This window comes from Streptacidiphilus sp. MAP12-20, assembly GCF_041262525.1.
Lineage (GTDB): Bacteria > Actinomycetota > Actinomycetes > Streptomycetales > Streptomycetaceae > Streptacidiphilus.
Genome location: NZ_JBGCCK010000007.1, coordinates 1 through 224,012 on the forward strand (window position 1 = coordinate 1; position 224,012 = coordinate 224,012).

The following is a 224,012-nucleotide window of genomic DNA, read 5'->3' on the forward strand; positions in this document are numbered from 1 at the left end:
CCCTGTGCGGATGGCCCTGCGCGTTGAGGACCATCCGCATGCCGGTGGCTTGTCGCGCAGTTCCCCGCGCCCCTGGGAGGTTGCAACTGGCCCTCGTCGTGACGTGTCGCGCCCACGCGCCGGAGGCGCAAATCGGCAGAGCCTCGCGCCCCTGAGGGTGCAACTACCTGCGGCAGCGCAAGTTACATCTCCGCGTCGATGCCCAGCGCAGCCAGGTAGAGACCCAGGGCCAGTCGGGCGATCGCGGGGTACGCCCCGAGCGGCTCAGCGACCGGGCACTCGATCGCGTCCGCGACGGCCTTCAGGACGTCGACGCTCACCTCGGGGCCGAGCAGGTACGGGGCCAGGGCCGGCTGCACACAGCCGGTGTCGCGGAGGTGGGTGACCGCCGCGGCGATGGACTCCGCGGAGTCGAGGGAGGCCGCGACCACCGGGACGGCCAGGCGCGCGGCCAGCAGGACGCCGGTGACCTCGGCGAGCTCCAGGGCCTCCGCGCCGCCCGTGCTGGCAAGCACGATGCCGTCGGCGGAGGTGTTGATCGCGAAGAGCCGCGCGCGGTCCGCGCGGGCCAGGCCGGCCTCGCTCAGACGGACGTGCACCGCCTCCGCGAGCAGCGGATGCGGGCCGAGCGCGTCCGTGCGTCGGACGACCGCCGGGTCGAAGCCGCTCAGCGCCGCGTCCAGGTCGGTGGAGGGGCCGGGGGAGAGGGGAACCACGATCGGGGCCGCTTCGGCCTCCAGCGCGGCGCCCAGCGCGTCGGTGAGGGCGACGCAGTCGTCCGCGTCCTCACTCGCTGTCAGGTACGCCGCGGACACCTCGATGCCCGGCTGGTCCAGCCGGATCAGCGTGGCGACCTCCTCGGCCAGCCTCCGCGCGTCGGGTGAGGCCTGGGCCGGGACGGCGAGCAGCAGCGCGGGGGCGCCCGCGGGCAGCTCGGGGCGCTCGGGGCGGCGGTGGCGTCCGCGCGCGCGGGCGCTCGGGGTACGGACGGGCAGCGGCGTGCTGGGGGTCGCGGCAGTGCTCATGGGGGACGATCGTAGGTCATCCGTTCGTGCGTCGGCAGTCGGGATCCCCTATACCGCCGAATTGAACCGTGTGCGCGTGAGCAGCGTCACATAGGTGGTGGGGGCACATGATTACTGACTGTGTGTCACGGGGGAGTTCCATGCTGTCGATCATGACGTCCACTGCTGGCGCACCGAGGAGCGCCGGTAGCCGAGAGCGACAACCATGCGCCCGGATTTGCCCGTTTCGGGCGACCAACTCCCTGGTTTGTAAAGAAATCTGTCACCTCATGTAAACGCATGTGCACACGCATAAGCACCTGCACGTGCACGTGCACTGGCGATATCATCACCGGCAGTGAGACCGCTGCATGGTGCACCGCTCGCACGTCCCGGGGAGATACCTATGCGTCGCATCTACAACGGCATCGCCGCCACGGAACTTGAGGGAGTGGTCTGGCAGAAGGCCCGCATGAGCAACTCGCAGGGCAACTGCGTCGAGATGGCCCGTCTGGACGACGGGGGGGTCGCGGTGCGCAACTCCCGCTTCCCCGACGGGCCGGCCCTCATCTACACCAAGGCGGAGATCGTGGCGTTGCTGCACGGCGTCAAGGCGGGGGAGTTCGACCACCTGGCAGAGTGAGCTTCGTAGCGGATTCGGAGTGGATTCGAGCGGATCGGCGCGGCGAGAGGCGGCCCGGGAGGAACTCCCGGGCCGCCTCTCTGTCAAGACGGATGTTCAGACATGCGACTGCAGTTCGAAGACCGCCCAGACGACCTTGCCCACGGCGATCGGGTGCCAGCCCCACGACTGGCTGAACGACTCGACCAGGTGCAGCCCGCGGCCCGACTCCGCTATCCAGTCGGCTTCGCGCGGTACCGGCCCCTCCTCGCACGGGTCGGTGACGGCGCAGACCACCTGCGGGCCGGTGCCGCCGGGTTCGCTGCGGACCAGGCTGAGCCGGATCAGCGGGGCCGTCGATTCCGCGATCGGGCTCGCGTCCATCCGGTCGTGGATCGGGCTGGTGCCCGCGCTGCTGATACCGGGCCCGGCGGTCCCGCGTCTGCCCCAGCTGCTGCGCTGCTCGGGGACCACCGTGGGCAGTCCGTAGCGCAGGGCATTGGTGACCAGCTCGCTCGCGACCAGCGCGATGTCGTCGAAGAGCTCCCCCAGCTCCCAGCGGTTCAGCGTCAGGCGGGTGAACTCGCGGGCCGTGCGGACCGACTCGTGACGCGGCGCCAAAGCGCAGCTCACCACCGCTCCAGGGTCCGCGGCCACCGCCGGGCTCTGGCCCATGAAGAGCTCCTCCCATGCGGGCGCGGCCCCGGCCGGTCTAGGCGTCCGGGGCGGATTCTCGGCGGATTGCCAGGGGGCGTGCAGGTGCACGCATACATGCTCCTCTTCGCATACGTCAGATGCAAGAGTGGATTCACGTGCATTCGCAGCCCCTGCAGATGCACGTGCAGATTCCAGTGCAGCGAGTAGTCTGACGATCGCACTGCGCAGTGATCGGGGCGATCGGCGCGCCCATCTTGACCAGCGCGTGTGCAAACGGGCACGATGCGCGCCCGGACAGTGCCGCACAGTGGCAGACTGTGCCCTGTTGCCAGCGGGTGGAGGTTCGACAGAATGACCACGGTTCAGCCGGGGGGCGGCTCGATGGTGCGCCGCATCCTCCTCGGCTCCCAACTGCGCCGCCTCCGTGAAGCCAAGGGCATCTCCCGCGAGGACGCGGGCTATACGATCCGGGCCTCCGAATCGAAGATCAGTCGCATGGAGTTGGGGCGCGTCAGCTTCAAGGAGCGCGACGTGGTGGATCTGCTCAGTCTGTACGGCGTGGACGAGTCCGAGCGCGGCCAACTGCTCACGCTGGTCCGCGAGGCGAACCAGAACGGCTGGTGGCACAGCTTCAGCGACGCCATGCCGAACTGGTTCCAGACCTACGTCGGTCTCGAGGAGTCCGCCGCGCTGATCCGCACCTACGAGGTGCAGTTCATCCCCGGCCTGCTGCAGACCGCCGACTACGCGCGCTCCATCATGGGCCTGAACCGGCCGCACATGCAGTCCGAGGAGATCGAGCACCGCGTGGATCTGCGCATGCGCCGCAAGCGCATGGTCACCGACGGCGTCGGCCCGCGCCTGTGGGCCGTCATCGACGAGGCCGCGCTGCGTCGGCCCATCGGGGGGCCCGCGGTGATGCGGGCTCAGGTGCAGCATCTGATCGAGATGGCGGAGCTGCCGGGTGTGGTGCTCCAGGTGATGCCGTTCCGCTTCGGCGGGCACGCGGCGGAGACGGGCGCGTTCACCATCCTGCGCTTCCCCGAGCAGGACCTGCCGGACGTCGTCTATCTCGAGCAGCTCACGAGTGCGCTGTATTTGGACAAGCGTGACGACGTGGACGCCTACATCCAGGTGATGGAGCGGCTCAGCGTCGACAGCCTGACGCCGGAGCAGACGGTGGACCTGCTGTCCGGGCTGCTCAAGGAGTCCTGAGCGCTCACGCGGTCCTGAGTACTCACGGAGCCCGCGGCCCGAGTCGTGGGTCCAGGCCGTAGCGGGCGAAGAGGTCGCCGCGGATCAGCGGGACCGGGGACTCCGCACCCGGCAGCAGGATGCCGATACAGGCGCCCATCAGCGCGCTGCGCAGCACGGCGTGGTCGACGCCCGGATCGGGGGAACCGCGTCGCCGCAGCACCTCCTGGAGCAGCGCGCCCAACTGCCGCTGCTCGTCGTCCTGCACGAAGCGCCCGTCGACGGGCGCGAGGATGAGCGCCAGATGGGTGCGCATCAGGGTCGGCTGGTCGATGGCCAGGCCGGTGATCGTGTCGATCGCGGTGGCCAGCCAGACGTCGGGGTCTGTGGTGTAGGCCGGGTCGGCGGGATCGTCCAGCGGGCGCAGGGCGGCGGCCAGGGTCAGGTGCATATGGCGGTGCATCGCCGTCTGGAGCAGGAACCGCTTGCCGGGAAAGTAGTAGGAGACCAGGCCGCGGGCCACCTGGGCCCGCTCGGCGATGTCCGCCAGAGTGACCGGGGTGAACCCGCGCTGGTCGATGAGTTCCACGGTGGCCTGCATGATGCGCTCGCGGGACCGGGCCCGCATAACTTCGTTGACTGCCGCCCGCCGTGGTGACATGGTGCTCCTGCGTTCATTGGCCTGGCGCCAATATACGCGCGGCAGCGGCCGGGTTCGCCGACGCGGGGGATCGGCGAACCCGCTGCCTGCTCAGCCGCGAAGCTCCGACAGCGCGTCCTCCGACAGCTCCTGGCCCGCCGCCCGCAGCGCCTCCTCCAGACAGGCGTCGGGCAGGGCGGGGTGGCGGCCGATCACGATCACGCCGACGACGATGCAGGCGAGCCCGACGGCTTCGCCCGCGAGCGCGCCCGCGGTGAGCTGGAGCCGGTCGCCAAGGAACCCGACCCCGCAGGCGATGCCGGCGAGCGGCTGAGCTGCGGTGAGCGCCGGCAGCGACATCTTCAGCGGCGCCGACTCGAACGCGCTCTGCACCAGGATCAGCCCGACAACGCCGATCGCGACCACAGCGTACGGCTGCCAGCTGCGCAGCAGCAGGGCGACGCCGCCGTGGTCGAGGCGGAGCCCAGCAGTCCGGGTGAGCGCGTCCTGCACTCCGTAGAGCAGGCCTGCGGCGAGTGCGAGCAGGGTCGCCTCGCGGACGAGCGGCAGGCGCTTGGCGGTCGAGACCAGGAGCAGGGCGAGGCCCGCGACGATGCCGAAAACCAGCCAGTGCCGCAGCGCGCCCTTCTCGGTCCCGCCGCCGGTGGGCTGACCGCTGAGAATGAAGACGGTCACCCCGATCGCCAGCAGCAGCACCCCGCCCCAGCCGGACGCGCCGAGCGTCTGACGGGTGATCCGGCGGGCGAGCGCCATGGCGAACAGCAGGTTGGTCGCGAGCAGCGGCTCCACCAGCGAGATCCGCCCGGCGCTGAGCGCCATCGCACTGAGCACCTGTCCGCAGACCATGAGCGCGATCCCGCAGAGCCATTCGCGCGACCGCATGAGGCTGAGCAGCAGGCGGTACGACAGCAGCTGGGAGCGCGGCGCGCGTTGGGCGGCGTGCTGCTGCAGCACGAAACCGAGGCCGAGCAGGCAGGCTGCGCCGAGGCCGAGAAGAAACACCGTCACGGGGATGCCCCCACAGTCACGAGCTGTCACCAGCTCCTCGCGGGAAGCGTAGCGCGCGAGTCTGAAAATGGCCTGAGGGACGGCCGCAGATTCCCGCTGGGGGAGGTTGCACTCTCCAGGGGCGCGAGGAACTGCGCGACAATCCCCCAGCCTTCGGCCGGGAGGTGCCCCCTCCCACGCAAGTGGCAGGCCGAACGCGCACGGCCATCCGCACAGGGTGGTTGTTCGCGCAGTTCCTCGCGCCCCTGGAGGGTGCAACTTGTCCTCTGTCCACCTGACTACCGAAGTGCGGTCAGGCCCGGGGCGAAGGAAAGAACCAGAGGGGCCAGTGGGAGCGTCAGCGCGGCGACGGTGAGAGCGAGCCGGTGGGGGGCTCGGAGGCGTGGGACGCCTCCGAGGAGGCGGTCGACGCGGGCCGGGATCTGGGCCAGCGGGTGCGGGCACGCGCTGTCGGGGTTGAGCTCGACCAGGGCGATCGCCGTCGCCAGACGGCCGTGGCGGCGGGCCGCCGAGTCGTCCGCGGCCAGCTCGACCAGGCGGCCGACCTGGTCGCGGAAGTGCGCGAAGAGCTTCACGCCGGGGAAGCCCGAGAGTAGCGCCTCCGCCGCCGACAGCAACCAGTGGTGCCGAGCCCGGACGTGGCCGCGTTCGTGGGCCAGCAGCGCGTCCAGCTCGCGGCTGCTCAGCCGCTGGAGCGCGCCGGTGGTGACGACCAGACGAGGGACCGGCCCGGGAAGAGACCAGGCCTGCGGCTCCGCGCGCTCAACGACGACCAGCTGCTCCGAACGATCCGAACGCTCCGAGGACGCGCGCAGCTCCGGGTGGAGGTCCGGCGCCTGCCGGGAGAGCTGATGCCGCTTGCGGCGGCGAACCGCATGCGCGCCCGCGACCTCGTAGGCGACGGCCATCGCCGTCCGCAGGCCGCCGACCAGAAACACGAACGCCGCCGCCACCGCCCATGGGCGGGCCAGCGGAAAGCCGTACGCGGCCTCGACGCCCGCCGGAGCGCCGGTGAAGACCAGGCCCCTGACGGCGGGCCAGGCCGCCGCGCCCGTCAGCACCAGCGCGCAGGCGCAGCACAGCAGGACGCCGACAACCACGCACTGCCAGGCCCACAGGGCGACCACCGGCTCCCGCGTGGCCCAGCGCGCACGCGCCAGCAGGCGCGGGCCGAGGACGGCCAGCAGCGCGCCGAGGGCGACGAGTCCGGGCAAGGCTCCCACCGCTGCGCGGCACCTCCGAAATGGGCCCGAAGTGGGCAGGACGGAGCGCACGCGTCTCTGCGTGCCCGCTCAATCTATGACGTCCGCGATCGAAGCGGTATCGCTTTCCCCTCGCAGTGACGCAGGACACGGCGACGTCTCACGCGAGCCTCACGAGCGGCTCACATCAGGGCCAGCATCGTCGCCATGGACAGGCCCATGACGACCCGGCAGGCGTCCGGCAGCGCGGGCGCGTGCAGCAGCGTGCCGCCCCGCTGCCCGCCCACCGGGGCGACCAGCCGCAGGCCGAAACGGACGGCGAGGACCAGGAAGGTGACCAGCAGCGCGCCGGTCAGTACCGGCACCCCGTGCGACGCCCCCGTGCCGACCATCCCGGCCATGCCGTCGGAACTTCCGCCGCCCGCTGGTGCGAGGCCCATGACGAGCGCCATGTAGACCATCGCCGCGTGTCCGACCACGTGGTAGACGTGGTGCGCCCGATGGCCCCTGGCGAGCGTGGAGACGGCGAGTGAGAAGAACGCGGCCGACCCGAAGACGCCCACCCACAGTCCCGTAGGGGCCCGCAGTCCGACCGCCATCGCGGCCATACCGAGGGCCATCACCGCCTCCGTCGCGTCCGCCGCGCGGTCGGCGGGCGGGGCCGTGCGCCGCAGGCAGAAGCGCGCCGCGCAGTAACTGCCCGTGCCCGCGCAGAGCAGGACCAGCATCCAGGTCAGCACGCCACCGTCCTGCCGCATGAGCGCCCCCGACCCCTTCGTCGGCCGTCGAACCGTTCACCGCCACTGTGACGCAGGGTGACCGTGCGGGGGCAGGGCGCTCTGGGGGCGCAAAGAAGCAGAAGCCACCGGGCCTCCTCCCTGGGGCCGACCCTGAGGCCCGACGTACTCCAAACGGAGTACGTCTGGCCCCCGGGTACCCGGCAGGACTACGGATCGGGGGGAGGCCAATCATCCTGCGGGCGCTCTTGCGGCGGCGGTTTGCTCAATAGCTTGGAACGGTCCGCTTGTATCACCCATGCCTGACCGATCCGACGAGGACAACCGACACCATGGGCCGACTGATCCGCCTCCCGCTGCAGCGCCGCACCATCCCCGGCCAGACGACCCCGCCCCGCGCGGTGATCGTCTCGGCGAGCGTCGGTGCGGGCCACGACGCGGTCGCCAAGGAGCTGGAGTGCCGGCTCGCCGAGGCGGGTCTGATCGTCGACCGGTACGACTTCCTCGACCTGCTGCCGGGGCCGGCCGGACGGATCTTCGTCGGCACGTACCACACCATGCTCGAGCGGGCCCCGTGGACCTGGAAGGCCCTCTACGGCGGCATGGACAACCAGCGCATGATGAACGGCCAGGCCATGCTCTTCAGCTGGCTGGCCGGGCGGGCCATGCGCCGCGCGCTGCCCGACGACACGCGGATCGTCGTCTCCACCTACCCGCTGGCCAGCCAGGTGCTCGGCCGGATGCGCAAGCGCGGGAAGATCACGCAGCGGGTGCACACCTACCTGACCGACTTCTCCGTCCACCGCCTCTGGGCCTCCCCGGACGTGGACTCGCACCTCGCCGTGCACACCGTCCCCGCCGAGCAGGCCGAGCACGTCGCCTGCCAGGACGTGCACGTGGTGACCCCGCTGGTGGACCGCCGCTTCACGCCGGTCACCAAGGCGTCCCGCGCGGCCGCGCGGCAGCGCTGGGGCCTGCCGCACGACGGCAAGATCGCGCTGCTGGTCGGCGGCTCCTGGGGCGCCGGTGAGCTGGAGCACACCGTCGCCGACGTCGAGGCGGCCGACCCCCGGCTGACCTGCGTGGTCGTCTGCGGCCGCAACGAGGTGCTGCGCCAGCGGCTGCTCGCGGCCGGCGTCACCGCGCTCGGCTGGGTGGACGACATGCCCAGCCTGATGCACGCGGCCGACGTGCTGGTGCAGAACGCCGGCGGCATCACCGTGCTGGAGGCCGTCGCCTCGGGCCTGCCGGTCGTCACCTACCGTTCCATCCCCGGCCACGGTCTCACCAACGCCGCCGCGCTGGACCAGTCAGGCATCGCCCCCTGGGCCCGCACGCACGCCGAGTTGGCCCCGCTGCTGGACCGGGCGATACGCTCCGATTCCGCCGTCCCCGCGCCGTGGGGCGTCGACGCGGTGGAGCTGCTGCTGGAGACGGCAGGGCTCGCCCACCTCACCGCCGAGCTCCCCGGCGTCGTCGTTCCACTCGCCTCGATGGAGAACGCACGATGAACCGTGCCGTCAAGACCGCTGCCGGCCTGGCCGGCGGTCTGGCGCTGGCCCATGCCGCGCCGGCGCTGACCTCGATCCAGCCGCTCGAACCGCTGCGCAGCAAGCTCTTCCCCGGCTACGGAGGCCAGGGCGACCCGGGCCACGTCGCGCTCAGCTTCGACGACGGCCCTGATCCGATCTCCACGCCGCGCTTCCTGCGGCTGCTGGAGAAGCGCGACGTCAAGGCGACGTTCTTCCTGCTCGGCTTCATGCTGGAGCGCGATCCCGCGCTCGGCAAGGAGATCGTCGCGGCCGGCCACGAGGTCGCCGTCCACGGCTACCTGCACCGCCCCATGGTCGTCCGCACGCCGCGCGCGACGCGCGACGACCTCACCCGCGCACGCGACCTCGTCGCCGAGGCGACCGGTGTGGCCCCGCGCTGGTACCGCCCGCCGTACGGCATCGCGACGACGGCCGCGCTGACGACCGCCCGCGGCCTCGGCATGACGCCGGTGCTGTGGACCTCCTGGGGCGCGGACTGGCGCGCCGGTGCGACAGGGACGTCGGTCTACCAGACCGTCACCCGCAATCTGCGCGGCGGCGGAACGATCCTGCTGCACGACTCCGACTGCACGTCAGCTCCCGCGTCATGGACCGCCACCCTCGCGGCGCTGCCGCGCCTGCTGGACCACTGCGAGGAGCAGGGCTGGCAGGTCGGCCCGGTCGGCGAGCACGGGCTCTGACTTCTTCAGCGGTGGAAGAGTTGCAGTCACCCAGGGGCGCGAGGCTCTGCTTGATCAACTGCCGTGCGAGTAGCCACCCTGTGCGGATGGCCCTGCGCGTTTGAGGACCATCTGCATGTCAGTGGCTTGTCGCGCGCGCAGTTGATCAAGCAGAGCCTCGCGCCCCTGAGGTGTTGCAACATCCCTCCGTCGTGACCTGTCGGGTCCGCGCGGCGGAGCCGCAAATAAGCAGAGCCCCGCGCCCGTGGTGGTGCAACCGGTCCTTGGCTACAGCCGTCCCGCTTCGCTCAGGCGGTGCAGGAAACGCTGGGTGCGCTCGTGCTGCGGGTCGCCGAAGAGCTCCGCGGAGCTGCCGCGTTCGAGGATGACGCCGTCGGCGAGGAAGCAGACCTGGTCGGCGACGTCGCGGGCGAAGGCCATCTCGTGGGTGGCCAGCACCATCGTCATGCCCTGGCCCTTGAGGTCGCGGACGACCTCCAGCACCTCGGTCACCAGCTCGGGGTCCAGCGCCGCCGTGATCTCGTCGAGCAGCAGCAACCGCGGCTCCGACGCGATCGCGCGCGCCAGCGCGACGCGCTGCTGCTGGCCGCCGGAGAGGCGGTCCGGGTACTCCTTCGCCTTCGCGGCGAGCCCGAGCCGGTCCAGGAGCTCCAGCGCCCGTGCCTCGGCCGCCCGCCTCGGCGTCCCATGGACGCGCACCGGGCCCAGGGTGATGTTGTCGAGGACGTTCAGGTGCGGGAACAGGTTGTAGGCCTGGAAGACCACGCCGATCCTGCGGCGCACCGCGTCCGCGTTCGCGCGCGGGTCGGTGATCTCCTCGCCGTCCAGCCAGATCGCGCCGTCGTCGATCTCCTCCAGCAGGTTGGCGCAACGCAGCAGCGTCGACTTGCCGGAGCCGGAGGCGCCGATCAGGACGGTGACCGAGTGCTCGGGCACCTCCAGGCTCACGTCGTCGAGAATGACGTGTTCCCCGAAGGCCTTGCGGACCGACTCGACGCGCAGAACAGGCTTCTGGGTGGTGGTCATACGACGCCTCCCTGGGCGCGCTGCGCGTCCGTCCGTCGGGTGAGCCAGTCGGCGTAGCGCGTCATCGGAACGGTGAGAATCACGAAGCCCAGGCCGGCCACGACCAGCGGTGTGTAGTTGAAGCTGCTCGCGACCATGATGTGGGCCGCCGCCACGGCGTCGATCGCGCCGCCCAGGTAGACCAGGCCGGTGTCCTTCTGCAGCGAGGCCATGTCGTTGACCAGCGCAGGCACGACCCGTCTGATCGCCTGCGGCAGTACGACGAAGCGCATCGTCTTCGCGTACGAGAGCCCCAGCGACCGCGCCGCCGCCCGCTGGCTCGGGTGCACGGACTCGATGCCGGCCCGGAACACCTCCGCCACGTACGCGGAGTAGTTGATCACCAGCGCCGTTCCGCCGAGGACGATCGGGTCGTTGGTGACCCCCTGCAACTGAAGGGCCGGGATCCCGAAGACGACCAGCAGGATCAGGATGATCAGCGGGAAGCCGCGGAAGAAGTCGACATAGGCCGTCGCCAGCACCCGCACCGGCAGGAAGACCGGTCCGCGCAGGGTCCGGGCCGCCGCGATCAGCAGCCCGAAGACGATCACCAGCGGCCCGCAGACGGCCAGGATCTCAAGGTTCAGCACGAAGCCGTGCAACACCGGGGAGAGCGCCTCGCGCGCGTAGTGGCCGCTGAAGAAGGTCGTCCGGGTCACCTGCCAGCCGGGCGAACCGGTGATCACGACGTAGAGGACCGCCGCGACGGCGAGCGTGCTCGCCGTCGCGACCAGCAGTGAGCGCCGCGCGCGGGCGCGGTGGTAGGCCTCGCGGGCCAGCCGCCGCTCGGACGGCGCGTACGGCGCCCGCGCCGCGTCCGTCATCGTCGCGTCCGTCATCGCCGTGTCCGTCATAGCGGGGTCGGACATCGCGGGGTCGGAACTCACTTCAGGACCGCAGCGGTGTCAGCCGCCGGCAGCCACTGCTTGGCGAGCTGGTCCAGGGTGCCGTTGGCCTTGAGCGCGTCCACGGCCTGGGAGACGCAGGTCGTCAGCGCGGAGCCCTTGGAGAGCACCAGGCCGAACTGCTCCGGCTTGCCGTCCGCCGTCGCCGCGCCGGAGGGGAACTGGCCGACCACCTTCGCGCTCGGCACCTGGACCGAGGTGATGTAGAAGGCGGTGGGCAGGTCCACCACGATGGCGTCGATCTGGTGGTTCTTCAGGGCCGCGCTGGCCAGGTCGGTGCTGTCGAAGACGGAGGGCTGCTGGCTCGGGCTGATCACCTTCTGCACGACCGTCAGGCCGGTGGTGCCGACCTGCGCGCCGATCTTCGCGCCCTTGAGTTCCGCCACGCTCGTCGCGCCGGCGTACTTGGAGTCCTTGAGCGTGATGACCGCCTGCCGGACGTCGTAGTAGCCGGAGGAGAAGTCCACGGCGTTGCGGCGCTCGGCGGTGATGGAGACCTGGTTGATGTCGAAGTCGAACTTCTTCTGACCCGGGGCCACCACGCTGTTGAACGGCGCGACCTTCCAGGCCACCTTGCCGTTCTCGTAGCCGAGCTGCTTGGCCACCGCGTAGGCGACCGCGGACTCGAAGCCCTTGCCGTTGTCGGGCTTGTTGTCGCTGAACCACGGGTCGTAGGCCGGGTCGTCCGTGCCGATGGTGAGCGTCCCCGCGGTCAGGGTCGCGAGCGCGCCCTTGGTGCAGGACGCGGCAGCCGCGCCCGACGCGGAACCCGAGGCGGTGGCGTTGGGGCTGCTGGACTGCGGCGCGCAGCCGGCCAGCACCAGAACGGCCGCGCCGGCGACGGCGCTGAGCAGACGGGAGGTCTTGAGCAGGGCGTTCACGGTGACTCCTGGATGTCCGGCAAGTGGCGGCAGCTTACCGATCACTTGTCACAGCACGGTGAAGCACCTCCTCCGGATCCGGTCCGTCTCGGATGGCGGACAGTGACCGGTGCCACGCGTCCGGTTGCGACGCGGCCTTGTACGACAGAACCTTTTGTCTATACGGTGGGATCACCACAGTTTCTTTCGTTCAGGCAGGGTTGTCATGGAAAATCTCTCGTCAACGCTCCCCTTGGCAGATAAATCCACTGCGGATCTCGTAGGACACCCGGCCTGGCTGCGCCTCAAGGCCGCGGTCGAGGCGCTCCGGCCGCTCCAGTCCAAGGACGGCTCGATCGACCTCAACGCGCGCGGCGCCGCGACCAAGGACGAGGCCGACGCTCAGCTCGCCGCCGTCACCGCGGCCATTGGCGAGCTGGCCCCGCTGTTCCCCCACGACAAGGCGTACCTCGACGCCGTCGTGCTGGACCTGATGCGCTGGGCCGCCTCCGGCTACGCCGTGCCCGACTTCCTGGACTCGCTGCTGGCCTTCCAGCCCGCCGCCCAGCGCGAGGACGGTCTGGCCCACCTGGTCGTCTTCCCGATGTACACGCAGAACGGCAACCCGGACCGGAACCTCGAGGCCGTGCTGCTGCACGTCGTCTGGCCGGAGTGGCTGGCCGAGCTGGAGCGCACCCGCTACGACAACCCGATGTTCGTGCCGATCACCTTCGTGGACTTCACGGCCGGCTACGACACCAACTCCGCCGTGCTCTTCCCGGAGACCGTCTCGGTCCGCGAGGTGCCGGAACGTTTCACCTGGGGCGGCATCTTCTGCGACCGAGAGGCGGCCCGCTTCCGCGCCGTCAGCACCGCCGCGGTGAACACGCTCGGCCTGCAGATCCCCGAGGACGCCGCCGCGCTGCTCGCCGACCAGCAGCTGGCGCAGGAGACCTTCGTGCTCTGGGACCTGGTCCACGACCGCACCCACAGCCACGGCGACCTGCCGTTCGACCCGTTCATGATCAAGCAGCGCAGCCCCTTCTGGATGTACGGGCTGGAGGAGCTCCGCTGCGACCTGACCGCGTTCAAGGCGGCCGTCGAGCTCGAGGCCGAGGGCTACGAGCAGGGCCGCAACGTCCAGTACGCGATCCTCTTCGACCGGATGTTCCGCTTCCCGGTCAGCGGCGGCCGGGTGCGCAACTATGACGGCCTCGGCGGCCAGCTGCTCTTCGCCTACCTGCACAAGCACGACGCGCTGCGCTGGACCGACAACCAGCTGCGCATCGACTGGCAGCGCGCGGCTGAGGTCACCACCGACCTGTGCGGCGAGATCGAGACGCTCTACCGCGACGGCATCGACCGCCCCAAGACCGCACACTGGCTGGCGGCGTACGAGCTGGTGTCGCGCTACCTGACCCCGCACCCGGCTTCCACCTGGGCCAAGGGCGCCGACGCGCTGCCCTTCGCCGAGCACAGGGAGGCCAAGGCGATCAACAAGGCGCTCTGCGACGCCGTGCTGCCCGACGAGTTCCCCCTCAGTATGTTCTTCGAGGCGCTGTCCAAGAAGCTGTCCGGCGTCATCGCGTCCACCACCGGTATCACCGGCACCACCGTTCTGGAGAACGCAGCGTGAGCGACCTCAGTGTTGACATGAAGGGCCGCGTCGTCGCGGTCGCCGGCGCGACCGGGATGGCCGGACGGGCCACCGTGCTGCGGCTGGCCAAGGCCGGTGCGACGGTCTCCTGCGGCGACATCGACGCCCGTCGCCTCGACGAGCTGATGGACTCCGTCCGCCGCGCCGTGCCCGGCGCGATCGTCGTCGGCCAGGTCGTCGACCTGCTCGACCCGCAGGCCGCCCACGACTGGGCCGACCACATCGAGGCCGAGTTCGGCCGCGTCGACGGCCTGGTCCACCTGGTCGGCGGCTGGCGCGGCAGCAAGACCTTCACGGACGTGGACCTGTCCGACTGGGACTTCCTCCACGACCAGCTGGTCCGCACCGTCCAGCACACCAGCCTCGGCTTCCACGACGCGCTGCTGCGCAGCGACGCGGGCCGCTTCGCGATCATCTCGGCCTCCGCCGCGCACAAGCCGACCGGCGGCAACGCCGCGTACGCGACCGCCAAGGCCGCCGCCGAGACCTGGACGCTGGCGCTGGCCGACGCGTTGAAGGAAACCACCGCCGCGGCTGCCATCCTGGTGGTGAAGGCCCTGGTCTCCCCTGAGATGCGCGCCGAGAAGCCGAACGCCAAGTTCGCCGGGTTCACCGAGACGGCCGACCTCGCCGAGCAGGTCGTCTCGCTCTGGGCCCGCCCCGCCGACGAAGTGAATGGAACGCACCTGTGGCTGACGCCCCAGTGACCGACGCAAGCCGTAGCAGCGACGCCCAGCGCCGTCATGACCCCGCTGTGCGCGGTTTCGCCAGCGACAACTACGCCGGCATCCACCCGGAGATCCTGGCCGCGCTGGCGCTCGCCAACGAGGGCCACCAGGTCGCGTACGGCGAGGACGACTACACCGCGCACCTGCAGGACGTCTTCAAGACCCACTTCGGCGAGCGGGCCCAGGCCTTCCCCGTCTTCAACGGCACCGGCGCCAACGTGGTCTCGCTGCAGGCGATCCTGCCGCGCTGGGGCGCGGTCGTCGCGACCGAGACCGCGCACTTCAACGTGGACGAGGGCGGCGCGCCGGAGAAGATGGCGGGGATCAAGATCCTCACCGTGCCGACTCCGGACGGCAAGCTCACGCCCGAGCTGATCGACCTCCAAGCCTGGGGCTGGGGCGACGAACACCGCTCGCAGCCGCTCGCGGTCTCGATCACCCAGAGCACCGAGCTCGGCACCCTCTACACCCCGGACGAGATCCGGGCCATCTGCGAGCACGCGCACGAGCGCGGCATGCTGGTCCACGTCGACGGCTCGCGCCTGTCCAACGCCGCGGCCGCGCTGGGCCTGCCGTTCCGCGCCTTCACCACCGACGTGGGCGTGGACGTGGTCTCGTTCGGCGGCACCAAGAACGGGCTGATGCTCGGCGAGGTCGTCCTGGTGCTCAACCCGGACGCGGTGCGCAACCTGTCGTACCTGCGCAAGACCTCGATGCAGCTCGCCTCCAAGATGCGCTTCCTCTCGGTCCAGTTCGAGGCGCTGCTCGCGGGCGACCTGTGGCTGCGCAACGCCTCGCACGCGAACGCCATGGCCAAGCGGCTGGAGGCGGCGGTCGCCGCGATCGAGGGCGTGACGGTCGTCCGCCCGGTCCGGGTCAACTCGGTCTTCGCGCTGCTGCCGCGCGAGGTGAGTGAGCGCCTGCAGAAGCGGTACCGCTTCTACTTCTGGAACGAGCACACGGGCGAGGTCCGTTGGATGTGCTGCTTCGACACCACGGAGGCGGACATCGACGCCTTCGCGGCGGCGATCGCCGAGGAGATGGGCCGGAAGTAACGGCAGTCCCGACCGGTCCCCTCCCCGAGCCTCGCATAAGCCGGGCTTGGGGAGGGGACCAGGCAGAACGCCGTAGTGCCGAGCGGTCGCCCCGAGGCACGATGGCGGCATGCAACCGGACTTGAATGACCTCAGCGCCGTCGTCGCCCGCGAGTTCGCACCCGAGAGCGTCTACCTCAACTCTGCCTCCATGGGCCTCCCGCCGGCCCGGACCGTGGCCGCGCTGCGAGGCGCCGTCACGGAGTGGGCCATGGGGTGGTCCGACCCGCCGGCCTACGACGTGCCGGTCGGCGCGGCCCGGCGTGCGTTCGCGCGGCTGGCCGGGGTGGGGGAGCGGCAGGTCGCGATCGGGTCGACGGCCTCCGAGCACGCCGCCGTCGTCGCGGCCTCGCTGCCGGCGGGCAGTCAGGTGCTGATCGCGGAGGGCGAGTTCACCTCGGTCATGCCCGCCCTTCAGCACCGCGCGGACCTGCGGGTGCGCGCGGTGCCGCTGGAGCGGCTGGCGGAATCCGTGGACGTGGACACCGCGCTCGTCGCGGTCAGCATCGCGCAGTCCGCCGACGGCCGGGTGGCCGACGTGGCCGAGCTGCGCGCGGCGACCCGCCGCCACGGCGCGCGCCTGCTGCTGGACGCGAGCCAGTCAGCGGGCTGGCTGCCGCTTCCGGGAGGCGACGACCAGCCGGACTATCTGGTGTGCGCCGCCTACAAGTGGCTGCTCGCGCCGCGCGGTGTCAGCTTCCTCGCCGTGACGGAGGAGGCCATGCCGACGCTGCGGCCGCAGGCGCCCAGCTGGTACGCGGGGGAGGACCCCTGGGCCAGCTGCTACGACGAGGTGGTCCTGGCCGCGTCAGCGCGCCGCTTCGACCACGCCCCGGCCTGGCTGCCCTTCGTCGGCGCGGCCGAGTCCCTCGCGCTGATCGAGGAGCTGACGCCGGCCAGGATCGGCGCCCACGACCGCGCGCTCGCGGCCCGCTGCCGCAGCGGGCTGCGCGAACTCGGGTACACACCGGTCGAGGCCGACTCGGCCATCGTCTCGCTGCCCGGGCTCGGCGAGCTCGCGAAGGAGTTGGCCGAGGCGGGCGTCAGGGTCAGCGCACGGGCGGGCGGTCTGCGGATCGCGTTCCACCTCTACAACACCGATGCGGACCTGGCGAGCCTGCTCGCCCACGTCCCGCCGGTCACATCCCGCCCGTGACGCGGAGCACCGCGCCGGTCGCGTAGCTCGCGTCGGGGGAGAGGAACCAGGCGACCGCGCCCGCGATCTCCTCCGGCTGCCCGGCCCGGCCGAGCGGGATCGTCGCCGCGCGCTTGGCCGGGCGCTCGGGGTCGGGGTGGAAGTCCGTCCACACCGTCCCGGGCGCGACGCAGTTGACGCGGATGCCGACCGGCCCGAGCTCCTTGGCCAGCCCGACGGTCATCGCGTCGACGGCGGCCTTCGCAGCGGCGTAGTGCACGTACTCGCCGGGGCTGCCGAGGGTCGCGGCACCGGAGGAGATGTTCACGATCGCGCCTTTGGTGCCTTGGGCGGTCATCGCGCGAATCGCGGCGCGGGCGCAGAGCAGGTAGCCGGTGACGTTGACGTCGACCGCGCGGCGCAGGCCCTCCGGGTCCGCCTCGGCGAGCGGGCCGTAGGGGCCGGGCACGCCCGCGTTGTTGACCAGGCCGGTCACCGGGCCGAGCCCGGCCTCGGGCCCGGCGGCGAAGAGCCGGTCCACGTCGTCGACGTCGGTCGTGTCCGCCTGCACGGTGACGCAGGCGCGGCCCGTGGCACGGACCTTGGCGGCGACGCCCTCAGCCGCCTCCGCGTCGGCGCGGTAGCCAAGAACGAGGTCGTGTCCTTCGGCGGCGAGGCGCAGCGCGATCGCCGCCCCGATACCACGGCCGGCACCCGTGACGACGGTAACAGTCAAGACTCCCCCTTGTTCGCTTGACGCTCTCCTCTGTACAGCAGCGCTGCTGTACCGTAGCAACCATGTCGAAGCACATCACCATCCGGGTGGACGAGGAGTTCCACGCCCGGCTGGCTGCTCGGGCGGCGGCTGAGGGCACGACGATCACCGCACTGGTCACCGAGGCGGCCAAGCGCGAGCTCGACCCGGACCGTCAGCGCTTCCTCGAGGCGGCTGCCGAGTTCAACACGTCCGAGAACTGGGCGTACTTTCAGGAGCGGTTCGGCGGGAAGAAGTCCGCGTGAAGTCGGATGCCGTGAAGGCCGACGAGGCCTGGGCCTGGAACGTGCTGGCGCACCACCTCCCCTCCGACCCGACGGTCTGGGACCCCTCCGGCATCAGCGCGGCGATCGCCCGGCACGCGAGCGACGTCATCCTGGTCGCCGACGAGCCCCCGCGTGACGTCCACTGGCGCGCAGCCGCCCTGCTGCACACGCTCTCGGTCTGCCCGCCGCTCGACTCCCCGATGAACGAGTTCTACGCGGCCACCCTCACCCGCTCCTACCTCGCCATGGCGGGCGTCAAGCCCCTGCCGAACAGCTTCGCGCTGGCCGACCTGGTCGACCACGCGAAGGAGCGCCGCAACGACGTCTTCGCAACGGCCGAGGCCCTGCGGAAACTGACGGACTGACAGGTCGCTGTTCCCAAGGTCCGCAGGGCTGGCCTACGATCCGTGCGTGTTCAAATCGGGGGTAGGTTTCTACGCGCTGTTCGGGTACGGCTGGTGGCTCATGGGCAGCAGCTCGTGGCACCTCATGTCGGTGACGGTCCCCCTCGGCGGACTGATCGCACTGGCGTTGATGCTGGCGGCCCGGCGGGTCCTCCCCGCCTCCGCGGGCGGCCCACCGCCGCTGGAACAGCGGCGGGCCTTCGGCCGGATCAACGCGATCCAGTGGATCCTGATCGCCGCGATCGCCACCATCTGCGGCGCGTTCGGCGTCCCGACCCTGATCGCCCCCTTGGTCGCGGTGGTCGTCGGCGCGCACTTCCTGCCGCTGGCGACAGCCTTCGCCGAGCCCCGCCTCCGCGTCCCCGGCGCGCTGCTGATCGCGGTCGGCCTGGCGGGCGTCCTCCTCTGGGCCCTCGGCGCCTCGCACGGCACCGTCTTCACGACGGCGGGCGTGGGCAGCGCGGCGGTCCTCTGGTCCACCGCGCTCTGGCGCCTCACGGCCGCGGCCTGACCCACTCGGCGCGACGGACGCCTCCGTGATCGCCGTCGCCGAACGCTACCGGGTGGACCGAGTCGCCACCATCGACCATCGCCACTCCCGGGCGATCAAGCCCAAGCACGTTCACGCGCTGACGCTGCTGCCGTAGAAGGCAAGGGCGGAATCGGCGCCGACCGAGACAGCCGCGAGGGCCGGCGCTCAGCGCGGGTCGGGCCGGTCCAGGTTCCAGTGGCGGACGGTTTGGCAGAGCCAGCCGTCGTCGGACTTCTTCGGGATCAGCGAGAGGCGGGTCACCGTGCGCTGGCCGCCCTCGTGGTCGCCGTAGAGGAGGTCGATGTTGAACCGCTGGCGGTTCTTCACCGAGTCCGCCAGCTCGGCGAACTGCGGGTCGGCCGGGTCGCGGAGCGCCGCGTGCCAGGTGCCGTGGTCGCCGGAGGCGACGTACATGTCGAGGCCCTGGCGTCGGAACGCCTCCGCCGCGGCCGGGGTGTCGCCGGTCGGGACCGACCAGCCGTGGACGACGCCGAGGCCCGGGCCGAGGTTGCGCAGCGACGTGCCGAGGTACACCGCGTCCTCGCCGACCAGCGCATAGCCCTGGCTGCCTGCCAGGTGCGCGGAGTGGCCGTCGACCCAGATCAGCTTCTGCTGAGGGTCGCCCGGCCGGGAGGCCACCAGGACCGGTCGCAGTGAGACCTGGAGCGCCCGTTCCGCCGAGCGTGCGGCGCGGTCGGCCGAGCGGATGGAGGCGAAGCTGGCCGCCGCCAGGACAAGCGTTCCCGCAGCCGTCAGCACGGCCGAAGCCGTGACCCAGTCGATCGACACCCGAACGCCCCCCACCTGACTGCCGGACACCCGCCGATTCCGGCCGGGTGACGGATGGACCCCGCCGGTCAGCGGTGATCTCATCGGACCGGGCGGCAGCCTAGCCGCCCGGCCGCAGCGGCACACGTTCGAGTGAGTTTCTTGTCGAGGATCCCGGGGAAACCCCGGTCGGCAACGCACTGACGAGTGAATCGCGGGTGGGTCACTCCTCCCTGGATGCCTCCGGTTGAGCGATGCTGTGAGGGTTGCTTATATCCGGATCGATCGGTGCGAACCGATCAATCCACGACGAGCGTCCCGATATTCGTACAACCGAACGCCAGAAGACCGAGAAGTCGAGATGTCGACACTCGGCCGACCGGAAGGCAGGGAGAACCGTATGGGAGCGATCTCGCGCAGGAACGTGCTCGCTGGGGGAGCCGCTGTCACGGCGGCGGCGTTGGGCGTGTCCGGGTGCGGTGGCTCCAGCAGCGGCGCCCGCGCCGGCGGTGGTGACGCCCACCCCGGCCACACGTCCTCCGGCAGCCCGACGCCGACCGTGCCCGCGAAGCCGGCCAACCTGATCGGTGACGGCTCGACCGCCGACACCGGTCCGCAGCCGAACCAGCCGGTGCCTACGAGGCTGCAGCCCGGTCAGCGACCGCCGCAGTTCGTCGTCTTCTCCTGGGACGGCGCCGGCGAGGACAGCAAGCAGCTCTTCTCGCACTTCCGCTCCGTCGCCAAGGAGGTCAAGGCGACAATGAGCTTCTTCCTCTCCGGCATCTACGTGCTGCCCGAGGGCAAGAAGGACCTCTATCTCCCGCCCGGCCACCGCCCCGGCGCCTCGGACATCGGCTACCTCGCCGACGATCACGTCAAGGCGACGCTGCAGCAGGTCGGCGGCGCGTGGCTGGAGGGCCACGAGATCGGCACGCACTTCAACGGTCACTTCTGCAGCCCCGGCAGCGGCGTCGGCACCTGGTCGCCGGAGCAGTGGCGCAGCGAGATCGACCAGGCCGTCGGCTTCGTCACCAAGTGGCGCACCAACACCGGCTACACCGACCTGGAGCCGCTGCCCTTCGACTACACCAAGGAACTGATCGGCGGACGCACCCCCTGCCTGCTCGGCCAGGACCGGCTGCTGCCCACCGCGGCCGCGCTCGGCTGGAAGTACGACGCGAGCTCGCCCGGCGGCAACCAGATGTGGCCGGTCAAGCGGCTGGGGATGTGGGACTTCCCGCTCCAGTCCATCCCCTTCCCCGGGCACAGCTTCCAGGTGCTGTCGATGGACTACAACATGCTGGCCAACCAGACCGGCGGCACCCCGAACGGCGACCCGTCCCGGCGGCCCTACTGGCAACAGCAGGCGTACGGTGCGTACATGGCCGGCTTCAACCGCGCCTACAGCACCAACCGCGCGCCATTCTTCATCGGCAACCACTTCGAGAGCTGGAACGGCGGCATCTACATGAAGGCCGTCGAGCAGGCGCTCCGCGAGATCGCGGCCAAGCCCGACGTCCGGCTGGTCTCCTTCCGGCAGCTGGTCCACTGGCTGGACGCGCAAGATCCCCTGGTGCTCGCCAAACTGCGTACACTCAACGTCGGCCAGACGCCTACGGACTGGAGGCAGTACACCTCCGCCACACCCGTCTGACCTGCCGTTCGGTGCCACCACCCCCGCCGATCGGCGGGATGCGGACGGCACCTCGGAGTGACGAAGCCGACGGCCCGCCGCGAGAAGCTGATGCTGATACCGGTCTTGTCTCTCCCCACCCGGAGCCTTCTTTGATCACCCGAGCCGCCGCACCGCGCGTTCAGCGTCTGAGCGCGCGCACCGCCGTCTGGTACCTGCGGATCGTGGCCTGCCTGAACCTGCTCTGCGCCGTCTCGCTGAGCTTCCGTGAGCAGGTCCGGCACCACAACCATGGTGAGCTCTACACGCCTTACCTGCTGACCGCCGGGTTCAGCTCGGCCGCGTTCGCGGTGTTCATGGCCGTCATGATGAACCGTCACAAGCGGGCGGCGTGGATCGCCAACATGGTTCTCAGCGGGCTGCTGCTGTTCGGCATGGTGGTGGCGCTGGGCGACCAGCCGGGCGTCAGCTCGCACCCGTTCAACTGGATCACGCTGGGCATCCTCGTCCTCTTCATCGCGGCGCTGCTGCTGGGCCGTAGCCAGTTCCAGGCCAAGGGCGACCCGGCCAACCCGCGGCTGGCCGCGGGCGCGCTGGTCGGCGGCGGGCTGCTGACGCTGCTGATCGGCGCCGGTCTGCTGAGCACGACGGTCGCGGGCCGCGGCGGAACGCTGGGCGACCGGGCCGAGTACGTGCTTCTGCGCGCGATGACGCTGGGCTCGGACGGCTCGCAGATCTTCGAGATCGCGCCGCCGCGCTGGATCGACATCACCATCAACGTGCTGAGCGTGGGCGTGCTGATGCTGGTCACCTACGCGCTGTTCCGCGCGCCCAAGGGCAAGGAGTACCTGAGCCCCGAGGACGAGACGGCGCTGCGCGGCCTGCTGGCCAAGCACGGCGCGCGCGACTCGCTCGGCTACTTCGCGCTGCGGCGCGACAAGTCGGTGATCTTCTCGCCGAGCGGCAAGGCGGCAGTGACCTACCGCGTCGTCGGCGGCGTCTCGCTGGCCTCAGGGGACCCGATCGGCGACGTCGAGGCGTGGCCGGGCGCGATCGAGAAGTGGCTGGAGCAGGCCCGCGAGCACGCCTGGGTCCCGGCGGTCACCGGCGCGAGCGAGGAGGGCGGCGTCGTCTACGCCCGCCACGGCCTGGACGCGCTGGAGCTGGGCGACGAGGCGATCGTCGAGGTCGGCGAGTTCTCCCTGGAGGGCCGCTCGATGCGCGGCGTCCGCCAGGCGCACAAGCGGGTGGGCCGGGCCGGCTACACGGTCGCGGTGCGGCGCCACGGCTCCATCGGCGAGGAGGAGATGGAGGCGATGCTGGTCCACGCCGACCAGTGGCGCGACGGCGCGACGGAACGCGGCTGGTCCATGGCGCTGGGCCGGCTCGGGGACCCGGACGACGGCCAGTGCGTGATGCTGGAGTGCCGCGACGGCGAGGGCCGGCTGCGGGCGCTGCTGAGCTTCGTCCCCTGGGGCGAGCACGGGCTCTCGCTGGACCTGATGCGGCGTGACAGGGACTCGGACAACGGCCTGATGGAGTTCATGGTCATCGAGCTGATCCAGCAGGCGCGGAGCATCGGCGTGGAGCGGATCTCGCTGAACTTCGCGGTCTTCCGCGCGGTGTTCGAGCGGGGCGGCAAGCTGGGCGCGGGGCCGTTCCTGCGGGCGTGGCGGTCGGTGCTGGTCTTCTTCTCGCGCTGGTGGCAGATCGAGTCGCTCTACCGCGCGAACGCGAAGTATCGCCCGCAGTGGGAGCCGCGTTACGTGCTCTTTGAGCGGAGCAGGGATCTCCCGCGTATCGCGCTGGCCAACGCCTGCGTCGAGGGCTTCATCGCCGCGCCGCGGCTGCCAGCGCTGCTGCGCGGGAAGCGGCGCGGAGTGGCAGGCCAGCAGGAGCGCACGCGCGAGCTCGAGAGCGTTGCCTAAGTGGTCGGCTCCGGAAATGCGCGTGCATCCGCAGTCGGTACTCGGCTTTGTGGCCGTAGGCCATCCTCTTCAACCGCTCACGCTCGGCGGCGGGTTGGGCATATCGGGCAGGCCGGGGCAAGGCTGCGGAGAAGGGCGCTTCCGCGCCGCTGCTGAGGAAGCTGTCCGGGCATTCGTCGCTTCGCAGCCTCGCGACGTACGCGCGGGTGTCCGATGAAGGACTCCTGAACGCTCACGCCGACACCGATCCCGCCGCGTGTCGCCATCGCCGGCGGGCGGGCGAACTATCTGTGGCCGGAGCGGAACATGATGAGTATTCAGCCACCGATCCCGTTGCGCGAAGCGGCATTTCATGGCCTGTCCCGGAGGTGGGTACGGTCGAACGCATGGATTCGAACTTTCAGACGGCAGAAGAACTCGCAGCTGCCCTGCGGACCGGCGAAGTGACCTCGGTGGAGCTGACCGACGAGGCGATCGCCCGTATCGAGCGGGACGACAAGGCGATCAACGCGATCTGCGTGCCGGACTTCGACCGTGCACGGGCCGCCGCGCGAGCTGCCGACGAGGCGCGTGCCCGGGGTGAGGACCGGCCGCTGCTCGGCATCCCGGTGACGGTCAAAGAGTCCTACAACATCGCCGGGCTGCCCACGAACTGGGGCATGCCACTACACCGGAACCACCTGCCGGCCGAGGACGCGGTCCAGGTGTCACGGCTCAAGGCCGCGGGCGCGGTGATACTCGGGAAGACCAACATCCCCGTGGGGCTGCAAGATATCCAGAGCTTCAACGAGATCTATGGCACCACCAACAACCCGTGGGATCACGGTCGCACGCCGGGTGGATCCTCCGGCGGATCAGCGGCGGCCCTCGCGTCCGGATTCGGCGCGCTGTCCATCGGCTCCGACATCGGCGGTTCGTTGCGCACCCCCGCACATTTCTGCGGTGTCTACGCACACAAGCCGACACTCGGGCTGGCGGCGAACCGCGGTATGGCCCCGCCGCCCGCGCCGGCATTGCCGGTCGACCTTGACCTCGCCGTCGTCGGTCCGATGGCACGCACTGCCCGCGACCTCACGCTCCTGCTCGACGTCATGGCCGGACCGGACCCGCTGACGCACGGCCTGGCGTACGACCTGCGACTGCCCCCGGCGCGTCATGAGGAGCTCCGCGACTTCCGAGTCCTGGTCATCGAGGACCACCCGCTCATCGCGACCGGATCCGCTGTGCGGGCGGGCGTGAACCGCGTGGCCGACGCGCTGACCGACGCCGGTGCCCGCGTCGAACGGCACAGTGCGCTGCTCCCCGATCTGAGCGAAGCCGCGACGCTCTACATGCAGTTGCTCGTCTCGAGCTCCGTCGCGCGCTTTCCTGTCGAGGCGCGCGAGCAGGTGCAGACCCGTGTGGCCGGGCTGAGCGTGGACGACCAAAGCCTCGACGCGGCGCGGCTGCGCGGCATGGTGCTCAGCCACAGTGACTGGGTCGAGGCGAACGGCCGCCGCGAGCTCCACCGGCACGGCTGGCGGCAGCTGTTCGCCGAGTTCGACGTCGTGGTGTGCCCCGTCACGCCCACTCCGGCGTTCCCGCACGACCACCGTCCCAGCCCGCTGGAACGCCGGATCGACGTCGACGGGGTCGAGTACCCGTACTTCGACCAACTCGTCTGGGCCGGTCTGGCCACCATGCCCGGCCTGCCCGCCACCGCGGTACCAGCGGGCCGGTCCCCCGAGGGCCTGCCGGTGGGAGTGCAGCTCATCGGTCCGATGTTCGAGGACCGCACCCCGCTGCGGCTGGCCGAACTGCTCGAGCAGAGGATCGGCGGCTTCCAGGCACCGAAGTAGGGCAAGCGAGGGAGTCGCACCTAGGGGGCGGGAACTGCGCGAACAACCGCCCTGTGCGGATGGCCTTGCGCGTTGAGGACCATCCGCATGTCGGTGGCTTGTCGGGCACGCAGTTCATCGAGCAGAGTCCCGCGCCCCTAGGTGCAACTCCAGGCGGAAGCGACAGCAAGCGTCAGCGGCTCGCGGGGAAGGTCGCGTGGACCGTGAAGCCGCCTTCCGGGGTCGGCGTGGCCGCGAGCGTGCCGCCGAGCTGTTGGGCGCGTTCGCGGAGGCCGATGAGGCCGTGGCCGCCGCTGGGGAGGAGGAGGGGCTGGGCGTCGGGGTCGGCCGGGCCGTTGGTGACGGTGACCTGGAGCGGGCCGTCCGAGAGGCCCACGTGGACGGTGACCGTGGAGCCGGGGGCGTGCTTGCGCACGTTGGTGAGCGCCTCCTGGACCGTGCGGTAGGCGGCGCGCTCGACCGGTTCGGGGAGGCCCGCGGCCGAGGGCACGCCGTCGTTGAAGGACGCCGTCAGGCCCGAGCCTGCGACCAGGCGCGGCAGGTCGGCCAGGGTCGGCTGCGGGGTGAGCTGGCCGGCGTCGCCGCCTGCGGCGCGCAACACGCCGACCATCTGGCGCAGTTCCTCCAGTGTCTTCACCGAGAGCTGCCGGATCGTGCGTCCCGTCTCCCGCGCCGCCTCCGGATCGCTCGCGCGGACCTGGAGCGCGCCGGCCTGGATCGAGATCAGGCTGACCTGGTGCGACACCACGTCGTGCATCTCCCGTGCCAGCCGGGCCCGCTCCGTCGAGAGCACGCTCTCCGCCAGCAGCTGCCGCTCCCGTTCCTGGCCCCGCGTCAGCTCGTCCAGCCGGACGGCCAGCTCGCGTCGTGTCGTGACGAGCAGGCCCAGGGCGACCGGCGCTCCGCCGGTCAACAGCGCGTACATCGCCGCCAGCGCCGTGGTCCGGTCCCAGCCCAGGGTGTAGTCCGCCGAGGGCCACGGCACGAACTGCGTCAGGGTCACCAGCAGCGCGCCGCTGCCGACCACCCACCGGTTGCGGTGGCGTACCGCCACCGTGTAGACGGCGATCATGGGCGCCAGCCAGATGAAGCTGAGCTGCATACCGGGCAGGGTCGCCAGCAGGACCAGCACCGGCCAGCGGTTGCGCAGCAGCAGCGCCGCGGCGGCCAGCATCGACGTGGCCATCTGCGTCGTAGAGCCGAGGTCGTTCGCGAGCATCGCGTCCAGGCCGGCGAGCAGCGCAGGGACGGGGACGGTCACCCAGGAGCTGAGGTACCAGGGCTTGGCTGAGGGCCTGGCCGGGGCGCTCACCGGTTATCCCGGCCGGGGGAGGGTGAGGAGTGGTCGCCGGCCAGCAGCCCGGCCTGATGGGCGAAGACCGCCGCCTGGACCCGATTGGAGGTACCGAGCTTCGCGAGGATCGCGCTGATGTGGTCCTTGACCGTGCCGGTGCTCAGGAAGAGGCGGGCCGCGATGTCCGCGTTGGAGAGGCCCTCGCCCAGCAGCGCGAGCACGTCGAGCTCGCGGGTCGTCATCGTGGCCAGGCGGGCCGCCGTCTGTCGGTCGGGGCCGGAGTCGAGGTACCCGGCGATCACGGTGTCGGTGACGGCCGGGGAGAGGATGCGTCCGCCCGCGGCCAGTACCCGCACGGCGTGCACCAGCTGCTCCGGGTCGGTGTCCTTGAGCAGGAAGCCGCCGGCCCCCGCGCGCAGCGCGGTGCCGATGTACTCGTCGGTGTCGAAGGTCGTCAGCATCGCCACGGCGGGCGGCTCCGGCAGCTCCATCAACGAGCTCAGCACCGTCAGGCCGTCGACGTCCGGCATCCGCACGTCGAGCAGGACGACCCGGGGACGCAGCCTGGCCACCGTCTCCAGCGCGTCGCCGCCGCCGCAGGTCGCGACGACCTCGATGTCCGGGGCGGAGCTGACGATCAGGCTCAGGCCGGAGCGTACGAGCGTCTCGTCGTCGACGATGACCACGTGGATCACTGTGCGGCCCTTCTCCTTCTGCTGTGTGAATGCTGCTGCGTGAGTGCTGCTGTTTGAATGCCATGCGACTGCGGTGCGACTGCGATGCGACGTCGGTGGGGATTCTGGAGACTCCCCGGACGAGAAGCCTACGAGGCTTCCCGGCCGCGCGGGCACAAGCGGCGGCCCACACGGCCCGCCCGGCACCCGGACGGGGTCTTGCCGAAGCGGCGTCGAAGGGGAGAGGCTGCCCACGGCCACTGCGGTTCCATCGAAGGCACCGGACGAGGAGTGATCCATGGCACAGCCGCTGCGCGTCGACGGCATCGCCTACGGCGGGGACTACAACCCCGAGCAGTGGCCGGAGGAGGTCTGGCCCGAGGACGTCGCGCTGATGCGGGAGGCCGGGGTCAACCTGGTCAGCCTCGGGATCTTCTCCTGGGCCCGGTTGGAGCCGCGACCGGGCGAGTTCGACTTCGGCTGGCTGGACCGCATCATCTCGCTTCTCCACGCCGGCGGCATCGCTGTGGACCTGGCCACGCCCACCGCCTCCCCGCCCGCCTGGTTCCAGCGCGCCAACCCGCACGTGCGGCCGGTGACCGAGGACGGCCGCACCCTCGGCTACGGCGCGCGGCAGACCTACTGCCCCAGCTCGCCCGAGTACGCCGCGGCCGCGGCCCGGATCACCCGCGAGCTCGTGGCCCGCTACGCCGGGCACCCGGCGGTCGTGCTCTGGCACATCCACAACGAGTACGGCTGCCATGTCGCCCGCTGCTACTGCGAGCGCTCTGCCGCCGCGTTCCGGGAGTGGCTGGCCGACCGCTACAAGACCGTCGAGGTGCTGAACGAGGCCTGGGGCACCTCGTTCTGGGGCCAGCGCTACGACTCCTTCGCGGAGATCGACGCCCCGCGCGCCGCGCCGACCGGCGTGAACCCGGCCCAGCAGCTGGACTTCCGCCGCTTCTCCTCCGACGCGCTGCTGACGCTCTACTGCGCCGAGCGCGACATCGTCCGTGCCGCCGACCCCGACGTGCCGATCACCACCAACTTCATGGCCGGGCTCTCCGACAATCTCGACCTCTGGGCCTGGGCCCGCGAGGTGGACCTGGTCGCCACCGATCACTACACGGCCGCCGAGCGCCCCGACAACCAGATCGGCCTCGCGCTCAGCGCGGACCTGACCCGCTCGCTCGCGGGCGGCGCGCCGTGGCTGCTGATGGAGCACTCCACCTCGGCAGTGAACTGGCAGCCCCGCAACATCGCCAAGCGACCCGGCGAGCTGGCCCGCAACAGCCTCGCGCACGTAGCGCGCGGCGCGGACGGCGTCCTCTTCTTCCAGTGGCGCGCCTCCCGGTCCGGAGCGGAGAAGTACCACTCGGCGATGCTGCCGCATGCCGGCACGGACACCCGGCTCTGGCGCGAGGTCGTCGAGCTCGGCGCGCGGCTGCGCGAGCTGGCCCCGCTGCGCGGCAGCCGGGTCGAGGCGCAGGTCGCGATCGTCTGGGACTGGGAGTCCCGCTGGGCCCTGGACCTGGAGTACCGGCCCTCGGTCGAGCTGGACTTCCGGGAGCGGATCGACGCCTACTACGAGCGGCTGTGGCGGGCCGGGGTCACCGTCGACTTCGTCCACCCCGGCGCGGACCTGAGCCGCTACCGGCTCGTCGTCGCGCCCTCGATGTACGTGACGCGGACCGCCTGGGCAGAGAACCTGCGCGCCTGGGTCCGCTCCGGCGGAACCCTGCTGACCAGCTATTTCACCGGGATCGTCGACGAGCACGACGCCGTCCACCTCGGCGGCTACCCCGGCGCGCTGCGCGACGTGCTCGGCGTGCGGACGGAGGAGTTCCTGCCGCTGCGCAAGGACGAGACGACCCGCCTGGTCGCCCCGCCCCGGATGGACGGCGCCGACGCCGCGCCCGGCACGGCCGGCCGCTGGGCCGAGGACCTCGCCCTCGACGGCGCCTCCGCCGTCCTCCAGCACGCCGACGGCCCCGCCGCCGGCCGCCCCGCCGTCACCCGGCACCGCTTCGGCGACGGCACCGCCTGGTATGTCGCCACCGCGCCCGACCCGGGCACCCTCGACGCCGTCCTCCGCGCCGCACTCGCCGACGCGGGCGTGCGCACCCCTTCCGGCCTGCCGGACGGCGTGGAACGCGTCCGCCGCGCCGACGGGTCCGGGAGTAGTTGGGACGTCGTGATCAACCACACCGCTGCTGACGCGACGGTTCCCACTCCGTCCGGTCCACTTTCCGTCCCCGCCGGAACGGTCCGGGTGCTGGCCCCGGAGCCGCCCGAGTCGGTAGGTTCGCAGGCGGACGACTGAGTGGTCGTACGGGCCAGGGGAGGCTGATGTGACGGTGGAACGCAGCATGGTGTTCGGCACCACGGCGGCGCAGTACGACGCGTACCGCCCCGGCTACCCGGATGCGCTCGTCACCACCGTCCTCGAGTTCGCGGGAATCCACGGCGCGCTGTCGGACGTGCACGCCCTGGAGGTGGGCGCGGGCACCGGAAAGGCCACCGTCGCCTTCGCCGGTCGCGGCGTACAGGTGCTGGCGGTCGAGCCGGACCCGCGGATGGCCGAGCTGCTGCGGGGGAACACGGCCGCGACGGGGCGCGTCGAGGTCGAGGTCGCGCGGTTCGAGGAGTGGTCGCCTGGCGACCGCCGCTTCGGCCTCGCCTACGCCGCCCAGGCCTGGCACTGGCTGGACCCCGACGTCCGCCGCGACCGGGTGTACGGCGCGCTGGCGCCCGATGGCACGGTCGCGCTCTTCTGGAACCTGGTCGGGATCGTCGACCGGGAGCTGTTCGAGGAGCTTGCCGCCATAGACGCCCGCTGGGACGTCGGTCTGCTCCACAACTCGGGCTGGGCCGGCGACTACGCGGGCGAGATCGAGGCGAGCGCGGAGAACGGCTGGGTCGGCTGGGAGTTCCGTGACGACGACCGCTTCACCGACCAGCGGTCGGTCCGCCTGCGCAACGGCGAGTCGTGGCAGACGACTCGCCAGTGGACGGACCGGCTCGCCACCCACTCCGGTGTCCAGGTCCTCGACCCCGCCGACCGGGCCGAACTTCTCGCCACGACCGCGGCCGTCCTCGACGCGCGCGGCGGCGGTCTGGACGCGGGCTGGTTCACCGACCTCTTCCTCGCTCGTGCCGGGGAGCCGGGCCACGGTGGCTGAAGATCTGCCCTCGGGCGGACAGCGTCGCGGCGTATGGTGGTCTGGTTTGCATTCTGACGGGGTGGGACACGGCGCGTGAGTACAACCGAGATGACAGTCGTCGCGCAGCGGCGTGCGCGGCCGCTGGCGGGGGAGCTCGGCGGAAAGAGCGGGCGGATACCGGCCTGGGCCTACAGCTGGGGTGTGGCGGGGCTCTTCGGCGTGCTCTACACGCTGCTGTCGGTGCGCCGGCACGACCAGCAGCTGACGGCCGGCTTCGACCTCGGCATCTTCGAGCAGGCCGTGCGCGCCTACGCCCACCTCCAGGCACCGGTCACCCCACTCAAGGGCGCAGGCTTCAACGTGCTGGGCGACCACTTCAGCCCTGCGATCGCCCTGCTCGCGCCCTTCTACCGGCTCTTCCCGAGCCCGGTGACGCTGCTGGTGGCGCAGAGCGTGCTGCTCTCGCTGGCGATCGTGCCGCTCGCGGACTGGGCCCGCCGGGTGCGGGGGCCGCGTGCGGCACTGGTGGTCGGCTTCGGGCTGGGCGCGTCCTGGGGAATCGTTCAGGCGGCCGACTTCGACTTCCACGAGATCGCCTTCGCCGTGCCGCTGATCGCCTTCGCGGTGCGGGCACTGGGGGAGGAGCGGTGGCGTGCCGCCGCGCTCTGGGCGTTGCCGCTCCTGTTGGTGAAGGAGGATCAGGGGCTGACCGTGGCCGCCGTCGGCGTCTACATCGCGCTGCGCGGTCCGCGCCGCCTCGGTCTCTGGCTCACTGCGGCGGGCGCGCTCGGGACCTGCTTCGAGGTGCTCGTCGTGCTGCCCGCGCTCAACGCGCACGGCGGCTTCGACTACTGGCAGCAGGTCACCGGCGGCGGCTCCGCGACGACCGGCGGGGTGACCCAGGCGGGCGGCGACGGCTCGCTGGTCAGCCTGCTGCTGCACGTGCCGTGGCCGGGCGTAAAGTGGGTGACGCTGCTGATGCTGCTCGCGCCGACCGCGTTCGTCGCGCTGCGCTCGCCGCTCACCCTGCTGTGCGCCCCGACGCTGCTGTGGCGCTTCGCCTCCGGCAACTCGCACTACTGGGGCGTCGCCTACCACTACAGCGCGGTGCTGATGCCGATCGTCTTCGCCGGCTTCGTCCACGGGCTCACCCGCTTGCGGCTGCGGCCACGCGTGCGACGCGGCGTCCTGGCCGCGAGCGCGGCCGTGACGCTGGCGACGATCCCCTTCTTCCCGCTGCGCGAGCTGGCGCTCCCCTCGGAATGGACCACCAGCCCCCACGTCCGCGCGGCGAACACGGTGCTGGCCGAGATCCCCGACGGCGTGACCGTCGCCGCGAGCAACCGCCTCGCCGCGCAGCTGGTCCACCGCGCGACGGTGACCCTGGTCTGCGCGCCTCAGCCGACGACGACGGGCCCGGACTGGGTCGTCGTCGACGCGACGGACTCCAGGGCGGTGGCCCCCTGCTCCTCGGACGCGGCGGAGGCCGCGCTGGCGGGCTACGAGGCGCAGGGGTACCAGCTGGTCGACAGCGAGGACGGCGTGACCCTCCTACGCCGCTGAGCCAGTTGCACCTCCCTCGGGGGCGCGAGGCTCTGCTCGATTAACCGCGTGCGCGACAAGCCACCCTGTGCGGATGGCCCCGCGCGTTGAGGACCGTCCGCACGCGGGTGGTTTCTCGCGCACGCGGTTAATCGAGCAGAGCCCCGCGCCGCTGGGTCAGCCCAGGCGGCTGACCTCCGTCACGCGCAGCACCGCGCGGCCCTCCTCGTCGGAGGAGGTGAGGTCGACCTCCGCGCTGATGCCCCAGTCGTGGTCGCCGGCCGGGTCGTCGAAGATCTGGCGGATCAGCCACGCGCCCTGGACCGTCTCCTCGTCGATGAGGAGCATCTTCGGGCCGCGCGCGTCGGGGCCGGTGAAGAGGTCGTCGTGCTCGTCCCAGTAGGCGTCCATCGCGTCAGCCCAACGGTCCGCGTCCCAGCCGCCGTCCTCGGCGTCGAGCTCGCTCAGCGCGTGGTAGTTCTCCAGCGAGGCCAGCTCGACCCGCCGGAACATGGCGTTGCGGACCAGGACGCGGAAGGCGCGCTTGTTCGCGGTGACCGGGGCGGTCTTCTCTTCGAGCGACTGCTCCAGCTCTTCCTCGTCCTCCGGGTTGGCCAGCTGCTCCCACTCGTCGAGCAGGCTGCTGTCCACCTGCCGGACCAGCTCGCCGAGCCAGGAGCTGAGGTCGCGCAGGTCCTCGGACTTGAGGTCGTCCGGGACGGTGTGCTCCAGCGCCTTGTACGCGCCCGCGAGGTAGCGCAGCACCAGGCCCTCGGTGCGCGGGAGTTCGTAGAAGCCGACGTAGTCGACGAAGGTCATCGCGCGCTCGTAGAGGTCGCGGGCCACGGTCTTCGGGCGCAGCGGGTGGTCGCTGATCCACGGGTGGGCGCCGCGGTAGACCTCGTAGGCGTGCTCCAGCTCCTCCTCCAGCGGCTTGGGGTAGCTGATGTTCTGCAGCCGCTCCATCCGCTCCTCGTACTCGATCCCGTCGCGCTTCATCTCCGCGACGGCCTCGCCGCGCGCCTTGTTCTCCTGCGCGTGCAGGATCTGGCGCGGGTCGTCGAGCGTCGACTCGACGACGCTGAGCACGTCCAGCGCGTACGAGGGCGAGGCCGGGTCGAGGAGCTCGAAGGCGGCCAGCGCGAAGGTGGAGAGCGGCTGGGTGAGCGAGAAGTCATCCTGCAGGTCGACCGTCAGCCGGACGATCCGGCCGGTCTCGTCCGGGTGCGGCAGCCGCTCGACGACGCCGCCCGCCTCCAGCGAGCGGTAGATGGCGATCGCCTCGCGGATGTGGCGGCGGCGGGCCTTCGGGTCGTCGTCGTTGTCCATCAGCAGGTGCCGCATCGCCTCGAAGGCGTTGCCGGGGCGGTTGATGACGGAGAGCAGCATCAGGTGGCTGACCTTGAAGCGGGAGACCAGCGGCTCCGGCGCGGCGTCGATCAGCTTGGTGAACGTCTCCTCACCCCAGGAGACGAAGCCCTCGGGCGCCTTCTTCCTGACGACCTTGCGCTTCTTCTTCGGGTCGTCACCAGCCTTCGCTACGGCCCGGTCGTTCTCGATCACGTGCTCGGGAGCCTGTGCGACGACCGTCCCGACCGTGTCGAAGCCCGCGCGGCCGGCGCGCCCCGCGATCTGGTGGAACTCACGGGCGCGCAGCATCCGCACCCGCTGGCCGTCGTACTTGCTCAGCGCGGTGAACAGCACGGTGCGGATCGGCACGTTGACGCCGACGCCGAGCGTGTCGGTCCCGCAGATCACCTTGAGCAGACCGGCCTGCGCCAGCCGCTCCACCAGGCGGCGGTACTTGGGCAGCATGCCGGCGTGGTGGATGCCGATCCCGTGGCGGACGAAGCGCGACAGGTTGCGGCCGAACTTGGTGGTGAACCGGAAGTTGCCGATCAGCGAGGCGATCGCCTCCTTCTCGGCCTTGGTGCACATGTTGATGCTCATCAGCGCCTGCGCCCGCTCCACCGCCGCGGCCTGGGTGAAGTGCACGACGTAGACCGGGGCGTTGCCGGACTTGAGCAGGTCCTCCAGCGTGTCGTGGATGGGGGTGCGCTGGTACTCGTAGAAGAGCGGGACGGGACGGGTGGCGGACGAGACCGTCGTCGTCGGGCGGCCCGTGCGGCGCTTGAGGTCCGCCTCGAAGCGGCGCACGTCGCCGAGCGTGGCCGACATCAGCAGGAACTGCGCCTGCGGCAGCTCGATCAGCGGCACCTGCCAGGCCCAGCCACGGTCCGGTTCGGCGTAGAAGTGGAACTCGTCCATGACCACCTGGCCGACGTCCGCGTCCGCGCCGTCGCGCAGCGCGATGCTGGCCAGTACCTCGGCCGTGCAGCAGATGATCGGCGCGGTCGGGTTGACGGACGCGTCGCCCGTCATCATGCCGACCTTCTCGGTGCCGAACATCTTGACCAGGTCGAAGAACTTCTCCGAGACCAGGGCCTTGATCGGCGCGGTGTAGAAGGTGCGCTGCCCGTTCGCCAGCGCGGCGAAGTGCGCGCCCGCGGCGACCAGACTCTTGCCGGAGCCGGTCGGCGTGTTGAGGATGACGTTCGCGCCGGAGACGATCTCGATCAGCGCCTCTTCCTGAGCGGGGTAGAGGGTGATCCCGCGCTCCTCGACCCAGCCGGCGAAAGCTGTGAACAGGTCGTCGGGCTGGGGGTCTGCGGGGATGAGATCAGTCAGGGTCACCGGACCATTCTGCCTGTTCCGGAGCCTGCCCCGCCGCCTTCTCGGCCCGACCCTCCCCGGCGGAGCCGCGCACGCCCGCGCGGACCCGGCGGCCGCCGTCCACGAGCAGGCCCGCGCTGGTCACCCAGGTCGCTTCATCAGCGCTCTTCGCCGCTGTCCCGGTGGCCGGTGGACGACGACCGCTACGACTCGCCAGCGACCCCACCGCGCAGAACCCCGCCCTCAAGATGGTCGTCGCCCTTGTGTACGGTAAGCGCCCTCAAGGATTGTCGACCTAGTGCAGGGCCTGGCACTGCTGCCGGTGACGAACGTCCGACCACGCCGACGCCGACATCTTGGCCGGTGGGCGCTGACGGGCTGGCCAGGGCGGGTACTCGTCGCACAGGAGACCAGCGCGCAGTGCATTCCAGCGATCGACCCACGGTTGGGCCAGGTCCGAGCAACACCACACCCGGTCCCAGGGCGGATTCAACCGATCGTCGCAACACCTCGTTTTCGGAGGTGTTGATGGGTCGGCCAGCGGGATGGATGCAGGCGTTGACGGGGCGGTCGCCGATGAAGTCGCCGGGGGCGCCGGCGCATCGGCGGGAGATCGAGCGGGAGTTTTGGCGTGAGATCGCGAAGGGGCTGCTCGCCGAGGAGGCAGCAGCTGCGGTCGGCGTATCGCAGGCTGTGGGCGGGCGTTGGTTCCGGCACGGTGGCGGGATGCCACCGATGGATCTCGCCCCGCAGTCCGGCCGGTACCTGTCCTTTCACGAGCGTGAAGAGATCGCCCTCCTCAAAGCCCAGGGCATCGGAGTTCGTGAGACCGCGCGACGCGTAGGCCGCGATCCGGCGACGATATCCCGGGAGCTGCGGCGCAACGCTGCGACCCGCGGCGGCCGACTGGATTACCGGGCCTCGGTCGCGCAGTGGAAGGCCGACCTGGTGGCCCAGCGTCCGAGACCGGCGAAGCTGACCACGAACGACCGACTGCGGGACTACGTGCAGGAACGGCTATCGGGCCGGGTCAGCCACCCGGGCGGAGCGGCGCTGGGTCCGGAGGGAGTGCCGTGGAAGGGGCGGAACAAGCCGCACCGCGGCGACCGCCGATGGGCCACGGCCTGGAGTCCGGAGCAGATCGCGAACCGGCTGAAGATCGATTTCCCTGACGACGAGTCCATGCGGATCAGCCACGAGGCCATCTATCAGGCCCTGTTCGTCGAAGGCCGGGGCGCGCTTGAGCGCGAGCTCGTCACCTGCCTGCGCACCGGCAGGGCCCTGCGAGTGCCCCGGGCCCGTTCCAAGCGGAAGGCGTGGGCTCACGTCACGCCCGAAGTGCTGATCAGCGAACGGCCGACCGAAGCCGACGACCGAGCCGTGCCGGGCCACTGGGAAGGCGACCTCCTCATCGGGCTCGAGCGATCGGCGATCGGCACGTTGGTCGAGCGCACGACCCGGTTCACGGTGCTGGTCCACCTGCCCCGCCAGGACGGCTACGGCGTCGTGCCCCGCACCAAGAACGGACCGCCGCTGGCCGGCTACGGCGCCGTGACCATGAAGGACGCGCTGGCGGCGACGATCGGCTCCCTGCCGGCACAGCTCTGGCGGTCGCTGACGTGGGACCGCGGCAAGGAACTGTCGGCACACGCCCAGTTCACGGCCGAGACCGGCGTCCCGATCTACTTCGCCGACCCCCACAGCCCCTGGCAGCGTGGCACCAACGAGAACACCAACGGCCTGCTGCGCCAGTACTTCCCGAAGGGTACCGACCTGTCCCGGTGGACGGCCGAAGAGATCGAAGCGGTCGCTGCCACGCTCAACAACCGGCCCCGCAAGAGCCTCGGCTGGAAGACACCCGCCGAAGCCATCCACGATCACCTACGATCGCTCCAAGAGGCTGGTGTTGCGTCCACTGGTTGAACCTGGTCAGTTCCAGTACGGGCTGTTCTCCCGTGCCAGCACGACCGTGGGGTTGTAGACGGCCTTGGTCCGAAACCGTTCCAGGTGACGGCGGAAGACGATGAAGTTGATCAGCCGGCTGTGGCTGCCCCGGTGGAAGCCGATCACCTCCACCTGCTCGTCCTCGTCCCGGTAGCGCGGAGGAAGCACCCACACCCGGGCGCCCGCCCGGAAGTGCCGTAGCCCGGCCTGCCTCTCGGCTCCGTCTGGACCGTGAAAGGTCTCCTCGGCCACGTTCGCCACGACCCCCCACTCGAGGAGTGGGCCCGGCCCGCCTGGTCTGTCCATAGGGGGAGTCTGCAGGTCAGACGGTTCATTGGTCACGCGGTTTCTGGAGCAGGGCAGCCCACAAGCCCTGGCCTGCCGAGCCGCTTCCCTTCGAAGCTCCGTACTGGGCTGGGGAGCGCCCGGCGGAGGTCGTGCCGTGGCCCGATGCGGACGAGGACGACGAGCCGTAACCCCTGCCCTTCCAGCCGTTGGAGCTGGGCGAGGACGCGCTGCGCGGGTTCATCGTCGAGGGCCGCCCGGAACCAGACGACGTGGACTCGGACGCGCTCCGGCTTCACGGCTTCGCCGCGCGGGATCCAGGCGCACCGGATCCCGCCGCGAAGGAGGCCGAACTGACGGCGGCCGTGGCAGCCATGGGGCCGCCCCGCACCTACATACTCGGTCCCGAAGGCACGTTGATCAGGCGGGCCGCTCTGCAGCCCGCAGGCCGACGCCCGTCAGGGCGCGATACGCCTTGGCGAGCTCCAACGGGCTGCGGCCGACGTCGAGGAGTACCACGTCGTGCGGGACGTCGTCGCAGACCAGCATGAAGTACCGGGTCACTGGTCCTCATCCTGGATGCCTTCGTACCAGACGCCGCCGATAGGGCCACGCTTGGTGACAGCCGGTACGCCCGGTGGCAGGGCGGCAGCAGCGCTCAGATCCCCGCGGATGTGCTGGTACAGCGTCGGCGTCGGCAGTCCCTTGGTCTGGATCCAGCCCTTGCCGTGGACGTGTCCGGCCGCGATCAGCGCCTCCTCCTGTCCCGGAGGAGCGAGTTGTCGGTTGTAGACCTGGCTGATCGTCTGGTTCGTGTCCGCGAACGCGAACCGCGCTGCGTAGGCCCACTGGTCGTCGTTCAACCAGACGTACAGGACTATCGGCTTGCGAAGCACGGACCGGAACCAGTCCGCGGACTGCTGGGCCAGTTCCTCGACCGTCCCGGTCGCCTGCAGCGCCCAGCTCGACGGACGGTCGGTCAGCGTGTAGAGCTGGTTGTGCAGCCGGTCACCGCGCACCCGGTCGCCGTAGAAGTGCACCCCGATGTCGATCAGATGCTGGGGCGAGCCGGGATCGCAGAAGTCCAGGTAGGCCACCAACGAGTCCCAGTTGTCCGAACGACCGACCAGACCCTCCGCGTCAGCGGTGGCCCATGGTGCGGTCCGTTCGCGCAGGGCGTGTACGAACGCGAGCTCTGTGGCGGTGAATTCGTAGAAGTCGTCTTCGTCCGCTTCGTCGATCGCGAACCATGGGTGCTCCGGCATGAGCCTGGAGCGTAGGCCTGACGCCTGCCGCAGACCAGCGGATTTCGCGCGGCCCCGACGGCATGGTCGGCGCCTCGGGTCGGACTCCGCGCAGTGCAACAGCCGATGGGTTGAATTGATGACCTCGGCGATGGCGGGAACGGCCTCGTGTGCCGCTTTGGTGGGGTCGTGGCCGCACTCCGGCTGTGGTCCGAAGGTGTCCTGGCCGACCGTCACGGGAAGGCGCTCAAGCGCCAGCCCATGACCTCGCTACACCTGTGCTGACCTGGTGTTTTCTTGAAATTCTCCTAAGCTGCTGCCTTCCGCCGGACTTCATCGGAGGGGCGCCATGAGTCAGGATGCCGTGCGGTACGACGCGAGCCACATTCAGGTGTTGGAGGGGCTGGAAGCCGTTCGGAGGCGGCCCGGGATATACGTCGGGTCGGTCGGTGAACGTGGATTGCACCAGCTGGTGTTCGACGTCAGCAACCAGGCGGTGAACGAGGTCCTCGCGGGCCGGGCCACTCGTGTGGCGATCACCCTGACCCCTGACGGTGGTGTGCGTGTCGCCGTCGACGGGCCGGGCGTCCCCTTCGAGGACAACGCGGACCTGGACGGTCCCGGCCTCCGAGCGCAGCTCACGCAGACCTACGTGGGACCCAGGACGCTCGGCCGTGACGCCGCGCTGGTCGGCTGGCTCCATGTGGGCCTCTTCGTCGCGACCGCCCTGTCGAGCCGCCTGACGGCTGAGGTGCGTCACGGAGGGGTCCGCAAGGTCCAGGAGTACGTGCGGAGCGTCGCGGTCGCCCCACCCGCCGAGGTCGGACCGGCGGATGACAGCGGAACCGTCATCACCTTCTGGCCCGACGCGGACATCTTCGAAACGACGCAGGTCTCGTCCGACACGCTGGTGGAGCGGTTCAGGGAACTGGCCTTCCTCAACCGGGGCCTCGACATCTCACTCAGCGACGAGCGCCGCCCCGCTCAGTCTCGATCGGTGCAGTGTCGATTCCTGGGCGGAGCAAGGGACTTCGTCGCCTTCCTCGATCAGCATGCGGGGACTCCCGTGGATCCGGAGACAATCAGCTTCGAGCGGCAGGACGAGCGGATGGCCGGGACGATGGAGGTGGCCTTCCGGTGGCGCAACACCCAGGAGGAGCGGTTCCGGACCTTCGCCAACAGCCACCCCACACTCGCTGTCAGCACGCACGATCTGGGATTTCGCGACGGACTGGCCGCCGCGGTCAGCGCGTACGCCCGGGAGCAGCGGCGGCTGACAGCATCGGACCCGGATCTCCAAGCGGGCCAGATCGTCAAGGGCCTTACCGCGGTCGTCTCGGTGAAGCTGGACCACCCCGAGTTCGAGGGCGCCACACGCGGAGCGCTGGCCAACACCGCAGTCCAGGCCTGCGTCGAGGAAGCCACCCGGGAGCATCTCGGCCACTGGCTGAGGGAGCATCCGAAGCGGGCGGAAGCCGTCCTCGGCCGGATACTCCATGATGTCCGCCGAGACTGACCTCGCACCGTGTCGTAGGCAAGACTGCATCAGACACCAAGGACCGGAGGCACCATGCGGCTGATGAGGGGAGCGACTGGCTTCCGGGCCTCGACGGAGCCTCCACTCCCGCTGGTCGATGTCGGGCTCTTGCGGGGCCTCTGCTTCGACGCGGCCCGGGTCGAGCACGCCCGGGTGGGCCCCTGGCGCGAGGCCGGGACGTGCACCTTCCATTCGGTGTCGATCGCCTCCCAGTTGGCGTCGTGCGTCGCCCTCTTCCATGCCCACCTGCCGCTGGTCGCGTTCGCCGTCACGCCGCCCTCGCCGGGTCAGCCCATCGTCGGCTTCGCGGACCCACCTTCATGGGCCGGGACCTTCGAGGCCGGCGGCCTTCGCCTGCTCGGACCTCTCACGCTCGACCGGTCGATCGCTGACGTAGACCTCGGCGGTCTGTCGTGTGCCGAGCTGGATCAGGTCTCCTACTGGCGGCCGCGATCGCTCGGTGATCTTCTCTTCAACTGGTGGGACTGAGGACCGCCACGGCCTGTCTGGTCCGTTCTGCGGCAGTCTCGGTCGTGGGCCTGGATGTCCGTGGGTTGGAGATCGCGACGCTGCCATGATGTGAGCGCGATGCCCACTCCACACCCGAGCAGGTCACGGACGTCCTTGGTGGGGACTTTGGTGAGTTCCGGCCGTGGCCCCTGCGGATGGACTCAGCGCTTGAAGTGGACCTCGCCTGGGCGGCGCATCCAGGGGAAGAACAGGCACGAGGCTGCCAGCAGCAGCACGGCCCCGTAGGACAGCGGGACCACGAGGAGCGCGGCGCCGGGGGAAAGACTCCCGCGCGCGGAGGCGAGGACGATGAAGACCGCGAAGAGGGGAACCGCTCCGGCGAGCAACGCGCGAACTGGAAGGATCAGGGCGGGCGGGGCCGGGATCGCGGCGCAACGTTCGCCGCGGCGGAGGTACCAGAAGGAGAGGTAACCGAGCCAGGTCGCAGCGCCCAGCATGAGCACGCCGAGAGTCAGGACCAGCTGTGTCTTGCCCGTCGGGCTGCCGTCCGTGGCTGTGCTGCCGAGACCGTCGTCCAGCCGGACGAACCGCTGCCGCCAGACGGTGACGCCGATCGACTCGCCGGTCGTCAGCCTGGTGTAGAAGTCGCGTGAGGGGAAGCCGATCTCCGCAGGCGACGCGCCCCCCAAGTCGACGCTGACGTATTCGTGGGCGTTCTTGCCGGTGATCTCGCGCTTGGAGACGATCACCGCGGTGGTTCGGGACAGGCAGTCCGTGAAGCCCACCGGCGCGTCCACCGCGCACGGCGCCGCCCGGTCGAACGCTGTCTCCTCGACGTATGCCGAGTGCACCACCAGCGGCACGCCGAGCGAGACGATGCCGGCCAGGATGGCGAAGGCCAGGCACCAGCGCCCGCGCGTGCGCACCCGCGTGCGCCGACGGGCCAGTTCCTGCAGCCGGTACTTCTCGTTTCTGGCCTCGCGGGCTCCCCGGCGCGGGCCGGAGGATCCGGTCTTCGTCCTGCTCATGGCTACTTCCTCTGACCCACCGTTGACACGGGGGTGCAGCCTACGATGTTTGGTGAGGCTGAGCCATGACACCCGTCGAGCTGGCCATCGGGCGGCAGGATCGCTGATTCAGTCCTCGACGAGACGCGGCCCCTGTGGCGCTCCTGGCGTTGACGCCGGAGCCTGTCCCGCCGCCTTCTCGGCCGGAGCTTCCGCTTGGAGCGCGCGCATGCCCGCGCGGACGCGGCGGCCGCCGTCCACGAGCAGGTCCGCGCCGGTGACCCAGGCCGCCTCGGCGGAGAGCAGCCAGACGACCGCGCGGGCGATGTCCTCCGGCTCGCCGAGCCGGGCCAGCGGCGTGTGAGCGGCCAGGCCCGGCTCGTCCCGCTCCCAGTAGAAGCGCGCCAGCTCCGTGCGGACCAGCCCCGGCGACACCGCGTTCACCCGTACCTGCGGGGCGAGCTCGGCCGCAAGATGCCGAGTGAGCTGCAGCAGCGCCGCCTTGCTCGTCTCGTATGCGGCCAGCCCCGGCCCGACGCCGTGCACGCCCTCCGTCACGACGGTGACGACCGCGCCGCCGTGTTCGCGCATCCACCCCTCCCAGGCGGCGCGGACCAGTGCCAGCGGGCCGTGGACGTTGACGGCGAAGGTCTCCTCCCAGGCCAGGGGGTCGCCCTCGACGGCCGGGCCGAGCGGCTGGTTGGCGCCCGCGTTGCAGACGACGTAGTCCAGCCGCCCGAAGCTCTCCAGCGCGAGCCCGGCCCAGCGGCGCACGTCCACCGGGTCCCCGGCCGAGCCGGCCGCCGCGACCAGCCGCCCCGGCGCAGGGCCGAGATCGGCCAGCGCCGCGTCCAGGCCCGCCCTGCCGCGCGCGCCGATCAGCACCGACGCCCCGGCGGCGAGCAGTTTGCGCGCCACGGCGCGTCCGATCCCGCGCGAGCCACCGGTCACCACCGCTGCCCTGCCGTCCATCCGCATCCGGTCATGGTGCGCCGCGCCTTCGGCCAAGTCCATGGCTGCAGCGGGAGTTGACTGTTCGGTAGGTTGTTCCGGCCGGGGAATCGCTCTCGACGGCTCGGCCCCGGTGAGGGTCGGGGAGGGGACACCATGACGATCACCGACGAGGCCGACGCGCCGCTCGTCAACGACACCACGTTCAAGGCCGCCGCCCACGCCCGCTACGCCGCGCTGCGCGAGCGGGGTCCGGTGCAGCGGGTGAGCCAGCCGAACGGGCTGCACCTCTACCTCGTGCTCGACTACGAGCTGGGCCGCGCCGCGCTGACCCACCCGGACCTGATGAAGGACCCCGACATCGCCCGCGCCGCGCTCGACGCCGCCGGCGTCACCTCCTACCAGGGACGCGGCCAGGGCCTCGGCGCCAACATGCTGATGGCGGACCCGCCCGACCACGCGCGGCTCCGCGGCCCGGTCGCCCGCTCCTTCACGCCGCGCCGGGTCGAGGCGCTGCGGCCCCGGATCCAGGAGATCGCCGACGAGCTGATCGACGCGATCGAGGCCAAGGCGGCGGCGGGCGAGCCCATCGACCTGGTCGAGGACTTCACCGCGCCGCTGCCGGTCATGGTGATCTGCGAGCTGTTGGGCGTCCCGCTGGACGCCCAGGCGGACTTCCGCCGCTGGACGCTCGCCGCGGTGGCCGGGTCGTCCTCGGCGCCTTCCGCGGTCCAGCGGGAGGGCGCGCTCGCGCTGAACGCGTACTTCGCGGAGCTGCTGGCAGCCAAGAGCAAGGAGCCCGGCGAGGACCTGCTCTCCGCGCTGGTCCGGCTCAACGAGCAGGACGAGGACGCCCTCAACGACGAGGAGTTGCTCGGCACGGCCGTGATCCTGCTGATCGCGGGCCACGAGACGACGGTCAACCTGCTCGGCAACGCGATGGCGGCGCTGCTGGACCACCCCGACCAGGCGGCGCTGCTGCGCGAGCGGCCGGAGCTGCTGCCGGGCGCGGTCGAGGAGTTCCTGCGCTTCGACGCGCCCGTCGACCAGACGCCGCTGCGCTTCGCCGCGCGGGACGTGGAGCTGGGCGGGGTGCTGATCCCGAAGGGCAGCGTGGTGACGGTCTCGCTCGGCGCGGTCGGCCGCGACCCCGCGACGGGCGCGGGGGAAGGCGGACTGGACGTGACCCGCACGGACGGTCGCCACCTCTCGTTCGGCCACGGCATCCACTACTGTGTGGGCGCGCCGCTGGCACGCCTGGAGGGTGTGGTCGCGCTGGGCACGCTGTTGCGGCGGCTGCCGGATCTGGCCCTGACCGGCGACTACGCGGACCTGGCCTGGACCCCGAGCGGCATCATGCACGGGCCGCTGGCGCTCCCGGTTCGGATCGCACCTTGAGTTGCCCTACCCAGGGGCGCGGGGAACTGCGCGAACAACCACCCTGTGCGGATGGCCCTGCTCGTTCGGATCAGCACCCGCGTGGGTGGCTTGTCGCGCAGTTCCTCGCGCCCGTGAGGTGTTGCAACGTCCCCCTGCGAAGGTCGCCCCTTACCGAAGTGTGACGGGTGCCCGTTCGGCCTGGTCAGGCGGAGGCGCAGGTGGTGGGATGGAGGCATGCAGCGGGGTCGGGAAGACATGAGCGCGCCCGTCGGGCGGCGGGTGGTGTTGGGCGTGCTCGCACTCGGCGCTGCCGGGGTGGCCTTCGGAGCGCGGATCCAGAGCGGCCTCGACAACGTGCTCGCCACGGTCAGCAGCAAGGACCCGACGGGCCTGACCGGGCTGCTGCCGGGTGGGGGCGGCTTCCGCTTCTACTCGGTGGCCTCCTCCATCCCGCACCGCAGCGACACCGACTACCGGCTCACCGTGGATGGGCTGGTCGACCGACCCGCCACCTACACGCTGGCCGATCTCAAGGCGATGCAACAGACCCGGCTGGTCAAGGACGTCCAGTGCGTCACCGGATGGCGGGTGCCCAACACCGAGTTCTCCGGGGTGCTGGTCCGGCAGTTGCTGGATCTGGCCGGGGTGCAGGCCAAGGGCAAGGCGATCAAGCTGACCTGCTTCGACGGCGTCTACACCGAGAGCCTGACGCTCGACGAGGCGCGCCGCGGCGACGTGCTCGTGGCTTATCAGATGAACGGCTCGCCCGTGACGACCGCGCACGGCGGACCCGTCCGGCTCTACGTCGCGCCGATGTACTTCTACAAGTCGGCCAAGTGGCTGTCCGGGATCACCGTGACGGATCAGGTCGAACCCGGTTACTGGGAGAACTACGGCTATGACGTCGAAGCCTGGGTCGGCCGCTCCAACGGACGCAACGATGCCCCCACCTCCGGTTGAGCCCAGGCTGCTACGCCGCTTCACTGCCGCCGAGCGCTGGGTGCACCGGACCACCGCCGTGCTGATGATGGTCGCGATCGTCACCGCGGCCTTCCTCTACGTGCCGCAGCTTGCCGAACTCGTCGGCCGCAGAAGGCTGCTGGTGGTCGTGCACGAGTGGACCGGGGTGCTGCTGCCGTTCCCGCTCGCGGTCGGACTCTTCTTCCGCGGGGTCCGCAGGGACCTGAGCAGGCTCAACCGGTTCGGGCCCGAGGACCGGGGCTGGACCTGGCGGGCGATGCGGCGCGGTACCCGCGCGGCGGGGCCGGCGGGCAAGTTCAACGCGGGCCAGAAGATGTACGCCGCACTGATCGCGGGCGGGACGCTGGTGATGATCGGCACTGGGCTGATCCTCTGGTTCCCGCACCTGGCCGCGCTGGACGTGCGCACCGGCGCGACCTTCGTCCACGACTGGCTGGCGCTGGTGATCGGCGTGCTGGTGCTGGGCCACGTGCGGATGGCGTGGAAGGACCCGGAGGCCCGGCGCGGCATGCGCACGGGCTGGGTGCCCCGCACCTGGGCGCGGCGCGAGCACCGGCTCTGGGAGCAGGAGGAGGCGGCGCGGCAGATGCCGGAGGGGGAGGCGCCCCCCGACGCCTCCCCCTCCGAGCCCAGGCGTTGAGCCTCCGTCAGTCGCGCGTCGCGCTTCCGTTCGCCTTGATCAGCTGCTGGTACCAGAAGAAGCTGTCCTTGCGGTACCGCTTCAGCTCCTTGAGGTCGAACTCGTCCCGGTCGACGTAGATGAAGCCGTAGCGCTTGCGCACGCCCTGGTGGGTCGAGATCAGGTCGATCGCGGACCACGGGCAGTAGCCGAGCATCTCGACGCCGTCGGTGACCGCGATCCGCATCTGCTCGATGTGCGCGTCCAGGTAGTCGATCCGGTACCGGTCGTGGACCGTGCCGTCCGCCTCCAGGGTGTCGAAGGCGCCCAGGCCGTTCTCGGTCACCATCAGCGGCAGCCGGTAGCGGTCGTAGACCTCGCGCAGCGTCGAGCGGAAGCCGACCGGGTCGATCTCCCAGCCGAACTCGTTCACCGGCAGGTGTTCGTTGCGCACCGAGCGGTAGACGCCCTCCTCGCCCACGGCGAGCTGCTGGTCGCCGCCCATCGCGCCGACGTCGGAGCCGGTGCCCAGCGGCGCGGCGACCGTCGCGGTCGAGTAGTAGTTCAGCGCCAGGAAGTCCGGCCTGCCCGAGGCGAGGATCTCCAGGTCGCCGTCGGCGATTTCGGGGGCGATGCCCTTCTCGGTCATCCAGGCCCAGGCGGTCGGGTTGTAGCTGCCTCGGCAGGCCATGTCGAGGTAGAGCCAGTTGCGGATCGCGTTGTAGTCCGCGGCCGCGAGCACGTCCTCGGGCTTGGCGGAGGCCGGGTAGACGACCGAGATGTTGGGGGCCGGGCCGATCTTGCCGTTCGGGACCAGCTCGTGGCAGAGCTGCATGGCCTCGGCCTGGGCCAGCATCATGTGGTGGTTCTGTTGGTAGAGCTCGCGCTGGGGGTCGCCCGAGTCCCCGGCGGTGCCGATCGCCGCGCCGTGGAGGATCATCATGTTCTGCTCGTTGATGGTGAGCCAGTAGCGCACCTTGCCCGCGTACTCGGTGAACAGCACCTTCGCGAAGCGGGCGAAGGCGTCGACGGTGGCCCGGTTGCTCCAGCCGCCCTTCTCCTGCAGCGCCTGCGGCAGGTCGAAGTGATACATCGTCAGAACCGGCTCGATGCCCCGCGCGAGCAGCGCGTCCAGCAGTCGGTGGTAGAAGGCGACGCCCTCGGGGTTCACCTCGCCGTCGCCGTCCGGAATGATCCGGGTCCACGCCACCGAGAAGCGATAGGCCCTAAGGCCGAGCTCGGCGAAGAGCTCCACGTCCTCCTCGAAGCGGTGGTAGTGGTCCGCCGCGACCTTGTAGTCGGTGGTGCCCTCGGGGAAGTTGATGCGGGCGTCCTGCACGGAGCGACCCTTGCCGTCCGCGTCCCAGGCGCCTTCGACCTGGTAGGCGGAGGTGGAGGCACCCCAGAGGAAGTCGGGGGAGAAGGGGGCGAGCTGCTTGTAGTCCATGGTGTGCTTCCTTCCGGATGCGGCGATGAGACGACGGGGCGAAGGGGCGAGGGGGCGTCAGGCGAAGAGTGGTCAGGCGAGGGTCAGCAGCGCTTCGCCGCTGCGCAGTTCGGTGTGCTCGGTGGCGGTGACCGGGCCCAGCTGCTCGGGGGCCGCGGTGACGACGACCATGGTCACCGGGTCGTAGCCCTCGGCGAGGATCGCGTCGATGTCGAATTCGCCGAGCAGTTGGCCCAGTTCGACCTCGGTTCCCTGCACGGCCACCGGGTTGAAATGCCTGCCTTCCAACTGCACGGTGTCGATGCCGACGTGGACCAGCACCTCGACGCCCTCCGGGGTGCGGATGCCGTAGGCGTGCGGCATGGCGCTGACCAGCGTGCCCTCGACCGGCGCGTGGACCTGGCCGACGCTTGGGGTGATCGCGGCGCCGTCGCCGAGCAGTCCGGCCGAGAACATCGGGTCCGGCACTTCGGCCAGCGGCAGCACGGCGCCCGCCACGGGAGCGGCGACCTGCACCGGGCCGGTGGTTCCGGCGGCCGGCGCGTTGCTCTCCTCCGTCTCTTCGGGGATGTCCTTGAATCCGAGGGCCATGGTCAGGCCGAAGGCGAGCGCCATGGCGACCGCCGAGCCGATCACCTGGAGCGTGAAGTTGCCGACGCTGAGGTAGGCGGGCAGGGTGAGCGCGCTGGCCAGCACGAAGGTGTTGGCGGCCGAGCCGCCCGCCGAGGCGATGCCGCCGCCGACCGCGGCCGCGACGCAGGCGTAGATGAAGGGCTTCTTCAGCCGCAGGGTGACGCCGTAGACCAGCGGCTCGGTGACGCCGGCGAGAAAGCCGGAGGCCGATGCCGGACCGGCGAGGCTCTTGAGCGAGCGGTTGCGGGTGCGCAGGAAGACGGCCAGGCCCGCGCCGACCTGGGCCAGTACCGAGGAGATGAGCGGTCCGGAGAGGACCGAGTGACCCTGGGTCGACAGGTCGTTGATCATGACCGGCACGACACCCCAGTGCACGCCGGAGATCACCAGCACCTGCCAGAAGCCGCCGAGCAGCGCCCCGCCGATGATCGGGCTCAGGCCGAAGACCCAGGTGACGCCGCTGGAGACACCCTTGCCCGCGTAGTCGGCCAGGGGGCCGATGGTGAGCAGCGTCAACGGGACCACGAGGGCCAGCGTCAGCATCGGGGTGAGGAAGTTGCGGACGCTGGAGTGCAGCACCTTGTCGAGCAGCCGCTCGACGTGGCTCTGCGCCCAGACCGCGATCAGGATCGGCAGCACCGAGGAGGCGTAGGAGATCAGCACCATCGGCACGCCGAAGAAGTGGACCGCCTTGCCGGCGTCGTGCAGCTGGATGATCGCCGGATAGAGCAGCGCGCCGGCGATCGCCATCGCGACGTACATGTTCGCCTGGAAGCGCTTGGCCGCGGTGGCGGCGAGCAGCACCGGCAGGAAGTAGAACAGCGCGTCGCCCGCCGCGTTCATCACCAGGTACTCGTTCGAGGCGGTGGAGATCCAGCCGAACTTGGCGACCAGGGCCAGCATCGCCTTGAGCATCCCGGCCCCGGCCATCGGCCAGAGCAGCGGGAGGAAGATGCTGGAGATCATGTCGATCGCGCGGGCCGCGAGGCTGCCGCCGGGTGCGGGCGCGCCCTGCTCGCCGCTGGTGAGCTTGGACTGCTCGCCGATCGCGGCGTGGACGTTGGGCACCTCGTTGCCGATCACGACCTGGAGCTGGCCGCCCGCCTCGACGACGGCGACGACGCCCGGCGTCGCCTCCAGTTTCGCCTTGTCGACGGAGCCGCCGTCCTTGATCTTGAAGCGCAGCCTGGTGGCGCAGTGGGTCAGCGAGTTGACATTCGATTCGCCGCCCACAGCGGCCAGCACCTGCCCGGCCGTTTCGCGGTAGTCCATGGTGAGGTCTCCTTTGACCCGCCGTGAAGGGGCCCGATTCTTGGGCTCGTCTTTACCCTTCCTCAGCGCCCACCCGCAGTTCGGAGGCCTTTGGTCCCGAGCGCGCCGCCGTTTGTCACCTTGTCGACGTTCGGCGTCGATGTTTGGCGCCGACCGATGGATTCGGGTACGTATGAGAGGGAGGAACCACCAGAAGGAGCGCCGTGCCCGTGCCGCCGTACGACCTGATCGCCACCGACCTCGACGGCACGCTGCTGCGCACGGACCACACCGTCTCGGCCCGCAGCCGCGCCGCGCTGGAGACCGCCGCGCAGGCGGGCATGCGGCACGTCGTGGTGACCGGGCGGCCCGCCAACTGGGCGAAGGGTGTGCTGGATTCGATCGGTTACACCGGCCTCGCCGTCTGCGGTCAGGGCGGTCAGCTCTACGACTCGGGCGCGGACGCGCTGCTGACCTCGGTGACGCTGGACCGCCAGGACGCGGGGCTGGCGCTGGCGAAGGTCGAGGCCCAGGTGGGCCCGCTGGCGCTGGCGATGGTCCAGGACGGCCTGGACGGCGAGGTGCTGTTCGGCCCGGGCTTCGGCACCCCCGGCGCCGGTGCGGACGCGACCGGACGGGTGGATGACCTGGCGGAGCTTTGGGCCCGCCCGATCGGCCGCGTCATGGTCCGGCACCCGACCCTGGGCGACGACGAACTCGCTGCAGCGGTCAGGGAGTTCGCGGGGGATCTGGTCGACGCGGTGGTGGCGGGGCCGACCTGCATCGAGGTGCTGCCGCGCGGGCTGTCCAAGGCCGTGGGCCTCGAGCTCGCGGTCGAGCACCTCGGCGTCGCGGCCGAACGCACCATCGCCTTCGGGGACATGCCGAACGACATCCCCATGTTCGCCTGGGCGGGCCACTCGGTGGCGATGGCCAACGCCCACGACGACCTCAAGGCCGTCGCGGACGAGGTGACGCTCGGTCACATGGACGACGGCGTGGCCGTCGTGCTGGAACGCCTGGTCGCCTGAGAGCGACAGCTCGCCGTTCGGTTCACCGCGCCGGATCCGGCGCTTCCCGGCCGAAGGCCGCGAGCCGCGGGAGAGCCCCCGCCTGGCCCGGCCCGGCCCTGCCGGGGCGCGGCGTGAGCGTCGGGGTCCGGGCTCAGCCCGCCTGCTGCTTCGCGCGGTCGATGCGAACGGCGAGGCCGTCGAGGAAGGTCTCGAGTGTCATCCTGAAGACCTCGGTGTCGTCGCGGTAGAGCTCGGTCAGCCGCTGCGCGCTCTGGTGCAGAAGCGGGAACTCCTCTTCCGGCAGCATGCCGTACTTGACCGCCCAGGCCGCCTCGTCCTTGGCGTGGATGTCCGGTCCCAGGCAGGTGAACGCGGCGGAGTACTGCGTCAGCGCGAGCGTCAGATCCAGGAGTTGGCGGTAGTACTCGGCTGCCTCCAGCACCGGCAGGCCGGCCCGGTGCAGCACCGCGATGACCTCTTCGACGCCGCTCGTCTCGGCAGGGCTCGCGGTCGTGCGGGCGGCGGCGAGGACAGCCAGCGCCGGGCGCGCGAGGTAAGCGGTGCGCACGCTCTCCGCCGTGACGGTGAGCCAGGTGCGCCAGTCGTCCGACGATCCCTCAGGGAGCTGGGCGCGGGCCAGTTTGGCGTTCTCGCGGATCACCAGATCCGTCAGGGCGAGCACGAGTTCGTCCTTGTCACGGAAGTGCCGGTAGACCGCGGTCGGGTCCGCGCCAAGCTCCTTGCCGAGCCGGCTGAAGGTGAGCTGGCCGCCGCCCTCCGGCGAGCAGAGGCGCAGCGCGGCCTCAAGGATCGACTCCCGGGTGAGCGCGACACGCCGCTTCGACGTCTGCTCCGCCACTTGGGCCTCCACGCGAGCCCCTCCTCATCGTTCGCCTCGTGCTGCCGGCCGGCCCCCCGAGCCTACGGCGCTGCGGAGGGATGCTTCATCCGATCGTAACGAGGCGCCCCTGTCAATGGCATTGACAGTGGCTTTGTCACCGGCTTTGCTTCTCCAAACATCCGGCAGCGCTGCCCCCGGTTTCCGTCCCACCTTGCTCAGGAGCGCCCGTGCACCGCGATCACCATCCCGCCGACCTGGTCTTTCTCGGCGGTCCCGTCTACACCGTTGATCCCGCTCGCTCCTGGGCAGGGGCGGTCGCCGTCCGCGACGGGCGCATCGTCGCCGTCGGCCAGGACCACGACGTCCGCCCTCTGATCGGAACCGGGACCGAGGTCGTCGACCTGGCCGGCAAGCTGCTGCTGCCCGGCTTCCAGGACGCCCACGTCCACCCCGTGCTGGCCGGCACCACCCTGCTCAGCTGCGATCTGCACGAGCTGCACACCGCCGACGCGTACGTCGCCGCCATCGCCGCCTACGCCGACGCCCGGCCGGACGCCGCCTGGATCACCGGCGGCGGCTGGAGCATGGAAGCCTTCCCCGGCGGCACCCCGCACCGCTCGCTGCTGGACGGCATCGGCACCGTCGGCAACCGCCCGGTGGCGCTGCCCAACCGCGACGGTCACGGCCTCTGGGTCAACAGCCGTGCGCTGGAGATCGCCGGCATCGACGCGAACACCCCCGACCCGGCCGACGGCCGGATCGAGCGCGACGCCGACGGGACGCCCACCGGCATGCTCCAGGAGGGCGCGGCCGAGCTGGTCACCCGGTTCATACCGCCCGCCTCCGACGAGGACTTCTACCAGGGTCTGCTGGCCGGCCAGGCGTACCTGCACTCCTTCGGCATCACCGGCTGGCAGGACGCGGGCGTCGGCGCCAGCTTCGGCCCCGGCGACGTCTACGGCGCCTACCTGCGCGCCGACCGCGAGGGCACGCTCACCGCACGGGTCCGCGCCGCGCAGTGGTGGGACCGCGAGGGCGGCCTGGAGCAGCTCGCGGGCTTCCAGGAGCGCCGGACCGAGGCCGAGCAGGGCGGCGAGCGCTTCCGCGCGGGCACCGTCAAGATCATGCTCGACGGCGTCGCCGAGAACCACACCGCCGCCATGCTGGAGCCCTACCTCGACGGCTGCGGCTGCTCCTCCGGCAACGCCGGCATGGACTTCGTCGACCCCGAGAAGCTGGGCGGCTACGTCGCCGAACTCGACGCGGCCGGCTTCCAGGTGCACTTCCACGCGCTCGGCGACCGCGCCGTCCGCCACGCCCTCGACGCCGTCGAGGAGGCGCTGCGCCGCAACGGCGACCGCGGCAACCGCCACCACCTGGCCCACCTCCAGGTGGTGCATCCCGACGACATCGCGCGCTTCCGCGCCCTCGGCGCCACCGCCAACATGCAGCCGCTCTGGGCCTGCCACGAGCCGCAGATGGACGAGCTCACCATCCCTTTCCTGGGCGAGCGCCGGGCCGGCTGGCAGTACCCGTTCGGCTCGCTGCTGCGCGCCGGGGCGATGCTCGCGGCCGGCAGCGACTGGTCGGTCAGCACCCCGGACGTGATGGCGGGCGTCCACGTCGCGGTCAACCGCACCGGCGAGGAGGACCCGAACCGGATCCTCGGCCCGGAGCAGCGGATCGACCTCGGCTCCGCGCTCGCCGCCTACACGGCCGGCACCGCCCGGGTGAACCACCTCGACGACGTGACCGGCTCGATCCAGACCGGCAAGCTCGCCGATCTGGTCGTGCTCGACCGCGACCCCTTCGCCGGCCCGTCCCAGGCCATCGCCGAGGCACAGGTACTGCGCACCTACGTCCAGGGCGAGCTGGTCCACGTCGTAGAGTCCGCCACCCGCTGACCGCCCACCGCTCACTGCTGAGGAGACGAACTGTGCAGAACAGAATGCTGCGCGCTGCCATCGCCGTTGCGTCGGTGGCCCTGCTCGCCACGGCCTGTAGCTCGGGCGGCGCGGCCAAGACCCCGGACGCCAAGAGCAACTTCTCCACCGCCCAGGTGACCACCGCCCCCGGCACCAAGGCCCTGTCCAACCTGACCTGGTCCGGCGACTACCGCGCGCCCTACTCCGAGGACCCGCTCAAGACCGCCGACTACCCCGAGGAGACCATCCTCGGCAACGTCTGCGAGCCGCTGATCCGCGTCGCCCCCGACTACTCGATGCACGCCGGCATCGCCAAGTCCTGGTCCCAGCCCGACCCGAAGCACGTCGTCGTCGAGCTCGACCCGCGTGCCACCTTCAGCGACGGCAAGCCGGTCACTACCGAGGACGTGGTCTACAGCCTGGTCCGCAACCTCGACCCGGCGGTCGCCAGCAACTACACCGACTCCTACAACGACGTCGACACCGTCAAGGCCACCGGCCCGCACCAGATCACGGTCAGCCTGACGAAGCCGGACTACATCTTCGTGCGCAACCTCGGCATCCTCGGTGCGGCCGTCGTGGAGAAAGCTTTCGCGGTCAAGGCCGGTGCCAACTTCGGCAACGCAGGAGTCGGCGTCGTCTGCAGCGGTCCCTACACCGTGCAGTCCTTCGACGGCACCAACCAGATGGTGCTGAAGAAGAACGCGAAGTACTGGGACCCGAGCCGGGTGGCCAAGGCCGACACGGTCACCTTCAAGTTCCTCGCCGACCCCTCCGCGCTCGCCAACGCCCTGTCCTCCGGGGCCCTTCAGGGCGCGTTCGACCTGCAGACCTCGACCATCCCGCAGTTGAGCAAGACCGCCGCGGGCAAGCTCTACGTCGGCGAGCCGGGATCGACCACGCAGAACGTCGACCTGATCGTGTCCAGCTTCGCGGGCGGCCTCGCCGACGCCCGTACCCGGCAGGCGCTCAGCATGGCCATCGACCGGGTCGGCATCGCCAAGGCGATCTACGGTGGCGCTGCCGATCCGCTCTACACGGTGGCCGGTCCCGGCTTCTGGCTGACCAGCCCGGCCAAGGCCACCTACCAGGCCGCCTACGACAAGCTGGCGAAGGCCCCCGACATCGCCGCCGCCACCAAGCTGGTGCAGGCGGCGGGCGCCACCGGCAAGGAGGTCAGCATCGCCTACGCGGCGGGCACCCCCTCGCAGACCCAGCTGGCCCAGGTGCTGCAGCAGACCGGTCAGGCGATCGGCCTCAAGGTCAAGCTCGTCGGCCTGCCTGACCAGCAGTACGGCAGCCTCTTCACCGATCCGAAGGCCCGTGCCTCCTACGACGGCTTTCTGACGATCAACTACCTCGAGTACCCCGAGGCCGCGACGATGTACGCGAGCTACGCCACCAAGACCGGTGTGCAGAACTTCAACGGCTACACCAGCCCCGGCGTGCAGGCCGCGCTCGACGCCGCCCAGGCGACGCAGGACCCGCAGGTCCGCGCCGAGGCCACCCTGAGGGCCCAGGCGATCCTGAACAACGACCTGCCCTGGATCCCGATCGTCCAGCCGCGCGCGCTGCTCTTCCAGGGCAAGGACGTCACCGGTGCGCCGCTGACCTTCTCCTACATGGACAACGCGTGGGTCACCGCTGTGGGGGCGCCCTGATGGGTCGGCTCCTCCTGCACCGCCTGGGCGGACTGCTGACCACGCTGTTCCTGTCGAGCATCGTGATCTTCGGCAGTCTGTACCTGGCACCGGGCAGCCCGGAGAACGTGCTGTTCGGCAACCGCCAGCCCACCCCGGAGGCCCGCCTGATGGTGCGGCACCGGCTGCACCTGGACCAGCCGCTGCCGGTCCGCTACTGGGACTGGCTGACCGGCGTCCTCCACGGTGACCTCGGCACCTCGATGGTCACCGGCCAGCCGGTCGCCGACCGGATCGGCGCCGGGCTCGGCAACACGCTGATCCTGGTACTGATGACGATGATCATCGTCGTCCTGGTCGGCATGGGCGCCGGCCTGGCCGCCGCCCTGCTGCCGGGGCGGGTCGACGGCGCGGTCTCCATGCTGACTTCGGTGTCAGTCACCGTCCCGCCCTTCGTCGCCTCCACCCTGCTGATCTCGGTCTTCGCGGTGCGGCTCGGCTGGTTCCCGGCCTCCGGGCTGGGCGACGGAGTGGCCGGCAAGATCCAGGGCCTGATCCTTCCGGCCTGCGCGATGGCGCTGATCTCCTGCGGCTTCCTGGCCAGGGTCACCCGCAACGCCGTACGCGAGCAGGTGGAACGCGAGCACGTGCAGACCGCGCTGGTCCGCGGCCTGCCCCGCTCGGCGGTGCTCCGCAGCCACGTGCTGCGCAACGCGCTGCCGCCGATCATCACTGCGGTGGGCCTGCTCACCGCGGGGACCTTCGCCTCGACGCTGGTCGTCGAGTCGGCCTTCGCGGTGCCCGGCATTGGGCAGTTGACCATCCAGTCGGTCGCGCAGAAGGACTTCCCGGTCGTCCAGGCCGTGGCCCTGCTGCTGGTGGGCGCGTTCGTCCTGTGCAACGCGGCCAGCGACCTGATCCAGGCCGTCGTCGACCCGCGGCTGCGCGAGGCAGGGAGCACGTCATGAAACACCTCTGGACCCGGGCGTCGGCCTCGCTCGGCCGCTCGGGAATGCTGTCCGCGGCCTTCCTGGTCGTGGTGCTGGTCGCCGCGGTCGCGGCGTCACTGGTCGCCCCGGCCGACCCGAACCAGCAGAGCCTGCTGGACGCGTACTCCGGCCCCTCGGGAGCGCACCTGCTCGGCACGGACGGCATCGGGCGGGACATCCTGTCCCGGCTCGTCTTCGGCGCGCGGACCAGCCTGCTCGGCCCGGCGCTCGTCGTCGGCGTCTCGCTGCTGATCGGCATCCCGCTCGCCCTCGCGGCGAGCTGGTACGGCGGCTGGGTGGACGGCGTCGTGGCCAGGGTCTTCGACCTGGTCTACGCGTTGCCCGGGCTGCTGCTCGCCGTGCTGACCGTGGCGCTCTTCGGTCCGGGCCTGACGCCCGCCGTCGCGGCGCTGTCGGTGGCCTATGTGCCGTTCCTCGCCCGGATCGTGCGGGCGGCGGCGCGGCAGCAGCGGGTCAGCCCTTACGTCGACGCGCTGTCGGTGCAGGGCTTCGGCGTGCTGCGAATCAGCGGGCGGCACATCCTGCGCAACATCGCGCCGGTGGTCGTCGGTCAGGCCGCGATCGCCTTCGGCTACGCCCTGCTCGACCTCGCCTCGCTCTCCTACCTGGGCCTCGCGGTCCAGGCGCCCACGTCCGACTGGGGCGTCATGGTCAGCGACAGCGACGCGCTGATCAAGGGCTACTGGCTGCCGGTCATCGCGCCCGGCGTGCTCATCGTGCTCACCGTGCTGGCACTGACCGTCCTCGGCGCCCGGATCAGCGGCGAGAAGCCGCCCGGCTACCTGCGCCGGTCCCGGCGGGCAGCCGCCGCCGTCAAGGAGAAGTCGACCGTGGGAGCCGCCGCATGAGTGCCGACGCACCAGCTGTTCCGCTGCTGGAACTGACCGGCCTGACGGTCGACTTCACGACCGAGGACGGGGTCTCGCGCACCCTGCTCGACGGCGTCGACCTGAGCCTCGCGCCCGGGGAGGCCCTCGGCCTGGTCGGCGAGTCCGGATCGGGCAAGTCGATGACGGTGCGGGCCATCACCCGGCTGCTGCCGCGTGCGGCGACCGCCTCCGGCACGATCCGCTTCGAGGGCGCCGACGTCGGCGCGATGGACGCGGGCGCGCTGCGCGGCTACCGCGACGGCGGCGTCGGCCTGGTCTTCCAGGACCCGCGCGCCCACATCAACCCGACCCGCAAGATCGGCGCCTTCCTCACCGAGGCGCTGGTCCGCAACCGGCACCTGGGCAAGAAGGAGGCGCTGGCGCGCGCGGAGGCGGTGCTGGCGGAGGTCGGCATCGACGACCCGGCGCGGCGGCTGCGTCAGTACCCGCACGAGGTCTCCGGCGGCATGCTCCAGCGCGTGATGATCGCGTCGGTGCTGCTGGCCGAGCCCCGGCTGATCCTGGCCGACGAGCCGACCACCGCGCTGGACGTCACCATTCAGCGCGAGGTCGTCGGCATCCTGGACCGGCTGCGCAGGGACCGGGGGATGGGCATGGTCTTCATCACCCACGACCTCGACCTCGCCCTCGCCGTCTGCGGCCGGGTCGCGGTGATGTACGCGGGCCGGATCGTCGAGCTGCGCTCGGCGGAGACCCTGCACGAGCGGGCCGCGCACCCGTACACCCTCGGCCTGCTGGGATCGCGTCCGGCGATCGACGAACGGTCGGAGCGCCTGTCGGCGATCCTCGGCCGACCGGTCTCGGCCTTCGAGGCCGGCCCCGGCTGCGCCTTCGCGCCGCGCTGCTCGTTCGCGACGGAGACGTGTGAGACGACCCCGCCGCCGCTGACGGAGTTCGACGGCGGCCTGGTCCGCTGCGGCCGGGTCGAGGAGATCCACGCGCACCGCAAGAGCGAGGAGGCCAACGCATGACTGGGATGAACGCGGTTGAGGTCCACGGCCTGAACAAGTACTTCAAGGCCCACCATGCCGTCGCCGACGTCAGCTTCACCGTCCCGGCGGGTGGCTCGCTCGGCATCGTGGGGGAGTCCGGTTCCGGCAAGACCACGATCGCCCGGATGCTGATCGGCCTGGAACGCCCCAGCAGCGGCACGATCGCGGTCATGGGGCGCGACCGCAGCCGCCCGGCCCGAAGCGGCAGCGAGCGCAACGCGAGGGCACGGGAGCTGCAGATCGTCTTCCAGGACCCTTACACCTCCCTCGACCCGAGCCAGAGCGCCCGCGCCGCGGTCGACGAGGTCCTCCGCCACCACGGCGGCCTCTCGTCGGCCGAGCGGGCGTCCCGCCTCGACGAACTCGTCGACCAGGTCGGCCTCACCGACCGCCAGGCCCACGCCCGCCCCCGCGACCTCTCCGGCGGCCAGCGGCAACGCGTGGCCATAGCCCGGGCGCTGGCGGCGCGGCCGAAGGTCCTCGTCCTGGACGAGGCGGTCTCCGCCCTGGACGTCTCGATCCAGGCCCAGATCCTCAACCTGCTGGCCGACATCCGCGCCGAGACCGGCCTGGCGTACCTGCTCATCTCCCACGACCTCGCGGTGGTACGGCAGTTGTGTGACACGGTGCTGGTGCTCCGGCGCGGCCGCGTGGTCGAACAGGGCGACTGTGGTCACGTCCTGGACGACCCGCAGGAGGAGTACACCCGCGCTCTGCGCGAGGCCGTCCCGGTCCCCGGCTGGACGGTGGGCGCTTAGCGCTGGGAGCAACCAAAGGTTCCATGTTCTCGCGGGGACAACCCCTGGGTGCGCACCCAGGGGCTGCAGGCTCAGGCGGGGGAGATGGTGACCGTCGCCACCGTGCCGGGCTTCGCGTCGGGCAGGGAGATGTCCGCGAGGCCGTACCAGGTCTTGCTCGGCTGACGGAGGTCGATGTCCGCCCGGGGCGCGCCGGTCACGGCGATCGAGGCGCCGAACGGGTAGACCGACGGCGGGAGCGCGACGCGGGTCGGGGCGTCGACGCCGTTCACGCGGTAGCGCAGCGTCCAGACCTTGGTCGCAGGGTCGTAGGACTCGCTCACCGGGCTGCCCGCCGAGAGCATCGGCGCGGAGGCGGTGGCAGCCGCGGGTGCGGCGAGGCCGGCGGCCCTGCGCAGCACTCTGCCCCGGCATACTGACTGCTATGACCTCCCTGCTCGACCCCGCCCGTCTCCGCGCCTGGTGGGCGCACCGTCAAGGGCTCGACGGCTCGCTCCTCGGAGTCGACGCCGCGACCGTCTTGGCCCGCGCCGGTTGGGCCCGGTCGGTCGGCGGCGCGGCGCCCTACCTCGGGCTCTTCGCCCGCGCCGGGCTCTCGCGTCAGCAGGTCGACGACGCCGTCGCCGCGCTGGAGATCCACGAGCTGCCCTCCGCGCGCGGCTGCACCTACGTGCTCCCCGCCGAGGACTTCGCGCTCGGCCTCACCGTTGGAGCGGACGCGCCCGCCGGCGAACTGTCGGCGGCACAGAAGCACCTGCGCGTGCGGGAGGCCGAGATCGACGCCTTGTGCGCGGCGGTCCTCGGGGCGCTGGACGCGGCCGACGTTCCGCTCGACCCGGCGAAGATCAAGGACGCGGTCGGCGGCGCCGTGCGCAACCTGGGGGAGGCGGGCAAGAAGCGCGGCGTCATCACCACGCTGCCGCTCGCCCTGGGCTTGCTCCAGGCGAGCGGTGAGATCCGCCGCGTGCCCGTGAACGGCCGCCTCGACCAGCAGCGTTACGGCTACGTCCGCTGGCACGAGACTCAGGTGACCCACGGCGATCCTGAGGTCGAGCTCGCCCGCCGCTACTTCGCGTGGGCGGCGCCGGCCACGCTCGCGCACTTCCGCTGGTTCTCCGGCTTCACCGCCGCCCAGGCGAAGGCGGCCGTCGCGCCGCTCGGTCTGGTCGCGGTCGACGGCACGAACCTGTTGCTGCCGCCCGATCTGGCGGACGAGTTCGCCGCCTACCGTCGCCCGGAGGAGCCGCAGTACGCGTTGCTCGCGGGGATCGACGGCCTGCACCTGCTCCACCGCGCGCTACCGCGGCTGATCGACCCGGCCGACGCCCAGCGGCCCGTTCCCGGCGCCAAGGAGGGCCGGGTCTTCGGCGGCGACCTGGATCCGCAGTGTCACATCGTCGTGGACCGCGGACGGATCGTCGGATTCTGGGAGTTCGACCCGAGCGTCGGCGAAGTCGTGCACCAGCTCTTCGTGCCCATGGACGCCGCACTCAAGGACGTGCTCGCCCGCACCGAGACCTTCGTTCGCGACGAGCTCGGCGACGCACGCGGCTTCAGCCTCGATTCGCCGAAGAGCCGAGCGCCGAAAATCAGGGCCATGCGGGAGGGCTGACAGCGGCTTGACGCCCCCCTATGCTGACGCCACGTCTAACAAGGGGGGCCCATGCCGACCGCGCCGACGAGTCGACCGCTCAGCCCGGTGGTCCGCTTCGCCATGGTGGTGCCGCTGACGCTCGGCGCGGCGTACGCCGCCCTGCTGCTGACGCTCGCGTCCTCACACACCGAGCTGCTCTTCGCCTGGACCATGTCCCCCGTCAGCGCCACCCTGATCGGCGCCGGCTACGCCGGCAGCTGCGCGATGCTCTGGCTCTGCGCGGCGCGGGCACGGGAGTGGACCCACGCGCGGGTCACCGTGCTCAGCTCCTCGCTCTTCATGCTGCTGATGCTCGCCGCGATCCTGCTCGACCGCGGCACGCTGCACCTCAAGGGCGGCGAGATCGTCGCCGTTCTGGCCGCCTTCGGCTGGTTCGGCGTGCACCTGGTCGCCCCGCTGGTCGGCGCAGTCGGGCTCGGGGTCCAGTGGTTCCTGACCAAGGGTGCGGAGCCGGACCGGCCCGAGCCGATGCCCTGGTGGGTCGCGCTGCCGACCTTCTGCTCCGGGGCCTTCCTCGGCGTGCTGGGCGTGCTGCTCTTCGCGGCGCCGGGCTGGGCGGCCCGGCACTGGCCCTGGACGGTGAGCCGGCTGGACGTCCGGGTGCTCGCCGGCTTCGTTCTGGCCTTCGGCGTGGCGATGCTGATGACGGTGCGCGAGCGCGAGCTGCGCCGGGTCCGGCACGGCATGGCGGCGCTGATCGTGACGGGCGTGCTGGGGCTGGTCGGCCTGGTCCGCTACGGCAGCGAGGTGCACTGGAGCTCGCTCGGCGCGTGGGGGGTCGTCGCGGTGCTGCTGCTCTTCGTTGGGATGGGGCTCGCGGGACTGGGTCTGGCCGTGGTGCTGCCGCAGTCGATCCCCTCGGCTTCCCCACCTGCCACCGCCGTCGCACAGGTCACTCCCGCACCGTCTTCCGGTGCGGGCAACCCCGCCTGAGTAGGTGTCAGTGGTGCGGGGTACGCTCAGCAACTGGACGGACAGTTGCACACCGACCTCACGGGGCGGATAGGCTTCGCATCACGGCCCTGGTGCCTTCCAAGGGGTGGGACATGGAACAGACGCAACACCTGCGCAGTCGGCCGCGCATTCCGGCGGTCCAGTGCGGCACGGGTGCGGCGAGCCGTCGGCTCGACCGGCACCTCTCGGTGCTCGGCGCGCCCGCGCTCCCGCAGATCGAGGTCGCCGAGGCGGTCGGCCTGATAAGGGAGCTGACGCCGCGCGGTCTCGGCACGCCGTCCGCGCCCGCACGCCCGAACCGCTTCTCCCGCACGGTGCTCCTCGCGCCGCTGCGGCGGCTGACCCGCTCGCTCTTCGGCAGCCGGGCCAAGTAGCCCGGCCGCCCGAGCAGGTCACGACGGACAGAGATTCGACTACTCCGCCGTGGCCTGCTTCAACACGACCTGATACGCCTTCTCCTCGCCGCGCTCCGCGAGTCGCCACCCCGCCTCGGTGCGCACCAGCTTGTCGAGATACCAGAGCCCGCACTGCAGCAGTCCGCCGTCGTCCGGCAGGGGCATCGGGTTGTGACACATGGTCCGGGCGGTCGCCCGGTCCCCGTCGATGTCCACCAGCATGTTCGCCACCAGGTGCTGGGTGGCCGGGAACAGGGGCAGGACGGATTCGAGGAAGGCGCAGATCTCCGGCACGGTCCCGCGCGGGCCGCCGAGGGCGGTGTAGTCGACGACGGCGTCCTCGGTGAACACCTCCTTGAGCGCGGCCCAGTCGCGGCTGTCGATGGCGTGCGCGTAACGGGCGAACAGTTCCTGGATCTCCAGGCGGTCGGACATCTCCTGCAGCGTCAGCATGCGCGCCAGTGTGGGCGCGGCCGTCGGAGAAGAGAAGACCTGCGCGATCCGTTCGATCACTGGTTCGGGCTAGTGCAGGGCGCGGGGTCGGGCTGCGGCTCTTACGTTCGGAGTGGTAGAGCCCGCGTTGATCGCGGGCCGCTCGCGACGAGAGGCACGACGTCATGCTTACATCCCGGCGCCCGACCATGGTCCTGCTCTGCGGTCTGACGGCAGCGACGCTCGCCACGACGGCGGCCTGTTCCAGCAGCACGAAGAACGCGGTGTCCAACGTCGCCAGCGGAAAGGCGTCGGCGGCGGTGTCCGCCGCGAAGAGTGCCGCGTCGAGCGCCGCGTCGAGCGCGAAGGCGGGTGCGTCGAGCGCGGCCGCCAGCGTGAAGGCGAGCGTCTCTGCGAAGGCGAATCCGACCTCGACCGCCGTCCAGAAGCAGGTCACCCAGGGCGCGTACTGCGCGCCGGACGGCGCGCAGGGCGTGACCAAGGTGGGCGTGGCCATGACCTGCGCGAAGGACTCCGCGGGCAAGGACCGGTGGGCCTCCGCGGTCAGCAGTTCCGCTTCCGCGACGGCGGGTCAGTTCTGCGCGACCACTGGCGCGACGGCGACCGGCGCGAACAACACCAAGCTCACCTGCAAGGCCGGCTCCGACGGCCGCGACCGCTGGACGAAGTAGCTTCGGACGAGGGACGTTGCACCTCCAGGGGCGCGGGGAACCGCGCGACAAGCCACTGGCATGCGGATGGTCCTCAACGCGCAGGGCCATCCGCACAGGGTGGTTTCTCGCGCAGTTCCCCGCGCCCCTGGAGGTCACGGCCAGAGGAGCTCGCGTGTCCAGGGGCCGTCTGCGCGCGGAGCGCTGTAGCGGACGCGGATGTGGCCGCGGCCGGGGACGCCCTGCCAGAACTCCACGGAGACCGGGCGCACGGTGAACAGCGCGTGGTCCGGGGCGACCGTCGTCGGGTCTGCCTCGATTCGGGCGAGCGCCGCCGCGAAGGCGTGGGGGAGGGCGGCGGGGTCGGTCAGCGCCTCGCTCTGGTGGCCGACCAGGCTCGCCGCGCGGGAGCCCGGCAGGCGGTCGAGGAAGTCGGCGGCGGCCGTCGCCGCGTCGGCGCGGACGACCGGGCCGCGGGCCCGGATCTGGCGGCCCTGCTCGCGCCAGTGGAAGCCGATCGCCGCCTGCGGCTGTCCGGCCAGCTGCCGCGCCTTCGGGCTCCCGGCGTCCGTGGCGAAGGTCCACCCCTCGGCGGTGGCGTCCCGTAGCGCGACGACCCGCAGATCGGGGCAGCCCTCGGCGTCGATCGTGGCCAGCGACATCGCATGCGGCTCGCGCACCCCACGCGCCACGGCCTCGGCGAACCACTCCAGAAACAGCGGAAACGGCTCCTCGGGCGCGGCCCCGGGATCGAACCCGGGTAGCTCGCCCGCCAGCATCGGCAGCCCGAACAGCAGTTCCCGCACGCTGCGAGCCGGCCCGGCCGCCGCGCCGTCCGCGCCGTCCGTGGCGCTCACGCCGCGCTCAGAGCCGCGGAGATGGCGCGGGGGAGGCGGTCGAGGTAGTCGCGGGTGATGGGGCCGCGGGTGACCAGGAGGTGCCAGTAGAGGGGGCCGGCGATCAGGTCGAGCGCCAGGTCGGGGTCGGTGCCGGGACGCAGCTCGCCGCGGGTGACCGCGCGGGCGACCAGCGCCGCGCTGGACTCGCGCTGGGCCTCCCGCAGGGCCAGCGCGAGGGTGTCGGCGATCTCCGGATTGCGCGCCGCCTCCGCCAGCAGGTCGGGCACGATCTGCGCGGCGAGCGGATGCCGCAGTACCCGGTGCACGACCTGGACCAGCAGCCGGAGGTCTTCCAGCAGCGAGCCGGTGTCCGGCAGGACGATGCCGGTGCTGACGACCTCGGAGACGACCTCGATCACCATCGGCAGCTTTGAGCGCCAGCGGCGGTAGACCGCCGTCTTCCCGACGCCCGCGCGCCGCGCGACCGCCTCGATCGACAGCCGGGCGTATCCCGTCGTCGCGAGCTCCTCGAAGACCGCCTCACGAATGGCTTCGGTCACATCGTCGCGCAGCAAGGCTGCCCCTGTGGGTGGACGCTTGGCCTCCGCAGCCGCAGCCGGTTCAAGCACCGGTTCGGCTACTGCTGCAGGCATCGACTGCGTTCCCATATGCTCCCCTGTCAGCACTGGCGACTGTCGCGACTCCGGTTTCCGAGGCCCTACGATACGCCAGCGTAGCGACGTAACGGTTGCGTTCCGTCGGTCGGCCCCGTTAGCGTCCTACCCAGGACGAGACGATACCGTTTCGTCCTGTCCAGTGGGACGAAGGCTTGGGAGTAGCGTGTCCACGGTGTATGAGCAGCGGGCGGCGAGCTTGGCCGACCCGGACGCGGGGTTGACCCCCGCGCAGCTTGCCGCGAAATACGGGCTGACCGTCAGCGGCAGGCGGCCAACGCTGATCGGGTACACCCGGCAGCTGTGGGCGCGTCGGCACTTCATCGCCGCCTACGCGACGGCGAAGCTGACCGTCCAGTACACGTCCTCCAAGCTGGGCCAGATCTGGCAGATCCTGACGCCGCTGCTGAACGCCGCCGTCTACTTCCTGATCTTCGGCGTCATCCTGGGCACCAGCCGGGGCATCCCGAACTTCATCCCGTACCTGTGCACGGGCATCTTCATCTTCAACTTCACCCAGCAGGCCGTCCTGTCCGGCACCCGGTCCGTGGCGGACAACCTCGGCCTGATCCGCGCGCTGCACTTCCCCCGTGCCGCCCTGCCGCTCACGGTCACCCTCAACCAGCTGCAGCAGCTGCTGGTCTCCATGGGCGTGCTCGGTGTGATCGTCCTGGTCAGCGGCGTGCCGCTGACGGCGCACTGGCTGCTGATGGTGCCCGTGCTGCTGCTCCAGGCCGTCTTCAACGCCGGTCTGGCGATGTTCATGGGCCGGATCGGGGCCAAGACCACCGACATGGCTCAGCTGATGCCGTTCCTGATCCGCACCTGGATGTACATGTCCGGTGTCTTCTGGAGCGTCGCCACGGTGTCGGAGAAGCTGCCGCACTGGGCGTCCACCGTGCTCGAGGCCAACCCCGCACTGATCTACATCGAGCTGATGCGCTACGCGCTGATCGACACCGTCCCGGCGAGCAGTCTGCCGCACCATGTGTGGCCGATGGCCGTAGCCTGGGCACTGATCGCCGGTCTCGGCGGATATGTCTTCTTCTGGAAGGCGGAGCAGGAGTACGGCCGTGGATGATCAGCAGACGATGGACCAGGTGCTGGACCCGCAGGGACCGCCGCCCGCGCCCACCGAGAAGATCCCCACGGTGATCGTCGACGACGTCCACATCGTGTACAAGGTCTACGGCGCCGGCGCCGGCAAGGGCTCGGCCACCTCGGCGCTGTCCCGGATCGTCAAGCGCAAGGCGTCCCCGGCGCTGACCGAGGTGCACGCGGTCCGAGGCATCAGCTTCACCGCGTACAAGGGCGAAGCGATCGGCCTGATCGGCTCCAACGGCAGCGGCAAGTCCACCACCCTCGCGGCCATCGCCGGCCTGCTCCCGACGGCCGAGGGCTCCATTTACACCGACGGCCAGCCCTCCCTGCTGGGCGTCAACGCGGCCCTGATGAACGACCTCACCGGCGAGCGCAACGTCGTCCTGGGATGCCTGGCCATGGGCATGAGCTACGCCGAGGTGCGCGAGAAGTACCAGGACATCGTCGACTTCTCGGGCATCAACGAGAAGGGCGACTTCATCTCGCTGCCGATGCGCACGTACTCCTCCGGCATGGGCGCCCGGCTCCGCTTCGCGATCTCGGCGGCGCGCAGCCACGACGTGCTGCTGATCGACGAGGCGCTGTCCACCGGCGACGCGGCCTTCCGCAAGCGCAGCGAGGATCGCATCCGCGAGCTGCGCAAGGAGGCCGGGACGGTCTTCCTGGTCTCGCACAGCAACTCCGCCATCCGGGAGGTCTGCAACCGGACCATCTGGCTGGAGCACGGCGTGATCCGCGCCGACGGTCCCACCGAGGACGTCGTCAAGGAGTACGAGGCCTGGACGAGCAAGCGCTGATCCGCTTCCGGTACGGACCGTCCGCAGACCATCCATAACGATCCGACAGCCGCCGCGACCACCCTCCGCGGCGGCTGACGGTATGGGGACGTAGGCTGCGGGTCATAGGCTACGAGCAAGATCCATGGGGTCGCTGCGCTGGGGCGACGCGGCGGCGGCAGGGCACGAAGGCGTGTCCCCTGTGGGCAGCTTGTCAAGATCGGTGTAGAACGGGGGGGTGGCGGTCATGACGGTGCGTCGGCAGCAGTCCGGTGAACAGACGTCCGAGGGGCAGGCAGTCGGGGAGTCCCCGGCGGGCTCCTCCGGCGCAGTGCTCGACAAGGCGGCGAGGGAGAACTTCCCCGTCGCCCCGTTCTTCCTGCCCCCGGCCATGCGCCAGGGGCTGATGGCCGTCTATGGCTTCGCCCGCCTGGTCGACGACGCGGGCGACGGCGATCTGCCCGACCCGCGCGGCACCGCCGAGCTGCTCGGCGTGGCGTATCCGGAGCCCGGGGCCGAGGCCGAGCCCGGCAGCGAGGCGGACACCGCCTTCCGGCTGGCTCTGCTCGACGCCCTGGACGCGGACGTCGACGCCGCGTTCGAGGCGGTCCTCGGCACGCCCGGGGCCGTCGGGCCGCGCCACCCGCTGATCGCCGCGCTGGTGCCCGTCATCGACCGGCACGGGCTCACCGTCGAGCCTTTCCGCGCGTTGATCGAGGCCAACCGAGTCGACCAGCACGTCGCGCGCTACGAGACCTTCGACGACCTGATGGCCTACTGCGAGCTCTCGGCCAACCCGGTCGGCCGCCTGGTGCTGCAGCTGGCCGGTCTGGCGACGCCCGAGCGGCTGCGCTGGTCCGACGCGGTCTGCAGCGGCCTCCAGGTCGTCGAACACCTGCAGGACGTCGCCGAGGACCGTGCCCGCGGCCGCGTGTACCTCCCGGCGCGGGACATGAAGCGCTTCGGCGTCACCGAGCAGGACCTCGACGCGGCCCGCGCCGGCACGGCGCTGCGCGGCCTGATCATGTACGAGGCGGAGCGCACCCGCGCCCTGCTGGACGAGGGCACGCCGCTGCTCGCCTCGGTGAGCGGCCGGCTCCGGCTGCTGCTCGCGGGCTTCTCGGCGGGCGGCTACGCCGCGCTCGGCGCGGTCGAGGCGGCCGGCTACGACGTGCTGGCCGGTTCGCCCAAGGCCGGCAAGGGCCGATTGCTCCGCGAGGTGGCCGGGGCGCTGCTCCCGGCCACGCTGCTCCCGGCGAAGCAGCCCGGGCGGCGCAAGGATGGACAGCGCAAGGATGGACAGCGCAGCGCTGGAAAGACGGATGCTGGTCAAAGCAATGATGTGAAAGGCACGAGGTGAGTCCGCAGATCAACGGGGCACGCACGGCGCTGGAGCCGCTGTCACCACAGGTGGCAGCGGCCTACCAGTACTGCGAGGCGGTGACCGGGAGCCAGGCCAAGAACTTCTCCTACGGGATCCGGCTGCTGCCCCAGGCCAAGCGCCAGGCCATGTCCGCGATCTACGCCCTGGCCCGTCGGATCGACGACATCGGCGACGGCGGCTGGTCCGAGGCGCGCAAGTTCGAGGAGCTCGGCCGCACCCGCGCGCTGCTGGACGAGATCCGCGAGGGCTCCGTCGAGTCGGAGGACACCGACCCGGTGAAGGTCGCGCTGGCCCACAGCTGCGGCCTCTTCCCGATCCCGCTGGACGCCTTCGACGAGCTGATCGACGGCATGGAGATGGACGTCCGGGGCACCGAGTACGCCACCTTCGACCAGCTGCGCCTGTACTGCCGCTGCGTGGCCGGCACCGTCGGCCGCCTCTCGCTCGCCGTCTTCGGCTGCACCGACCCGAAGCGCGGCGCCGAGTACGCCGACACCCTCGGTCTCGCGCTCCAGCTCACCAACATCCTGCGCGACGTCCGCGAGGACGCCTCCATCGGCCGGATCTACCTGCCGTCCGAGGACCTGGCCCGGTTCGGCTGCGAGGAGGGCTTCGGCCTCGCCACGCCGCCCGCGACGGCCGACTTCCGCGGCCTGGTGCTGTTCGAGGCGCGCCGCGCCCAGGAGTACTTCGACGAGGGCCTGCGCCTGCTGCCGATGCTCGACCGGCGCAGCCGCGCCTGCGTCGGCGCCATGGCCGGCATCTACCACCGGGTGCTCGGCCGGATCGCCGCCGAACCCGAGGCGGTGCTGCGCGGCCGGGTCTCGCTCCCCGGCTGGGAGAAGGCCTATGTAGCACTGTCCGGCCTGGTGGGAGGGCGTACCTCTTGAAGGACCGTCCGTTCGTGTCGTTCCTGTTTGCCCGCCCGATCCGGTGGGGAACCACTGGTCGCTGCGGTGCGTCGCGGCTGGTACGGGACCAGGAAGGGGGGTGGCTCCGGTGAGCGGGCGTTCTGACACAGGCAAGGCGAGCACACGCAGGGCGCTGGTGATCGGCGGCGGGCTGGCCGGCATCACCGCCGCGCTGCGTCTCGCCGACGCGGGCCTGGCGGTCACCCTCGCCGAGGCCCGGCCCCGGCTCGGCGGCCTCGCCTTCTCCTTCCAGCGCGGCGCGCTCACGGTCGACAACGGCCAGCACGTCTTCCTGCGCTGCTGCACCGCCTACCGCGGCCTGCTGCAGCGCCTCGGTGTGCGCGACGAGGTCTGGCTCCAGCCGCGCCTCGACGTGCCGGTCCGCGACGTCAACACCGGCCGGGCCGGCAGCATCCGCCGCGACCCGCTGCCCGTGCCTCTGCACCTGGGCCGCGGCCTGGTGAGCTACCCGCACCTGAGCTTCGCCGAGCGCGCCGCCACCGGTAAGGCCGCGCTCGCGCTCAAGCGGCTCGACCTCGCCGACCCGGCGCTCGACCAGCGCTCCTTCGGCGACTGGCTGCGCGAGCACGGCCAGTCCCCGCGCGCCATAGAGGCACTGTGGGACCTGGTCGGCGTCGCCACGCTCAACGCCACGGCCGACGAGTCCTCACTCGCGCTGGCCGCGATGGTGTTCAAGACCGGCCTGCTCTCCGAGCCGGGGGCCTCCGACATCGGCTTCGCCCGCGTCCCGCTGGGCCGGATCCACGACGACATGGCGCGCGCGGCGCTCGACCGCGCCGGCGTGCGGGTGCTGCTGCGCGCCCGGGCCGTCGAGGTCAAGCCCTCCGGCGACGGCGCCGGACGCCACACGGTGCAGCTGGAGGGCGAACGCCTCGAAGGCGGCGCGGAGACCTTCGCCGACCTGGACGCGCTGGTGCTCGCCGTCCCCCAGGACGCCGCGCACGCGCTGCTCCCGCCCGGCAGCCTCGACGAGCCGGACGCGCTCCTTGAGCTCGGCTACGCGCCGATCCTCAACGTGCACGTCGTCTACGACCGCCCGGTGCTCGACCGGCCCTTCCTGGCCGCGCTCGGCTCGCCGGTCCAGTGGGTCTTCGACCGCACCCCGCACTCGGGCCTGCAAGGGCCAGGCCAGTACGTCGCGCTCTCCCAGTCCGCCGCGCAGGCCGAGATCGACCTGCCGGTCTCCGTGCTGCGGCAGCGCTACGTCCCGGCCCTGGAGCGGCTGCTGCCCAAGGCGCGGCAGGCCGAGGTCACCGAGTTCTTCGTGACCAGAGAGCGCACCGCCACCTTCGCGCCCGCCCCGGGCACCGCCCGGCTGCGCCCAAGCGCGCGGACGCGGACGCCGGGCGTGCACCTGGCCGGCTCGTGGACCGCCACCGGCTGGCCCGCGACCATGGAAAGCGCCGTGCGCAGCGGAACCGCAGCGGCCCGAAGCGTGCTGGGAGAGCTGCGATGACCGACGCCGCGATGACTCAACGACGGACCGATACACGGCTCGGCCGGACTTCCGCCGGACAGACCCGACACAGCAGAGCGAACGGAGAGGGAACCAGCGTGGTAGCGCGCCCCGATCAGGCACCGACGGTGGAGGCAGTCGACGTGCTGTCCCTGCTCGATCATGGCAGGACCCTGTGCACCCCCGTGCTCAGGGAGGCGGTCTCCCGGCTCGCCCCGCCCATGGACGCCGTCTCCGCCTACCACTTCGGCTGGACGGACGCCGAGGGACTGCCGACCAACGCCGACAGCGGCAAGGCCGTCCGGCCGGCGCTCGCGCTGCTCTCCGCCCGCGCCGCCGGCGCCCCGGCCGCCGTCGGCGTCCCCGGCGGCGTCGCGGTGGAGCTGGTGCACAACTTCTCGCTGCTCCACGACGACCTGATGGACGGCGACGAGACCCGCCGCCACCGCGCCACGGTCTGGACGGTCTTCGGCCCGGCCCAGGCGATCCTGGTCGGCGACGCGATGATGGCCCTGGCCAACGAGATCCTGCTGGAGGCCCCCGGCCACGGCACCGCCTCGGCGGTCGACGCCGGCCGTGCCGTGCAGCGGCTCACCATCGCCACCCGCAAGCTGATCGACGGCCAGGCGCAGGACCTCTCCTTCGAGCACCGCGACCGGGTCTCGGTCGCCGAGTGCCTGGAGATGGAGGGCAACAAGACCGGCGCGCTGCTGGCCGTCTCGGCCTCCATCGGCGCCGTGCTGGCCGGTATCGACGACGCCTCCGCCGACGCGCTGGAGTGCTACGGCTACCACCTCGGCCTCGCCTTCCAGGCCGTGGACGACCTGCTCGGCATCTGGGGCGAGACGGAGGTCACCGGCAAGCCCAACTTCGGCGACCTGCGCCAGCGCAAGAAGTCCCTGCCGGTCTCGGCCGCCCTCGCCGAAGGCAACAAGGCCTCGCTCCGTCTCGCGGAGCTGCTGGCCGACCCGGAGGGCCGCGGCCACGAGGACGAGGAACAACTCGCGGTGCGCGCGGCGCTGATCGAGGAGGCGGGCGGCCGCGCCTGGACGGCGGAGGAGGCCCGCCGCCAGCACAGCACGGCCTTGGCGGCGCTGGACGAGGTCGCCATGTCGACGGAGGTGCGGGCGCAGTTCGCCGCGCTCGCGGAGTTCGTTGTGGTCAGGGAGAGGTGACGAGATGACAGCATCCGCGGACGGCCGGCTCGACCCACAGTACGAAGCAGAGCCGGCCGCGGAGAGCACCACCACGGGGGAGAACGACACGGAGCACGTCACGGATGACGAAGCCGGGCAGACGGACACCAAGGCCGTCGCCCGCAGGACGCTGGAGGCGGCCACCGCCCACCTGCTGGGCCTCCAGGACGAGGCCGGCTGGTGGAAGGGCAACCTGGAGACCAACGTCACCATGGACGCCGAGGACCTGCTGCTCCGTCAGTTCCTCGGCATCCGCACCGAGGAACAGACGCGCGCGACCGCAGACTGGATCCGTTCGCAGCAGGGGGCGGACGGCACCTGGGCCACCTTCTACGGCGGTCCTTCGGAGCTGTCCACCACGGTCGAGGCCTATGTCGCGCTCAAGCTCGCCGGGGACGACCCGGAGGCGCCGCACATGAAGCGCGCCTCACGCTGGATCCGCGAGCAGGGCGGCATCGCGTCCACCCGCGTCTTCACCAGGATCTGGCTCGCGCTCTTCGGCTGGTGGCCCTGGGAGCGGCTGCCGGAGCTGCCGCCGGAGGTCATCTTCCTGCCGCGCGGCTTCCCCCTGAACATCTACTCCTTCGGCTGCTGGGCCCGCCAGACCATCGTGCCGCTCACCGTCGTCTCGGCCCACCGGCCGGTCCGCAAGGGGCCGTTCGAGCTCGAGGAGCTGCACACCGACCCGGCGAACCCCTACCGCGCCCGCCCGGTCGCGCCCGCCTACACCTGGGACGGCTTCTTCGTCCGGCTCGACAAGGCGCTGCACTACTACCACAAGATGCCGGTCAAGTCGCTGCGCCGACTGGCGCTGCAGCAGGCCGGCCGGTGGATCGTGGAGCGCCAGGAGGCGGACGGCTGCTGGGGCGGAATCCAGCCTCCGGCGGTGTATTCGCTGATCGCACTGCACCTGCTCGGCTACGACCTGGACCACCCGGTGATGAAGGCGGGTCTGGCCGCCTTCGACCGTTTCACCGTGCACACCAACGAGGGCCACCGCTGGATCGAGGCCTGCCAGTCGCCGGTCTGGGACACCTGCTTGGCGCTCACCGCCCTGGCCGATGCCGGACTCCCGGCGGACCACGAGGCGCTGGTGCGCTCCGCGGACTGGCTGCTGGGCGAGGAGGTGCTGCGCCGCGGCGACTGGGCCGTCCAGCGGCCCGGCCTGCCGGCCGGCGGCTGGGCCTTCGAGTTCGACAACGACAACTACCCGGACATCGACGACACGGCCGAGGTCGTGCTCGCGCTGCGCCGGGTTGCCCACACCGAGCCAGGCCGGATGGCGGCCGCGACGCGACGCGGCATCGACTGGGTGCTCGGCATGCAGTCCAAGAACGGCGCCTGGGCCGCCTTCGACGTCGACAACACCAGCACTCTGCCGAACAAGCTGCCGTTCTGCGACTTCGGCGAGGTCGTCGACCCGCCCTCGGCGGACGTCACCGCGCACGTGGTGGAGATGCTGGCCGCCGACGGCAAGGCCAACGACCCCCGCACCCGGCGCGGGATCGAGTGGCTGTTCAAGGAGCAGGAGGAGGACGGCTCCTGGTTCGGCCGCTGGGGGACCAACTACGTCTACGGCGTCGGTTCGGTGCTCCCCGCGCTCGTCGCGGCGGGGGTGCCGACAGAGCACCAGTCGATCCGCCGCGCGGTGGCCTGGCTGGAGGAGAAGCAGAACTCCGACGGCGGCTGGGGCGAGGACATGCGCTCCTACCAGGACAAGTCCTGGGCCGGCCGGGGCACCTCGACCGCCTCGCAGACCGCCTGGGCGCTGATGGCGTTGCTCGCGGCGGGGGAGAGCGGCAGTCACGTCGACCGCGGCGTGCGCTGGCTCGCGGAGACGCAGCTGCCCGAGGGGACGTGGGACGAGCCGGAGTTCACCGGGACGGGCTTCCCGTGGGACTTCTCGATCAACTACAACCTCTACCGGCTGGTCTTCCCGGTCACCGCGCTCGGCCGCTACCTGTACGGCACCCCGCACCTGACGCCGAGCGAGGCGGACGCGGGCGCGCGACCCGGCCTCCCCGCCCCGACCGGCGGCCCGCAGGAGGCCCCGACCCCGCGCCGACTGCTGCCGTCCCTCGCCGGGCGGCGGTTGCGGTGAGACCACGGTGAGATCAGAGCCCGGCGCGCCGCTCGTGGCGTGCGCCCTCGGCATCGAGGCGCGCGCGCTGCGGGAGGCGCGGCCGGTGCGCACCGGCATGGGCCCGGAACGGGCGGAGCGCGCGATGCGCCGCGCGCTCGCCGAACGGGCGCACGCGCCGTCCGGAATCGTCTTCGCGGGCCTCGGCGCATCCGTGGTTCCCGGAATACGGCCCGGTGACGTCGTGATCGCCACGGAGGTGCGCGACGATCGTGGAGTGGCGGCGTCAGGCACGGACCGCGACTGGGCCGTGGACGCGCTGCGCGCCGCCGGCCTGGCCGTGCACGAAGGCGTGCTGTACTCCAGCGACCACGTCGTGCGTGGCCCGGAGCGCGGGCGTCTCGCCGACGCGGGCGTGACCTGCGTCGACATGGAGACCGCCGCGGCGTTCCGCGTGGCGCGGGAACTGACACCGAGCGGCGTGCCGCTGGTGGCGGTCCGCGTCGTCGTCGACACGCCCGAGTACGAACTGGCCCGCCCGGCCACGCTGGTGAACGGCCCCCGCGCGCTGCGCGCGCTCAAGCAGGTCGGCCTGGTGCTCGCGACCTGGCATCCGCAATTCTGCTGAGGAGTTCCGCCATGACCGCCGTCTCTCTCGGAATACCGTCTCTGCCGCCGGAGCCGCTCGCGCCCCGGCGGATCAGCCGTCAGATCATGGTGGGAAACGTGCCGGTCGGCGGCGGTGCGCCGATCTCGGTGCAGTCGATGACGACGACCCTCACCTCGGATGTGAACGCGACGCTGCAGCAGATCGCGGAGCTGACCGCGTCGGGCTGTCAGATCGTGCGGGTGGCCTGCCCGTCGCAGGACGACGCGGACGCGTTGCCGATCATCGCGAAGAAGTCGCAGATCCCGGTGATCGCGGACATCCACTTCCAGCCGAAGTACGTCTTCGCGGCGATCGAGGCGGGCTGCGCGGCGGTCCGGGTGAACCCGGGCAACATCCGGCAGTTCGACGACCAGGTCAAGGAGATCGCGAAGCGCGCCGGTGACGCCGGGGTCCCGATCCGGATCGGCGTGAACGCGGGCTCGCTGGACCGGCGGCTGCTGGAGAAGTACGGCCGGGCGACGCCGGAGGCGCTGGTGGAGTCGGCGTTGTGGGAGTGCTCGCTGTTCGAGGAGCACGGCTTCCGCGACATCAAGATCTCGGTCAAGCACAACGACCCGGTCGTGATGGTGGCCGCGTACCGCAAGCTCGCGGCGGCGTGTGACTACCCGCTGCATTTGGGTGTGACCGAGGCCGGTCCGGCGTTCCAGGGCACGATCAAGTCGGCGGTGGCGTTCGGCGCGCTGCTGGCCGAGGGCATCGGCGACACGATCCGCGTCTCGCTGTCGGCGCCCCCGGCGGAGGAGATCAAGGTCGGCAACCAGATCCTGGAGTCGCTGGGCCTGCGCAAGCGCGGCTTGGAGATCGTCTCCTGCCCGTCCTGCGGGCGCGCCCAGGTGGATGTCTACAAGCTCGCCGAGGAGGTCACCGCCGGGCTCGAGGGCATGGAGGTGCCGCTTCGCGTCGCGGTGATGGGCTGTGTGGTGAACGGTCCGGGCGAGGCGCGCGAGGCGGACCTGGGCGTGGCGTCGGGCAACGGCAAGGGCCAGATCTTCGTGCGGGGCGAGGTCATCAAGACCGTGCCGGAGTCGAAGATCGTCGAGACCCTGATCGAGGAGGCGCTGAAGCTCGCCGAGCAGATGACGGAAACCGGGACACCGACAGTTGTGGCAACCAGCTGAGGGGCGCGAGGCCCTGCTTGATCAACTGCGGGCGCGACAAGCCACCCTCCCAGGTAGAGCGAAGTTGCAACGAAAGGTAGGAGCGAATGTCACTGTTGGAGTCCATCCGCAGCCCGCGTGACCTGCGTCTGCTGCCGCCCAGCGAACTTCCGCGTCTCGCCGAGGAGATCCGTGAGTTCCTCATCGACGCCGTCACCCGTTCGGGCGGTCACCTCGGGCCGAATCTCGGTGTCGTCGAGCTCACGCTCGCCCTGCACCGGGTGTTCGAGTCGCCCGCCGACCGGATCCTCTTCGACACCGGACACCAGTCCTACGTGCACAAGCTGCTCACCGGCCGTCAGGACTTCGACCGGTTCAAATCCAAGGGCGGTCTCTCCGGCTACCCCTCCCGCGCCGAGTCCGAACACGACGTCATCGAGAACTCCCACGCCTCCACCGTCCTCGGCTACGCCGACGGCCTGGCCAAGGCGAACCAACTCCAGGGCCGCGGTGACCGCTACGTCGTCGCCGTCATCGGCGACGGCGCGCTCACCGGCGGCATGGCCTGGGAGGCGCTGAACAACATCGCCGAGGCGCACGACCGGCCCGTCATCATCGTCGTCAACGACAACGAGCGCTCCTACGCGCCCACCATCGGCGGCCTCGCCAACCACCTCGCCACCCTGCGCACCACCCAGGGTTACGAGCGCTTCCTCTCCTGGGGCAAGGGCACCCTGCAGCGCACGCCCGTTGTCGGCGGTCCGATCTACGACGCCCTGCACGGCGCGAAGAAGGGCTTCAAGGACGCCACCGCCCCGCAGGGCATGTTCGAGGACCTCGGCCTCAAGTACATCGGCCCCATCGACGGCCACGACACCACCGCACTCGAATCGGCTCTGCGCCGAGCGCGCGGCTTCCGTGGGCCGGTCATCGTGCACTGCCTGACCGAGAAGGGCCGCGGCTACCGGCCCGCCGAGCTGGACGAGGCGGACCACTTCCACCAGGTCGGCGCGATCGATCCGATCACCTGTGAGCCGCTGCGGCCCTCCTCCGGGGTCTCCTGGACCTCCGTCTTCGGCAAGGAGATGGTCGCGGTCGGGCGCGAGCGCGAGGACGTCGTGGCGATCACCGCCGCCATGCTCGCGCCGGTCGGGCTGCAGGCCTTCTCCCGCGAGTTCCCCGACCGGATCTACGACGTCGGCATCGCCGAACAGCACGCCGCCGTCTCCGCCGCCGGGCTCGCGACGGGTGGCCTGCACCCCGTCGTCGCCGTCTACGCGACCTTCCTCAACCGGGCCTTCGACCAGGTCCTGATGGACTGCGCGCTGCACCGCTGCGGCGTCACCTTCGTGCTCGACCGGGCCGGTGTCACCGGCACCGACGGTGCGTCCCACAACGGCATGTGGGACCTCTCCATCCTCCAGGTCGTCCCCGGCCTGCGCATCGCCGCGCCTCGCGACGCGGACCAGCTCCGCGCCGAACTGCGCGAAGCCCTCGACGTGGCCGACGCCCCGACCGTGGTCCGCTTCCCGAAGGCCGAGGTCGGCCCGCCGATCCCGGCGGTCGAGCGGGTCGGCGGCGTCGACGTGCTGCTGCGCACCGGCCCGGTCGGGCGCGCGCCCGAGGTGCTGCTGGTCGCCGTCGGGACGATGGCCTCCGCCTGCCTCGACGCGGCGGCGCTGCTCACCGCCGAAGGGTTGGGGGCGACGGCCGTGGACCCGCGCTGGGTCAAGCCCGTCGACCCTGCGCTGACCGAGCTGGCCGCCCGGCACCGCCTCGTGGTCACGGTGGAGGACAGCGGCCGCGTCGGCGGCGTGGGCGCCGCTGTCGCCCAGGCGCTGCGCGACGCCGACCTGGACGTGCCGACGCGCGAACTCGGCATTCCGCAGCGCTTCCTGGACCACGCCGCGCGGGGTGAGATCCTGGACGAGATCGGTCTGACCGGTCCTGGCATCGCCGCCCAGACCGCCGCCTTCGCCAAGGCCATCGGCCTGGTGACGGGCACCACCTACATCACGACAGACAGTCTGACGTCCGACTTCGTTGGAGGGGACCAGCACCGTGGCAGCTGAGACAGAGACCGGCACGACGTCGTCGGCCTTCGACCTGGAGGCGCTGCTGATCGAGCGCGGCGCCGAACGCTACCGCCTGCATGCCGAGTACCTGAACCACCAGCTGCCGAGGATGCTGCACACCATCGGCTTCGACAAGGTCTACGAGCACGCCAAGGGCGCCTACTTCTACGACGCCGAGGGCAACGACTACCTCGACATGCTGGCCGGCTTCGGCATCTTCGCGCTCGGACGACACCACCCCGTCGTGCGCCAGGCGGTGCGTCAGGTGATGGACCTGGAGCTGGCCGACCTGACCCGCTTCGACTGCCAGCCCCTGCCGGGCCTGCTGGCCGAGAAGCTGCTCTCCTATGCGCCGCACCTTGACCGGGTCTTCTTCGGCAACAGCGGCACCGAGGCGGTCGAGACGGCGCTCAAGTTCGCCCGCTACGCCACCGGCAAGCCGCGCGTCCTCTTCTGCGACCACGCCTTCCACGGGCTGACCACAGGATCGCTCTCGGTCAACGGCGAGGACGGCTTCCGCAAGGGCTTCGCCCCCCTGCTGCCCGACACCGCGATCCCGCTGGGCGACCTCGGCGCGCTGGAACGCGAGCTGAAGAAGGGCGACGTCGCCGCGCTCATCGTCGAGCCGATCCAGGGCAAGGGCGTGCTCGCCGCCCCGGACGGCTACCTGCGCGCCGCGCAGGAGTTGTTGCACAAGCACAAGGCGCTGCTGATCGCCGACGAGGTGCAGACCGGCCTCGGCCGCACCGGCGACTTCTTCGCCTACCAGCACGAGGCGGGCGTCGAGCCCGACCTGGTCTGCGTGGCCAAGGCGCTCTCCGGCGGCTACGTCCCCGTCGGCGCGACGCTGGGCAAGGAGTGGATCTTCGAGAAGGTCTACTCCTCGATGGACCGGGTCCTGGTCCACTCCGCCAGCTTCGGCTCGAACGCGCAGGCCATGGCCGCCGGGCTGGCCACCCTGCACGTCTTCGAGGAGGAGCAGGTCGTCGCCAACGCCCGCCGCGTGGGCGACCTCTTCCGGGAGCGGCTGACGGCGCTGAAGCCCCAGTACGAGATGCTGGCCGACGTGCGCGGCCGGGGCCTGATGATCGGCATCGAGTTCGGCCGCCCGCAGTCACTGAAGCTGCGGACCGGCTGGACGGCGCTGCAGGCCGCCCGTAAGGGTCTCTTCGCGCAGATGGTGGTCGCGCCGCTGATGCACAGGCACAGGATTCTGACCCAGGTCTCCGGCGACCACCTGGAAGTCATCAAGCTGATTCCGCCGCTGACGATCGGTGAGGCCGAGGTGGACCGCTTCGTCGACGCCTTCGTCGACATCATGGACGAGGCCCACAGCGGCACCGGATTGATGCGCGATTTCGGTAAGACGCTCATCAAGCAGGCCGTCGCGGCACGTTAGGCGCGTTAGAAGACGATCGGGATCGTGCGCTTCGTCTGGTGACGGAGATCACGCGGCGCGGGGACGGTCGCCGCCCTCTTCGACTGCGGGGAGGCGGCGGCCCGCGCCAGCGCCTCCTGCTCCTCGCGGCGCGAGAGCCAGGCCGGCTCGGGGCGGGAGACGGAGCGACGGGAGGCGGGGCGGTAGAGCGACCGGCGCTCGGTCCAGGCCCGGCGCAGCCGGTCGTCGGCGCTGGTGATGATCGGCTCGAAGAGCGGGAGGGCCAGCAGTACCAGGGCCCCGGCGGCCCAGCCGGCCAGCACGTCGGTCACCCAGTGGGTGCCGAGGTAGACGGTGGTCGCGCCGACGGAGAAGCCCATCCAGCCGGCCAGGACGGCGCCGGTGCGACGCCAGCGCATGGCCAGATAGGCCACGACCCCCCAGGTCACCACGGCGTTCGCGGTGTGTCCCGACGGGAATATGCCGCCGCCGAGGAAGATCTCGTTGGAACCGTAGACGTGTGCGTAGTGCGGGCCGAGACGGCCCGTGGCTATCTTGACGGCCCCGACGGACATGTTCAGCAGGACCAGGGCCACGCCGAGCACCAGCAGCGGCCGCATCGACTTCGTGCGCCAGCAGCGCCAGCCCAGCCAGATCGAGACGACGATGGCGGAGGGGCCGCGCTGCCCGGATATGACGTAGTAGTTGAGGAAGCTCTCCAGCGCGGGCCAGTGCTCGTAGGGCTTGAAGGCCATCACCGACCAGTCGAGCACGACCAGCCGGGAGGTGGTGAAGACCGCGACGATCACCGTGACGTAGGCGACGGCGGTGGAGGCGAAGAGGATCTTGTGGGTGCGGCTGAGCGGCCGCCAGCGCTCTCTGCTGGGCGGCTCCTCGGCGGCTCGCTGCTTCGGCCGCTCCGCTCGTTCGAGCAGGGCGACGTCGCTCCTCTGGTTACGCACCCCTTCGACGTTACAGTGTTTCCTCTTCAACTCCGCCGGAGAGGTCGCCTTCGTGACAACGATGTGACCTGGTGGATTGTCGGATCCGAATAAATATCCGCGGTTTATCGCGAGGCGGTGTGATCTGCCTCATCTCTGTTCCCACACCGGTTTGACCGGGTCGGATTGCGGGAATCCGGGGCCGCTCCCCGCCTGCTCCACAGCATTCAGGAATGCTGCCCGGTGCAACAGATGTGAATTCAGCCGCACCGGGCGGTAATGCGTGGTATTCAGGCCAGACCGGCGCCGAGGGAGAGTCCGCCGTCGAGCACCAGGGTCTGCCCGGTGATCCACGCGGCCTGCTCGGAGAGCAGGAACGCGACCGCGCCGCCGATGTCCGAGGGCTCGCCGAGACGGCCCAGCGGGTAGCTCTTGACGACCTGCTCCTCGTGTCCCGCGAAGAGCGCCTCGGCGAACTTGGTCCGCACGACGGCCGGCGCGACGGCGTTGACCCGGACGTTCGGTGCGAGCTCGTAGGCGAGTTGCTGCGTCAGCTGGACCATGGCCGCCTTGCTCGCCCCGTACATCCCGATGCCGGGCGCGGGACCCAGCGCGCTGATCGAGGAGACGTTGACGATCGCCCCACCGTGCTCGCGCAGCCAGGCGGCGTGGACGAGCTGCACCCAACCGAGGGTGGCGACCAGGTTGATGTCCAGGATCTTCCGAGCGACGTTCAGGTCCAGCTCGACCATCGAGCCGAAGGCCGGGTTGGTGCCGACGTTGTTGACCAGGTGGTCGATCCGCCCGAAGGCGGCGACGGCCCGCTCGACGGTCTCGGCCCGGTGGGCGGCGTCGTGGCTCTTCCCGGCGACGCCGAGCGCGACGTCGGGGCCGCCGAGCTCCGCCACCGCCGCGTCGAGCGAGGCGGCGTCCCGGCCGGTGATCACGACGCGCTCGCCGCGCGCGACGAGCGCCTGCGCCACGGCGAAGCCGATGCCCCGGCTGGCGCCGGTGACGAGGGCGACCTTGCCGGATTCGGTGGAGGGATCTGTCATGGGGGTGCTCCTTGAAGGGGACGGGGCGTCAGGCGGGCAGGTCGACGAGGGTCGCGAGCCGCGCCCGGTGGCGGTCCGGGGTGCCGAGCGCCAGCGACGCGCTCTTGGCGCGCTTGAGATAGAGGTGAGCCGGGTGCTCCCAGGTGAAGCCGATGCCGCCGTGCAACTGCACGGCCTCCTCGGTCGCCGTCACGGCTGCGCCGGACGCGAACGCCTGCGCCAGCGCGGCGGTCAGCGGCAGGTCGGCGGAGCCGCGCGCCGCCGCGTCGGCCCCGCTGCGGGCGACGGCCCGGAGCTGGGCGACGAGCACCCACAGGTCGGCGAGCCGGTGCTTGACGGCCTGGAAGGAGCCGATGGGACGGCCGAACTGGTGCCGCTCCTTGGCGTAGGCGACGGTCGTCGTCAGCGCCCACTCCGCGACGCCGAGCTGCTCGGAGGCGAGCAGCGCTGCGCCCGTGGTCAGCGCGGCGTCGAGCGCGTGCCGCGCCTCCTCGCCGGAGGCGAGCAACCGTCCCGGCGCGACGTCGAGGGTCACCACGGCGAGCTGCCGCGCCATGTCGAGCGAGACCATCGGTTCGACGTCGGCCTGCTGCACCGCATAGAGGCGCGGTTCGCCGTCCTCGCCGACGGCCGGCACGAGCAGCACATCGGCGGCGAGCGCGTCGGCCACGTGGCGGACGGAGCCGGTCAGCAGGCCGTCGTCGCTCGCGTGCACGGTGCCGGGGAACGGAGCGCCGGGCGCGGTCGCGAAGGACACCGCGAGCGAGCCGATCGCCGTGCCGGAGGCGAGCCGCGGCAGCTGCTCGCGCTCGCCGAGCGCGAGCAGCGCGGCGGTCGCCAGCACACAGCTGCCGAAGTAGGGCACCGGCGCGACGGCCCGGCCCAACTCCTCCAGCACGACGGCGGTCTCGCGCCAGGACGCGCCCGCGCCGCCGAGCTCCTCGGGCACGGCGAGCCCGGTCACGCCCAGCTCGTCGGCGAGCGCGCGCCACAGCTCGGTGTCGGTGGTCTGCGCGAGCTCGGTCCGGGCCAGCACGGCGTTGATCGGTGCGCGGGCGGCGAGCAGGGCACGGACGTTGGCCCGCAGCTCCTCCTCGACCTCGGTGTAGCCGAGGTCGGCCGACTCAGCAGCACCCGAATGGAAAGCAGTCGTCGTCGTCATCGGGGCAGGTCCTTCCATGCGACGTCCTTGTCGACCCGGATCTCCTGGGGCAGCCCCAGCACGCGCTCGGCGATGATGCCGCGGAGGATCTCGGAGGTGCCGCCCTCGATCGAGTTGCCCTTGGCACGCAGGTAGCGATAGCCGGGGGTGCCGTCGATCATCGAAGGGTGGGCGGGGCGGCGGAACGACCAGTCCTCGTACTCCAGCCCCTCCGCGCCGAGCAGTTCCAGCTCCAGGCCGGAGATCCGCTGGTTCAGCTGCGCGAACGCGAGCTTCGCCGCGCTGCCCTCCGGGCCCGGCTGGCCCGCGGCGAGCTGCTGCCGCAGTCGCTCGCCGGTGAGCCGCGCGGCCTCGGCGTCGACCCAGAGCCGCAGCAGGGCGTCGTGCAGGGCGGGGGTGCGCAGCTCGGGGCGCTCGCGCCAGGTGTTCGCGACGACGCCGATCAGCCCGCCTTCGCGGGGCTCGGCGTGGCCGCCGATGGCGACCCGTTCGTTCATCAGCGTCGTCTGCGCGACCCGCCAGCCCTCGCCGACGGCGCCGAGCCGGTGCGCGTCGGGAATCCGCACGCCGGTGAGGAAGACCTCGTTGAACTCCGCCTCGCCGGTGGCCTGTCGCAGCGGCCGGACCTCGACGCCGGGGGCGGTCATGTCACAGACGAAGTAGGTCATGCCCTGGTGCTTGGGCACGTCGGGGTCGGTGCGGGCGACGAGGATGGCCCACTGGGCCTCGTGGGCGAGGGAGGTCCACACCTTCTGGCCGTCGACGATCCAGTCGCCGGTCCCCTCCTCCTGCACGGCGCGCGTCCCGAGCGCGGCGAGGTCCGAACCTGCGCCGGGCTCCGAGAAGAGCTGGCACCAGACCTCCTCCCCGGTCCACAGGGGCCGCAGGAAGCGGCGGCGCACGGCGTCACTCCCGTGCGCGAGGATGGTCGGCGCGGCCATCCCCAGCCCGATGCCGTGCCGCCCGGCGTCGAGCGTCGGCGCGCCGGCGGCGGCGAAGGCCTCGTTCACCTCCTGCTGCATCGCTCTGGGGGCCGACCGGCCCCCGAGCCCCTCGGGAAAGTGCACCCACGCCAACCCGGCGTCGTAGCGCGCCCCGAGGAAGTCCGCGACGGGTGTCGTCGCCGGATCGTACTTCTCCAACAGAGCGCTGATCGCCCCACGCAGTCCATCGTCCATGGACGGAACACCTCTCGCATTAGAGGGAGTTGCAGTACCTCTAGGGGCGCGGGGAACTGCGCGAGCAACCACCGGCGTGCGGATGGCCCTGCGCGTTCGGCGAACCACCTGGCTGGGTGGCTTGTCGCGCAGTTCCTCGCGCCCCTGGAGGTGCAACCACAGGCGGCAGCAGAAGCACAGCCTGTCCGTTCCCCGCGCCCCTCAAAAACCGCTAGTCGAGCGGGCCGCCGGCCACGTAGACGACCTGGCCGGAGACGAAGCCCGCGCCCTCGCTCACCAGGAACGAGACCGTGTGCGCGATGTCCTCGGGGACGCCCACCCGGTTCACCGGAATCATGCTCGCCGCCGCCGCCTTGAACTCCTCGAAGCCCATGCCGACTCGCTCCGCCGTCGCCGCCGTCATGTCCGTCGCGATGAAGCCCGGCGCCACCGCGTTCGCCGTCACGCCGAACTTGCCCAGCTCCTTGGCCAGCGTCTTCGTGAAGCCCTGCAAACCCGCCTTCGCGGCGGAATAGTTCGCCTGGCCCCGGTTGCCCAGCGCGCTCGACGACGACAGGTTGACGATGCGTCCGTAGCCGGCGTCGACCATGTGCTTCTGGCAGGCCTTGGACATCAGGAACGCGCCCTTGAGGTGCACGTTCATCACGGTGTCCCAGTCCGTCTCGGACATCTTGAACAGCAGGTTGTCCCGCAGCACGCCGGCGTTGTTGACCAGGACGGTCGGCGCGCCCAGCTCCGCCGCTACTCGCTCGACCGCCGCGGCGACCTGCTCGCCGTTGCTGACGTCCGCGCCGACGGCGATCGCGCGGCCGCCCGCCGCGGTGATCTTCTCGACGGTGTCCTTGCCGGCCGCCTCCTCGAGGTCGATCACCGCGACGGCGAAGCCGTCCGCGGCCAGGCGGATCGCGGTGGCGGCGCCGATGCCGCGCGCGGCTCCGGTGACGATGGCGACGCGGTTCTGCTCGGTCATGAGGTGCGTTCTCCTGAGGGTGAGTTGGTGAGGGGAGTCAGGCGAGGTAGGGCTTGAGTTCGCGGCGCGCAAGCGACCGCTTGTGGACCTCGTCGGGGCCGTCGGCGAAGCGCAGCGTCCGCGCCCCCGCCCAGAGCTGGGCCAGCGGGTAGTCCTGGGAGATGCCGGCCGCGCCGTGGGCCTGGATCGCCTTGTCGAGGATCCACTCCACCGTCGCCGGGGTGGCGATCTTGATGGCCTGGATCTCGGCGTGGGCGCCCTTGTTGCCGACGGTGTCCATCAGCCACGCAGTCTTCAGCACCAGCAGCCGCAGCTGCTCGATCTTCACCCGCGAGTCGGCGATCCACTCCTGGACCACGCCCTGCTCGGCCAGCGGCTTGCCGAAGGCGTTGCGCGAGACGGCCCGACGGCACATCAGCTCGACTGCCCGCTCGGCCATGCCGATCAGCCGCATGCAGTGGTGGATCCGGCCCGGGCCGAGTCGCGCCTGCGCGATCGCGAAACCGAGGCCCTCGCCCGCGATCAGGTTCTCGGCCGGGACGCGGACGTCGGTGAAGACGATCTCGGCGTGGCCGCCGTGCGCGCCGTCGGTGTAGCCGAAGACCTCCATGCCGCGCTTCACCTCGACGCCGGGGGTGTCGCGCGGGACCAGGATCATGCTCTGCTGCTGGTGCTTGGGCGCGTCCGGGTTGGTCCGGCCCATCACGATGAAGATCTCGCACTCGGGGCTCATCGCACCGGAGGACCACCACTTACGGCCGTTGACGACGTAGCTGTCGCCGTCGCGCTCGATCCGAGTCGCGATGTTCGCCGCGTCGGAGGAGGCGACCTCCGGCTCGGTCATGCAGAACGCGGAGCGGATCTCGCCCTCCAGCAGCGGGGTCAGCCAGCGCTTCTGCTGCTCGGGGGTGCCGAACTCGGCCAGTACCTCCATGTTGCCGGTGTCCGGGGCCGCGCAGTTCAGCGCCTCCGGCGCCAGGTGCGGGCTGCGGCCGGTGATCTCGGCGAGCGGCGCGTACTGCAGGTTGGTCAGGCCCGCGCCGTGCTCGGCGTTGGGGAGGAACAGATTCCACAGCCCCCGGCTGCGGGCCTCCGCCTTGAGCTCGGCCATCACCGCCGGACGCTCCCAGATGTTCGCGGCCTCGCGCAACTGCCGCGCCGCGACCGGCTCGGCGGGGTAGACGCACTCGTCCATGAAGGCCAGCAGGCGCTGCTGCAGCTCCACGGTGCGCTCGTCGTAGCGGAAGTCCATCAGTCGGCCACCTTTCCCGTCAGGGTGTCCAGGGCCAGGGCGACCAGCGGCGGCACCATCGCGCCCAGATGCGCGAAGCCCTCACCGACCGTCTTGCCCTGGATGTAGCGGTAGTGGATGCCCTCCGCGATGACCGCCAGCTTGTACTGGGCGAAGGCGGTGTACCAGGGGAGGGGGGTCACGTCGAGGCCGGTCGTGGCCGCGTAGCGGTCGACGAGCTCGGCCATGGGGGGAAAGCCGAGCTCGGGGCTGACCGCTCCGGCGACCGGGTTGCCGGGCAGGTGTCCGGCGATGTCCCAGTACACCTTCATCAGGCCCAGGTCCGCGAGCGGGTCGCCCAGCGTCGCCATCTCCCAGTCGAGGACGGCGGCGATGGTGTCGTCGTCCGCGGCGATGGTGTTGTCGAGGCGGTAGTCGCCGTGCACGATCGTGGCCCGCTGGCTCGCGGGGACACCCTCGCTCAGGCGCTGCTGGAGTTCTTCGAGGCCCGGGATCTCGCGGCTTCGGGAGCCCTCGAACTGCCGGTGCCAGCGCGAGACCTGCCGCTCCAGGTAGCCCTCGGGCCGCCCGAAGTCGGCCAGGCCGACGGCCGCGGGGTCGACGGCGTGCAGCTCGGCGAGCACGTCGATCAGGCGGAAGGAGAGCGCGTGGGCGCGCTCCGTGCCCAGCCCGGCAGCGTCCTCGGCGGTGCGGTAGACCGTGCCGGCGACCTCGTCCATGAGGTAGAAGGGCGCGCCGACGACCTCCTCGTCCGCGCAGAGCAGGTGCACCCCGGGGACCGGCACCGCCGTGCCCGCCAGCGCCGAGATCACGCGGTGCTCGCGGGCCATGTCGTGCGCCGTGGCGAGCACGTGTCCGAGCGGCGGCCGACGCAGCACCCAGCGCTGCTTGCCGTCGGTGAGCCGGTAGGTCAGATTGGACTTGCCGCCGGAGATCAGCTCGGCCGTCAGCGGGCCCGTCCCGAGGCGGTCGCGCAGCCGGTCCAGATCCAGCCCTGGGGGCGTCGGAGTGGTCATGTCGGCCACCATACCGACTAGTAGGTATGTGGGCTAGAGTGGCTCGCGACACCTTGACACCAGCACACGAGAAGGGGAGGACGCCGATGGCCCGGGTCGACATGGCTGTCCCCGTCCAGGAGCGGCTGCTCGCCGCCGCCAGCCGCCTCTTCGCGGAGCGCGGCTTCGCGCCCACTTCGGTGCAGGACATCGTCGAGCTGGCAGGTGTCACCAAGGGGGCGATGTACCACTACTACGCCTCCAAGGACGACCTGCTCCAGCAGATCTACATCCGGCTGCTCGCGGTCCAGTCCGAGCGGCTGGTGGAGATCGCCGAGGGGCCGGGCCCCGTCGCCGAGCGGCTGCGCGCGGCCGCGGCGGACGTCGTGGTGTCCACTCTGGAGCACCTGGACGACGCGATGGTCTCCTGGCGGTCGATGCACATGCTTCCGGCCGACCGCCTGGCCCAGGTCCGCGCGGACCGCCGCCGCTACCACGAGCGGTTCCGCGCCCTGATCGAGCAGGGACAGGCCCAGGGCGTCCTCCGCGGCGACGTCGCCGCTGACCTGGTGACTCATCAGTTCTTCGGCGGGGTTCACCATCTGGGGAGTTGGTACCACGCGGACGGCGAGCTGACCCAGGAGGCCATCGGCGCAGCCTTTGCCGAGCTTTTGCTACGGGGCCTGCAACCGATCTGAGTCGACCACACACGACCGGGTCGGATCACGATTGGATCGCAGGTCTCTGGGGCATGTCGCTCGGGTCTGTCTGGTTTGTATAGTGTCCGCCAGCAGCCGCAGGCTGTCCGGCCGAATTATTCCGTACACAGGACCCCCACACGGTACCTGCCCACGGTCGCGCCGACTCACATCCGAACGCGCCCACCCACAGGGCTGCTGCGTCGGTGGAACACATCAGGACGGTCCTATGGTGCTGGGGGATATCGACATGACGGGTACGCCGATCCGCTTGTCCCAGTCGCCAGGGCAGCTGATCCGCATAGCCCAGCAAGTCCACACCCGGTTGTGGACCGAGCATGTCGGAGCCGAGCTGACCGCGCCGCAGTACGCGGCGCTGATCGCCCTGGCCCTGGAGCCGGGCGCGGACCAGCGCACGGTGGGCGAGCGCGCTTCACTGGACAAGGCGACCATGGCCGAGATGGTCGGCCGCCTGGTCCGACGCGGCCTGGTGCTGCGCCGCCGGGACCCGGCCGACGGCCGCCGCAAGCTGCTGACCCTCTCGCCGCACGGCGAGCAGGTCATGAACGCGGCCTCGGCAGGCGTCGCGGTGGTCCAGCGCGAGCTGCTGGTCCCACTGACCGAGGCGGAGCGCTCCGAGCTGATGATGGCTCTGGCCCGGATGGCCCGGATGGAGGACCTGGCGCTGGAGACCATGGTGGACGCCCGTCCGCTGCTGGACGCCCCACGCGTGATCGGGTACCTGATCCGGGTCTCCCAGCAGGTCCACACCCGGCTCTGGACCGAGATGGTCCCCGGCGAGCTCACCGCACCGCAGCACGCGGTGCTGGACGCGCTCGCCGAGGAGCCCGACATCGACCAGCGCACGGTCGGCGAGCGGACCTCCCTGGACAAGGCCACCATGGCGGAGCTGATCAGCCGCCTGGTCCGACGCGGCCTGGTGCTGCGCCGCCGCGACCCTTCGGACGGCCGTCGCAACCTGCTGGCACTGGCCCCCGCCGGCGCGCGGCTGCTGGAGGAGGTGGCCCCCGGCGTGACGGAGGTCCAGTCCCGCCTCCTGGAGCCGCTGGACGAGCTGGAGCGGGCGCGGGTCCGGCTGCTGCTCGGCGTGGTCGCCAGGCTGACGGAGCGCTGATCGCCCGAAGGGGGGCGCGAGGACCTGGTCCTCGCGCCCCCATTCGGCGTTTTCGGCCGCTCCGGCGCGCGCGGCGACGGCGTCGGCCGGAGACTTGTCCCATGGCGAAGACCTCGGGCAGCACCACGGCAGAGCGGAAGATCGCCGGCGTCACCGTGAACGCGCGCTCGGTGATCAGCGCCGTGCTCGCGATTCTGGCCGTCTGGTTCATCCTGATGAACACCGCCAGCGCGAAGATCCACCTGTGGGGTCTGTCCACGGTCACCATGCCCATGTGGGTCATGCTCGCGGTCATGCTCCTGGTCGGGATCGTGCTCGGCTGGTTCGGCAAGCGGTACCGCGACAACCGCAAATGAGCGGTCGCGGAGTGAGCCGCGACACACTGAGCTTCTGTTCCACTATCGCCGATAGTTGATCGTTTGTGCCCCTTTGGCGATCGCCCCGTCCGCATGGATGGGGCGATCGGTCATTTTGGGGAGAAGTGCACCCACTGCCTTCACGTAGGCCTTACGCGATCTGCACGCCCTTCCGGTGGGGTCGAGCCGGGTGACTTCGGTGTGACTTCGGGGTGATGGCGGCTCGGTCCGGCGCGGGCGCGAACGTCGTTCCACTACGGACTCCGGTAGTAGAAGCCTCGTTGATCTGGCCTGGCGGGCTTGTTATCAATGGCGTTGTCGTCACGTCGGCCCCGCAATCGCAGGGCCGCTCGCAGTCCGGCACCAGCCCGAAACCGGCGTGCCACTGGCGCCGTCCGACTCCGCAGCGCACCTGTCCCGCGCTGCGGGCGTAGGTCGGCCGGCTGCCCAGCCAACCGATTGAGAGCTTCTTCCATGCCTTCCTTGCCCTCCTTCAACCTGCGCAAGATCAGTCTGCGCAAGCGCGGCATCGCCATCGCCTCCTCCGTCGCTGCCGTCGGCCTGGCCGCCACCGCGGCCGTGGCCCTCCCGAGCAACAGCGCGAGCAGCTCGGTCGCCGAGCCCAACGCCAAGGCCGCCGTCGCCAGCGCGAGCGCGCAGGCCCAGCAGGAGGCCGCGAAGCAGGCCGCCGACGCGAAGGCCGCCGCTGACAAGGCCGCCGCCGCCAAGAAGGCCGCCGAGCAGAAGGCCGCTGCGGAGAAGAAGGCCGCTGCCGACAAGGCCGCCGAGCAGAAGGCTGCTGCCGACAAGGCCGCTGCCGACAAGGCTGCGGCTGACAAGGCGGCTGCGGAGAAGGCTGCCGCCGACAAGGCCGCCGCTGACAAGGCTGCCGCCGACCGCGCCGCCGCGGACGCCGCTGCGGCCGCCAACCGCTCGCAGCAGCGCACCACGATCAGCGGCAGCCCGCAGGACATCGCCGCGCAGATCGTCCCGGCCGACCAGTTGGCCTCGTTCGACCAGATCATCTCCCACGAGAGCGGCTGGAACGTCAGCGCGACCAACCCGTCCTCCGGTGCCTACGGCCTGGCCCAGGCCCTGCCGGGCTCCAAGATGGCCTCGGCCGGCGCCGACTGGCAGACCAACCCGGCGACCCAGATCCGCTGGGCCCTGGACTACATGAACAGCACGTACGGCAGCCCGAACGCCGCCTGGGCCTTCTGGCAGCAGAACAGCTGGTACTAGACGGACCGCAGCGGTCCACTGATGCGAATGGGGCCCTCCCCGGCGACGCCGGGGAGGGCCTCCTCGCGTTCCACCCGGTCTTCCGCCTACCCGGACCCTTGTCAGCAGGCCGCTGGGCTGCCACGATCTTGCCCTCTGTGAGATAGCGCGTCAGCAGCATCCGTGCTCCGCAGTCGGAGGAGGCGTCCGTGGCCGGCACCGGTCAGCCCTGGCACCGGTACTACGCGACCGGAGTGCCGCACAAGGTGAGCATTCCCAACATTCCCGTCAGCGGGCTGCTCGACGAGGCCGCCCAGCGCCACGGGCGACGGACGGCGCTGGTCTTCCTGGGCCGAAAGACCAGCTACCGCGCGCTGCAGCGCGCCGTCGAGCGCTTCGCCGGCGGCCTCGCCGGACTGGGCGTCGGCCGGGGCGACCGGGTCGCCTTGGTGCTGCCGAACTGTCCGCAGTACGTGATCGCCTTCTACGCGATCCTGCGGCTCGGGGCCATCGCCGTACCGACCAACCCGCTCTACACCGAGTCCGAGCTCGCCCACCAGCTCAAGGACTCCGGCGCCGTCGTCGCCGTCGTCTACGACGGCGCCTTCGAGCACATCGACGCGGTCCGCAGCCGGACCGCGCTGCGGCATGTCGTGGTTGCCTCGCTCGCCGAGGCGCTGCCGCTGCGTTCGCGGCTGGCCCTGCGGCTGCCGCTCGCCCGGGCCCGCGCACTGCGAGCCAAGCTCACCACCCCGCTGCCGCCGGGCGCGGACCAGGTGCCCTTCGCGTCGGTCGCCCGTGGCCCGCGAGCGAGCAGCGCCGCGCTCGGGCCGGTCAGCCCGCGCACCGCCGTCGCCGTGCTGCAGTACACCGGCGGCACCACCGGCACGCCCAAGGGCGCCATGCTGACCCACCGCAACCTGGTCGCCAACGCGCACCAGGTGCGGGCCTGGTATCCGCAGCTGCGGCCCGGCCGCGAGACGCTGCTGGCCTGCCTGCCGATGTTCCACGTCTACGGCATGACCATGTGCCTCGGCGTCGCCGCCACCGCCGGCGCGCGCACCGTGCTGCTGCCGAACTTCGACCCGGAGCTGGTCGTCAAGACGCTGCGCAGATGGCGGCCCACGCTCTTCCCCGGGGTGCCGCCGATGTACCAGGCGCTGATGAAGGAGGCCGAGAAGCACGGCCCCGAACTCACCCGCGCACTGCGCTCGGTGCGCTACTGCATCTCCGGCGCGATGCGCCTGGAGCCCGAGACGGTGGACCGCTTCCGCGCTCTGACGGGGGGTCATCTCGTCGAGGGCTACGGCCTGTCCGAGGCCTCACCGGTCGTGCTGGCCAACCCGCTCAACGCCAACGCCCGGCCGGGCACGGTCGGCATACCGCTGCCGGGGACCGAGGTGCGGATCGTCGCGGAGGACGACGCTTCTCGGGAGCAACCGTACGGCCTGGCGGGGGAGTTGGTGGTGCGTGGGCCGCAGGTCTTCGGCGGCTACTGGCACGAGCGCGAGGACAGTGCGGCGATGCTGCACGACCACTGGCTCTTCACCGGCGACATCGCGGTGATGAGCCCGGACGGGTTCGTCACCGTCATCGACCGCAAGCGCGACGTCATCATCGCCTCCGGCTTCAGCATCTTCCCGACCGAGATCGAGGAGGTGCTACTGGCGCACCCGGCGGTCGCGGACGCCGCGGTCGTGGGCGTGCCCGACGCCTACCGGGGCGAGACCGTGAAGGCCTGCGTGATCGTCAGGCCGGGCAGCCGGCTGACCGAGCGGTCGCTGATCGAATACTGCGCCGCCCGGCTCACCGGCTACAAGGTGCCGAAGATCGTGGAGTTCAGGGTGGACCCGCTGCCCCGCAACATGCTCGGCAAGGTGCTGCGCCGAGTGCTGCGGGACGAGCATCAGGCCTGGGACGCGTCCGGATCCGCCTCGTTCGAGACTTCGAGGGAGACGCCGTCGGCTGCCGGGAAGTCTGCTGCCGGGGAGTCGGCGGCGGACTGGCCCGCCGCGCCCTCGGGCTGAGCGTCCCTGAGTGCCTCGGTGAGCGTCGGGCTCTCCTCCCAGATGGCCTTGAAGGCCAGGGCGAGCGCGGCGGCCAGCGAGGGGTGCCGGATGCACAGCGTGGTGGTCGCGCCGTCCCTGGCCACCGGGTCGGGCATGTCGCAGAGCACGGTCGAGCCGTCGGAGATGATCATCTTCAGCGGCAGGTCGTCCGCGATCCGCACCTCCTCGCCGGCCTCGACGAACAGGTGCATCACCTCGACCAGCTTCGGATCCTCCAGCACCTCACGGGTGTAGAGCGAGCGGACGGTCCGCCCGGCCGCGTGCAGGCGGGCGCTGGCCTCCAGGCCGGCGATGTTCTCCGGCGGGGTGATCCACGGCGGCTTGCAGAAGCTGAGCAGCTCGCCCTCCGAGGTCGACTGCATCCGCGCGAAGCGCTCGGCGATGTCCGCCGGGTCGCGCAGCACCTCGACGTAGTCGAGCGGGTCGGTGTGGGTGCGGCCGCTGTCGTAGGTGGGCTTGAGCTCGCGGGCGAGCTCGGAGGAGAGCCGCTCGAGGCGGCCGAGCGAGCGTCGCTGCTGCTCGATCAGCCGCTCGACGGCCGTCTCGGGGGCGACTGCCGAGTATCCGGCCACGCGGCCGGGGTGGAGCATGGCGAGCTGCCGGCGGATCAGCCCTTCCAACACGTCGTAGACGCGCTGCCGGGGCACGCCCGCCTCCCTGGCGACTTCCGCCGCGGTGAAGACGTCGCGGCGGATCAGGGCGAGGTACACCCGGGCCTCGTAGTTCGTGAGGCCGAGTTCCTCCAGGTCGGCTGCGCGTCGATCGTCCGTCTGCATGCAGGCACGTTAGCGGCGAACGTGCGGGTGCTGGCAAGCGCCATCCGCGAGTTGGTGGGTTCGAGGCGCCAGTTGGTGGGATTTTTCCGGACAGACCGGGGTGGTACCGCCGTCTTGTGGCGGAACTTCTGAGTTCGCTATGTTACTCGCGCTGTACACCACAACCCGGGGTGTCTGCGTGATCATATGTCATGCCCACGTAACATTCCGGCGGTTCAGAAGTACGGCAGACCTGCACGACACCCCACGTCCCCCATGGGAGGGCTGTACGTTGCACAACTCCGAGAGCGCCGCCACGAGCGGCAGGACCCGCAGGACCGCCGCGGTCGCGATATCCGTGACCGCCGTGGTCGCTGCCACCCTCGGCGCCATCGCGCCGACCAGTTCGGCAGCCACCACGTCAGGCGGGTCCGCCGCCCGCCCGGCGGTCCACACCAAGCACCTCTGCGCCGCACCCAAGCACGTGCACCAGATGTCCTGCCTGGCGCTCGCGCGGACCGACGTGGTCCAGCCGCACGCCTTCGCGGTCCACGCGGTCACCCCACTGGCGACCCCGTCCGGCTTCGGTCCCGGCGACCTGCAGAGCGCCTACGCACTGCCGGCCAACGGCGGCGCGGGCGCGACCGTCGCGATCGTCGACGCGCTGGACGACCCGAACGCCGAGGCGGACCTGGCGACGTATCGCAGCCAGTACGGTCTGCCAGCCTGCACCACGGCCAACGGCTGCTTCTCGAAGGTGGACCAGAACGGCGGCACCAGCTACCCGACCGCCGACTCGGGCTGGGCCGGGGAGATCTCCCTCGACCTGGACATGGTCTCCGCGATCGCTCCGAACGCGCACATCATCCTGGTCGAGGCGAGCAGCGCGAGCATGACCGACCTCGGCACCTCGGTCAACGAGGCGGTGGCGCTCGGCGCGAAGTACGTCTCCAACAGCTACGGCGGCTCCGAGTCCTCCTCGGACACCAGCTACGACTCGTCGTACTTCAACCACCCGGGCGTCGCCATCACGGTCTCCGCCGGTGACTCCGCCTACGGCGCGCAGTACCCCGCAGGTTCGCAGTACGTCACCTCGGTGGGCGGCACCGCGCTCTCGCGCGCCTCGAACTCGCGCGGCTGGACCGAGTCGGTCTGGTCGACCAGCAGCACCGAGGGCACCGGCTCCGGCTGCTCGGCGTACGACCCCAAGCCGAGCTGGCAGACCGACTCCGGCTGCTCGAACCGGACCATCTCCGACGTCTCGGCGGTCGCGGACCCGGCGACCGGCGTCGCGGTCTACGACAGCTACCAGGCCACCGGGTGGAACGTGTACGGCGGCACCAGCGCCTCGTCCCCGATCATCGCCTCGGTCTACGCCGACGCGGGCACCCCGGGTGCGAGCGACTACCCGGCCCAGTACCCGTACCAGCACACGAGCGCACTGAACGACGTGACCACCGGCTCCAACGGCACCTGCTCGCCCAGCTACCTCTGCACGGCGGGTGTCGGCTACGACGGCCCGACCGGCCTCGGCACGCCGAACGGCCTGACCGCCTTCGCGGCGGGCTCGGCGAGCACCGAAATGGTGTCGGTGACCAACCCGGGAACGCTGAGTTCGACCGTCGGCACTGCGGTCTCCAAGCAGATCAGCGCCACCGACTCGGCCGGTAAGTCGCTGACCTACAGCGCCACCGGTCTCCCGGCGGGGCTGAGCATCTCCTCCAGCGGTCTGGTCAGCGGCACGCCGACGACCAGCGGCAGCTCCTCGGTGACGGTGACGGCCACCTCCGGCACCGCCTCCGGCAGCACGAGCTTCACCTGGACCGTCGGCACCGCCGTGACCGGCGGCGTCACCAATGGCGGCTTCGAGACCGGCAGCTTCTCGGGCTGGACCACGACCGGCAACGCCGCGGTCATCGCGGGTGCGGCCCGCTCCGGCAGCTACGGCGCGATGCTGGGTTCGACCAGCCCGTCGAACACCTCCACCGCGGCGCAGGCCTTCACCGCGCCGTCCGGCAGCAGCACGCTGTCCTTCTACTACAGCAACACCTGCCCCGACACGGTCACCTACGACTGGGCCACGGCGACGCTGAAGGACAACACCACGGGCACGACCACCACGGTCCTGGCCCAGACCTGCGCCAGCTCCTCGGCCTGGACCCAGGTCACCTCGGCCGTGACGGCGGGCCACAGCTACACGCTGACGCTCACCAACAAGGACGACAACTACGCCGGCGACCCGACCTACACCTACTACGACGACGTAACGGTCTCCTGACCTTCCCTGTCACCGCTCTGAGCAGAGGAAACACAGCCCCGCCGCCGCTTACTTGCCGTAAGGCAAGCCCCGGTGGCGGGGCTGTCACAGCCATGCAGTACGGTGCCTCGCATGTCAGAGATCTCGACCGACACCCCGGTCACCCCGCCCGGCCCGGAAGCCCCGCAGGCCGACGGCCCCAACTACCTCAGCCACAAGCAGATCATGGTCGTCATGGGCGGCCTGATGGCCGGCATGCTGCTCGCTGCTCTCGACCAGAGCATCGTCGGCACGGCCCTGCCCACGATCGTCAGCCAGCTCGGCGGCATCGACAAGCTCTCCTGGGTGGTCACCGCCTACCTGCTCACCTCGACGGCGGCCACGCCGCTCTGGGGCAAGATCTCCGACCTGTACGGCCGCCGGATCATCTTCCAGGCCGCGATCGTGATCTTCCTGATCGGCTCGGTGCTGGCCGGTCTCAGCCAGAACATGGGCGAGCTGATCGCCTTCCGCGCCATCCAGGGCATCGGTGGCGGCGGTCTCATGTCGCTCGCCTTCGCCATCATCGGCGACGTCATACCCCCGCGTGAGCGTGGCCGCTACCAGGGTCTGATGGGCGCGGTCTTCGGCCTCGCCAGCGTGGCCGGCCCGCTGCTCGGCGGGTGGTTCACCGACTCGATCGGCTGGCGCTGGATCTTCTACATCAACCTGCCCGTCGGCATCGGCGCGCTGGTGGTCTGCTCCTTCGCGCTCAAGCTGCCGGTCAACCGGCGCGAGCACAAGATCGATTACCTGGGTTCGATGCTGATCGTCGCCGGCGTCACCAGCCTGCTGCTCTACCTGAACTGGGCCGGCACCAGCTACGGCTGGGTCTCCTGGCAGGGTCTGGCGCTGCTGGGCGGCTCCATCCTGCTGACGGTCGCCTTCGTCGTGGTCGAGCAGCGTGCGACGGAGCCGATCCTGCCGATGCGGCTCTTCCGCAACCCGGTCTTCCGGATCGGCAACGGCTTCGGCTTCTTCGCCGGCTTCGCGATGTTCGGCGGCATCATCTACCTGCCGGTCTACCTGCAGGCGGTGCAGGGCATGTCGGCCACAAAGTCGGGCCTGGGCATGCTGCCCGCGGTCGCGGGCATCATGGCCACGGCGATCACCTCGGGCCGGATCATGGCCAAGACGGGCAAGTACAAGATCTACCCGATCGTCGGCGCCCTGGTGATCATCGGCTCGCTGCTGCTGCTCAGCACGCTGACCAACACCACGCCGTACTGGCAGGTCGCGATCTTCGCCTTCTGCTTCGGCTCGGGCCTGGGACTGACCATGCAGACGCTGGTGACGGCCATTCAGAACTCGGTCGACTTCCGCGATATGGGCGTGGCCACCGCGTCGGCGACGTTCTTCCGCCAGATCGGCGCGTCCATCGGCACGGCGATCTTCGGCACGGTGCTGACCAGCCGCCTCAGCCACTACATGGCGCAGGAGTTCGCGCACTCCCCGAAGGGCAGCGGCGCGCTCAAGGGCATGGACACCAACAACGTGCAGGCCATCCAGCACCTGCCCGCTCCGGTGAAGGGGCACGTGACGGCCGCCTTCGCGCACGCGATCGGTGACTTGTTCCTGATCGGCGTGCCGTTCATCGTGATCGCGCTGGGCTTCGCGCTGGTCCTCAAGGAGGTCAAGCTCAAGTCGATGGAGGCCGGCGCGGTGGACGCGCCGCCCGCGCACTGAGCCCGGTCCGCTCAGTAGTTGAAGCCCACGTGGACGTGGTCGTGGTGAGTGTCGTCGCTGAAGAAGCCCGCGCCGCTCAACTGCCACGGCCCGCCCACGTTGTAGGACCCGGCCGCCGCTGCCGCGCGCATGAAGCCCTCGGTGAGTGAGCGCGGGGCGGCCGGGTCCACCACGGCGTGGCCGTCGATCCGCCAGACGTCGAAGGCCCGGCCCTTCGGGTGATCACTCGGGCGGGTGGTCCCGAAGACGTCGATCGGGTGCCCGGAGCGCACGACGCTCAGCTCCACGCGATGGCTGCGCGCGAGCGTGAGCAGGGCGGTCAGGGCGCTGTCGTGGATGTTCCCGCTGAGCACGTCCGCGCGGCCGGCGGGCGGCAGTGTGATCGCGTCGGACGCGAGGACGGCGCGTGCCGCGCTGCCGAGCGTCGTGGCGGCGGGCCCGGGTTGCGCCGGATGCAGCGCGGTCACCCGCCACAGCGGCTGCGCGCTGCTGAGCCGCACGTCGACTGTCGTCCCGCCGGTGCCGTTCCCCGCGTTCCCCGGCGTGTACTGGCGGCAGACGACGAGGACGCTGGCCGAGTCGCTGAGAATCCCGCCATACTGCGCCTCCAGCACCTGCAGCGCGGCCTCCGGCGCCCCGGACAGCAGGTTCCCCGCCTGATCGGCGAGCCCGGGATCGTACCCGGCCCCGCCCGCCCGCCCACGCGCGGCGGCCACGCCGGAACCGCCGACCGCCCAGCTCCCCAGCGCCTCGACCAGCCGCACCGCCCGCAGCTTCACCTGCGGCTGCACGTCATTGCTGCTCGGTTGCCACGCGGTGGTAGGCGGCAGGGTCGGTGTCGGCGAGGGGGTCGGTGTCGGCGGCGCGCTACTCGCGGCCGACGGGACCGGGCTGCGACTGGCCCCGCCGGTCTGGCTGTTCTGACTGCTCTCGGCGGTTCCGGACACGGTGCTCGTGCATCCCGCCAGGCCGAGCGCGGCTCCCGCTCCGGCCGCGAGGACTCTCCGCCTGCTGACGACGCTCACCGTCCCAGTCTGCGCCCGATCCGCCCCGCTGGGACGGATCCACACGGGACTCACAGCCCGCCCCGCCCCCCGCGCCGCTCAGGCGGAGCTGCGGGCCATCTGGTCCAGTGCCCGGAGCAGGACAGGGAGTTCCGGGCCGCGGCCCAGGGGGAGGAGTTCGTGCGGCTTCTCGTCGAGGAGCAGCAGGGCGATGTCCTCCGTGTGGGCGGCGAGGCTCCAGCCGGGGCCGTCGGCGCGGACGATGCGGGCGCCGTCGGGGGCCGGGGCGGAGCGGACGCGGCCGGCCGGGGGAGGGTCGCTGGTGTAGCCGAGGGCCTCGTCGAGGACGCGTTGGATGTGGGCGGCGGGCTTCGCGCCGGTGCCGTCGAAGCTGGCGTGGACGGTGACCTGGTCGCGCCACTTGAGCCACTGCTTGGCCACGTCATCGGCCGCCATCCGCCGCTGCGCGGGACCCCAGCCCTTCGGGTCCGGGGCGGTGAGCCGGATCGGCTGCTCGCCCGGAGGATCGTGCGGTGCGGGCAGCGCAGGCGTGGCGATGGTGATGGCGAGCGGCCAGCCGGCGACCGTCTGCACGACCGTGCGCTCCGGCGCGGACAGTTCGTAGGGCATCCCGCAGTCCCAGGCGGCTATCGCGCAGCCGATCAGCGCCGCGTCGTCGGAGACGACGGTCCAGCGAGCGCCGGAGCCGTCCTGGCCGAAGAGCAGGCCGTAGCCGTCGGTCCAGGGCTCGACGTCGAGGGCCGCGCAGGCCTCCGGGTAGTCGTCGCCGAGCACGCTCGGGAACTGGGCAGGGGTCAGCAGCAGGGCTGTGAGCACGTGAAACGTGTCCAGATCGTCCTTCGCGGCCATGGAATTGCCCCCAGATCGCCCGAAAATCTCCGACTGGCTCGGAGGGGGCTCATGCTAGTGACGCGTCGGCGGCGATTGCTAGGGACGAAAGGGACGGGCCGCTGCGACGGGTGAACGTCACAGCGGCCCGACAGCAGGCGGGAGCGGTCAGCCGGCGGTGACCGCCCGCAGGCTCTCGCGCAGCGAGGACATGGTGGCCAGCACGGCCGTCGGCTCGTAGCCGCAGTGGGCCATGCAGTTGTCGCAGCGGGCGTCCTTGCCGCGGCCGTAGTTGTCCCACTCGGTGGTGTCCAGCAGCTCCTGATAGGTCTCGGTGTAACCGTCGGCCATCAGGTAGCAGGGCTTCTGCCAGCCCTTGAGGGAGTAGGACGGAATGGCCCACGGAGTGCACTCGAAGTCCTGCTTCCCCTCCAGGAAGTCCAGATAGAGCGCGGAGTGGTTGAGCCGCCACTTCTTGCGGCGGCCGTCGCCGAAGGCTTTCTTGAACAGCTGGCGGGTCTGCTCGACGCCGAGGAAGCGGTCCTGGTCGGGCGCCTTCTCGTAGGCGTAACCGGGCGAGATCTGCATCCGGTCGACCTTGAGCTCGTCATTGAGGTAGTCGAGCACCTCGATGATGTCCTGCGGGCTGTCGTTGTTGAAGAACGTCGAGTTCGTGTAGACCTGGAATCCGGCGGCCTTGGCCTGCCTGATGGCCTCGATCGCCTGGTCGAAGACGCCGTCCTTGCTCACCGACTCGTCGTGCCGCTCGCGGAGCCCGTCGATGTGGACCATCCAGGCGAAATTCCGGTTCGGCTTGAACTTGTGCAGGTGCTTGGGGAGCAGCACGGCGTTGGTGCAGAGCACCACGAACTTGCCGCGCTTCAGCAGCTGCCGGGTGATCTCGTCGATCTGCGGGTGCATCAACGGTTCGCCGCCGGCCAGGGAGACCATGGGCGCGCCGGCCTCCTCGACGGCTGCCACAGCCTGCTCGACGGGCATCCGCTGCTTCAGCACGCTCGCAGGGTGCTGGATCTTGCCGCAACCCGCACAGGCGAGGTTGCAGGCGAAGAGGGGTTCGACCTCCACGATGAGTGGGAACTTCTCGCGACGGAGAAGCTTCTGCTTGAGGAGGTAGCCGCCCATCTTGACGGTCAGATTGAGTGGGAGTCCCATGATCCATGTCTCCGTTCCCCCGGGCCCCGGGTCCGTGGCCCTCCTCTAACATACAGTCTGTATGGAACAGGATGTAGGTATGACAGCTCCTCGATCGGTGCGGAGTCGGCGCGCGGCGCACACCGCCGACACCCGGCGCGCGCTGCTGCGCGCCGCCCGCACGCTGTTCGCCGAGCGCGGTTACACCGCCACCGGAACCGAGGACATCGTCGGCGCGGCGCAGGTCACCAGGGGTGCGCTGTACCACCACTTCAAGGACAAGGCCGACCTGTTCCGGGCCGTCATGGGCGAGTGCGCCCAGGAGATGGCCGAGCGGCTGGTCGAGCAGGAGACCGCCCGCGCCGAGGCGCAGGAGGGCGATGCCTGGACGTTGCTCCGATTGGGTTTCCAGTCCTTCCTCGACGCCTGCAACGACCCCGACTTCCAGCGGATCGTGCTGGTCGAGGGCCCGGCCGTACTCGGGCACAGCGCCTGGGACGCGCTGGTCGAGCAGCACGGCTACGTGCTGCTCGCGGAGGAGCTGACCCGGGCCATCGCCGAGGGCGGCATCGCGCCGATGCCGGTCGCGCCGCTCACCCGGATGCTCGCCGCGCTGATCTCCGAGGCGAGCCTCTACATCGCCCGCGCGGACGACCACGAGCGGGCGCGTCGCGAGGCCGGCGAAGTGCTCGACCGGCTGCTGGACGGGCTCTCGAGCGCGTCGTCGTCCGGCGCGCCGAACCGTACTCGCGCGTAACTTCCCGCTTCCGGAGTCTTCCCGCAGCTCGGTGCGTCCCCTACTCTCCTGATTGCGCCACCGATCACTGGCACAGTCGTGAGGAGCATCGAGATGGGCAGCAGTGCCGCAGTCCAGCACGTGAAAGTGGCCGTCATCGGCTCCGGCTTCGGCGGTCTCGGTGCCGCCGTGCGGCTGCGCGAGGAAGGCGTCACCGACTTCGTGGTGCTGGAGCGCGCCGAGTCCGTCGGCGGCACGTGGCGCGACAACAGCTACCCCGGGTGCGCCTGCGACGTGCCCTCGCACCTGTACTCGTTCTCCTTCGCGCCGAACCCCGACTGGCCGCGCACCTTCTCCGGCCAGCCGGAGATCCGCGCCTACCTGGAGCGGATCGTCGACCGGTTCCAGCTCCGCGCCTACCTGCGCTTCAATCACACCGTCTCTGGCGCTCGCTGGGACAACGAGACGGCCCGCTGGGAGATCGACACCAATCAGGGCCGCTACAGCGCCCAGGTCCTGGTCTCGGCGACCGGGCCGCTGTCCGACCCGTCGGTCCCCGACGTCCCCGGCATCGCCGACTTCCCCGGCGAGATCTTCCACTCGGCGCAGTGGAACCATGACTACGACCTCACCGGCAAGCGCGTCGCCGTGATCGGCACCGGCGCGTCGGCGATCCAGATCGTGCCCGTCATCCAGCCGAAGGTCGGCAAGCTGGTGCTCTTCCAGCGCACGCCCCCGTGGGTGATGAACCGGATGGACCGCGACATCACCTCGGTCGAGCGCTTCGTCTACCGGCACGTCCCCGCCATCCAGCGCGCGCTGCGCGGCGCGCTCTGGCTGCTGCGCGAGTACCAGGTCGGCGCTTTCGTTAAGCGGCCCGCGCTGCTCAAGGCCCCAGAGGCGCTGGCGCTGCAGAATCTCAAGCGCGCCGTCAAGGACCCGGCGCTGCGGGCCAAGCTGACCCCCGGCTACCGGTTCGGCTGCAAGCGCGTGCTGCTCTCCAACACCTACTACCCGGCGCTGGCCCAGCCCAACGCCGAGGTGGTCGCCGCCGGCCTCAAGGAGGTCGAGGGCAGCACCCTGGTCGCCGCCGACGGCAGCGAGCACGAGGTCGACGTGATCGTCTTCTCGACCGGCTTCCACGTCACCGACATGCCGGTCGCCGACCACATCACCGGCTCGGCCGGCACCACGCTGGCACAGGAGTGGGTGGCGGGCATGGAGGCGCTGCGCGGCACGACCGTGCGCGGCTTCCCGAACCTGCTCTTCGTCATCGGTCCCAACACCGGCCTCGGCAACAGCTCGATGGTGCTGATGATCGAGTCCCAGCTCAACTACCTGGCCGACTACCTGCGCAAGCTCGACGCGAGCGGCGCGGCCGCGCTGGACGTCACCGCCTCCGCGCAGCGCCGCTGGAACGACGAGGTGCAGCGCCGGATGGCGCGTACCGTCTGGAAGACGGGCGGCTGCCGCAGCTGGTACCTGGACGCGGACGGCAACAACACCGTGCTCTGGCCCGGGACCACCGCCCACTTCCGCCGCGAGACGCGCCACGTCGACCTGCACGAGTACGACCTGATCCACGCCCCCGTCGCCGCCCCCGTGCACGTCTGAGAGGTTCGAGATGTCGAGCAAGAACATGGCCGGTCAGGTCGTCGTGATCACCGGGGCCGCCCGCGGCGTCGGCGCGCAGCTGGCCCGGACGCTCGCCGGCCGCGGCGCGAAGGTGGCGCTGGTCGGCCTGGAGCGGGAGCAGTTGGAGCTCGTCGCGGGCGAGTGCGGCCCGGACGCGGGCTGGTGGGAGGCCAATGTCACCGACCGTGACGCGCTGCGCGGGACGGCCGAGGCGATCGTCGAGCGCTACGGCCGGATCGACGTCGTCGTCGCCAACGCGGGCATCGCGACCGGCGCGCCCTTCATGGACTCCGACCCGGACGTCTGGACCCGCGTCATCGAGGTCAATCTCGTCGGCAGTGCCAACACGGCCTGGGCCTTCCTCCCGGCGCTGACGGCCTCGCGCGGCTACCTGCTGCAGATCGCCTCCTTGGCCGCGCTCACCCCGGCGCCGCTGATGACGGCGTACTGCGCGAGCAAGAGCGGAGTCGAGGCCTTCGCCCACGCGCTGCGGCCCGAGTTGGCGCTCAAGGGCGTCAAGGTGGGCGTCGGCTACCTGAGCTGGACCGACACCGACATGGTCCGCGGCGCGGACGAGGACCCGGTGATGCGGGACATGCGCGCGGCGCTGCCGTGGCCGCTGAACCGCACCTATCCGCTGGCGCCCGCGGTCGAGCGGCTCGCGGACGGCATCGCCCGCCGCTCGGTCCACGTCTACGCCCAGGCGTGGCTGCGCGCGATGCAGCCGCAGCGGCATCTGACCCCGCTGATCGTCGGTGCGGTCGGCCCGCTCAAGCTTCGCGCGATGGGCTCGCGGCTGGCGGAGTTCGCCGAGAAGCCCCGCGGACTGGTCGGCCGCGGCGGAGCGGCGGACGAGGCGTCCCGCCAGGCGCCCACGGGCGGTCCGGCTTAGGCCGACCGGCAATGCCGGTCCGCAATGCCGGTCACCCGCGGGCGAAGCGGACCAGGAGCTCGTGGAAGAGTTCGCGTTCCGATGGGGTGAAGCAGGTGGTCAGCCGCTCCTCTCCGCGGTCCGCCGCCCGGTGGACCTCCGCCAGCATGACCTGCCCGGCCTCGGTCAGCACGATCCACTGGGCGCGGCGATCGGTCGGGTGCGGCTCACGCCGCACCAGGCCGCGTTGTTCCAGCGTGTCGACATAGCGGACCATCGCGGACTTGTCGCTGTTGAGCATGTCGATCAGCTGCCGCTGGGTCTGCGGACCCAGGTGGCCCAGGTGAATGAGAATGCCGGCCACGACGTTCTCCAGCCCCAGGCTCCGCAGCTCCTCGGTGAAGACGCGCGCAGCGCGGATGTGGGCGTGGCGCAGGGCCAGGCCCAGGGGCGGCTTCGGGGCGTTCTCGTTCACGGCTCTCATTATAGGGGTGCGAGCAACAATCTCATATGAGACGATCTCACCAGAGACGAAATTTCGCTCCCTGGGGGATCGTCATGTCACAAAGTCCTGCCCTGCCTCGCTGGCCGCTGCTGACGCTGCGGGTGACCGCCGCGTTGGTCGCGCTGCTCGCTCTGGCGCAGCCCGTCCTGGCCGGAGGCTTTCTGCAGGGGTACTACCCCCTGCTCAACGCCCACCTGATGGCCGCGATGATCCTGTCCACCGCCGTCCTGCTCTCCCTCGTCGCCTCGGTGCTGGTCTGGCGCCTCGGCGGCGGGCCGACCGCCTTCATGCTGTACTACGGCATCCTGCTGGTGCTCTGCGTCGCCCAGATCACGCTCGGCTTCGACCGGGTGCTGCTGCTCCACATACCGCTGGGCATCGCCATCTTCGTGATGTCGGAGAAGTTCGTCACCGACATCTTCCGGTTCAAGCCGAGCGCCGCTGAGACCACGTCAGTCTCCGCTGCCGCCAAGGAAACCGCCGAGGTCGAGGCATGAGCGGCCTGAGTCGGCGTCGGTTCCTCGGGGTCGGCGCGGCCGGCGTCCTCGGCGCCGGTGCGGTCGCGGTCGGCGTGCCGATGCTCGGACGGATGATCCCCGGCGGCCAGCCGGGGCTGCTGCTGAGCAGCAAGGTGCCCCCGCCGAAGAAGTACACCGTGCCGCTGCCACTCCCGTCCGTACTTCAGCCGGTGCGGACCGACGGCACCAGCGATTACTACGAGATCACCGCCCGCCCCGGGCTCGCCCGGCTGGTGCCGGGGCACGACACCGAAGTCTGGGGCTACCAGGGCGTCTTTCCCGGTCCCACCATCGAGTCCCGCTCCGGGCGCCGCACGGTCGTGACCCACCGCAACGAGCTGCCGCACCCGACCGTCGTCCACCTCCACGGCGGCCACACCCCGCACGACAGCGACGGCTACCCGCTCGACCTCATCGCGCCCATGGGCGGCGGGAGTTCAGCGGGGTCGGCAGGGATGGCGGGCATGCCCGGCATGAGCGGGGCGACCTCGCAGCCCGAGCGCCAGTACGTCTACCCGATGCAGCAGCGCGCGGCCACGCTCTGGTACCACGACCACACCATGGGCTTCACCGGCCCGCACGTCTACCGCGGCCTGGCCGGCTTCCACCTGGTCCGCGACGACGAGGAGGCCGCGCTCGGCCTGCCGCACGGCCCGCGCGAGCTGCCGCTGATGCTCGCGGACCGTGCCTTCGGCGCGGACGGCGGCTTCGCCTACCCGGCGCTGGACCCGGCCGAGGGCAAGCCCGGCGTGACGGACTCCTACATGAACGGCGTGCTGGGCGACGTGATCCTGGTCAACGGCGCTCCGTGGCCGTTCGCCGCGGTCGACCGGGCCCGCTACCGGCTGCGCCTGCTCAACGCCTCCAACGCGCGCCGCTACCGGCTGGAGCTGGACCCGCAACCGGCGGGCGGCGGGGGACTGCTGCAGATCGGCTCCGACGGCGGCCTGTTGGACCGGGCCCTCGCCCACGACTCGATCGACATCGCCCCGGCCGAGCGCTTCGACGTCGTGGTCGACTTCTCCCGCTACCCGGCCGGCAGCAGCGTGCGGCTGGTCAACCGACTCGGCAGCGACGGCACGGACGAGGTCATGCGGTTCGACATCGGCAGCGCCGGGGTGGCCGACGACTCCCGGGTGCCGGGCCGCCTGGCGCAGACCGAGACGCTGGACCCGGCCAAGGCCGTCGCAACGCGGACCTTCCTGTTCCAGAAGTCGCACAACAGCTGGACCGTGAATGGCCACGACTACCAGCCCGGATGCTCGCTGGCGGCCCCGAAGCTGGGGCAGACCGAGATCTGGCGCTTCGTCACCGACCTGCACCACCCGGTCCACCTGCACCTCGACCCGTTCCAGGTATTGGGGAGGAACGGCGCGAAGCCCGGTGCCTACGACGCGGGGTGGAAGGACACCGTCGACGTCCTGCCCGCCCAGGGCGTCGAGGTGGCCGTGCGGTTCACCGACTACGCGGGCCGCTTCCTGCTGCACTGCCACAACCTCGAGCACGAGGACATGGCGATGATGGCCGAGTTCACCACGGATTGACGCAGCGTCAGAGCCGTACGAGCCGGCGTCACGCTAGTTTCGCGAGCGCGGCGCCGGCCTCGCGCACCTCGTCCAGCAGGATCCGCAGGTCCTCCTCGGTCGTCGTGGCGTTCAGCAGGCAGGCCCGCATGGCCTCCTGGCCGCTCAGCACGGTGCCCGTGACGAACGCCTTGCCACGCTCCTGCACCGCGACCGGCAGCAGGGCGTTGACGCGGTGCAGCGCCTCCTCGTCCAGTCCGGCCGGACGGTAGCGGAAGGCCACGATCGAGGTCTCGACGGGTGCGAGCAGCTCCAGATCGTCCGCGGCGGCGACGAGTTCGCCCAGCGTCCGGGCCAGGGCGCAGCAGCGGCTGACGTCGCGGACGATGCCGGTGCGGCCGGCGGCAGCGATCGTCGCCCAGACCTTCAGCGAGCGGAACGGCCGGGTCTGCTCGATGCCGTACTCGGAGAACCAGCCGAGCCCCCCGGCCGCGTCGTCGCGCAGGTAGGGCGGCACCAGGCTGAACGTCCCGCGCAGCTGCTCGGCGTCGCGGACCAGCACGCAGCCGCAGTCCACCGGAACGCCGAGCCACTTGTGCGGGTCGAGCGCGAGCGAGTCGGCGCGCTCCAGCCCCGCGAAGCGGTGCGCGGAGACGGGGTCCAGCCGACCGAACGCGCCGTAGGCGCCGTCGATGTGCAGCCACAGGCCGAACTCGGCGCAGACGTCCGCGAGCGCGTCCAGGTCGTCGACCGCCCCGGTGTTGACCGTCCCCGCCGAGGCAGCGACCAGGAACGGCGTGCGCCCCTCCGCCAGGTCGGCGGCGATCTGCTTCCGCAGCGCGGCCGGGTCGAGATGCCCGGACGCGTCGGTGGCCACGGTCTTGAGCTGCCGACTGCCCAGCCCGAGCAGCTCGGCGGCCTTGCGCACGCAGGAATGCGTCTCCGAGCTCACGTACCCGACCAGCGGCGGCAGTGCGGCCAGCCCCTCCTCGCGCACATCCACGCCGAGCCGGGCGGCGGCGCGGTTCCTGGCGGCGGCCAGCGCGACGATCGTCGCCATCGACGCGCCGGACGTCAGCAGCCCGCCCCCGGCCGGGTGCGGAAATCCGACCAGGTCCGCGAGCCAGCGCACGACGCTCCGCTCCAGGTGCACGTCCGCGTGGTCGCCCCCGGCGGCGCTCGGGTTCATCGCGGCCGCGGCGAACGCCCCGAGTACGCCCGCGGGCGCGGGGGCGGCGTTCACCCAGCCGAAGAACCGGGGATGCCCGTTGCCCATCGGATGCGGCAGCACCTGCGCGGCCACCCGGCCGAGCAGCTCGGCCAGCTCCACGCCCTGCTCCGGCAGCGGCAGTCCGAGCAGCCCCTCGCGCGCGTCCGCCGGCATCGGCGTCCAGACCGCCCGCGCGGGCAGGCCGTCGAGGTAGTCGGCGAGCAGGTCGGCCGCCTCGTGCGCGGCGGAGCGGAAGTCGCTGGTGTGGGCCATGCGGCCACCCTATCCGGGGCCGGCGCGGCACCCGGGCGGCCTACCTGATCCGCGCGTTCGCCTCCCTGGACGAGCACTGTGCGCGGGAGGACGCCGGCTGCGGCAGCGATGTGTGACTCAAGGCGGCCCGGGAGGCCGCCGCCCAGGCCCTCCGGCGCGGCTGACGGCCTCGAACGGGGCCGCTCAGCCGCGGGGCTCGCCGAGGGCGATCGCGTCGCTGGGCAGTGTCGGCTTCGGACGGCGGGGCTCGCGGTCGCCCGCGCTCGGCGGGCCGGACTCGCCACCGTCACCGCGGCGGAACCGGCCCACGCGGCCGGCCCGGTCGGCCAGGAAGCGCATCGGCGCGCTCAGCGCGATCGCGATCGGATGGCGGGTCACCTGGAACGCGAACCGGCTGCCGTTGCCGGTCCGGCCCCAGGTGCGCTCCAGGGGGTAGCCGACGAAGAGCCAGAGCGGCGCGAAGGCGACCATCGCCAGGCTGATCGCGAAGGTCTGCCCGGGCCTGCGTCCGCCTCGGCCGATGCCCGAACGGATGTCGTGGAGTTGCCGTTTGCCTGATGCCATGTCAGCCTCCCGTCGGCTCCAGGGTGCCTCGCGTCGGCTCCGCTCGCAAACAACGTGCTCATCCGCTGATCGCAAGGGAGAATTGGCTCGGTACGGACCTTTCCCCAGCCTTCGGCCGGGGGTGCCCCCGTGGAAGGGATCAGCGTGAGCGTCGTCGCCGGGAGGAGATCGATGGGCGAGCAGGGTGACCGGCCCGCCCCGGCGCGCCGCTCGCTCGCGCGCCGCGCCGCCGGGCCGCTGCTCGCGGCGGTCTGCGGCGCGCTGCCCGTGCTGATCTTCCCCGCGCCCGGGTGGTGGTGGTTCGCCTACATCTGCCTGGTACCGCTGATGCTCGTGCTCCGCGCCGCGCCGACCCCGCGCCGGGCGCTGCTGCTGGGCTGGTGCGGCGGTATCGGTTTTCTGATCGGCGTGATGAGCTGGCTGATCCCTTCGCTCAGCGTCGCGATCATCGTCCTGGCCGCCTTCCTCGGCGCGCTCTGGGCGCCCTGGGGCTGGCTGGTCCATCGGTTGCTGCACGGCACTCCCGACGGCGGGCGCGCGCTGGCCGCGCTCGCGCTGGTGCCGACGGGGTGGCTGCTGACCGAGACCGTCCGCTCCTGGCAGTACCTCGGTGGCCCCTGGGGGCTGCTCGGCGCCAGCCAGTACCAGCAGCACTTCGCGCTGCGGCTGGCCTCCGTCGGCGGGGTCTGGCTGGACAGCCTGCTGATCGTCGCCGTCAACACCGCCCTGGTCGTGCTCGTCGCCGCCTGGGGGCGCTCGGCCGTCGCCTGGCTGACGCTGATCGGCCTCTCCCTGGGCACCCTCGCGGTCACCGCCTGGGCGCCGCAGCCGCAGCTGACCGGGCGGACGGCGGTGATCGGCGTGATCCAGCCCGGCCTCGCCGACGACACCGTCACCGACCGCACCGCGCGCGGCGAGCAACTGACCGCGACGCTCGCGGCGAACCGTCCCGACCTGGTGCTCTGGGGCGAGAGCAGCGTCTCCTACGACCTGGACGCCCGCCCCGACCTCACCGCGCGCCTCGCCCGCAGCGCCGCGGGCGTCGGCGCGGACCTGCTGGTCAACGTGGACGCGGTGCGACCGGGCAGCGGCGGGATCTACAAGAGCTCCGTCCTGGTCGGACCGCAGGGGGTGACCGGCCAGCGCTACGACAAGATCCGCCTGGTGCCCTTCGGTGAGTACATACCGCTCCGGCCCGCGCTCGGCTGGATCAAGAACTTCTCCAAGGCCGCCGCCGTCGACCGCCGTCGCGGCACCGGACCGGTGGTGATGACCGTGCCCACGCGGGACGGCGGCACCCTGACCGTCGGTCCGCTGATCTGCTTCGAGTCCGCGTTCCCCGACATGAGCCGGGCGCTGACGCGGCGCGGCGCGCAGGTCATCCTGGTGCAGTCCGCCACGCCCACCTTCCAGCACACCTGGGCCCCGGAGCAGCACGCCTCCCTCGCCGCGCTGCGTGCCGCCGAGACCGGCCGTCCGGTGGTGCAGGCGACGCTGACCGGCGTGAGCGTCGCCTACGACGCCTCCGGCGCGCGGGTCGGGCCGCAGCTGGCCAAGGACGCCTCGGGCGCCGTCGCCTACACGGTGCCACTGGCGACGGGCAGCACGCTCTACGACCGCTGGGGCAACTGGGTGCCGGTCGGCTCGGCGCTGACGCTGTTGCTGTGCGGCGGCTTCTGGCTGCTCTCCGCACGCCGCGACCGGCGGCGAAGCCGCCGCTGAGCAGTCGCCCCTGAACGGCCACCGGAGCCGTTTGGGCGGAGTCCTGCCCGATTCCGGGCAGGATTCTTGGTGAACCGTGCGCGGATGCGTAGGGTCATTCCTCGTGTCCCAGGCCAGCCACCCTCACGACGACCTGCTGCAGCACCTGCTCCGGACCACGGCGCTCCGCCCGGGCGAAGCCGCCCGCGTCATCGCGGACGTGCTCGCCTACTTCGGCGAGAGCACCGAGGAGTACGTGCGCCGCCGCCACGGCGAGCTGCAGGCGCGCGGGCTGACCAACGACCAGATCTTCGCCCGGCTCGGCCCCGAGCTGGCACAGCGCCGCGTGGCAGCCCCCGAGCTGTCCGCGCGCCAGCTGCGCCGACTCGTCTACGGCTGACCGGACGGCACGAGCTGCGAGCGGCAAGGAACCAGAGGAGAGAGCGTATGTGCGGAATCGTCGCCTACATCGGCAGCAAGGACGCGGCCCCCATCCTGCTCGAGGGCCTGGCCCGGCTGGAGTACCGGGGCTACGACTCGGCCGGTGTCGCGGTCGCCGCCAAGGGCGGGCTCAAGATGGTCAAGAAGAAGGGCCGCGTGGCTGATCTCGCGGCCGTCGTGCCGGCCCGCTTCAAGGGAACGGCGGGCATCGGCCACACCCGCTGGGCCACCCACGGCGAGCCGAGCGACGCCAACTCGCACCCGCACCTCGACGGCGCACAGCGCTTCGCCGTCGTGCACAACGGCATCATCGAGAACGCCGACCAGCTGCGCGCCAAGCTGGAGGCCGACGGCGTCGTCTTCGCCTCCGAGACCGACACCGAGGTGCTCGTCCACCTGATCGCCGCCGAGGCGAAGACCGAGACCGAGCTCGAGGACGCCGTCCGCGCCGCGCTCAGCCGGATCGTCGGCACCTACGGCATCGCCGTCCTCGACGCCGAGCAGCCGGACCGGATCGTCGTCGCCCGCAATGGCAGCCCGATCGTGCTGGGCATCGGCGAGAAGGAGATGTTCGCCGCCTCCGACGTCGCCGCCCTGGTCCGCTACACCCGCCAGGTCGTCCACCTGGACGACGGCGAGCTGGCGACCGTACGCGCCGACGGCTTCCAGACCTTCACCCAGGACGCCCGCGCCACCGCCAAGAAGCCCTCCACCGTGGACTGGGAGGAGGCGTCCTACGACACCGCCGGGCACGCGCACTTCCTGATCAAGGAGATCCACGAGCAGCCGGCCGCCGTCGAGCGCACCCTCTCCGGCCGCGTCGACGAGCGCTTCGCCACCGCCCACCTGGGCGGCCTCAACCTGGACGCCCGCGAGGCGCGCGCCTTCCGCCGCGTCAAGATCCTCGGGTGCGGCTCCGCGTACTACTCGGGCGAGCTCGGCGCGCAGCTGATCGAGGAGCTGGCCCGGATCCCCGCCCACGCCGAGCCCGCCTCGGAGTTCCGCTACCGCAACCCGGTGATCGAGGCGGACACCCTGTACATCGCGGTCAGCCAGTCCGGCGAGACCTACGACACCCTGGCCGCCGTCCAGGAGATCAAGCGCAAGGGCGGCCGGGTCCTCGGTGTCGTCAACACGGTCGGCAGCGCCATCGCCCGCGAGTGCGACGGCGGCGTCTACCTGCACGCGGGACCGGAGATCTCGGTCGCCTCGACCAAGGCATTCACCTCGACGGCCGTTGCCTTCGCGCTGATCGCGCTGCACTTCGGCCGCGTCCACGACCTGTCGCCCGCCGACGGCCACCGCATCTGCGCGGGCCTGAAGGCGCTGCCCGGCCAGATCCGGGAGATCCTGGCCCAGGAGAAGGAGATCGCCGAGCTCGCCGCCGCGTACGCGCACAACGCCGGGATGATGTTCGTCGGCCGGGTGCGCGGCTGGCCGGTGGCCCGCGAGGGGGCGCAGAAGCTCAAGGAGGTCTCCTACGTCCACGCCGAGGCCTACCCGGCCAGCGAGCTCAAGCACGGCCCGCTCGCGCTGATCGGCCCGGAGCTGCCGACGGTCGCCCTGGTGCCGGACGACGAGCTGGTGGAGAAGAACCTCACCACCATGGGCGAGATCCGGGCCCGCCACGGGCGGGTGCTGATGGTCGGCCACACCGCGCCGGACCCGAAGTTCGCCGAGGACACGATCCTGATCCCGAAGAACGAGCCCGAGCTGGACCCGATCCTGCTCGGCATCCCGCTCCAGCTGCTCGCCTACTACGCGGCGGTGGCGCTGGAGCGGGACGTGGACAAGCCGCGCAACCTGGCGAAGTCCGTCACCGTCGAGTAGCGGCGGCCTCGGCGTCGGCCTTCGCGGCGGCGTTCACGAGGGTGGGGGAGAGGTGCGCGGTGATCACCAGCGTGCCCTCCTCCACCTGGTAGTCCAGCGGCACCCCGAGCGTGCGCAGCGTCGCGATCATGCCGGTGTTGGCGGCGGTCGTCACCGCGTAGACCGAGCCGACGCCGGCCTGCCGCGCCAGCTCCGTGAGCCGCCGTACCAGCGCGCCGCCGATACCGCGTCGCTGCCAGGCGTCCTCGACCAGGACCGCGATCTCGGCGGTCTCGTCGTCCCAGAGCAGGTGGGCGAGGGCGACGATCCGGCCGTCCTCCGTCTCGACGGCCAGCGTCTGGCCGTGTCGGGGGTCGAGCAGGTGGCCGAGGTAGCGGTCGGCGTCCCCGACCGGACCGTGGTACCGCTGCCGCAGCGTCTGCGCGCCGCAGCGCTCGTGCATCGCCAGCGCGGCGGCCCGGTCCCTGGGCTCGGCGCGGCGCACGGCGATCTCCGTGACCGCCTGGTTCTGGCGACCCGGGAGCGTGAGCATGGCGCGGCTCTCCGGCACGCGCGGCCCGAGCTGCGCGTCCAGCTCGACCAGCGCGCGGGCGCGGGCGAACTCGGTCGGGGTGAACGGCGGCTGTTCGCGCGTCAGCTCCAGCACCCCGCCGGCCGGGTCGCGCAGCCGCATGACCGCTCCGTCGAGCTCGTCCTCGTCGATCCGCTCGCCGGGCAGCGAGCGGATCCGGCAGCGGCCGAAGAGCTGCCGCAGTGCGAGCGGCAGCTCGGCCGCGTCCTGCGCGGTCCGGGTGGCCATGGTGAGCACGCGCGTCGGCACGTCCACGAGGTCGTGGGCGTCGGCGCGCTCCAGCCACACCTCGGTGCCGCCGGCGGCGACGACGGCCCGGCTCAGCTCCTGCGGCGCGAGCTCGGGCGCGGCGCGGACGACGAACTCGTCGACGGTCTCCTCGGCGAGCGGGTGCGCCTGCATCGACACGATGTTGACGGGGATGTCCGCCAGCGCCCTGCACAGGGCGGCGAGGCTGCCGGGCGCGTCGGTCACGGTGGCTCTGACCCGCCACAACGCCACCGCCTCCGGCGGCGCGGACGCGGGCGGCGCGGTGACCCCGCCACCCTCCTGGCCTGCGGCGGAGCTGATCGCCCCTGGCGGGGCGTGGGTATGGCGATGGGTCCACCAGCTGTGCCAGATCGCCGTGGCCCCGAGTGCGAGCGCGGACGCCAGCAGCAGCACCGGCCCGTCATGGCCGTGCACGACGACGTTCGCGACGAGATCCGCGACGGCGACGGCGACGAAAACGGCGGAGAGCTCGGCGCTGTCTCTGCGCCAACGGTGCTTGGGGGACTGCGTGGTGGCGGAGGGCTGCGTGGAGTGAGAGCGCTTCATGCCCTCATGGTGCCGAAGCAGTGTTTCTGGACCACGAACCGATCATGACCACGAAGTAAAGCTTGCATTTGAAGTGGAATGTCCCATTTCGGTGTTGCATTGCGGCGATCATGGGCACCACGACGTTTCCACCTGGCGTGCGCGGCAGCCTCATATCTCCCTCAATTTGCTGGCCTCGGCCGCTCGTGAATGGGACATTGATCGCGCCCGAACGGGTCGACTCTTCGGAGGTTGGGATGTTCGCTCTTGTGCTGCTGGCCGGAGTCGGCTCGATCGTGGCTGTCTTCGGGATCCTGTTCGGCCTGCTGATGCTCGCGGCCGGCCTCCGGCCGAACGTTCGCGGCCTTTTCCGCCGGCGGGCGAAGTGGGAGACCAACGTCGGGCGCGACGACGCCATGCAGCTGGCCTTCTTCGAGCACCCGCACGACCACGGCCTGCACGACCACGGCGTACACGGCCACCACACGTTCGACCATGGCGGTTTTCACCAGCACGGCGTCTGACGGGGCGGCAGCGCGCACGTGACCCTCGCCGGTTCGGTGCGAGGATCACGGCATGAAGTACCTCGTGCTGATGTACGCAGACCCTGCCGCGACCGAGGCGATGTCCGCGGAGCAGCGAGCCGGAGTGTTCCGCAGGCACGAAGCACTCCACTGCTGGCCGAGGCGGTCCTGACCCTCGGCCGGTTCAGCTCGGGTAGCGCTCCAGCGACGGGCGTTTGGCGGGGCGGCCGTCGCCGCTGGACTTGCCGGTGAGGCGGCGGAGGAGCCAGGGCCAGACATGGAGGCGGAGCCAGCGGAGGTCGGCGCGGAGTTTGGTGGCGCGGGGGACCGGGGCGGCCGGCGGGAGGGGTTCGCGCCAGTCGAAGGAGGCCGGGTAGCCGAGCGCCTGGAGGACGGCTTCGGCGACGCGGCGGTGGCCCTCGGCGGAGAAGTGGAGGCGGTCCTCGGCCCACATGCGGGGGTCGTCGAAGGCGGGGACGTGGAAGAGGTCGACGAGCGCGATGTTGTCGTGGCGCTTGGCCAGGTCCCCGACGAAGCGTTGGAGCCGCAGGATCTGCGGCATGATGCGGGCGCTGCCGCGCATCCGGCGGCTGGGGTCGACGCTGTAGAACATCACCACCTGGCGGGCCTCGGCGGCCAGCCGTTGCGCGAGAGCGCCGAGGGTGCGCTCGACGTGCTCGATGTCGCAGCCGGGGCGCATCACGTCGTTGAGGCCGCCGGCCAGGGTGACCAGCTCGCCGCGAAGCGCCACGGCGGTGTCGACCTGCTCGTCCGAGATCTGGCCGATCAGCTTGCCGCGCACCGCGAGGTTCGCGTAGCGGAAGCCGTCGGAGCCGTCGGTGTCCGCCGCCAGGCGGTCGGCGACGCGGTCGGCCCAGCCGCGGTAGTGGCCGTCCGGCAGGAGCTCGTCGCACATGCCCTCGGTGAACGAGTCGCCGAGCGCCACCATGCTGCGGAAGCGAGGGGTCTGGTTCATAGTGCAACGATTCTAGAGGGCCCTCGCTCCGCTACCGGACGGCGGCCTACCAGTGCCGGTGGACGATCGGTTCCACCGAAAGGGCGGCCGCGCCCTCCACCTCCAGGGCGGGCGGACAGGGGGAGCGGGAGCCGAAAGAGCCGCTGTCAGCGGGCCCTTGGCGATGTCTTCGACACTACGCGAGGGCGCTGACAGCGGCTCCGGGATGCGAGCGCACCTCCCGCGCTACTCCGTCCGTAGCGCCGCGGCCGTCCGGGTCCGGGCAGCCCAGGTCGCGGGCGCGAGAGCGCCCAGGGTGGCCAGCGCCAGACCGCCGAGGACGAGCGGCACCAGCACCGGCAGGTGATAGACGGCCAGATCGGCCGGAGGGACCCCGGTGCCGACCGCCTGCGCCATGGCCGGCATCACCGCGTGGTGCAGCGCGACGCCGATCGGCACGCCGATCACGCCGGCCGCAAGCCCGCTCACGGAGACGCTGGTCAGGACCATGGCGACGGTCTGACGCGGCGCCATGCCGAGGGACTTGAGCACGCCGAGGTCGTGGACGCGCTCGCGGGTGTCCAGCAGGACGGTGTTGAGTACGCCCAGGCCCGCGACGATCACCAGCATCAGCGTCAGCATGACCGCCAGCGTGTCCATCGAGAGCATCACGATGCTCGGCGGTGGCGAGTTCTCCATCGCGGTCAGGCCGTAGGGCTTCAGCGCGTGATTGAGCGCGTCGACGTAGGACGGCAGGTCCGTGCCCGGCTTGAGGTCGACGTCGAACTGCGTCGTGTCTGGGACGGTGGCGAGACCGAGCGCTGCGAGCGAGGCGCGGTCGGTCATGATCGCCTGGTGCACCGCGAGCACCTCGCCGACGATGCGGACGGACGTGCTGCGTCCCGCCGTCGAGCTGAGGGTGATCGTGTCGCCGACGTGGACGCCGTCGGCGGCCAACAGGCCGGCCGGGGCGACGGCTTCGCCCGGCGCGTGGAACCAGGAGCCGGAGACCAGCTGATAGGCGCCGAAGGACGAGTCGCCCTCGTAGGCGATCACCTCCGACCTGCCGGTCCCACCTGCCACGTTCACCTGCGTTCCGGTGGTGCTGAACCACGCCCTGGTACCGGTCTGGCCGCCGATCACCCCGCCCGCCGCGGCGAGGTCGGCAGGGGTGACCACCTTCGGCTTGCCGCCGCCCGGCGGCGGGAACGGCAGCACCAGCACGGAACCCGCGTTGTCCTGCTGCAGACCCTGTTGGAAGGCATTGAGCGAGAGCATCAGACCGGCGCCGAAGGTGACCCCGATCGTGCCCAGTGCGACCGCCGCCATCGTGGTCGCCGAGCGTCCGGGACGGGTGAACGGCGAGGCCAGGCCCAGGCTGATGCCGCGCGGCAGCGGCAGCCGGGCCAGTACGCGCTGGGCCGCGCGTCCGGTCCGACCGCCGGTCGCGGTGCGGCCGACGGCCAGTGCCTCCACCGTGCGCAGCCGCCCCGCGCGCAGGGCGGGCACCAGCGCGGTCGCGGCGACGGCGGCGAGCGCGCCGAGCGGCACGACGATGTCGATCCAGAGCGGAATGCCCGGGGAGATGCTGCGCAGTGCCTTGTTGGTGACGCCCATCAGCGGGATCGAGAGCGCGTTGCCGAGCAGCAGCCCGAGGAGCGTCCCGACGCCGGCCGGGATCAGGGCCTGTCCCACGTAGGCGCGGGTGACCTGGGCGGGTGTGAAGCCCAGGGCCTTCAGAATGCCGATCCGCCGTTTCGCCGAACTGACCGCGCCGCTCACTACCACGCCGATGACCAGCACGGACATGCAGAGCCCCAGGATGCCGAAGGCGACCAGGAAGGGCACGAAGGTCGCCGAGGTCCGGTCGGCGGCTTGCTTGGCGTCGAGGTAGGAGGAGAACTCGAGCATGGCGCCCGCCGGAAACCCGGCCGCGACGGCGGCTCGTCCCGCGTCGACCTGGGCGCGGGCGTCCGCGTGGTCGAAGCGGTAGAGCATCTGCAGGTCGGGCGCAGCGCCCGGGGCGGTCAGCGCGGGGATCTCGGCGGGCGAGACCCAGCCGTCCGCGCTGCCCGTCATCGAGGCGGCCAGACCGACCACGGTCAACGTCGGGCGGCCGGGCAGATCGGGGAAGGTCATGGTGTCGCCGACCGCCAACGGGGCGTGCCCGTCGGGGAGGACGACCTGGCCCGGTCCGGTCAGCCAGTGGCCCAGGGTGACCCGAAGGTCGTCCAGCGGCCCGTCGATCGGCCGGCCGACCAGCGTGGCCGGTGCGAGCGGGTCGCCCACCGGCATGAAGGCGTCATGGCCGACCTTGGGGTGCACGGTCAGCGTCGGGTAGGGGCCCGCGGTCTCGGTGACGCCCGAGGCGTGGGCGGTCGCCGCCAGTTGCGTGGCGTCGACCTTGGCACCGTCGAAGACGGCGGCCAGATGTGCGCCGTGCTGCGCCGCGAAGGCGCGGTCGAAGGGCGCCTGGGAGGCGACGAGCAGGCCGCCCGCCAGTACGCAGGCGGTGACGGCCATCATCGTGGTCAGCACCATGACCAGCGTCTGCACGCGCTTTCGGCCCACCCCCGCGCGGACCACACCGCCGAGAGCGCTCATCGGGCCACCGCCACCGGCGCGTTGCGGACGTCGCGGTGCAGGCGGCCGTCGAGCAGCTCGATGGTCCTGGTCGCGCAGGATTCTGCGAGCGCGGTGTCGTGGGTGACCAGCACGATCGTCTGGCCCTCGGCGTTCAGGGAGGTCAGCAGCTCGCGCACGTCCGCGGCTGAGGCGCTGTCCAGCGCACCCGTCGGCTCGTCCGCGAGGAGCAGCGGCGGCCGGTTCATCAACGCCCGCGCCACCGCGACGCGCTGGCGCTCGCCGCCGGAGAGCAGACCGGGAAAGGTGCGGGCGTGCCGGGCTACGCCCAGGCGTGCCAGCAGTTCGGTGGCGCGCTTGCGGGCCTCGTCGCGGTGCATGCCGGCCAACTGGGCGGGCAGCAGCACGTTGTCCTCGACGCTCAGGTCGTCGAGAAGGTTGAAGAACTGGAACACCATGCCGATCCGCTCGCGGCGGAAGCCTGCCAGCCCGGCCTCGCTCAGCTCGTGCACGGCGACTCCGCCGACCACGACGGTGCCCCGGCTGGGCCGGTCGAGCCCCGCGATCAGGTTGAGCAGCGTCGACTTGCCGCTGCCCGAGCGGCCCAGCACGGCGAGCGACTCGCCCGCTTCGACCTCCAGGGAGAAGTCGGCGAGTGCGGGCGGGGCCGCATCGGACAGGTCGTACGACTTGCTCACATCGCGGATCTGGATGATCGGCGCGGTCACGGGTTCCTCCGTCGGCAGGCACAGCTGATTCGTTCTGACGGGCACCGACGCTACGAATCGGCGCAGGTCGGCCGACATAGGGTTGACCGGCATGCGCAGGGTGTATCCAGGTACACCCCGGATCGGGTGTCCACGCCCAGCGCGCCGCAGGGACCCGGCTGGGCAGACTGGGCCGCGTTGATCCACCCCGGCCGGTTCGGCCGGACCGACCCAGGAGGCCGACTGATGAGCTCCGATCCGGGCTCCGACCAAAGCGACGTCGCCGTGCACGCGTTCGATGGCGGGCGACTACGCCGGACGCTGCTGGCTCCGTTCCGCGTGGCGTATCTGGTCTCGCTCGCGGCGGCGGGCGGCGCTGCGCTGCTGGCCACGCCGTTGCTGCTGGCAGCCCGGGTCTTCGGGGGGCAGCCGGACGCGGCCGGGGACCACTTCCATCTCTATTTCGGGCTGTTGGTCACCCTGGTGCCCTGCCTGATCTGGGGGGCGAGCTGGGCGACCGGCGGGCGCGGGCGCGCGGCGGGAGCGGTGTTGGTCCTGCCGGGAGTGCTCACGGTGGCGGCGATCGCTTTCTACCCCGGTGGGCCGCCCGGTGCCGATCACGGCGTGGTCTGGCTCTCCCCGCTGCTGCTCACACTGGGCGTGCTCGCGTCGCGCTGGGTCGCGTCGGAACACCGCAGGCTGGTGACGCGCTGGAGCGGTGTCCCGATTGCGGACCCGTACCGTGCACTGCCGGAAGGATCGACCGCGCAGCGGCTGCGCGCGTGGCTCAGCGGCTGGCTCACCGACCCGGCCACCTGGCGGGACGTGGCCTGGACGCTGCTCTGCGCGGCCGTCGCCGCGGCACTGGTGGTAGGGCTCGCACTGGCCCCCTGGGCGCTGGACATGCTCGGACCGCGCGGCACCGGCCCGCACGCGGTGAACGGGTTCGCCCACCCCGCGGTGCTGTACGGCATCGCGCTCTGGCTCGCGCCGCTGCTGATCCTCTGGGGCTCGCCGCTGGTGCTCAGCCAGCACGCCCGTGGCGCCCGTGCGCTGCTCCGGCCGTCCCGGCGGCGCGAACTGGCCGCCCGCGTCCAGCATCTGGCGCTGACCCGCGCCGACAGCATCGACCACGGTGCGGCTGAGCTGCGCCGTATCGAACGCGATCTGCACGACGGCGCGCAGGCGCGGCTGGTCGCGCTCGGTATGGCGCTCAACGCGGCGGAGCAGTTCTTCGAGGCCGACCCGGCGATGGCACGGGCGCTGCTGACGGAGGCGAAGGACTCCTCGGCCAAGGCGCTGGTCGAGCTGCGCGACCTGGTGCGCGGCATCCACCCGCCGGTGCTCGCCGACCGCGGACTCGTCGACGCGGTACGGGCGCAGGCCCTGGACCTGCCGCTGCGGGTGGAGGTCAGCGGCGACCTGGCCGGGCGACCGCCGGCCGCGGTGGAGTCGGCGGCCTACTTCGCGGTGAGCGAGCTGCTGGCGAACACCACCAAGCATGCCGAGGCCCGCCGCGTGTGGATCGAGATCGGCCATACTGGCGACATGCTGCGGATCGGCGTCACCGACGACGGCCGCGGCGGCGCCGACCCGTCCCGGGGCACGGGGTTGGCCGGCATCGAGCGGAGGCTGGCCGCGTTCGACGGCGTCCTCGCCGTCAGCAGCCCACCGGGCGGACCGACCATCGCGAATCTGGAGATCCCTTGCGCGTCGCCATCGCCGAAGACCTCTTCCTCCTCAGGGACGGGCTGACCCGCCTCCTCCAGGCCCACGGCATGGAGGTCACCGCGGCGGTGGAGGGCGGCGAGGAGCTGCTGGAGGCTCTGCGCAAGGACCGGCCGGACGTCGCCGTCGTCGACGTCCGGCTCCCGCCCAGCTTCACCGACGAGGGCCTGCGGGCGGCGCTCACCGCCCGCCAGGAGCTGCCGGGGCTTCCGGTGCTGGTGCTGTCGCAGTATGTGGAGCAGCTCTACGCAAGGGAGTTGCTGGCGGACGGCAGTGGCGGGATCGGCTACCTGCTCAAGGACCGGGTCCTGGACGGCACGCAGTTCGTCGACGCGGTGCGGCGGGTGGCCGCGGGCGGCACGGCGATGGACCCGGAGGTGATCGGCCGTCTGCTCACCCACAACGCGGCCGCCGGCCCGGTCGCGGCCCTGACCCCGCGCGAACGCGAGGTCCTGGCGCTGATGGCGGAGGGCCGCTCGAACGCGGCGATCGCGCAGCAGTTGGTCATCACGGAACGGGCGGTCGCGAAGCACACGGCGTCCATCTTCGTCCGCCTCGACCTGCAACCTTCGGACGACGACAACCGACGGGTCCTCGCGGTGCTGGCCTATCTGAACGGCTAGCAAGTTGCACTCTGCCAGGGGCGCGGGGAACTGCGCGAGAGACCACCCTGTGCGGATGGCCCTGCGCGTTGAGGACCATCCGCATGTCGGTGGCTTGTCGCGCAGTTCCCCGCGCCCCTGGCAGAGTGCAACTGGCCCTTTAGTTTTCGACCGTCGAGGTGACCGGCGTGCCGATTTCCACCGTGCGGCTCACCGTGCAGAGACGGTCGTGGGAGGTCTTCACCGCGCGGGGGAGGATCGCGCGGGCGCGGTCGCCGGCCTCGCCGTCGGGGAAGGTCACCTGGAAGCTGACCGCCAGGTTCGTCATGTGCTGGCCCAGGTCGTCGCTGACCTTGTCGCCCGTCACCGTCACCGTGAAGCCGGTCGGCTCCGCGTGGCGGGTGGTGGCGATGTCGGCGTCGATCGCCGTGCAGCCGCCGATCGCGGCGAGCAGCAGTTCGACGGGGGTGAAGTCGGCATCGCCGGTCGAGCCGAAGGTGAGCTCGCCGCCGCGGACGTTCGTCGCGGTGTAGCGGCCCGCGCTGGTGCGTTCGATCCGGACGGAGCGCAGAGTGTCGTCGGTCATGACGACGACACTAAGCGATCACCCCGGCCCTCGCGGTCAGGCTCAGCCTTCCGCGCCGACCTCGCGGTGCTGCGCGGAGAGGGCGACGTACCACTCGGCGTTGAGCTTGATGTGGGCGTGCTCCTCGTCCGTCAGCGGGCGGCGCACCTTCGCGGGCACGCCCGCGACCAGGGAGCCCGGCGGCACCTGGGTGCCCTGAGTCACCAGCGCGCCGGCCGCGACCAGTGAGCCCGCGCCGATCACGGCGCCGTTCAGCACCGTCGCGCCCATGCCGATCAGGCAGTCGTCCTCGACCGTGCAGCCGTGCAGCACCGCGTTGTGGCCGACGGAGACCCGCTCGCCCAGGGTCACCGGGAAGCCGAAGTCCGCGTGGGCCGAGCAGTTGTCCTGGACGTTGCTGTCCGCGCCGATCGTGATCGTCTCGCAGTCGCCGCGCAGCACCGCGCCGTACCAGACGCTCGCGCCCGGCGCGAGCGTGACCGCGCCGAGCACGGTGGCGTTCACGGCGACGAAGGCCTCTTCGCTGACGGTGGGCGTGCGCCCGGCGACGGTGGCGATCAGCGGGGTGCGGGGCTGGGCGGTCGGTTCGGTCATCGGGGGTGGCTCCTTGCAGCTGGTCGGTCGTCGGTGCGTCGTGCCGGGAGAGATCCTGCCTGATGTCGTGCGCGCGATCCGCCGCACCCCCGACTTGGACCGGCCGACACATGGTGGGCGGCGTCGCGGGGCGATGACTCTCGCCTGGACGGCTTCTCCTCAGTCGTCGCAGCTCCGCTGCGCCTCCCTCGTCGGCACCGCCCAGACTCGGCCCTCGCCCCGCTCCTTCTTCCGCCCACCATGTGTCGGCCGGTCCTATCCTGACCGTATGACCCTCCCCGCCCGGATCAGCATCGTGACCCTCGGTGTCAGCGACCTGCAGCGCAGCATCGAGTTCTACCAGGATCTCGGCTGGCCGCTCTCGTCCGAGTCCCAACCCGGCACGATCGCCTGGTTCCGCACGGCCGACTCCGTGCTCGGCCTCTTCCCCTCGCCGGAGCTCGCCGCCGACGCGGGCGTGCCGGACGACGGCGAGCCGACGTTCCGCGGGGTGACCCTGGCGGTCAACCTGGGCACCCGCGAAGAGGTCGACGCCGCGATGGCCGCCGCCCTCGCCGTCGGCGCCGACCTGGTCAAGGCGCCCACGCTCGCTGAGTGGGGCGGCTACAGCGGCTACTTCGCCGACCCCGACGGCCACCTCTGGGAGCTCTGCCACAACCCCGGCTTCCCGCTCACCGCGGAAGGCCGCCTCGACCTGCCTGTCTGACGGGCCGACACTTGCGGCATGGCAGCCGCGATGCACCGCTACCGCTTCCTCTCCACCTGGGAGCTCTCCGCTCCGCCGCACCTGGTCTACCGGGTGCTGGCCGATCCACGCGCCTACCCCGTCTGGTGGCCGCAGATACTGGAGGTACGGCAGCTCACGGACACCAGCGGGCGGATGCGCTTCCGCTCGCTGCTCCCGTACGAGCTCAGCGTGACCGCGCACGAGGCGCGGCAGGACCCGGCGGCCGGTGTGCTGGAGGCGCGGCTGACCGGTGATCTCGAGGGCCTCACCCGCTGGACGGTGACCGGTCGCGGTGACGGCGCGAGCGTCGCCGTCTTCCACGAGGACGTCGAGGTCACCAAGCCGTTGATGCGGGCCTTCGCGCTGCCGGGAAGACCGGCATTCCGGGCGAATCACGCCTGGATGATGCGCCATGGACACGTCGGACTCCGTCACTATCTGGCCCTTTGCCATTGGTCTTGACCAATGGCAGCGGTGCCCCTATGGTCTGGCTTACTGCAAAGTCCTTTAATAAATAAGGGCTCATAATCGCGGCCCCGCCAGCTGGCAGGGCGCACACAGTGGAGGCCAGGGTGGGGACCACAGCGACCGAGGCAGCTCCGGAGCCGAAGTACTGGCACCTGCGCACGGTGCTGGTCCGGACGATCGACGAGGAGTTCCGGACCGGCGAGCTGCTCCCCAACGAGCGTGACCTGGCCGCCCGCTTCGGCGTCGCCAGGGCGACCCTGCGCCAGGCCCTCGACCAGCTCGAGCTGGAGGGCCGCCTGGTCCGCCGCCGCGGCATCGGCACGCTGATCGCGGCGCCGCGCATGGGCATCCCCGTCGTCGAGGCATCCGGCCGCGACACCTGGCGGATCGTGGACTGCGGCGTTGCGTCGGCGCCCGCGTCGGTCGCCGACGCGCTGGGCCTGGAGGCCGGCGCGGAGGTCCACAGTGTCCGCAGGGTGCGGATGATGGCCGGTCAGGCCGTGGGCACGGAGACGCTGTTCGTCCCGGTCGAGGTGATGCCGCACGTCCCGGGCTTCCTCGCCGAGTCGAGCCGGGCCCGCGCGATCCTCAAGCAGTTCCAGCTGCTGCCGGTCGAGGGCGAGTCCCGCTCCGTGGAGCTCGGCGTGGCCGAGGAGGAGCAGGCGCGCCTGCTGGAGCGTCCGCCGGGCATCCCGGTGCTGGTGCTGACCGCGCGCTACCTGGGCGAGGAGGGCCCGCTGGCAGTGGCGGTCTCCACCTACCGCGCCGACACCTGCAAGCTCACCTTCGGCGAGTCCGGCGTCGAGGTGCGCGCGGCCTCCTGAGGTCTTGGACCGACGGTCTCACGCCTCCGCGTGGGCCGCATACTCCTCGCGGCTGATGGCCAGGACTCGCACCCGGCCGCCGTGCGCGGGCACCACCGTCTCGCGCTCCAGACGCAGGCCCAGCTTCGTCATCACCCGCTCCGACGCCGTGTTGTCCGGGTGGCAGATGCTGACGACCCGGTCCAGGCCGGCCTCCTCGAAGCCGAAGCGCAGCGCCACCCGCGCGCCCTCGGTCGCGAACCCCCGCCCCCAGTACGGACGGGCCAGCCGCCAGCCGATCTCGACGGCCGGCAGCACCTCCGGCAGGAAGGTCGGCACGGCGAGCCCCACCCAGCCGACGAGGGTTCCGCTTTCCAGCTCCTCGGCGGCGAAGAGCCCGAAGCCGCGCTCCGCCCACATCTCCCGCATCCGGGTCAGCGCGGCCGCCGTCCCGGCCCGGTCGTGGACCGAGCCGTCGCGGATGTAGCGCATCACCTCGGGGTCCGCGTAGATGGCCGCGAGCGCGTCCAGGTCGTCGTCCCGCCACCCGCGCAACAGCAGCCGCTGCGTCTTCAACTCGATCGTCACCCGGCCATCATGCGCCCCAACTGCGCTACTGCTCAACCGAGAAGAGCTGCCTCTCGGCGTGGTCGAAGGCGAGCTTGACCGCGCCGATCGCGATCGCCGCGTCGCCCAGCGCGGCGATCTGCACCTCGGGCGGACGCAGGCAGAGCCGGCTGAGCTGCTCGCGCAGCGGTTCGACGACGCCGTCCAGGCCGCTGGCCCAGCCGCCGACGACGACGATCTGCGGGTCGATGGCCAGCACCAGCGCCGCGACGTCCCTGACCAGCCGGGCCAGGAAGCGGTCGCGGACGTGCATGGCGGCGTGGTCGCCCTCCTGAGCCAGGCTCAGCACGCGGGCGACGGCCGCCTCGTCCAGCGGGTCGCGCAGCCGGTTGCCGGGGGAGGAGAGTAGTTGCGAGGGCTCGGACTCCTGGCCGAGCAGGTGCAGCGAGCCGATCTCGCCCGCCGCGCCGCCGAAGCCGCGGTGCAGTCTGCCGCCGATCAGCGAGCCGGCCCCTGGGCTCAGCCCGGCCAGCACGAAGACCAGGTCGCCCTTGCCGACCGCCGCACCCTTCCAGTGCTCGCCGATGGCCGCGAGGTTGGCGTCGTTCTCGACCAGGACCGGGCAGCGGAACGAGCGGCGCAGCTTGTTGGCCAGGTCGAGTCCGGTCCAGCCGGGCAGCGCCGTGCCGAGCTGGACGACGCCGTCCGCGTCGACCACGCCGGGTGTGCCGACGCCGACCGCCCAGAGTGTGTCGCGGGAGATCCCGCCGCGGCGCAGCAGCTCGGCGACCGTGCCGCGGACCAGCGCGAGGCGTTCGTCCGCCTCGGTGGACTCGTCGATCGGGCGGCCGTAGGCGCCGAGGGTGCGGCCGCGCAGGTCGGAGATGATCGCGCGGGCGCCGTGCGTGCCGATCTCGACGCCGAGCAGGTGTCCGGCCTCGGCGCGGAAGCGGAAGTGTCGCGCCGGGCGGCCGCGCTGACGCACACTCTCGCTGCGCGGCGCACCCCCCGCGGCCCCGGCGACGGCGGCCGCAGCAGCGGCCGGGTCGACCTCGACCACCAGGCCCGACTCGATCAGGCCCTCGATCACACCCTCGACCGTGGGCCGCGACAGGCCGGTCTCGCCGACCAGCTGCGTCAGGGTCAGTACGGCGCCGTCGCGGAGAGCGCGCAGCGTCACCGCGGAATTGATCCGCCGCAGTAGTGAGGAGTCACCACCGGTGAGCTGGGGCACGCTCCGTCCTTCCACTGTCGAATGTATGGCGGATGGTATCCGGGGCGGCTCAGCAGGGGCGAGCGTCTTTGCAGCTCAATCGGGGCTTCGGTATCAAACGGCAACACTCGTGGCCGCTGGGTGCAACCCCTCAGAGCAGCGCGTACTGGCCCTCCGGGCCTTCATCGAGCGAACCGAGCACCGAGGCCGGGCGCCGCGCGGCGGGCAGGACGGGGAGGACCCCGGCCGAGGTCAGCTCCTCGCGTCCGAGCCACGGCCCGCCGTCGCGGGCGAGCGCGTCCTGGGCGGGCCGCAGCTCGGCGAGGTGAGCCAGGGTGGCGGCGAGCTCGATCAGCTCGGTACCGGCCCGCTGCGGCCAGCTGGTCAGCCCGAGGGCCTGGAGCGTGCCGCTGGGTGCGGTCCGGAAGGCGGTGCGCTCGGCGAACCACTCCCGCAGCGCGGGCGACTCCCCGGCGGCGGGAGCGACGGGCGCGAGGCGACCCTCGCCGAGCAGCAGGGTCTCGGTCTCGGCGTCGTAGTCGAGGCCGGCGGGCTGCCGGTCGACGGCCTGCCGGATGAAGGTGCGGCGGCCGTCGGGCAGGCGCAGCCCGGGGCGGGCGAAGGTGTGCAGCTCGAGCAGGCGGTGGCCGAGGGCCAGGCCTTCCGCCCAGGTCGCCGCGGAACGCGGGAGCGGCACCAGGGGGCTGCCGTCGGCGCGCCGGGGTGCGTCCGGCCGGGCCGTGAGGGCGGCGGTCCAGGCCAGGACGTCTATGGGGGTGACCTTCACCGCGAGCGTGCGGGTGAGGCAGCGGAGCAGACCAGGGGCGAGGTTCGGCTCGTCGCCCTCGGGTCGGCGGTGCAGCGGGTGGACGGTGACCCGCTGGTCGACGGGCAGCTCGGCGGCCACGGTGGTCGTGGGAGCCGAGCTGCCGGACGCGGCGGCGGCAGCGAGTGGCTGCACGAGCAGGTAGCGCTGCTGCGGTCCGGCCGCACGCCACAGCTCGGGACGCGCCTGGTCCAGCAGCCGGTGGTCCGCCAGCAGCCAGGCCCGGTCCAGGGGTCGGTGGCGCACCCTGACCAGAGGCGGCCGCGGGCCGGGCTCGCGGGAGAGGCGCCGGGTGGTGGCCTTGCCGCCCAGACCGGGGAGCGCGGCTACGGCGGAGTCGGGTGTGCGTGACCGCGAGAGCTCGAACAGTTCCGCTCGCTGCGCGGGCGCGGCGGCGGCCAGCCGCCGCCAGCGCTCCTCCAGGACCTCGGGATCGGCCCCCAGCACCCAGCTCCGCCCGGTCCTGATCCCGCGCACGGCCCACGGCATGAGCTCACCGAGCGCGGTCGGCGCCAGGTCCCCACCCGAATCGACCACGGGCCCATCGTAATGCCGACGCCTCGGCCGTCAGCGAGTGGCCGTCAGCAGCAGGAACGGCGCGGCGGTGCGCTCGCGTGCCCACGCGCGGTCGCCGCGCAGCGCCGGGTCCGCGACGCTCTCCGTGTCGGCGAGGACCGGGGCCAGCTCCTTCATGCCGCCCTCGAAGCCGGCCTTGACCAGCGCGGTCCGGTAGGTCTCACGGTTCCAGTAGCGGTTCTTGATGGTCGTCCAGCTGCCGTCGACCCGCTGCACCTCGACCGGCATCAGCTCGCCCGGCTCGTAGAACGCGCCGTCCTCGCCGCGCTTGAAGCCCTCGAAGACCGCGCCGGAGACGTGGTCGGGGTTGGGTACCAGGATGGTGAACCGGCCGCCGGGTCTGACCACGCGGGCGACCTCGGCGATGAGCTCGCGTATGTGCTCCTCCTCGTCCACGCAGGTGAAGAGGAAGCAGGCCATCGCCGCGTCCAGCTCGCCGTCGGTGAGGAAGGGCAGCAGGGCGCCCTCGGCGAGCCGGTACTCGACGCGTTCGTGCGCGGCGTGCTCGCCGGCCAGGGCGATCATCGCGGGGGAGGAGTCGATGGCGAGGATCCGCACGTCGCAGCGGTCGGCCAGCCAGCGGGTGACCTCGCCGGGGCCGCAGCCGAGGTCGAGCAGCCGGGCGCCGGGCTGCCGGTCGAGACCGAGGGCGAGTGGGAGGAAGGAGTAACCGAACAGCCAGGACCCGGAGTCGTCCCATTGGCGGTAGTCGTCCGCGATGCTCGGCTCCAGATAGGAGATGATCTCTGTGCTGTCGGTGGTCACGCAGGGCTCCCTGTCGATCGGCCCCCGTGATCTAGGAATCGGGCCGAGTGTAGTGATCTCCCTCGCGGTCCGAAACGGATCTCTGTGTCATTCGTGCAACATCCGTCCCGGCGTCAACAGACATGCAGTCACCGGGAGTTCAAGAACTGTCTCGATCCCTGGAACTCCCGGCGCGGAGGAGGCTGTGACTGGTTGGCTGACCGGATGGAACACCTGCGCCTACGCACCGCCCGCGCCGCCGACGTCGAAGCCGTCCTCGCCTTCTGGAAGCACGCCGCCGAGGGCACGAGCATCAGCGACGACGTCGCGGGCGTCACCCGGCTCGTCGAGCGGGATCCGGAGGCCCTGATCCTGGCCGAGCGCGAGCAGGACGGCGAGATCGTCGGCTCGGTCATCGCGGGCTGGGACGGCTGGCGGGCCAGCCTCTACCGGCTGGCCGTGCACCCGGACCACCGCCGTCAGGGCATCTCCAGGCTGCTGCTTGACGCCGCGCACTCCCGCTTCGTCGCGGCCGGGGGACGCCGCGCGGACGCGATGGTCCTGGTGGAGAACGAGACCGGTCAGCAGGCGTGGGCCGCTGCCGGCTACGCCCAGGAGAACCACTGGCGACGCTGGGTCAAGCCGCTGGTCCAACCTGAGCGATGACGGTCGGGAGGGACGGATTGTCAGTGCCGCGGCGTAGCGTCGAGGTATGGTCGCTCAACTGCCTCGTGGGCACCCCCAACTGAACGAGCTGCGGGCCGTCGCCGCCGAACTGATGGCCCGGCTCGCCGATCTGCGCGAGCGCGCGCTGCCCGCACCGCAGGCGCTCTGGCAGGCCGCCGAGCGGTTCCAGCCGCTGCTGGACGGCGTCGAGCCGGCCCCGGGGGAGGCGGAGGAGCTCTGGGAGCTCGCCCTCGCGCTGCCCCGAGCCTGGCAGGACGAGGGCCTGCTCGCCTTGTTACTCGTGCGCGATCGCGTCGAGGACGTTGAGCCGGGAGGCGCGTAGCGCCGGGCCGAGCGCGGCGAGCAGACCGACGACGGCGGCGCCGATGACCACCGCGATCACCGTCGACCATGGCACCGACAGCGCCTGCAGCCCCTTCGCGGCCAGCAGCCGCTGCGCCGTCAGGCCCCAGACCAGCCCGAGGCCGAGGCCGAGCACGGCCCCGAAGAGGGCGATGACGACGGCCTCCAGGCGGACCATCCGCCGCAGTTGCTGACGGCCGAGACCGATCGCGCGCAGCAGGCCGATCTCCCTGGTCCGCTCGATGACCGACAGCGCCAGCGTGTTCACCACGCCGAGGACGGCGATGATGATGGCCAGCGCCAGCAGCCCGTAGACCAGTTGCAGCAGGAAGTCGATCTGTCCGCGGATCAGCTTCTTGTAGTCCGACTGGTCCCGCACCTGCACCTGCGGGTCCTTGGCCAGGGCCGTGGTCAGGGCGCTCTTGACCTGGGCCTTGTCGGCGCCTTGGGCGACGTTGACGAAGACCACGTCGTCCAGCGCGCCCGGCAGGAAGGAGCGCAGCGTGGCCGAGCCCAGGACCGGCTCGTCGCCGAGCCCGCCCGGATTGGGGTCGGTGACGTCGATCGCGCCGACCGTCAGCGTCCCCGTCCGGCCGTTCTGGAAGACGATCGTCACCGGGCTGCCGACGCGGAGACCGTGGGCGTCCGCGTAGCCGGAGCCGAGCAGCACCTTGCCGGGCGCGATGCCCTGGTCGACCGTGCCGTCGCGCATCTGGATCCGGACGACCTTGTCCAGCCCGGGGCCGGTCCCCACCACGTTCGTCTTCTTCTGCGTGCCGTCGGCCGCGACGAGCACACCGCGCGAGGCCTGGCCGCGTACCGCGAGACCGACGCCGTGGGTGACCTGCACGGTGTCGCCGACCTCGCCGGGGAAGGGCAGTCCGGTGGTGTTCTGCACGATCAGGTCGGCACCGATGGTCTTGTCGATCTGCGCGTCGAAGGAGGCGGCCAGGGAGGAGCCGACGACCGAGAGCGAGGCGACCAGCGCCAGGCCGATCATCAGCGCCGAGGCCGTCGCGCTGGTGCGGCGCGGGTTCCGCAGCGCGTTGCGCTGGCTCAGCGTGCCGACCGGGCCGAAGACCCGCGGGAACCACCCGCCGACCAGCCTGATCACCGGCCGGGCCAGCAGCGGACCCACCACGACCAGGCCGATCAGGCTCAACAGCACGCCCACACCGAGCAGCAGCCCGGCCTGGCCCAGGTTCTTGTCCGCGGCCGCGCCGCCCAGGCCCGCACCCGCCACCAGCATCAACGCGAGCCCGCCGATCGCGCGGATCCGCAGCGGCGCGCCGCGCCCGGGAGTGTCCGCCTCGCGCAGCGCCGCCATCGGCGAGACCCGCGCCGCCCGGCGGGCCGGCAGGTAGGCCGAGACGGCGGTGACGATGATGCCGACGGCGTAGGCGCTGACAACGGTGGGCCAGCGCACCGCCAGTTGGCTGCCCTTGAGCACCATGCCGCCGGCCGCGATCAGTTTGATCAGCCCCAGCGCCAGCCCGACGCCGAGCAGCAGCCCCACTGTCGAGCCGACGACGCCCAGCAGCACCGCCTCGACCAGCACGGAGCGGTTGACCTGCTCCCGGCTCGCGCCTAGCGCGCGCATCAGGCCGAGCTCACGGGTGCGCTGGGCGACCAGCATGGAGAAGGTGTTGAGGATCAGCGAGATGCCCACCAGCACGGCGATCCCGGCGAAGCCGAGCAGCGCGTCCTTGATGACGGAGAGGAAGGTGCCGAGCGCCTGCGCGGCGTCCTTCGCCGTCTGCTCGGCGGTCTTCACGTCGTAGGCGCTGCCGACGGCCGCGGCGACGCGCTCGCGCAGCTGCTCGTGCGTCACGCCCTTGGCGGCGGCCGCGTCGACGGCGGTGAACAGGCCCTCCTGGCCCAGCAGTCGGCGCTGCGCGGTAGCGGTGTCGAAGAAGACCAGCGTCGCGCCCGGATTGGTGGTGTTGAAGGTGGCCATGCCGGTCAGCGTCACGGGGAAGCCGCCGGTCGCCGAGATGACGCGCAGCTGCTGGCCCAGCACGAGATGGTGCTTGCGCACGGTGTCGGCGTCGACCAGCACCTGGCCGTCGCCGGTGGGCGCGTGACCGGCGGTCAGGTCGACGGGGGAGTTGGGCTCCTGGCTCCAGTTGAGGCCGAGCGTCGGTGCGCCGCCGATCGAGCCGATGTTCTTGTTCTGCGCGTCCGTCAGCACGATCCCGGCCAGGCCGACCCGCCCGTAGGCGGAGGCCACCCCCGGCACCTGCGCGACCCGCTGGACCAGCGAGGCGGGGACGGTCGGCACGGTGCCGGAGAGGTTCTGGTCGTTGCGCCCGACGACGTCGTTGTGCGCGGTCACCGAGACATCGGCGGACGTGCTGCGGAAGAGGCGGTCGAAGGTGGACCCGATGGTGTCCGTGAACATCAGCGTGCCCGCGACGAAGGCCACCGAGAGCACGACGGCCAGCAGGGAGAGCGCGAGCCTGCCCTTGTGGGCGAGGAAGCTGCGCAGCGTCGCCTTGAGCATCGAACGACTCCCCTCAGTCGGCGGCGGGCGTGCTCGGGCGGCGGTCGAAGCGGCGCATCCGTTCCAGCACGGCGTCGGCGGTGGGGGAGGCGAGGCGGTCGACGATCCGGCCGTCGGCGAGGAAGAGCACGAGATCGGCGAAGGAGGCGGCGTTGGGGTCGTGGGTGACCATCACCACCGTCTGTCCGAGCTCGTCGACGCTGCGGCGCAGAAAGCCCAGCACCTCCGAGCCGGAGCGCGAGTCGAGGTTGCCGGTCGGCTCGTCGGCGAAGATCAGCTGCGGCCGGGCGGCGAGGGCGCGCGCCACGGCGACGCGCTGCTGCTGCCCGCCGGAGAGCTCGTGCGGCCGGTGCTTGAGCCGGTCACCGAGGCCGAGGGTCTCGATGACCTGTTTCAGCCACTCCGCGTCGGTCCTGCGCCCGGCGATGTCCCCGGGGAGGGTGATGTTCTCCTCGGCGGTCAGTGTGGGGAGGAGGTTGAACGCCTGGAAGACGAAGCCGATCCGGTCGCGGCGCAGCCTGGTCAGTTGCTTGTCGCCCAGCCGGGTCAGCTCGGTGTCTCCGATCCACACCTCGCCGGCGCTCGCCTGGTCGAGCCCGGCCAGGCAGTGCATCAGCGTGGACTTGCCGGAACCGGAGGGGCCCATGATCGCCGTGAACCGCCCGCTGTCGATCTCGACATCGACACGGTCGAGTGCGAGGACGGCGGTGTCGCCGGCCCCGTAGGCCTTGCTGAGCCCGACTGTCCGGGCTGCCGGTCCGGGCTCGTTCTGCGCCATGACTCCCCCATCCGCACAGCTGGATCGGCGTCCGGGACGAGCCTAGGCCCGCCCGCCCACCGCCTGCATCCGCCCCAGGGCGGAGTCCGCCCCTGATTCGCCCCGGGGCCGGAACCACGGCCCAGCCTCACGGCGTCGGCGTAAGCACGGGTTCGGCCTGCCGGGCCTCCGACCGCGCGGACCCGAGCACGAGCGCCGTTCCGGCGGCGAAGAGCGCCGCGGCGAGCGTCGGGAAGCGGCCGTCGTACGCGAAGCCGTGGCCGGCGAAGACGGCCAGGGCGTAGACCGAGGCGGCGAAGCCTGGCCAGAAGAGCAGCGGGTGGCGGACGGTCGCCTCCGGGCGGAGCCGGACGGCGAGCCCGCGCAGCGCGCGGTCCAGCGGAGCCAGCGCGAGAAGCAGGACCCAGAGCAGCAGGCCCAGCACCAGCAGCCAGGGCAGGCGCAGCGCCCACCACGTCCCCGAGCCCACGACCGGCTCCGGCGCGAGCCGGGGGAGGTAGAGTAGGCCCGCCGCGGCCAGGACCGGCACCATGTGCCAGAGGTAGACGGGCATCGACGCCCGACCCACCGGCGCCACCAGCCGCCACACCCGCTCGCGCGACAGCAGCCGCCGCGCCGCCGGAGCCACCGCGACGCACAGGCCGCACTGGGCGACGACCCAGGCCAGCATGGCCGCCGAGGGCGGGTTGGTGTTCGACACCGTCTCCGTGGAGACCAGGATCAGGCTGACCGGGAACGGGCCGAAGGCCACCAGCAGCGCGAAGGCCGCGCTCCCGCCCAGTGCGAGCGTCCGGGGCAGCAGCCGACGCCGGGTCAGCCGGCCGTCCGCCCAGCAGAAGCCCAACTGGTAGGCCACCGCCCAGACCAGCACGTAGTTCAGCGAGCCGACGACGGGAGCGTGCGCGTCCAGCACCGCGACGTCGACCCCCAGCGCAGTGAGCGCGAGAGCGCCCACGGCGCCGAGCCCGAAGCGCCGGTGGGCGGCGAGGAGCACCGGCGTGAGCGCGGTGAGCAGCAGATACACCGGCAGGAACCAGAACTGCATGGCCAGCGCCCAGCCGACCATCGCCAGCAGCCCCAGGTCGACCCCGACCGCCGCGCAGACGGCGACTGCGGCGAGGGCCAGCCCTGTGTAGACGGCCGTCGGCAGCAGCAGTCGCACCGCCCGCCGCCGGATCCAGGGCAGCGCGCGTCCATCGGCCCGCACCCAGGACGCGGCCGCGGCGTTGCCGCCCGCGAGGAAGAACAGCGGCATGACCTGGAAGACCAGGGTCAGCCACTGCGTCCACGGCAGGGTCGCGAGCAACTCGGGAGCCGCCAGCGCCCCGGCCCGGTGCGTCAGCGCGGTGATCAGCCAATGGCCCGCGACCACACAGGAGATGGCGAGGGCGCGGAGGAAGTCGAGGTAGCGATCACGCGTCGTCACCCGACTGATTGTCGGGACCGGCACGTCAGCGGAACCAGCACGGACCCGCATCGATGTCGCCGCGAGTACGTCTCCCGCCCGCCGGGCTACGGCGCCCAGACGCCGCCGAGGTCCGGGGCGAGGGCCGCACGGGCGACGGGAAGGAAGGCGTCAGCGGTGACGGTCGGCCCGGCGCTGTTCTCCGGGAACGCGCCGAGGAGCGGGGCGGCGGCGACCTCGGGGAGGTCGGCGAGGTTGCAGCGCATCGCCAGGTCGGGTTCGGCGGGCCAGCTGCCGATGATCAGGCCGTGCAGCGGCACCGACCGTGCCCGCAGTGCCTCGGCGGTGAGCGCGGTGGTGTTGAGCGTCCCGAGCCCCGCCGTCACCACGACCAGCGCCTCCACCGCGTGCCCGAGCAGGGACAGCTCGGCGGGGACCTCGGCCAGCGTCGCGCCCGTCGCGTCGTAGCGGACCAGCAGGCCGCCCGCGCCCTCGATCAGCACCAGGTCGTGGGAGCCGGCCAGCCGGGCGGCCTCCGCCGCGACCTGGCGCGGCGTCACCGGCGGCAGGCCGCTGCGCGCGGCGGCGGTGGCCGGGGCCAGCGGCTCGGGGAAGCGGCCGAGCTCGCTGACCGTCAGCTCGCCCGCCAGGCGCAGCACCTCGTCCACGTCCCCCGGCTCGCCCGGCGCCACGCCGGTTTGCGCGGGCTTCAGCACGGCGACACCGCGCCCTGCCGCCTTGGCCAGCGCCGCGACCGCCGCGGTGGTGACGGTTTTGCCGATCTCGGTGCCGGTCCCGGTGACGAGAAGGATGGTGCTCACGGTGGTGCTGCTCTCCTACGGGAAAGGGTGGGGGTGCTCAGCCCGCCTGGGCCGCCGCGCGGACGCCCGCGCAGAGGGTGGCCAGGTCGGCGTCGTCGGTGATGTACGGGGGCATGGTGTAGACGAGGTCGCGGAACGGGCGCAGCCAGACGCCCTCCCGGGCGGCGGCCGTCGTCGCCGCCCGCATGTCCACTTCGTGGTCGAGCTGCACCACGCCGATCGCGCCCAGCACCCGCACCTCGCGCACGCCCGGCAGCTCCGCCGCCGCGGCGAGACCCGCCGAGAGCCCGGCCGAGATCCGCTTGACCTCCACCTGCCAGTCCTGCGCGAGCAGCAGCTCGATCGACGCGTTCGCGACCGCCGTGGCGAGCGGGTTGCCCATGAAGGTCGGGCCGTGCGCCAGCACCGGCACCTCGCCGCGGCTGATGCCCTCGGCGACGCGCGTCGTGCACAGCGCAGCCGCCAGCGTCAGATATCCGCCGGTCAGCGCCTTGCCGACGCACATCACGTCCGGCGCCACGTCCGCGTGGTCGGCCGCGAAGAGCGCGCCGGTCCGGCCGAAGCCGGTGGCGATCTCGTCGAAGACGAGCAGCACGTCGTGCGCGTCGCACAGCTCCCGCAGCACCCGCAGATACGCGGGGGAGTGGAAGCGCATCCCGCCCGCGCCCTGCACGACCGGTTCGACGATCACCGCCGCCGCCTCCGCCGCGTGGCGGGACAGCAGCTCGTCGAGGTGGGCGATGTAGGCCGGGTCGAGCGGCGCGTCGAAGCCGTCCGGCGGGGCGTCGGCGAAGACCTGGCGCGGCAGCACGCCGCTCCAGAGCTGGTGCATGCCGCCCTCGGGGTCGCAGACCGACATCGGGTGGAAGGTGTCGCCGTGGTAGCCGCCGCGCCAGGTCAGCAGCCGGTGCTTGTCCGGGCGACCCTGCGAACGCCAGAACTGCAGGCACATCTTGGCCGCGACCTCGACCGAGACCGAACCCGAGTCCGCCAGAAAGACGTGCTGCAGCGGCTCCGGCGTCAGCTCGACGAGCTTCGCCGCCAGCCGCACGGCGGGCTCGTGGGTGAGCCCGCCGAACATGACGTGGCTCATCCGCCCGAGCTGCTCGCGCACCGCCTCGTCCAGCACCGGATGTCCGTAGCCGTGGATGGCGGACCACCACGACGACATGCCGTCGATCAGCTCGTCCCTGTCCTCGACCGGCCGGGCCATCCGCAGCCGCACGCCGCTCGCCGAGCCGACGGGGAAGGGCTCGACCGCGCCCGGCATCGCCCCGTAGGGGTGCCAGACATGGGCGCGGTCCAGCGTCAGCAGTGTCTGGACGTCCATCACGCGTTCGGCGGCAGGTCCGTGCCCGCGCCGCGACGGCGGACGGCGACCTGGGCGAGCTCGCCGTGCTCGCGGTCGCGCGGCAGCGTCGCCTCGTCCGAGCCCTCGATCACGAAGCCGGCGTCCGCGATCATGTCGAGGTCGGTCTGACCGGCCTGTCCCTCACTGGTGAGGTAGTCGCCCAGGAAGATCGAGTTGGCCAGGTGCAGCGCCAGCGGCTGCAGCGACCGCAGGTGCACCTCACGGCCGCCCGCGATGCGGACCTCCATGTCGGGGAAGCAGAACCTGACCATGGCCAGGATGCGCAGGCAGCGCTGCGGGGTGAGGTTCCACTCCTTGGCCAGCGGGGTGCCCTCGAACGGGATCAGGAAGTTGACCGGCACCGAGTCCGAGCCCAGCTCGCGCAGCGCGAAGACGACGTCGACCAGGTCGTTGTCGCTCTCGCCCATGCCCGCGATCAGACCCGAGCAGGCGGACAGCCCGGCGGCCTGCGCCTTCTGCACGGTGTCGACGCGGTCGGCGAAGTCGTGCGTGGAGCAGATGTCCTCGTAGGTCGACTCGGAGGTGTTGAGGTTGTGGTTGTAGGCGTGCACGCCGGCGTCGCGCAGGCGGTCGGCCTGGCCGTCGGAGAGCAGGCCCAGGCACGCGCAGATCTCGACCTGCTCGTTCTCCTCCTTGATCGCCGCGATGGTGTCGGCGACCCGGTCGACGTCCTTGTCCGTCGGCCCGCGACCGCTGGCGACCAGGCAGACGCGCTTCGCGCCACCGGCGACGCCCGCCTTCGCGGCGGCGGCGGCCTGGTCCGGCTTGAGCCAGGTGTACTTGAGGATCTCGGCCTTCGAGCCCAGTCGCTGCGAGCAGTAGGAACAGTCCTCGGGGCAGAGCCCGCTCTTGAGGTTGACCAGGTAGTTGAGCTTCACGCGACGGCCGAAGTAGGCGCGCCGCACCCGGCCCGCAGCAGCGACGACGTCGAGCAGCTCGTCGTCGGAGGTGGCCAGGACGGCCAGTGCCTCCTCACGGGTGGGCAGTTCGCGGTCGAGCGCCTTGGTCACGAGGGTGTCGAGCAGATCCATGATGGCGATCCTGCCCTGCCGGGATCGAGCGCCGCCAGTGCGGAACTGCATAGAACATCTCACACAGCACTGGTCGTGTTGTCATAGATCTTCCAACTCGGGCAGCAATCGTCCCATGTCAGGGGTGTGTATGAGGCGGGGGAAGCGGTGAGGAAAGAGGATCACCCCACTCGTTCGGACGCAGGTCCGAGCCCTACACTTTCCAGCATGACGACCAGGGGAGAGCCGACCCCCGAGCACCGGCCGCGCCGCTCACGCACCGTCGCGTTGCTGGGTGTGCTCGCCGTGTCCGCGGCGGTGGCGACCTGGGCGGAGGTTCACTACGCCGGCGGTGGTGCGAGCGCGGCGAGCGCTTCGGGCGACGTCTCCCAGGACAGCATCGCGGTGCCCGCGGGCAACGGGCAGTCGGAGGCCGCGCCGTCCTCGCTCGCGGAAATGGCCCTGGCGGTCCTCCCGGCGAAGGCGGACATTCCCGTCACGCCGACCAACCCCACGGCGTTCGAGGCGACCCGCTACGCCGTCGGCACCGGCCTCTCCTGCGCGGACGCGCTCGCACCGGCGGTGCCGAAGGCGGCGAGCGCGTCCTGCCAGGACTACCTGACGGCCTCGTACGTCAGCACGGACCGTGCGCTGGTCGCCTCGGTCACCGTGCTCGTCTACCCGGACGCGGCGACGGCGAAGAAGGCCAAGCCACAGCTGAACACGGCCGGCACGACGACTTTCCACGAGCCGGGCAACGCGCTCCCCGGGGTCACCGCGGCGGAGGCGTCGGCACAGTTCCGGGTCGAGCAGGTGGGGCGTTTCGTGACGGTCGTACAGGCCGCGTACGCCAGCGGCGCGGTGCAGCCGACGGAGGATCTGGTGACTCCGGTCTGGTACCTCTCGGCGCAGCTCGCCGACGACGTGATCTGGAACGGCTGAGCAGGGTCGGCGCGGATCAATGGCTGACGAGGACTACTGCGCCGTCGTCCCCGACGCCGTCGAGTGCCGCCCGGCGGCGCCGGGCGAGGCGGTGGCCGCGTGCGTGCTCTGCCAGGAGCCGACGGACTACGCCGCCGACACCCCGGGCCTGCCGCGCTGCGCGCGCTGCGAGTGGCAGCAGGCCCAGCGCGGCGCCTGCTCGGGCTGAGGGCTGAGGGCTCAGGGCCTGCGGGTCACAGCGAATCGCCCCTCGCCCGGTGACGTAGACGGTCGCCCCAGCTGCCCCCAGCTCCACGACGATCCCGCGCCCCAACCTGGGTGCCACCGGCGACGAGGGCGACCTGGCCCGAGAGCGGGCGGGTGGTGTCCGGCAGCGCGACGTCGGGCCGTGGGCTGCGGGCTGCGAGGCGGGGCGCGAACCAAGTGCCCCGGAGGGCGGGGGTGAACGCCGGGCTGGGAGGCGGAGCCGCCCGAGCCGGGAGATCGCGAGGACTCACGCTGCGCGCCGGGGCAGCCTGGAGGCGTGCGGTGGCGCCGCCCAGGTGGGGGGATGCGCAGCGTCGTGATCCATGTCGCATCCGGGCTGAGTTGTCCGGGCTGTCACGGACCTGGCAAGGTCGGCGCATGACCATCGCCACCGCGGACCCCTTCGCCTGGATCGACGTCGCCGCCGAGAACCGGCGCCGCGCCGGACTGGTGCGGACGTTGCGGCCGCGCGCCGCCGAGAGCGACCTGCTCGACCTCGCGAGCAACGACTACCTCGGGCTCACCCACGACCCGCGCGTCACCGGCGCTGCCGCCGACGCCGCGATCCGCTGGGGCGGCGGGTCCACCGGTTCGCGACTGGTCACCGGCACCACCGAGCTGCACGCCGAACTCGAGGCCGAGCTCGCCGACTTCTGCGGGGCCGAGGCCGCGCTCGTCTTCTCCTCCGGTTACACCGCCAACATGGCCGCGCTCACCGCGCTCAGCGGTCCGGGCGCGCTCATCGTGTCCGACGCGCTCAACCACGCGTCGCTCATCGACGGCTGTCGCCTCTCCCGGGCCCGGATCGCCCGCGCCGCGCACAAGGACCCGGACGCCTTCCGCGCCGAGCTCGCCGCGCGTGACGAGGAGCGGGCGATCGCCGTCAGCGACGCCGTGTTCTCCGTCGACGGCGACGCCGCGCCGCTCGCCGAGCTCGCCCGGGCCTGCCGCGACCACGGCGCGGCGCTCGTCGTCGACGACGCGCACGGGCTCGGCGTGCTCGGGCCCGGCGGCGCGGGGGCGACGGCCGCGGCGGGGCTCGCGGGCGCGCCGGACGTCGTGACGACGCTGACGCTGTCGAAGTCGCTGGCCGCGCAGGGTGGCGCGGTGCTGGGCCCGCGCCGGGTGATCGAGCACCTCGTCCAGGCGGCCAGAACCTTCATCTTCGACACCGGCCTCGCCCCCGCCGCGGCCGGAGCCGCGCTCGGCGCGCTGCGCGTGCTGCGCGCCGACCCGGCGCGCGCCGACCGCGCCCGCGAGGTGGCGCGGTCGCTCTCGGACGGACTACGTGCGGAGGGCCTGCGGGCGAGCGAGCCGGACGCCGCCGTGGTATCCGTCCGCGCGCCCTCTCCGGAGGCGGCGCTCGCCTGGGCCGGCGAGGCCCGCGCGCGCGGCCTCGGCGTCGGTTGCTTCCGGCCGCCGTCCGTCCCCGACCGCGACTCCCGGCTGCGCCTCACCGCCCGTGCCGACCTGACGGACGAGCAGATCGCCTGGGCCGTCTCGGTCCTGGCCGCGACCGCGCCCGGGGGCGCGCGTCAGCGGGCGTAGAAGCCGTCCGGCTGCCCGGGTCCATCGGGACCGCGCGGACTTCGTTACGGTCGCCAATTCGCGGACCTCGCGGGCGACGGTCGGCCACAGTGCGGCAGGCAGGTCGTGCCCGACGCCGGGGAAGGTGACCAGCCGGGAGCCGGCGAAGGCGCGGGCCGTGCCACTGGGCGCCGATCTGCCTGCTCTGGGCCTTGGCGTCGCGCGGGCCGCTGGCGGACTGACCTCCTCCGCTCAGGGCTCCCCGAGAGCCCCGGTCCCGTGATGGGATGAGCCTCATGACTCGGACCATACGGTGGGGCATCCTGGCCACCGGCGCGATCGCCACTGACTTCACCGAAGACCTCAAGCTGCTCCCGGACGCGGAGGTCTTCGCCGTAGCGTCGCGGACGCAGGCCGCCGCCGACGCCTTCGCCGCGCGCCACGGGATTCCGCACGCGTACGGCAGCTGGGAGGCGATGGCCAGGGACGAGCGCATCGACGTCGTCTACGTCGCCACGCCGCACAGCCACCACCACGAGGCCGCCGCGCTCTGCCTCGACGCCGGACGCGCGGTGCTCTGCGAGAAGCCGCTGACCATGGACGCCGCCGAGGCCCGCGACCTGGTGGAACTCGCCCGCAAGCGGGGGGTGTTCCTGATGGAGGCCATGTGGATGCGGTGCAACCCGGCCATCAGGAAGGTCGTTTCGCTGATCGCCGACGGCGCGATCGGCCGACTGCGGACCGTCCACGCCGACTTCGGCATCGCCGGGCCCTTCGAGCCGACCCACCGCCTGCGCGACCCGGCCCTCGGCGGCGGCGCCCTGCTGGACCTGGGCGTCTACCCGGTCAGCCTGGCGCATCTGCTGCTCGGCGCCCCGGCCCAGGTCCGGGCCTGGTCGAGCCTGACGCCCGAGGGCGTCGACGCCAACACCGGGCTGCTGCTCGGCTACGCCGACGGCGCGCTCGCCGCGCTGAGCTGCGGCATCGTCGCCGGTACGCCCTGCCGCGCCTCGATCGCGGGTGAGCTGGGCCGGATCGAGCTGCCGCCGGTCTTCTTCCGCCCGGACCACTTCACGCTGTATCGGGGGGACGAAGGAGAGGGCGAGCGCATCGAGGTCCCCTATGTCGGCAAGGGCTTCGCCCACGAGGCCGCTGAGGTGATGCGCTGCCTGCGCGAGGGCCTGACCGAGAGTCCGCTGATGCCCTGGCAGGCCTCGCTGGAGGTGATGGAGATCCTCGACGAGGCCCGCCGCTCGGCAGCCGCCCAGGGGTGACCCGTGGTCGCCCGCTAGTTCACGCGTCCGAACCAGACCGAGTCGGACCAGATGTGCTCCAGCTTCACGTAGGTGCCCGGGTGCGGGGAGTGCCAGATCTCCCAGTGCCCGGCATAGATGCCCACGTGGTAGACGTACGAGCCGGAGTGGAAGAACACCAGGTCGCCCGGGCGCAGCTGCCGGAACGAGATGTGCTTGACGTGGTTGTACTGCGCCTGGGCCGTCCTGGGGAGCTTCCTTCCGGCGTGCCGGAAGGCGTAGTACGTCAGGCCCGAGCAGTCGAACGCGTTGGGGCCGGTGGCTCCCCAGCGGTAGGGGTCGCCGTGCTTGGACTCGGCGATCCGCAGGGCCTTCTGCCCTATGGTCAGGTTGCTCGCGTCGGCCGTGGGCGCGGCCAGCGCGGTCCCGCCAAGGAGTACGCCGGTTGCGGCGAGAGTGGTGATCCCGGCCTTCAGCCGGTGGGCATGGGTGCGCGCAGAATCATGGGACGCAGACATGCTGAAGCCCTTCCGGAACCGCCTACGAAAGTCGTCCCTGTCGGGTTCGGGCTCCAGAAGCTGCCCGGCCGACCGCACTCTTTCGTGCGGGTGGCTTCACCCCAAGGAGCGGCGTGTCGTGCTCCGCTCCGTACTGCCTGGGTCTCCCGTTCTCGCCTGTCAGGTGTGTGTGAGCACCTGGCGTCCGACCGGTGGCGAGACTAGGCGTCCGGCCGGACCGCCCCGCCACGGTGGCGAGGACTTGTTCGTTCGGCGGACAGTATTGGCACGTTTTTATGGGATCTTCACGTTCCGCCGGACCATTGTGATTCTTGTCACCACTGGTTTAGAGCGCAATTCCTGAGCCTTCTGGAGTATCCGAAGGAAGCTTTTGAAAATGGATTTCCCGGGCCGGGAATATGGAATGACCTGCGTGAATAGAAGAGACGGAAGATCTCATTCACCCATTCGCACCACGCCGTTCGGCGACCCCCAAGCGGCTGGTCCGGAAACCCTGTTCCGCACCGGACGACACGCCGCTTAGATTGGCCGGGTGACCGACGATCATCTGCACGACGGAGTGGGCCGCACCGCGCTCGGCGTCGCCCTGGCCCGCGCGGCCGAGAGCGCACGCGAGGACCGGCTCTTCGACGACCCTTATGCCGCCGCCTTCGTCCGCGCGGCCGCCGCAGCGGCCCCGCCGGACCGAGCACCCCGCCGCGGGCCGAGCCCGGCGTGGGCGGCCATGGCCGCTCATCTGGTGCTGCGCACGGCCTACTTCGACGACTACCTGCTCAGCGCCGTCCGCGAGGGCGGCTGCACGCAGGTCGTGCTGCTCGCGGCCGGCCTCGACGCGCGAGCCTTCCGCCTGGACTGGCCGGACGGCGTACGCCTCTTCGAACTCGACCTCCCCGACATGGTCGCCTTCAAGGAGCGGGTCCTCGCTGACGAGGGCGCACGAGCGGGCGTGTCGCGCCAGGTGCTGACGGCGGATCTGCGTGAGGACTGGGTGGGCGCGTTGACCGCCGCGGGCTTCGACCCCGAGGCGCCGACCGCCTGGCTGGTCGAGGGCCTGCTGATCTACCTCGACGCGAAGGAGGCCGACAGGCTGCTTCGGCAGCTCGGCGCGGTGTCCGCGCCCGGCAGCCGACTCTCCCTCGTCGAAGGCCGCAGCCTGCGTCCGGTGCTGCGGCTCGCGATCGCCGATCCCGACATGGCGGGCTCGACGGCACTGTGGCGCGGCGGGCTGGGGCAGGACGCCGCGCAGTGGCTGCGCCGGCACGGCTGGCTCGTGCACGACGTCGGCGCGCCCGAACTCGCCGCCCGCTACGGCGCGGAGCGCCTCACCCACGGCGGGGGCTTCCTGCTCGCGGAGCGGCCCGTCCCCCGCGAGCGCCCGCGCCGCGCCGCCGCCCGGCTGCTCGTGCTGGACCCGGACGGCGCGGTCTTCCTCCAGCGGCACCACGACGCCGAGGTCGGCCCGCACTGGGTGCTGCCCGGCGGCGGCCTGGACGAGGGCGAGGATCCTCTCTCGGCGGCGGCGCGCGAGACGGTCGAGGAGACCGGCTGGACGGACGTCGTCACCGGGCCCGCGCTCTGGCGCTGGGAACACGACTACCACCGGGGCGATGAGGGGCTGGTCCGCCAGCACGAGGTGATCTTCCTGGCCGCCGCCCCGCGCCGCGACCCGATCGGCGACCTCACGGCCTCCTTCGCGGCGGACGGGATCCTGGGCTGCCGCTGGTTCACCCCGCAGGAGCTCGCGGAGGTCACCGAGGTGCTCTGGCCGCCGCAGCTCGTCACCCTCCTGGACGACCTGCGCCGGGACGGACCCCCGTCGGCCCCGATCGACCTCGGCTATGTGCCGAACCATCAGGAGCCCGACGATGTCGCCTGAGGGTCAACGGGGGCGTTGGGAGCACTGGGAGAGCCGCCTGCCGCACTTCCTCCAGCCGCCCGCTTTCTTGGCGAGTGCGCTGGAGGGCAGCGGGCACAGCGAGCGTGTGGTGCGCCCGCGGCTCGCGCTGGTCTACTTCTGCTCGGCGCTGGTGCTGGTCCCCTGGACGATCGTGCTCTTCCTCACCCTGCCCGGCCGGGAGCGCGCCGCCCACTGGGACGTGGCCTGGGGTGGCTTCGACGCGATGCTGATCATCGTCTTCACCGGCTGCGCGGTGCGCATCCTGCGGCTCTCGCCGCGCAGCGCACTGGTGACGGCGGTGGCCGGGGCGCTGCTCGTCACCGACGCCTGGTTCGACGTGATGCTCTCGCCCACGCGGGGCGAGCTGGTCGCCGCCCTGCTGATGGCCTTCCTGGTGGAACTGCCGCTGGCCGCGCTCTGCTTCCGGACCAGCTTCAGGGTGCTGTCGCTGCTGGAGCAGGCGCGGCCGTATCTGCGCGAGCTGGGCTTCACCGTCCACCACGGCCGCCTCGTGCCGCCGGCGGACTGGGAGGCGCGACCGCGACCGTAGCTGGCCCCTACGGTTGGCCGGTCCGGCATCAGTGGCCCGCGCCCTCGCGGGGCATGCGGGGCATCGCGAGGGCGGCCGCGCCCGCGAGGAGCAGGCCGAGGGCGACGCAGCCGAGGGTCCAGCCGGTCGCGGTGACCGTTCCGTGGGTCGCGCTCCAGGAGAAGAACGCGGTGCCCAGCGTCGCCACGCCGACCGAGCCGCCGAGCTGCTGCAGGGCGTTGAGGACGCCGGAGGCCGAGCCGGACTCCTCGTCGGAGACGCCCGCCAGCGCGATGTCGAAGAGCGGGCCCATGAGCAGGCCCATGCCGATGCCGGTGAGCAGCAGCGCGGGCAGCAGCTGCCAGCTGTCGATGGCGAGACCCCAGTGCGCGAAGCTCGCCCAGAGGGCCAGCGTGCCGAGGACCATGATCGCGACGCCGGCGTGGATGACCTTGCGGCCGAAGCGGGGGCCGAGTGCCGCGCCGCTCGCGATCGCGCCCGCGACGATGCCGAGCGAGAGCGGGATGAGCGTGGCGCCCGCGTGCAGCGGCGTCCAGTGCGCGCCCAGCTGAAGCGTCAGCGTGAAGGTGAGCATCAGCCCGGACATGGCCGCCGAGAAGAGTGCGACGACGACCACCGAGGACCGGAACGACCGGCCCTGGAAGAGCGTCGGCTCGACCAGCGGCGAGCGGTCGGTCGCGGCGAGCCGGCGCTGGTAGACCGCGAAGAGACCGAAGACCGGCAGCGACGCGGCCATGGCGAGGTAGGTCCAGAGGGGCCAGCCCAGCTCGCGGCCCTGCACCAGCGGGTAGACCAGCAGGACGACGGCGGTGCTCAACAGCGCCACGCCGGGCAGGTCGAGGCGGCGCGCTTCGGCGACAGCGGTGTCGGCGGGGATGACGCGGGCGCCGAGCAGCGCGGCGGCGAGGCCGAGCGGGAGGTTGATCAGGAAGACCAGCCGCCAACCGGTGCCCCAGGCGTCCGCGCTGACCAGGAAGCCGCCCAGGGTGGGGCCGAGCACGGAGGAGAGGCCCATCACCGGGCCGAAGGCGGCGAACGCGCCGCCGACCTCCTTCGCGGAGAAGACGCTGCGGATGATGCCGAGACCCTGAGGGATCATCAGCGCGGCGAAGCCGCCCTGCAGCGCCCGCGAGCCGATCAGCATGTCGGAGTCGGCGGCGGCCGCGCAGAGCGCGGAGCAGAGGGTGAAGCCGAGCGAGCCGATGACGAACATCCGCTTGCGGCCGAACAGGTCGCCGAGCCGCGCGCCGGTGATGAGCAGGACGGCGAAGGAGAGGGTGTAGGCGGCGCTGATCCACTGGATCTGCGCGGTGCCGCCGCCGAGCGAGCTGCGGATGGCGGGCGCGGCGACGTTGACGATCGTCGTGTCGAGCAGATCCATGATCTCGGCGAGGAGCACGACACCGAGGGCGACCCAGCGCAGCGGATGGCCGGTGTCAGTATCGGCGTCGGGGTCTGCCGTGGCGGGTGGGTCGGGGTCGACGGAGTGGGCGGTGGTGGACATGAGAGTTCCCCCAGGCTTGGCGTGAACGAACAACGTTCGTCTCGAACGAACACTGTTCTACTAGGCGAACGTCGTTCGTGTCAATTAGGCTGTCGGCATGACCAGCGCGCCCTCTCCCACCTGGCCCCCCGCCTTCGGCCCGGACGCCCGCAAGCCCCGCCGCCGCACCCTGAGCCGCGACCTGATCGTGGAGACGGCACTCAGGGTGATCGACACAGAGGGCATGGACGCCCTGAACATGCGTCGCGTCGCCCAGGAGCTCGGCACCGGCGCGGCGTCGCTCTACGCCCACGTCGCCAACAAGGACGAACTGGTCGCCCTGGTGCTGGACCGCGTCTACGCCGACATGCGCCATCCGGAGCCTGACCCGGCCCGCTGGCGTGAGCAGGTGAAGGACTTCCTGTGCCAGGCCAGGGACAACCTGGTCGCCCACCGCGACCTGGCCCGCGCCGCGATGGAGGCGAATATCCCCACCTCGCCCAACGCCCTCGACTCGGCCGAGACCATGCTCGGCTTGATGCGTGCCGGCGGCCTGTCCGAGCAGGTCGCTGCCTACGCCGTGGACGCGCTGAGCCTCTACGTCGTGGCAACCGCCGTCGAGGAGAGCACGCGCGGTGGATTCGCCGGCCAGGATCCTGCGCAGGTCGACACCTACCTGGACGGCGTGAGGTCGTTCTTCCGCTCGCTGCCGCCCGAGCGCTACCCGCTGATCGTCTCCATGGTGGATCCGCTCACCAGGAACGAGGGCGACGAGCGCTTCGAGTTCGGCCTCGACGTGCTGCTGGACGGGCTGGTCGCCCAGGCCGAGCGAGGCCGGTAGCGGCGCGGTGGCGGGAGTGGCGCGCGCGTCACTCCCGCAGCATGCTGGTCACAGTGGGCCGACTGCACCAGTGGCACCAGGAGGTTCGGCCATGAACGTCTACGGAATGCGCGCCGAGTACGGGCGCGGGGGCACGGTCAAGGCCTGGCACATGATGAAGGACGGTCGGCTGACCGCCCTGTGCGGGCGCGATCTGGCCGCCGACGCCGCGACGCTGACCGACCACGACTGGGCACACACCAGCGAGCCGATCTGCCACACCTGCGGCGCGCTCTATCTGCGCCAGGTCCCCTACGACAACATGATCTCCGCCTAGGAGGGGCGCGGCCTCAGCCCGCCGAGCGCTGCTCCAGGCGGGCCAGGTAGGCGTTGTACGCCTCCAACTCCTGGTCGCCGTTGCGGTCCGCCGCGCGGTCCTTGCGACGCGACTGCCGCTCCTCCGACTTCGCCCACTGGAAGGTCAGCGCGATCAGCACCACGGCCGTCGGGATCTCACTGAACGCCCAGGCCAGGCCACCGGCCAAGTGCTGGTCGCCGAGCGGGTCGATGCCGAGCGCGGCAGGCGGGTGGGCGAAGGTGCCCACCATCAGGCCGGAGGCCATCATGATCGCCACGCCGAAGAAGGCGTGGAACGGCATGCCGACGAAGAGCTCCAGCATCCGCATCACGTAGCCCGGACGGTGCGGTCCCGGGTCCACGCCCATGATCGGCCAGAAGAAGGCCAGGCCGACGGCGAGGAAGTGCACCATCATCGCGAAGTGCCCCCACTCCGACTTCATCAGCAGGTCGAAGAGCGGCGTGAAGTAGAGCCCGTAGAGGCTGGCGATGAAGAGCGGGATGGTGAAGGCGGGGTGCGAGAGCACCTTGACGTAGCGGGAGTGCAGCAGTGCCACCAGCAGTTCGCGCGGCCCGCGCGAACCCTTGGCCGCCGGGCGCAGCGCGCGCAGCGCGAGCGTGATCGGCCCGCCGAGCAGCAGCAGGATCGGCGTCAGCATGGAGAGCACCATGTGCTGCATCATGTGCGCGCTGAGCAGCACCATGCCGTACTGGCTGAGCCCGGTGCAGGTGACCATGACCATGGTCGCCAGTCCGAGCACCCAGGCGACCACCCGCCCGATCGGCCACTTGTCGCCGCGCCGCCACAGCCGGACGCAGCCCGCCGCGTACAGCACCAGCAGCACCACGCTGATGCCCAGGAAGGCCCAGTCGACCGAGGGGTGGAAGGCCAGCGCCCGCCCGAAGGTGAAGGGAGCCAGCTCGTGCCCCATCCCCGGCATGCCCGGCATGCTGCCCATCGGCGGTTCCTGCTTCCCTCGTGGCGGTGCGCTCCTGCTACCGCACCAGGGTAGAACTGTCCGATTTGCCCCCGGGCACCGGGGCGGTCGCTGCGTCTCCCCGGGGCGTCAGGCCCTGGGGACCAGCGTGTTGTCGGTGCGGCGGCCGGCCAGGTAGTCGTCCACGTTGGTGACCGTGGTGTCGATGATCTGGCCCACCGCGGTGGAGGTGAAGTACGCCTGGTGGGATGTCACCAGCACCTGCGGGAAGGTCATCAGGCGGGCGAGGGTGTCGTCGGCGACGCCCTCGAGCGACTTGTCGAAGAAGAAGAGCCCGGTCTCCTCCTCGTACACGTCGAGACCGACCCCGCGCAGCCGGCCCGCGCGCAGCGCCTCGACGAGCGCGTGGGTGTCGACCAGCCCGCCGCGGCTGCTGTTGATCAGGATCGCGTCCTTCTTCATCCGGCCGAGCGCCGTCTCGTCGATCAGATGGTGCGTGGCCGGCAGCAGCGGTACGTGCAGCGAGACGATGTCGGACTCCGTGAGCAGCAGCTCCAGCGAGGTGTACTCCATGTCCAGCCGGTCGCGGCAGACCGGGTTCTCGGCGACGTCCCAGCCGAGCAGCCGGGTGCCGAACCCGTGGGCGATCCGGGAGAAGCACTCGCCGATCTTGCCGGTGCCGACCACGCCCACGGTCATGCCGTGGACGTCGACGCCCATCAGGCCGTCGAGCCGGAAGTCGAACTCGCGCGTGCGGTTGGCGGCCCGGATGATCCTGCGGTTCACCGCGAGCGCCAGGGTCCAGGCGAACTCGGCGACCGAGTAGGGGGAGTAGTAGGAGACGCGGGCGATGGTGAAGCCGAGCTCGGCCGCCACGTCCAGGTCGATGTTGTTGAACCCGGTCGAGCGCTGGGCGATCATCTTGGTCCCGCCCTTGGCGAGCGTGCGCAGCGTGGACGCGTCGAGCCTGGCGTTGACGCTGGTGCTGATGATCTCGTGGTCCGCCGCCAGTGGCGCGGTGTCGGAGTTGAGAAAGACCTCCAGACACCGCACCGGGTGGCGACCGGCGAACGCGGCCTCGAGCAACGGCTTCTCGTCGGCCTGCACGCCGTACGCAAGGATCTCCATGCGCCCACGCTATCCGGACATTTCACCCGCTGCCTTTTGGCACGCGAGCGCCCTGGGGCGCGAGGCTCTGCTCATTTGCGGCTCCGCCGCGTGGGCGCGGCCAACCCGTACAGAGCCGACGCGCAGAACCGTCCCCGCCCCGGCCTCGGGTGGCTCCCTCAGATGACGGTCTCCGCCTCCGCGTAGCGCTCCGCAGGCACCGTCTTCAGATCCGCCACCGCGTCCGCCAGCGGCACCAGGTTGATGTTGGTGCCCTGCAGCGCGGTCAGGTGACCGAAGGCACCCTTGTGGACGGCCTCCACCGCGTGCCAGCCGAACCGCGTCGCCAGGATCCGGTCGTACGCCGTCGGCGTACCCCCGCGCTGGACGTGGCCGAGGATGACCGGGCGGGCCTCTTTGCCGAGCCGGTGCTCGAGCTCGCCCGACAACTGGGTGGCGACGCCGGTGAACCGCTCGTGGCCGTAGATGTCGATGGTGCCCTCCTGCCAGGGCATGGTGCCCGGCTCGGGCTTGGCGCCCTCCGCGACGACCACGATCGCGAACTTCTTGCCGCGCTCGAACCGCTCGCGCACGACCTCGGTCAGCTTCTCGATGTCGAAGGGCCGCTCGGGCACCACGATCGCGTGCGCACCGGCGGCCATGCCCGCGTTCAGGGCGATCCAGCCGGTGTGGCGGCCCATCAGCTCCACCACCATCACCCGCTGGTGCGACTCCGCGGTGGTCTTGAGTCGGTCCAGGGCCTCGGTGGCCACCGACACCGCCGTGTCGAAACCGAACGTCACGTCCGTGCAGGCGATGTCGTTGTCGATCGTCTTGGGAACGCCCACGATCGGCAGTCCTGCGTCGGACAGCATTCGCGCCGCCTTCAGCGTGCCCTCGCCGCCGATCGGGATGATCCCGTCCAGGCCGAGCCGCTCGCACATCGCCTTCGCCGCCGGCACGCCCTCGCGCAGCTTGGACGGCTGCACCCGGGTCGACCCGAGGATCGTGCCGCCCTGCGCCAGGATGCCGGAGACCGACTCCAAGGTCAGCTCGCGCAAGTCTTCTTCCAACAGGCCGCGCCAGCCGTCGACGAACCCGATGATCTCGTCCCCGTGGTCGACCACGCCCCGGTGGACCACGGACCGGATCACGGCGTTCAGACCGGGGCAGTCCCCACCACTGGTCAGCACACCAATACGCATCGTTTGACTACTCCCGAGCAGAACCGGCGACCGGACGGAAATCCGAATCAGGATCCACGGATCCGTAATTCGGACAAATCAACCCTATCGCGATGATACCGAGCAGCGGCTTCCGGTCATGCCGAGTCGGTCGCCAGGGCGGCGCCGTCGGCGCCCTGCGGGGAAGTTCTCAGAGGTCGGTCGAGCGCCGCTAGGCGGGCGCCTGGACGGAAGCGATGCGCTCCGCGCGCAGCGCGTCGTACCAGGTGTTGTCCGCCGGCGGCAGCGCGCTGACGTCGAGGGCCAGCTTGATCAGCAGGTCCGCGATGAGCGGGTTGCGGGCCATGATCGGGCCGTGCAGGTAGGTGCCGAAGACGGTGTCCCGCCAGGCGCCCTCCGTGCCGTCGCCGGTGCCGTTGCCGCCGCCGACGGTGACCGTGGCCAGCGGCGATACGCCTTGGCCCAGGTGGGTGATGCCCTGGTGGTTCTCGAAGCCCGTCATCGTCGGCAGGCCGAGGCGCGGGTCGGGCTCGGCGAGGATGTCGCCGACGTTGCGCTTGCCCTCGCCGCGGGTGCTCCACACGTCCAGCAGGCCGAGGCCCGGCGTCCGCTCGCCGCGGTCGTCGATGAACTCGTGGCCCATGATCTGGTAGCCCGCGCAGACGCCGAAGACGATCGCGCCGTTCTCGACCGCGCGGCCCAGCCCCGGGTCCTGCCGCAGCCGCTCGCCCGCGAGCCGCTGCGGACGGTCCTCGCCGCCGCCGATCAGGTAGATGTCGCCGCTGGTCGGCACCGGCTGGTCGGAGCGCACGTCGATGCGCTGCACGTCCAGACCGCGCTGCCGGGCGCGGCGCTCGACGACCAGCACGTTGCCGCGGTCGCCGTAGGTGGAGAGCAGGTCGGGGTAGATCCAGACCAGCCGAAGGGCGCTTTCACTCATGGCGGGAAGGTCCTTTTCTCGCGGTTCTGGTCGCCGTCAGCTCTGCACGTCGCGGCGCAGCTGCTGGAACGCGGTGTAGTTGGCGATCGCTTCGATCCGGCCGGGCGGCGCGGCGGCCACGGCCTGCTGGATCGAGTCGACGACCTGGAACTGCACGCCGGCGACCTCCAGTCGCACCGCGAGGTCCAGCTTGCGCTGGCCCATCACGAAGACCGGGTGGCCGACCAGGCGCTCGTAGTCGACGTCCCAGAGCCAGGAGGTGTCGGTGCCGTCGGCGGACAGGGCGTTGACCGAGAGCACCACCGGCGCGGGCGCCTGGTCGATCAGGGTGAAGGTCTCCAGCCAGCCGGCCGGGTTCTTCGCCAGCAGCAGCCGCACCTCGCGGCCGTCCACCAGCACCGACTCGTAGCGTCCGGCCACCGCCTGGACCGACTCCATCCGCTGCAGCGCCGTCTGCGGGTGCACGCCGAAGACGGAGGCGACGGCGGCGGTGCTGGTCGCGTTGGAGAGGTTGGCCCGGCCGGGCAGTTGCAGCCGGATCGGCCACGGTGTCCCCTGCGGGTCGACCACGAACTCGCCCTGCAGCGCCCAGTGCGGCTGCGGGCGGCGGAACCCGCAGGAGGGGCAGAACCACTCCTCGTCCGGCCGCTGCATGACGCCGCCGCAGGCCGGGCAGGACCAGGCGTCCTCGCGGTAGGCCTGGCCCGCCGCGACCCAGATGACCTTGCGGCAGGACGAGGCGGCCCAGGTGACCAGCGGGTCGTCCGCGTTGGCGATGACCACGGCCTCGGTGCCGGACAGGCCCTCGCGCCACTTCTCCGCGAGCATGCGCGTCTCGGAGGAGCGGTCCAGCTGGTCGCGGGAGAGGTTGAGCAGCGCGATGGCCTTCGGGTTGGTGTCGCGGGCGACCCCGGCCAGGTACTTCTCGTCGACCTCGATGACGCCGAACCTGGCGTCGCCGCTGCCCGCGAGGGCGGAGGTGATGCCGGCCGGCATGTTCGCGCCGAGCGCGTTGGAGACGACGGGACCGGCGGCGCGCAGCGCCTCGGCGAGCAGGCGGGTGGTGGTGGTCTTGCCGTTGGTGGCGGAGACCAGCACGACGTCGAGGTTCTCGGCGAGGCTGCGCAGCAGGTCCGGGTCGAGCTTCAGCGCGACGCGTCCGCCGATGACGGATCCGCTTCCGCGTCCCGCGGCGCGTGACACCGCGGCGGCGGCCTTCCCTGCGGTGACGGCCAGCTTGGCGCGTGCGGTCAGCGAGGCCGAGGGCGCGGCCGAATCGGGGTGCGCGGACATCGGTGGCTCTCCTCCTGCGGGACGGCCTGCGGGGACCAGGCTGTCCGTAGCCTACCGGCAGGATCGGTTTGGCCGTCGTCAGCGTCCACGTCGGCGTCCGCCGCAGGTCGGACGACGGGGCGCATAGAGTCCTCCCATGCTCTCCCGCATTCCCGGCAGCGCCGGTTCCGTGCACCCCGTCACGCCGTGGGCACAGGAGGTGCTGCGCACCCCCTGCCGGGCCGTCGACACCTTCGATGACCAGCTCGAACGTCTCGTCGAGGACATGTTCGCGACGATGTACGCGGAAGACGGAGTCGGATTGGCGGCCAATCAGATCGGCGTCGGTCTTCGGGTCTTCGTCTACGACTGTCCGGACGACGAGGATGTCCGCTATGTGGGACACGTCGTCAATCCCGTGCTGGTCGAGGCCGACGGAGTCGTCGTCGCGGGCGAGGAGGGCTGCCTGTCCCTGCCGGGCCTGCGCGCCCAGACCCCGCGGTTCGACCGCGCGGTCGTCCGGGGCCAGGACCTGACCGGCGCACCGCTGGAGATCGAGGGCACCGGCTTCTTCGCACGCTGCCTCCAGCACGAGTCCGCGCACCTTGACGGCGGCAGCTTCCTCGACCAACTCACCGGCCTCCGCCGCGCCCGCGCACTGCGCGCGATGCGCCGGGCCGACTGGTACGTCCCAGCCTGAGGTTCACGACGGAGGGACCGTTGCACCTCCAGGGGCGCGGGGCTCTGCTGATTTGCGCCTTCGGCGGGTGGGCGCGACGGGTCACGATGGTGGGTCAGTTGCACCATCAGGGGCGCGGGGAACTGCGCGACAAGCCACCCACATGCGGATGGTCCTCAATGCGCAGGGCCATCCACACAAGGTGGTTTCTCGCGCAGTTCCCCGCGCCCCTGGAGGCTGCATGGCTTCTCGCCTGCCCGCGGGTCATTCGCCGTTGGTCGCGCCCGGGTTGTCCGCGGCGGCGGCGAGGCGGCCCCAGAGGAGGTCGGCGAGCGTCTGCACCATGCGTTCGCGGGGGAAGGGCTGGTTTTCCAGCCACCAGTCGCCGCTGGCCAGCACCATTCCGGTGATCGCCTGGCCCCACGCCTCCGCCAGGAGATTGCTTTCGGGGCCGAGATCCACCTGCGCCGCGATCGCATGGCTGAGCTCGGCGGCGATTGCGCGCAGGGTCGGGGCGAGCGGGCCGGCGGGGGAGAGGCTGTCGGCGGCCGGGTCGGGGTGGGCGAGGAAGCGGTAGACCTGCGGGGCCGACTCGATCGCCCCGAGGTAGGTGTCGATCACGTTCTCCACCCGCTCGCGGCGATCCAGCGGAGCGGCCAGTGCCTCGCGGATGTGGTCGAGCAGGGTGGCGCTGTGGCGGTCGGCGAGGGCCCGGTAGAGGCCGTTCTTGTCGCCGAAGTGCCGGTACAGGATCGGCTTGGTGATGCCCGCCTCGGCCGCGATCGCGTTCATGCTGGCGCGCGGCCCCTCCCGGCGGACGACGCGGTCGGCGGCGTCGAGCAGCTCGGCGCGCCGTTCGTCGCGTTCGGGTGTTTCCGGGGGTCTGGACACGATGCCTTGACATTCCTTACTGCCTAGTAACAACATGGGAGCGCCGTTACCGACGGTAACACCACTCTGCCTCACATCAGCGCGTCGCGCCCGGGGAGACTCACGATGACCGGCTTCAATCTCGCCCTCAACGACGACCAGATCGCGGTCCGCGACTGGCTGCACGGCTTCGCGCGCGACGTGATCCGTCCGGCCGCCGCCGAGTGGGACGAGCGCGAGGAGACTCCCTGGCCGATCCTCCAGGAAGCCTCCAAGGTCGGCATCTACTCGCTCGACTTCTTCGCCCAGCAGCAGTTCGACCCCACCGGCCTCGGCATTCCGATCGCCATGGAGGAGCTCTTCTGGGGCGACGCCGGCATCGGCCTCGCCATCGTCGGCAGCGCGCTCGCCGCGGCCGGCGTCGTCGCCAACGGCACGCCGGAGCAGGTCGGCACCTGGGCCCCGGAGATGTTCGGCACGCCCGGTGACGTCAAGCTCGCCGCCTTCTGCTCCTCCGAGCCGGACGCAGGTTCCGACGTCGCCGCGATGCGTACCCGCGCCGTCTGGGACGAGGCGGCGGGGGAGTGGGTCATCAACGGCACCAAGACCTGGGCGACCAACGGCGGCATCGCCAACGTCCACGTCGTCGTCGCCTCCGTGGACCCGGAGCTGGGCGCGCGCGGCCAGGCCTCCTTCATCATCCCGCCGGGTACGCCGGGCCTGAGCCAGGGTCAGAAGTTCAAGAAGCACGGCATCCGCGCCTCGCACACCGCCGAGGTCGTCCTCGACAACGTGCGGATCCCCGGCGACTGCCTGCTCGGCGGCAAGGACGCCCTCGACAACCGCCTCGCCCGGGCCCGCGAGCGTGCCGCCGCCGTGGCCCGTGGCGAGCGCGTCGAGCAGGTCAAGAACGCCGCGATGGCCACCTTCGAGGCCTCCCGTCCGGCGGTCGGCGCCCAGGCGATCGGCCTGGCCCGCGCGGCCTACGAGGAGTCGCTGGAGTACGCCAAGACCCGCGAGCAGTTCGGTCGCCCGATCATCGACAACCAGGGCATCGCCTTCACCATCGCCGACATGCGCACCCGCATCGACGCCGCCCGCCTGCTGGTCTGGCGCGCCTCCTGGATGGCGGCCAACGGGCAGCCCTTCACGGCGGCCGAGGGCTCGATGTCCAAGCTCTACGCGGGCGAGACCGCCAAGTGGGTGACGTCGCAGGCCATCCAGATCTTCGGCGGCAATGGCTTCACCCGCGAGTACCCGGTCGAGCGCATGCACCGCGACTCCGCGATCTACACCATCTTCGAGGGCACCAGCGAAATCCAGCGCCTGGTCATCGCCCGCACGCTCTCCGGCATGCCGATCCGCTAGCGCGCCGGCAGCGAACGGCCGGGCCGGGTCGCGGTCGCGAAGCGGACTTTCCGGACATACGCTGCTGTCGCCCGCCCGCGCTCGACGACGCCCATGGTTCGCAGCACGCCCTTGGTTTGCCGCGATGGAGTTCAGAGGAGCGAACCGCATGAGCACACATGGAACCAGCGCCAGGAAGACCGCCAAGGCCACGCGTAAGGACAGCGGCGCCCGGGTGACCGCCCAGGCTCTGTCCACCGGACGCGGGCCCAAGGCCCAGGGGAAGCTCACCGGCGGCGTGGCAGCCGCGCCCGCGCCCGCCGCCGCGTCCCCGGGCGGAGAGGCCATCGCCGCCAAGGAACACACGCGGCGCGACATCGGCAGTCGGCAACTGGTCTTCCAACTCGGCGCCGCGGACGCCCCCGCGTCCGCCTCGGGTCCGTTCACCAGCCCGGACGGCGTCCCGATGCGGTTCGCCGCGCACTGCCTCACCCACGCCGCGACGAAGTACTTCGCCGACCCCCGCCAGGCCACCCGTGCGGCCAAGGCCTCGCACACCTGGTGCACCGGCTGCGCCGAGGCCCTGGCCGGCCACACCAAGCACCGGAGCGGATCATGAGCCACCACGGAGTACCGCAGGACCTGAAGAGTTCACGGCGTGACCGGCTGACCGCGAGCGCCCGCGCGCAGTCCCGTCGGATCGACGTCCTGCTGGACAAGGCCCGGGTCAGGATCGCCGCGGCCGTCGAGCCGGACCCCGTCGACGTGGCCGCGCACCTGTCCTCGGCACGCGACGCCGAAGCGGCGCTCGGCGGCGGTTACGTCCATCAGACCCACACCGACCGCCGCAGCGGGTCCTTCATCAGGATTCTGGACACCGAAGCCGCCGACGCCCCGTCTGACGCCGTCCCCGCCAAGGGGAGCAAGCGCTACGCCGTTCAGTGCGCCACCCATCAGACCGACGCCGTCCACTTCGCGGAGCTCGGCGGCGCCCGGAGGGCCGCGCGGCATCCGCAGGACTGGTGCCCGCAGTGCCAGGGCATGGCCGCGGCCAAGACGAAGGTCCGCAACCGCGCGGCCGCCTACGCCCGGCAGGTGAGGCAGGGCTGAACGCAGGGCTGAGCGCACATGCCGTGGTGACTCAGCCGCGCTCGGCGAAGGCCACCGACACCGCGTCATGGTCGGCCCCGGAGCCGAGCAGGACCTTGAGCAGCACCCGGGCCTTGTAGGGGTGGAGCAGGCCGCCGTTGATCAGCCCGCGGGAGAGCAGGTCGATCTCCGATCCGGGCGCGTCGTAGGTGCTGCGCAGCACCGAGCCGGCGCCCGTGCGGGAGGTCAGCACGACCGGCATGCGAGCCGCCAGCTCGCCGAGCGCGGGGACCAGGACTGCCGGCGCGTGACCGACGCCGAAGCCGGCGAACACCAGGCCGTCCTGGCCGGCGGCGAGCGCGGCCAGGCTGTCAGGCTCGTCGTCCAGGGTGACGGTGTGCAGCGCGACGCGTGCGGTCGCCGTGGGCGCGGGGAGCGGCGCGGGACGCGGCGGGGCCGAGAGGACGCGGACGTGGCCCTCGATGACGTGGCCGACCGGGCCGGTGTCGGGGGAGACGAAGGTCGCGGTGCTGGTGCTGTGCGTCTTGCGGACCCAGCGCGCGGCGTGGATCTCGTCGTTGAACACCACCAGCGCGCCCAGCCCGCGCGTCGACGCGGCCGCCGCCACCCGGGCTGCCGCCAGCACGTTCGCCGGGCCGTCGTGACCCGCGAGGGTCGGGTTGCGCATGGCTCCTGTCAGCACCAGCGGTTCCTCGTGCGGCCAGATGAGGTCGAGCAGGTAGGCGGTCTCCTCCAGGGTGTCCGTGCCCTGGGTGATCACCACCCCGGGCGCCCCCGCCCGGACCGCCGCCGAGGCCGACTCCGCGACGTCGAGCACCTGCACGAAGGTGAGGCTGCCGCTGCCGACGGGCTTCCGGTCGTGGATGTCCAGCGGCTCGTCCAGCGTCTCAAGACCGGGGATCGCCGCCGTCAGCGCGGCCCCGTCCAGCCGGTCCCGCCCCGCCATCGAGATCGTGCCACCCAGCGTGAACAGTGCGACGCCCATCGCCGTCCCCCTCGCTCCCACGCGATCACCCTTGATCACGGCGTGCACACCTTACCCAGCCGTTCTACCGTGGGGTGGGGGACGACCCGAGGAGGAAGTTATGCCCGGTTCCACCACCATCGGCCGCACCGAGCGACTGGTCATGCTCAGCCACCACGACGCCGAGCGTCTCGCGGACACCATGGACCGGATGGCCGCGATGATGGCCTCGGACGGCGCCGACCGGATGACCGACGCCCAGGTCGCGATGCTCTGCGGTGGCGACGCCTCGATGCGCACCGACTGCGCGAAGTGGGCCGCCGAACTGGGCCGCTTCGTCCGCGGACACCTCTAGCCCTGATTGACCCCCGTCCTGTTTAACCCCTGCTGCGGGGCAGCCGCCCTGCTAATCTCCTGACATGATCTGCGCGCCGAGTCTCCGAATGATGCGCCCCTCCAGGGGCTGCTGAGACACGGACACGCGCAGGCATTCGGCTGCGCAGTCGAGGCCCCGTCACCAGGGGCCTCTCGCATGTGCGCCGCAGGCCCCTCCCGCCCACAGCCCCTCCCGTCGGGGGAGAGCAGGAGAGCCTGATGAGCTACTACGTCACCACGACCATCCCCTACGTCAACGCCCGCCCACACCTGGGCTTCGCCCTGGAGCTGGTCCAGGCCGACGTGCTCGCGCGCCATCGCCGGACCAGAGGCGGCGCGGTGCGCTTCCTGAGCGGGACGGACGAGAACTCGCTGAAGAACGTCCTCGCGGCGGAGGCCGAGGGGGTCGACGTGCAGGAGCTCGTCGACCGCAACGCCGCGGCCTTCGCCGAGCTCGCGGGGCCGCTCTCGCTCTCCTTCGACGACTTCATCCGCACCAGCCGCGATCCGCGCCACCGCGTCGGCGTCGAGTACCTCTGGCAGCGGTGTGCGGCTGCCGGGGACTTCTACCGCAAGGAGTACGTCGGCCGGTACTGCGTCGGCTGCGAGGCCTTCTACGCCGAGGCCGAACTCGTCGACGGGCGCTGCCCCGAGCACGGGACGGAGCCGCAGCTGGTGAGCGAGGAGAACTGGTTCTTCCGGCTCTCCCGCTACGCGGAGCAACTGCGCGAGCTGATCACCAGCGGGCGGCTGCGCATCGAACCCGCCTCGCGGCGCAACGAGGTGCTGGCGCTGATCGACTCCGGCCTGCACGACTTCTCCGTCTCGCGCAGCCGCGCCCGCGCCCGCGGCTGGGGGATCCCGGTGCCGGGCGACGAGGACCAGGTCGTCTACGTGTGGTGGGACGCGCTCGGCAACTACGTCACCAGCCTCGGGCTGGGCGGCGAAGGGGACGGGAACGAGTTCGACACGTGGTGGGCGGGCGAAGGCGAGCGAGTGCACCTGGTCGGCAAGGGCGTGCTGCGGTTCCACGCGGTCTACTGGCCGGCGATGCTGCTCTCGGCCGGCCTGCCGCTGCCGACGCGCGTGCTGGTGCACGACTACCTGACGATCTCCGGCCGCAAGATCAGCAAGTCCGGCGGCGGCGCGGTCGCGGACCCGACGGAACTGGTCGCCCGCTTCGGCGCGGACGCGGTTCGCTGGTGGCTGCTGCGCGAGGTCCCTCGGGTCGGTGATGCGGACTTCACGGAGGAGCGGTTGATCGCGCGGGCGGACGCGGACTTGGCGGGCGGCTTCGGCAATCTGGTGCACCGGGTGGTCACCATGGTCCACCGCTACCGGGACGGCGTCGTCCCGACCGCCACGGTGACCACGACGGCGACCTCCGAGCTCCGCGCGGTCTGCGCCCGCGCGGCGGGACGGGTGGACGCCGCCCTGGATGACTTCGACTACCGTACGGCGGCGAGCGCGGTCTGGACCCTGGTCGAGGAGGCCAACCGCTGCATCGACCGCACGCGACCGTGGGAACTGGCGAAGACGGAACGCGCGGGCGAGCCCTCACCCCAGCTGGACGCCGCACTCGCCGCGCTGGTCGCGGCGTGCCGCGCCCTGGGGGAGGAGCTGCGCCCGTTCCTGCCGGGCGCAGCCGCGCGCATCACCGAGCGCTGCACGCCGATCGACGGCGTGCTGCCCGCATCAACGCCCCTCTTCAGCCGCCTCGGCGACTGAGGGAGCCTCAGACTCCGCCGCCGTACTCCTCGTCGAGCTCCTGGCCGGTGCGGTAGACGCCGGGCGACCACTCTGTCTGGATGGCGAAGCAGCGGTAGGCGATGGCGGGGCTGCTGGGGTTGGCGACGTCCGCCTGGCCCGCGCTGTTGCACCGGTCCCAGGCGCCGGGGTTCATGAAGGTGGTGATGTAGGTCCAGTAGGTGAAGTTGGGCCGGACCGTGGTCGCGGAGGCCGAACCGGCGGAGACCGCGGTGACCGAGGCGGCCGCCGCGACGGCGAGGCCGATCCTCAGGAAGGCTGTGCGCATGTACCGACCTTTCGCGAGCTGCGAATGCAGAGGGCATGAGAGCACTGGGCGAACACACGTGCGAATACTGGTGCTGCTTCGAACGCTAACCGACCGTCGGCGCGCGAGGCCAGCCGATCGGCGAAAGTGATAAGTCCCCTACCGCAAGGCGTCCTCGCCCGCCACGTCCGCGCTCTCGCGTTGCGTGACCCGACGAGGTCAGTTCAGTGATTCTTCCAAGCCCGTCACAGCCTCTGTCAGGATCGAGGCGTCGCGGAGGATTTCCGGTGGGGTGCCGTCGCCCGACTCCTCCCAGCGCTGGAAGGCGTCCGGCACCGCCGCAAGGTGGACCGGTTGTCCGTCGCGGACGGCCTGCGCGGCGCGGCCGAGCTGCTCCCTGACCACCACGGCGAACGCCGTCGCGCCGGGGGAGGGGGACGTCGCGGATGGGGCGTGGGCTTCGATCAGCATCGAGGTTCTGCCGATCGCCGCGATCGCCGACCTTGCGTCGGCGAGTTGGGAGGGGCGCAAGCCCCGGTGGCGGACGGGTTCCGTCGCGGCCGAGGCGTCCGCCGCACGGAGCGCGGCGCGGGCGCCGCGGTAGTCGAGGAGGGCGTCGCGCATCGCGCGGCGGGAGGTGGGGGAGGGGGAGCCGAACGCGTCCAGCGTCGCCGCGGCGTAGCGGCCCGCCGCGGCGATCTGGTCGGCGAGGCGGTCCGGCAGCCTGACCGTCTGCCAGGTCGGCCAGAGCGCGTACGCGGCGAAGGCCAGAAGCCCGCCGACGAGCGTCATGCCGACCCGTTCCTCCACCGTCTTGGACAGCACCAGGCCGTCCATCGACAACAGGAAGACGACGTAGACCGTCACCAGCGTGCTCAGCGCCATGTAGCCACTGCGTATCGTCAGATACGCGCAGCCCACCGCCACCACCGCCAGCAGCCCGCAGACCCACGGCACCGGTTTCGCCGCCACCATGACGGCCGAGGCGAGGCCGACTCCCACCACCGTGCCGACCAGCCGCGCAACGCCCCGGCTGTAGGTCTGCGAGAAGTCGGGGCGCATCACCATCATGGCCGTCATCGCGGCCCAGTAGCCGTGGCCGTAGGGCACCACCCTGCCGATGCCCTCGGCCAGGGTGACCACCGAGGCGACCCGCACCGCGTGCCGGAAGACCGGTGACCGCCAGGTCCAGTTCAGGCGCACCGCGCGCGCAGTGAGGGGCAGCAGTTGCCGGACGCCGGGTCGGGGCAGGTAGCGCGGCTGGTCGTCGTCGGCCGGGGTCTCCAGGGCGTCGTTGACCTCGGCGAGCAGGCCGATCAGGCGCAGCGCCGTGTGCCGGGCCATGCCGTCCAGGACCGGGCCGCCGGCCGGCGTCGCCAGCGCCCGGTAGGCGCTATCGGGGACCGGGACCACCTCGCCGGTGCGGATCGAGCGGGCCGCGCCGTCCAGGATCTCGGCCGCCGCGCGGAGCAGCTCGCGGGCGCGGTCGCGCTGCGGGCCCTCCTCGGCGGCCCCGACGCGTGGGTCGGCCAGCGCGGCGAGCGCGGGACGCAGTCGTTCGACGAGCGAGCGGATGCCGGTCAGCTCCGCGGGCCGGCTCCGCGCCTGACCCGGCGTCACGGCGGCCGCCTCGCGCGCGGCCATCAACGGGTCGGGGTCGAAGCCGGCGAAGGGGTCGTCGCGCAGGCGGCGGGCGTAGTCGGCGAGCGAGGCGCAGGCCTCGGCCAGTGCCTCGCGGTGCGCACCCCATCGGTTGACCGGCCAGACCAGTACCAGCAGCGCCTGGATCAGCCCGCCCGCCGCGATGACGCCCGCGTGCTGGGCCGCCTCCGGCACAGTCGCGGGCAGGGTGACGATGACCAGCATCACCGCCACCGTCATCGAGGCGAGGATCCCGGAGGTCTGGCCGCCGACCCAGGCCAGACCCGCGCCGAAGGACCACAGCGCGAGGACGCAGAGGAACAGCGGCGGCCGGGGCGAGGCGAGGTAGCCGACGAAGGTGCTCAGCGAGAGCCCCAGCGCCGTCGCCACCGCCAGCCACGGGCCCGGCCGGTAGCTGCGCTGGAAGGTCGCCATCCCGGCCAGTTGCGCGCCCAGCGCGGCGGAGGTCGCCATCGCCGGACCGCTCAGCGCGAGCGCGCCGAACAGCGCGATCGCGACACCCATGGCCCCGCGCAGCGCGGCCAGGGGCTGATTGGTGGCGCGCTCGACGCGCAGCCCGGAGCGGGTGGTCGACTTGAGCGAGCGGTACCAGCCGGCGCCGGGTGGAGAGGAGGGCATCGCGGCCAGGGTACCTGCAGCACCCTCCTAACCGTGCGTGCGCGGGATGCGCCGTTGCCAGGAGCGTTCGAAGACGACCCGGCCGTGCTCGGTGGCCGTGACCTGGTTGTCCGTCAGGAAATCGGCGCCGTCGGTGCGGATCTCCGAGCGGGTGCGCACCTCGACCTCCCAGCCGAGCTCCGGGCGGGCCAGGCCGACCGTCCACTCCGACTGCGTGCGCGCGCTGACCGGGTCGTCCTCGCGGATCGCGTAGCGCTCCACCGCGTCCTCGCGGAAGAGCAGACCGTCCGGATAGGTGCGCGATCCGCCGTAGCGCGGGTCGACCTCCAGGAGCCACTCGCCACTGCCCACATCCCTGCGCACCACCCGCTCCGGACCCAGCGTCGCCAGGTCGGCGAAGACCACGCCGAGCGGCGGCGTCTGCTCCGGCTCCTCGAAGCGGATCGGGGGGCGGCCGCGGTCGTGGGATGCGTCGCGGACCGGCAGTTCCAGCGTGCTCGCGCCCGGGGTGACCGTGAAGCCGCGGGCGTCCGGGTGCGGCCAGACCCACGGCCAGTACGCGGAGGAGAGCGCCAGCCGGATCCGGTGGCCGGGCGGGAAGGCGTGGCCGACGCCCCACAGCTCGAACTCGACGTCCTCGGTCCCGCCCGGCGTCCATTCGACCGTGCGGTCCCGGCCCTCGCGGCTGAGCAGGTTGAGCACGCCGCGGGTGACCAGCGTCGAGGAGCCGTCCGGGGCGACGTCGCAGAGCCGGGCGATGACCTGGCCGCGCCGGGACGGGCAGGTCAGCCGGAGCCTGACCCTGGCGCGCCCCAGGATCTCCACGCGGTGGCCGAGCGCGGCCGTGTCGAAGCAGACCGAGCGCCCGTCCTCCTCGCGCTGGTCAGGCGGCAGGTCGGTGTCGTTGCCGAAGGGGAAGAAGCGGGCCGCGTCGACGCCGGTCTGCTGCGGCGAGACGACCTGGACCGGACCGGGCTCGGAGTGCTTCATGGTGCCGTCGAGCCGGTACCGCGTCAGTTCGACCTCCGGCGCGGGCCACTTGTCCGCCGCGACCCAGCGGCCCTCGCGGACGGGGTAGCTGGTCGCGGGCGGGGCGGACTCGTTGATCCAGGCGCGCAGCAGCGGCTCGTCCATGACGCCGTTGTCGACGTCCTTGAGCCAGTGGTCCCACCAGCGCAGCGTCTCCTGGAGGAAGCCGATGGCCGGTCCGGGCGGCAGCCCGCGGTCCGGGTACTGGTGCGACCAGGGCCCGAGGATGCCGCGGACGGGGGCGTGCAGGTGCTCGACCAGCCGCAGCACGGTGTCCCGGTAGGGGTCGGCCCAGCCGCCGACCGCCAGCACCGGGGCCGTGATCGCCGAATAGTCCTCGCAGACGCTGCCGTGCCGCCAGTAGTCGTCCCGCGCCTGGTGGGCCAGCCAGGTGTGGATGAAGGGGGCGACGTGCTCCAGTCGATCCAGCCACAGCTCGCGCCAGCGGTCGCCGACGAACTTCGGGTCCGGCGGCCGGCTGACGAAGGCCAGCATGGTCGCCGCCCAGGCGTGCATGTCGACGGCGAGGACCGAGCCGCCCATGTAGTGGACGTCGTTGTCGTAGCGGTCGTCGGTGGAGCAGACGGTGACCACGGCGCGCAGCGCCTCGGGAGCGAGCGCGGCGATCTGAAGGGAGTTGAAGCCGCCCCAGGAGATCCCGAACATCCCCACCCGGCCCGAGCACCACGGCTGCGCGGCCAGCCACTCGACCACGGCGACGCCGTCGGCGAGCTCCGTCGCGTCGTACTCGTCGCCGGGCAGGCCCTCGGAGTTGCCGTGCCCGCGAATGTCGACGCGGACCGAGGCGTAGCCGTGGCCCGCGTACCAGGGGTGCCGCTGGGCGTCGCGGGGGGCGGTCCAGTCGGTGAGCCGGTAGGGCAGGTACTCCAGGAGCGCCGGCACCGGCTCCTCGGTGACCGGTCGCCAGATCCGGGCGTAGAGGCGGGTGCCGTCGGGGAGGGGGATCCAGGTGTCCTCGACTGTCGTGCGGTAAGGCAGGTCCTCGCGGTAGCGCATGGCGGGTGCGGCTCCTAGCGGACGGCGACGGCTCGTCTAGTGGACGGGGTACATGGTGCGGGGCAGCCAGGGGGCGAGCGCCATGACGATGAGCGCGACCACGACCACCACGCCGCCGTTGAGGGCGAAGCAGACCGGGTCGGAGAGCGTGCCGTAGAGCTTGACCGTCTGCGCCGAGATGCCGTTGGCCAGCGCGAGGGAGAGGTGCGTGAGCAGGCCCTTGGGGTGGCCGAAGAAGGCGGTGTCCTCGCGGCCCAAGGATCCGGTCTCCGTTCGCTGCGCCTGCTCGTGCCGTTTGGTGCGTTTGTGGCAAATGTCCAGATTGCCAGCAGGCACGAGCATAGGCGAAGCGACGGCGGTCAGCTTCCCGGTTCAGCCGCGGGGCCGTTCGTTCCAGGTCGCGATGACGGGCCGGCCGTGCTCGGTGCTGAGTCGGCTGATCGTTCCCGTCGCCAGCAGGAACAGCGCGCCGCCGGACGGCGGCAGGCCGAGCCGCCGCGCGGTGAGCACCCGGAGGAAGTGCGCGTGCGCGACGAGCACGACATCGCCGCCCATTCCGTTGGCCAGCGCGGCCTCCGCCTTGGCGATCACCCGGTCCGCGCGGATGCCGACCTCCTCCGGCGACTCGCCCGGATGCCCCTCAGGACCGGGGGCGACGCCGTCGGTCCACAGGTTCCAGCCGGGCCGGGTGCGGTGGATCTCGCGGGTGGTGATGCCCTCGTAGCCGCCGTAGTCCCACTCCTGCAGATCCGGATCGACCCGCGCGTCCAGCCCCGCCAGCTTGGCCGTGTCCTGGGCCCGGCCCATAGGACTCACCAGGGCGAGGCATATCTTGTGCTCGCCCAACAGCGGCGCGAGCGCCCGCGCCTGGGCCTCCCCGCCGGGGGTGAGCGGCTTCTCGGTCCAGCTGGTGTGCTGACCGGACAGGCTCCACTCGGTCTCGCCGTGCCGCACGAGGATCAGATCGCTCATGCCGCCACGCTACCGGGCGCGCCCGACAATTCGCTCGACCAGATGTGCGGACTGCCCCTAACGTCCGGGGCGTGAGCAGTCGACTTCGCACCTACGCCGAGCAGAACCGGTCCATCGTCGTCGCCGGGGGATACACGGCCGCCGACGGGACGCGCGTTCCGATCGCGGAGGCGTTGGCCGCCGCAGTCGCCGGCACCCGCTGCGTCGCACCGGACGAGCCGCTGACGGTGCGCGGTGGAGGTGGCGGTGGCGGTGGCGGTGAGGCCACCACGGCCTTCGAGGTCACCGACGAGGGGAGCCTGACGGCGGCGCGTCGGCTGGTCGGCACGGGCGGCGGCCGGGTCGCGGTGCTCAACTTCGCCTCGGCGCGCAACGTCGGCGGCGGCTACCTCGGCGGCGCCCGCGCCCAGGAGGAGGACCTGTGCCGCCACGCTCTCCTCTATCCGTGTCTTCGTCAGGCCCCCGAGTACTACGAGGCGCACCGGGTCAGTGACGACCTGCTCTACAGCGACCGGGTGATCTGGTCCCCGGACGTCCCCGTCCACCGGGGCGAGGGCGGCGAGCTGCTCGCCCGGCCGTTCCCGGTCTCCTTCCTCACCTGCCCGGCCCCGAACGCGGGCGCGCTGCTCCGCCGCGAGCCGGACGCGGGCCCCCGCATCCGCGAGGCGCTGACGCGCCGGTCCGGTCGCGTGCTGGGTGCGGCGGCCCAGGAGGGAGCTCGGCAACTCGTGCTCGGGGCCTGGGGCTGCGGGGTCTTCCGCAACGATCCGCGCGAGGTGGCGGAGGCCTTCGCCGTGTGGCTCGCGCCGGGCGGCGACTACGCGGGGGCCTTCGAGCGGGTGGTCTTCGCCGTCTGGGACCGCGCCGAGCCCTCGGCGAACAGGAACGCGTTCGCCGAGGTCTTGGGCGGCCGGTAGGCCCGTTACAGCGTCCGCACCTCGTGCGCGACGACCCGGCCGCCCACGTCCACGACGCCGTCCGGGCGGGGCCGGGTCAGGATCTGCGAGCCGACGCCCTGACGGATGTTCAGCGGCCGCTGGAGTTCCTCGGTGAGCACGACGGCGGCAGCGCCGGTGGCTTCGTCCTCCTCGATCCCGTCCCCACGCCCGGGGAACCCGCGCGTCCGCACGCCGCCGGCCGCCTCGTCCGCCCACGCCCAGGCGTACAGCCAGCCCGTCCCCAGCGGCGGTACGCCAAGCGCGTCCACCTCGGCGACGCTCCCGTACTGCTTCGTCCGCCGCCCGGCGGCCCAGGCGGCCCGGCCCCGGATCCAGCTGAACTCCCCGGCCTCCCACGCCGGCACGTCCCCGGCCTCCGGCCGCAGCGTCTCCACGACGAAGCCTTCCCGCCGCAGCAGCCACCCGGTCCCGACGAGCGGATGCCCGGCGAAGAGGAGCCGCGCGCCGGGCGTGTAGATGTCCACGCGCCCCTCGGCGGCGTCATCGACGAACACGGTCTCGGAGAACTGGAGCTCCATCGCCAGCGCCTGACGCTCGGCCCGCTCGGGGTGGGCCCCACCGTCCAGCACCACCCCGAGCAGATTCCCCGCGTTGCCGCCGGGACCGCAGAACACCTTGAGAACGTGAAGATCACTCATGGGTCCCTATTCAACACTCCTGAAGCTATCCGACCGCTGCCGTGGCCCAGAGCGGGCTCAGCGCCATGGCCTTGAGCTGGTCCGGGGTCAGCGCCGGCGTGAGCGTCGACACGGTGCCGCTGGAACCGAGCAACGTGCGCGTGGCCTCCATGAACAACTGGACCCGTGTGCCAGCGGACGAAGACCCGCGCCAGCGTCTCCTGGACGAGATCCTCGGCGAGATGGGTGTCGCCGCCGGTGAGCAGGCAGGCGGAGCGGTAGAGATCCCCCGCCCGCGCGGCGGAGAACTCCAGATACTCCGCTGTCTTCTCCGCCATGTCCCTGTGGGTCCCCTCGTCGGTTCGGCCTGCCTCACCCCATCGACGCTTTGACCCTGCCGTTGCCTTACATCGTTCCGGAAGGAATTTCGAACGCCTCGGGCGGCTACCGCCGCAGTCGCGCGGCGAGCAGCGCCACGTCGTCTTCCGCGCGCACGGCGGCCAAGCCGGTCAGCGCGGTGTCCAACAAGCGCTCCAGCGGTGCGTCCGGGTCCAGGTCCAGCGCGGCCAGACCCTCCAGAGAGACCTCAATGTCCTCGCCGCGGCGTTCCACCAAGCCGTCCGTGTACAGCAGCAGCACCGAGCCGGGCGAGAGCGCCAGCGTCGTGCTGCGGTAGTGGCCGATGCCCGCGCCCAGCGGTGGGTCGCCGGGGAGCTCGACGAACTGCGCGCCCAGGCCGCGCCGCAACAGGAGAGGCGGCAGGTGGCCCGCGCCCGCCAGGGTCACCGTCCCGGCCGCGGGGTCGATCTCGGCGACCAGGCAGGTGGCGACCCGGTCCAGGCCCAGCGCCTCGACCGTGCGCTGAGCCTCGCTCAGGATCTTCTCCGGTCCCCAGCCCTGGAAGGCCAGCGCCCGCATCAGCGAGCGGTACTCGCCCATCGTGGCCGCCGCCTCCAGCCCGTGACCCATCACGTCACCCACGACCAGCAGCGTCCGGCCGCCAGGGAGGGCCATCGAGTCGAACCAGTCGCCGCCCACCTCCGCCGTCGTCCCGGCGGGCAGGTACCGGCCGGCGCACTCGACGTCGCCGTGCGGGCGGGTCCGCTCCGACAGCAGGGCGCGCTGCAGGACCAGCGCGGTCTCGTGCTCGTGCGCGTAACGCTGCGCGTTGTTGATGCTGTTGGCCGCGCGCCGGGCCAGCTCGCCGACCAGGTCCACGTCCTCCTGCGAGAACGGCGGTGACTCGCCCGCCCGCACCAGATTCACCACCCCGATCACGCCGTCCCGCACCTTCAACGGCACGCACAGCGCCGAGTGCATGCCGAGGCGGCGGTAGCGGGAGACCCTTTCCGCGTCGGGGGCGTCCGCGGCCAGCTGGTCGTCGGCGGGGAGGTTCGAGACCACCGGACGCTCCTCCGCCAGGCAGCGCGCCGCCGCCGAGGACGGCTGCGGGCTGTGCGTGGAGCCGGGCGCGCCGAACTCGCGGCCCGCCTTGACCAGCGCGGGCGTGGTGCTCATGGCCAGCCGGCGCAGCCGCAGCCCGTCGCCGGGCCGCTCCGGGCGCTCGCTGCCGTCGACCACGTCGACCACCGCGATGTCGGTCAGCCGGGGGACCAGCAGCCGGGTCAGCTCCTTGCAGGTGAGCTGAACGTCCAGCGTGGTGCCGATCCGCGTCGCGGCCTCGTCCAGCAGCGCGAGCCTGGTCCGGGCCCGGTCCAGGGCCTGCTGGATCCGGCGGTCCTCGGTGATCTCCAGAACCATGGCGACGACGCCCAGCACCTCGCCCGACGGCGTCTCCAGCCGGTTGTAGGCGTTGTGCCACCAGCGCGGCTCGCCGGAGGGGTCGGCCGAGGTGGTGCCCTCGACGGTGTGGTGGCGGGGCTTGCCGTCCGCGAGGACGGCCCGCAGCTCGGCCTCGGCCGCCTCGACGTCGATGCCGGGCACGACCTCGGCGATCCTGCGGCCTACGTGCAGGGCCGTACCGACGCCGTTCAGCTGGGCCAGGGCCTCGTTGACGTAGGTGTAGCGGAGCTCGGTGTCGAGCACCGCGACGCCCACGATCGCCCGGTCCAGAATCTGCCGCAGCAGCCGCAGATCGTCAGCAGGGCCGACGACGTCCGTCGGCTCCGGCCGCGAGTTCACCTCGCCCATACGCAGATCGTCCCATCCCCGCTGCCGCCCCGCCGGTCCGTCTGGCCGGAATGCAGAATCGCCGACCCGGATGAACCGGGCCGGCGAAACCGATGCGTGCGCGAGGGGGGACTTGAACCCCCACGCCCCGAAGGGCACTAGCACCTCAAGCTAGCGCGTCTGCCATTCCGCCACCCGCGCATCGGACTCTGTCCGCTCTGGCCTGTCGGCCTCGCTGACGAGGTAAACCATAGCAAAGATCAGCGAGGGTTCCGAACCGCGTTTTCGGGTCGTCGGAGGACGCCCGGCGGGCCGCCGTCGAGGCGGGGACCTGCGCCGATGCGCGGCGCTCTTGGGTGGCGGCATGCGGCCGGGGGAGGATGGGCCGGGGCCGCGGGGCGGGAGTGCCCGGAGGCGAGCCCGACGTGACGTGGGAGAGAGGCTGAGCAGCGTGAGCGAGACAGTGGGCGTCAACCCGACGGGCGGTTTCGGCGAGGCGGAGGTCGCCGAGCTGTGCCGGGACCTGATTCGGATCGACACCAGCAACTACGGCGACGGGTCGGGACCCGGCGAGCGCGCGGCGGCGGAGTACGTGGCCGAGAAGCTGGCGGAGTTCGGCCTGGAGCCGCAGATCATCGAGTCGGCCAAGGGCCGCGCCAGCACCATCGCCCGCATCGCCGGCGAGGACCCCTCCCGCCCGGCGCTGCTGATCCACGGGCACACCGACGTCGTCCCCGCCAATGCGGCCGATTGGACCCACCATCCCTTCGCCGGCGAGATCGCCGACGGCATGGTCTGGGGACGCGGCGCGGTGGACATGAAGGACATGGACGCGATGACGCTCGCCGTCGTCCGCGACCGCCTGCGCAGCGGGCGCAAGCCCCCGCGCGACATCGTGCTCGCCTTCCTCGCCGACGAGGAGGCGGGCGGCGTCTACGGCGCGCACCACCTGGTCGACAAGCACCGCGGCCTCTTCGACGGCGTCAGCGAGGCGATCGGCGAGGTCGGCGGCTTCTCCTTCACGGTCGACGAGAACCTGCGGCTCTACCTGGTCGAGACCGCGGAGAAGGGCATGCACTGGATGCGGCTCACCGTGGACGGCACCGCCGGCCACGGCTCCATGACCAACAAGGACAACGCCATCACCGAGCTGTGCGAGGCGGTGGCCAGGCTCGGGCGGCACCAGTTCCCGGTGCGGATCACCAAGGGCGTGCGGCACTTCCTGGACGAGCTCTCCGACGCGCTCGGCGTCGAGCTGGACCCGGAGGACATGGACACCACGCTGGAGCGGCTCGGCGGCATCGCGAAGCTGATCGGCGCGACGCTGCGCAACACCGCCCAGCCGACGATGCTCGGGGCCGGCTACAAGGTCAACGTCATCCCCGGCCAGGCCACCGCGCATGTGGACGGGCGCTTCCTGCCCGGCTACGAGGAGGAGTTCCTGGCCGAGCTTGACTCCGTCCTCGGCCCGCGCGTCCGCCGCGAGGACGTGCACACCGACAAGGCGGTGGAGACCGACTTCGACGGCCCGCTGGTGGCGGCGATGCAGGCGGCGCTGAAGGCCGAGGACCCGATCGCCCGCGCCGTCCCGTACACGCTCTCGGGCGGCACGGACGCGAAGTCCTTCTCCGAGCTCGGAATCCGCTGCTTCGGTTTCGCGCCGCTGCGGCTGCCCGCGGACCTGGATTTCGCCGGAATGTTCCACGGAGTGGACGAGCGCGTTCCGGTCGACGCCCTCCAGTTCGGCGTGCGGGTGCTCGACCGCTTCATCGATCAGTGCTGAATCGAGCAGTGCGGAATTTCTCATCTTCGTATAGGCGTGCGTATTCCTCACTCCAACGGGTGAGAGTTTCTGCGGCGACGTACCCCATTTGCCGCAGCCTCGTTCACCCATATGCAGCTCAGCGAATGAGCTGTTCCCACGGAGAAGGAGGAGACCATGCAGGTCAAGAAGATCGTCGCCGTCGTTGCCACCGCCGGTGGTCTGGCCCTGGCCGGTGCCGGTGTCGCCAGTGCCCACAGCGGTGCCCAGGCCGAGGGCGCCGCCTGGGGTTCCCCGGGGGTGCTGTCCGGCAACGTGATCCAGGTTCCGGTGCACATCCCGGTGAACGTCTGCGGCAACACCATCAGCGTCATCGGTCTGCTCAACCCCGCTTTCGGCAACCACTGCGAGAACAACTGAGCCGGTCCCGGATGATTCCGGACGACTGAGGCGACCACGGCCCCGGGAGGCTGCATTCCTCCCGGGGCCGTGGCATTCCACGAGTCAACCGTGCCCCGCGCTTCGCACTCTCGTTGGGAGTGGTACGGGGGGCACGTGACCAGCACGGACCAGTACGCAGAGATGACAGACTGAGGGCAGGGCAAAACCATGCGACAAGCTGCCAAACGCGGTTTGCTCACGGTCATGGCGACCGGGAGCGTCTTGGCTTCCACGGCGGGTTATGCGGCGGGGTTCGCCTACGCCGGCTCGGGCGCTGCCGGCGCCGCGAGCGACTCCCCGGGCGTGGCCTCCGGCAATGCGGTGCAGGTGCCCGTCTCGGTGCCCGTCAACGCCTGCGGGAACACGGTGAACGTGATCGGGGCGCTCAACCCCGCCTACGGCAACCACTGCGCCAACTCCGACTCCCGTCGCAGCGGCGGCAGTACGGCCGAGGGCGGCACCAGCAACTCCCCGGGCGCAGGCTCGGGCAACAGCCTGCAGGTCCCGGTCGACGTGCCGGTCAACCTGTGCGGCAACTCCGTCAACGCCGCCGGTGCGGGAAACCCCGCCTTCGGCAACGACTGTTCGAACAGCGGCTCGGGCTCCAGCTCCGGCTCCGGCGGTACCACCGGCGGCAGCCCGACTCCGTCGCCCACCCATTCCTGCCCGGGTTGCGGCGGCAGTAGTGGTGGCGGCACGGGTGGTCCCGGCGGTGGCAGCACGGGCGGCGAGCAGCCCCCGCCGCCGCAGGGCGGCAGTCCCTCGTCCTCGCCGACCGTCTCGTCCACCGGCGGGCAGCACCACAGCCCGCCGCCGCCGAACGGCGGTTCGACGGGCGGCAGCTCCGGCGGAGGCGGCGGTGAGGTGCTCGCCGAGACCGGTGGCGGCAACGAGGCCCTGGTCCTGGCGCCGATCGGCGCGCTCGTCACCGCCGGCGGCGTGCTGCTGTACCGCCGCTCGCGGCGTCAGCTGTCCAAGTAGGCGCTCAGCGGACTGCGCACCTGACGGATGATCCGTCGTTTGAGCGTGATCTTGCGCCGTCCGTCCGGGTAGAGGCGGAGTCGGTCCAGCTCCCAGTGGCCGTACTCCGCCTGCTCGGTGAGCAGCGCGCGGGCCTCGTTCCTGGAGACGGTGCGCGGCAGCAGCAGCGAGCGGAACTCGTACTCGGACTGACGGGTGATCTTGCTTGGGGGTGGGGTCAAAGCTCTCCTCCCGCGGATGAACACAGGTAAGCCTACGACCGGGCCGGGCCGGTCCTGAAGAACGATGCCCCGGCGGGCTGTCCCAGAAGACTGCCCAGAGCGTAGGCCCGGCAATCGGACCGGGCGGACGGGGCCGAACCTGGGCCGGACCGGTGGTTCATGTGATCGATTTTGCTACCAGCCCGATAACAGCAGTGCGCAGGGAGCCCGCGAACGGATAGCGTTCGAGGCATGTCTGATGTCGTGCGTCCCACGGAAGCCCAGGTCGCCCAGGTACGTAGCGCGGCTGACGCGGTGAAGGCCGCGATCGACGCGCATTTGGCCGCCGTCGAGGTGAGAGCGGGCGCCGGCGATCCTTCGGTCGCCGAGTCGTACGAGGCGCTCGCCGACGCCGCGGAGGTCTACGACGAACTCCTCGATGAGGTCTACGAGGAGTTCACCCCGTTCGAGGTGCCCCACCCCGGCGACGGCGGGCTCCCCGACACCGTCGAACCCGCGGCGATCAGCGTTCTGATCCGTCGGGACTACGCCGTCGCCAACCCCCGTCTGCTCCGCGAATCCGTCGGCGGCCCCACCACCGCCGCGGCGTTGCGCGCGCTCTTCGGCGACTACGAACCGGACCGTGTCGCCCGCCACGCGGCCGAATTCGGCCTGGAGGAGGGCGACTCCACGCTCTGGGTCGTCGCCGCCGACCAGGGCGAGCCGGGTGAGTGGCTGGCCGAGCCCTTCGACGTGGCCGAGCCGGAGCTGCTGATCTCCCGCTTCGACGTCGTCGAGGAGTACGAGGACGACGAGGACGAGACCGAAGACGTGGACGAGGCCGAGGTCGGCGTCCTCGACCCGAGCTGATCCGGGCGGGGGAGGTGCGGCCGGGCTTCGGTCAACTCCCCCGCGAGGCCATCGTTCCCTATTCGCCCATGAGGATCGCGCGCAGGCGGGTGGTGCGCGGGCGGGCCGCGTGGGTGGCGAGGAGCTGGGGGAGGGCCGGGCCGAGGGTGTCGACCAGGGAGAGGTGGCGTTCGCCGCGGCCGCAGGCCGTGTAGAGCCACTGGCGGCTCAGCTCGGCACCCGCGTCAGCCGGAACGATGACGACGACACCGGGCCAGCGTCGGCCCGCCGCCTGGTGGGCCGTCAAAGCCCAGCCGTGGCGCAGTTCGCCGATCGACTCACGGGGGACGACGGCGGTCTCGCCATCCGCGCCGAAGGCGATCTCCAGCCCCTCCGGGACCGCTCCCCGGACCACGCCCTCGCGCAGCGTGCCCGGCGTGGGCGCGTGCGCGACCGCGTCGCCCGCGTCGAAGCCGCCGAACTGGCCGGGGCCGGGGTTGAGTCGCTGCTTGAGCGCCGCGTTCACGGCGCGCGTCCCCGACGGCCCGGCGTGGCCGGGGACCAGCACCCGGACCTGTTCGGCCGGGATGCCGAGTGCGCGCGGGATGGAGTCGCCCACCAGCTGCACGGCGCGGTGCACCGCCTCGGCCGCGTCGCGGGCCTGGACGACGACGACCTCCTTCTCGGGTGCGTCGACGGGCTCGAGCTCGCCGATCCCGATGCAGGAGACGAGCTCGCCGATCGGACCGAAGTCCGGCTGCCGCGAGGCCACGACGGGCCCCGGCTTGGCCGCCAGCAGATCCGCGAAGACCCGCCCGGGGCCCGGCGACCAGAGCTCGCCCGGATCGCCGCTCAGCACCAGCCGCGCACCGTCGGCCAGCGACTCCACGAGCGTCGCGGCGAGCTCGACGTCGAGCACGGGCGCGTCGCAGACGATCAGCAGGTCGAGCGCGAGCGTGCCGTCCTCCTGACGCGGGCCGGCGGCGAGCAGCGCGGCGAGGGGTTGAGCCTCGGGACCGAGACGGCGGCCGCTGTCGGCGTGCGCGGCGGTCAGCGCGGCACGCAGGCCGAGCCGCTGCGCGGCGTCGAGCAGGGCGGCCGGCTCGCTGCGCGCCGTCTCGCCGCCCGTGTGCAGCACCAGCGGTGCGTCCGCGACCGCGCGGATCAGCGCGGCGGCCGAGGAGTTCGGCGCGGCCTCGGCGACCTCGTCCCACGTGGGCCGCTGAGTCGCCGCGGAACGGGCCGCAGGCGCGTCGGCCGTGTCGGTGACCTCGGCGTCCGCGCCGCCTGCGGCTGCCTCCCGGCCCGGGAAGGTCGCGGTCAGGCGCATGAGGCCGTCCGCCGCGCTCTCCTCCGCGAGGGCCAGGCGGTCGAGAGCCAGCAGGACGCGGCCGGCCGCGCCCTCCTCCGACTCGTCCTCGTCGTCGCCCTCCTCCTGGAAGGTCATCACCCCACCCTCGGTGAGCACCGCGAGCAGCGCCTCGTCCGGATCGGGCACGCCCTCCCGGCCCAGCCCGGCGCGGATCTCGGCCAGCTCGACGGCCGTGTGCCCGTGCAGCGCCGCGCGCTCCAGCAGCCACTGGACCAGCGCGTTCGCCCGCCGCGCGTCTCCGGGCGCGGCGTCCGCGCCCAGCAGACCGCGCGCGAACGCGTCCGCGTTGGCCGGCAGCACGCCGGGCAGGGCGAGGACGGCCCACGGATCCTCCCGCAGGGCCTCCGCGGCGCGCTCGCCGAGCGCGGCGACGAGGGCTCCCGCGAGCTGCGCGGGTGCGCCGCCTTCGGTCAGCACGGCCGCCGCGTCGGCGACGGCGTCGCGCGCCTGCGCGTCCAGGTCCTGCGCCTGGCCGTCCGCCGTGCGGATCGCCTCGGCGAGCTGCGCGGTGACGGTGCTCGCGCTGACGGTGCTCGAGGTCTCAGTCATCGGTGGCGGCCCTTCGGAATGGAACGAGATGGAACGGGTGGGAACCCTGCCTGTCCCGAGAACGCTATCGGTCACCACTGACAGAACCGGCCTCGGCGCAGCACGGCTCGGTACAGCGCGGCTCAGTGCAGCGCGGTTCAGTACAGTGCGGTCCAGTTCTGGTCCGGGTACACGTGCACCGGCGCGGAGATGTCGTCCAGCGCGGCGCGGATCTCCTCGGGCAGCGTCAGCGCCTCCACCGCGAGCGCGGCCTGCAGCTGCGAGGCCGTGCGCGCGCCGACGACGGGCGCGGTGACGCCCTCCCGGTCCCGCACCCAGGCCAGCGCGACCTGCAACGGCGTGCTGGCCAGGCCGTCCGCGGCGGTGGCCACCGCGTCGACGATGCGGCGGCCGCGCTCGTCCAGGTACGGGTGCACGAACGCGCCGAAGGAGGGCGAGGCGCCGCGCGAGTCCGGCGGCGTGCCGTGCCGGTACTTGCCGGTCAGCACGCCGCGGCCCAGCGGCGAGGAGGCCAGCACGCCGATCCCGGCGTCCAGCGCGGCCGGCAGCACCTCACGCTCTATGCCGCGCTGGAGCAGCGAGTACTCCATCTGCGTCCCGGCCAGCGGCGTCCGCCCCGGCACGGCCCGCTGCCAGGTGGCGGCCTTGGCCAGCTGCCAGCCGCAGTAGTTGCTGACGCCCGCGTACCGGGCCCGGCCGCTGCTGACCGCGAGGTCGAGCGCGTGCAGGGTCTCCTCCATCGGGGTGTCCGGGTCGTAGGCGTGGACCTGCCACAGGTCGACGTAGTCGGTGCCGAGCCGGTCGAGCGAGGCGTCGAGCGCCCGGAGCAGATGGCCGCGTGAGCCGTCGAAGCGACGGTCGCGGTCGGGGACGCTGCCGGCCTTCGTCGCGATGACCAACTCGGCGCGCGGCACCAGGTTGTCCATCAACTGGGAGAGCAGGTACTCCGCGCCGCCGTCGGCGTAGACGTCCGCCGTGTCGACGAGGGTGCCGCCCGCGTCCACGAAGGCCTTGAGCTGGTCGGCGGCGTCGTGCTCGTCCACGTCCCGGCCCCAGGTCATGGTGCCCAGGCCGAGTCGGGACACGCGAAGACCGGTGCGGCCCAGATGACGCTGTTGCACGTGCGGATGCCTTCCGTCGTGGTCGCGGGATACGTTGATGGTGGCGGGGCGAGCCTACGCGGATCGGGGCTGCCCCGGGGGCATCGGGGACCACCCGTACGGCGGCGTGTCCGGGCGGCGGAACGGGCCCTACTGACTAGTAGCATCGCGCGAGCGCGGGGGTTAGAGTCGGGCCAGACTTTCACCAAGGAGGCACCACCGTGCGACTCGGGATCAACCTCGGCTACTGGGGGCTCGGCAACGACGCCGACAACATCGCTGTCGCACAGGAGGCCGACCGCCTCGGCTACTCCGTGTGCTGGGCGGCGGAGGCATACGGCTCCGACGCGGCGACGGTGCTCGCCTACGTGGCGGCCAAGACCGAGCGCATCGACGTCGGCTCCGCGATCTTCCAGATCCCGGCCCGCACCCCCACGATGACGGCGATGACGGCCGCCACCCTGGACACCCTCTCCGGCGGCCGGTTCCGGCTCGGCCTCGGCGTGTCAGGACCGCAGGTCTCGGAGGGCTGGTACGGCGTCAAGTTCGACAAGCCGCTCGCCCGCACCCGCGAGTACGTCGAGATCATCCGCAAGGCGATGTCCCGCGAGCGGGTCACCCACGACGGCGCCAACTGGACCCTCCCGCTGCCGGGCGGTCCCGGCAAGGCGCTCAAGCTGACGATCCACCCGGTGCGCGAGCACATCCCGCTCTACATCGCCGCCATCGGCCCGAAGAACCTGGAGCTGACGGGCGAGATCGCCGACGGCTGGCTCGGCATCTTCTTCGCTCCGGAGCAGGCCGAACTCTCCCTCGGCCCGGTCCGCACGGGCCGCGAGAAGGCGGGTCTGACCCTGGACGGCTTCGACGTGGCCCCCAACGTCCCGATCGCCGTCGCCGCGAGCGACAGCGAGGCGGACCTGGCCGCGGCGGCGGACATCTTCCGCCACTACACCGCGCTGTACGTAGGCGGCATGGGCAGCAAGGAGCAGAACTTCTACAACCGCATCGCCGGCCGCATGGGCTACGAGGCCGAGGCGGAGGAGGTCCAGAAGCTCTACCTCTCCGGCGACAAGGCGGGCGCGGCAGCGGCGATCCCGCAGCAGCTCATCGACTCCACCACCCTCGTCGGCACCCGCGCCCGCATCGCCGACCGCCTCACCGCCTACGCGGCTGCCGGCGTGACGACGGTCAACCTCGCCCCGGGCGGCTTCACGCTCGACGAGCGGATCCTCGCGCTGCGCACGGCGGCGGAGGCCGTGGAGCTGGCAGGGTTGGCCTGACAGCACGGTCCTTACCACGAAGCGCCCCGGCGTGACCCAGCCATCGCTGACAGCCGACCGATCAACCATGGAGGCCGGATCAGGCGTGCGGCAGTTCGCTGACGGCCGGCCGACGGCCTCCGTAGGAGGCGACCAACGCGTCTGCCACGATCGCGGCGTCTGCCACGGCCTCGTCCGCCGGGTACTCCGGCAGCAAGTCGTCCCAGATGACCATCCACGACCCGTACAGTTGGGCTTGCCCCTCGGGACGGGCGAAGAACCAGATGTGCAGATGGGCGCCACCGTCTCCGATGCGGTAGACGTGGGCCCGCGAGATGTGCGGCAGCGCTTGCACATGGCGGGCGATGTGAGTGGTGAGCACCCCCAATTCGGCCGCCAGTTCGTCGGGCAGGTCCGCCAGGTCAAAGTGATCGCGTGGATGCAGCATCAGCGCCAGTGGCACGCCGACTCCGGTGATCCGGGTGAGCCGCCAGCGGTCGTTGAGCCAGATGCCCTCGTCCCGGCTGCGGCACGCGTTGCAGTCCGACGGGTCCTCGCCGTGCCGCGCCGGTTCGGGCAGAACCGGCGGGCGCAGCGGTGCGACGCGCAGGCCGTCCGGCTCGAACGGACTGATCTCCCACCCCGTCATACGGGCCAGTGGGAGCCGTCGTTCATCATCGGCAGCGGTACGCGCGTGAGCGTAGAACTCGTCAGGTCGCAGGGCCATGGCCGAAGACTACTGTTGTTCGATGGCAGCCTGGTGATAACGCGCACGTTGACGCGGCGAGCCCGCGCGCGGTGCGATGCCAGGGTCAGCCCGCCTCAGGAAGAAGTCGTATGACCAGTGCCAGCCGTGAATCCGTCTCCGTCCGGACGGAGATCGCCGTCGCGCCGGACGTCGTCTGGGCCGCCGTCGCCGATGTGACGCGGATGGGTGAGTGGAGCCCCGAGTGCACGGGTGCCGCCTGGCGCGGCAGCCCGGCCGGTCCCGTGCTGGGCGCGCGGTTCCAGGGCCGCAACCGCAAGGGCGGTATCCGCTGGAACACCGTCTGCCGCGTCGTCGAGGCCGAGCCGGGGCGTGCCTTCGCCTGGGACGTCAGCTTCGGGCCGATTCCGGTTGCCCGCTGGGGATTCCGCCTCACGCAGGGCGACGTGGACGGCGGCGTGACGGTGGTGGAGCAGTTCTGGCAGGACCGCCGCGACCGAGTCAGCGCCTGGACGACGGAGACCGTGCTGCGCACCGGTGGCCGCGCGGAGTGGAACCGCCGGAGCATGTCGGTGACGCTCGCCGCGCTGAAGCAATCGCTGGAGGCCGGCTCGTCGGCAGGCGAACAGGATCGCTGAAGGGACTGCCGACTCGGTCCGGCTCTCCGGTTCGCGGAATGCTCGGATCTGCGTCAACTCGGGTGTGTTCCATGGTTGATCCGGGCACATTCGGCGCGAGGGGCAGGTCGCGCCGGGATCGCCTGCGTCTGGTCGCCGACTCTTCGCGGTGATCACCAGCTGATTCCGGCCGCCACCGGCAGGTGGTCGCTGCCGGTGGCCGGCAGCACCCACGAGCTCTCCGGCACCGCGCCGCGGACCAGGATCTGGTCGATCCGCACCATCGGGAACGTCGCCGGCCAGGTGAAGCCGAAGCCGTCCCCGGCCGCGTCCTGGGCCGAGCGCATCTGTGAGGTGATGTCGGCGAACGCGCGGTCGTCCATGGTGCCGTTCAGGTCGCCGAGCAGTGCCACCCGCTTGCTCGGATCGGCGGCGATGGCCTTGCCGAGCGCCTGCACGCCTATGTCCCGCGAGGCCGTCCAGAAGCCCGCTCTCGGATTCACCCGTACGGACCCCAGATGGGCCACATACACCGTCAGCGGCCCGCGGTCCGTGGCCACCGTGGTGCGAAGCGCCCGGTTCGAGGCCACCTTCCTGTCGGCCGGGACGGCGTTCGCCAGCGGTCCGTAGTCCATGACGTCGATCGGTCGGGTGTCCGACAGCGGCAGCTTGCTCCACAGCCCGACCGTGCCCTGCACCGTCCGGTACGGGTACGCCTTCGCCAGCTCCTTCTCGTACGTGCCCGTGGCCTGCGGGGTCAGCTCCACCAGGGCCAGCACGTCCGCGCCGGAGGCGGCCAGGTCGCGGGCGGTGCCGGCCGGGTCGGGGTTGTTGGCGTTGACGTTCTGCTCGGCCACGGTGAGGTTGCCGCCCGGGTGGGACTTGTCGCCGAGCAGCCCGCCGAAGAGGTTCAGCCACACCACGACCGGCAGCAGTAGCGCGACCACCGCGGAAGCGGAACGGCGCCACAGCGCCCCGACCAGCAGCACCGGGATGAACACCCCGAACCACGGCAGGAAGGTCTCCACCAGGCTGCCGAGATACCCGAACCCGTTCGGGATCCTCGCGTGCAGCAGCATGAACAGGCCCAGCAGCAGCGCCAGCGCCGCGAGCACCCGGCCGCGCTTCCACGGGCCCGGCCGGAAGCCGAAACCGATCGCCCGGCGGATGCTCCCGCGCCAGGTCCCGGCGTCGATCTTCCAGCGGCTCGTTGTCCGTGCTGAAGGCGGTGTGTGGTTCATGCCGCCAGTCAACGCAGCGTGGTGTCGTCGGCACGTATGGGAATTTCGATACGCCGACGATATGCGCCGGCTCGTAGCATCGAGACCATGCGCGTGTTGATCGTCGAGGACGAGCCCTACCTGGCAGAGGCCATCCGCGACGGCCTACGCCTTCAAGCGATCGCGGCCGACCTCGCAGGCGACGGCGACACCGCTCTGGAACTGCTGAGCGTCAACAGCTACGACATCGCCGTCCTCGACCGCGACATCCCCGGACCGTCCGGCGACGAGATCGCCAAACGCATCGTCGCCTCCGGCACCGGCATGCCGATCCTCATGCTCACCGCAGCGGACCGTCTCGACGACAAGGCCTCCGGGTTCGAACTCGGCGCCGACGACTACCTCACCAAGCCGTTCGAACTCCAGGAACTCGCGCTCCGGCTCAGAGCACTCGACCGCAGGCGCGCTCACAGCAGACCACCCGTGCGAGAGATCGCAGGCCTGCGGCTCGATCCGTTCCGCCGCGAGGTCTACCGGGACGGCCGCTATGTCGCGCTCACCCGGAAACAGTTCGCCGTACTCGGAGTCCTCGTCGCCGCCGAAGGCGGTGTCGTCAGCGCCGAAGCACTCCTGGAACGTGCGTGGGACGAGAACGCCGACCCCTTCACGAACGCCGTGCGCATCACCGTCTCGGCGCTGCGCAAGCGGCTCGGCGAACCCTGGATCATCGCCACCGTGCCAGGCGTCGGCTACCGCATCGATGCGCAACCCGAGCCCGGACACGAGAGAGGCGAGCGTCGTGGATAGAGCGCCCGGGTTGAGCGTTCGCCTCAAGCTCACCCTCAGCTACGCCGGATTCCTCATGCTGGCCGGCGTCCTGCTGCTCGCGGCGGTGTGGGTGTTCCTGCTGCGTTACGTCCCCGACCGTGCGCTCATCGTCCCCGGCTCCGCGGGCAGCACTACGACCGGTGTCTTTCCCGTCCGGTCCAGCCTCCTGCACGTTTTCGCTCCGAGGGCAGCCGCCGTGTTGGCGTTCCTGCTGGTGTTTGGCCTCGTGGGAGGGTGGATCCTGGCCGGCCGGATGCTCGCCCCGCTGACCCGCGTCACCGACGCCGCCCGCCTGGCCTCGACCGGATCGCTCTCCCACCGAATCCGGCTACCGGGCCGCAAGGATGAGTTCCGCGAACTCGCCGACGCCTTCGACACCATGCTGGCTCGGCTCGAAGCACACGTCGCCGGACAGCAGAGATTCGCAGCCAACGCCTCGCACGAGTTGCGCACTCCGCTGGCGATCTCGAAGGCCCTTCTCGACGTGGCCCGCACCGATCCGAACCACGACACCGGCGAACTCATCGCCCGCCTCCACGCAGTCAACACCCGGGCGATCGACCTGACCGAGGCCTTGCTCCTGCTCAGCCGCGCCGAGCAGCGGTCCTTCACCCGAGAACCAGTCGACCTGTCCCTCATAGCGGAGGAAGCCACCGAAACGCTCCTGCCCCTCGCGGAAAAGCACGGCGTCACGATCGAGACCCGCGGCGACATCACCCCCACGATCGGATCGCACGCGCTCCTGCTGCAACTGACCACGAACCTCGTGCAGAACGCGATCGTCCACAATCTGCCGGAACAGGGCATCGTGTGGGTGAGCACCAGCGTCCGCCCCGAAAGTGTGGTGCTCACGGTCGAGAACACCGGCGAGCAGGTCACCCCGGGGCTGGCCGCGACGCTCACCGAACCGTTTCAGCGCGGCACCGAGCGCGTACGCACCGACCACGCGGGAGTCGGTCTCGGCCTGGCGATCGTCAAAACCATCGCCGACGCGCACGACGGGACGCTCACCCTTACTCCGCGTTCCGGCGGCGGGATACGCATCACCGTGGAACTGCCCGCAACAGAGCCGTACTCCGACAGGTAGTCGACGGCAAAAGGCAAAGGCAAGGAGAACATTCTCCTTGCCACTCTCAACATATAGCGCGCAGGGGGGCTTGCGGCAAGACCCGGGTCCCGGCGCAGAATCGTCGGCCGAGGCCACCACCTGCGGAAATGGGGGCCCGACGTGCGGAGGTATCGCAATGATCGAGCAGTACGTGTTGGACCTTCAAGAGGTTGACGAGACGCAGGTCGCGGTCGTCGGCGGAAAGGGCGCGCACCTGGGCGGGCTGTCGCGGATCGACGGCATCCGCGTGCCGGCTGGTTTCTGCGTGACGACGGACGCTTTCCGGCGGGTCATGGCGGACGCGCCGTCGATTGACGATCTGCTCGATCAGCTGTCGCGTGTGAACCCGGACGACCGGGAGGCGATCCGCACGCTCAGCGCGCGGATTCGTCGGACCATCGAAGGGATCGCCATCCCGGGCGATCTCGCCGCGGCGATCACCCGCGCGCTCGCCCGGCACGGCGCGCAGGCCGCCTACGCCGTCCGATCCAGCGCGACGGCTGAGGACCTGCCGACGGCCTCCTTCGCCGGCCAGCAGGACACGTACCTGAACGTCGCGGGGCCGACCGCGATCCTCCAACACGTCAGCCGGTGCTGGGCCTCCCTGTTCACCGAGCGGGCCGTGACCTACCGCCGGCGGAACGGCATCGACCACCGGACGGTCCACATGGCCGTGGTCGTGCAGCAGATGGTCTTCCCGCAGGCGGCCGGCATCCTGTTCACGGCCGACCCCGTCTCGGGCAACCGGAGGGTCGCCACCGTGGACGCCGGCTTCGGCCTCGGCGAGGCCCTGGTCTCCGGCCTGGTGAACCCGGACGTCTTCACGGTGCGAGACGGCGATGTCGTCGCCAAGGCGATCGCCGCCGAGGGGCGGCCGGCGCTGACGGATGCGCAGGTCGTCCGGCTCGTGCGGCTCGGGCGGCGGATCGAAGCGCACTTCGGCCGCCCGCAGGACATCGAATGGTGCCTGGTCGACGACGACTTCCAGATCGTTCAGAGCCGGCCGATCACCACGCTGTTCCCCATCCCGGAGACCGGCGACCAGGAGAACCACGTCTACCTCTCCGTGGGCCATCAGCAGATGATGACCGACCCCATGAAGCCCCTGGGCGTTTCCGTGTGGCAGCTGACGGCCATGGCGCCGATGCACGAGGCAGGCGGGCGGCTGTTCGTCGACGTCACCCGGCGCCTGGCCTCGCCCGCGAGCCGCGCCGGCCTTCTGGACCTCATCGGGAGAGGCGATCCGCTGTTCAGGGACGCGCTGGAGACCGTCCTTGACCGCGGTGACTTCATCCCGTCGCTCCCGGACACTCCTCCCGGCGGGCCGCCGGCCGCCGAGCCCCCCGCCATCGGTGCGCCCGCCCCGATCGAGACCGATCCGGCCATCGTCACCGGTCTGATCGAGCGCAGTCAGGCGTCCGTCGCTGCCCTGAAGCGCGACATCCGGACGAAGACCGGACCGGCGCTGTTCGACTTCCTGCTGGCGGCCTTCGAGGAGCACAAGCGCGTGCTCAGTGATCCGCTGAACCTTCAGGCGATCATGGCGGGGATGGAGGCCACGTGGTGGCTCAACGACAAGCTGCAGGAGTGGCTGGGCGAGAAGAACGCGGCCGACACGCTCACGCTGTCCGCCCCTGACAACGTCACCTCGGAGATGGGACTGGCGCTGCTCGACGTCGCGGACGTGATCCGCCCGCAGCCGGAGGTGGTGGCGTTTCTGCAGGGCGTCGGGGACGAGAGCTTCCTGGACGAGCTGGCGAAGCTCGCGGGCGGGACCCAAGCGCGCGACGCCATCGAGGCCTACCTCGATCGGTACGGCATGCGCTGCGTCGGCGAGATCGACATCACCAGGCCGCGTTGGCGCGAGCGCCCCACCACGCTCGTGCCCGTGATCCTCGACAACGTCAGGAACTTCGAGCCGGGCGCCGCCGAGCGGCGCTTTGAGCAGGGGCGGCTGAAGGCGCAGCAGAAGGAGCAGGACGTGCTGTCACGCTTGCGGGCGCTGCCGGACGGGGACCGGAAAGCCGACGAGACCAAGCGGATGATCGACCGGGTCAGAACCTTCATCGGGTACCGGGAGTACCCGAAGTACAGCATCATCAGCCGCTACTTCGTCTACAAGCAGGCCCTGCTGGAGGAGGCCGAGCGCCTCGTGCAGGCCGGCGTGCTTCCTGAGCAGGAGGACGTCTTCTACCTCACGTTCCAGGAGTTCCACGACGTCGTGCGCTCGAAGCAGGTGGATGCCCGGCTCATCCAGCAGCGCAAGGAGGCGTTCCGGTCGTACCACGCGCTCACGCCGCCCCGGGTGCTCACCTCGGACGGCGAGGCCGTCACTGGGGCGTACCGGCGCGACGACGCGCCGGCCGGCGCCCTGATCGGCCTACCCGTTTCCGCCGGGATCGTCGAGGGAAGGGCCCGCGTCATCCTCGACATGGCGGAGGCCGATCTCGAAGCGGGCGACATCCTGGTCACGACCTTCACTGACCCCAGCTGGTCGCCGCTGTTCGTCGGAATCGCGGGCCTGGTGACGGAGGTGGGCGGGCTGATGACTCATGGCGCGGTGATCGCCCGGGAGTACGGCTTGCCGGCCGTTGTGGGCGTGGAGCAGGCCACCCGGCTGATCCGGGACGGTCAGCGGATCCGCGTGCACGGAACCGACGGGTACGTCGAGATGCTGTCGTGACCGACCACAGGACGGTGGGCTGTACCCGGTCGAGGCGATTCTGATTCCGACCAGGCACAGCCCACCGGCAGGAGCGTCAGTGACCGCCCTGCTCCACCACTACGGTCTCGTCGATCAGGCCCTGACCGCGGCCACGACGGCCATGTCCCAGCCGAAGGGCAGGGTCGGATCGGCCATGGGGCCGAAGCTGCTGAGGTAGGTGAGCAGGCCGATGCCTGCAGGCTGCAACCAGTGCGCACAGAATGACTGCTGGGGAATGTGACGGCCTGTGCGGAAAGAGACGGATCACCCGGTCTCGGCCGTATGCGCGGCCGACTGGGCGCGGGGTGCGCAGAGCAGGGCCGTGCGGAGGTCGAGGCGGTCCTCGAGGCGGGAGAGGCTGCGGCCGGTGAGTTCTTCGATGCGCTGGATGCGGTAGTGCACCGTGTTCACGTGGATGTGCAGCGCCCGGGCGGTGCGCGCCCAGGAGGCGTCGAGCTGAAGGAAGACGGCCAGCGTGTTGGTCAACGGGACAGGGCTGACCTCGTCGTGTTCGGCCAGCGGCCCCAGCAGGCGGCTGCGGAACGCGGTTTGGACCTCGACGGGGATGCCGCGCACGAGCGCGGCCAAGGAGTCGAGTTCGCCGCTGCGGCCGACCGAACCGGCGGAGCCTTCTGGCTCTGCCGCCTTGAGCGCGTACGCGGCCTGGACGAGCGCGGCGCGCAGGGCGGGTGCGGTCGGCCTGGTCGAGGGGCCGACGCCGGCGCGGACGAGGGCCGGGGATTGCGGCCCGGCCAGGGTGGCCTGGAGCCGGGGCCAGGCTTCGCGCAGGGCCTCGGCGACGGCGGCCTCGGGCGCGGCGCAGAGACCGACCGCTTCTTGCGTGTCGGCACGGACTCCGGCGGCGACGGCGAAGGGCATTCCGGTCCCGTGCAGGGCCTCCGCCAGTGCCGTCGCCGCCCAGGACGCCGACGGCGCAGCGGGTGCGGAAAGGGTGTTGTCGATCCGCGCGACGACCGGCGTGAGCGGTGTGTCCGACGGCAGGCCGCAGGCGGCGAGAGCCTTGGCCAGCTCGTCGGCCCGCCCGCTGCTCCGGTGGATCAGCTCCAGCGCGGCTTCTGCGCTCTGCCGCTGGGCGGCGGCCGTGGCCCGGGCCCGGGTCGCCAGTGGGGCGAGCAGTTCGGCGAGCCCGTGCAGCACCGAGACGGCGTGCGGCGCGGGCTCGGCGTGCGGCTGGAGCAGCCAGCCGTCGAAGGGCGAACTTCCCTGTCGGCCCACCGGCAGGGGTCGTGCGGCGGTCCGCAGCGGCCCGGCGGCGAGGGAGGGGTCCGAGCTGCCCAGCAGCCGCCCGCTCGCGGTGACCAGCGAGCAGTGCGGCAGCCCCAGATCGGCCACCGCTCGCGTCAGCAGCACCGAGGGGGTCGCGTCGGCGTGCAGCAGCCCGAGCAGCTCGCCGCGCACCGCGCCCGGCACGGCCGCCGTGCCTTCCGAGCGGCGTTGCAGCTCGCCCCAGAGGCGCAGGTAGACGCGGTCGGTCACAGCCCGGAAGCTGGTGCCGGCCGGGACCGAGAAGAGCGGGATGTCGTGCAGTCGGCACGCGTCCGCGAGCTCGGCCGGGACGGTCCCGTGGGTGCCCTCTCCGGCCAGCAGCGCGGCGACCTCGGCGCTGCGCAGCGCGGTCGCGAAGCGGCTGGCGGCGCGGGTGGCGGCGGAGGGGTCGGCGGCGAGGTCGTCCGGCCGCCACCAGACCAGACCGGTCAGTACCAGCTCGCCGCGCCGGAGATAGCGGGCCGGGTCCTGGAGGTCGGTGGAGGTCACCCCGGTGACGTCACGGGCCAGCAACTCAGGCGTGGCCCAGGCGGCCTCGATCCGCAGGTCCTCCAGGCTCAGCAGGTCCCCGACGATCACGTTCCGTGCTCCTTGCGCTTCGCGCCGGTCCCGGCCCTCGCGGTAGCGAGGCGGAAGTGCGCCTGGACATGGTAGATGCAAGGCTCAGACCCCGAAAGCCCTGTCCGATGCGTGAGCCGACCCGGTGTCGGGAGCGCGATCTCCGGAGCGGCTTGAACTGCAGCGATTCCTTTGGGAGCCCTACGAGTTGTGAATGCCATTGACCGTGTGGTCATGAGGGAACGAGGCTACGATTGGCGCGGACCCTCCCTCGCCGGAGCGGAGAGGCGGAGGCGGGCTCGTCATCTACCGCGGCGTTTGCACAGCGCCATTCTGGGGGGAGCGACGGATGGAGCAGCCGGAGGAGGTTCAGCGGTGGATCCTTCCGAACCTGGCCGATTTGCAACTGTCGCAGATTGACGATCTGCCCTCATTAGGACTTCGAGCATCCGTGTGTCTGCTGCTGCGGAGACTCGAAGACGAACAAGAGCCCCTCTACTCATTCAACTCGAACATCTGACTGAGCTCATGACGATGGCCATGCATGGGCTGCCCAGGGCCGACCTGCTCCGCCTCGCTGGGGGTACCGGCGGTTCCGCTACGCTCCGTCGGCTGTGCGAGGCCGAACGCAGCAAGCACATCCTGCTGCTGCACACCGTGATCGCGGACGCGGAGCTGCGCTTCCCCGAGGCGCACGCCGCACTGGAGTTGGCCGATGCGTGGAGACTCCTGACCCACCTCCAGCGGCGTGCGCCGAGCATCGTGGCCGAGGTGCTCCAGATGCCGCAGCTGGGAGCCTGGGCTGTCGGCTGCCTGCTTCGAATGGGCCGTACGGACTCCGACAGCCCCGAGTTGCGGGCGGATCTGACGCAGCTCTGTTCCTTCGTCGCGGTCGTCGGCCTGCGGGCGGGGGTGGACTTCGACCTGCTCATCGCTTCGGTGGCCGGTCGGCTGACATTGCCGGGCCTGGGCTCGCTGTCCACGTCCGTGCGGGGCCTCGTCCGCCTGCTGCATTCAGGCGGGAGGCTGGAATTGATGACCGCTGCGGGGGTCGTGCCGGTTCCTGTACCGCGCCCGGTCACCGTGGCCACCGAGCACGCCGGATTGTCTTTCGAAGTCGGCATCGACGGCTCGACGCCCTCCCTGGACTGCTTCCGGCATCCCCGCCTTGAGGCTGTCGGACGATCGGAGCTGAGGCAGTGGTGCGATCGGATTACCGGAGCCTGGCGCATTCTGGCTGTTCACCACCGTTCCGACGCCGAGGCGATTTCCGTGTCTGTGCGTACTGTTGTGCCACTGAAGCCTGACGGATTCGGATCCACCGTTGCTGCAACCTCGCCCTCCGCGTTCGGTGCGATCGCCACGACGCTGCCGTCGGACGACCTCGCACTCGCTGAGACCTTTGTCCACGAACTCCAGCATCTGAAACTGTGTTCTGTTCTCGATATCCTGCCGCTGCTCGATGCGATGCCGGGCGCCCTGTCCTACGCACCCTGGCGGGACGACCCCCGTCCGCCGAGGGCACTCCTGCACGGTGCGTACGCCTACCTCGGCGTCACCCGATTCTGGCGCACCCAGCGCTGGCACATGCCGCCTGATCAGGCGCTGCGTGGCCACGCGGAGTTCGTCCGCCGCCGCACCGAGGCTCTCGCGGCTACCGAGGACCTGCTGGCTTCGGGACGGCTCACACCCGAGGGCGAGCGCTTTGTCCGCGAGTCCGGCCGATGCCTGCGGGCCTGGCAGCGCGACCCGGTGCCGGAAGAGGCCCGCCGCCTGGGGCTGAGCGCCTCGTTCGAGCACCGGATGATGTGGGAGGCGCGTCATGTCGCCGTTTCCCCGGAGGCAGTGCACAAGCTGGTCGTGCACTGGACCGAAGGCCGACGCCCCACCCCCCAGGACTGCTCCGACGCTCCGTACCAGGTCCGGCCCGCCGAGCGGAACGGCCCCCGCCCGCGCGAGAGGTTGCTGACCCTGCGCTACGTGGACCCGGTGCGCTTCCGGGAGTTGATGGACGCCGAACGGCCTGGAGGCGACGGAGATCTGGACCTCGGCGTGGCAGATGTGGCGCTCCTGCGCGGTGACCTGTCCGCCGCGGCGGCCGGCTATCGCGAAGAGATACGCCGGCGATCCGTCGCCCCCGAGGCGTGGGCCGGGCTGGCACTGGCTGTGGACAGCGGGTCGGGCCCGGCCGAGGGCTTCCTGCGGCGCCATGTCCCGCTGGTCTCCGCGCTGCACGCTGCGATTCGCGGGATCGGCGAAGCCGCCGATCCCTTGGAGTTGGCGGGCTGGCTGGCCGGCGGCGCATCCGAAGGGAGGACTCGATGACGCCTGTTCCCTTTCGGCAGTTCGTTCTGAAGGTGCACAGCCGCTGCAATCTGGCCTGCGACTATTGCTACGTCTACGAGATGGCCGACCAGTCGTGGCGTGACCAGCCGCTGCGCATGAGCGAGGCCACGGTGAACCGAGCGGCCGAGCGGATCGCCCAGCACGTCGAAGCCCACCGGTTGCCGTCGGTCGCCGTGATCCTGCACGGCGGTGAGCCGTTGCTGGCCGGGACCGGATTCCTCGTCGACCTTGTGCGTCGGATGCGTGACACGGTTCCGGCTCGCGTGGACGTGAGTATGCAGACCAACGGCGTCCTGCTCACCGAGGGAAGGCTGGAGGCCCTGGCCGGACTGGGGGTGCGGATCGGAGTCAGCCTGGACGGGGACGCCCGGGCGACCGACCACCACCGACCCTTTGCCGACGGGCGCAGCAGCCACCCGCACGTCGAGCGCGCGCTTCGGCTCCTCGGCCGGGAGGAGTTCAAGGACGCCTACGGCGGCCTGCTCTGTACCGTCGACCTCACGCACCCCCCTCGCCGGACCTACGAGGCGCTGCTGGCCTACGCGCCGCCCGCGATCGACTTCCTTCTCCCGCACGGAACGTGGTCGCACCCGCCGCCGGGGCGCGGAGCCGGATCGAAGGGGACCTTGTACGCGGACTGGCTGCTGGCCGTCTTCGACCGGTGGTACGACCGGCAGGAGACGTGGGTCCGGCTCTTCGGCGAGGTCGTCCAGTCCGTCCTGGGCGGGACGCCGGCGGTCGAGGGCCTCGGCCTGCGGCCGTCGACGCTGGCTGTCGTGGACACGGATGGGGCGATCAAGCAGCTCGACTCGCTCAGCGCCACTCATCCGGGGGCGGCCGATCTCGGCCTGAACGTGACGGACGACGCGTTCGACGTCGCGCTCGGCCATCCGCTCACCGAGCTCCGCCAGGGCGGCATCGAGTCCCTTTCGACGGCCTGCAGAGACTGCACGGTGGTGCGCACCTGCGGCGGCGGGCTGTTCACCCACCGCTACCACCCGGCGACAGGCTTCGCGAACCCGTCCGTCTACTGTCCGGACCTGCTGCGCCTGATCACGGTGATCCGGGACCGGGTGGTGGCGGACCTGGCCCGGGCGGCTCAGTAGGGCTCGATGTCGACGTTGACGCGACCGCGCTGCCGCGTGATCAGGACGATCGGATGCTGCGAGGAGAGCGCTTTCGCGTAGCGACGCATGATCTCGGTCCGCAGTTCCTCTGCCGCCGCGTCGAGGCCGGAGGCTCGACGGTCGAGGCTGAGGTTGGCGCCGATGGCGAGGGTGTCGGGGTGGTCTTCGCCGAGGACGAGGCGGCTCGTCTCGTAGAGCTCCTCGCCCAGTTCACGAGCGACCGCGATGTCGCCGACCGTGGCGTAGTCGCTTGCGAGGTTGGCGGTGGCCTGGAGGGTGAGGGGGTGCTCGGAGCCGAAGATGTCGGTCAGACCCTGCACTGCGCTCTCGTCCAGGGCGCGGGCGTCCTCCGGTCTGTTCCGGCTGCGGAGGACCACGGCGAGGTTGACCGTGGTGGCCCAGGTGATGTCGCCCTTCGGATTGTCGATGTCCGGGCACAGCTCCAGCGCCCAGCGGCCCAGTTCCTCGGCCTCCCGCAACCGGTCGGTGACCCTCAGGTCGTTGATCCGGTTGATCGAGGCCCGCAGGGTGTAGCGGTGCTCGCCGCCGAGGAACGCGGAGTACCGCCGGACGACCTGCTCGCTCTCCGACAGGGCCTCCTCGTAGCGGCCCACCTTGCGCAGCGCCACGGCGTAGCTCTTGTGTGCGTTGAGCGAGTCGAGGTTCTCGGCTCCGGTTCGCTCCTTCAGGATGCTGATCACGTCCTGCGCCACCTCGAGCGAGAGTTGGTACCGCCCGCAGCCGCGCAGGTCCACCGAGATCGAGTCCTTGGACCTGATGGTGCGAAGGTCGGTGGAACCCAGGGTGCGATTCCGCAGCTCGTAGGTGCGCTCGTCCTCCTCCAGGGCTTCGGGGAACCGGCCCAGGCGCCGGTAGTCGGCGCCGAGGTTGTTGCGCACGTTGAGCGTGCGCGGATGGTCGGGCCCGAAGACGCGCTCGAACAGGGGGAGCAGCTTGAGGTCCAGTTCGAGCGCCTCGGTGAACTTGCCGAGCGCGCGCAGATCCCCGCCGTAGCTGTTGGCGCAGAGGAGGGTGGTCTCGTGCTCGTCGCCCAAGGTGCGCTTCAGTCGTTCGAGCGTGTCCTGGTTCAACTCGAGGGTCTCCTTGTAGCGGCTCATCAGCCGAGTGGCGTTTCCCACCTCGACCGAGAGTTGGAGCACCTTTTCGTTGTCACGCCCCCATGTGGCCCGCCACACCCGCAGCGCGTCCTCGCCGAGCCGCAGCGCCTCCTCGTGGCCGCCGCGCAGCAGCAGGCGGCGGACCTGGTCGATGACGAGCTGCCGCAGCTCGACGTTCTCGGTGTCCAGCGCTCCCGCTGACCTGAGGTGATCGAGCGAGCGGTCGTACTGCGCGTCGTTGCTCTCCAGGTCGGGATTGCCTGGATTCGTGGCCGCCAGGAGGGCGTGCACCGTCGCCCGGTAGGCACCGCAGTCCTCCGGCCGTTCGATCTCCATCTGCCCCCGGGTGACGCTCTGCACCACGCGGTGCACGGTGATCACATTGCGCCCGCCGTCCCTTTTGACCAAGGAGTAGCGAGCCAGTTGCCTCACAGCCAGCCGGAAGCGGTCGGCATCGTTGAGCACGTCGGACAGCGCGGCTGGTGCGCCGATGACCCCGCCATGGGTGATGAACAGCTCCTCCGCCATCGGCTCCGGCGAGAAGAAGGCGAACAGGTTGAACAACTCGACTGCGTCATCGTTGAGTTGACGACTGGAAATGCTCCAGGTGGCGCCCACCGCGTGGGGGTAGTCGATGTCGACGTGCTGGCTGAGCAAGGTGTGGGCGTTCTGCTCGAACAGCTCCAGGTAACGACTGACCGGGGCTCCGGTCTCGGCCAGGTACGCCGCCGCGTGCTCCACGGCGATCGGCAGGTTGCCCAGCGCCCTTGCCAGACGTAGGGCGTCGTCATGGCGGACGCGGTCGGCCTGCTGGGTCAGCGGATCGTCCTGCTCGGCGCACGACGCCAGCTGGGGGACTCGTTTGCGCAGGAGCTCGACGGCCTCCTCCGCGGAGAGCGCGGTCACCTCGATCATCCCGGCTTTGGTGTGCCGGCGCCACTGCCGCTCGCGCGAGGTGATGATCACGTGGCCGTGCGGTCGGCCTTCGGGCAGGTAGCGCTTGATGACCTCAGGTTCTACCGCGTTGTCGAAGATGAGCAGCCATCGGTCGTAGCGACCCGTTCGCAGTTCGTTCAGGACCGCCCAGATGGACTTGTCGCGCTGCGCCTCCGCGTGGGCGATGCCGAGTCGCGTACCCAACTTGACGAAGGCGTCCTGCACGCGGTCCTCGTGCTCTGCACGCACCCACCAGACGATGTCGTAGTCGCCGCGGTAGCGATGGGCGTACTCGGTGGCGATATCGGTTTTGCCAATGCCGCCCAGTCCGAAGAGCGCCTGCGCCGGTTGGACCAGGATGCTGGGGGATGAGGCCTTCAACTGTTCCCGCAGTATGCGCAACTCCTGCGCGCGGCCGGTGAAGTGCGGATTCCTCGTCGGGATCTCCTCGCTGAAGATCAAATTCGGCGTGACATCGTCCACGAGGGCACTCCCAGGTCGCGTATTCCATGGCGCGTGCGGAACGGGCGGGCCGAGAAAGGAGAATCCGCACGCCATCGTGCCGCCTCTGCATGGTAGGGCGTGGAACGCGGTGGAGAGCGGCGGTCGGGGATTTCGGTTCGGCATTCGTGTGATGAGCAGGCCAGGCGGCCGCCCACTCGTTCCGGTGTTACCAGAGGGTTGTGACGTATCTTTTGTGAACCGTGTTCCGAACGGTGAGCGAGCCGGTATCTTTGGCCGATACCGGTGCCACGGCGGGCTGCGGAGGCTCCATTTCATTGACAAGTCACTCGACCGGCCCGAATATTGTCGTGCAGGAAGAATGGTTGAATGCCTGGCCAGGGGACAATCGCGACTCGGACCGCCACCTGCTGGGAGACGTCCATGAGTGAGGCGCCCACGGACTCCATCGCGGAAAGCCCCGGCGCCACAGGCTCGCCAGGTATCGACATGGCATCCTGGTACGGATCATCGGCGCCCTATCGGGAGCCGGCGCCGGTGCCGCCGCGGCAGCGCGGACACCCGCCCTACACGCCGGACGAACTGCGGGTCTCGGCGGAAGGCGCCTATCACGCAGGGGATTTCGACAATGCCGCCCGGTACATCCTGGCGGCCGTCGAGGGCTACCGCAGTGCGCACGACGCGTGGGGAGTCGCCGACGCACTCGCTGTGCAGGGCTCGATCGCCCGGTTTGTCGGCGACATCTCCGGGGCGGTCGCGCTGTACCGAGAGGCGTTGTCGATCTTCACCATCGTCGGGGACCTCACCTCCACCGGTCGCCTGTACCGGGCCCTCGCCGAAGCGCGCTTCGCCACCGGTGCCTACGACGACTGCGCGGACCTGCAGTTCGAGGGCTTGGCCCTGCTGCCGGACGATCCGGTCCTGCTGGTCGGCCTTGGGCACGCGCTGTGGTACTCGGGACACGAGGCGAATGCCCTCACCTATCTCACCAGGGCGCTGACCGGCCGGCCGGACAACCGGTCAGCGCTGCTCGCACGGGGGCAGATTCAGGCCGATCTCGGGCGGCCGCTGCCCGCCCTCGCCGATCTGGACCCCTTGGGCGGCTTGGAGGGGGAAAGCCCGGGCCTCCGGGCCGACCTCAAGTCGGCTCGTGGGGTGTGCCTCAGCGCGATGGGCCGAACGGCAGAGGGCGAGGCTGAGTTGAGGGCCGCGCTGCTCCTCGCCCCGGACCGGGCGCGCACGCATCGCCGAATCGCGGACGTCCGGTTGCGCGTCGGCGATGTCGAGCAAGGCCGAACCGCGCTACGCGCGGCGGTCGCTGCCACCGATGCGCTGCCACCGGTGCACGCGGACCGGACCCGGCGGCTGCTCGACCGACTCACCGCGACCCGCCGGTGACGTCGCCAGCACAAGAACGGCGCGCCCTGCTGGTCGGCGTGTCCGGCTTCCGCGGACCGCCCCACGGGCTGCTCGACGACCTCGACTTCGCGGCGGATGCCGTCACCGGACTCGCCACGGTGCTCCAGGACGGATTCGGATTCTCGGTCAAGGCCGTCACCACACCGGGACTCACCACAGCCGACCTCGGTCGGCTGGTCCGCAGGACCTTGAAGAAGGCCGGCGCCGACACCGTCCTGCTGGTGCATCTGCTCACGCACGGGGAAGCCAAAGACGGCTCCCTCTACGCTCTGGGCGCCGACGCGCTGCTCCATGAGAGCACCGACATCGGGGGATGGTTGACCGGACTCCAGCACGTCGAAGGCCGACCCGTCGTTCTGTTCACGCTCGACCTGTGCAACTCAGGCATGGTGACGCAGCTGCCCTGGCAGGCACACTACGACCGATCCGGTCGCCGGGGGTGGGTGGTCGCCGCCTGCGAGCCTCAAAAGGACGCCTTCAACGGCCACTTCACCATGGCACTCACCGAGGTGCTGGGCGACATGGCGGCCCAGCGGACTCCGCTGACCCCCCGCACGCCCTACATACCCCTGGGCACCCTGGTCGACGCCGTTCGCCGCGCCACCGTGAAGCTGGCTGACACCAACCGTGTCTACCGCCAGTACGTGACCACGAGCAGGGTCGAAGTCAGCGACGAAGCTGTGGTGCTGCCCCTGTTTCCCAACCCGGCGTACCTCATCGCTGACGCGTCGGCGAACGGTGCCTCCGGCCCGGCGCTCGGCGCCGACCGCAGACTCAGCGCCTTTCTCGACGACGCGGACGACAGCTCGGACGACGACTCGGACCTGCGTCACTTCGTCGACTCCGTAGCCGGCCTGAACGGGTTCCACGATTCCCAGGAGGGGTTCGGGGCATCGTTCACCGGCCGCGCCCACGAGTTGCGCCGGCTGTCCCGCTGGCTCGGGGGCGACGGTACGTCACCGGCGGCAGTGGTCACCGGCAGCCCCGGAGCCGGCAAGTCCGCACTCCTCGGCCTCGTCGTGTGCGCCGCGCATCCGAAGCTCCGTGATTCCACCCGGACCGTCTGGGAGAAGGTCGGCTCCGTTCCGTTGCCGCTGGGCAGGCTCGGCGTCGCCCACGCCCGGGGCTGCGGCCTGGAGGCACTGGCCGGGAAGCTGGCCCGCCAACTCGGCCTGGAGACCCTTGGGCCCGAGCAGCTCCTCGCCGCTCTGGTAGCGCAGGATCTGCCGCCGACTCTGGTGATCGACGCACTCGACGAGGCAGACGACGCCGCCGCCGTCTGCGACTGGCTGACCCGTGCGGCGGCACTGACCCGCTCGGACGGTTCCGCCGCGATTCGCCTCCTCGTCGCCACCAGGACGTCCGAGGAGAGCGCCGAACTGCGCGACCTCGCCGCAGGAGCCGACCACTGCTTCGACCTCGACCAGGTCGCCTCCTCCGAACTCGAAGCCGACCTGCACGCCTACGTGAGCAGGATGCTGCGTAGTACACCGGAGTACCACGGCCTGCACCAGACGGTCGGCGCGTTCGCGGGCGCCCTCGCGGAGACACTCGTCGCCAACCGTGGCAGCGGCCAGGGCGAGTTCCTCGTGGCCGGCCTCTTCACCCGCCACTTCCTGGCATCCTTCGACCCCCGCGCCGGAAGCGACGAGGCCGAGCGCCTGGGCTACGCGGCGCCGCGTAGCCCGTCCGAGGTGCTCGATCTGGACCTTGCCCACCGGAGCGCCGGCCCGTGGCTGCGACCCGTACTGACAGCCCTCGCGCACGCCCGCGGCGACGGCATGCCGGCCTCCGTCGTCCAACGTGCGGCAGCCGCCCTGCGCCCGGGACCCGTGCCGTCGCCGGCCGACATCCAGGACGCCCTGACGGCGGGGTACACCTATCTGCGCCGTTCGGTCGACGTCGACGCGATCACCGTGCACCGGCTCTTCCACGACGAACTCGCCCAGCACCTGCGCCGGGACGAGGACGCCGAGCGGGTCTTCCGCGCCCTGCTGGACGGACTAGGACCGGCGGAGTACCGCCAATGGCCGGCGGCCGAACCCTACCTACTCCGCCACGCGCTGAGCCACGCGGGCCACAGGGAATCCCCGGAGGAAGGGATCGAGGCGATCGTCGGTGATCCCGGATACCTCCTGCACGCCGATCCGGCGCGCTATCTTCCGTCCTTGACGGAGTCGGTCCGCCGCGTGGTGACGCGCTGGCGCTGCGCGGCGCCGACCGTCGACAGGCGACGCATGGCCCTCGCCCTCGCGGCGGTCGAGGAGGGCAGGCCCGACCTCGCCCGTCGCACCGCGAACCTGCCGGGCGAACAGCCCCTGCCCTGGCTCCCGTTGTGGGCGGACAGCAGGGATGGAGGCGGCGCGGCCTCGGCCGGTCTCGCCGTCGCGGCGCTGACCGGCCGCGGTGACCTGCGCTCCTGGAACTGGGAATTGGCGCCCACCGGAGCCGAGGACGCCGGCGCTCCACGAGCGCTCGCCTTCGGGCGTGTCGAGGGGCGGAACCTGCTCGTCGTCGGCACCTCCGGGGGAAGGCTCGCGATCGCCGACAGCTCGGGCCGGACGACCGTCTGGCCGTGGCACAGCGTGGCCGTCACCGCGCTGGCCGTCGCCGACCGTGCGGGAACCCAGGTCGTCGTCAGCGGGAGCAGCGACGGCGAGGTGAACGTCCATGAGCTGGCGACCGGTGGACAGGTGGGCGCGACGGTGAGGATTCCGGACGCCGTGATCGGCGCGATCTCCGCGGTCGGACACGGCGCCTCGCTGGCCGTGGCCTGCGTCAGCGGTTCGGGCCACCTGCACAGCTGGATCTGCGGTGAGGCCGAGACACCCGTACTGCACAGCTGGAGCACCACCGCACCGGTCCGCTCCGTGGCCGTCGGCCGAGTGGGGGAGCGCCTGGTCCTCGTGGCGGGCTGCGGCGATGGCGCGACCGTGGTGTGGGACATGCAGACCCACACCCTCAAGCGAACGCTCCGGGGGAGCCACGGGCCTGCGAATTCAGTCGCCGTCGGAGAGCTGGGCGCCCGCCGCGTCGCCGTTGTCGGCAGCGAGGACGGCTATCTGACGATCTGGGATCTGGAGACCTTTCAGCAGCTGGGAGAGGCCATCCCGGTCGACCGCGAGCCGATCCGCAGCCTCAGCCTGACGCGGGGGCGAGACGATGAGCTGTGCTGTCTGATCGGCGGAGACGGCCCCACAACTCTGTGGAGTCTCGACCGGCGAACGCTGCTTCGGAACTTCGGTCAGAGCGGCGTCGTGCACGCCGATCTCGCTGCTGCCGAAGTATCGCTGACCGACCCAACACACCCCACGACCCCGCTCGTGTCCGCGGTCGGTGCCCTCACCGAGGCCGTGGCCGTGTACGGGGATGAGGACGGCGCCTGCTACGTGGTCGACGCCACCACGGGACGACGGACACGGGCGCCGCTTGCCGGTGACGGCCATGCGGTGAGCAGCGTCGAGGAGATCACGCTCGGTGGTACGGCGGCCGTCCTGCTCCGGTCCGCGCGAACGTGCCGCGTCTGGGACATCGCCTCGGGTGCCCACAGCGATCACCTGCCCTGGCAGGACGAGGAGTGGCCGTCGCCGGACCTTCGGCTGGGCACGGCCTTCGTGGGGGGCGACCTGGTGACCGCCTCCGTCGGCGCCGACGGGGAGGTGAGGATCGGCGAGCACCTGGCGGGCCGTCACCAGGGCGAGGTCACGGTCCTGCGGGCCGCGCGTCTGGGTGGCCGTCCCGTCGCCGTTTCAGGCGGTGTCGACGGCACGGTTCGGACGTGGGATCTCGAAGAACGCCGTCCCCTGGACGTGATCGACTTCGGCCGGCCGGTCTCCTCCCTGGCACCGGCCGCCGACGGACTGCTCCTGGTGGTCGCCGGGGGGCAGGTCTACGCGTTGGAGCATCTCGTCAGGCGCTTCCCGTCCTGACGTACGGCATGATCTCCTCGACCAACTCGGGGCAGCGCAGGTAGTTCTTGGCCCGGTGCGGGTCGATGAGATGGATGCTGGTCTCGACGTCACGGAAGACATCCAGGAAGCGCAGCGAGACACCGGACCTCGGGACGGCCACCGGGTCGCCCCGGTCCGCGATGTTCACCCACGTCGCGGCCCCCGGCGGCTTGGCCCCACCTCCCTTGGGAGAGGGAAGCAGCCTCTCGAAGACGACGCTCCGCATCGCCAGCGGGCTGCCCAAGGTGACGAAGAGCTCGACTTCAAGGTCCGGGTGCGCGCAGAGAGCCTCATAGGCCACGACGCTTCCGAGGGAGTGGGCCAACAACACCCGGGGCCGATGGCTGCGCACCATCTCCGCGACCCGTTCCTGCGATCGCGTCCGTTCGTCCACCGAATCCGGGTCGAAGTAGGTGGCCAGCTCGCTCACCGTCGCGGAGACGATCCTGAGGGCCTGTGAGCCGAACCGCTCCGTGAACCACTCGGTCATGGACCGCAACGCGAACGTCAACCGCCCCTGCGGCGCGGCGGGCGCGCCGGTCTCCGCCAGGCGCACTTCCTCGATCCAGGCCGCGAGCAGTTCCTGTGCGAACGGGGTGAGGTGTGCCGGATCGGCTGACCCCATGCGCTCGCCGCGGAAGAGGCAGTCGGCGTAGTACGCGACCGGCATCGGCCCCGAGCCGGGCAGCTCGACCCCGACCTTGCGCAACCCCCGGCCGACCCATCTGGACCAGTCCGCCCCGATCGCGTCCACAGCCCCGGGAACATCACCCGCTGCAGCCTTCAGATACGGGTAGTTCCAGATCCCGTGGACCCCCGACAATGCCGTAGCGCTCATGTCGCCCCCAAGCACCGTGCCAGCGAAATTCGACGTTAGCAGGGCAGCCCGCCGCCGCGCAGACGTTCACCGTTCTGCTCGACCGGCATGCCTTGTAGGAGAAGTCCCTGAAGGCGTCGACCATTTCGACCTACAGTGGCTGCGCCGGGCAACTCCTGCTGGGCGGGGGACCGGTGACGCACTCAGTCCCGCCCGCTGACCAGCCGGAGGAACGCGCGATGACCATCCAGTGGCACCTGACCACCCGACCCACCGCCGACGTCCTGCAGATCAGCGGCTTCCTCGGCGACGACGCCGTCAGCAGGTTCACCGGCGCGATCGGCTGGGCCGTCGCCCGCGGCGACGGCCCGCTGCTGCTCGACCTCACCCACCTCAAGGGCTGGTCCACCGCCGGACGCGACGCCGTCGCACAAGCCGCTCTCCAACTAGAGCGCGAGAGCCGAACCCTGGAGCTGGTCGCCGCGCCGGGGGACGCCGTACTCCTCACCACAGACGCGCCCGTGACCCTGCACCAGGACCTCGACGCCGCCCTGGCCGCCCACGCGCATCCCCGCGCCGAGACCGGCGGCGAATCACCGCCACGGTCGAGCTGGTAGGAAGGGGGGATGGACGACAAGATCACCGCCCCGATCGATCGAATGCTCGCGGAACGCGCGTGCGAGCGGATCATCTTCGACTTCATCCACCGCCTCGACCTCGGCGAGCCGAGCTCGGTCGCTGAACTCTTCACACCCGACGGTGTCTGGCACTGGCCGCACGGCGACCGCCGCATTGAGGGCCGTGAGTCCCTGCGCGCCTATTTCGCTTCGCGTCCTTCGGACAGGCTCTCTCGTCGCCTGATGATGAATGTCCTGGTCACGGTCGAGTCCGCGACGAGGGCTCGCGCGGTCTCCTATCTGACGACGTATCGGGTGGACGGCTACGTCGGCGGCATGATCGAGCCTCGCCTCCCGGTCAACGTGGGTCACTACGAGGACACCTTCCGCGCCATCGACGGCGACTGGTTCCTCGCGACCCGTACCGTCTTCCTTCCCTTCGGTTCCGATACCGAGCGACTTCCCGCCAGCTGAACGGGGGCTATCCGCCCGGAGCGTCGAGAAAGCGGTGCAAGGAGGTCGTCATGGCGGCGACGAACCCGTGGCGGGTCCGGTCGGACAGGAGGTCGAGTGACAGGTAGGGGTTGAGGTCCTCGAGCTCGACCAGCAGCAGTTCGCCGTCCCGGTCGCGACAGGCGTCCACACGCTGAATGCCGTGGTCGAGAGTGTTCCAGTCGATGAAGCGGTGGGCGAAGGCGAGGTCGGCATCGGTCGGCTCGTAGGGTTCGAGGACCCAGCGCCGATCGGGGTCGGGGGCGTAGAGGGCGTACTGGAAGCTGTCGTCGACGAAGTAGAACGACACCTCGTAGCGGAAGTCGATCCGCGGCTGGACCAGGATGTCGCCGTACGCGAGGCCGCCCAGGCGCTCCGGCGGCACGAAGGTCAGGCCTATCGAGTCCGCTCCGGCCTTGGGCTTGACCGCGTACTCGCCGCTCTCCGGCAGGCTGCCCAGGTCCTGCGGCCGGTCGATGGTGGGGATGACCGGGTACCCGGCGGCGGTGAGGTCCAGCAGGTACTGCTTGCCGGCCATGTCGCCGCGGCCCGTGAGCGGGTTGTAGACCCGCGTGCCGCGCGCCGTGGCCTGCTTCCGGAACGCTTCGTACGCCGCCTGGTAGTGCAGCACAGGGCCGCTGTTGCGGACCACGACCGCGGCGAAGGCGTCCATCAGCGCGGCGGCGTCCAGCGGGTGACACAGGGCGATGTCGAATTCGTCGCGTAGCCGCGAGGTCAGGAAGATGTCCTCGTCGCAGTAGCGTCGGCCTCGGGCCTGGTAGGCGAGGTCCGTCACGAACAGAACGCTGGGTCGGGCCGGCATGGTGCACCTCTCGGATCGGTGGCGGCCAAGCTACTCGATGCCGAAGCTGTTGACCCTGTCGGGATGGATGCGGATGAAGGCGTCGCCGAATCCTCGCCCGAAGTGCGCGCCCCCGGTGGGGATCGCCTCGGCGCGGCCGCGGATCTCCAGCATGCGTGGGGTCCACGGATCGGTCGACACGAGATCGTCGACCACGATCGCCGCCCAGCCGTTGGCCTGGACGTCCCGGTACTTCTTGGTGGACGCCACGTGGTGGCCACCGGCGTCGATCGTGCCGAGTTCGGCGTTGTAGCGGAACGAGGTCGGCACCACATGCGGCTTGTGGTCGGCTCCGGCGGTGGCCAGCCGGCCCAGCAGCTGGCTTCCGAGATACGCGATCTGCGCGGCCGTCAATTCGGTCATGCGACCAGTAGACAGCGGGACAGCCATGTCGGTCACGCGACAAGGCCGGTCCCTGCGGTCTGGCCAGGCCGAGCAAGAAGTGGTTAAGAGACGCTCAACAAGATGTTGACGGATTCGGGCGCTGCCCCTACCTTCCTCGAAGGTGGAATTAACTTTCCGCATAGTGGAATGTCTCTCAGGCCGCGTGCTTCCCGCGCCGGCCGTCCCGCGCCCGCAGAAGGAGCGCCCCGATGAACCTCGCGCCCCGTGAGATCGACAAGCTCTACGTCTTCGTGGTGGCCGACCTGGCCCGCCGCCGCCGCGACCGCGGCGTGAAGCTCAACTACAGCGAGGCCGTCGCGCTGATCAGCGAAGGCATCCTGGAAGGCGCGCGGGACGGCCGGACGGTCGCCGAATGCATGGAACTCGGCAAGGGGATCGTCGGCGCAGGGGACGTCATGCCCGGCGTTCGCGAGATGCTGCCGCTGCTGCAGATCGAGGCCGCGTTCGTGGACGGCACCAAGCTCGTCTCCTGCCACGATCCGATCGGCGCCTGAGCCGTGCTGGTCCTGGTCGGCGGGCACGAGAGCGGCGGAGCTGAGGCGCTGCAGCCGCTGGCGGCGTCCGGGCACGCCTTCCGCGCCGTCGGAGTCGGGCGGGACCTCGTCAGGGCCGTCGCGGACGCCCTCGCCGCCGTGCCCGGCGGACCGGTCTGCGTGGTGCCCATGACGCTGGGCCGCGACCCGCGACTGGTCGCCGACACCGCCCGAGGGCTGCGCTGGCTGGCCGGCCCCGCGACCGTGGGGCGAGTCGCCCTCACCGAGCCCTTCGGCAGTGCCGGACACCTGGTGGGCTGGCTGCGAGCCGCCGCCGGCCGGGCCGCTGCCTCCGCCGTGCTGGTCACCGCGCGGGCGGCGGGGCCCTTCGAGGACGCGGAGCTGTTCCGGATCGCCAGGCTGGTCCGCCAGTACGGCGCCCACCGCTGGGTCGAGGTGGCCTTCACCGGCGGCGACCCCGACGTCGACGAGGGGGTCGACCGCTGCCGACGACTGGGCGCGACCGAGGTGCTGCTGGTCCCGGCCGGTTTCGGTCCGGCCGCGCCCGCGTCGACGTCGGTCGCAGGCGCCGTGGACGGCGGACCGCTGCTCTCCCCGCACGCCGTCGCAGGCGTGCTCGCCGCCCGCGCGCACGAGGCGCTGCGCCGGCTTCGGGACGGCGACGACGGCATCGCGGCCGGGCTCGACGCGGAGCACGGCCACGGCTACGCGCACTCGCACGCGTCGGTCACGGAGGCCACGCCCGCCGCCACGGATCCGCACCCCCACCCACACCCCCACCTGCACCGGCACGTGCGCCACCACGCACACCACTGAAGCCCGGCCCCCGCCGACCCATCGCCGAAAGAGAGACGCCATGTCAGCAGGCAGACCCGCCTACCTGTACGGAGAGGCACCGGTCGAGATCAACGCCGGTCGGGCCAGAGTGCGCGTGCGGGTGAGCAACACCGGCGACCGGGCCGTCCAGGTCGGCTCCCACTACCACTTCTTCGAGGTGAACCGGGCCCTCGGCTTCGACAGGGAACAGGCCTTCGGGATGCACCTGGACCTGCCCGCCGGAACCGCCGTCCGGTTCGAACCCGGCGACACCCGCGACGTGGACCTGGTCGCCTACGCCGGGCACCGGCGTCTGGTCGGCTTCAGCGGTCTTGTCGACGGCGGCCTCAACTCGGCCGACACCCGGGCCAAGGCGCTGCGCCGCGCCGCCGAGCTCGGCTTCCTCGGCGAGAAGGGCGGCGAGCTCTGATGGCGATCATCCCCCGCAGCCAGTACACCGACCTGTTCGGCCCGACCGTCGGCGACCGGTTCCATCTCGCCGACACCAACCTGGTGGTCGAGGTCGAGAAGGACCACAACCAGGGCCACTACGGCGACGAGGCCGTCTACGGCGGCGGCAAGGGCATCCGCGACGGGATGGCCCAGGACCCGGCGGCGACCAGCTTGCAGGGCGCGCTCGACCTGGTCGTCACCAACGTCGTGGTGCTGGACCCGGTGCTCGGCGTGGTCAAGGGCGACATCGGCGTCAAGGACGGCTTCATCACCGCCGTCGGCAAGGCGGGCAACCCGAGGCTGCAGAGCGGGGTCCACCCGAAGCTGGTGATCGGGCCGGGCACCGAGGTGATCTCCGGCGAGCATCTGATCGCCACCGCCGGCGGCGTGGACACGCACATCCACTTCATCGCCCCGCAGCAGGCCCAGGAGGGCCTGACCAACGGCATCACCACCTTCATCGGCGGCGGCACCGGCCCGACCGACGGCACCAACGGCACCACCTGCACGCCGGGACCGTGGAACATCGGCCGGATGTTCCAGGCCGTGGAGGACCTCTCGGTCAACACGGGCCTGCTCGGCAAAGGCAACGGCTCGCTGCCGGAGGCGCTGCGCGAGCAGGTCGAGGCGGGCGCCTGCGGCCTGAAGGTGCACGAGGACTGGGGCGCCACCCCGGCGACCATCGACACCGCGCTGCGGGTGGCGGACGAGTACGACGTGCAGGTCGCCATCCACACGGACACCCTCAACGAGTCGGGCTTCTTCGAGGACACGCTCTCCGCGATCGACGGCCGGACCATCCACACCTTCCACACCGAGGGCGCGGGCGGTGGCCACGCCCCGGACATCATGCGGATCGCGGGCGAGCCCAACGTCCTGCCCTCGTCGACCAATCCGACCCTGCCCTACACCGTCAACTCGATCGACGAGCTGCTCGACATGGTGATGGTCTGTCACCACCTGAGCCACGACATCCCTGAGGACGTCTCCTTCGCCGACTCCCGGGTGCGCGCCGAGACCGTGGCCGCCGAGACGGTGCTCCACGACGAGGGCGTCATCTCCATCTTCTCCTCCGACTCCCAGGCGATGGGCCGGGTCGGCGAGTCCTTCACCCGCGCCTTCCAGACTGCGCACCACTGCAAGGACCAGCGCGGCAAACTGGCCGGCGACAGCGAGCGCAACGACAACCACCGGGTGCTGCGCTACCTGGCCAAGCTCACCATCAACCCGGCCATCGCCACCGGCACCGCCGACTGGATCGGCTCGCTGGAGCCGGGCAAGCTCGCGGACATCGTGCTCTGGCCGATCCACTCCTTCGGCGCGAAGCCGAAGCTGGTGATCAAGGGCGGCATGGTCAACTGGGCGCTGATGGGCGACCCGAACGCCTCGCTGCCGACCACCCAGCCGATCTACTACCGCCCGATGTTCGGGGCGATGGGGAAGGCCCGGCAGGCCACCCGGGTCTCGTTCATGTCGCAGGTCGCGATCGACCGCGGCGTGCCCGCCGAACTCGGCCTGGACAGCCGGGTGCTGCCGGTGCGTGACTGCCGCACCGTCGGCAAGCAGCACATGGTGCGCAACGACGCCCTGCCGAAGATCGAGGTCGACCCGGAGACCTACCAGGTCACCATCGACGGCGAGCCCGCCACCATCGAGCCGGCCCGGACCCTCCCGCTCAACCACCTCTTCTACCTCGCATGAGCACGCCCGTGAGCACGCCCGTGACGACCACCGCCCTCGACAGCCTGCTGGTCAGCCTCCAGCTGACCGACTCGGCCTTCCCCAGCGGGTTCTACACGCTCTCGCACGGCCTGGAGGGCTACGTCCAGGCCAAGCAGGTCGACCAGGACACCATGCCGGTGCTGCTGGAGGACCTGCTGCGCCACTCGGTCGGCCCAGCGGACGCCACCGCGCTCGCGCTCGCCCACCGGGCGGTCGGGGCGGGGGAGTGGGACGCCCTGGTCGAGGTGGACCAGCGCCTCTTCGCGAGCAAGCTCAACCGCGAGCTGCGGCTGGCCTCGACCCGGACCGGGCGGCAGATGCTGGACACCGCCAGGCTCGCCCTGGGCGGTGCGGAGTTGGACCACTACACCGAGCTGGTGGTGGCGAAGCGGACGCCGGGCTGCCAGGCGGTGGTCGCCGGGGTGGCCTACGCGGCGAGCGGCGTCGCGGCCGACCAGGCGGTGGCGAGCGATCTGTTCGCCTTCTGCGTCAGCTTCGTCAGCGCGGGCCTGCGGTTGCGGCTGACGGACCACCGCCGCGCGCAGATCACCCTGCGCGCCCTGGCTCCGGTGATCGCGGAGGTCACCGCCGAAGCGCTGGAACGGGAGTTGGCGGACCTCGGCGGCTGCGTGCCGGTGGCCGACGTGATGTCCGGCCGCCACGAACGGGCCGAGGCGCGGATGTTCGCCTCATGACCGGCCTCGCCGGCGAGAACGGCACCAACGGCACCAACTGCATGAAAGAAGGCGGGAGATGACGGACGAGGTGCTCCGCGTCGGGATCGCCGGGCCGGTCGGCTCGGGCAAGACGGCGCTGATCGAGGCGCTGGTCCCGGTGCTGATCGCCCGTGGCCGACGGCCCGCGGTGATCACCAACGACATCTACACGCAGGAGGACGCCCACCACGTCCGCCGCAACCTCGCCGGGATGCTCGACCCCGAGCGGGTGGTGGGCGTCGAGACGGGCGCCTGCCCGCACACCGCCGTCCGGGACGACCCGACCATGAACCTCGCCGCCGGGGCCGAACTGCTGGAACGGTTCCCCGACATCGACACGCTGATCTACGAGTCGGGCGGCGACAACCTCACCCTGACCTTCAGTCCGGTGCTGGTCGACATGTTCTTCTTCGTGCTGGACACGGCCGAGGGCGAGAAGATGCCGCGCAAGCGCGGCCCGGGCATCACCGACTCCGACGTCCTGGTGATCAACAAGATCGACATCGCCCGATACGTGCGATGCGATCTGGACGTGATGACGGGCGACGCGGACCGGGTGCGCGAGGGCCGCCCGGTGGTGCTGACCAACAGCCTGACCGGCGAGGGACTGGAGCAGGTCGCGGACCTGCTGGAGTCCTACCGACGGGTCGCGGCATGACGACCGCCACGGTGGGACGGTCGGCGGCGGCGACGGCCCGGCTCGCGCCCGCCCACTACGAGCCCGACCGCGTCCCCGCCGAGGTGCGGCGGTACGCAGGACAGCCGCAGCAGCTCGGCGTCGGCCGGCCGGGCAAGATCGGCCTGTTGGAGCTGGGCTTCGAACGGATCGGTCCGCGCACCGAGTTGGTGACGCACTACCAGAAGTCGCCGCTCCAGATCATGCGGCCGCTCTACTTCGACCCCGCCCGGCCCGACCTGGCCGTCACCTTCCTGATGTCCACCGGCGGCGGCATCGTCCAGGCCGACCGGCTGCGGATGGACCTGCGCTGTGGCGCGGGCACGGCCGTGCACCTCACCACCCAGGCGGCCACCAAGGTCCACCGGACGGACGCGGACTACGCGACCCAGCAGGTCTTCCTGCACGCCGACGCGGACGCCTACGTCGAGTACCTGCCGGACATGACCATCCCCTACCGCGACTCGCGCTTCTACCAGCGGACCGTCGTCACCGTCGCGCCCTCGGCCACCGTGCTCGCCGGGGAGACCGTGATGGCCGGCCGGCTGGCCCACGGGGAGCGCAACGCCTACCAGGTCTTCGCCGCAGACCTGGAGTTCCGACGCCCCGACGGCCGCCTGCTCGCCCTGGACACCGTGCGGCTGGTCCCCGAGCGCGCCGCCGGACCGGGCGTCACCGGTCCCGCCGTGCTGGCCGGGCACGACCTGGTGTCCACCTTCTACGCCGTCACTCCGCTCGCACCCGCCGCCGAGGTCGCCGACGCGCTGCACCAGGCGCTGCGCGACCTGCCCGACGGCAGCGGGCTGCGCTACGGGGTGAGCGTGCTGCCCGAGGACTGCGGGGCCTGGCTCCGGGTCCTCGGCGGCGATTCCCCCACCGTCACCGCGGCGCTCCGGCAGGCCTGGGACGCCGTCCGCCGACTGCTGATCGGCGTACCGGCGCCGGTGATGCGCAAGTCCTGAACCCCCACTCCATCCCTGTACCCCGACCAGAGAGACCTCGGATGCCCTCCCACCTCGATACGGGTAACACCGCGTGGCTCATGGCGAGTACCGCCATGGTCCTGCTGATGACCCCCGGCCTTGCCTTCTTCTACGGCGGCATGGTCAAGACCAAGCACGTGCTGGTCATGCTCAAGATGAGCTTCGTCTGCCTGGCCCTGGTCACCGTGCTGTGGCTGGCCATCGGCTACAGCCTGGCGTTCGGCAAGGACGTCGGCGGCTGGGGCCTGATCGGCACGCCGGCCCACTGGATGATGCACGACATCGGCATGAACAGCCTCACAGGCTCCATCCCGACCGTCATCTTCTCTGCGTTCCAGATGGCGTTCGCCATCATCACCGTCGCACTGATCAGCGGCTCGATCGCTGGCCGTGCCACGATGCGCGGCTGGCTCTGGTTCGTCGTCGCGTGGACGCTCTTCGTCTACGTGCCGATGGCCCACTGGGTCTTCGCGTCCGACGGCTGGATCACCGCACACCTGGGCGCGCTCGACTTCGCCGGCGGTATGCCGGTGGAGATCAATTCCGGCGCGGCCGGCCTGGCCGTCGCGATCGTGGTCCGCAAGCGCAAGGACTTCGAGCGCGAGACCATCCGTCCGCACAACCTGCCGCTGGTCGTGATCGGCCTGGCGCTGCTCTGGTTCGGCTGGTTCGGCTTCAACGCCGGCTCCGCGCTGCAGACCGGCGGCACCGCGCCGATGGCCTTCCTCAACACCCAGCTCGCCGCCTGCGGCGCCATGGTCGGCTGGCCGCTGATCGAGAAGTGGCGTCTTGGCCATGTCGAGATGCTCGGCGTCGCCTCGGCGGCGGTGGCCGGCATGGTCGCGATCACCCCGGCCTGCGGTGAGGTCTCTCCGATCGGGGCGCTGGTGATCGGCTTCGTCGCCGGTGTGGTCTGCGCCTTCGCGATCAACCTCAAGCTGAAGCTCCGCTATGACGACACCCTCGACGTGGTGGGCGTGCACGGCTGGGGCGGCATCGTCGGCGTGCTCGGCATCGGCCTCTTCGCCACCTTCCAGATGAGCGGCAAGAAGGGCCTCCTCTACGGCGGCGGCGTCGACCTGCTGTGGCGTCAGGCCGTCGGCGTGGTCGCCTGCGCGACCTTCTCCTTCGGCGTGACCTGGCTGATCGCCAAGGCGATCGAGAAGACCGTCGGCTTCCGCGCCGCCGAGGAGTACGAGCACGTCCCCGGCGCGGAGGAGGAGCAGGCCTACGACGACGAGACCATCGCCGAGATCCGCCGGCGCATCGTCGAGGCCAAGGTCCCGGTGACCGTCGGCGCCGACGCCGCGGCCGGTCCGGGCGGCGTGGACGCGGCCCTGCTGGCCGAGCTCCGGCGGCTGCTGGAGCAGCGGGAGCAGGAGAAGTGATGCCGCAGCTCTTCGACTCGGGCAACTCCGCCTGGCTGATCATGGCGGCGGCGATGGTGCTGCTGATGGCACCGGGGCTGGCGTTCTTCTACGGCGGCATGGTGAAGACCGGCCAGGTCATCGCCATGCTCAAGATGTGCTTCGGCTGCGTGGTGCTGGTCAGCATCCTCTGGTTCGCCGTCGGTTACTCGCTCGCCTTCGGCAAGGACGCGGGCGGGCTCGGTGTGATCGGCTCGCTCGACCACGTCTTCATGTCCGGCGTCGGCCTCACCAGCCGCACCGGCTCGATCCCCACGGTGACCTTCTCGGTCTTCCACATGTCCTTCGCCATCGTCACGGTCGCGCTGATCAGCGGCTCGGTGGCGGGGCGGGCCAAGATGAGGGGCTGGCTGGTCTTCGCCTCGGTCTGGACGCTGCTGGTCTACGTCCCGATGGCGCACTGGGTCTTCTCGCCGGACGGCTGGGTGGCCAAGCAGCTGGGCGCGGTCGACTTCTCCGGCGGCACCGTGGTCGAACTGGCCTCCGGCGCGGCCGGTCTGGCCCTGGCCGCGGTCGCCGGCCGGCGCGCGGACTTCGAGCGCAAGCCGATCCGGCCGCACAACCTGCCACTGGTCGTGATCGGCCTGGCGCTGCTCTGGTTCGGCTGGTTCGGCTTCAACACCGGCTCCTCGCTGGGCGTGCCGGGCGCGGCGCCGATGGCGTTCGTCAACACCCAGTTCGCCGCCGGCGCGGCCATGGCGGGCTGGGCGGCGACCAGTTGGTGGCGCACCCGCCAGGTCGGCCTGCTCGACATCAGCATGGGCGCGGTCACCGGCATGGTGGCGATGACCCCGGCCGCCGGGGACGTCACCCCGCTGTGGGCCTCGGTGATCGGCTTCCTGGCCGGTCTGACCTGTGCCTTCGCCATCAGCTGGAAGTACCGCTTCGGTGTCGACGACACCCTGGACGTGGTCGGCATCCACGGCTGGGGCGGCCTCTTCGGCATGGCGATGGCGGGCCTCGCGGCCACCGGCATGATGACGGGAAAGAAGGGCCTGTTCTACGGCGGCGGCTGGGATCTGCTCGGTAAGCAGTTGGTCGCCGTGCTGGTGATCGGCCTCTTCTCGTTCGCGATGACAGCGCTGATCGGCAAGGTCGTCGACCTGACCGTCGGCCTGCGCCAGTCGCACGCGGCCGAGGAGCACGAGCAGGTCTACCAGAACGACTGGGACGTCCAGTTCAAGGAGATCGCCGACGCCCTGCGCGGCAGCGGCATCGACGAGGGCGGCCCGCAGCCGGACGCCAGCGCCCTGCTGGAGCAGGTCCGCAAGCTCCTCGCAGCGGATCCCGAGCAACTGCGGGACTGACCTCCCGCGTGAGGCCGGGTTGTGGGCTCTGGCGAGACCACGACCCGGCCTCAACGGCTGCTGCTGTGCCGGTCAGTTGTGCGGGTCAGCTGCGGCGCCCGGCCCGGCGGCGGGCGATCAGGACGGCGCCGCCGCCGAGCACGAGCGCGGCCACGGCCGCGCCCGCGATCGGCAGGGTGGCGCCGGCACCGGTCGCTGCCAGGGCAGGGCCACTCGCCGAGGCCGAAGCCGACGGCTGCGCGGAGCTGCTGCTGCCGCCGGAGCCGACCGGAGCCGCGAGCGTCTCCGGGGTGAAGAGCAGGCCCTTGGGCGAGCCGAGCTTGGCGAAGGAGCTGACGGTCCCGGTGGCCGTGTCGAGCGTGCCCAGGGTGCCGGGGAGCGTGGTGGAGTCGCCCGGGACCGAGGTGAAGGCCTGACCGGCGGTGAACTGGCCGGTGATGGCGAGGATCTTGTCGTTCTTGGAGTCGACGACGTAGAGCGTGCCGGTGCTGCCGGTCGCGAAGGTGGTGTCGTCGACCTGGGTGTTGAGGTTGAGCACCGTAGGAGTCTGGGCGCCGTTCTGGAAGATCAGCTGCTTGTCGCCCTGGCTGTCCAGGAGCAGGTCGCCGCCGAACCGGGGAGCGGCGGCGGGAACGTGCTCGCTGGAGTCGGGGTCGGACAGGTTGAGCTTCGTGCTCTTCCCGGTGACGGCGTCCTTGGCGACCGCGTTGTCCGAGAGCACCGGGGTCAGCGCCACGGTCCCGGTTCCGCCCGCCGCCGGGGTCAGGACGGCGGTGTAGAGGGCCGGCTTGCTGTAGGTCTTGCCGTCGGCGTCGGCGGCTGGGGCCGAGCCGGTGAGGTAGATCTTCCCGCCGGTGACCAGCACGCTGTCCGTGCCGCCTCCGTGGGTCATGCCCTGGAAGGCGAAGTGCTGCAGCTGAGCCGACGCGGCGGCCGAGGGGGTGACGGTGTAGAGGCTGGAGTTGCCGTCCTCGTTGACCGTGGCGATGACGCGGTTGCCGTCCGCGTCCGCGCCCATACCGTCGACCTTGCCGGTCACCGACCAGGACGCGAGCTGCTGACCCGCGAGTGTGTACTCCACGATGGTGCTCTTGGTGGCGCCCTTGGGGGAGGCCTTGCCGTCGGAGCCGACGCCGTTCTGGTAGGCCACGAACAGGTGGTTCCCCAGGCGGGTGATGTCATCCGGGCTGCTCTGCCCGGTCGGGCCGGTGGCGACCGTCTGTACGGAGAATCCGGCCGGGACGGTCGGTGCGGCGGGGGCGGAAGACGTCGCGACCGCGGCGCTGGCCAACGCCGGGTACATACCGGTCACGGCTCCGGCGAAGGAGACGGCCAGAGCAAGAGCTGCTGCGCGGGGGAGCGATCGGCGGGCGGACGCGATGCGCGAAGGCATGATGGCGTTCCTGGGGCTCGGAGAAGGTCGAAGCCGCGACCCTGCCGGGCGGCGTGCGCGCCAGTTCTCGCAGGAGCAGATGGCCCGTGGGTGTCGCGATGGGGAACTGAGAGCGGACTGTGCGCTTGATGGTGGTAAGTAAGAGTCCCCAGTGGCCCCGAATGCTCAACGACCGCCCGTAGCGTGCGGGCTTGCCGGGTCGAGACTGCGGCGGATCAGGCGGGCGAGGGCGGTCAGGCAGAGGGCGGTCAGCGCGAGGAGGGCCGCGCGGCGCAGGACGGGGGCGAGAACGGGCAGCAGGTCGAGTGGGGTGGTGGCGTCGGTCGGAGGCGCGGGTGCCGCAGGCTCTTCGGAAGGCGGTGCGGCGGTGGTCGCGGCCGTGGTCGCGGCGAGCCGTTGCGAGAGGCGGTCGGCGAACTCGGCGATGACGCGGTCGCCGATGTCGGCCATGACGCCGCGGCCGAACTGGGCCGGGCGGCCGGTGATCGTCAGGTCCGTGTCGACGTCCACCTCCGTCGCGCCGTCGTCCTGCTCGTGGACCGCGACGACCATGGTGGCGGCGGCCGTTCCCGCGCCGCGCTGCTCGCGGCCGGTGGCGTGGACGACCATGCGGTGGCTCGCGTCGTCGCGTTCGTCGATGACGGCCCGGCCCCGGTAGGCGACGGTGATCGGGCCGACCTTGACCGTCATCGTCCCGTACACCGTGTCGTCGTCGACCCGGTCGACCGAGGCTCCCGGCAGGCAGGGAGCGATCTCCTCGATCTCGCCGAGCGCGCGCCAGACCTCGTCGGTGGAGGCCGGCACGGTCATGTCGTGGTGCAGCAGCATGGTCAGCTCCTCGCTCGCGGGTCGGGGCCGTGCACGGCGCCGGTGGTGTGGGAGAGGGCGGCGCCGGTGCCGCCCCAGCGGGACGAGACGATCTCCGCCGCGATCGAGACGGCCACCTCCTCCGGGGTGCGGGCGCCGAGATCGAGGCCGATGGGCGCGTGCAGGCGCGCCAGCGCGGGCTCGTCGACGCCGGACTCGCGCAGGCGTCGCAGCCGGTCCTCGTGGGTGTGGCGGCTGCCCATCACGCCGATGTACGCGGCGGGTGTCCGCAGCGCCACCTCCAGGACCGGCACGTCGAACTTGGGGTCGTGGGTGAGCACGCAGATCACCGTCGAGCGGTCGACCTGCGTGGCGGCCAGGTAGCGGTGCGGCCAGTCGACGACCACCTCGACCTGCGGCGGGAACCGCCGCGCCGTGGCGAAGACGGGGCGCGCGTCGCAGACCGTCACCCGGTACCCGAGGAACGCCCCCAGATCGGCGACCGCTGCGGCGAAGTCGATGGCCCCGAAGACGAGCAGGCGCGGCGGGGGCGCGAAGGACTGCAGGAAGACGGTGACCTGGTCCATCCGCCGCTCTCCGTGCAGGCCGTAGTGGCGCTGCGCGGTTACCCCCTGCGCCAGTTCGCCGCGCGCGTCCGCGGTGACCGCGGCGTCCAGCCCGGACGAGCCGAGTGAGCCGGCCACCCGGTCGGGCCAGACGGCCAGTACCGCGCCGATGTCCGGAGTGTCGAGCAGCGTCGCCAGCGCGACGGGCTGCTGTTCGGCGACCGACGCCGCCACGGGGTCGAAGGTCCGGTCCAGTGCCGCCGAGACCGGCCGCACCAGCAGCGTGATCTCCCCGCCGCAGCTCAGGCCGACGGCGAAGGCGTCGTCGTCGCTGTAGCCGAACGTCGAGAGCTGGGCCCGGCCGGTGCGGACGACCTCCTGGGCCAGGTCGAAGACCGCGCCCTCGACGCAGCCGCCCGAGACGCTGCCGGCCACCTCGTCGCCGGGGCCGACGGCCATCGCCGCGCCCGGCGCGCGCGGCGCGCTGCGGGTCACCCCGACGACCGTGGCGAGCCCGAACTCCGCGCCCGTCGCGTACCAGCGCCGCAGCGTGGGCAGGATGTCACGCATCAGCCGCTCCTCCCACCACGGCGGCCAAGTGCTCAAGCGCCGCGAGGCTGTGACCCTCGAGGAACACGTCCACGCTCGGCAGCGCGGCCGCCATGCCCGCCGCCAGGGGTGCGTAACCCGGTCGGCCCTTGCAGGGGTTGGCCCAGACGACGCGGTGGGCGAGCCCGTGCAGGCGCCGCATCTGCGCCGCCAGCAGGGCGGGATCGCCGCGCTCCCAGCCGTCCGAGAGCACCACCACCACGGCCCCCCTGGCCAGTCCGCGCCGCCCCCAGCCGTCGACGAAGGCGCGCAGCGTCTCGCCGAGGCGGGTGCCGCCGCTCCAGTCGGGCACTGCCCGGCTCAGCGCGGCCATGGCGACGTCGGGCCGACGGTGCGTCAACTCGGTGCTGACGCGGGTCAGTCGGGTGCCGAGGGTGAACACCTCCGTGCGCGGCAGCCTGCCCGCGCGGGCAGGCATGCGCGCCGCATGCGCGAAGCGCAGCAGCGCGTCCGCGTAGGGCGACATCGACCCGCTGACGTCGACCAGCAGCACCACCCTGCGCGGCCGCTCCACGCGCGCCCGGCGACGCAGCCGCGCGGGCTCGCCGCCGCGCCGGAGCAGCTCCCGCACGGTGCGACGCGGGTCCACCTCGCCCCGCCGGGACGGCCGCCGCCGCGCGGTGCGGCGCGGCTCACCGCCCAGGGCGAGCGCGGCGAGCAGGCGTCGCAGCTGGGCCCGCTCCGCGTCGGTCATCGTGGCGATGTCCCGATGACGCAGCACCTCGGCCGCGCTGGCCAGGGACGCGACCTGACGCGGGCTCACGGGGGCCGGTTCGCCCGTCCCGCCTGGTACAGCGGCGAGGGACAGTCGCGGGAGCGGGCGGACCGGCACGGGCCGCCGGGCGGCAGGAACCCTGGCGTCAGCGCCGAAGTAGGCGGCGAAGACGCGGTCGTAGCGATCCAGGTCGTCCCGTTCGGCGCAGAGGGCCAGCCGCCCCGCCCAGTACACGTGGTGGCGCGGTCCTGCCCCCAGCAGATCCAGCGCACGGAGGAAGCCGTGCACCTGGTCGGGCGCAACGGCCACCCCGGCCGCCCGCAGGGTCCGGGCGAAGCCCACCAGCACAGCTGTCGCCGCCTCGGCACCGAGCGCCCTGGCCGGGTCCACCGCTGTGGCGGCGGCTGCCGCGCCGGCTCGGCGGGTCATGGCGGGCTGCCCGTTGGCGCGGTGGCGAGCAGCGCCGTCAGGTCGAGTGACCGGGCCTGGCCGATGTCCTCGCGGTACTTGAGCACCGAGCCGAGCGTGGCCGTGGCCAGCTCCGCGTCCAGGGAGCTCGCGCCGAGCGTGTGCAGGGCCTCGGCCCAGTCCAGGGTCTCCGCCACGCCCGGCGGTTTGACGAGGTCGCGGGCGCGCAGCGCGCGGACGGCCGTGGTGACCTGGGCGGCCAGGCGCTCCGTCACCTGCGGCAGGCGCCGACGGACGATGGCCACCTCGCGGGCGAAGTCCGGGTGGTCGAACCAGTGGTAGAGGCAGCGGCGCTTCAGCGCGTCGTGCACCTCACGGGTGCGGTTGGAGGTGAGCACCACGACCGGCGGCTGCTCCCCCCGCAGCGTGCCGAGCTCGGGGACGGTCACCGTGTACTCGGACAGCAGCTCCAACAGCAGCGCCTCGAACTCCTCGTCGGCCCGGTCCACCTCGTCCACCAGCAGCACCGACGGATGGGTCTCCAGGGCGCGCAGCAACGGCCGGGCGATCAGGAAGCGGGGGCTGTAGAGCTGGTTCTCCAGCAGCTCGGGGTCGGAGACGCCGCCCGCCTCGGCCACCTTCAGATGCAGCAGCTGCCGTGGGAAGTCCCAGTCGTACAGGGCCTGGGCGGCGTCGATGCCCTCGTAGCACTGCAGTCGGATCAGCGGCGCGCCGAGCGCCTGCGCGAGGGCGCCCGCCAGGGCGGTCTTGCCCGTGCCGGCGTCGCCCTCGCAGAAGATCGGCCGGTGCAGTCGGACGGCCAGGAAGCAGGCGACCGCCAGCCCGTCGTCGACGAGGTAGCCGGTCTCCTCCAGCTTCGTCCGCAGCGCCTGCGGATCCTCCGGTTCCATCAGGTCCCTGCCGCGGCCAGGACGGCGCGCCCGGTGAGCACTCGGGCCAGGTGCTCGCGGTACTCGGCGGAGCCGGACAGATCGGTCGGCGGATGGGCGCCCTCGGCGGCCATCGTCGCGGCCCGGCCGACGGCCTCCGGCGAGGGGTCCGCTCCGGCCAGCGCGGTCTCGGTCAGGTGCGCGCGCAGCGGCCTCGCGCCCATGTTGACCAGGCCGATCCTGGCCTCGGCGATCCGGTCCCCGTCGCGGCGCACCGCCGCGGCGACGCCGACCACGGCCCAGGCCTGGGCGACGCGGTTGAACTTCTCGTAGTGGAAGCCCCAGCCGTCCAGCACCGGCAACTGGATCTCGGTCAGCAGTTCGTCGGGGCGCAGCGAGCTCTGCAGGTAGTCGACGAAGAACTCCGCCGCCGGGATCGTGCGATAACCCTGCGGGCCGAGCGCGACCATCGTGGCGTCCAGCGCCAGGCAGACCGCCGGCAGGTCACCGGCCGGGTCGGCGTGGGCGAGCGAGCCGCCGAGCGTGCCGCGGTGGCGTACCGCCGGGTCGGCGACCGTCGCGGCCGCCTGAGCCAGCAGTCCTGCGTGCGCGCGGACCAGCGGGTCGTGGATGACGTCGTGATGCGTCGTCATCGCGCCGATGACCAGCTTCGTGTCCTCCTGGCGCACCCCGCGCAGCTGCTCGATCCGGCCGACGTCGACGAGCAGCTCGGGGAAGGACAGGCGCAGGCGCAGGATCGGCAGCAGGCTCTGGCCGCCGGCCAGCACCTTGGCCTCCGGCCCGGCGTCGGCGAGGGTGTGGACGGCCTCGTCCACGGTCTCGGGTCGGGCGTAGTCGAACGCTGCGGGGATCACGACGAGGCCTCCTTGCTGGAAGCGGCAGCCCTGACGGCCTGCCAGATCCGTTCCGGCGTGCAGGGCATCCGCACGTCACGGACGCCCAGCGGCCGCAGCGCGTCGATGACGGCGTTGACGACGGCCGGGGTGGACGCGATGGTCCCGGCCTCGCCGACACCCTTGACGCCCAGCGGATTGGAGGTCGCCGGGGTCTCGGTGCGATCGGTGACCAGGTCCGGCAGGTCCGGCGCGGCCGGGACCAGGTAGTCGGCCATGGTGCCGGAGACCAGGTTCCCGGCTCCGTCGTAGACGGCCTCCTCGTACAGCGCCTGGGCGATGCCCTGTGCGACGCCGCCGTGCACCTGCCCCTCGACGATCATCGGGTTGACCACGCGTCCGACGTCGTCGACGCAGACGTACGAGCGGATCTTCACCCGGCCCGTCTCGGTGTCCACCTCGACCGCGCACAGGTGGGTGCCGTGCGGGTAGGAGAAGTTCTCGGGGTCGACCAGGTGCTCCGCGTTGAGCGTGGGCTCCATGCCCTCAGGCAGGTCGTGGGCGGCGAAGACGGCGAAGGCGATCTCCTGGATCGTCCGGCGCGCGTCCGGCGAGCCGCGGACGGCGAAGGCGCCGTCGGCGAACTCCAGGTCCTCCTCGCTCGCCTCCAGCAGGTGGGCCGCGACGGTGCGGGCCTTGGCGACGACCTTCTGCGCCGCCTGGTGCACCGCGATGCCGCCGACCACCAGGGAGCGGGAGCCGTAGGTGTCCATGCCCTGCGGCGCGACACGGGTGTCGCCGTGCATGACCTCGACGTCCTCGAACGGCACGCCCAGCACGTCGGCGGCGATCTGGCTCCAGGCGGTGACGTGGCCCTGGCCGTGCGGGCTGGTCCCGGTGATCACCTCGACCTTGCCGGTGGCCAGCATCCGGATGGACGCCGCCTCCCAGCCGCCCGCCGCGTAGCGCAGCGAGCCGAGGATCCGGCTCGGGGCCAGGCCGCACATCTCGGTGTAGGTGGAGATGCCGATGCCCAGGCGCACCGGATCGGCGTTGGCGTTGCGGGCGCGCTGCTCGGCGCGCAGGTCCTCGTAGCCGAAGAGCGCGACGGCGCGGTCGGTCGCGGCCTCGTAGTTGCCGCTGTCGTAGGTCAGACCGGCGATGGTCGTGAACGGGAACTCCTCGTGCCGGATCCAGTTGCGGCGGCGCAGCTCCAGCGGGTCCAGGCCGAGTTCGGCCGCGAGCTCGTCCATGGTCCGCTCGATGGCGAAGGTCGCCTCCGGGCGGCCGGCGCCACGGTAGGCGTCGGTCGGGGTCTTGGTGGTGAAGACGCCGGTGCAGTGGAAGTCGTAGGCGTCCATCCTGTAGATGCCCGGGTACATGAAGGCGCCCAGCAGCGGCACGCCGGGGGTGACGATCATCAGGTAGGCGCCCATGTCGGCCAGCAGGTCCACCTTCAGTCCGAGCAGCCTGCCGTCGCGGGTCGCGGCGAGCTCGATGTCCTGGATCTGGCCGCGGCCGTGGTGCTGCGCCTGGTAGCTCTCGGACCTCGACTCGGTCCACTTCACCGGTCGGCCGAGCGCGCGGGCGAGCGCCAGGGCGATCGCCTCCTCGCCGTAGACCTGCAGCTTGGAGCCGAAGCCGCCGCCCACGTCCGGGGCGACGACGCGCAGCTTGTGTTCGGGAATGCCGGTGGTCAGCGCCATCATGATGCGCACGATGTGCGGGATCTGGGTCGAGGAGTACAGCGTGTACTCCCCGGTCGCGGGCACCGGGACCACCATGACGGCCCGGGGCTCCATCGCGTTCGGGATGAGCCGCTGCTGCGTGTACCGACGGCGCACCACGACGTCGGCGGCGGTCTTGGCGGCCTCGTAGTCGCCGGAGACGAGCGGCCAGGTGTAGCAGCGGTTGCTGCCCTTGTCGGCGTGGACCAGCGGCGCGCCCTCGGCCAGCGCCTCCTCCAGGTCCAGCACCGGAGGCAGCGGCTCGTAGTCCACCCAGATGTCCTCCAACGCGTCCGCCGCCGCGTAGCGGTCGCGCGCGACGACGACCGCGACCGGATCGCCGACGTAGCGGACCTCGTCCACGGCGAGCGGCGGGTGGTCCGGCAGGATCATGTCCTCGGTCACCTGCCAGGCGCACGGCAGCGAGCCGAGACCTTCCGCCAGGTCGCGGCCGGTGAAGGCGGCGACCACGCCGTCCCGCGCCAGCGCGGGGCTCGCGTCGACGCGCTCGATCCGCGCGTGCGCCATCGGGCTGCGCAGGATCGCGGCGTACAGCAGGCCGGGGACGGACATGTTGTCGGTCCAGTTGGTCTGCCCGGTCACCAGGCGGGCGTCCTCCTTGCGGGTCCGCGCGCGTCCGACCTCGCGCCGGACCTCGCCTCCCGTGAGCTGCTCGGTCATGCCCGCGCCTCCTGGCCGGTCGCCTGCGGCAGGTCCGCGGCCTTGCCCCGCGGCTCGGGCGCGCCGTGCCGGCGCAGCTCGGCCGCCGCGGCGAGCACGGCGCGGACGATGTTCTGGTAGCCCGTGCAGCGGCAGAGGTTCCCCTCCAGCGCGTCACGGACCTCCTCCGAGGTCGGGTCGGGGTTCTCCGCCAGCAGGTCCCGCGCGGCCATGATCATGCCGGGCGTGCAGTAGCCGCACTGCAGGGCGTGCTGCTCGTGGAAGGCCTTCTGCAGCGGATGCCAGGCGCCGTCGGGCCCGGCCAGTCCCTGGATCGTGGTCACCCGGCCACCGTCCGCCTGCACGGCCAGTACCTGGCAGCTCTTGACGCTCACTCCGTCGAGCTCGACCGTGCAGGCACCGCAGTTGCCGGTGTCGCAGCCGATCGGGGTGCCTGTGCGGCCCAGCCGATCGCGGAGGTAGTGGACCAGGAGCAGGCGTGGCTCCACGTCGTCCTGGTAGTCGACGCCGTCGACGTTCACGGACATCCGGGCTGTTGATCTCCGCGGTGTTGATGACTGGGTCATCCTGCCCTCCTCGGGCTCTCGGGTCCTGCGACCCAGGGCCCGAAACGGCAGAAATCCGGCTATATCCCTACACTAGGTCGCCCTCATAGCCCCCGCGCGACGGCGATCGACCATTGACAGCACCTGGCCCCGCGACAATGCTAAGCAAGCGCTTAGTCACCGCCGACGGCCCGCCTCTCGTTGCCGCGGCACAGGTGGATGCGCTCCCACTCCCCGGAGGAGGTTTCGCATGGGATTTGCCACGCTCGAGGATCTTCGCGGCGCGGTCGGCACGGAGGTCGGGGTCAGCCCGTGGATCACGATCGAGCAGGCGCAGGTGGACGAGTTCGCCTCGGCGACCGGTGACCACCAGTGGATCCACACCGATCCCGAGCGCGCGGCGGCCGGTCCGTTCGGCACGACCATCGCTCACGGATTCCTGACGCTGTCGCTGCTGCCCGTGATCGGGGACAGCGTGCTGCACGTCGACGGCATCCGGATGGGCGTCAACTACGGGACCAACAAGGTGCGTTTCCCCGCTCCGGTGCCGGTGGGCTCGCGGGTCCGCGGCCGGGTCGAACTCGTCGAGGTCACCGACGTCCCCGGCGGGGTGCAGATCGTCACCAAGGTGACGATCGAGCGCGAGGGCGGCGGGAAGCCGGCCTGCGTCGCCGAGTCGGTGTCCCGGCTGTTCGTCTGATGCGGGGGTCAGCCATGCCGTCTTCCGAGCCGACTTCCGCGTCGATCCACGAGTGGGACGCGCTCACCCAGGCCGCCGCCGTTCGTTCCGGCCAGGTGAGCCCGGTCGAGCTGGTCGACCACTACCTCGACCGGATCGCCGCCTCGGACGACGCGCTCGGCGCGTTCGTCACCGTCACCGCCGACGCCGCGCGGAAGCAGGCGCGGGCCGCCGAGCGGCGGGTGCGAGAACGCCCGGACGAGCTGCCGCCGTTGTTCGGCGTGCCGACCGCGATCAAGGACCTGGTCGGCACCGCCGGCGTCACCAGTTCCTTCGGCTCGCGTGCGTTCCGCGATTTCGTGCCCGCCGTCGACGCCCACAGCGTCGCGCTGCTCCGCGCGGCCGGGACGATCAGCCTGGGCAAGACCAACACACCCGAATTCGGCCTCAACGCCTACACCGACACCGACATCGCACGCTCCGCGCGCACCCCCTGGGACCTGAGCCGCTCGGCGGGCGGGTCCAGCGGCGGGGCGGCGGCGGCCGTGGCGGCGGGGCTGGTGCCCTTCGCGCACGGCAGCGACGGCGGCGGATCGCTGCGCATCCCCGCGAGCGCATGCGGGGTGTTCGGGCTCAAGCCCTCGCGCGGCCGCGTGAGTTCGGGGCCGCTGGGCGTGGACGTCACCGGGCTGCCGGTCCAGGGTCCGATCGCGCGCACCGTGCGTGACGCCGCCGCGATGCTCGACGCGCTGGCGGTGCCGATGCCGGGCGACGCCTACTGGGCGCAGCCGTTGCCCGCCGGGGAGACCTTCCTCGGCTGGGCGGGACGCGAGCCCGGCCGAATGCGGATCGCCCGCTATGCCGACCCCGGCAGCACGGACTTCACTCTCGCGCCCGAGTGCCGGGACGCCTACGAGGACGCCGCCGCGCTGCTGATCGCCCTCGGCCATGAGGTCGTCGAGATCGCGAACCCGCTCGGACCCGAGCTGGCCGAGCCGTTCTTCACGACCTGGGCCGTCCAGTCCCTCTCCTGGCCGGTGCCGCCGGAGCGGGAGCCGCTACTGCGGCCGCTCACGCGCTGGTGGCGTGAGCGCGGCCGGGCCACCTCGGCCGACCAGTTCCTCGGCGCGCTGAGCACCCTGCAACTGTTGGCCAGGCGTGCGGTGACGAGCACTCAGGAGTTCGACGCCGTGCTCACCCCCACGCTGGCGATGCCGCCGCAGACCCCCGAGTGGTTCTTCGGCGAGGGCCCGCAGGCCGACCGGCGCGGACCGGATTTCGAGGCGGAGCTGGCACGGCAGACCGCGTTCAGTCCCTATACCGGCATCTGGAACGCCACCGGCCAGCCCGCCGCGAGCCTGCCGCTGTGGTGGACCGCCGAGGGGCTGCCGATCGGGGTCACCCTCGCCGGTCGCCCGGCCGGCGAGGGCCCGCTGCTGTCGCTGTGCGCGCAGATCGAGGCCGCGCGCCCCTGGCGCGACCGTTGGCCCGCCGAGCAGGTGCGCGCATGAGCTTCAACCTGGCGACGATGCTGCGCGAGTCGGCGAAGGCGCACCCGGACAAGGCCTGCTGCCGCGCGGGCGAGAGGTCCGTCAGCTACGCCGAGCTCGACGCGCTCTCGGACCGGGTCGCGGCGGGTCTGCTCGCCTCCGGCCTGGCGCGCGGCGACAAGGTGGCGGTCCAACTGCCCAACGTCCCCGAGTTCCTGGCCGCCTACTTCGGCATCCTCAAGGCCGGACTGGTGATGGTGCCGCTGAACCCGCTGCTCAAGGCCGCCGAGATCGCCCACCAACTGACCGACTCCCAGGCGCGCCTGCTGATCACCTTCGACGCGTGTCTGCCCGAGGCCACGAAGGCGGCGGCGGGGATCGAGGGGCTGTCGCTCTGCCTGCTCGGCCCGGCCTTCGCCGACCTCTGTGCGACGGCAGCGCCGTTCGACGTCGTCGCCACCGACGCGGACGACACCGCGGTGATCATCTACACCAGCGGTACCACCGGCCGACCCAAGGGCGCCGAACTCACGCACTTCCAGCTGTTCATGAACTGCACCACGGCGGGCGCCCTGTTCGGCGTGGAGGAGGACGACGTCACGCTGGCGGCGCTGCCCTTCTTCCACGTCTACGGACTGTCGGGGGTCGTCAACTGCGGGATCCGCTACGGCGCGACGCTGTCGCTCGTGCCGCGCTTCGACACCGCGCTCGTGCTCGACGCGATGCACGACCACGGCGTGAGCGTCTTCGTCGGCGTGCCGACGATGTTCCACGCGCTGCTTCAGGCGGACACGGCGGGGCGGGACCTGTCCCGGTTCCGGATCGCCTGCTCGGGCGGGGCGGCGATGCCGGAGGCGGTGATGACCGCCTTCGAGCAGCGCTTCGGCGTCGCGGTTCTGGAGGGCTACGGCCTGAGTGAGACCGCGAGTGCCGCCACGATGAACCCCAGCGCACGGGACCGCAGGTTCCTGTCCATCGGCAAGCCGATCTGGGGCGTCGAGGCGCGGATCGTCGACCCCGACGGGCGCGAACTGCCGTGCGGTGCCGAGCAGGTGGGCGAGATCCTGCTGCGCGGCCACAACGTCATGAAGGGCTACTACCGCAATCCGCAGGCCACGGCCGAGGCGCTGCGGGACGGCTGGCTGCACACCGGCGACCTCGCCTACCGGGACCAGGACGGCTTCCTCTACCTGGTCGACCGGGCCAAGGACCTGATCATCCGCGGCGGTTACAACGTCTACCCGCGCGAGGTGGAGGAGGTCCTCTACGCCCACCCCGCGATCGCCGAGGCGGCGGTGATCGGCCGACCGGACGAGCACCTCGGCGAGGAGGTCGTCGCCGTCGTCGCGCTACGGCCCGACGCGCCGGCCTCGACCTCTGCCGCGGAGCTCGTCGCGTACTGCCGCGACCGGCTGGCCGCCTACAAGTACCCCCGCGAGGTGCGGTTCCTGCCGGAACTGCCCAAGAACGCGACCGGGAAGCTGCTCAAGCGCGAACTGCGCCAGAGCTGAGCCCACAGCACCACCGCGCACGTCCTCCCGTTCCCCCACCCCGAGTTCTTCTCGCCGAGGAGGCACCATGTCCGCGCCGTCGATCGAAGCCGACACCAGACCCGAGCGGGTCACGTCCCGCCTGGGCAGCGGCCTGTGGAACCGTCAGCTCGCCCACTACCCCGAGAGCGGCCGCCGGTACGGCTACCTGGCCATCGTCGTGGTGACCACGATCGTCCTGTACTACCAGCTCTACGTGCAGTTCTCGGTGTCCACCGCGATCCTCACGCACTACCGGATGACGTTCACGTACTTCGTGTTCATCTCCGTCGTCGGCAACGCCGTCGGCGCCTTCGCCTCGCTGCTGGCCGGGCTGGCCGATCGGTGGGGCCGGGCGAACCTGACCGTCTACGGCACGCTGCTGGTGGGCCTGCTGGTGACCTTCGGGGTGCCGAACGCCCCCGACAAGTTCAGCTATGCGGTCCTGATCACCCTGGTCAGCCTGGTCGAGGGCATGATCCTGGTGACGACCCCTGCGCTCGTGCGTGACTTCTCCCCGCAGCTGGGGCGGGCCACAGCGATGGGCTTCTGGACGATGGGCCCGGTCATCGGCAGCCTCGTCGTGACCATGGTGACCAGCCACACCTACTCCGGCTCGACGACCTGGCAGGACGAGATCCGCTACGCGGGCATCACCGGCCTGGTAGTCTTCGCGGTCGCTCTGTTCGGCCTGCGCGAGCTCTCCCCGCGACTGCGCGACCAGATCATGGTGAGCCTGCGCGACCGGGCGCTGATCGAGGCCCGCGCCAAGGGCCTGGACGAGGAGGCGCTGCAACGCGGCCAGTGGCGGCAGATGATGCGCCTCGACGTGGTCGGCTCCGCCTTCGCCATCAGCGTCTTCCTGCTGCTCTACTACGTCGCCGTCGGCTCGTTCACCGTCTACTTCGCCACGACCTTCGGCTACTCGCTCCAGCGCACGGCCGGACTGCTCAACTGGTACTGGGCCGGTGACGCGGTGGCCCTGCTGGCGGTCGGGATCCTGTCGGACCGGCTGCGGGTCCGCAAGCCGTTCATGCTGGTCGGCGGGGTCGGGTCGATGGTGTTCCTGACCATGTTCGCGCTGGACGCCACCCGCCCGGGCACCGGCTACTACACCTTCGCGCTGACCGTCCTCGGCATCGGCGTCACCGGCGGCATCGCCTTCGGCCCGTGGATGGCGAGCTTCACCGAGACCGTCGAGAAGCACAACCCGGCCGCGACCGCGACCGGCCTGGCCGTGTACGGGTGGATCAACCGCGTGGTCGTGGCGGCCTCCGTCGCGGTGCTGCCGCTGGTGGTCACCAGCGTCACCCCGCTGGTCGAGCACGGCGCGCAGGTCAAGGTCGCCGCCCAGGAGGCCGCGCCCGCCCTCGCCGTCATCGACGCGCACCCGCAGCTCTTCGCGCAGCTCGCCGCGTACCCGACGGCGGCCCAGACGCCGCCCGCGCTGCTGGCCCAGGCGGTCCAGGAGGTCGGCCCCGCCGACCTGGCCCTCGTCGCCAAGGCCAAGCCCCAGCTCACCGTCCTCACCCAGTACGGCGCCTCGGTGCAGAAGGCCGCGGCGGCGAACCCCGGGAACTGGCAGACCTGGTGGTGGGTCTGCCTCGGTGGCCAGCTGCTGTTCCTGCCGTTCATCTTCGGCATGGCCGGCCGGTGGAGCCCGCGTCGTGCCCGCGAGGACTTCGAGGAGCACCAGCGCACCATCGCCGCGCAGTTGGAGGAGCTGACGCCGGCGCAGGTCTGAGCCGGTACCGAACGGACGAGCCGCTACGCGGGCCTGCCGGCGCTGACCATGCGCAGGGCGAGGTCCGCGTAGTGCCGCCCGAGATCCTCGGGGTTCAGCCGGGCCGAGGGGTGGTACCAGCGCACGACGTCGACCGAGAGGGAGAGCAGCGCGAGGGCGGTCGTGGGCACGTCCGCGACGTCGAACTCGCCCTGGGCCGTGCCCACTTCGAGGATCCGTTCGACCAGCCCCTGCATCTCCCTGCGCAGGGCGGCGATCTCCGTGTGGTGCTCCTCGGAGAGGAAGTGCAGCTCGTACTCCACGACGCGCGCGGTGGTGTGGAACCGCGCCTGCCAGCTCGTCAGATCCCGGACCAGGGACCGCAGCTGCTCCGCGGGTTCGGAGGAGCCCACCGTGGCCGCGCGCATCAGCCGTCCGGTCTGCTGGTGGCCGATGAGCGTGATCCGGTAGAGCAGTTCCTCCTTGGACCCGTAGTGCACGTAGACACCGGCCGGACTGAGGCCCGCTCCACGGGCGATGTCCCGGGTCGTGGTGGCGTGGAAACCGCGCGCCGCGAAGGCCTCCACCGCGGCGATGAGCAGCCGACGGGCCGCGTCCGGCTGGACTTCCTGCCAGGCCTGCTCGAGTTCCCTCGCGTCGGCGGTCATACGGGTCACGGACGGGGTCCTTCGCTCGGTCCATTGCGCGTGGCGTGGGCATACACTCCCACACCGGCATTCTAAGCAAGCGCTTAGTCAAACCGATATCGGGCTACCGGAACGGACCGTAGGGCAGATCCACGGTGGCGCTGCCCCCGGCCCAGTTCAGGGTGAGGTGCCAGCAGCCGGGCGCGGGGACGTCGGTGATCGAGGGGTACACGCCGCCGCCGAGCCCCGGCTCGTCCACACGGAGCTGTGCTCCTGCGGCGGGGGAGTCGAGGGGGCGGCCGGTGATGGCGAGCGGACCGCTGCCGGCGCCCCCGGCGCCCCCGGAGCGGACCACCCAGAGGATCTTGTTCTGGCTGCCGGTGCCCGTTCCCGCGTGGAGCGGGTCGACGAAGAGGAAACCCACGGCGTTGCCCTCGGACGACACCACGTACGTCAGGTCCGCCGGGGCCTGCGCCACGGCCGTCCAGGCGGGCGGGGCGCCCCGGTAGAGCGGCGTCGACCCGCAGCCGCCCACCGCCAGGGGGGCGGTCGTGACGGCCACCCCCGGGCTCGGCCGGGGGTGGTCCAGGGTGAGCCCGGCGCCGATGCCGACGGCGCTCACCAGCGCCGCGGCGGCGACGAGTTCGGCGGTGAGGGCGCGGCGGCGGCGGGCGATGCGCCGCCGAAGGGCCGGATAGGGCGCCGCGCCGCAGGTCAACTGCTGTGCGCGGGCCGTGAACTCGGCCCGGAGGGCGTCCTCGAGATCCCTGGTCATGAGTCCCTCCGGGTCTCGTACGCGGTGCGCAGCCGGTCCAGGCCGCGCGAGGTCTGCGACTTGACGGTGCCGAGCGAGCAGTCGAGGATCCGGGCCACCTCGGCCTCCGGCAGGTCCTCGAAGTAGCGCAGCACCAACGCTGCCCGCATCCGCGGCGGCAGCGCCAGCACGGCCCGCCACAGCTCGTCGCGCCGCTCGTATGCGGCGTAGGCGTCATGGGAGTCGGCGGTGAGATCAACGCGTTCCGGAACGGTCCCGGTGGGATCCTCCCTGCGCCTGGCCCGCCGCCACCAGGTGCGGTGCAGGTTCACCAGCACCTTGCGGACGTACACCTCGGGCGCGTCGGATCGCTCGATCTGCCGCCAGCGCCGGTGGGTGCGCACCAGTGCGGTCTGCAGAAGTTCCTCGGCGAGGCCGTGGTCCCCGGTGAGCAGGTAGGCCGTTCGCAGCAGCGGCTGCCAGCGCGACTCGACGAAGTCGCGGAACTCCGTCTCCAGATGCGGATCCACCGCTGCCGCCACCTCCTGCGCCTGAACGTCCCGTCAACCATGCAGACACCACGTCGGCGCGGAAAGGTTGAGCCGAAAGTAAGATCGGTGATCTTTCCCGGTCAAATCGGTCTCGATGGGTGTATTGACGGACGTTCATCACCCCTGCTTCTCTAGCATGCAGCACGCACCACACCAGGTGGTGACAGGCACTCAATTCAGTTCACATGCAAGGCATGTGCGGTTCTGCGTCCTCAAGATTGATGTGTGCACGACATGTCTTGCTGCCCACGAGAGAGGACCCACCACGCAATGCGCATACCTCTTCGCCGCAGGACGGCACGAGCGGTCCTGACCGGCCTCGCGTCACTCTCCCTGGCCGGCGCGGCAGCGCTCGGCATGGCTGCCCCTCAGGCAGTCGCCGCCGCGTCGTCGGCCAATCCCTACAGCCCGGCCAACGGGCACTCCTACCGGCACGGCGTCATCCCGACCCTCTCGCAGAACGCGAAGATGAAGTCCTGGGCCGACAGTCACGCGTCCCCGCAGGCGGCGACGGGTCCGCAGACGCTCTCGTACGGCGGCGGCACCAACGGGGTCGGCGTCCTGCACAGCAAGTCCCGGGTCTACCTGGTCTTCTACGGGAACCAGTGGGGCTCGCAGAGCACCAACGGCAGTGGCGACCTCACCTTCTCGGGCGACCCGAGCGGCGCGGCTCCCGTCGCGCAGGAGATGTTCAAGGGCATCGGCACCGGCAGCGAGCTGTGGTCCGCGGAGCTGACCCAGTGGTGCGACGGCGCGGGTGTCGCCACCGGCGCCACCAGCTGCCCCTCCGGCGCCAGCTTCATCCCCTACCAGAGCGGCGGCGTCCTGTCCGGCGTCTGGTACGACAACTCCGGCGCCTCACCGGCCACCGCGTCGGGCAACCAGCTCGGCCAGGAAGCCGTCAACGCGGCCGGACACTTCGGCAACACCACCGCCGCGTCGAACCGCGACACCTACTACGTGATCATGTCGCCGACCGGCACGAACCCCGACAGCTACCAGGGCCAGTACTGCGCCTGGCACGACTACACCGGTGACACCACCCTCACCGGCGGCGCCGTCAACTCGCCCTACGGCGACATGGCCTTCTCCAACCAGCCCTACAACATGGACTCCGGCTCCGGCTGCGGTGTCGGCTTCATCAACTCGCCCGGAACCCTCGACGGCTGGACGATGACGCTCGGCCACGAGTGGCACGAGACGATGTCCGACCAGTTCCCGGCGGGCGGCTGGACCAACCACGTCTCCGGCAGCTCCTACAACGGCCAGGAGAACTCCGACGAGTGCGCCTGGCTCGCGGCCGGCACCGCCGGCGGCGCGGCCAACATCACCATGGGCACCGGCACCTTCGCCGAGCAGGCCAGCTGGTCGAACGACACCAACTCCTGCGCCATCTCGCACCCCATCGTCAACCACGGCGGCAACACCGTCACGCTGACCAACCCGGGCAACCA

Annotated in this window: 205 protein-coding genes, 1 tRNA gene and 4 pseudogenes (1 of these 210 running past the window's edge); 112 read left to right on the forward strand and 98 right to left on the reverse strand. The window is 71.5% G+C overall.

Translation table 11 applies throughout. From position 1 onward, the window contains the following. Window positions 1-182 precede the first annotated feature (182 nt). Complete coding sequence (locus ABIA32_RS10895) at window positions 183-1,025, reverse strand: sirohydrochlorin chelatase (protein ID WP_370093816.1); 843 nt, start codon at window positions 1,023-1,025, stop codon at window positions 183-185. Window positions 1,026-1,410: 385 nt separating this feature from the next. On the opposite strand from ABIA32_RS10895, the gene ABIA32_RS10900 reads away from it, so the two are divergent. Beyond that, window positions 1,411-1,647, forward strand: coding sequence for a DUF397 domain-containing protein (locus ABIA32_RS10900; RefSeq protein WP_370093817.1), 237 nt, complete (start codon window positions 1,411-1,413; stop codon window positions 1,645-1,647). A 96-nt stretch (window positions 1,648-1,743) separates the two neighbouring features. Here the strand turns inward: ABIA32_RS10900 and ABIA32_RS10905 are convergent, their stop codons facing one another. After that, entirely contained in the window at window positions 1,744-2,301 is a 558-nt protein-coding gene (locus ABIA32_RS10905) for an ATP-binding protein (RefSeq protein WP_370093818.1), read from the reverse strand. Window positions 2,302-2,634: 333 nt separating this feature from the next. Between ABIA32_RS10905 and ABIA32_RS10910 the strand changes: the two genes are divergently transcribed. Then, a complete protein-coding gene (locus ABIA32_RS10910; RefSeq protein WP_370093819.1) occupies window positions 2,635-3,498 on the forward strand; it encodes a helix-turn-helix domain-containing protein in 864 nt (287 codons plus the stop codon). A 22-nt stretch (window positions 3,499-3,520) separates the two neighbouring features. Here ABIA32_RS10910 and ABIA32_RS10915 read toward each other — a convergent pair whose 3' ends face one another. The 4 genes from ABIA32_RS10915 to ABIA32_RS10930 form a co-directional block, all read right to left on the reverse strand. Beyond that, a complete protein-coding gene (locus tag ABIA32_RS10915) occupies window positions 3,521-4,138 on the reverse strand; it encodes a TetR/AcrR family transcriptional regulator (RefSeq protein ID WP_370093820.1) in 618 nt (205 codons plus the stop codon). A gap of 90 nt (window positions 4,139-4,228) precedes the next feature. Then, a complete protein-coding gene (locus tag ABIA32_RS10920) occupies window positions 4,229-5,146 on the reverse strand; it encodes a DMT family transporter (RefSeq protein WP_370093821.1) in 918 nt (305 codons plus the stop codon). Window positions 5,147-5,424: 278 nt separating this feature from the next. After that, complete coding sequence (locus ABIA32_RS10925; protein ID WP_370093822.1) at window positions 5,425-6,369, reverse strand: M48 family metalloprotease; 945 nt, start codon at window positions 6,367-6,369, stop codon at window positions 5,425-5,427. A gap of 161 nt (window positions 6,370-6,530) precedes the next feature. Then, window positions 6,531-7,106, reverse strand: a complete 576-nt coding sequence (locus ABIA32_RS10930) for a DUF5134 domain-containing protein (RefSeq protein ID WP_370093823.1) — start codon at window positions 7,104-7,106, stop codon at window positions 6,531-6,533. Between the two features lie 311 nt (window positions 7,107-7,417). On the opposite strand from ABIA32_RS10930, the gene ABIA32_RS10935 reads away from it, so the two are divergent. Then, on the forward strand, window positions 7,418-8,596 hold the full coding sequence (locus ABIA32_RS10935) for a glycosyltransferase (protein ID WP_370093824.1): 1,179 nt from the start codon (window positions 7,418-7,420) through the stop codon (window positions 8,594-8,596). Next, window positions 8,593-9,318 carry a polysaccharide deacetylase family protein gene (locus ABIA32_RS10940; RefSeq protein WP_370093825.1) on the forward strand — a complete coding sequence of 242 codons (726 nt, stop codon included), beginning with the start codon at window positions 8,593-8,595 and terminating at the stop codon, window positions 9,316-9,318. The genes ABIA32_RS10935 and ABIA32_RS10940 overlap by 4 nt, the downstream gene beginning before the upstream one ends. Before the next feature lie 267 nt (window positions 9,319-9,585). Here ABIA32_RS10940 and ABIA32_RS10945 read toward each other — a convergent pair whose 3' ends face one another. The 3 genes from ABIA32_RS10945 to ABIA32_RS10955 are packed head-to-tail and all read right to left on the reverse strand — an operon-like array spanning window position 9,586 to window position 12,169. After that, a complete protein-coding gene (locus tag ABIA32_RS10945; protein WP_370093826.1) occupies window positions 9,586-10,344 on the reverse strand; it encodes an amino acid ABC transporter ATP-binding protein in 759 nt (252 codons plus the stop codon). Continuing rightward, complete coding sequence (locus tag ABIA32_RS10950; RefSeq protein ID WP_370094115.1) at window positions 10,341-11,222, reverse strand: amino acid ABC transporter permease; 882 nt, start codon at window positions 11,220-11,222, stop codon at window positions 10,341-10,343. The genes ABIA32_RS10945 and ABIA32_RS10950 overlap by 4 nt, the downstream gene beginning before the upstream one ends. A 44-nt stretch (window positions 11,223-11,266) precedes the next feature. After that, a complete protein-coding gene (locus ABIA32_RS10955; protein WP_370093827.1) occupies window positions 11,267-12,169 on the reverse strand; it encodes an ABC transporter substrate-binding protein in 903 nt (300 codons plus the stop codon). A 205-nt stretch (window positions 12,170-12,374) separates the two neighbouring features. Between ABIA32_RS10955 and ABIA32_RS10960 the strand changes: the two genes are divergently transcribed. The 4 genes from ABIA32_RS10960 (at window position 12,375) to ABIA32_RS10975 (ending at window position 16,783) form a co-directional block, all read left to right on the forward strand. Then, window positions 12,375-13,784 (forward strand): DUF6421 family protein, encoded by a 1,410-nt coding sequence (locus ABIA32_RS10960; protein ID WP_370093828.1) that lies wholly within the window; start codon window positions 12,375-12,377, stop codon window positions 13,782-13,784. Window positions 13,785-13,801: 17 nt separating this feature from the next. Then, complete coding sequence (locus tag ABIA32_RS10965; RefSeq protein ID WP_370094116.1) at window positions 13,802-14,512, forward strand: SDR family NAD(P)-dependent oxidoreductase; 711 nt, start codon at window positions 13,802-13,804, stop codon at window positions 14,510-14,512. Beyond that, complete coding sequence (locus tag ABIA32_RS10970) at window positions 14,494-15,588, forward strand: low specificity L-threonine aldolase (protein WP_370093829.1); 1,095 nt, start codon at window positions 14,494-14,496, stop codon at window positions 15,586-15,588. The genes ABIA32_RS10965 and ABIA32_RS10970 overlap by 19 nt, the downstream gene beginning before the upstream one ends. A gap of 109 nt (window positions 15,589-15,697) precedes the next feature. Next, the gene (locus ABIA32_RS10975; RefSeq protein WP_370093830.1) at window positions 15,698-16,783 is read left to right on the forward strand and encodes an aminotransferase class V-fold PLP-dependent enzyme; all 1,086 of its coding nucleotides are present in this window, start codon (window positions 15,698-15,700) and stop codon (window positions 16,781-16,783) included. Here the strand turns inward: ABIA32_RS10975 and ABIA32_RS10980 are convergent. Next, window positions 16,767-17,498 (reverse strand): SDR family NAD(P)-dependent oxidoreductase, encoded by a 732-nt coding sequence (locus tag ABIA32_RS10980; protein WP_370093831.1) that lies wholly within the window; start codon window positions 17,496-17,498, stop codon window positions 16,767-16,769. The two genes, ABIA32_RS10975 and ABIA32_RS10980, sit on opposite strands and share 17 nt — an antisense overlap. Window positions 17,499-17,560: 62 nt before the next feature. Here ABIA32_RS10980 and ABIA32_RS10985 point away from each other — a divergent pair, with 62 nt between their 5' ends. From ABIA32_RS10985 to ABIA32_RS10995, 3 genes are read left to right on the forward strand one after another with little or no spacing between them, the layout of a single operon-like run. Further along, on the forward strand, window positions 17,561-17,782 hold the full coding sequence (locus ABIA32_RS10985; protein ID WP_370093832.1) for a toxin-antitoxin system HicB family antitoxin: 222 nt from the start codon (window positions 17,561-17,563) through the stop codon (window positions 17,780-17,782). Further along, window positions 17,779-18,168 (forward strand): hypothetical protein, encoded by a 390-nt coding sequence (locus ABIA32_RS10990; protein ID WP_370093833.1) that lies wholly within the window; start codon window positions 17,779-17,781, stop codon window positions 18,166-18,168. Before ABIA32_RS10985 ends, ABIA32_RS10990 begins: the two co-directional genes overlap by 4 nt. Window positions 18,169-18,214: 46 nt before the next feature. Next, entirely contained in the window at window positions 18,215-18,718 is a 504-nt protein-coding gene (locus ABIA32_RS10995) for a hypothetical protein (protein WP_370093834.1), read from the forward strand. 186 nt (window positions 18,719-18,904) lie between these two features. Here the strand turns inward: ABIA32_RS10995 and ABIA32_RS11000 are convergent, their stop codons facing one another. Next, window positions 18,905-19,528, reverse strand: a complete 624-nt coding sequence (locus ABIA32_RS11000) for a hypothetical protein (protein WP_370093835.1) — start codon at window positions 19,526-19,528, stop codon at window positions 18,905-18,907. A gap of 379 nt (window positions 19,529-19,907) precedes the next feature. Here ABIA32_RS11000 and ABIA32_RS11005 point away from each other — a divergent pair, with 379 nt between their 5' ends. From ABIA32_RS11005 to ABIA32_RS11015, 3 genes are all read left to right on the forward strand, one after another. Then, window positions 19,908-21,161 (forward strand): hypothetical protein, encoded by a 1,254-nt coding sequence (locus ABIA32_RS11005; RefSeq protein ID WP_370093836.1) that lies wholly within the window; start codon window positions 19,908-19,910, stop codon window positions 21,159-21,161. A 131-nt stretch (window positions 21,162-21,292) separates the two neighbouring features. Further along, window positions 21,293-23,068 carry a phosphatidylglycerol lysyltransferase domain-containing protein gene (locus ABIA32_RS11010; RefSeq protein ID WP_370093837.1) on the forward strand — a complete coding sequence of 592 codons (1,776 nt, stop codon included), beginning with the start codon at window positions 21,293-21,295 and terminating at the stop codon, window positions 23,066-23,068. Window positions 23,069-23,454: 386 nt separating this feature from the next. Continuing rightward, window positions 23,455-24,906, forward strand: a complete 1,452-nt coding sequence (locus ABIA32_RS11015; protein ID WP_370093838.1) for an amidase — start codon at window positions 23,455-23,457, stop codon at window positions 24,904-24,906. Window positions 24,907-25,078: 172 nt separating this feature from the next. Here ABIA32_RS11015 and ABIA32_RS11020 read toward each other — a convergent pair whose 3' ends face one another. Beyond that, on the reverse strand, window positions 25,079-26,218 hold the full coding sequence (locus tag ABIA32_RS11020; RefSeq protein WP_370093839.1) for a sensor histidine kinase: 1,140 nt from the start codon (window positions 26,216-26,218) through the stop codon (window positions 25,079-25,081). Further along, a complete protein-coding gene (locus ABIA32_RS11025) occupies window positions 26,215-26,895 on the reverse strand; it encodes a response regulator (protein WP_370093840.1) in 681 nt (226 codons plus the stop codon). The genes ABIA32_RS11020 and ABIA32_RS11025 overlap by 4 nt, the downstream gene beginning before the upstream one ends. 277 nt (window positions 26,896-27,172) lie before the next feature. On the opposite strand from ABIA32_RS11025, the gene ABIA32_RS11030 reads away from it, so the two are divergent. From ABIA32_RS11030 to ABIA32_RS11040, 3 genes are all read left to right on the forward strand, one after another. Further along, window positions 27,173-29,197 carry a beta-galactosidase gene (locus tag ABIA32_RS11030; RefSeq protein ID WP_370093841.1) on the forward strand — a complete coding sequence of 675 codons (2,025 nt, stop codon included), beginning with the start codon at window positions 27,173-27,175 and terminating at the stop codon, window positions 29,195-29,197. A 34-nt stretch (window positions 29,198-29,231) separates the two neighbouring features. Beyond that, window positions 29,232-30,056 (forward strand): trans-aconitate 2-methyltransferase, encoded by an 825-nt coding sequence (locus ABIA32_RS11035; protein ID WP_370093842.1) that lies wholly within the window; start codon window positions 29,232-29,234, stop codon window positions 30,054-30,056. 75 nt (window positions 30,057-30,131) lie between these two features. Beyond that, entirely contained in the window at window positions 30,132-31,601 is a 1,470-nt protein-coding gene (locus ABIA32_RS11040; protein ID WP_370093843.1) for a DUF2079 domain-containing protein, read from the forward strand. A 156-nt stretch (window positions 31,602-31,757) separates the two neighbouring features. Here ABIA32_RS11040 and ABIA32_RS11045 read toward each other — a convergent pair whose 3' ends face one another. Then, window positions 31,758-34,274 (reverse strand): DEAD/DEAH box helicase, encoded by a 2,517-nt coding sequence (locus ABIA32_RS11045; RefSeq protein ID WP_370093844.1) that lies wholly within the window; start codon window positions 34,272-34,274, stop codon window positions 31,758-31,760. Further along, window positions 34,261-34,398 carry a hypothetical protein gene (locus ABIA32_RS11050; RefSeq protein WP_370093845.1) on the reverse strand — a complete coding sequence of 46 codons (138 nt, stop codon included), beginning with the start codon at window positions 34,396-34,398 and terminating at the stop codon, window positions 34,261-34,263. Before ABIA32_RS11050 ends, ABIA32_RS11045 begins: the two co-directional genes overlap by 14 nt. A 404-nt stretch (window positions 34,399-34,802) precedes the next feature. On the opposite strand from ABIA32_RS11050, the gene ABIA32_RS11055 reads away from it, so the two are divergent. After that, window positions 34,803-36,176, forward strand: a complete 1,374-nt coding sequence (locus tag ABIA32_RS11055) for an IS30 family transposase (protein WP_370093846.1) — start codon at window positions 34,803-34,805, stop codon at window positions 36,174-36,176. 6 nt (window positions 36,177-36,182) lie between these two features. Here ABIA32_RS11055 and ABIA32_RS11060 read toward each other — a convergent pair whose 3' ends face one another. The 3 genes from ABIA32_RS11060 to ABIA32_RS11070 form a co-directional block, all read right to left on the reverse strand. Further along, window positions 36,183-36,503: a hypothetical protein gene (locus tag ABIA32_RS11060; RefSeq protein ID WP_370093847.1), complete on the reverse strand. Its 321-nt coding sequence runs from the start codon at window positions 36,501-36,503 to the stop codon at window positions 36,183-36,185. A gap of 399 nt (window positions 36,504-36,902) precedes the next feature. Continuing rightward, a complete protein-coding gene (locus tag ABIA32_RS11065) occupies window positions 36,903-37,046 on the reverse strand; it encodes a hypothetical protein (protein WP_370093848.1) in 144 nt (47 codons plus the stop codon). Then, a complete protein-coding gene (locus tag ABIA32_RS11070) occupies window positions 37,043-37,747 on the reverse strand; it encodes a hypothetical protein (RefSeq protein WP_370093849.1) in 705 nt (234 codons plus the stop codon). Before ABIA32_RS11070 ends, ABIA32_RS11065 begins: the two co-directional genes overlap by 4 nt. Window positions 37,748-38,198: 451 nt before the next feature. Here ABIA32_RS11070 and ABIA32_RS11075 point away from each other — a divergent pair, with 451 nt between their 5' ends. Together ABIA32_RS11075 and ABIA32_RS11080 are read left to right on the forward strand one after the other, a co-directional pair. Continuing rightward, window positions 38,199-39,242 carry a DNA gyrase subunit B gene (locus ABIA32_RS11075; protein WP_370093850.1) on the forward strand — a complete coding sequence of 348 codons (1,044 nt, stop codon included), beginning with the start codon at window positions 38,199-38,201 and terminating at the stop codon, window positions 39,240-39,242. Window positions 39,243-39,305: 63 nt separating this feature from the next. Continuing rightward, entirely contained in the window at window positions 39,306-39,752 is a 447-nt protein-coding gene (locus ABIA32_RS11080; RefSeq protein ID WP_370093851.1) for a hypothetical protein, read from the forward strand. 182 nt (window positions 39,753-39,934) lie between these two features. Here the strand turns inward: ABIA32_RS11080 and ABIA32_RS11085 are convergent, their stop codons facing one another. Further along, window positions 39,935-40,762 carry a hypothetical protein gene (locus tag ABIA32_RS11085; protein ID WP_370093852.1) on the reverse strand — a complete coding sequence of 276 codons (828 nt, stop codon included), beginning with the start codon at window positions 40,760-40,762 and terminating at the stop codon, window positions 39,935-39,937. Window positions 40,763-40,870: 108 nt separating this feature from the next. Next, window positions 40,871-41,755, reverse strand: coding sequence for an SDR family oxidoreductase (locus tag ABIA32_RS11090; protein WP_370093853.1), 885 nt, complete (start codon window positions 41,753-41,755; stop codon window positions 40,871-40,873). A gap of 93 nt (window positions 41,756-41,848) precedes the next feature. Between ABIA32_RS11090 and ABIA32_RS11095 the strand changes: the two genes are divergently transcribed. The 3 genes from ABIA32_RS11095 (at window position 41,849) to ABIA32_RS11105 (ending at window position 44,693) form a co-directional block, all read left to right on the forward strand. After that, complete coding sequence (locus ABIA32_RS11095; protein ID WP_370093854.1) at window positions 41,849-43,090, forward strand: cytochrome P450; 1,242 nt, start codon at window positions 41,849-41,851, stop codon at window positions 43,088-43,090. A gap of 237 nt (window positions 43,091-43,327) precedes the next feature. Beyond that, a complete protein-coding gene (locus ABIA32_RS11100; protein ID WP_370093855.1) occupies window positions 43,328-44,032 on the forward strand; it encodes a molybdopterin-dependent oxidoreductase in 705 nt (234 codons plus the stop codon). Next, window positions 44,013-44,693, forward strand: coding sequence for a formate dehydrogenase subunit gamma (locus ABIA32_RS11105; RefSeq protein WP_370093856.1), 681 nt, complete (start codon window positions 44,013-44,015; stop codon window positions 44,691-44,693). The genes ABIA32_RS11100 and ABIA32_RS11105 overlap by 20 nt, the downstream gene beginning before the upstream one ends. Before the next feature lie 7 nt (window positions 44,694-44,700). On the opposite strand, the gene ABIA32_RS11110 is transcribed toward ABIA32_RS11105, so the two are convergent. Both ABIA32_RS11110 and ABIA32_RS11115 read right to left on the reverse strand, forming a co-directional pair. After that, the gene (locus tag ABIA32_RS11110; protein ID WP_370093857.1) at window positions 44,701-46,119 is read right to left on the reverse strand and encodes a glycoside hydrolase family 1 protein; all 1,419 of its coding nucleotides are present in this window, start codon (window positions 46,117-46,119) and stop codon (window positions 44,701-44,703) included. A 72-nt stretch (window positions 46,120-46,191) separates the two neighbouring features. Further along, window positions 46,192-48,024, reverse strand: coding sequence for a beta-glucoside-specific PTS transporter subunit IIABC (locus ABIA32_RS11115; protein ID WP_370093858.1), 1,833 nt, complete (start codon window positions 48,022-48,024; stop codon window positions 46,192-46,194). A gap of 203 nt (window positions 48,025-48,227) precedes the next feature. Between ABIA32_RS11115 and ABIA32_RS11120 the strand changes: the two genes are divergently transcribed. Continuing rightward, complete coding sequence (locus ABIA32_RS11120) at window positions 48,228-49,034, forward strand: HAD family hydrolase (protein ID WP_370093859.1); 807 nt, start codon at window positions 48,228-48,230, stop codon at window positions 49,032-49,034. A 133-nt stretch (window positions 49,035-49,167) separates the two neighbouring features. On the opposite strand, the gene ABIA32_RS11125 is transcribed toward ABIA32_RS11120, so the two are convergent. Beyond that, window positions 49,168-49,887 (reverse strand): TetR/AcrR family transcriptional regulator, encoded by a 720-nt coding sequence (locus ABIA32_RS11125; protein WP_370093860.1) that lies wholly within the window; start codon window positions 49,885-49,887, stop codon window positions 49,168-49,170. A gap of 197 nt (window positions 49,888-50,084) precedes the next feature. On the opposite strand from ABIA32_RS11125, the gene ABIA32_RS11130 reads away from it, so the two are divergent. From ABIA32_RS11130 to ABIA32_RS11155, 6 genes are read left to right on the forward strand one after another with little or no spacing between them, the layout of a single operon-like run. Then, the gene (locus ABIA32_RS11130) at window positions 50,085-51,761 is read left to right on the forward strand and encodes an amidohydrolase (RefSeq protein WP_370093861.1); all 1,677 of its coding nucleotides are present in this window, start codon (window positions 50,085-50,087) and stop codon (window positions 51,759-51,761) included. A 32-nt stretch (window positions 51,762-51,793) separates the two neighbouring features. Continuing rightward, window positions 51,794-53,443 (forward strand): ABC transporter substrate-binding protein, encoded by a 1,650-nt coding sequence (locus ABIA32_RS11135; protein ID WP_370093862.1) that lies wholly within the window; start codon window positions 51,794-51,796, stop codon window positions 53,441-53,443. Continuing rightward, entirely contained in the window at window positions 53,443-54,390 is a 948-nt protein-coding gene (locus ABIA32_RS11140) for an ABC transporter permease (RefSeq protein WP_370093863.1), read from the forward strand. The genes ABIA32_RS11135 and ABIA32_RS11140 overlap by 1 nt, the downstream gene beginning before the upstream one ends. Continuing rightward, the gene (locus ABIA32_RS11145) at window positions 54,387-55,280 is read left to right on the forward strand and encodes an ABC transporter permease (protein ID WP_370093864.1); all 894 of its coding nucleotides are present in this window, start codon (window positions 54,387-54,389) and stop codon (window positions 55,278-55,280) included. Before ABIA32_RS11140 ends, ABIA32_RS11145 begins: the two co-directional genes overlap by 4 nt. Beyond that, window positions 55,277-56,293 carry an ABC transporter ATP-binding protein gene (locus ABIA32_RS11150; RefSeq protein ID WP_370093865.1) on the forward strand — a complete coding sequence of 339 codons (1,017 nt, stop codon included), beginning with the start codon at window positions 55,277-55,279 and terminating at the stop codon, window positions 56,291-56,293. The genes ABIA32_RS11145 and ABIA32_RS11150 overlap by 4 nt, the downstream gene beginning before the upstream one ends. Then, window positions 56,290-57,072 (forward strand): ABC transporter ATP-binding protein, encoded by a 783-nt coding sequence (locus ABIA32_RS11155; protein WP_370093866.1) that lies wholly within the window; start codon window positions 56,290-56,292, stop codon window positions 57,070-57,072. Before ABIA32_RS11150 ends, ABIA32_RS11155 begins: the two co-directional genes overlap by 4 nt. A 71-nt stretch (window positions 57,073-57,143) precedes the next feature. Here ABIA32_RS11155 and ABIA32_RS11160 read toward each other — a convergent pair whose 3' ends face one another. Beyond that, window positions 57,144-57,473 (reverse strand): hypothetical protein, encoded by a 330-nt coding sequence (locus ABIA32_RS11160; RefSeq protein WP_370093867.1) that lies wholly within the window; start codon window positions 57,471-57,473, stop codon window positions 57,144-57,146. A 23-nt stretch (window positions 57,474-57,496) separates the two neighbouring features. Between ABIA32_RS11160 and ABIA32_RS11165 the strand changes: the two genes are divergently transcribed. The 3 genes from ABIA32_RS11165 to ABIA32_RS11175 all read left to right on the forward strand — a co-directional run bounded on the left by ABIA32_RS11165 (window position 57,497) and on the right by ABIA32_RS11175 (window position 60,054). Next, complete coding sequence (locus ABIA32_RS11165) at window positions 57,497-58,684, forward strand: DNA glycosylase AlkZ-like family protein (RefSeq protein WP_370093868.1); 1,188 nt, start codon at window positions 57,497-57,499, stop codon at window positions 58,682-58,684. A gap of 51 nt (window positions 58,685-58,735) precedes the next feature. After that, window positions 58,736-59,659 carry a hypothetical protein gene (locus ABIA32_RS11170; RefSeq protein WP_370093869.1) on the forward strand — a complete coding sequence of 308 codons (924 nt, stop codon included), beginning with the start codon at window positions 58,736-58,738 and terminating at the stop codon, window positions 59,657-59,659. A gap of 113 nt (window positions 59,660-59,772) precedes the next feature. Then, complete coding sequence (locus tag ABIA32_RS11175; protein ID WP_370093870.1) at window positions 59,773-60,054, forward strand: hypothetical protein; 282 nt, start codon at window positions 59,773-59,775, stop codon at window positions 60,052-60,054. 39 nt (window positions 60,055-60,093) lie between these two features. Here ABIA32_RS11175 and ABIA32_RS11180 read toward each other — a convergent pair whose 3' ends face one another. After that, complete coding sequence (locus ABIA32_RS11180; protein ID WP_370093871.1) at window positions 60,094-60,588, reverse strand: nuclear transport factor 2 family protein; 495 nt, start codon at window positions 60,586-60,588, stop codon at window positions 60,094-60,096. A 104-nt stretch (window positions 60,589-60,692) separates the two neighbouring features. Between ABIA32_RS11180 and ABIA32_RS11185 the strand changes: the two genes are divergently transcribed. Further along, the gene (locus ABIA32_RS11185; RefSeq protein WP_370093872.1) at window positions 60,693-61,199 is read left to right on the forward strand and encodes a hypothetical protein; all 507 of its coding nucleotides are present in this window, start codon (window positions 60,693-60,695) and stop codon (window positions 61,197-61,199) included. A gap of 134 nt (window positions 61,200-61,333) precedes the next feature. On the opposite strand, the gene ABIA32_RS11190 is transcribed toward ABIA32_RS11185, so the two are convergent. Beyond that, on the reverse strand, window positions 61,334-62,035 hold the full coding sequence (locus ABIA32_RS11190; RefSeq protein WP_370093873.1) for a pyridoxal 5'-phosphate synthase: 702 nt from the start codon (window positions 62,033-62,035) through the stop codon (window positions 61,334-61,336). Continuing rightward, the gene (locus ABIA32_RS11195) at window positions 62,032-62,670 is read right to left on the reverse strand and encodes a TetR/AcrR family transcriptional regulator (protein ID WP_370093874.1); all 639 of its coding nucleotides are present in this window, start codon (window positions 62,668-62,670) and stop codon (window positions 62,032-62,034) included. Before ABIA32_RS11195 ends, ABIA32_RS11190 begins: the two co-directional genes overlap by 4 nt. Before the next feature lie 196 nt (window positions 62,671-62,866). Here ABIA32_RS11195 and ABIA32_RS11200 point away from each other — a divergent pair, with 196 nt between their 5' ends. The 11 genes from ABIA32_RS11200 (at window position 62,867) to ABIA32_RS11250 (ending at window position 76,857) form a co-directional block, all read left to right on the forward strand. Beyond that, window positions 62,867-63,772 (forward strand): ABC transporter permease, encoded by a 906-nt coding sequence (locus ABIA32_RS11200; protein WP_370093875.1) that lies wholly within the window; start codon window positions 62,867-62,869, stop codon window positions 63,770-63,772. 10 nt (window positions 63,773-63,782) lie between these two features. After that, entirely contained in the window at window positions 63,783-64,589 is an 807-nt protein-coding gene (locus ABIA32_RS11205; RefSeq protein WP_370094118.1) for an ABC transporter ATP-binding protein, read from the forward strand. 226 nt (window positions 64,590-64,815) lie between these two features. After that, the gene (gene hpnC, locus ABIA32_RS11210) at window positions 64,816-65,928 is read left to right on the forward strand and encodes a squalene synthase HpnC (RefSeq protein WP_370093876.1); all 1,113 of its coding nucleotides are present in this window, start codon (window positions 64,816-64,818) and stop codon (window positions 65,926-65,928) included. Continuing rightward, window positions 65,925-66,842 (forward strand): presqualene diphosphate synthase HpnD, encoded by a 918-nt coding sequence (hpnD, locus tag ABIA32_RS11215; protein WP_370093877.1) that lies wholly within the window; start codon window positions 65,925-65,927, stop codon window positions 66,840-66,842. Before hpnC ends, hpnD begins: the two co-directional genes overlap by 4 nt. A 100-nt stretch (window positions 66,843-66,942) precedes the next feature. Continuing rightward, window positions 66,943-68,340 (forward strand): hydroxysqualene dehydroxylase HpnE, encoded by a 1,398-nt coding sequence (hpnE, locus tag ABIA32_RS11220; RefSeq protein WP_370093878.1) that lies wholly within the window; start codon window positions 66,943-66,945, stop codon window positions 68,338-68,340. An 11-nt stretch (window positions 68,341-68,351) separates the two neighbouring features. Further along, window positions 68,352-69,515 (forward strand): polyprenyl synthetase family protein, encoded by a 1,164-nt coding sequence (locus ABIA32_RS11225; RefSeq protein WP_370094120.1) that lies wholly within the window; start codon window positions 68,352-68,354, stop codon window positions 69,513-69,515. 4 nt (window positions 69,516-69,519) lie between these two features. Further along, window positions 69,520-71,637, forward strand: coding sequence for a squalene--hopene cyclase (gene shc, locus ABIA32_RS11230; RefSeq protein WP_370093879.1), 2,118 nt, complete (start codon window positions 69,520-69,522; stop codon window positions 71,635-71,637). A gap of 7 nt (window positions 71,638-71,644) precedes the next feature. Continuing rightward, window positions 71,645-72,244 (forward strand): 1-hydroxy-2-methyl-2-butenyl 4-diphosphate reductase, encoded by a 600-nt coding sequence (locus tag ABIA32_RS11235; protein ID WP_370093880.1) that lies wholly within the window; start codon window positions 71,645-71,647, stop codon window positions 72,242-72,244. 11 nt (window positions 72,245-72,255) lie between these two features. Next, window positions 72,256-73,404: a flavodoxin-dependent (E)-4-hydroxy-3-methylbut-2-enyl-diphosphate synthase gene (ispG, locus tag ABIA32_RS11240; protein ID WP_370093881.1), complete on the forward strand. Its 1,149-nt coding sequence runs from the start codon at window positions 72,256-72,258 to the stop codon at window positions 73,402-73,404. An 86-nt stretch (window positions 73,405-73,490) separates the two neighbouring features. After that, window positions 73,491-75,455 carry a 1-deoxy-D-xylulose-5-phosphate synthase gene (gene dxs, locus ABIA32_RS11245; protein WP_370093882.1) on the forward strand — a complete coding sequence of 655 codons (1,965 nt, stop codon included), beginning with the start codon at window positions 73,491-73,493 and terminating at the stop codon, window positions 75,453-75,455. Continuing rightward, window positions 75,445-76,857 (forward strand): aspartate aminotransferase family protein, encoded by a 1,413-nt coding sequence (locus ABIA32_RS11250; protein WP_370093883.1) that lies wholly within the window; start codon window positions 75,445-75,447, stop codon window positions 76,855-76,857. The genes dxs and ABIA32_RS11250 overlap by 11 nt, the downstream gene beginning before the upstream one ends. A gap of 5 nt (window positions 76,858-76,862) precedes the next feature. Here ABIA32_RS11250 and ABIA32_RS11255 read toward each other — a convergent pair whose 3' ends face one another. The 7 genes from ABIA32_RS11255 to ABIA32_RS11285 all read right to left on the reverse strand — a co-directional run bounded on the left by ABIA32_RS11255 (window position 76,863) and on the right by ABIA32_RS11285 (window position 84,410). Beyond that, entirely contained in the window at window positions 76,863-77,798 is a 936-nt protein-coding gene (locus ABIA32_RS11255) for a phosphatase PAP2 family protein (protein ID WP_370093884.1), read from the reverse strand. Window positions 77,799-78,067: 269 nt separating this feature from the next. Further along, complete coding sequence (locus ABIA32_RS11260) at window positions 78,068-78,832, reverse strand: SDR family oxidoreductase (RefSeq protein ID WP_370093885.1); 765 nt, start codon at window positions 78,830-78,832, stop codon at window positions 78,068-78,070. Window positions 78,833-78,860: 28 nt separating this feature from the next. Then, complete coding sequence (locus ABIA32_RS11265) at window positions 78,861-79,994, reverse strand: acyl-CoA dehydrogenase family protein (protein ID WP_370093886.1); 1,134 nt, start codon at window positions 79,992-79,994, stop codon at window positions 78,861-78,863. After that, window positions 79,991-81,172: an acyl-CoA dehydrogenase family protein gene (locus tag ABIA32_RS11270; protein ID WP_370093887.1), complete on the reverse strand. Its 1,182-nt coding sequence runs from the start codon at window positions 81,170-81,172 to the stop codon at window positions 79,991-79,993. The genes ABIA32_RS11265 and ABIA32_RS11270 overlap by 4 nt, the downstream gene beginning before the upstream one ends. A gap of 211 nt (window positions 81,173-81,383) precedes the next feature. Beyond that, window positions 81,384-82,142, reverse strand: coding sequence for a 3-oxoacyl-ACP reductase FabG (fabG, locus tag ABIA32_RS11275; protein ID WP_370093888.1), 759 nt, complete (start codon window positions 82,140-82,142; stop codon window positions 81,384-81,386). Window positions 82,143-82,179: 37 nt separating this feature from the next. Next, window positions 82,180-83,394 carry an acyl-CoA dehydrogenase family protein gene (locus ABIA32_RS11280; RefSeq protein ID WP_370093889.1) on the reverse strand — a complete coding sequence of 405 codons (1,215 nt, stop codon included), beginning with the start codon at window positions 83,392-83,394 and terminating at the stop codon, window positions 82,180-82,182. After that, a complete protein-coding gene (locus tag ABIA32_RS11285; RefSeq protein WP_370093890.1) occupies window positions 83,394-84,410 on the reverse strand; it encodes a phosphotransferase family protein in 1,017 nt (338 codons plus the stop codon). Before ABIA32_RS11285 ends, ABIA32_RS11280 begins: the two co-directional genes overlap by 1 nt. Before the next feature lie 86 nt (window positions 84,411-84,496). On the opposite strand from ABIA32_RS11285, the gene ABIA32_RS11290 reads away from it, so the two are divergent. The 5 genes and pseudogenes from ABIA32_RS11290 to ABIA32_RS11310 form a co-directional block, all read left to right on the forward strand. Further along, the gene (locus ABIA32_RS11290) at window positions 84,497-85,087 is read left to right on the forward strand and encodes a TetR/AcrR family transcriptional regulator (protein ID WP_370093891.1); all 591 of its coding nucleotides are present in this window, start codon (window positions 84,497-84,499) and stop codon (window positions 85,085-85,087) included. Between the two features lie 250 nt (window positions 85,088-85,337). Beyond that, window positions 85,338-86,222 carry a MarR family winged helix-turn-helix transcriptional regulator gene (locus ABIA32_RS11295; protein ID WP_370093892.1) on the forward strand — a complete coding sequence of 295 codons (885 nt, stop codon included), beginning with the start codon at window positions 85,338-85,340 and terminating at the stop codon, window positions 86,220-86,222. Window positions 86,223-86,323: 101 nt separating this feature from the next. Next, window positions 86,324-86,578 (forward strand): DUF1049 domain-containing protein, encoded by a 255-nt coding sequence (locus ABIA32_RS11300; RefSeq protein WP_370093893.1) that lies wholly within the window; start codon window positions 86,324-86,326, stop codon window positions 86,576-86,578. 474 nt (window positions 86,579-87,052) lie between these two features. Continuing rightward, window positions 87,053-87,820, forward strand: coding sequence for a lytic transglycosylase domain-containing protein (locus tag ABIA32_RS11305; protein ID WP_370093894.1), 768 nt, complete (start codon window positions 87,053-87,055; stop codon window positions 87,818-87,820). Window positions 87,821-88,065: 245 nt separating this feature from the next. Beyond that, window positions 88,066-89,664: pseudogene (locus ABIA32_RS11310) on the forward strand (AMP-binding protein); the annotation flags it as partial. A gap of 41 nt (window positions 89,665-89,705) precedes the next feature. Here the strand turns inward: ABIA32_RS11310 and ABIA32_RS11315 are convergent. Next, window positions 89,706-90,644 carry a TrmB family transcriptional regulator gene (locus ABIA32_RS11315; RefSeq protein ID WP_370093895.1) on the reverse strand — a complete coding sequence of 313 codons (939 nt, stop codon included), beginning with the start codon at window positions 90,642-90,644 and terminating at the stop codon, window positions 89,706-89,708. Window positions 90,645-90,915: 271 nt separating this feature from the next. On the opposite strand from ABIA32_RS11315, the gene ABIA32_RS11320 reads away from it, so the two are divergent. Together ABIA32_RS11320 and ABIA32_RS11325 are read left to right on the forward strand one after the other, a co-directional pair. After that, the gene (locus ABIA32_RS11320; RefSeq protein ID WP_370093896.1) at window positions 90,916-92,901 is read left to right on the forward strand and encodes a putative Ig domain-containing protein; all 1,986 of its coding nucleotides are present in this window, start codon (window positions 90,916-90,918) and stop codon (window positions 92,899-92,901) included. A gap of 111 nt (window positions 92,902-93,012) precedes the next feature. Next, window positions 93,013-94,605 carry an MDR family MFS transporter gene (locus ABIA32_RS11325; RefSeq protein WP_370093897.1) on the forward strand — a complete coding sequence of 531 codons (1,593 nt, stop codon included), beginning with the start codon at window positions 93,013-93,015 and terminating at the stop codon, window positions 94,603-94,605. Between the two features lie 11 nt (window positions 94,606-94,616). On the opposite strand, the gene ABIA32_RS11330 is transcribed toward ABIA32_RS11325, so the two are convergent. The 3 genes from ABIA32_RS11330 to hpnH form a co-directional block, all read right to left on the reverse strand. Beyond that, complete coding sequence (locus ABIA32_RS11330; protein WP_370093898.1) at window positions 94,617-95,630, reverse strand: hypothetical protein; 1,014 nt, start codon at window positions 95,628-95,630, stop codon at window positions 94,617-94,619. A 78-nt stretch (window positions 95,631-95,708) separates the two neighbouring features. Further along, window positions 95,709-96,479, reverse strand: a complete 771-nt coding sequence (locus ABIA32_RS11335) for a hypothetical protein (RefSeq protein WP_370093899.1) — start codon at window positions 96,477-96,479, stop codon at window positions 95,709-95,711. Window positions 96,480-96,626: 147 nt separating this feature from the next. Beyond that, window positions 96,627-97,631, reverse strand: coding sequence for an adenosyl-hopene transferase HpnH (gene hpnH / locus ABIA32_RS11340; protein WP_370093900.1), 1,005 nt, complete (start codon window positions 97,629-97,631; stop codon window positions 96,627-96,629). A gap of 79 nt (window positions 97,632-97,710) precedes the next feature. Here hpnH and ABIA32_RS11345 point away from each other — a divergent pair, with 79 nt between their 5' ends. The 3 genes from ABIA32_RS11345 (at window position 97,711) to ABIA32_RS11355 (ending at window position 100,873) form a co-directional block, all read left to right on the forward strand. Further along, window positions 97,711-98,367: a TetR/AcrR family transcriptional regulator gene (locus tag ABIA32_RS11345; RefSeq protein ID WP_370093901.1), complete on the forward strand. Its 657-nt coding sequence runs from the start codon at window positions 97,711-97,713 to the stop codon at window positions 98,365-98,367. A gap of 93 nt (window positions 98,368-98,460) precedes the next feature. Next, window positions 98,461-99,960: a flavin-containing monooxygenase gene (locus ABIA32_RS11350; RefSeq protein ID WP_370093902.1), complete on the forward strand. Its 1,500-nt coding sequence runs from the start codon at window positions 98,461-98,463 to the stop codon at window positions 99,958-99,960. Window positions 99,961-99,970: 10 nt separating this feature from the next. Further along, entirely contained in the window at window positions 99,971-100,873 is a 903-nt protein-coding gene (locus tag ABIA32_RS11355) for an SDR family oxidoreductase (protein WP_370093903.1), read from the forward strand. Between the two features lie 31 nt (window positions 100,874-100,904). Here the strand turns inward: ABIA32_RS11355 and ABIA32_RS11360 are convergent, their stop codons facing one another. Beyond that, a complete protein-coding gene (locus tag ABIA32_RS11360; RefSeq protein ID WP_370093904.1) occupies window positions 100,905-101,327 on the reverse strand; it encodes a MarR family winged helix-turn-helix transcriptional regulator in 423 nt (140 codons plus the stop codon). Window positions 101,328-101,410: 83 nt separating this feature from the next. On the opposite strand from ABIA32_RS11360, the gene ABIA32_RS11365 reads away from it, so the two are divergent. Together ABIA32_RS11365 and ABIA32_RS11370 are read left to right on the forward strand one after the other, a co-directional pair. Continuing rightward, a complete protein-coding gene (locus tag ABIA32_RS11365; RefSeq protein ID WP_370093905.1) occupies window positions 101,411-101,854 on the forward strand; it encodes a hypothetical protein in 444 nt (147 codons plus the stop codon). After that, window positions 101,851-103,419, forward strand: coding sequence for a multicopper oxidase family protein (locus ABIA32_RS11370; protein ID WP_370093906.1), 1,569 nt, complete (start codon window positions 101,851-101,853; stop codon window positions 103,417-103,419). Before ABIA32_RS11365 ends, ABIA32_RS11370 begins: the two co-directional genes overlap by 4 nt. A gap of 28 nt (window positions 103,420-103,447) precedes the next feature. On the opposite strand, the gene ABIA32_RS11375 is transcribed toward ABIA32_RS11370, so the two are convergent. Beyond that, the gene (locus tag ABIA32_RS11375; protein WP_370093907.1) at window positions 103,448-104,881 is read right to left on the reverse strand and encodes an aspartate aminotransferase family protein; all 1,434 of its coding nucleotides are present in this window, start codon (window positions 104,879-104,881) and stop codon (window positions 103,448-103,450) included. 183 nt (window positions 104,882-105,064) lie between these two features. Then, window positions 105,065-105,445 carry a hypothetical protein gene (locus ABIA32_RS11380; RefSeq protein WP_370093908.1) on the reverse strand — a complete coding sequence of 127 codons (381 nt, stop codon included), beginning with the start codon at window positions 105,443-105,445 and terminating at the stop codon, window positions 105,065-105,067. Between the two features lie 171 nt (window positions 105,446-105,616). Here ABIA32_RS11380 and lnt point away from each other — a divergent pair, with 171 nt between their 5' ends. From lnt to glmS, 3 genes are all read left to right on the forward strand, one after another. Then, window positions 105,617-107,167: an apolipoprotein N-acyltransferase gene (gene lnt / locus ABIA32_RS11385; RefSeq protein ID WP_370093909.1), complete on the forward strand. Its 1,551-nt coding sequence runs from the start codon at window positions 105,617-105,619 to the stop codon at window positions 107,165-107,167. A gap of 103 nt (window positions 107,168-107,270) precedes the next feature. Beyond that, window positions 107,271-107,546: a hypothetical protein gene (locus tag ABIA32_RS11390; RefSeq protein WP_370093910.1), complete on the forward strand. Its 276-nt coding sequence runs from the start codon at window positions 107,271-107,273 to the stop codon at window positions 107,544-107,546. 47 nt (window positions 107,547-107,593) lie between these two features. After that, entirely contained in the window at window positions 107,594-109,417 is a 1,824-nt protein-coding gene (gene glmS, locus ABIA32_RS11395) for a glutamine--fructose-6-phosphate transaminase (isomerizing) (protein WP_370093911.1), read from the forward strand. Here the strand turns inward: glmS and ABIA32_RS11400 are convergent. Beyond that, window positions 109,404-110,804, reverse strand: coding sequence for a GNAT family N-acetyltransferase (locus tag ABIA32_RS11400; RefSeq protein WP_370093912.1), 1,401 nt, complete (start codon window positions 110,802-110,804; stop codon window positions 109,404-109,406). The two genes, glmS and ABIA32_RS11400, sit on opposite strands and share 14 nt — an antisense overlap. Window positions 110,805-111,040: 236 nt before the next feature. Here ABIA32_RS11400 and ABIA32_RS11405 point away from each other — a divergent pair, with 236 nt between their 5' ends. Then, entirely contained in the window at window positions 111,041-111,307 is a 267-nt protein-coding gene (locus ABIA32_RS11405; RefSeq protein WP_370093913.1) for a hypothetical protein, read from the forward strand. Between the two features lie 184 nt (window positions 111,308-111,491). Here ABIA32_RS11405 and ABIA32_RS11410 read toward each other — a convergent pair whose 3' ends face one another. The 3 genes from ABIA32_RS11410 to ABIA32_RS11420 form a co-directional block, all read right to left on the reverse strand. After that, window positions 111,492-112,283: an SGNH/GDSL hydrolase family protein gene (locus tag ABIA32_RS11410; RefSeq protein ID WP_370093914.1), complete on the reverse strand. Its 792-nt coding sequence runs from the start codon at window positions 112,281-112,283 to the stop codon at window positions 111,492-111,494. Window positions 112,284-112,508: 225 nt separating this feature from the next. Next, a complete protein-coding gene (locus ABIA32_RS11415; RefSeq protein ID WP_370093915.1) occupies window positions 112,509-114,866 on the reverse strand; it encodes an FtsX-like permease family protein in 2,358 nt (785 codons plus the stop codon). Beyond that, complete coding sequence (locus ABIA32_RS11420; RefSeq protein WP_370093916.1) at window positions 114,863-115,573, reverse strand: ABC transporter ATP-binding protein; 711 nt, start codon at window positions 115,571-115,573, stop codon at window positions 114,863-114,865. The genes ABIA32_RS11415 and ABIA32_RS11420 overlap by 4 nt, the downstream gene beginning before the upstream one ends. A gap of 225 nt (window positions 115,574-115,798) precedes the next feature. Here ABIA32_RS11420 and ABIA32_RS11425 point away from each other — a divergent pair, with 225 nt between their 5' ends. Both ABIA32_RS11425 and ABIA32_RS11430 read left to right on the forward strand, forming a co-directional pair. Further along, window positions 115,799-117,307 carry a histidine kinase gene (locus ABIA32_RS11425; protein WP_370093917.1) on the forward strand — a complete coding sequence of 503 codons (1,509 nt, stop codon included), beginning with the start codon at window positions 115,799-115,801 and terminating at the stop codon, window positions 117,305-117,307. Then, window positions 117,259-117,903, forward strand: coding sequence for a response regulator (locus tag ABIA32_RS11430; protein WP_370093918.1), 645 nt, complete (start codon window positions 117,259-117,261; stop codon window positions 117,901-117,903). The genes ABIA32_RS11425 and ABIA32_RS11430 overlap by 49 nt, the downstream gene beginning before the upstream one ends. 139 nt (window positions 117,904-118,042) lie before the next feature. Here the strand turns inward: ABIA32_RS11430 and ABIA32_RS11435 are convergent, their stop codons facing one another. Then, window positions 118,043-118,468, reverse strand: a complete 426-nt coding sequence (locus ABIA32_RS11435; RefSeq protein WP_370093919.1) for an OsmC family protein — start codon at window positions 118,466-118,468, stop codon at window positions 118,043-118,045. A 42-nt stretch (window positions 118,469-118,510) separates the two neighbouring features. Then, window positions 118,511-119,062: a gamma carbonic anhydrase family protein gene (locus ABIA32_RS11440; protein WP_370093920.1), complete on the reverse strand. Its 552-nt coding sequence runs from the start codon at window positions 119,060-119,062 to the stop codon at window positions 118,511-118,513. A 268-nt stretch (window positions 119,063-119,330) separates the two neighbouring features. Between ABIA32_RS11440 and ABIA32_RS11445 the strand changes: the two genes are divergently transcribed. From ABIA32_RS11445 to ABIA32_RS11455, 3 genes are all read left to right on the forward strand, one after another. Continuing rightward, window positions 119,331-119,768 (forward strand): VOC family protein, encoded by a 438-nt coding sequence (locus ABIA32_RS11445; RefSeq protein ID WP_370093921.1) that lies wholly within the window; start codon window positions 119,331-119,333, stop codon window positions 119,766-119,768. An 18-nt stretch (window positions 119,769-119,786) separates the two neighbouring features. Beyond that, window positions 119,787-120,251, forward strand: coding sequence for an SRPBCC family protein (locus ABIA32_RS11450; protein ID WP_370093922.1), 465 nt, complete (start codon window positions 119,787-119,789; stop codon window positions 120,249-120,251). Window positions 120,252-120,361: 110 nt separating this feature from the next. After that, on the forward strand, window positions 120,362-121,081 hold the full coding sequence (locus tag ABIA32_RS11455; protein WP_370093923.1) for a GntR family transcriptional regulator: 720 nt from the start codon (window positions 120,362-120,364) through the stop codon (window positions 121,079-121,081). A gap of 18 nt (window positions 121,082-121,099) precedes the next feature. Here the strand turns inward: ABIA32_RS11455 and ABIA32_RS11460 are convergent, their stop codons facing one another. From ABIA32_RS11460 to ABIA32_RS11475, 4 genes are all read right to left on the reverse strand, one after another. Continuing rightward, window positions 121,100-121,648 (reverse strand): GNAT family N-acetyltransferase, encoded by a 549-nt coding sequence (locus tag ABIA32_RS11460; protein WP_370093924.1) that lies wholly within the window; start codon window positions 121,646-121,648, stop codon window positions 121,100-121,102. A 25-nt stretch (window positions 121,649-121,673) separates the two neighbouring features. Continuing rightward, complete coding sequence (locus ABIA32_RS11465; protein WP_370093925.1) at window positions 121,674-122,861, reverse strand: ROK family protein; 1,188 nt, start codon at window positions 122,859-122,861, stop codon at window positions 121,674-121,676. Window positions 122,862-122,991: 130 nt separating this feature from the next. Further along, window positions 122,992-124,203, reverse strand: a complete 1,212-nt coding sequence (locus ABIA32_RS11470) for a type ISP restriction/modification enzyme (RefSeq protein WP_370093926.1) — start codon at window positions 124,201-124,203, stop codon at window positions 122,992-122,994. A 30-nt stretch (window positions 124,204-124,233) separates the two neighbouring features. Further along, window positions 124,234-125,007: a class I SAM-dependent methyltransferase gene (locus ABIA32_RS11475; RefSeq protein WP_370093927.1), complete on the reverse strand. Its 774-nt coding sequence runs from the start codon at window positions 125,005-125,007 to the stop codon at window positions 124,234-124,236. 204 nt (window positions 125,008-125,211) lie between these two features. Between ABIA32_RS11475 and ABIA32_RS11480 the strand changes: the two genes are divergently transcribed. Together ABIA32_RS11480 and ABIA32_RS11485 are read left to right on the forward strand one after the other, a co-directional pair. After that, window positions 125,212-125,652: a GNAT family N-acetyltransferase gene (locus ABIA32_RS11480; protein ID WP_370094122.1), complete on the forward strand. Its 441-nt coding sequence runs from the start codon at window positions 125,212-125,214 to the stop codon at window positions 125,650-125,652. Between the two features lie 46 nt (window positions 125,653-125,698). Next, on the forward strand, window positions 125,699-125,995 hold the full coding sequence (locus ABIA32_RS11485; RefSeq protein ID WP_370093928.1) for a hypothetical protein: 297 nt from the start codon (window positions 125,699-125,701) through the stop codon (window positions 125,993-125,995). Here ABIA32_RS11485 and ABIA32_RS11490 read toward each other — a convergent pair. The 6 genes from ABIA32_RS11490 to bioB all read right to left on the reverse strand — a co-directional run bounded on the left by ABIA32_RS11490 (window position 125,948) and on the right by bioB (window position 133,925). Then, a complete protein-coding gene (locus tag ABIA32_RS11490) occupies window positions 125,948-128,518 on the reverse strand; it encodes an ABC transporter permease (RefSeq protein WP_370093929.1) in 2,571 nt (856 codons plus the stop codon). The genes ABIA32_RS11485 and ABIA32_RS11490 overlap by 48 nt on opposite strands. 13 nt (window positions 128,519-128,531) lie before the next feature. Then, window positions 128,532-129,296 (reverse strand): ABC transporter ATP-binding protein, encoded by a 765-nt coding sequence (locus ABIA32_RS11495; protein ID WP_370093930.1) that lies wholly within the window; start codon window positions 129,294-129,296, stop codon window positions 128,532-128,534. Between the two features lie 127 nt (window positions 129,297-129,423). Next, complete coding sequence (locus ABIA32_RS11500; RefSeq protein ID WP_370093931.1) at window positions 129,424-130,722, reverse strand: acyltransferase; 1,299 nt, start codon at window positions 130,720-130,722, stop codon at window positions 129,424-129,426. 86 nt (window positions 130,723-130,808) lie between these two features. Next, a complete protein-coding gene (bioD, locus tag ABIA32_RS11505; RefSeq protein WP_370093932.1) occupies window positions 130,809-131,522 on the reverse strand; it encodes a dethiobiotin synthase in 714 nt (237 codons plus the stop codon). A gap of 37 nt (window positions 131,523-131,559) precedes the next feature. Further along, window positions 131,560-132,852 carry an adenosylmethionine--8-amino-7-oxononanoate transaminase gene (locus tag ABIA32_RS11510; RefSeq protein WP_370093933.1) on the reverse strand — a complete coding sequence of 431 codons (1,293 nt, stop codon included), beginning with the start codon at window positions 132,850-132,852 and terminating at the stop codon, window positions 131,560-131,562. Continuing rightward, window positions 132,852-133,925 carry a biotin synthase BioB gene (gene bioB / locus ABIA32_RS11515; RefSeq protein WP_370093934.1) on the reverse strand — a complete coding sequence of 358 codons (1,074 nt, stop codon included), beginning with the start codon at window positions 133,923-133,925 and terminating at the stop codon, window positions 132,852-132,854. The genes ABIA32_RS11510 and bioB overlap by 1 nt, the downstream gene beginning before the upstream one ends. A 207-nt stretch (window positions 133,926-134,132) precedes the next feature. Here bioB and ABIA32_RS11520 point away from each other — a divergent pair, with 207 nt between their 5' ends. Further along, window positions 134,133-134,846 carry a hypothetical protein gene (locus ABIA32_RS11520; RefSeq protein WP_370093935.1) on the forward strand — a complete coding sequence of 238 codons (714 nt, stop codon included), beginning with the start codon at window positions 134,133-134,135 and terminating at the stop codon, window positions 134,844-134,846. Window positions 134,847-134,865: 19 nt separating this feature from the next. Further along, window positions 134,866-135,054, forward strand: coding sequence for a hypothetical protein (locus tag ABIA32_RS11525; protein WP_370093936.1), 189 nt, complete (start codon window positions 134,866-134,868; stop codon window positions 135,052-135,054). Window positions 135,055-135,096: 42 nt separating this feature from the next. Here the strand turns inward: ABIA32_RS11525 and ABIA32_RS11530 are convergent. Further along, window positions 135,097-135,220 (reverse strand): annotated as a pseudogene (locus ABIA32_RS11530) (short-chain dehydrogenase); the annotation flags it as partial. A gap of 250 nt (window positions 135,221-135,470) precedes the next feature. Here ABIA32_RS11530 and ABIA32_RS11535 point away from each other — a divergent pair. Further along, window positions 135,471-136,640, forward strand: coding sequence for an 8-amino-7-oxononanoate synthase (locus ABIA32_RS11535; RefSeq protein WP_370093937.1), 1,170 nt, complete (start codon window positions 135,471-135,473; stop codon window positions 136,638-136,640). A gap of 266 nt (window positions 136,641-136,906) precedes the next feature. Then, window positions 136,907-137,893 carry a Gfo/Idh/MocA family protein gene (locus tag ABIA32_RS11540; protein WP_370093938.1) on the forward strand — a complete coding sequence of 329 codons (987 nt, stop codon included), beginning with the start codon at window positions 136,907-136,909 and terminating at the stop codon, window positions 137,891-137,893. A gap of 14 nt (window positions 137,894-137,907) precedes the next feature. On the opposite strand, the gene ABIA32_RS11545 is transcribed toward ABIA32_RS11540, so the two are convergent. After that, window positions 137,908-138,390: a C40 family peptidase gene (locus ABIA32_RS11545; protein WP_370093939.1), complete on the reverse strand. Its 483-nt coding sequence runs from the start codon at window positions 138,388-138,390 to the stop codon at window positions 137,908-137,910. A 532-nt stretch (window positions 138,391-138,922) separates the two neighbouring features. Here ABIA32_RS11545 and ABIA32_RS11550 point away from each other — a divergent pair. Continuing rightward, on the forward strand, window positions 138,923-140,266 hold the full coding sequence (locus tag ABIA32_RS11550) for an SAM-dependent methyltransferase (protein WP_370093940.1): 1,344 nt from the start codon (window positions 138,923-138,925) through the stop codon (window positions 140,264-140,266). Then, window positions 140,256-140,837 carry a hypothetical protein gene (locus ABIA32_RS11555; RefSeq protein ID WP_370093941.1) on the forward strand — a complete coding sequence of 194 codons (582 nt, stop codon included), beginning with the start codon at window positions 140,256-140,258 and terminating at the stop codon, window positions 140,835-140,837. Before ABIA32_RS11550 ends, ABIA32_RS11555 begins: the two co-directional genes overlap by 11 nt. Window positions 140,838-140,865: 28 nt before the next feature. Here ABIA32_RS11555 and ABIA32_RS11560 read toward each other — a convergent pair whose 3' ends face one another. Next, entirely contained in the window at window positions 140,866-142,341 is a 1,476-nt protein-coding gene (locus ABIA32_RS11560) for an MFS transporter (RefSeq protein WP_370093942.1), read from the reverse strand. 97 nt (window positions 142,342-142,438) lie between these two features. Here ABIA32_RS11560 and ABIA32_RS11565 point away from each other — a divergent pair, with 97 nt between their 5' ends. Continuing rightward, complete coding sequence (locus ABIA32_RS11565; RefSeq protein ID WP_370093943.1) at window positions 142,439-143,161, forward strand: TetR/AcrR family transcriptional regulator; 723 nt, start codon at window positions 142,439-142,441, stop codon at window positions 143,159-143,161. Window positions 143,162-143,252: 91 nt separating this feature from the next. Continuing rightward, entirely contained in the window at window positions 143,253-143,477 is a 225-nt protein-coding gene (locus tag ABIA32_RS11570) for a hypothetical protein (RefSeq protein WP_370093944.1), read from the forward strand. A gap of 13 nt (window positions 143,478-143,490) precedes the next feature. On the opposite strand, the gene ABIA32_RS11575 is transcribed toward ABIA32_RS11570, so the two are convergent. From ABIA32_RS11575 to ABIA32_RS11595, 5 genes are all read right to left on the reverse strand, one after another. Beyond that, a complete protein-coding gene (locus ABIA32_RS11575; RefSeq protein WP_370093945.1) occupies window positions 143,491-144,456 on the reverse strand; it encodes a cytochrome c oxidase assembly protein in 966 nt (321 codons plus the stop codon). 108 nt (window positions 144,457-144,564) lie between these two features. Further along, window positions 144,565-145,563 carry a 2-hydroxyacid dehydrogenase gene (locus ABIA32_RS11580; protein ID WP_370093946.1) on the reverse strand — a complete coding sequence of 333 codons (999 nt, stop codon included), beginning with the start codon at window positions 145,561-145,563 and terminating at the stop codon, window positions 144,565-144,567. Window positions 145,564-145,721: 158 nt separating this feature from the next. Continuing rightward, window positions 145,722-146,747: a 6-phosphofructokinase gene (locus ABIA32_RS11585; RefSeq protein ID WP_370093947.1), complete on the reverse strand. Its 1,026-nt coding sequence runs from the start codon at window positions 146,745-146,747 to the stop codon at window positions 145,722-145,724. A 190-nt stretch (window positions 146,748-146,937) separates the two neighbouring features. After that, window positions 146,938-147,666 carry a type 1 glutamine amidotransferase gene (locus ABIA32_RS11590; RefSeq protein ID WP_370093948.1) on the reverse strand — a complete coding sequence of 243 codons (729 nt, stop codon included), beginning with the start codon at window positions 147,664-147,666 and terminating at the stop codon, window positions 146,938-146,940. A gap of 36 nt (window positions 147,667-147,702) precedes the next feature. After that, a complete protein-coding gene (locus ABIA32_RS11595) occupies window positions 147,703-148,959 on the reverse strand; it encodes a MurT ligase domain-containing protein (RefSeq protein WP_370093949.1) in 1,257 nt (418 codons plus the stop codon). A 136-nt stretch (window positions 148,960-149,095) separates the two neighbouring features. Here ABIA32_RS11595 and def point away from each other — a divergent pair, with 136 nt between their 5' ends. Continuing rightward, window positions 149,096-149,638 carry a peptide deformylase gene (def, locus tag ABIA32_RS11600; protein ID WP_370093950.1) on the forward strand — a complete coding sequence of 181 codons (543 nt, stop codon included), beginning with the start codon at window positions 149,096-149,098 and terminating at the stop codon, window positions 149,636-149,638. A gap of 243 nt (window positions 149,639-149,881) precedes the next feature. On the opposite strand, the gene ABIA32_RS11605 is transcribed toward def, so the two are convergent. Continuing rightward, window positions 149,882-150,508: a TetR family transcriptional regulator gene (locus ABIA32_RS11605; RefSeq protein ID WP_370093951.1), complete on the reverse strand. Its 627-nt coding sequence runs from the start codon at window positions 150,506-150,508 to the stop codon at window positions 149,882-149,884. 105 nt (window positions 150,509-150,613) lie between these two features. Between ABIA32_RS11605 and ABIA32_RS11610 the strand changes: the two genes are divergently transcribed. From ABIA32_RS11610 to ABIA32_RS11620, 3 genes are all read left to right on the forward strand, one after another. Next, window positions 150,614-151,855, forward strand: coding sequence for an acyl-CoA dehydrogenase family protein (locus ABIA32_RS11610; protein WP_370093952.1), 1,242 nt, complete (start codon window positions 150,614-150,616; stop codon window positions 151,853-151,855). A gap of 148 nt (window positions 151,856-152,003) precedes the next feature. Continuing rightward, window positions 152,004-152,453 (forward strand): hypothetical protein, encoded by a 450-nt coding sequence (locus tag ABIA32_RS11615; protein ID WP_370093953.1) that lies wholly within the window; start codon window positions 152,004-152,006, stop codon window positions 152,451-152,453. Continuing rightward, on the forward strand, window positions 152,450-152,944 hold the full coding sequence (locus ABIA32_RS11620; protein ID WP_370093954.1) for a hypothetical protein: 495 nt from the start codon (window positions 152,450-152,452) through the stop codon (window positions 152,942-152,944). The genes ABIA32_RS11615 and ABIA32_RS11620 overlap by 4 nt, the downstream gene beginning before the upstream one ends. 31 nt (window positions 152,945-152,975) lie before the next feature. Here ABIA32_RS11620 and ABIA32_RS11625 read toward each other — a convergent pair whose 3' ends face one another. Continuing rightward, window positions 152,976-153,929, reverse strand: coding sequence for an asparaginase (locus tag ABIA32_RS11625; protein ID WP_370093955.1), 954 nt, complete (start codon window positions 153,927-153,929; stop codon window positions 152,976-152,978). Window positions 153,930-154,029: 100 nt separating this feature from the next. On the opposite strand from ABIA32_RS11625, the gene ABIA32_RS11630 reads away from it, so the two are divergent. Both ABIA32_RS11630 and ABIA32_RS11635 read left to right on the forward strand, forming a co-directional pair. Further along, a complete protein-coding gene (locus ABIA32_RS11630; RefSeq protein WP_370093956.1) occupies window positions 154,030-154,263 on the forward strand; it encodes a hypothetical protein in 234 nt (77 codons plus the stop codon). Between the two features lie 239 nt (window positions 154,264-154,502). After that, window positions 154,503-156,011: a methionine--tRNA ligase gene (locus tag ABIA32_RS11635; protein WP_370093957.1), complete on the forward strand. Its 1,509-nt coding sequence runs from the start codon at window positions 154,503-154,505 to the stop codon at window positions 156,009-156,011. Between the two features lie 7 nt (window positions 156,012-156,018). On the opposite strand, the gene ABIA32_RS11640 is transcribed toward ABIA32_RS11635, so the two are convergent. The 5 genes from ABIA32_RS11640 to ABIA32_RS11660 form a co-directional block, all read right to left on the reverse strand. Then, complete coding sequence (locus ABIA32_RS11640) at window positions 156,019-156,318, reverse strand: hypothetical protein (protein ID WP_370093958.1); 300 nt, start codon at window positions 156,316-156,318, stop codon at window positions 156,019-156,021. 198 nt (window positions 156,319-156,516) lie between these two features. After that, complete coding sequence (locus ABIA32_RS11645; protein ID WP_370093959.1) at window positions 156,517-158,577, reverse strand: FUSC family protein; 2,061 nt, start codon at window positions 158,575-158,577, stop codon at window positions 156,517-156,519. Between the two features lie 27 nt (window positions 158,578-158,604). Continuing rightward, entirely contained in the window at window positions 158,605-160,623 is a 2,019-nt protein-coding gene (locus ABIA32_RS11650) for a CocE/NonD family hydrolase (RefSeq protein WP_370093960.1), read from the reverse strand. A gap of 36 nt (window positions 160,624-160,659) precedes the next feature. Continuing rightward, complete coding sequence (locus tag ABIA32_RS11655; RefSeq protein WP_370093961.1) at window positions 160,660-160,881, reverse strand: hypothetical protein; 222 nt, start codon at window positions 160,879-160,881, stop codon at window positions 160,660-160,662. Window positions 160,882-160,995: 114 nt separating this feature from the next. Further along, a complete protein-coding gene (locus tag ABIA32_RS11660; RefSeq protein ID WP_370093962.1) occupies window positions 160,996-161,595 on the reverse strand; it encodes a histidine phosphatase family protein in 600 nt (199 codons plus the stop codon). A gap of 71 nt (window positions 161,596-161,666) precedes the next feature. Between ABIA32_RS11660 and ABIA32_RS11665 the strand changes: the two genes are divergently transcribed. Then, entirely contained in the window at window positions 161,667-162,512 is an 846-nt protein-coding gene (locus ABIA32_RS11665) for a TIGR02452 family protein (protein ID WP_370093963.1), read from the forward strand. A 5-nt stretch (window positions 162,513-162,517) separates the two neighbouring features. On the opposite strand, the gene ABIA32_RS11670 is transcribed toward ABIA32_RS11665, so the two are convergent. From ABIA32_RS11670 to ABIA32_RS11690, 5 genes and pseudogenes are all read right to left on the reverse strand, one after another. Continuing rightward, the gene (locus ABIA32_RS11670; protein ID WP_370093964.1) at window positions 162,518-163,192 is read right to left on the reverse strand and encodes a PhzF family phenazine biosynthesis protein; all 675 of its coding nucleotides are present in this window, start codon (window positions 163,190-163,192) and stop codon (window positions 162,518-162,520) included. Window positions 163,193-163,217: 25 nt separating this feature from the next. After that, a complete protein-coding gene (locus ABIA32_RS11675) occupies window positions 163,218-163,343 on the reverse strand; it encodes a hypothetical protein (protein ID WP_370094131.1) in 126 nt (41 codons plus the stop codon). Between the two features lie 19 nt (window positions 163,344-163,362). Next, a pseudogene (locus tag ABIA32_RS11680) lies at window positions 163,363-163,509 on the reverse strand (SigE family RNA polymerase sigma factor); the annotation flags it as partial. Window positions 163,510-163,615: 106 nt separating this feature from the next. After that, window positions 163,616-165,322, reverse strand: coding sequence for a SpoIIE family protein phosphatase (locus tag ABIA32_RS11685; protein ID WP_370093965.1), 1,707 nt, complete (start codon window positions 165,320-165,322; stop codon window positions 163,616-163,618). A 97-nt stretch (window positions 165,323-165,419) separates the two neighbouring features. Beyond that, window positions 165,420-165,502 (reverse strand) — tRNA-Leu (locus ABIA32_RS11690). Window positions 165,503-165,752: 250 nt separating this feature from the next. On the opposite strand from ABIA32_RS11690, the gene ABIA32_RS11695 reads away from it, so the two are divergent. From ABIA32_RS11695 to ABIA32_RS11705, 3 genes are all read left to right on the forward strand, one after another. Next, on the forward strand, window positions 165,753-167,084 hold the full coding sequence (locus ABIA32_RS11695) for a M20/M25/M40 family metallo-hydrolase (RefSeq protein WP_370093966.1): 1,332 nt from the start codon (window positions 165,753-165,755) through the stop codon (window positions 167,082-167,084). Between the two features lie 156 nt (window positions 167,085-167,240). Beyond that, entirely contained in the window at window positions 167,241-167,483 is a 243-nt protein-coding gene (locus ABIA32_RS11700; protein WP_370093967.1) for a chaplin, read from the forward strand. Window positions 167,484-167,708: 225 nt separating this feature from the next. Continuing rightward, entirely contained in the window at window positions 167,709-168,485 is a 777-nt protein-coding gene (locus tag ABIA32_RS11705; RefSeq protein WP_370093968.1) for a chaplin, read from the forward strand. On the opposite strand, the gene ABIA32_RS11710 is transcribed toward ABIA32_RS11705, so the two are convergent. Continuing rightward, a complete protein-coding gene (locus ABIA32_RS11710) occupies window positions 168,470-168,706 on the reverse strand; it encodes a DUF5703 family protein (protein WP_370093969.1) in 237 nt (78 codons plus the stop codon). The genes ABIA32_RS11705 and ABIA32_RS11710 overlap by 16 nt on opposite strands. 231 nt (window positions 168,707-168,937) lie before the next feature. Here ABIA32_RS11710 and ABIA32_RS11715 point away from each other — a divergent pair, with 231 nt between their 5' ends. After that, window positions 168,938-169,555, forward strand: a complete 618-nt coding sequence (locus tag ABIA32_RS11715; protein ID WP_370093970.1) for a hypothetical protein — start codon at window positions 168,938-168,940, stop codon at window positions 169,553-169,555. A 58-nt stretch (window positions 169,556-169,613) separates the two neighbouring features. Here ABIA32_RS11715 and ABIA32_RS11720 read toward each other — a convergent pair whose 3' ends face one another. Together ABIA32_RS11720 and ABIA32_RS11725 are read right to left on the reverse strand one after the other, a co-directional pair. Beyond that, a complete protein-coding gene (locus ABIA32_RS11720; protein WP_370093971.1) occupies window positions 169,614-171,455 on the reverse strand; it encodes a helix-hairpin-helix domain-containing protein in 1,842 nt (613 codons plus the stop codon). Window positions 171,456-171,592: 137 nt separating this feature from the next. Then, window positions 171,593-172,576: an aldo/keto reductase gene (locus tag ABIA32_RS11725; protein ID WP_370093972.1), complete on the reverse strand. Its 984-nt coding sequence runs from the start codon at window positions 172,574-172,576 to the stop codon at window positions 171,593-171,595. Window positions 172,577-172,776: 200 nt separating this feature from the next. Between ABIA32_RS11725 and ABIA32_RS11730 the strand changes: the two genes are divergently transcribed. Next, window positions 172,777-173,838, forward strand: coding sequence for an LLM class F420-dependent oxidoreductase (locus ABIA32_RS11730; protein WP_370093973.1), 1,062 nt, complete (start codon window positions 172,777-172,779; stop codon window positions 173,836-173,838). 79 nt (window positions 173,839-173,917) lie between these two features. On the opposite strand, the gene ABIA32_RS11735 is transcribed toward ABIA32_RS11730, so the two are convergent. After that, window positions 173,918-174,544 carry a hypothetical protein gene (locus ABIA32_RS11735; protein ID WP_370093974.1) on the reverse strand — a complete coding sequence of 209 codons (627 nt, stop codon included), beginning with the start codon at window positions 174,542-174,544 and terminating at the stop codon, window positions 173,918-173,920. A gap of 110 nt (window positions 174,545-174,654) precedes the next feature. Here ABIA32_RS11735 and ABIA32_RS11740 point away from each other — a divergent pair, with 110 nt between their 5' ends. Next, a complete protein-coding gene (locus tag ABIA32_RS11740) occupies window positions 174,655-175,161 on the forward strand; it encodes an SRPBCC family protein (RefSeq protein ID WP_370093975.1) in 507 nt (168 codons plus the stop codon). A 152-nt stretch (window positions 175,162-175,313) separates the two neighbouring features. On the opposite strand, the gene ABIA32_RS11745 is transcribed toward ABIA32_RS11740, so the two are convergent. Further along, window positions 175,314-176,381: an endonuclease/exonuclease/phosphatase family protein gene (locus ABIA32_RS11745; protein WP_370093976.1), complete on the reverse strand. Its 1,068-nt coding sequence runs from the start codon at window positions 176,379-176,381 to the stop codon at window positions 175,314-175,316. A gap of 87 nt (window positions 176,382-176,468) precedes the next feature. Here ABIA32_RS11745 and vanR-Sc point away from each other — a divergent pair, with 87 nt between their 5' ends. From vanR-Sc to rph, 3 genes are all read left to right on the forward strand, one after another. Continuing rightward, the gene (vanR-Sc, locus tag ABIA32_RS11750; RefSeq protein ID WP_370093977.1) at window positions 176,469-177,167 is read left to right on the forward strand and encodes a VanSc-type vancomycin resistance response regulator transcription factor VanR; all 699 of its coding nucleotides are present in this window, start codon (window positions 176,469-176,471) and stop codon (window positions 177,165-177,167) included. Beyond that, complete coding sequence (locus tag ABIA32_RS11755; RefSeq protein ID WP_370094124.1) at window positions 177,160-178,275, forward strand: sensor histidine kinase; 1,116 nt, start codon at window positions 177,160-177,162, stop codon at window positions 178,273-178,275. The genes vanR-Sc and ABIA32_RS11755 overlap by 8 nt, the downstream gene beginning before the upstream one ends. Window positions 178,276-178,432: 157 nt before the next feature. After that, window positions 178,433-180,979: a rifamycin-inactivating phosphotransferase gene (rph, locus tag ABIA32_RS11760; protein WP_370093978.1), complete on the forward strand. Its 2,547-nt coding sequence runs from the start codon at window positions 178,433-178,435 to the stop codon at window positions 180,977-180,979. Window positions 180,980-181,264: 285 nt separating this feature from the next. Here the strand turns inward: rph and ABIA32_RS11765 are convergent, their stop codons facing one another. After that, window positions 181,265-182,866 (reverse strand): helix-turn-helix domain-containing protein, encoded by a 1,602-nt coding sequence (locus ABIA32_RS11765; protein ID WP_370093979.1) that lies wholly within the window; start codon window positions 182,864-182,866, stop codon window positions 181,265-181,267. A 636-nt stretch (window positions 182,867-183,502) separates the two neighbouring features. On the opposite strand from ABIA32_RS11765, the gene ABIA32_RS11770 reads away from it, so the two are divergent. Beyond that, window positions 183,503-185,170: an HEXXH motif-containing putative peptide modification protein gene (locus tag ABIA32_RS11770; RefSeq protein ID WP_370093980.1), complete on the forward strand. Its 1,668-nt coding sequence runs from the start codon at window positions 183,503-183,505 to the stop codon at window positions 185,168-185,170. Then, entirely contained in the window at window positions 185,167-186,297 is a 1,131-nt protein-coding gene (locus ABIA32_RS11775) for an FxsB family cyclophane-forming radical SAM/SPASM peptide maturase (RefSeq protein ID WP_370093981.1), read from the forward strand. The genes ABIA32_RS11770 and ABIA32_RS11775 overlap by 4 nt, the downstream gene beginning before the upstream one ends. Here ABIA32_RS11775 and fxsT read toward each other — a convergent pair. Next, window positions 186,291-188,999 carry an FxSxx-COOH system tetratricopeptide repeat protein gene (gene fxsT / locus ABIA32_RS11780; protein WP_370093982.1) on the reverse strand — a complete coding sequence of 903 codons (2,709 nt, stop codon included), beginning with the start codon at window positions 188,997-188,999 and terminating at the stop codon, window positions 186,291-186,293. The two genes, ABIA32_RS11775 and fxsT, sit on opposite strands and share 7 nt — an antisense overlap. Window positions 189,000-189,257: 258 nt before the next feature. Here fxsT and ABIA32_RS11785 point away from each other — a divergent pair, with 258 nt between their 5' ends. Together ABIA32_RS11785 and ABIA32_RS11790 are read left to right on the forward strand one after the other, a co-directional pair. Further along, window positions 189,258-190,232, forward strand: coding sequence for a tetratricopeptide repeat protein (locus ABIA32_RS11785; protein WP_370093983.1), 975 nt, complete (start codon window positions 189,258-189,260; stop codon window positions 190,230-190,232). 38 nt (window positions 190,233-190,270) lie between these two features. Next, complete coding sequence (locus tag ABIA32_RS11790; RefSeq protein ID WP_370093984.1) at window positions 190,271-194,182, forward strand: hypothetical protein; 3,912 nt, start codon at window positions 190,271-190,273, stop codon at window positions 194,180-194,182. On the opposite strand, the gene ABIA32_RS11795 is transcribed toward ABIA32_RS11790, so the two are convergent. After that, window positions 194,163-195,041 (reverse strand): hypothetical protein, encoded by an 879-nt coding sequence (locus tag ABIA32_RS11795; RefSeq protein ID WP_370093985.1) that lies wholly within the window; start codon window positions 195,039-195,041, stop codon window positions 194,163-194,165. The genes ABIA32_RS11790 and ABIA32_RS11795 overlap by 20 nt on opposite strands. Before the next feature lie 218 nt (window positions 195,042-195,259). Here ABIA32_RS11795 and ABIA32_RS11800 point away from each other — a divergent pair, with 218 nt between their 5' ends. Next, window positions 195,260-195,637, forward strand: coding sequence for an anti-sigma factor antagonist (locus ABIA32_RS11800; protein WP_370093986.1), 378 nt, complete (start codon window positions 195,260-195,262; stop codon window positions 195,635-195,637). A gap of 9 nt (window positions 195,638-195,646) precedes the next feature. Further along, complete coding sequence (locus ABIA32_RS11805) at window positions 195,647-196,111, forward strand: nuclear transport factor 2 family protein (protein ID WP_370093987.1); 465 nt, start codon at window positions 195,647-195,649, stop codon at window positions 196,109-196,111. 7 nt (window positions 196,112-196,118) lie between these two features. On the opposite strand, the gene ABIA32_RS11810 is transcribed toward ABIA32_RS11805, so the two are convergent. Both ABIA32_RS11810 and ABIA32_RS11815 read right to left on the reverse strand, forming a co-directional pair. After that, window positions 196,119-196,952 (reverse strand): hypothetical protein, encoded by an 834-nt coding sequence (locus tag ABIA32_RS11810; RefSeq protein ID WP_370093988.1) that lies wholly within the window; start codon window positions 196,950-196,952, stop codon window positions 196,119-196,121. Between the two features lie 30 nt (window positions 196,953-196,982). Then, entirely contained in the window at window positions 196,983-197,354 is a 372-nt protein-coding gene (locus ABIA32_RS11815) for a PPOX class F420-dependent oxidoreductase (RefSeq protein ID WP_370093989.1), read from the reverse strand. A 230-nt stretch (window positions 197,355-197,584) separates the two neighbouring features. On the opposite strand from ABIA32_RS11815, the gene ABIA32_RS11820 reads away from it, so the two are divergent. From ABIA32_RS11820 to ABIA32_RS11860, 9 genes and pseudogenes are all read left to right on the forward strand, one after another. Next, window positions 197,585-197,890, forward strand: a complete 306-nt coding sequence (locus ABIA32_RS11820) for an urease subunit gamma (RefSeq protein WP_370093990.1) — start codon at window positions 197,585-197,587, stop codon at window positions 197,888-197,890. A 3-nt stretch (window positions 197,891-197,893) separates the two neighbouring features. Continuing rightward, a complete protein-coding gene (locus tag ABIA32_RS11825) occupies window positions 197,894-198,706 on the forward strand; it encodes a cobalamin biosynthesis protein CbiX (RefSeq protein ID WP_370093991.1) in 813 nt (270 codons plus the stop codon). A 40-nt stretch (window positions 198,707-198,746) separates the two neighbouring features. Next, window positions 198,747-199,136: an urease subunit beta gene (locus tag ABIA32_RS11830; protein WP_370093992.1), complete on the forward strand. Its 390-nt coding sequence runs from the start codon at window positions 198,747-198,749 to the stop codon at window positions 199,134-199,136. Further along, window positions 199,136-200,860 (forward strand): urease subunit alpha, encoded by a 1,725-nt coding sequence (gene ureC, locus ABIA32_RS11835; RefSeq protein WP_370093993.1) that lies wholly within the window; start codon window positions 199,136-199,138, stop codon window positions 200,858-200,860. Before ABIA32_RS11830 ends, ureC begins: the two co-directional genes overlap by 1 nt. Further along, window positions 200,857-201,576 carry an urease accessory protein UreF gene (locus tag ABIA32_RS11840; RefSeq protein ID WP_370093994.1) on the forward strand — a complete coding sequence of 240 codons (720 nt, stop codon included), beginning with the start codon at window positions 200,857-200,859 and terminating at the stop codon, window positions 201,574-201,576. The genes ureC and ABIA32_RS11840 overlap by 4 nt, the downstream gene beginning before the upstream one ends. Further along, window positions 201,536-202,255, forward strand: a pseudogene (gene ureG, locus ABIA32_RS11845) (urease accessory protein UreG); the annotation flags it as partial. The gene ABIA32_RS11840 and the pseudogene ureG, both read left to right, overlap by 41 nt. Next, on the forward strand, window positions 202,252-203,235 hold the full coding sequence (locus ABIA32_RS11850; RefSeq protein WP_370093995.1) for an urease accessory protein UreD: 984 nt from the start codon (window positions 202,252-202,254) through the stop codon (window positions 203,233-203,235). The pseudogene ureG and the gene ABIA32_RS11850, both read left to right, overlap by 4 nt. Before the next feature lie 41 nt (window positions 203,236-203,276). Then, a complete protein-coding gene (locus tag ABIA32_RS11855; RefSeq protein ID WP_370093996.1) occupies window positions 203,277-204,644 on the forward strand; it encodes an ammonium transporter in 1,368 nt (455 codons plus the stop codon). Next, window positions 204,644-205,990 (forward strand): ammonium transporter, encoded by a 1,347-nt coding sequence (locus tag ABIA32_RS11860; protein WP_370093997.1) that lies wholly within the window; start codon window positions 204,644-204,646, stop codon window positions 205,988-205,990. Before ABIA32_RS11855 ends, ABIA32_RS11860 begins: the two co-directional genes overlap by 1 nt. A gap of 85 nt (window positions 205,991-206,075) precedes the next feature. Here the strand turns inward: ABIA32_RS11860 and ABIA32_RS11865 are convergent, their stop codons facing one another. From ABIA32_RS11865 to ABIA32_RS11900, 8 genes are all read right to left on the reverse strand, one after another. Continuing rightward, window positions 206,076-207,383 carry a hypothetical protein gene (locus tag ABIA32_RS11865; RefSeq protein WP_370093998.1) on the reverse strand — a complete coding sequence of 436 codons (1,308 nt, stop codon included), beginning with the start codon at window positions 207,381-207,383 and terminating at the stop codon, window positions 206,076-206,078. A gap of 165 nt (window positions 207,384-207,548) precedes the next feature. Then, window positions 207,549-208,211, reverse strand: a complete 663-nt coding sequence (locus ABIA32_RS11870; RefSeq protein WP_370093999.1) for an SRPBCC family protein — start codon at window positions 208,209-208,211, stop codon at window positions 207,549-207,551. 2 nt (window positions 208,212-208,213) lie between these two features. After that, window positions 208,214-209,326 (reverse strand): XdhC family protein, encoded by a 1,113-nt coding sequence (locus tag ABIA32_RS11875; RefSeq protein WP_370094000.1) that lies wholly within the window; start codon window positions 209,324-209,326, stop codon window positions 208,214-208,216. Then, the gene (locus ABIA32_RS11880; RefSeq protein ID WP_370094001.1) at window positions 209,319-210,509 is read right to left on the reverse strand and encodes a VWA domain-containing protein; all 1,191 of its coding nucleotides are present in this window, start codon (window positions 210,507-210,509) and stop codon (window positions 209,319-209,321) included. The genes ABIA32_RS11875 and ABIA32_RS11880 overlap by 8 nt, the downstream gene beginning before the upstream one ends. Next, window positions 210,506-211,399, reverse strand: coding sequence for an AAA family ATPase (locus tag ABIA32_RS11885; RefSeq protein ID WP_370094002.1), 894 nt, complete (start codon window positions 211,397-211,399; stop codon window positions 210,506-210,508). The genes ABIA32_RS11880 and ABIA32_RS11885 overlap by 4 nt, the downstream gene beginning before the upstream one ends. Then, the gene (locus ABIA32_RS11890) at window positions 211,399-212,253 is read right to left on the reverse strand and encodes a xanthine dehydrogenase family protein subunit M (protein ID WP_370094003.1); all 855 of its coding nucleotides are present in this window, start codon (window positions 212,251-212,253) and stop codon (window positions 211,399-211,401) included. Before ABIA32_RS11890 ends, ABIA32_RS11885 begins: the two co-directional genes overlap by 1 nt. Beyond that, window positions 212,250-214,640 carry a xanthine dehydrogenase family protein molybdopterin-binding subunit gene (locus ABIA32_RS11895; RefSeq protein WP_370094004.1) on the reverse strand — a complete coding sequence of 797 codons (2,391 nt, stop codon included), beginning with the start codon at window positions 214,638-214,640 and terminating at the stop codon, window positions 212,250-212,252. Before ABIA32_RS11895 ends, ABIA32_RS11890 begins: the two co-directional genes overlap by 4 nt. Continuing rightward, window positions 214,637-215,167 carry a (2Fe-2S)-binding protein gene (locus ABIA32_RS11900; RefSeq protein ID WP_370094005.1) on the reverse strand — a complete coding sequence of 177 codons (531 nt, stop codon included), beginning with the start codon at window positions 215,165-215,167 and terminating at the stop codon, window positions 214,637-214,639. The genes ABIA32_RS11895 and ABIA32_RS11900 overlap by 4 nt, the downstream gene beginning before the upstream one ends. A 268-nt stretch (window positions 215,168-215,435) precedes the next feature. Between ABIA32_RS11900 and ABIA32_RS11905 the strand changes: the two genes are divergently transcribed. The 4 genes from ABIA32_RS11905 to ABIA32_RS11920 all read left to right on the forward strand — a co-directional run bounded on the left by ABIA32_RS11905 (window position 215,436) and on the right by ABIA32_RS11920 (window position 220,627). Further along, entirely contained in the window at window positions 215,436-215,885 is a 450-nt protein-coding gene (locus ABIA32_RS11905) for a MaoC family dehydratase (protein ID WP_370094006.1), read from the forward strand. Window positions 215,886-215,899: 14 nt separating this feature from the next. Next, entirely contained in the window at window positions 215,900-217,375 is a 1,476-nt protein-coding gene (locus ABIA32_RS11910; RefSeq protein WP_370094007.1) for an amidase, read from the forward strand. Then, the gene (locus ABIA32_RS11915) at window positions 217,372-218,865 is read left to right on the forward strand and encodes a long-chain fatty acid--CoA ligase (protein ID WP_370094008.1); all 1,494 of its coding nucleotides are present in this window, start codon (window positions 217,372-217,374) and stop codon (window positions 218,863-218,865) included. The genes ABIA32_RS11910 and ABIA32_RS11915 overlap by 4 nt, the downstream gene beginning before the upstream one ends. 67 nt (window positions 218,866-218,932) lie before the next feature. Further along, complete coding sequence (locus ABIA32_RS11920) at window positions 218,933-220,627, forward strand: MFS transporter (protein WP_370094009.1); 1,695 nt, start codon at window positions 218,933-218,935, stop codon at window positions 220,625-220,627. A gap of 23 nt (window positions 220,628-220,650) precedes the next feature. On the opposite strand, the gene ABIA32_RS11925 is transcribed toward ABIA32_RS11920, so the two are convergent. From ABIA32_RS11925 to ABIA32_RS11935, 3 genes are all read right to left on the reverse strand, one after another. Further along, on the reverse strand, window positions 220,651-221,274 hold the full coding sequence (locus ABIA32_RS11925) for a TetR/AcrR family transcriptional regulator (protein WP_370094125.1): 624 nt from the start codon (window positions 221,272-221,274) through the stop codon (window positions 220,651-220,653). A gap of 103 nt (window positions 221,275-221,377) precedes the next feature. Further along, window positions 221,378-222,028, reverse strand: a complete 651-nt coding sequence (locus tag ABIA32_RS11930; RefSeq protein WP_370094010.1) for a hypothetical protein — start codon at window positions 222,026-222,028, stop codon at window positions 221,378-221,380. Further along, entirely contained in the window at window positions 222,025-222,537 is a 513-nt protein-coding gene (locus ABIA32_RS11935; protein WP_370094011.1) for a SigE family RNA polymerase sigma factor, read from the reverse strand. Before ABIA32_RS11935 ends, ABIA32_RS11930 begins: the two co-directional genes overlap by 4 nt. Window positions 222,538-222,828: 291 nt before the next feature. Here ABIA32_RS11935 and ABIA32_RS11940 point away from each other — a divergent pair, with 291 nt between their 5' ends. Continuing rightward, on the forward strand, window positions 222,829-224,012 hold the 5' portion of the coding sequence (locus ABIA32_RS11940) for a putative Ig domain-containing protein (RefSeq protein ID WP_370094012.1). It continues 982 nt past the right edge of the window; 1,184 of the gene's 2,166 nt are visible here — the first part of the coding sequence; its start codon is at window positions 222,829-222,831; its stop codon lies beyond the right edge, outside the window.

What these genes read in the sequence shown, in the direction of transcription:
- ABIA32_RS10895 (WP_370093816.1), bottom strand. Translation starts at nt 1,025, where the DNA reads ATGAGCACTGCCGCGACCCCCAGCACGCCGCTGCCCGTCCGTACCCCG.
- ABIA32_RS10900 (WP_370093817.1), top strand. Translation starts at nt 1,411, where the DNA reads ATGCGTCGCATCTACAACGGCATCGCCGCCACGGAACTTGAGGGAGTG.
- ABIA32_RS10905 (WP_370093818.1), bottom strand. Translation starts at nt 2,301, where the DNA reads ATGGGCCAGAGCCCGGCGGTGGCCGCGGACCCTGGAGCGGTGGTGAGC.
- ABIA32_RS10910 (WP_370093819.1), top strand. Translation starts at nt 2,635, where the DNA reads ATGACCACGGTTCAGCCGGGGGGCGGCTCGATGGTGCGCCGCATCCTC.
- ABIA32_RS10915 (WP_370093820.1), bottom strand. Translation starts at nt 4,138, where the DNA reads ATGTCACCACGGCGGGCGGCAGTCAACGAAGTTATGCGGGCCCGGTCC.
- ABIA32_RS10930 (WP_370093823.1), bottom strand. Translation starts at nt 7,106, where the DNA reads ATGCGGCAGGACGGTGGCGTGCTGACCTGGATGCTGGTCCTGCTCTGC.
- ABIA32_RS10935 (WP_370093824.1), top strand. Translation starts at nt 7,418, where the DNA reads ATGGGCCGACTGATCCGCCTCCCGCTGCAGCGCCGCACCATCCCCGGC.
- ABIA32_RS10940 (WP_370093825.1), top strand. Translation starts at nt 8,593, where the DNA reads ATGAACCGTGCCGTCAAGACCGCTGCCGGCCTGGCCGGCGGTCTGGCG.
- ABIA32_RS10945 (WP_370093826.1), bottom strand. Translation starts at nt 10,344, where the DNA reads ATGACCACCACCCAGAAGCCTGTTCTGCGCGTCGAGTCGGTCCGCAAG.
- ABIA32_RS10950 (WP_370094115.1), bottom strand. Translation starts at nt 11,222, where the DNA reads ATGACGGACGCGACGATGACGGACGCGGCGCGGGCGCCGTACGCGCCG.
- ABIA32_RS10960 (WP_370093828.1), top strand. Translation starts at nt 12,375, where the DNA reads ATGGAAAATCTCTCGTCAACGCTCCCCTTGGCAGATAAATCCACTGCG.
- ABIA32_RS10965 (WP_370094116.1), top strand. Translation starts at nt 13,802, where the DNA reads ATGAAGGGCCGCGTCGTCGCGGTCGCCGGCGCGACCGGGATGGCCGGA.
- ABIA32_RS10975 (WP_370093830.1), top strand. Translation starts at nt 15,698, where the DNA reads ATGCAACCGGACTTGAATGACCTCAGCGCCGTCGTCGCCCGCGAGTTC.
- ABIA32_RS10985 (WP_370093832.1), top strand. Translation starts at nt 17,561, where the DNA reads ATGTCGAAGCACATCACCATCCGGGTGGACGAGGAGTTCCACGCCCGG.
- ABIA32_RS11005 (WP_370093836.1), top strand. Translation starts at nt 19,908, where the DNA reads ATGGGAGCGATCTCGCGCAGGAACGTGCTCGCTGGGGGAGCCGCTGTC.
- ABIA32_RS11015 (WP_370093838.1), top strand. Translation starts at nt 23,455, where the DNA reads ATGGATTCGAACTTTCAGACGGCAGAAGAACTCGCAGCTGCCCTGCGG.
- ABIA32_RS11030 (WP_370093841.1), top strand. Translation starts at nt 27,173, where the DNA reads ATGGCACAGCCGCTGCGCGTCGACGGCATCGCCTACGGCGGGGACTAC.
- ABIA32_RS11055 (WP_370093846.1), top strand. Translation starts at nt 34,803, where the DNA reads ATGCAGGCGTTGACGGGGCGGTCGCCGATGAAGTCGCCGGGGGCGCCG.
- ABIA32_RS11060 (WP_370093847.1), bottom strand. Translation starts at nt 36,503, where the DNA reads ATGGACAGACCAGGCGGGCCGGGCCCACTCCTCGAGTGGGGGGTCGTG.
- ABIA32_RS11070 (WP_370093849.1), bottom strand. Translation starts at nt 37,747, where the DNA reads ATGCCGGAGCACCCATGGTTCGCGATCGACGAAGCGGACGAAGACGAC.
- ABIA32_RS11080 (WP_370093851.1), top strand. Translation starts at nt 39,306, where the DNA reads ATGAGGGGAGCGACTGGCTTCCGGGCCTCGACGGAGCCTCCACTCCCG.
- ABIA32_RS11085 (WP_370093852.1), bottom strand. Translation starts at nt 40,762, where the DNA reads ATGAGCAGGACGAAGACCGGATCCTCCGGCCCGCGCCGGGGAGCCCGC.
- ABIA32_RS11090 (WP_370093853.1), bottom strand. Translation starts at nt 41,755, where the DNA reads ATGGACTTGGCCGAAGGCGCGGCGCACCATGACCGGATGCGGATGGAC.
- ABIA32_RS11095 (WP_370093854.1), top strand. Translation starts at nt 41,849, where the DNA reads ATGACGATCACCGACGAGGCCGACGCGCCGCTCGTCAACGACACCACG.
- ABIA32_RS11100 (WP_370093855.1), top strand. Translation starts at nt 43,328, where the DNA reads ATGAGCGCGCCCGTCGGGCGGCGGGTGGTGTTGGGCGTGCTCGCACTC.
- ABIA32_RS11105 (WP_370093856.1), top strand. Translation starts at nt 44,013, where the DNA reads ATGCCCCCACCTCCGGTTGAGCCCAGGCTGCTACGCCGCTTCACTGCC.
- ABIA32_RS11110 (WP_370093857.1), bottom strand. Translation starts at nt 46,119, where the DNA reads ATGGACTACAAGCAGCTCGCCCCCTTCTCCCCCGACTTCCTCTGGGGT.
- ABIA32_RS11115 (WP_370093858.1), bottom strand. Translation starts at nt 48,024, where the DNA reads ATGGACTACCGCGAAACGGCCGGGCAGGTGCTGGCCGCTGTGGGCGGC.
- ABIA32_RS11140 (WP_370093863.1), top strand. Translation starts at nt 53,443, where the DNA reads ATGGGTCGGCTCCTCCTGCACCGCCTGGGCGGACTGCTGACCACGCTG.
- ABIA32_RS11145 (WP_370093864.1), top strand. Translation starts at nt 54,387, where the DNA reads ATGAAACACCTCTGGACCCGGGCGTCGGCCTCGCTCGGCCGCTCGGGA.
- ABIA32_RS11150 (WP_370093865.1), top strand. Translation starts at nt 55,277, where the DNA reads ATGAGTGCCGACGCACCAGCTGTTCCGCTGCTGGAACTGACCGGCCTG.
- ABIA32_RS11155 (WP_370093866.1), top strand. Translation starts at nt 56,290, where the DNA reads ATGACTGGGATGAACGCGGTTGAGGTCCACGGCCTGAACAAGTACTTC.
- ABIA32_RS11165 (WP_370093868.1), top strand. Translation starts at nt 57,497, where the DNA reads ATGACCTCCCTGCTCGACCCCGCCCGTCTCCGCGCCTGGTGGGCGCAC.
- ABIA32_RS11170 (WP_370093869.1), top strand. Translation starts at nt 58,736, where the DNA reads ATGCCGACCGCGCCGACGAGTCGACCGCTCAGCCCGGTGGTCCGCTTC.
- ABIA32_RS11175 (WP_370093870.1), top strand. Translation starts at nt 59,773, where the DNA reads ATGGAACAGACGCAACACCTGCGCAGTCGGCCGCGCATTCCGGCGGTC.
- ABIA32_RS11185 (WP_370093872.1), top strand. Translation starts at nt 60,693, where the DNA reads ATGCTTACATCCCGGCGCCCGACCATGGTCCTGCTCTGCGGTCTGACG.
- ABIA32_RS11195 (WP_370093874.1), bottom strand. Translation starts at nt 62,670, where the DNA reads ATGCCTGCAGCAGTAGCCGAACCGGTGCTTGAACCGGCTGCGGCTGCG.
- ABIA32_RS11205 (WP_370094118.1), top strand. Translation starts at nt 63,783, where the DNA reads ATGGACCAGGTGCTGGACCCGCAGGGACCGCCGCCCGCGCCCACCGAG.
- hpnC (WP_370093876.1), top strand. Translation starts at nt 64,816, where the DNA reads ATGACGGTGCGTCGGCAGCAGTCCGGTGAACAGACGTCCGAGGGGCAG.
- ABIA32_RS11225 (WP_370094120.1), top strand. Translation starts at nt 68,352, where the DNA reads ATGACTCAACGACGGACCGATACACGGCTCGGCCGGACTTCCGCCGGA.
- shc (WP_370093879.1), top strand. Translation starts at nt 69,520, where the DNA reads ATGACAGCATCCGCGGACGGCCGGCTCGACCCACAGTACGAAGCAGAG.
- ispG (WP_370093881.1), top strand. Translation starts at nt 72,256, where the DNA reads ATGACCGCCGTCTCTCTCGGAATACCGTCTCTGCCGCCGGAGCCGCTC.
- dxs (WP_370093882.1), top strand. Translation starts at nt 73,491, where the DNA reads ATGTCACTGTTGGAGTCCATCCGCAGCCCGCGTGACCTGCGTCTGCTG.
- ABIA32_RS11260 (WP_370093885.1), bottom strand. Translation starts at nt 78,832, where the DNA reads ATGACAGATCCCTCCACCGAATCCGGCAAGGTCGCCCTCGTCACCGGC.
- ABIA32_RS11265 (WP_370093886.1), bottom strand. Translation starts at nt 79,994, where the DNA reads ATGACGACGACGACTGCTTTCCATTCGGGTGCTGCTGAGTCGGCCGAC.
- ABIA32_RS11270 (WP_370093887.1), bottom strand. Translation starts at nt 81,172, where the DNA reads ATGGACGATGGACTGCGTGGGGCGATCAGCGCTCTGTTGGAGAAGTAC.
- fabG (WP_370093888.1), bottom strand. Translation starts at nt 82,142, where the DNA reads ATGACCGAGCAGAACCGCGTCGCCATCGTCACCGGAGCCGCGCGCGGC.
- ABIA32_RS11280 (WP_370093889.1), bottom strand. Translation starts at nt 83,394, where the DNA reads ATGGACTTCCGCTACGACGAGCGCACCGTGGAGCTGCAGCAGCGCCTG.
- ABIA32_RS11285 (WP_370093890.1), bottom strand. Translation starts at nt 84,410, where the DNA reads ATGACCACTCCGACGCCCCCAGGGCTGGATCTGGACCGGCTGCGCGAC.
- ABIA32_RS11290 (WP_370093891.1), top strand. Translation starts at nt 84,497, where the DNA reads ATGGCCCGGGTCGACATGGCTGTCCCCGTCCAGGAGCGGCTGCTCGCC.
- ABIA32_RS11295 (WP_370093892.1), top strand. Translation starts at nt 85,338, where the DNA reads ATGACGGGTACGCCGATCCGCTTGTCCCAGTCGCCAGGGCAGCTGATC.
- ABIA32_RS11300 (WP_370093893.1), top strand. Translation starts at nt 86,324, where the DNA reads ATGGCGAAGACCTCGGGCAGCACCACGGCAGAGCGGAAGATCGCCGGC.
- ABIA32_RS11305 (WP_370093894.1), top strand. Translation starts at nt 87,053, where the DNA reads ATGCCTTCCTTGCCCTCCTTCAACCTGCGCAAGATCAGTCTGCGCAAG.
- ABIA32_RS11315 (WP_370093895.1), bottom strand. Translation starts at nt 90,644, where the DNA reads ATGCAGACGGACGATCGACGCGCAGCCGACCTGGAGGAACTCGGCCTC.
- ABIA32_RS11325 (WP_370093897.1), top strand. Translation starts at nt 93,013, where the DNA reads ATGTCAGAGATCTCGACCGACACCCCGGTCACCCCGCCCGGCCCGGAA.
- ABIA32_RS11335 (WP_370093899.1), bottom strand. Translation starts at nt 96,479, where the DNA reads ATGGCCGCGAAGGACGATCTGGACACGTTTCACGTGCTCACAGCCCTG.
- hpnH (WP_370093900.1), bottom strand. Translation starts at nt 97,631, where the DNA reads ATGGGACTCCCACTCAATCTGACCGTCAAGATGGGCGGCTACCTCCTC.
- ABIA32_RS11345 (WP_370093901.1), top strand. Translation starts at nt 97,711, where the DNA reads ATGACAGCTCCTCGATCGGTGCGGAGTCGGCGCGCGGCGCACACCGCC.
- ABIA32_RS11350 (WP_370093902.1), top strand. Translation starts at nt 98,461, where the DNA reads ATGGGCAGCAGTGCCGCAGTCCAGCACGTGAAAGTGGCCGTCATCGGC.
- ABIA32_RS11355 (WP_370093903.1), top strand. Translation starts at nt 99,971, where the DNA reads ATGTCGAGCAAGAACATGGCCGGTCAGGTCGTCGTGATCACCGGGGCC.
- ABIA32_RS11365 (WP_370093905.1), top strand. Translation starts at nt 101,411, where the DNA reads ATGTCACAAAGTCCTGCCCTGCCTCGCTGGCCGCTGCTGACGCTGCGG.
- ABIA32_RS11370 (WP_370093906.1), top strand. Translation starts at nt 101,851, where the DNA reads ATGAGCGGCCTGAGTCGGCGTCGGTTCCTCGGGGTCGGCGCGGCCGGC.
- ABIA32_RS11375 (WP_370093907.1), bottom strand. Translation starts at nt 104,881, where the DNA reads ATGGCCCACACCAGCGACTTCCGCTCCGCCGCGCACGAGGCGGCCGAC.
- ABIA32_RS11380 (WP_370093908.1), bottom strand. Translation starts at nt 105,445, where the DNA reads ATGGCATCAGGCAAACGGCAACTCCACGACATCCGTTCGGGCATCGGC.
- lnt (WP_370093909.1), top strand. Translation starts at nt 105,617, where the DNA reads ATGGGCGAGCAGGGTGACCGGCCCGCCCCGGCGCGCCGCTCGCTCGCG.
- glmS (WP_370093911.1), top strand. Translation starts at nt 107,594, where the DNA reads ATGTGCGGAATCGTCGCCTACATCGGCAGCAAGGACGCGGCCCCCATC.
- ABIA32_RS11400 (WP_370093912.1), bottom strand. Translation starts at nt 110,804, where the DNA reads ATGAAGCGCTCTCACTCCACGCAGCCCTCCGCCACCACGCAGTCCCCC.
- ABIA32_RS11405 (WP_370093913.1), top strand. Translation starts at nt 111,041, where the DNA reads ATGTTCGCTCTTGTGCTGCTGGCCGGAGTCGGCTCGATCGTGGCTGTC.
- ABIA32_RS11410 (WP_370093914.1), bottom strand. Translation starts at nt 112,283, where the DNA reads ATGAACCAGACCCCTCGCTTCCGCAGCATGGTGGCGCTCGGCGACTCG.
- ABIA32_RS11415 (WP_370093915.1), bottom strand. Translation starts at nt 114,866, where the DNA reads ATGAGCGCTCTCGGCGGTGTGGTCCGCGCGGGGGTGGGCCGAAAGCGC.
- ABIA32_RS11425 (WP_370093917.1), top strand. Translation starts at nt 115,799, where the DNA reads ATGAGCTCCGATCCGGGCTCCGACCAAAGCGACGTCGCCGTGCACGCG.
- ABIA32_RS11435 (WP_370093919.1), bottom strand. Translation starts at nt 118,468, where the DNA reads ATGACCGACGACACTCTGCGCTCCGTCCGGATCGAACGCACCAGCGCG.
- ABIA32_RS11440 (WP_370093920.1), bottom strand. Translation starts at nt 119,062, where the DNA reads ATGACCGAACCGACCGCCCAGCCCCGCACCCCGCTGATCGCCACCGTC.
- ABIA32_RS11445 (WP_370093921.1), top strand. Translation starts at nt 119,331, where the DNA reads ATGACCCTCCCCGCCCGGATCAGCATCGTGACCCTCGGTGTCAGCGAC.
- ABIA32_RS11450 (WP_370093922.1), top strand. Translation starts at nt 119,787, where the DNA reads ATGGCAGCCGCGATGCACCGCTACCGCTTCCTCTCCACCTGGGAGCTC.
- ABIA32_RS11480 (WP_370094122.1), top strand. Translation starts at nt 125,212, where the DNA reads ATGGAACACCTGCGCCTACGCACCGCCCGCGCCGCCGACGTCGAAGCC.
- ABIA32_RS11485 (WP_370093928.1), top strand. Translation starts at nt 125,699, where the DNA reads ATGGTCGCTCAACTGCCTCGTGGGCACCCCCAACTGAACGAGCTGCGG.
- ABIA32_RS11490 (WP_370093929.1), bottom strand. Translation starts at nt 128,518, where the DNA reads ATGCTCAAGGCGACGCTGCGCAGCTTCCTCGCCCACAAGGGCAGGCTC.
- ABIA32_RS11495 (WP_370093930.1), bottom strand. Translation starts at nt 129,296, where the DNA reads ATGGCGCAGAACGAGCCCGGACCGGCAGCCCGGACAGTCGGGCTCAGC.
- ABIA32_RS11510 (WP_370093933.1), bottom strand. Translation starts at nt 132,852, where the DNA reads ATGGACGTCCAGACACTGCTGACGCTGGACCGCGCCCATGTCTGGCAC.
- bioB (WP_370093934.1), bottom strand. Translation starts at nt 133,925, where the DNA reads ATGGATCTGCTCGACACCCTCGTGACCAAGGCGCTCGACCGCGAACTG.
- ABIA32_RS11520 (WP_370093935.1), top strand. Translation starts at nt 134,133, where the DNA reads ATGACGACCAGGGGAGAGCCGACCCCCGAGCACCGGCCGCGCCGCTCA.
- ABIA32_RS11525 (WP_370093936.1), top strand. Translation starts at nt 134,866, where the DNA reads ATGGCTGACGAGGACTACTGCGCCGTCGTCCCCGACGCCGTCGAGTGC.
- ABIA32_RS11535 (WP_370093937.1), top strand. Translation starts at nt 135,471, where the DNA reads ATGACCATCGCCACCGCGGACCCCTTCGCCTGGATCGACGTCGCCGCC.
- ABIA32_RS11540 (WP_370093938.1), top strand. Translation starts at nt 136,907, where the DNA reads ATGAGCCTCATGACTCGGACCATACGGTGGGGCATCCTGGCCACCGGC.
- ABIA32_RS11545 (WP_370093939.1), bottom strand. Translation starts at nt 138,390, where the DNA reads ATGTCTGCGTCCCATGATTCTGCGCGCACCCATGCCCACCGGCTGAAG.
- ABIA32_RS11555 (WP_370093941.1), top strand. Translation starts at nt 140,256, where the DNA reads ATGTCGCCTGAGGGTCAACGGGGGCGTTGGGAGCACTGGGAGAGCCGC.
- ABIA32_RS11560 (WP_370093942.1), bottom strand. Translation starts at nt 142,341, where the DNA reads ATGTCCACCACCGCCCACTCCGTCGACCCCGACCCACCCGCCACGGCA.
- ABIA32_RS11565 (WP_370093943.1), top strand. Translation starts at nt 142,439, where the DNA reads ATGACCAGCGCGCCCTCTCCCACCTGGCCCCCCGCCTTCGGCCCGGAC.
- ABIA32_RS11570 (WP_370093944.1), top strand. Translation starts at nt 143,253, where the DNA reads ATGAACGTCTACGGAATGCGCGCCGAGTACGGGCGCGGGGGCACGGTC.
- ABIA32_RS11575 (WP_370093945.1), bottom strand. Translation starts at nt 144,456, where the DNA reads ATGGGCAGCATGCCGGGCATGCCGGGGATGGGGCACGAGCTGGCTCCC.
- ABIA32_RS11580 (WP_370093946.1), bottom strand. Translation starts at nt 145,563, where the DNA reads ATGGAGATCCTTGCGTACGGCGTGCAGGCCGACGAGAAGCCGTTGCTC.
- ABIA32_RS11585 (WP_370093947.1), bottom strand. Translation starts at nt 146,747, where the DNA reads ATGCGTATTGGTGTGCTGACCAGTGGTGGGGACTGCCCCGGTCTGAAC.
- ABIA32_RS11590 (WP_370093948.1), bottom strand. Translation starts at nt 147,666, where the DNA reads ATGAGTGAAAGCGCCCTTCGGCTGGTCTGGATCTACCCCGACCTGCTC.
- ABIA32_RS11595 (WP_370093949.1), bottom strand. Translation starts at nt 148,959, where the DNA reads ATGTCCGCGCACCCCGATTCGGCCGCGCCCTCGGCCTCGCTGACCGCA.
- def (WP_370093950.1), top strand. Translation starts at nt 149,096, where the DNA reads ATGCTCTCCCGCATTCCCGGCAGCGCCGGTTCCGTGCACCCCGTCACG.
- ABIA32_RS11610 (WP_370093952.1), top strand. Translation starts at nt 150,614, where the DNA reads ATGACCGGCTTCAATCTCGCCCTCAACGACGACCAGATCGCGGTCCGC.
- ABIA32_RS11615 (WP_370093953.1), top strand. Translation starts at nt 152,004, where the DNA reads ATGAGCACACATGGAACCAGCGCCAGGAAGACCGCCAAGGCCACGCGT.
- ABIA32_RS11620 (WP_370093954.1), top strand. Translation starts at nt 152,450, where the DNA reads ATGAGCCACCACGGAGTACCGCAGGACCTGAAGAGTTCACGGCGTGAC.
- ABIA32_RS11625 (WP_370093955.1), bottom strand. Translation starts at nt 153,929, where the DNA reads ATGGGCGTCGCACTGTTCACGCTGGGTGGCACGATCTCGATGGCGGGG.
- ABIA32_RS11630 (WP_370093956.1), top strand. Translation starts at nt 154,030, where the DNA reads ATGCCCGGTTCCACCACCATCGGCCGCACCGAGCGACTGGTCATGCTC.
- ABIA32_RS11635 (WP_370093957.1), top strand. Translation starts at nt 154,503, where the DNA reads ATGAGCTACTACGTCACCACGACCATCCCCTACGTCAACGCCCGCCCA.
- ABIA32_RS11640 (WP_370093958.1), bottom strand. Translation starts at nt 156,318, where the DNA reads ATGCGCACAGCCTTCCTGAGGATCGGCCTCGCCGTCGCGGCGGCCGCC.
- ABIA32_RS11645 (WP_370093959.1), bottom strand. Translation starts at nt 158,577, where the DNA reads ATGCCCTCCTCTCCACCCGGCGCCGGCTGGTACCGCTCGCTCAAGTCG.
- ABIA32_RS11650 (WP_370093960.1), bottom strand. Translation starts at nt 160,623, where the DNA reads ATGCGCTACCGCGAGGACCTGCCTTACCGCACGACAGTCGAGGACACC.
- ABIA32_RS11660 (WP_370093962.1), bottom strand. Translation starts at nt 161,595, where the DNA reads ATGAGCGATCTGATCCTCGTGCGGCACGGCGAGACCGAGTGGAGCCTG.
- ABIA32_RS11670 (WP_370093964.1), bottom strand. Translation starts at nt 163,192, where the DNA reads ATGAGTGATCTTCACGTTCTCAAGGTGTTCTGCGGTCCCGGCGGCAAC.
- ABIA32_RS11675 (WP_370094131.1), bottom strand. Translation starts at nt 163,343, where the DNA reads ATGGAGGCCACGCGCACGTTGCTCGGTTCCAGCGGCACCGTGTCGACG.
- ABIA32_RS11685 (WP_370093965.1), bottom strand. Translation starts at nt 165,322, where the DNA reads ATGGGCGAGGTGAACTCGCGGCCGGAGCCGACGGACGTCGTCGGCCCT.
- ABIA32_RS11700 (WP_370093967.1), top strand. Translation starts at nt 167,241, where the DNA reads ATGCAGGTCAAGAAGATCGTCGCCGTCGTTGCCACCGCCGGTGGTCTG.
- ABIA32_RS11705 (WP_370093968.1), top strand. Translation starts at nt 167,709, where the DNA reads ATGGCGACCGGGAGCGTCTTGGCTTCCACGGCGGGTTATGCGGCGGGG.
- ABIA32_RS11715 (WP_370093970.1), top strand. Translation starts at nt 168,938, where the DNA reads ATGTCTGATGTCGTGCGTCCCACGGAAGCCCAGGTCGCCCAGGTACGT.
- ABIA32_RS11720 (WP_370093971.1), bottom strand. Translation starts at nt 171,455, where the DNA reads ATGACTGAGACCTCGAGCACCGTCAGCGCGAGCACCGTCACCGCGCAG.
- ABIA32_RS11735 (WP_370093974.1), bottom strand. Translation starts at nt 174,544, where the DNA reads ATGGCCCTGCGACCTGACGAGTTCTACGCTCACGCGCGTACCGCTGCC.
- ABIA32_RS11740 (WP_370093975.1), top strand. Translation starts at nt 174,655, where the DNA reads ATGACCAGTGCCAGCCGTGAATCCGTCTCCGTCCGGACGGAGATCGCC.
- ABIA32_RS11745 (WP_370093976.1), bottom strand. Translation starts at nt 176,381, where the DNA reads ATGAACCACACACCGCCTTCAGCACGGACAACGAGCCGCTGGAAGATC.
- vanR-Sc (WP_370093977.1), top strand. Translation starts at nt 176,469, where the DNA reads ATGCGCGTGTTGATCGTCGAGGACGAGCCCTACCTGGCAGAGGCCATC.
- rph (WP_370093978.1), top strand. Translation starts at nt 178,433, where the DNA reads ATGATCGAGCAGTACGTGTTGGACCTTCAAGAGGTTGACGAGACGCAG.
- ABIA32_RS11775 (WP_370093981.1), top strand. Translation starts at nt 185,167, where the DNA reads ATGACGCCTGTTCCCTTTCGGCAGTTCGTTCTGAAGGTGCACAGCCGC.
- fxsT (WP_370093982.1), bottom strand. Translation starts at nt 188,999, where the DNA reads ATGCCGAACCGAAATCCCCGACCGCCGCTCTCCACCGCGTTCCACGCC.
- ABIA32_RS11785 (WP_370093983.1), top strand. Translation starts at nt 189,258, where the DNA reads ATGAGTGAGGCGCCCACGGACTCCATCGCGGAAAGCCCCGGCGCCACA.
- ABIA32_RS11795 (WP_370093985.1), bottom strand. Translation starts at nt 195,041, where the DNA reads ATGAGCGCTACGGCATTGTCGGGGGTCCACGGGATCTGGAACTACCCG.
- ABIA32_RS11800 (WP_370093986.1), top strand. Translation starts at nt 195,260, where the DNA reads ATGACCATCCAGTGGCACCTGACCACCCGACCCACCGCCGACGTCCTG.
- ABIA32_RS11805 (WP_370093987.1), top strand. Translation starts at nt 195,647, where the DNA reads ATGGACGACAAGATCACCGCCCCGATCGATCGAATGCTCGCGGAACGC.
- ABIA32_RS11810 (WP_370093988.1), bottom strand. Translation starts at nt 196,952, where the DNA reads ATGCCGGCCCGACCCAGCGTTCTGTTCGTGACGGACCTCGCCTACCAG.
- ABIA32_RS11815 (WP_370093989.1), bottom strand. Translation starts at nt 197,354, where the DNA reads ATGACCGAATTGACGGCCGCGCAGATCGCGTATCTCGGAAGCCAGCTG.
- ABIA32_RS11820 (WP_370093990.1), top strand. Translation starts at nt 197,585, where the DNA reads ATGAACCTCGCGCCCCGTGAGATCGACAAGCTCTACGTCTTCGTGGTG.
- ABIA32_RS11830 (WP_370093992.1), top strand. Translation starts at nt 198,747, where the DNA reads ATGTCAGCAGGCAGACCCGCCTACCTGTACGGAGAGGCACCGGTCGAG.
- ureC (WP_370093993.1), top strand. Translation starts at nt 199,136, where the DNA reads ATGGCGATCATCCCCCGCAGCCAGTACACCGACCTGTTCGGCCCGACC.
- ABIA32_RS11840 (WP_370093994.1), top strand. Translation starts at nt 200,857, where the DNA reads ATGAGCACGCCCGTGAGCACGCCCGTGACGACCACCGCCCTCGACAGC.
- ABIA32_RS11850 (WP_370093995.1), top strand. Translation starts at nt 202,252, where the DNA reads ATGACGACCGCCACGGTGGGACGGTCGGCGGCGGCGACGGCCCGGCTC.
- ABIA32_RS11855 (WP_370093996.1), top strand. Translation starts at nt 203,277, where the DNA reads ATGCCCTCCCACCTCGATACGGGTAACACCGCGTGGCTCATGGCGAGT.
- ABIA32_RS11860 (WP_370093997.1), top strand. Translation starts at nt 204,644, where the DNA reads ATGCCGCAGCTCTTCGACTCGGGCAACTCCGCCTGGCTGATCATGGCG.
- ABIA32_RS11865 (WP_370093998.1), bottom strand. Translation starts at nt 207,383, where the DNA reads ATGCCTTCGCGCATCGCGTCCGCCCGCCGATCGCTCCCCCGCGCAGCA.
- ABIA32_RS11870 (WP_370093999.1), bottom strand. Translation starts at nt 208,211, where the DNA reads ATGCTGCTGCACCACGACATGACCGTGCCGGCCTCCACCGACGAGGTC.
- ABIA32_RS11875 (WP_370094000.1), bottom strand. Translation starts at nt 209,326, where the DNA reads ATGCGTGACATCCTGCCCACGCTGCGGCGCTGGTACGCGACGGGCGCG.
- ABIA32_RS11880 (WP_370094001.1), bottom strand. Translation starts at nt 210,509, where the DNA reads ATGACCCGCCGAGCCGGCGCGGCAGCCGCCGCCACAGCGGTGGACCCG.
- ABIA32_RS11885 (WP_370094002.1), bottom strand. Translation starts at nt 211,399, where the DNA reads ATGGAACCGGAGGATCCGCAGGCGCTGCGGACGAAGCTGGAGGAGACC.
- ABIA32_RS11895 (WP_370094004.1), bottom strand. Translation starts at nt 214,640, where the DNA reads ATGACCGAGCAGCTCACGGGAGGCGAGGTCCGGCGCGAGGTCGGACGC.
- ABIA32_RS11900 (WP_370094005.1), bottom strand. Translation starts at nt 215,167, where the DNA reads ATGTCCGTGAACGTCGACGGCGTCGACTACCAGGACGACGTGGAGCCA.
- ABIA32_RS11905 (WP_370094006.1), top strand. Translation starts at nt 215,436, where the DNA reads ATGGGATTTGCCACGCTCGAGGATCTTCGCGGCGCGGTCGGCACGGAG.
- ABIA32_RS11910 (WP_370094007.1), top strand. Translation starts at nt 215,900, where the DNA reads ATGCCGTCTTCCGAGCCGACTTCCGCGTCGATCCACGAGTGGGACGCG.
- ABIA32_RS11915 (WP_370094008.1), top strand. Translation starts at nt 217,372, where the DNA reads ATGAGCTTCAACCTGGCGACGATGCTGCGCGAGTCGGCGAAGGCGCAC.
- ABIA32_RS11920 (WP_370094009.1), top strand. Translation starts at nt 218,933, where the DNA reads ATGTCCGCGCCGTCGATCGAAGCCGACACCAGACCCGAGCGGGTCACG.
- ABIA32_RS11925 (WP_370094125.1), bottom strand. Translation starts at nt 221,274, where the DNA reads ATGACCGCCGACGCGAGGGAACTCGAGCAGGCCTGGCAGGAAGTCCAG.
- ABIA32_RS11930 (WP_370094010.1), bottom strand. Translation starts at nt 222,028, where the DNA reads ATGACCAGGGATCTCGAGGACGCCCTCCGGGCCGAGTTCACGGCCCGC.